This window comes from Azospirillum sp. NS33, from assembly GCF_059703765.1.
In genome coordinates, this window is record NZ_BAAKJB010000003.1 from 1 (window position 1) to 229,182 (window position 229,182).

190 protein-coding genes, 2 tRNA genes, 1 pseudogene and 1 CRISPR repeat array (1 of these 194 only partly in view) are annotated in these 229,182 nt (G+C 71.9%); of the genes and pseudogenes, 128 read left to right on the forward strand and 65 right to left on the reverse strand.

Translation table 11 applies throughout. The annotated features are described in order from the left end of the window. The 8 genes from AC6H2I_RS03975 to AC6H2I_RS04010 form a co-directional block, all read left to right on the forward strand. Positions 1-2,854, forward strand: a 2,854-nt coding sequence (locus AC6H2I_RS03975) for an AAA family ATPase (protein ID WP_497499276.1), incomplete at its 5' end; no start/stop codon positions are given. Positions 2,855-2,895: 41 nt separating this feature from the next. Beyond that, positions 2,896-3,528, forward strand: coding sequence for an MBL fold metallo-hydrolase (locus AC6H2I_RS03980; protein WP_497499277.1), 633 nt, complete (start codon positions 2,896-2,898; stop codon positions 3,526-3,528). A 113-nt stretch (positions 3,529-3,641) separates the two neighbouring features. Then, a complete protein-coding gene (locus AC6H2I_RS03985) occupies positions 3,642-3,896 on the forward strand; it encodes a hypothetical protein (RefSeq protein WP_497499278.1) in 255 nt (84 codons plus the stop codon). Positions 3,897-4,055: 159 nt separating this feature from the next. Further along, on the forward strand, positions 4,056-4,595 hold the full coding sequence (locus AC6H2I_RS03990) for a hypothetical protein (RefSeq protein WP_497499279.1): 540 nt from the start codon (positions 4,056-4,058) through the stop codon (positions 4,593-4,595). After that, positions 4,592-5,095 (forward strand): hypothetical protein, encoded by a 504-nt coding sequence (locus AC6H2I_RS03995; protein ID WP_497499280.1) that lies wholly within the window; start codon positions 4,592-4,594, stop codon positions 5,093-5,095. Before AC6H2I_RS03990 ends, AC6H2I_RS03995 begins: the two co-directional genes overlap by 4 nt. A gap of 101 nt (positions 5,096-5,196) precedes the next feature. After that, positions 5,197-6,090, forward strand: a complete 894-nt coding sequence (locus AC6H2I_RS04000) for a calcium-binding protein (RefSeq protein ID WP_497499281.1) — start codon at positions 5,197-5,199, stop codon at positions 6,088-6,090. Positions 6,091-6,216: 126 nt separating this feature from the next. Then, positions 6,217-7,116, forward strand: coding sequence for a shikimate dehydrogenase family protein (locus AC6H2I_RS04005; protein ID WP_497499282.1), 900 nt, complete (start codon positions 6,217-6,219; stop codon positions 7,114-7,116). Continuing rightward, on the forward strand, positions 7,113-7,610 hold the full coding sequence (locus AC6H2I_RS04010) for a hypothetical protein (RefSeq protein ID WP_497499283.1): 498 nt from the start codon (positions 7,113-7,115) through the stop codon (positions 7,608-7,610). The genes AC6H2I_RS04005 and AC6H2I_RS04010 overlap by 4 nt, the downstream gene beginning before the upstream one ends. A 230-nt stretch (positions 7,611-7,840) precedes the next feature. Here AC6H2I_RS04010 and AC6H2I_RS04015 read toward each other — a convergent pair whose 3' ends face one another. Beyond that, positions 7,841-7,972, reverse strand: coding sequence for a hypothetical protein (locus AC6H2I_RS04015; RefSeq protein WP_497499284.1), 132 nt, complete (start codon positions 7,970-7,972; stop codon positions 7,841-7,843). A 159-nt stretch (positions 7,973-8,131) separates the two neighbouring features. Here AC6H2I_RS04015 and AC6H2I_RS04020 point away from each other — a divergent pair, with 159 nt between their 5' ends. The 3 genes from AC6H2I_RS04020 to AC6H2I_RS04030 all read left to right on the forward strand — a co-directional run bounded on the left by AC6H2I_RS04020 (position 8,132) and on the right by AC6H2I_RS04030 (position 11,026). Then, positions 8,132-8,803: a hypothetical protein gene (locus tag AC6H2I_RS04020; RefSeq protein ID WP_497499285.1), complete on the forward strand. Its 672-nt coding sequence runs from the start codon at positions 8,132-8,134 to the stop codon at positions 8,801-8,803. Positions 8,804-8,859: 56 nt separating this feature from the next. Continuing rightward, complete coding sequence (locus AC6H2I_RS04025) at positions 8,860-10,548, forward strand: methyl-accepting chemotaxis protein (RefSeq protein WP_497499286.1); 1,689 nt, start codon at positions 8,860-8,862, stop codon at positions 10,546-10,548. Positions 10,549-10,741: 193 nt separating this feature from the next. Beyond that, entirely contained in the window at positions 10,742-11,026 is a 285-nt protein-coding gene (locus AC6H2I_RS04030) for a hypothetical protein (protein WP_497499287.1), read from the forward strand. 11 nt (positions 11,027-11,037) lie between these two features. Here the strand turns inward: AC6H2I_RS04030 and AC6H2I_RS04035 are convergent, their stop codons facing one another. Together AC6H2I_RS04035 and AC6H2I_RS04040 are read right to left on the reverse strand one after the other, a co-directional pair. Further along, positions 11,038-11,679 (reverse strand): hypothetical protein, encoded by a 642-nt coding sequence (locus AC6H2I_RS04035; protein ID WP_497499288.1) that lies wholly within the window; start codon positions 11,677-11,679, stop codon positions 11,038-11,040. A 68-nt stretch (positions 11,680-11,747) separates the two neighbouring features. Beyond that, positions 11,748-12,056 (reverse strand): hypothetical protein, encoded by a 309-nt coding sequence (locus AC6H2I_RS04040; RefSeq protein ID WP_497499289.1) that lies wholly within the window; start codon positions 12,054-12,056, stop codon positions 11,748-11,750. 79 nt (positions 12,057-12,135) lie between these two features. Between AC6H2I_RS04040 and cutA the strand changes: the two genes are divergently transcribed. From cutA to AC6H2I_RS04055, 3 genes are all read left to right on the forward strand, one after another. Further along, positions 12,136-12,459, forward strand: a complete 324-nt coding sequence (gene cutA / locus AC6H2I_RS04045) for a divalent-cation tolerance protein CutA (protein ID WP_497499290.1) — start codon at positions 12,136-12,138, stop codon at positions 12,457-12,459. A gap of 103 nt (positions 12,460-12,562) precedes the next feature. After that, complete coding sequence (locus tag AC6H2I_RS04050) at positions 12,563-13,786, forward strand: MFS transporter (protein WP_497499291.1); 1,224 nt, start codon at positions 12,563-12,565, stop codon at positions 13,784-13,786. Between the two features lie 55 nt (positions 13,787-13,841). Continuing rightward, positions 13,842-15,614, forward strand: coding sequence for a tetratricopeptide repeat protein (locus AC6H2I_RS04055; RefSeq protein WP_497499292.1), 1,773 nt, complete (start codon positions 13,842-13,844; stop codon positions 15,612-15,614). 43 nt (positions 15,615-15,657) lie between these two features. Here the strand turns inward: AC6H2I_RS04055 and mgrA are convergent, their stop codons facing one another. From mgrA to AC6H2I_RS04075, 4 genes are read right to left on the reverse strand one after another with little or no spacing between them, the layout of a single operon-like run. Continuing rightward, positions 15,658-16,710, reverse strand: a complete 1,053-nt coding sequence (gene mgrA, locus AC6H2I_RS04060) for an L-glyceraldehyde 3-phosphate reductase (protein ID WP_497499293.1) — start codon at positions 16,708-16,710, stop codon at positions 15,658-15,660. A gap of 13 nt (positions 16,711-16,723) precedes the next feature. Beyond that, entirely contained in the window at positions 16,724-17,644 is a 921-nt protein-coding gene (locus AC6H2I_RS04065; RefSeq protein WP_497499294.1) for a sugar kinase, read from the reverse strand. A 33-nt stretch (positions 17,645-17,677) separates the two neighbouring features. Then, positions 17,678-18,883: a D-mannonate dehydratase ManD gene (gene manD, locus AC6H2I_RS04070; protein WP_497499295.1), complete on the reverse strand. Its 1,206-nt coding sequence runs from the start codon at positions 18,881-18,883 to the stop codon at positions 17,678-17,680. A 29-nt stretch (positions 18,884-18,912) separates the two neighbouring features. After that, positions 18,913-19,647, reverse strand: a complete 735-nt coding sequence (locus AC6H2I_RS04075; protein ID WP_497499296.1) for a GntR family transcriptional regulator — start codon at positions 19,645-19,647, stop codon at positions 18,913-18,915. A gap of 138 nt (positions 19,648-19,785) precedes the next feature. Between AC6H2I_RS04075 and AC6H2I_RS04080 the strand changes: the two genes are divergently transcribed. The 12 genes from AC6H2I_RS04080 (at position 19,786) to AC6H2I_RS04135 (ending at position 34,241) form a co-directional block, all read left to right on the forward strand. Further along, on the forward strand, positions 19,786-20,769 hold the full coding sequence (locus tag AC6H2I_RS04080; RefSeq protein WP_497499297.1) for a C4-dicarboxylate TRAP transporter substrate-binding protein: 984 nt from the start codon (positions 19,786-19,788) through the stop codon (positions 20,767-20,769). Positions 20,770-20,853: 84 nt separating this feature from the next. Next, positions 20,854-21,387: a TRAP transporter small permease gene (locus tag AC6H2I_RS04085; RefSeq protein WP_497499298.1), complete on the forward strand. Its 534-nt coding sequence runs from the start codon at positions 20,854-20,856 to the stop codon at positions 21,385-21,387. Next, complete coding sequence (locus AC6H2I_RS04090; protein WP_497499299.1) at positions 21,384-22,661, forward strand: TRAP transporter large permease; 1,278 nt, start codon at positions 21,384-21,386, stop codon at positions 22,659-22,661. The genes AC6H2I_RS04085 and AC6H2I_RS04090 overlap by 4 nt, the downstream gene beginning before the upstream one ends. A gap of 7 nt (positions 22,662-22,668) precedes the next feature. After that, positions 22,669-24,069, forward strand: a complete 1,401-nt coding sequence (uxaC, locus tag AC6H2I_RS04095; RefSeq protein ID WP_497499300.1) for a glucuronate isomerase — start codon at positions 22,669-22,671, stop codon at positions 24,067-24,069. Next, complete coding sequence (locus AC6H2I_RS04100; RefSeq protein WP_497499301.1) at positions 24,066-25,544, forward strand: mannitol dehydrogenase family protein; 1,479 nt, start codon at positions 24,066-24,068, stop codon at positions 25,542-25,544. The genes uxaC (AC6H2I_RS04095) and AC6H2I_RS04100 overlap by 4 nt, the downstream gene beginning before the upstream one ends. Next, positions 25,541-26,167 carry a bifunctional 4-hydroxy-2-oxoglutarate aldolase/2-dehydro-3-deoxy-phosphogluconate aldolase gene (gene eda / locus AC6H2I_RS04105; RefSeq protein WP_497499302.1) on the forward strand — a complete coding sequence of 209 codons (627 nt, stop codon included), beginning with the start codon at positions 25,541-25,543 and terminating at the stop codon, positions 26,165-26,167. The genes AC6H2I_RS04100 and eda overlap by 4 nt, the downstream gene beginning before the upstream one ends. Before the next feature lie 80 nt (positions 26,168-26,247). Continuing rightward, positions 26,248-27,447 (forward strand): glycosyltransferase family 2 protein, encoded by a 1,200-nt coding sequence (locus AC6H2I_RS04110; RefSeq protein ID WP_497499303.1) that lies wholly within the window; start codon positions 26,248-26,250, stop codon positions 27,445-27,447. Positions 27,448-27,479: 32 nt separating this feature from the next. Beyond that, complete coding sequence (locus tag AC6H2I_RS04115; protein ID WP_497499304.1) at positions 27,480-28,316, forward strand: glycosyltransferase family 2 protein; 837 nt, start codon at positions 27,480-27,482, stop codon at positions 28,314-28,316. Then, positions 28,313-29,401 (forward strand): hypothetical protein, encoded by a 1,089-nt coding sequence (locus AC6H2I_RS04120; protein WP_497499305.1) that lies wholly within the window; start codon positions 28,313-28,315, stop codon positions 29,399-29,401. Before AC6H2I_RS04115 ends, AC6H2I_RS04120 begins: the two co-directional genes overlap by 4 nt. 107 nt (positions 29,402-29,508) lie before the next feature. Next, on the forward strand, positions 29,509-30,873 hold the full coding sequence (locus AC6H2I_RS04125) for a nucleotide sugar dehydrogenase (RefSeq protein WP_497499306.1): 1,365 nt from the start codon (positions 29,509-29,511) through the stop codon (positions 30,871-30,873). A gap of 41 nt (positions 30,874-30,914) precedes the next feature. Then, positions 30,915-31,799, forward strand: coding sequence for a hypothetical protein (locus tag AC6H2I_RS04130; protein ID WP_497499307.1), 885 nt, complete (start codon positions 30,915-30,917; stop codon positions 31,797-31,799). A 111-nt stretch (positions 31,800-31,910) separates the two neighbouring features. Further along, positions 31,911-34,241: a helicase-related protein gene (locus tag AC6H2I_RS04135; RefSeq protein ID WP_497499308.1), complete on the forward strand. Its 2,331-nt coding sequence runs from the start codon at positions 31,911-31,913 to the stop codon at positions 34,239-34,241. A gap of 61 nt (positions 34,242-34,302) precedes the next feature. Here the strand turns inward: AC6H2I_RS04135 and AC6H2I_RS04140 are convergent, their stop codons facing one another. Next, the gene (locus AC6H2I_RS04140; protein ID WP_497499309.1) at positions 34,303-35,595 is read right to left on the reverse strand and encodes a DUF2254 domain-containing protein; all 1,293 of its coding nucleotides are present in this window, start codon (positions 35,593-35,595) and stop codon (positions 34,303-34,305) included. A gap of 182 nt (positions 35,596-35,777) precedes the next feature. Between AC6H2I_RS04140 and AC6H2I_RS04145 the strand changes: the two genes are divergently transcribed. Together AC6H2I_RS04145 and AC6H2I_RS04150 are read left to right on the forward strand one after the other, a co-directional pair. Further along, complete coding sequence (locus tag AC6H2I_RS04145; RefSeq protein ID WP_497499310.1) at positions 35,778-36,287, forward strand: DUF421 domain-containing protein; 510 nt, start codon at positions 35,778-35,780, stop codon at positions 36,285-36,287. A gap of 165 nt (positions 36,288-36,452) precedes the next feature. Further along, the gene (locus AC6H2I_RS04150) at positions 36,453-37,436 is read left to right on the forward strand and encodes an SDR family NAD(P)-dependent oxidoreductase (protein ID WP_497499311.1); all 984 of its coding nucleotides are present in this window, start codon (positions 36,453-36,455) and stop codon (positions 37,434-37,436) included. An 18-nt stretch (positions 37,437-37,454) separates the two neighbouring features. On the opposite strand, the gene cysN is transcribed toward AC6H2I_RS04150, so the two are convergent. Both cysN and cysD read right to left on the reverse strand, forming a co-directional pair. Continuing rightward, a complete protein-coding gene (gene cysN / locus AC6H2I_RS04155; RefSeq protein WP_497499312.1) occupies positions 37,455-39,353 on the reverse strand; it encodes a sulfate adenylyltransferase subunit CysN in 1,899 nt (632 codons plus the stop codon). Continuing rightward, positions 39,353-40,246 (reverse strand): sulfate adenylyltransferase subunit CysD, encoded by an 894-nt coding sequence (gene cysD / locus AC6H2I_RS04160; protein WP_497499500.1) that lies wholly within the window; start codon positions 40,244-40,246, stop codon positions 39,353-39,355. The genes cysN and cysD overlap by 1 nt, the downstream gene beginning before the upstream one ends. A gap of 593 nt (positions 40,247-40,839) precedes the next feature. Between cysD and AC6H2I_RS04165 the strand changes: the two genes are divergently transcribed. Further along, positions 40,840-41,052: a helix-turn-helix domain-containing protein gene (locus AC6H2I_RS04165; RefSeq protein ID WP_497499313.1), complete on the forward strand. Its 213-nt coding sequence runs from the start codon at positions 40,840-40,842 to the stop codon at positions 41,050-41,052. Here the strand turns inward: AC6H2I_RS04165 and AC6H2I_RS04170 are convergent. Both AC6H2I_RS04170 and glgX read right to left on the reverse strand, forming a co-directional pair. Continuing rightward, positions 41,036-42,166, reverse strand: coding sequence for a hypothetical protein (locus AC6H2I_RS04170; protein WP_497499314.1), 1,131 nt, complete (start codon positions 42,164-42,166; stop codon positions 41,036-41,038). The two genes, AC6H2I_RS04165 and AC6H2I_RS04170, sit on opposite strands and share 17 nt — an antisense overlap. 138 nt (positions 42,167-42,304) lie before the next feature. Further along, positions 42,305-44,626, reverse strand: a complete 2,322-nt coding sequence (gene glgX / locus AC6H2I_RS04175; protein ID WP_497499315.1) for a glycogen debranching protein GlgX — start codon at positions 44,624-44,626, stop codon at positions 42,305-42,307. Between the two features lie 415 nt (positions 44,627-45,041). Here glgX and AC6H2I_RS04180 point away from each other — a divergent pair, with 415 nt between their 5' ends. The 3 genes from AC6H2I_RS04180 (at position 45,042) to AC6H2I_RS04190 (ending at position 49,502) form a co-directional block, all read left to right on the forward strand. Then, positions 45,042-47,171, forward strand: a complete 2,130-nt coding sequence (locus tag AC6H2I_RS04180; RefSeq protein ID WP_497499316.1) for a hybrid sensor histidine kinase/response regulator — start codon at positions 45,042-45,044, stop codon at positions 47,169-47,171. An 88-nt stretch (positions 47,172-47,259) separates the two neighbouring features. Continuing rightward, positions 47,260-48,552 (forward strand): pentapeptide repeat-containing protein, encoded by a 1,293-nt coding sequence (locus tag AC6H2I_RS04185; RefSeq protein WP_497499317.1) that lies wholly within the window; start codon positions 47,260-47,262, stop codon positions 48,550-48,552. Between the two features lie 116 nt (positions 48,553-48,668). Further along, positions 48,669-49,502 (forward strand): MlaA family lipoprotein, encoded by an 834-nt coding sequence (locus AC6H2I_RS04190; protein ID WP_497499318.1) that lies wholly within the window; start codon positions 48,669-48,671, stop codon positions 49,500-49,502. A 45-nt stretch (positions 49,503-49,547) separates the two neighbouring features. Here the strand turns inward: AC6H2I_RS04190 and AC6H2I_RS04195 are convergent, their stop codons facing one another. Continuing rightward, a complete protein-coding gene (locus tag AC6H2I_RS04195; protein WP_497499319.1) occupies positions 49,548-50,123 on the reverse strand; it encodes a TetR/AcrR family transcriptional regulator in 576 nt (191 codons plus the stop codon). Between the two features lie 203 nt (positions 50,124-50,326). Here AC6H2I_RS04195 and AC6H2I_RS04200 point away from each other — a divergent pair, with 203 nt between their 5' ends. From AC6H2I_RS04200 to AC6H2I_RS04230, 7 genes are all read left to right on the forward strand, one after another. After that, a complete protein-coding gene (locus tag AC6H2I_RS04200) occupies positions 50,327-51,061 on the forward strand; it encodes a MipA/OmpV family protein (RefSeq protein ID WP_497499320.1) in 735 nt (244 codons plus the stop codon). Positions 51,062-51,177: 116 nt separating this feature from the next. Next, positions 51,178-51,384 (forward strand): hypothetical protein, encoded by a 207-nt coding sequence (locus AC6H2I_RS04205; protein ID WP_497499321.1) that lies wholly within the window; start codon positions 51,178-51,180, stop codon positions 51,382-51,384. 199 nt (positions 51,385-51,583) lie between these two features. Then, complete coding sequence (locus AC6H2I_RS04210; RefSeq protein ID WP_497499322.1) at positions 51,584-53,137, forward strand: acyl-CoA carboxylase subunit beta; 1,554 nt, start codon at positions 51,584-51,586, stop codon at positions 53,135-53,137. A 7-nt stretch (positions 53,138-53,144) separates the two neighbouring features. Beyond that, entirely contained in the window at positions 53,145-53,513 is a 369-nt protein-coding gene (locus AC6H2I_RS04215; RefSeq protein ID WP_497499323.1) for an OadG family transporter subunit, read from the forward strand. A gap of 9 nt (positions 53,514-53,522) precedes the next feature. Beyond that, positions 53,523-53,921, forward strand: a complete 399-nt coding sequence (locus tag AC6H2I_RS04220; protein WP_497499324.1) for a biotin/lipoyl-containing protein — start codon at positions 53,523-53,525, stop codon at positions 53,919-53,921. Between the two features lie 10 nt (positions 53,922-53,931). After that, a complete protein-coding gene (locus tag AC6H2I_RS04225) occupies positions 53,932-55,059 on the forward strand; it encodes a sodium ion-translocating decarboxylase subunit beta (protein WP_497499325.1) in 1,128 nt (375 codons plus the stop codon). Between the two features lie 84 nt (positions 55,060-55,143). Continuing rightward, a complete protein-coding gene (locus tag AC6H2I_RS04230) occupies positions 55,144-58,854 on the forward strand; it encodes a tetratricopeptide repeat protein (protein ID WP_497499326.1) in 3,711 nt (1,236 codons plus the stop codon). A 117-nt stretch (positions 58,855-58,971) separates the two neighbouring features. Here the strand turns inward: AC6H2I_RS04230 and AC6H2I_RS04235 are convergent, their stop codons facing one another. The 3 genes from AC6H2I_RS04235 to AC6H2I_RS04245 all read right to left on the reverse strand — a co-directional run bounded on the left by AC6H2I_RS04235 (position 58,972) and on the right by AC6H2I_RS04245 (position 61,413). After that, entirely contained in the window at positions 58,972-59,352 is a 381-nt protein-coding gene (locus AC6H2I_RS04235; RefSeq protein ID WP_497499327.1) for a hypothetical protein, read from the reverse strand. Positions 59,353-59,465: 113 nt separating this feature from the next. Then, the gene (locus AC6H2I_RS04240; protein ID WP_497499328.1) at positions 59,466-60,377 is read right to left on the reverse strand and encodes a LysR family transcriptional regulator; all 912 of its coding nucleotides are present in this window, start codon (positions 60,375-60,377) and stop codon (positions 59,466-59,468) included. 88 nt (positions 60,378-60,465) lie between these two features. Beyond that, positions 60,466-61,413: a hypothetical protein gene (locus tag AC6H2I_RS04245; protein ID WP_497499329.1), complete on the reverse strand. Its 948-nt coding sequence runs from the start codon at positions 61,411-61,413 to the stop codon at positions 60,466-60,468. 121 nt (positions 61,414-61,534) lie between these two features. Between AC6H2I_RS04245 and AC6H2I_RS04250 the strand changes: the two genes are divergently transcribed. Further along, complete coding sequence (locus AC6H2I_RS04250) at positions 61,535-62,467, forward strand: AraC family transcriptional regulator (RefSeq protein ID WP_497499330.1); 933 nt, start codon at positions 61,535-61,537, stop codon at positions 62,465-62,467. 10 nt (positions 62,468-62,477) lie between these two features. Here AC6H2I_RS04250 and AC6H2I_RS04255 read toward each other — a convergent pair whose 3' ends face one another. Further along, the gene (locus tag AC6H2I_RS04255; protein ID WP_497499331.1) at positions 62,478-63,719 is read right to left on the reverse strand and encodes an allantoate amidohydrolase; all 1,242 of its coding nucleotides are present in this window, start codon (positions 63,717-63,719) and stop codon (positions 62,478-62,480) included. Continuing rightward, positions 63,716-64,219 (reverse strand): 2-oxo-4-hydroxy-4-carboxy-5-ureidoimidazoline decarboxylase, encoded by a 504-nt coding sequence (uraD, locus tag AC6H2I_RS04260; protein ID WP_497499332.1) that lies wholly within the window; start codon positions 64,217-64,219, stop codon positions 63,716-63,718. The genes AC6H2I_RS04255 and uraD overlap by 4 nt, the downstream gene beginning before the upstream one ends. Before the next feature lie 226 nt (positions 64,220-64,445). Between uraD and AC6H2I_RS04265 the strand changes: the two genes are divergently transcribed. From AC6H2I_RS04265 to AC6H2I_RS04305, 9 genes are all read left to right on the forward strand, one after another. Next, complete coding sequence (locus tag AC6H2I_RS04265; protein ID WP_497499333.1) at positions 64,446-65,648, forward strand: urate hydroxylase PuuD; 1,203 nt, start codon at positions 64,446-64,448, stop codon at positions 65,646-65,648. Positions 65,649-65,658: 10 nt separating this feature from the next. Then, positions 65,659-66,981 carry a guanine deaminase gene (gene guaD, locus AC6H2I_RS04270; protein WP_497499334.1) on the forward strand — a complete coding sequence of 441 codons (1,323 nt, stop codon included), beginning with the start codon at positions 65,659-65,661 and terminating at the stop codon, positions 66,979-66,981. A gap of 68 nt (positions 66,982-67,049) precedes the next feature. Continuing rightward, complete coding sequence (locus AC6H2I_RS04275) at positions 67,050-67,967, forward strand: IclR family transcriptional regulator domain-containing protein (RefSeq protein ID WP_497499335.1); 918 nt, start codon at positions 67,050-67,052, stop codon at positions 67,965-67,967. 206 nt (positions 67,968-68,173) lie between these two features. Next, on the forward strand, positions 68,174-69,943 hold the full coding sequence (gene gcl / locus AC6H2I_RS04280; RefSeq protein WP_497499336.1) for a glyoxylate carboligase: 1,770 nt from the start codon (positions 68,174-68,176) through the stop codon (positions 69,941-69,943). 34 nt (positions 69,944-69,977) lie between these two features. After that, a complete protein-coding gene (gene hyi / locus AC6H2I_RS04285) occupies positions 69,978-70,775 on the forward strand; it encodes a hydroxypyruvate isomerase (protein ID WP_497499337.1) in 798 nt (265 codons plus the stop codon). Positions 70,776-70,802: 27 nt separating this feature from the next. Further along, complete coding sequence (glxR, locus tag AC6H2I_RS04290) at positions 70,803-71,705, forward strand: 2-hydroxy-3-oxopropionate reductase (RefSeq protein WP_497499338.1); 903 nt, start codon at positions 70,803-70,805, stop codon at positions 71,703-71,705. A gap of 149 nt (positions 71,706-71,854) precedes the next feature. Next, on the forward strand, positions 71,855-73,123 hold the full coding sequence (locus AC6H2I_RS04295; protein ID WP_497499339.1) for a glycerate kinase type-2 family protein: 1,269 nt from the start codon (positions 71,855-71,857) through the stop codon (positions 73,121-73,123). Positions 73,124-73,200: 77 nt separating this feature from the next. Continuing rightward, on the forward strand, positions 73,201-74,061 hold the full coding sequence (locus AC6H2I_RS04300) for an AraC family transcriptional regulator (RefSeq protein WP_497499340.1): 861 nt from the start codon (positions 73,201-73,203) through the stop codon (positions 74,059-74,061). Continuing rightward, a complete protein-coding gene (locus AC6H2I_RS04305; RefSeq protein ID WP_497499341.1) occupies positions 74,058-74,240 on the forward strand; it encodes a LysR family transcriptional regulator in 183 nt (60 codons plus the stop codon). Before AC6H2I_RS04300 ends, AC6H2I_RS04305 begins: the two co-directional genes overlap by 4 nt. Positions 74,241-74,349: 109 nt before the next feature. Here the strand turns inward: AC6H2I_RS04305 and AC6H2I_RS04310 are convergent. Beyond that, positions 74,350-74,599: pseudogene (locus AC6H2I_RS04310) on the reverse strand (IS66 family transposase); the annotation flags it as partial. A gap of 257 nt (positions 74,600-74,856) precedes the next feature. Here AC6H2I_RS04310 and AC6H2I_RS04315 point away from each other — a divergent pair. Genes AC6H2I_RS04315 through AC6H2I_RS04330 form a run of 4 tightly spaced genes read left to right on the forward strand, consistent with a single transcriptional unit; the run spans position 74,857 to position 80,392 of the window. Next, entirely contained in the window at positions 74,857-76,257 is a 1,401-nt protein-coding gene (locus AC6H2I_RS04315) for an Eco57I restriction-modification methylase domain-containing protein (RefSeq protein WP_497499342.1), read from the forward strand. After that, entirely contained in the window at positions 76,257-78,512 is a 2,256-nt protein-coding gene (locus tag AC6H2I_RS04320; RefSeq protein WP_497499343.1) for a sensor histidine kinase, read from the forward strand. Before AC6H2I_RS04315 ends, AC6H2I_RS04320 begins: the two co-directional genes overlap by 1 nt. Before the next feature lie 10 nt (positions 78,513-78,522). Then, positions 78,523-79,638: a hypothetical protein gene (locus tag AC6H2I_RS04325; RefSeq protein ID WP_497499344.1), complete on the forward strand. Its 1,116-nt coding sequence runs from the start codon at positions 78,523-78,525 to the stop codon at positions 79,636-79,638. A 28-nt stretch (positions 79,639-79,666) separates the two neighbouring features. Further along, positions 79,667-80,392 (forward strand): hypothetical protein, encoded by a 726-nt coding sequence (locus AC6H2I_RS04330; RefSeq protein ID WP_497499345.1) that lies wholly within the window; start codon positions 79,667-79,669, stop codon positions 80,390-80,392. Positions 80,393-80,448: 56 nt separating this feature from the next. Here the strand turns inward: AC6H2I_RS04330 and AC6H2I_RS04335 are convergent, their stop codons facing one another. Continuing rightward, positions 80,449-81,324 carry an MBL fold metallo-hydrolase gene (locus AC6H2I_RS04335; RefSeq protein ID WP_497499346.1) on the reverse strand — a complete coding sequence of 292 codons (876 nt, stop codon included), beginning with the start codon at positions 81,322-81,324 and terminating at the stop codon, positions 80,449-80,451. A gap of 198 nt (positions 81,325-81,522) precedes the next feature. Between AC6H2I_RS04335 and AC6H2I_RS04340 the strand changes: the two genes are divergently transcribed. After that, complete coding sequence (locus tag AC6H2I_RS04340; protein ID WP_497499347.1) at positions 81,523-81,930, forward strand: DUF2000 family protein; 408 nt, start codon at positions 81,523-81,525, stop codon at positions 81,928-81,930. A gap of 98 nt (positions 81,931-82,028) precedes the next feature. Next, positions 82,029-82,793, forward strand: a complete 765-nt coding sequence (locus AC6H2I_RS04345; protein ID WP_497499348.1) for a DeoR family transcriptional regulator — start codon at positions 82,029-82,031, stop codon at positions 82,791-82,793. A 3-nt stretch (positions 82,794-82,796) separates the two neighbouring features. Here AC6H2I_RS04345 and AC6H2I_RS04350 read toward each other — a convergent pair whose 3' ends face one another. Further along, entirely contained in the window at positions 82,797-85,637 is a 2,841-nt protein-coding gene (locus AC6H2I_RS04350) for an EAL domain-containing protein (protein ID WP_497499349.1), read from the reverse strand. After that, the gene (locus AC6H2I_RS04355) at positions 85,634-86,746 is read right to left on the reverse strand and encodes a cytochrome-c peroxidase (RefSeq protein WP_497499350.1); all 1,113 of its coding nucleotides are present in this window, start codon (positions 86,744-86,746) and stop codon (positions 85,634-85,636) included. The genes AC6H2I_RS04350 and AC6H2I_RS04355 overlap by 4 nt, the downstream gene beginning before the upstream one ends. Positions 86,747-86,984: 238 nt before the next feature. Here AC6H2I_RS04355 and glpD point away from each other — a divergent pair, with 238 nt between their 5' ends. Further along, positions 86,985-88,568, forward strand: coding sequence for a glycerol-3-phosphate dehydrogenase (gene glpD / locus AC6H2I_RS04360; protein WP_497499351.1), 1,584 nt, complete (start codon positions 86,985-86,987; stop codon positions 88,566-88,568). A 224-nt stretch (positions 88,569-88,792) separates the two neighbouring features. Then, on the forward strand, positions 88,793-90,307 hold the full coding sequence (gene glpK, locus AC6H2I_RS04365) for a glycerol kinase GlpK (RefSeq protein WP_497499352.1): 1,515 nt from the start codon (positions 88,793-88,795) through the stop codon (positions 90,305-90,307). A gap of 16 nt (positions 90,308-90,323) precedes the next feature. On the opposite strand, the gene AC6H2I_RS04370 is transcribed toward glpK, so the two are convergent. The 6 genes from AC6H2I_RS04370 to AC6H2I_RS04395 form a co-directional block, all read right to left on the reverse strand. Then, positions 90,324-90,527, reverse strand: a complete 204-nt coding sequence (locus tag AC6H2I_RS04370; protein WP_497499353.1) for a hypothetical protein — start codon at positions 90,525-90,527, stop codon at positions 90,324-90,326. 99 nt (positions 90,528-90,626) lie between these two features. After that, entirely contained in the window at positions 90,627-92,054 is a 1,428-nt protein-coding gene (uxaC, locus tag AC6H2I_RS04375; RefSeq protein ID WP_497499354.1) for a glucuronate isomerase, read from the reverse strand. Continuing rightward, positions 92,051-93,526: a mannitol dehydrogenase family protein gene (locus AC6H2I_RS04380; protein WP_497499355.1), complete on the reverse strand. Its 1,476-nt coding sequence runs from the start codon at positions 93,524-93,526 to the stop codon at positions 92,051-92,053. The genes uxaC (AC6H2I_RS04375) and AC6H2I_RS04380 overlap by 4 nt, the downstream gene beginning before the upstream one ends. Positions 93,527-93,556: 30 nt before the next feature. Beyond that, positions 93,557-95,959 (reverse strand): glycoside hydrolase family 31 protein, encoded by a 2,403-nt coding sequence (locus AC6H2I_RS04385; RefSeq protein WP_497499356.1) that lies wholly within the window; start codon positions 95,957-95,959, stop codon positions 93,557-93,559. 7 nt (positions 95,960-95,966) lie between these two features. Then, the gene (locus tag AC6H2I_RS04390) at positions 95,967-97,268 is read right to left on the reverse strand and encodes a TRAP transporter large permease (protein WP_497499357.1); all 1,302 of its coding nucleotides are present in this window, start codon (positions 97,266-97,268) and stop codon (positions 95,967-95,969) included. Continuing rightward, positions 97,268-97,954: a TRAP transporter small permease gene (locus AC6H2I_RS04395; protein WP_497499358.1), complete on the reverse strand. Its 687-nt coding sequence runs from the start codon at positions 97,952-97,954 to the stop codon at positions 97,268-97,270. Before AC6H2I_RS04395 ends, AC6H2I_RS04390 begins: the two co-directional genes overlap by 1 nt. Positions 97,955-98,222: 268 nt before the next feature. Between AC6H2I_RS04395 and AC6H2I_RS04400 the strand changes: the two genes are divergently transcribed. The 15 genes from AC6H2I_RS04400 (at position 98,223) to AC6H2I_RS04470 (ending at position 114,328) form a co-directional block, all read left to right on the forward strand. Next, positions 98,223-99,203, forward strand: coding sequence for a TRAP transporter substrate-binding protein (locus AC6H2I_RS04400; RefSeq protein WP_497499359.1), 981 nt, complete (start codon positions 98,223-98,225; stop codon positions 99,201-99,203). A 72-nt stretch (positions 99,204-99,275) separates the two neighbouring features. Continuing rightward, a complete protein-coding gene (locus tag AC6H2I_RS04405) occupies positions 99,276-101,090 on the forward strand; it encodes a glycoside hydrolase family 2 protein (protein ID WP_497499360.1) in 1,815 nt (604 codons plus the stop codon). Next, the gene (locus AC6H2I_RS04410; protein ID WP_497499361.1) at positions 101,087-101,836 is read left to right on the forward strand and encodes an FCD domain-containing protein; all 750 of its coding nucleotides are present in this window, start codon (positions 101,087-101,089) and stop codon (positions 101,834-101,836) included. Before AC6H2I_RS04405 ends, AC6H2I_RS04410 begins: the two co-directional genes overlap by 4 nt. Positions 101,837-101,899: 63 nt before the next feature. Beyond that, positions 101,900-103,072 carry a mannonate dehydratase gene (gene uxuA, locus AC6H2I_RS04415; protein ID WP_497499362.1) on the forward strand — a complete coding sequence of 391 codons (1,173 nt, stop codon included), beginning with the start codon at positions 101,900-101,902 and terminating at the stop codon, positions 103,070-103,072. 276 nt (positions 103,073-103,348) lie between these two features. Further along, positions 103,349-104,058: direct repeats of the CRISPR family, unit length 37 nt; unit sequence GTTTCAATGAGGCCCGGGCATTTCTGCCCGGGAAGAC. A 481-nt stretch (positions 104,059-104,539) separates the two neighbouring features. Next, positions 104,540-105,196, forward strand: a complete 657-nt coding sequence (locus tag AC6H2I_RS04420) for a flagellar hook assembly protein FlgD (protein ID WP_497499363.1) — start codon at positions 104,540-104,542, stop codon at positions 105,194-105,196. A 28-nt stretch (positions 105,197-105,224) separates the two neighbouring features. After that, positions 105,225-106,496 carry a flagellar hook protein FlgE gene (gene flgE, locus AC6H2I_RS04425; protein ID WP_497499364.1) on the forward strand — a complete coding sequence of 424 codons (1,272 nt, stop codon included), beginning with the start codon at positions 105,225-105,227 and terminating at the stop codon, positions 106,494-106,496. Positions 106,497-106,506: 10 nt separating this feature from the next. Then, positions 106,507-106,884: a hypothetical protein gene (locus AC6H2I_RS04430; RefSeq protein WP_497499365.1), complete on the forward strand. Its 378-nt coding sequence runs from the start codon at positions 106,507-106,509 to the stop codon at positions 106,882-106,884. A gap of 16 nt (positions 106,885-106,900) precedes the next feature. Continuing rightward, on the forward strand, positions 106,901-107,368 hold the full coding sequence (locus AC6H2I_RS04435) for a hypothetical protein (protein WP_497499366.1): 468 nt from the start codon (positions 106,901-106,903) through the stop codon (positions 107,366-107,368). Between the two features lie 19 nt (positions 107,369-107,387). After that, positions 107,388-109,112, forward strand: coding sequence for a flagellar hook-associated protein FlgK (gene flgK, locus AC6H2I_RS04440; protein ID WP_497499367.1), 1,725 nt, complete (start codon positions 107,388-107,390; stop codon positions 109,110-109,112). Positions 109,113-109,121: 9 nt separating this feature from the next. Continuing rightward, entirely contained in the window at positions 109,122-110,033 is a 912-nt protein-coding gene (locus AC6H2I_RS04445) for a flagellin (protein WP_497499368.1), read from the forward strand. A 184-nt stretch (positions 110,034-110,217) separates the two neighbouring features. Then, positions 110,218-111,042, forward strand: a complete 825-nt coding sequence (locus tag AC6H2I_RS04450; RefSeq protein ID WP_497499369.1) for a flagellin — start codon at positions 110,218-110,220, stop codon at positions 111,040-111,042. Positions 111,043-111,103: 61 nt separating this feature from the next. Further along, positions 111,104-112,789 carry a flagellar filament capping protein FliD gene (gene fliD, locus AC6H2I_RS04455; RefSeq protein ID WP_497499370.1) on the forward strand — a complete coding sequence of 562 codons (1,686 nt, stop codon included), beginning with the start codon at positions 111,104-111,106 and terminating at the stop codon, positions 112,787-112,789. Between the two features lie 31 nt (positions 112,790-112,820). Then, the gene (locus tag AC6H2I_RS04460; protein ID WP_497499371.1) at positions 112,821-113,396 is read left to right on the forward strand and encodes a flagellar export chaperone FliS; all 576 of its coding nucleotides are present in this window, start codon (positions 112,821-112,823) and stop codon (positions 113,394-113,396) included. Between the two features lies 1 nt (position 113,397). Further along, positions 113,398-114,006, forward strand: coding sequence for an RNA polymerase sigma factor (locus tag AC6H2I_RS04465; RefSeq protein ID WP_497499372.1), 609 nt, complete (start codon positions 113,398-113,400; stop codon positions 114,004-114,006). After that, complete coding sequence (locus AC6H2I_RS04470; RefSeq protein WP_497499373.1) at positions 113,996-114,328, forward strand: hypothetical protein; 333 nt, start codon at positions 113,996-113,998, stop codon at positions 114,326-114,328. Before AC6H2I_RS04465 ends, AC6H2I_RS04470 begins: the two co-directional genes overlap by 11 nt. 23 nt (positions 114,329-114,351) lie before the next feature. Here AC6H2I_RS04470 and AC6H2I_RS04475 read toward each other — a convergent pair whose 3' ends face one another. Next, complete coding sequence (locus AC6H2I_RS04475) at positions 114,352-116,247, reverse strand: tetratricopeptide repeat protein (RefSeq protein ID WP_497499374.1); 1,896 nt, start codon at positions 116,245-116,247, stop codon at positions 114,352-114,354. Positions 116,248-116,451: 204 nt separating this feature from the next. Here AC6H2I_RS04475 and AC6H2I_RS04480 point away from each other — a divergent pair, with 204 nt between their 5' ends. The 7 genes from AC6H2I_RS04480 (at position 116,452) to AC6H2I_RS04510 (ending at position 121,018) form a co-directional block, all read left to right on the forward strand. Then, positions 116,452-117,033 (forward strand): RNA polymerase sigma factor, encoded by a 582-nt coding sequence (locus AC6H2I_RS04480; RefSeq protein WP_497499375.1) that lies wholly within the window; start codon positions 116,452-116,454, stop codon positions 117,031-117,033. Then, on the forward strand, positions 117,030-117,470 hold the full coding sequence (locus AC6H2I_RS04485; protein ID WP_497499376.1) for a hypothetical protein: 441 nt from the start codon (positions 117,030-117,032) through the stop codon (positions 117,468-117,470). The genes AC6H2I_RS04480 and AC6H2I_RS04485 overlap by 4 nt, the downstream gene beginning before the upstream one ends. Continuing rightward, positions 117,467-117,925: a periplasmic heavy metal sensor gene (locus AC6H2I_RS04490; RefSeq protein WP_497499377.1), complete on the forward strand. Its 459-nt coding sequence runs from the start codon at positions 117,467-117,469 to the stop codon at positions 117,923-117,925. Before AC6H2I_RS04485 ends, AC6H2I_RS04490 begins: the two co-directional genes overlap by 4 nt. Positions 117,926-118,279: 354 nt before the next feature. Then, the gene (locus AC6H2I_RS04495; RefSeq protein ID WP_497499378.1) at positions 118,280-118,432 is read left to right on the forward strand and encodes a hypothetical protein; all 153 of its coding nucleotides are present in this window, start codon (positions 118,280-118,282) and stop codon (positions 118,430-118,432) included. A 329-nt stretch (positions 118,433-118,761) separates the two neighbouring features. Then, positions 118,762-119,835, forward strand: coding sequence for a class 1 fructose-bisphosphatase (locus AC6H2I_RS04500; RefSeq protein WP_497499379.1), 1,074 nt, complete (start codon positions 118,762-118,764; stop codon positions 119,833-119,835). A 14-nt stretch (positions 119,836-119,849) separates the two neighbouring features. Further along, on the forward strand, positions 119,850-120,728 hold the full coding sequence (locus tag AC6H2I_RS04505) for a phosphoribulokinase (RefSeq protein WP_497499380.1): 879 nt from the start codon (positions 119,850-119,852) through the stop codon (positions 120,726-120,728). A gap of 113 nt (positions 120,729-120,841) precedes the next feature. Beyond that, on the forward strand, positions 120,842-121,018 hold the full coding sequence (locus tag AC6H2I_RS04510) for a hypothetical protein (protein WP_497499381.1): 177 nt from the start codon (positions 120,842-120,844) through the stop codon (positions 121,016-121,018). Positions 121,019-121,020: 2 nt separating this feature from the next. Here AC6H2I_RS04510 and AC6H2I_RS04515 read toward each other — a convergent pair whose 3' ends face one another. Beyond that, a complete protein-coding gene (locus AC6H2I_RS04515; protein ID WP_497499382.1) occupies positions 121,021-121,671 on the reverse strand; it encodes a DsbA family oxidoreductase in 651 nt (216 codons plus the stop codon). A 140-nt stretch (positions 121,672-121,811) separates the two neighbouring features. Here AC6H2I_RS04515 and AC6H2I_RS04520 point away from each other — a divergent pair, with 140 nt between their 5' ends. From AC6H2I_RS04520 to AC6H2I_RS04540, 5 genes are all read left to right on the forward strand, one after another. Next, positions 121,812-122,330 (forward strand): hypothetical protein, encoded by a 519-nt coding sequence (locus AC6H2I_RS04520; RefSeq protein WP_497499383.1) that lies wholly within the window; start codon positions 121,812-121,814, stop codon positions 122,328-122,330. 142 nt (positions 122,331-122,472) lie between these two features. Beyond that, complete coding sequence (locus AC6H2I_RS04525) at positions 122,473-123,588, forward strand: ABC transporter ATP-binding protein (protein WP_497499384.1); 1,116 nt, start codon at positions 122,473-122,475, stop codon at positions 123,586-123,588. A gap of 29 nt (positions 123,589-123,617) precedes the next feature. Beyond that, positions 123,618-124,664, forward strand: coding sequence for an ABC transporter substrate-binding protein (locus AC6H2I_RS04530; RefSeq protein WP_497499385.1), 1,047 nt, complete (start codon positions 123,618-123,620; stop codon positions 124,662-124,664). A 28-nt stretch (positions 124,665-124,692) separates the two neighbouring features. Beyond that, complete coding sequence (locus AC6H2I_RS04535; RefSeq protein ID WP_497499386.1) at positions 124,693-125,922, forward strand: ABC transporter permease; 1,230 nt, start codon at positions 124,693-124,695, stop codon at positions 125,920-125,922. An 83-nt stretch (positions 125,923-126,005) separates the two neighbouring features. Further along, complete coding sequence (locus AC6H2I_RS04540) at positions 126,006-126,755, forward strand: ABC transporter permease (protein ID WP_497499501.1); 750 nt, start codon at positions 126,006-126,008, stop codon at positions 126,753-126,755. Between the two features lie 3 nt (positions 126,756-126,758). Here the strand turns inward: AC6H2I_RS04540 and AC6H2I_RS04545 are convergent, their stop codons facing one another. The 4 genes from AC6H2I_RS04545 to AC6H2I_RS04560 all read right to left on the reverse strand — a co-directional run bounded on the left by AC6H2I_RS04545 (position 126,759) and on the right by AC6H2I_RS04560 (position 134,533). Then, positions 126,759-129,284, reverse strand: coding sequence for a PAS domain-containing hybrid sensor histidine kinase/response regulator (locus tag AC6H2I_RS04545; RefSeq protein ID WP_497499387.1), 2,526 nt, complete (start codon positions 129,282-129,284; stop codon positions 126,759-126,761). After that, positions 129,281-132,232, reverse strand: coding sequence for a chemotaxis protein CheB (locus AC6H2I_RS04550; RefSeq protein WP_497499388.1), 2,952 nt, complete (start codon positions 132,230-132,232; stop codon positions 129,281-129,283). Before AC6H2I_RS04550 ends, AC6H2I_RS04545 begins: the two co-directional genes overlap by 4 nt. Before the next feature lie 432 nt (positions 132,233-132,664). Further along, positions 132,665-133,024 carry a response regulator gene (locus AC6H2I_RS04555; protein ID WP_497499389.1) on the reverse strand — a complete coding sequence of 120 codons (360 nt, stop codon included), beginning with the start codon at positions 133,022-133,024 and terminating at the stop codon, positions 132,665-132,667. Positions 133,025-133,027: 3 nt separating this feature from the next. Then, positions 133,028-134,533: a DUF7125 family protein gene (locus tag AC6H2I_RS04560; protein WP_497499390.1), complete on the reverse strand. Its 1,506-nt coding sequence runs from the start codon at positions 134,531-134,533 to the stop codon at positions 133,028-133,030. 318 nt (positions 134,534-134,851) lie between these two features. Between AC6H2I_RS04560 and AC6H2I_RS04565 the strand changes: the two genes are divergently transcribed. After that, the gene (locus AC6H2I_RS04565) at positions 134,852-135,217 is read left to right on the forward strand and encodes a hypothetical protein (RefSeq protein ID WP_497499391.1); all 366 of its coding nucleotides are present in this window, start codon (positions 134,852-134,854) and stop codon (positions 135,215-135,217) included. Here AC6H2I_RS04565 and AC6H2I_RS04570 read toward each other — a convergent pair. Further along, positions 135,184-136,896 (reverse strand): hypothetical protein, encoded by a 1,713-nt coding sequence (locus tag AC6H2I_RS04570; RefSeq protein WP_497499392.1) that lies wholly within the window; start codon positions 136,894-136,896, stop codon positions 135,184-135,186. The genes AC6H2I_RS04565 and AC6H2I_RS04570 overlap by 34 nt on opposite strands. A 254-nt stretch (positions 136,897-137,150) precedes the next feature. On the opposite strand from AC6H2I_RS04570, the gene AC6H2I_RS04575 reads away from it, so the two are divergent. Beyond that, positions 137,151-138,344: an ATP phosphoribosyltransferase regulatory subunit gene (locus tag AC6H2I_RS04575; protein WP_497499393.1), complete on the forward strand. Its 1,194-nt coding sequence runs from the start codon at positions 137,151-137,153 to the stop codon at positions 138,342-138,344. A 98-nt stretch (positions 138,345-138,442) separates the two neighbouring features. Next, positions 138,443-139,735: an adenylosuccinate synthase gene (locus AC6H2I_RS04580; RefSeq protein WP_497499394.1), complete on the forward strand. Its 1,293-nt coding sequence runs from the start codon at positions 138,443-138,445 to the stop codon at positions 139,733-139,735. Between the two features lie 110 nt (positions 139,736-139,845). Here AC6H2I_RS04580 and AC6H2I_RS04585 read toward each other — a convergent pair whose 3' ends face one another. Together AC6H2I_RS04585 and AC6H2I_RS04590 are read right to left on the reverse strand one after the other, a co-directional pair. Continuing rightward, positions 139,846-140,670 (reverse strand): hypothetical protein, encoded by an 825-nt coding sequence (locus AC6H2I_RS04585; RefSeq protein WP_497499395.1) that lies wholly within the window; start codon positions 140,668-140,670, stop codon positions 139,846-139,848. A gap of 97 nt (positions 140,671-140,767) precedes the next feature. After that, the gene (locus tag AC6H2I_RS04590; RefSeq protein ID WP_497499396.1) at positions 140,768-141,556 is read right to left on the reverse strand and encodes a hypothetical protein; all 789 of its coding nucleotides are present in this window, start codon (positions 141,554-141,556) and stop codon (positions 140,768-140,770) included. A 433-nt stretch (positions 141,557-141,989) separates the two neighbouring features. On the opposite strand from AC6H2I_RS04590, the gene AC6H2I_RS04595 reads away from it, so the two are divergent. Together AC6H2I_RS04595 and AC6H2I_RS04600 are read left to right on the forward strand one after the other, a co-directional pair. Further along, on the forward strand, positions 141,990-144,029 hold the full coding sequence (locus AC6H2I_RS04595; RefSeq protein ID WP_497499397.1) for a serine/threonine-protein kinase: 2,040 nt from the start codon (positions 141,990-141,992) through the stop codon (positions 144,027-144,029). Between the two features lie 18 nt (positions 144,030-144,047). Then, entirely contained in the window at positions 144,048-144,557 is a 510-nt protein-coding gene (locus AC6H2I_RS04600) for a hypothetical protein (RefSeq protein ID WP_497499398.1), read from the forward strand. A gap of 54 nt (positions 144,558-144,611) precedes the next feature. On the opposite strand, the gene rpoH is transcribed toward AC6H2I_RS04600, so the two are convergent. Together rpoH and AC6H2I_RS04610 are read right to left on the reverse strand one after the other, a co-directional pair. Beyond that, positions 144,612-145,496 (reverse strand): RNA polymerase sigma factor RpoH, encoded by an 885-nt coding sequence (rpoH, locus tag AC6H2I_RS04605; protein WP_497499399.1) that lies wholly within the window; start codon positions 145,494-145,496, stop codon positions 144,612-144,614. Between the two features lie 179 nt (positions 145,497-145,675). Continuing rightward, positions 145,676-146,749 (reverse strand): RluA family pseudouridine synthase, encoded by a 1,074-nt coding sequence (locus AC6H2I_RS04610; RefSeq protein ID WP_497499400.1) that lies wholly within the window; start codon positions 146,747-146,749, stop codon positions 145,676-145,678. A gap of 44 nt (positions 146,750-146,793) precedes the next feature. Here AC6H2I_RS04610 and AC6H2I_RS04615 point away from each other — a divergent pair, with 44 nt between their 5' ends. Both AC6H2I_RS04615 and AC6H2I_RS04620 read left to right on the forward strand, forming a co-directional pair. Further along, a complete protein-coding gene (locus AC6H2I_RS04615) occupies positions 146,794-147,195 on the forward strand; it encodes a hypothetical protein (protein WP_497499401.1) in 402 nt (133 codons plus the stop codon). Further along, the gene (locus tag AC6H2I_RS04620) at positions 147,192-148,241 is read left to right on the forward strand and encodes a threonine aldolase family protein (protein WP_497499402.1); all 1,050 of its coding nucleotides are present in this window, start codon (positions 147,192-147,194) and stop codon (positions 148,239-148,241) included. The genes AC6H2I_RS04615 and AC6H2I_RS04620 overlap by 4 nt, the downstream gene beginning before the upstream one ends. A gap of 4 nt (positions 148,242-148,245) precedes the next feature. Here AC6H2I_RS04620 and AC6H2I_RS04625 read toward each other — a convergent pair whose 3' ends face one another. Further along, the gene (locus AC6H2I_RS04625; protein ID WP_497499403.1) at positions 148,246-149,913 is read right to left on the reverse strand and encodes a sensor histidine kinase; all 1,668 of its coding nucleotides are present in this window, start codon (positions 149,911-149,913) and stop codon (positions 148,246-148,248) included. Between the two features lie 196 nt (positions 149,914-150,109). Between AC6H2I_RS04625 and AC6H2I_RS04630 the strand changes: the two genes are divergently transcribed. Both AC6H2I_RS04630 and AC6H2I_RS04635 read left to right on the forward strand, forming a co-directional pair. After that, a tRNA-Glu gene (locus tag AC6H2I_RS04630) sits at positions 150,110-150,185 on the forward strand. 75 nt (positions 150,186-150,260) lie between these two features. After that, a tRNA-Glu gene (locus tag AC6H2I_RS04635) sits at positions 150,261-150,336 on the forward strand. Positions 150,337-150,455: 119 nt separating this feature from the next. Here AC6H2I_RS04635 and AC6H2I_RS04640 read toward each other — a convergent pair. Beyond that, complete coding sequence (locus tag AC6H2I_RS04640; RefSeq protein ID WP_497499502.1) at positions 150,456-151,154, reverse strand: GntR family transcriptional regulator; 699 nt, start codon at positions 151,152-151,154, stop codon at positions 150,456-150,458. A gap of 418 nt (positions 151,155-151,572) precedes the next feature. Here AC6H2I_RS04640 and uxaC (AC6H2I_RS04645) point away from each other — a divergent pair, with 418 nt between their 5' ends. From uxaC (AC6H2I_RS04645) to AC6H2I_RS04695, 11 genes are all read left to right on the forward strand, one after another. After that, the gene (gene uxaC / locus AC6H2I_RS04645; protein ID WP_497499404.1) at positions 151,573-152,973 is read left to right on the forward strand and encodes a glucuronate isomerase; all 1,401 of its coding nucleotides are present in this window, start codon (positions 151,573-151,575) and stop codon (positions 152,971-152,973) included. A 26-nt stretch (positions 152,974-152,999) separates the two neighbouring features. Further along, entirely contained in the window at positions 153,000-154,523 is a 1,524-nt protein-coding gene (locus AC6H2I_RS04650; protein WP_497499405.1) for a UxaA family hydrolase, read from the forward strand. Positions 154,524-154,591: 68 nt separating this feature from the next. Further along, positions 154,592-156,097 (forward strand): tagaturonate reductase, encoded by a 1,506-nt coding sequence (locus AC6H2I_RS04655; RefSeq protein ID WP_497499406.1) that lies wholly within the window; start codon positions 154,592-154,594, stop codon positions 156,095-156,097. An 834-nt stretch (positions 156,098-156,931) separates the two neighbouring features. After that, complete coding sequence (locus tag AC6H2I_RS04660; protein ID WP_497499503.1) at positions 156,932-157,687, forward strand: GntR family transcriptional regulator; 756 nt, start codon at positions 156,932-156,934, stop codon at positions 157,685-157,687. Between the two features lie 100 nt (positions 157,688-157,787). Further along, positions 157,788-158,768 carry a TRAP transporter substrate-binding protein gene (locus AC6H2I_RS04665; RefSeq protein ID WP_497499407.1) on the forward strand — a complete coding sequence of 327 codons (981 nt, stop codon included), beginning with the start codon at positions 157,788-157,790 and terminating at the stop codon, positions 158,766-158,768. A gap of 583 nt (positions 158,769-159,351) precedes the next feature. Further along, positions 159,352-160,332, forward strand: a complete 981-nt coding sequence (locus AC6H2I_RS04670; RefSeq protein ID WP_497499408.1) for a TRAP transporter substrate-binding protein — start codon at positions 159,352-159,354, stop codon at positions 160,330-160,332. Between the two features lie 59 nt (positions 160,333-160,391). Continuing rightward, positions 160,392-160,949 (forward strand): TRAP transporter small permease, encoded by a 558-nt coding sequence (locus AC6H2I_RS04675; protein ID WP_497499409.1) that lies wholly within the window; start codon positions 160,392-160,394, stop codon positions 160,947-160,949. A gap of 12 nt (positions 160,950-160,961) precedes the next feature. Then, positions 160,962-162,245, forward strand: a complete 1,284-nt coding sequence (locus AC6H2I_RS04680) for a TRAP transporter large permease (RefSeq protein ID WP_497499410.1) — start codon at positions 160,962-160,964, stop codon at positions 162,243-162,245. A 145-nt stretch (positions 162,246-162,390) separates the two neighbouring features. Next, entirely contained in the window at positions 162,391-164,565 is a 2,175-nt protein-coding gene (locus tag AC6H2I_RS04685) for a methyl-accepting chemotaxis protein (protein WP_497499411.1), read from the forward strand. A gap of 46 nt (positions 164,566-164,611) precedes the next feature. Next, positions 164,612-165,706 (forward strand): LacI family DNA-binding transcriptional regulator, encoded by a 1,095-nt coding sequence (locus tag AC6H2I_RS04690; protein WP_497499412.1) that lies wholly within the window; start codon positions 164,612-164,614, stop codon positions 165,704-165,706. Positions 165,707-165,813: 107 nt separating this feature from the next. Then, on the forward strand, positions 165,814-166,887 hold the full coding sequence (locus AC6H2I_RS04695) for an aldose epimerase family protein (protein ID WP_497499413.1): 1,074 nt from the start codon (positions 165,814-165,816) through the stop codon (positions 166,885-166,887). A gap of 70 nt (positions 166,888-166,957) precedes the next feature. Here AC6H2I_RS04695 and AC6H2I_RS04700 read toward each other — a convergent pair whose 3' ends face one another. From AC6H2I_RS04700 to AC6H2I_RS04740, 9 genes are all read right to left on the reverse strand, one after another. Then, a complete protein-coding gene (locus AC6H2I_RS04700) occupies positions 166,958-167,293 on the reverse strand; it encodes a cupin domain-containing protein (protein ID WP_497499414.1) in 336 nt (111 codons plus the stop codon). 13 nt (positions 167,294-167,306) lie between these two features. Further along, entirely contained in the window at positions 167,307-168,065 is a 759-nt protein-coding gene (kduD, locus tag AC6H2I_RS04705) for a 2-dehydro-3-deoxy-D-gluconate 5-dehydrogenase KduD (protein WP_497499415.1), read from the reverse strand. Positions 168,066-168,099: 34 nt separating this feature from the next. Next, a complete protein-coding gene (kduI, locus tag AC6H2I_RS04710; RefSeq protein WP_497499416.1) occupies positions 168,100-168,936 on the reverse strand; it encodes a 5-dehydro-4-deoxy-D-glucuronate isomerase in 837 nt (278 codons plus the stop codon). Between the two features lie 282 nt (positions 168,937-169,218). Further along, positions 169,219-170,550 (reverse strand): serine hydroxymethyltransferase, encoded by a 1,332-nt coding sequence (glyA, locus tag AC6H2I_RS04715; protein ID WP_497499417.1) that lies wholly within the window; start codon positions 170,548-170,550, stop codon positions 169,219-169,221. Positions 170,551-170,593: 43 nt separating this feature from the next. Continuing rightward, entirely contained in the window at positions 170,594-171,973 is a 1,380-nt protein-coding gene (locus AC6H2I_RS04720) for an L-serine ammonia-lyase (protein WP_497499418.1), read from the reverse strand. A gap of 29 nt (positions 171,974-172,002) precedes the next feature. Next, positions 172,003-172,608 (reverse strand): sarcosine oxidase subunit gamma, encoded by a 606-nt coding sequence (locus AC6H2I_RS04725; RefSeq protein ID WP_497499419.1) that lies wholly within the window; start codon positions 172,606-172,608, stop codon positions 172,003-172,005. After that, a complete protein-coding gene (locus tag AC6H2I_RS04730; RefSeq protein ID WP_497499420.1) occupies positions 172,601-175,627 on the reverse strand; it encodes a sarcosine oxidase subunit alpha family protein in 3,027 nt (1,008 codons plus the stop codon). The genes AC6H2I_RS04725 and AC6H2I_RS04730 overlap by 8 nt, the downstream gene beginning before the upstream one ends. Continuing rightward, entirely contained in the window at positions 175,627-175,965 is a 339-nt protein-coding gene (locus tag AC6H2I_RS04735; RefSeq protein ID WP_497499421.1) for a sarcosine oxidase subunit delta, read from the reverse strand. The genes AC6H2I_RS04730 and AC6H2I_RS04735 overlap by 1 nt, the downstream gene beginning before the upstream one ends. Before the next feature lie 25 nt (positions 175,966-175,990). Next, positions 175,991-177,241 (reverse strand): sarcosine oxidase subunit beta family protein, encoded by a 1,251-nt coding sequence (locus AC6H2I_RS04740; protein WP_497499422.1) that lies wholly within the window; start codon positions 177,239-177,241, stop codon positions 175,991-175,993. A 251-nt stretch (positions 177,242-177,492) separates the two neighbouring features. Here AC6H2I_RS04740 and AC6H2I_RS04745 point away from each other — a divergent pair, with 251 nt between their 5' ends. The 3 genes from AC6H2I_RS04745 to AC6H2I_RS04755 all read left to right on the forward strand — a co-directional run bounded on the left by AC6H2I_RS04745 (position 177,493) and on the right by AC6H2I_RS04755 (position 181,822). Continuing rightward, positions 177,493-179,193, forward strand: coding sequence for a methyl-accepting chemotaxis protein (locus AC6H2I_RS04745; RefSeq protein ID WP_497499423.1), 1,701 nt, complete (start codon positions 177,493-177,495; stop codon positions 179,191-179,193). A 192-nt stretch (positions 179,194-179,385) separates the two neighbouring features. After that, positions 179,386-180,675 (forward strand): aromatic ring-hydroxylating oxygenase subunit alpha, encoded by a 1,290-nt coding sequence (locus AC6H2I_RS04750; RefSeq protein ID WP_497499424.1) that lies wholly within the window; start codon positions 179,386-179,388, stop codon positions 180,673-180,675. A gap of 19 nt (positions 180,676-180,694) precedes the next feature. Beyond that, complete coding sequence (locus AC6H2I_RS04755) at positions 180,695-181,822, forward strand: FAD-binding oxidoreductase (protein ID WP_497499425.1); 1,128 nt, start codon at positions 180,695-180,697, stop codon at positions 181,820-181,822. Between the two features lie 15 nt (positions 181,823-181,837). On the opposite strand, the gene AC6H2I_RS04760 is transcribed toward AC6H2I_RS04755, so the two are convergent. Continuing rightward, the gene (locus AC6H2I_RS04760; RefSeq protein ID WP_497499426.1) at positions 181,838-184,192 is read right to left on the reverse strand and encodes a GNAT family N-acetyltransferase; all 2,355 of its coding nucleotides are present in this window, start codon (positions 184,190-184,192) and stop codon (positions 181,838-181,840) included. Between the two features lie 168 nt (positions 184,193-184,360). Further along, positions 184,361-184,957 (reverse strand): transcriptional regulator BetI, encoded by a 597-nt coding sequence (betI, locus tag AC6H2I_RS04765; protein ID WP_497499427.1) that lies wholly within the window; start codon positions 184,955-184,957, stop codon positions 184,361-184,363. 308 nt (positions 184,958-185,265) lie between these two features. Here betI and choX (AC6H2I_RS04770) point away from each other — a divergent pair, with 308 nt between their 5' ends. The 7 genes from choX (AC6H2I_RS04770) to AC6H2I_RS04800 all read left to right on the forward strand — a co-directional run bounded on the left by choX (AC6H2I_RS04770) (position 185,266) and on the right by AC6H2I_RS04800 (position 193,566). Then, on the forward strand, positions 185,266-186,216 hold the full coding sequence (choX, locus tag AC6H2I_RS04770; protein WP_497499428.1) for a choline ABC transporter substrate-binding protein: 951 nt from the start codon (positions 185,266-185,268) through the stop codon (positions 186,214-186,216). A 75-nt stretch (positions 186,217-186,291) separates the two neighbouring features. Continuing rightward, a complete protein-coding gene (betB, locus tag AC6H2I_RS04775) occupies positions 186,292-187,761 on the forward strand; it encodes a betaine-aldehyde dehydrogenase (RefSeq protein ID WP_497499429.1) in 1,470 nt (489 codons plus the stop codon). 38 nt (positions 187,762-187,799) lie between these two features. Further along, positions 187,800-189,491 carry a choline dehydrogenase gene (gene betA / locus AC6H2I_RS04780; RefSeq protein WP_497499430.1) on the forward strand — a complete coding sequence of 564 codons (1,692 nt, stop codon included), beginning with the start codon at positions 187,800-187,802 and terminating at the stop codon, positions 189,489-189,491. Positions 189,492-189,998: 507 nt separating this feature from the next. Next, on the forward strand, positions 189,999-191,414 hold the full coding sequence (locus AC6H2I_RS04785; protein WP_497499431.1) for a hypothetical protein: 1,416 nt from the start codon (positions 189,999-190,001) through the stop codon (positions 191,412-191,414). A 10-nt stretch (positions 191,415-191,424) separates the two neighbouring features. Then, positions 191,425-192,051 carry a pentapeptide repeat-containing protein gene (locus AC6H2I_RS04790; RefSeq protein WP_497499432.1) on the forward strand — a complete coding sequence of 209 codons (627 nt, stop codon included), beginning with the start codon at positions 191,425-191,427 and terminating at the stop codon, positions 192,049-192,051. Continuing rightward, positions 192,044-192,337 carry an acyl carrier protein gene (locus tag AC6H2I_RS04795; protein WP_497499433.1) on the forward strand — a complete coding sequence of 98 codons (294 nt, stop codon included), beginning with the start codon at positions 192,044-192,046 and terminating at the stop codon, positions 192,335-192,337. The genes AC6H2I_RS04790 and AC6H2I_RS04795 overlap by 8 nt, the downstream gene beginning before the upstream one ends. Next, the gene (locus tag AC6H2I_RS04800; protein ID WP_497499434.1) at positions 192,334-193,566 is read left to right on the forward strand and encodes a beta-ketoacyl-[acyl-carrier-protein] synthase family protein; all 1,233 of its coding nucleotides are present in this window, start codon (positions 192,334-192,336) and stop codon (positions 193,564-193,566) included. Before AC6H2I_RS04795 ends, AC6H2I_RS04800 begins: the two co-directional genes overlap by 4 nt. A gap of 48 nt (positions 193,567-193,614) precedes the next feature. Here AC6H2I_RS04800 and choX (AC6H2I_RS04805) read toward each other — a convergent pair whose 3' ends face one another. Next, positions 193,615-194,568, reverse strand: coding sequence for a choline ABC transporter substrate-binding protein (gene choX / locus AC6H2I_RS04805; RefSeq protein WP_497499435.1), 954 nt, complete (start codon positions 194,566-194,568; stop codon positions 193,615-193,617). A gap of 46 nt (positions 194,569-194,614) precedes the next feature. After that, entirely contained in the window at positions 194,615-196,195 is a 1,581-nt protein-coding gene (gene betC, locus AC6H2I_RS04810) for a choline-sulfatase (protein WP_497499436.1), read from the reverse strand. Between the two features lie 100 nt (positions 196,196-196,295). Between betC and AC6H2I_RS04815 the strand changes: the two genes are divergently transcribed. Beyond that, entirely contained in the window at positions 196,296-197,219 is a 924-nt protein-coding gene (locus tag AC6H2I_RS04815) for a LysR substrate-binding domain-containing protein (RefSeq protein WP_497499437.1), read from the forward strand. 199 nt (positions 197,220-197,418) lie between these two features. Here the strand turns inward: AC6H2I_RS04815 and AC6H2I_RS04820 are convergent, their stop codons facing one another. Both AC6H2I_RS04820 and AC6H2I_RS04825 read right to left on the reverse strand, forming a co-directional pair. Beyond that, positions 197,419-198,855: a methyl-accepting chemotaxis protein gene (locus AC6H2I_RS04820; RefSeq protein ID WP_497499438.1), complete on the reverse strand. Its 1,437-nt coding sequence runs from the start codon at positions 198,853-198,855 to the stop codon at positions 197,419-197,421. A 221-nt stretch (positions 198,856-199,076) separates the two neighbouring features. Continuing rightward, complete coding sequence (locus tag AC6H2I_RS04825; RefSeq protein ID WP_497499439.1) at positions 199,077-200,168, reverse strand: GlxA family transcriptional regulator; 1,092 nt, start codon at positions 200,166-200,168, stop codon at positions 199,077-199,079. A 454-nt stretch (positions 200,169-200,622) separates the two neighbouring features. Here AC6H2I_RS04825 and AC6H2I_RS04830 point away from each other — a divergent pair, with 454 nt between their 5' ends. Then, complete coding sequence (locus AC6H2I_RS04830) at positions 200,623-201,750, forward strand: GlxA family transcriptional regulator (RefSeq protein ID WP_497499440.1); 1,128 nt, start codon at positions 200,623-200,625, stop codon at positions 201,748-201,750. Between the two features lie 74 nt (positions 201,751-201,824). Here the strand turns inward: AC6H2I_RS04830 and AC6H2I_RS04835 are convergent, their stop codons facing one another. Continuing rightward, positions 201,825-202,628, reverse strand: coding sequence for a helix-turn-helix domain-containing protein (locus tag AC6H2I_RS04835; RefSeq protein WP_497499441.1), 804 nt, complete (start codon positions 202,626-202,628; stop codon positions 201,825-201,827). Between the two features lie 185 nt (positions 202,629-202,813). Between AC6H2I_RS04835 and AC6H2I_RS04840 the strand changes: the two genes are divergently transcribed. From AC6H2I_RS04840 to AC6H2I_RS04885, 10 genes are all read left to right on the forward strand, one after another. Beyond that, positions 202,814-203,755, forward strand: a complete 942-nt coding sequence (locus tag AC6H2I_RS04840) for an MBL fold metallo-hydrolase (RefSeq protein WP_497499442.1) — start codon at positions 202,814-202,816, stop codon at positions 203,753-203,755. A 235-nt stretch (positions 203,756-203,990) separates the two neighbouring features. After that, positions 203,991-206,036: an oxidoreductase gene (locus AC6H2I_RS04845; RefSeq protein ID WP_497499443.1), complete on the forward strand. Its 2,046-nt coding sequence runs from the start codon at positions 203,991-203,993 to the stop codon at positions 206,034-206,036. A 2-nt stretch (positions 206,037-206,038) separates the two neighbouring features. Then, on the forward strand, positions 206,039-207,961 hold the full coding sequence (locus tag AC6H2I_RS04850; RefSeq protein ID WP_497499444.1) for a DUF3483 domain-containing protein: 1,923 nt from the start codon (positions 206,039-206,041) through the stop codon (positions 207,959-207,961). Then, positions 207,958-209,172, forward strand: a complete 1,215-nt coding sequence (locus tag AC6H2I_RS04855) for an electron transfer flavoprotein subunit alpha/FixB family protein (RefSeq protein WP_497499445.1) — start codon at positions 207,958-207,960, stop codon at positions 209,170-209,172. Before AC6H2I_RS04850 ends, AC6H2I_RS04855 begins: the two co-directional genes overlap by 4 nt. Then, on the forward strand, positions 209,165-209,929 hold the full coding sequence (locus AC6H2I_RS04860) for an electron transfer flavoprotein subunit beta (protein WP_497499446.1): 765 nt from the start codon (positions 209,165-209,167) through the stop codon (positions 209,927-209,929). Before AC6H2I_RS04855 ends, AC6H2I_RS04860 begins: the two co-directional genes overlap by 8 nt. Before the next feature lie 64 nt (positions 209,930-209,993). Beyond that, positions 209,994-211,292 (forward strand): glycine betaine/L-proline ABC transporter ATP-binding protein ProV, encoded by a 1,299-nt coding sequence (gene proV / locus AC6H2I_RS04865; RefSeq protein ID WP_497499447.1) that lies wholly within the window; start codon positions 209,994-209,996, stop codon positions 211,290-211,292. 3 nt (positions 211,293-211,295) lie between these two features. After that, positions 211,296-212,180 carry an ABC transporter permease gene (locus tag AC6H2I_RS04870; protein WP_497499448.1) on the forward strand — a complete coding sequence of 295 codons (885 nt, stop codon included), beginning with the start codon at positions 211,296-211,298 and terminating at the stop codon, positions 212,178-212,180. A gap of 56 nt (positions 212,181-212,236) precedes the next feature. Beyond that, positions 212,237-213,115: a glycine betaine ABC transporter substrate-binding protein gene (locus AC6H2I_RS04875; RefSeq protein WP_497499449.1), complete on the forward strand. Its 879-nt coding sequence runs from the start codon at positions 212,237-212,239 to the stop codon at positions 213,113-213,115. Positions 213,116-213,330: 215 nt separating this feature from the next. Further along, entirely contained in the window at positions 213,331-214,203 is an 873-nt protein-coding gene (locus tag AC6H2I_RS04880; protein ID WP_497499450.1) for a DUF2189 domain-containing protein, read from the forward strand. A gap of 144 nt (positions 214,204-214,347) precedes the next feature. Continuing rightward, positions 214,348-215,589 (forward strand): MFS transporter, encoded by a 1,242-nt coding sequence (locus tag AC6H2I_RS04885; RefSeq protein WP_497499451.1) that lies wholly within the window; start codon positions 214,348-214,350, stop codon positions 215,587-215,589. A gap of 6 nt (positions 215,590-215,595) precedes the next feature. Here AC6H2I_RS04885 and AC6H2I_RS04890 read toward each other — a convergent pair whose 3' ends face one another. Next, positions 215,596-216,534 carry a LysR family transcriptional regulator gene (locus AC6H2I_RS04890; RefSeq protein ID WP_497499452.1) on the reverse strand — a complete coding sequence of 313 codons (939 nt, stop codon included), beginning with the start codon at positions 216,532-216,534 and terminating at the stop codon, positions 215,596-215,598. 140 nt (positions 216,535-216,674) lie between these two features. Between AC6H2I_RS04890 and AC6H2I_RS04895 the strand changes: the two genes are divergently transcribed. Then, complete coding sequence (locus tag AC6H2I_RS04895; protein WP_497499453.1) at positions 216,675-218,090, forward strand: MFS transporter; 1,416 nt, start codon at positions 216,675-216,677, stop codon at positions 218,088-218,090. 7 nt (positions 218,091-218,097) lie between these two features. Here AC6H2I_RS04895 and AC6H2I_RS04900 read toward each other — a convergent pair whose 3' ends face one another. The 6 genes from AC6H2I_RS04900 to AC6H2I_RS04925 form a co-directional block, all read right to left on the reverse strand. Then, positions 218,098-218,850: a DUF1223 domain-containing protein gene (locus AC6H2I_RS04900; protein ID WP_497499454.1), complete on the reverse strand. Its 753-nt coding sequence runs from the start codon at positions 218,848-218,850 to the stop codon at positions 218,098-218,100. Positions 218,851-218,937: 87 nt separating this feature from the next. Beyond that, positions 218,938-219,789, reverse strand: a complete 852-nt coding sequence (locus AC6H2I_RS04905) for a ribonuclease T2 family protein (RefSeq protein ID WP_497499455.1) — start codon at positions 219,787-219,789, stop codon at positions 218,938-218,940. 50 nt (positions 219,790-219,839) lie between these two features. Next, positions 219,840-221,282, reverse strand: a complete 1,443-nt coding sequence (locus AC6H2I_RS04910) for a CoA transferase (protein ID WP_497499456.1) — start codon at positions 221,280-221,282, stop codon at positions 219,840-219,842. A gap of 130 nt (positions 221,283-221,412) precedes the next feature. Beyond that, positions 221,413-223,974 (reverse strand): dipeptide ABC transporter ATP-binding protein, encoded by a 2,562-nt coding sequence (locus AC6H2I_RS04915; RefSeq protein WP_497499457.1) that lies wholly within the window; start codon positions 223,972-223,974, stop codon positions 221,413-221,415. Then, the gene (locus AC6H2I_RS04920) at positions 223,971-224,918 is read right to left on the reverse strand and encodes an ABC transporter permease (RefSeq protein ID WP_497499458.1); all 948 of its coding nucleotides are present in this window, start codon (positions 224,916-224,918) and stop codon (positions 223,971-223,973) included. Before AC6H2I_RS04920 ends, AC6H2I_RS04915 begins: the two co-directional genes overlap by 4 nt. Beyond that, positions 224,918-226,486, reverse strand: coding sequence for an ABC transporter substrate-binding protein (locus AC6H2I_RS04925; RefSeq protein WP_497499459.1), 1,569 nt, complete (start codon positions 226,484-226,486; stop codon positions 224,918-224,920). The genes AC6H2I_RS04920 and AC6H2I_RS04925 overlap by 1 nt, the downstream gene beginning before the upstream one ends. Before the next feature lie 217 nt (positions 226,487-226,703). Here AC6H2I_RS04925 and AC6H2I_RS04930 point away from each other — a divergent pair, with 217 nt between their 5' ends. Further along, the gene (locus AC6H2I_RS04930) at positions 226,704-228,134 is read left to right on the forward strand and encodes a hypothetical protein (RefSeq protein WP_497499460.1); all 1,431 of its coding nucleotides are present in this window, start codon (positions 226,704-226,706) and stop codon (positions 228,132-228,134) included. Positions 228,135-228,210: 76 nt separating this feature from the next. On the opposite strand, the gene AC6H2I_RS04935 is transcribed toward AC6H2I_RS04930, so the two are convergent. Then, positions 228,211-229,182: the 3' portion of a LysR family transcriptional regulator gene (locus tag AC6H2I_RS04935; protein WP_497499461.1), read on the reverse strand. 339 nt of this gene lie beyond the right edge of the window; 972 of the gene's 1,311 nt are visible here — the last part of the coding sequence; its start codon lies off the right edge, out of view — the gene reads right to left on this strand; it ends in the stop codon at positions 228,211-228,213.

Below are 229,182 nucleotides of genomic sequence, written 5' to 3' on the forward strand. Positions count from 1 at the left end.
CGCCGCCGCCGCCGAGGCGGCGGGTGCCCACGGGCGTGCCGGGACCGGGCTCGACGCGGCCCGCGTGGCGCTGGCGCGGGCGGAGGAGGGGCACGCCGCGGCGCGGCGCACCTGCGACGCCGCCGGCGCGGCCCAGGCGGCGGCGGAGCCGATGCTGGAGCGCGCCGCCGCGCTCGACGGGCAGATCGACACCCTGGCCGGCGAGCACCGCACCGCCGCGGCCGAGCACGAGGAGGCGGCCGGCCACCGTCGTGCCAGGGAGGAGGAGCGCGGTGCCCTGGAGGACGCCGCCGCCGCGCTCACCGAGGAGGCCGGGCGGCTGGCGCAGTGGCTGGCCCGCCACGCCACCCTCGCCCCGGTGGCCGAGCAGTGGGGGCGCTGGGAGGCGGTGCTGTCGCGCTACGCCCAGGCCCAGGGCGTGCTGGGCGATGGCGCCTCGGGACTGGCCGCGCTGGCCGGCACGGTGGCCGACCTGGACGCCGAGGTGGCGGAGCGGACGCGGGCGCGCGATGGCGCCCGCGACGCCCGGGACGACGCCGCGGCCGACCTCGCCGCGGTCCAGGGCGAGGAGGTGCCGGCCCTGGACGCGGTGAGCCGGCGGCGCGGCACGGCGACGCGCGAGCGCGACGCCCTGTCCGGTCTGTCCGGCCTCGCCGAGGCGGCGGCGCGCCTGGCCGGCGAGGCGGCGGCGGCGGCGGCGGAGCAGGACCAGCAGCGCGCCGCCGCCCGCGAGGAGGACGAGCAGGCCGCCACGGCGAAGGCCGAGCTGGAGCGGCAGCAGGCGGCGCTGGGCGAGGCGGAGGACGCGTTGCACCGCCTGCACCTGGCGCGGCGCGAGGACGTGGCCGGCCTGCGCGCCCATCTCACCCCCGGCGCGCCCTGCCCGGTCTGTGGCGCCGGCGAGCATCCCTGGGCGGAGGCCGGCGGCGCCCTGTCCCGCCTCGCCGACGACCAGTCCGCCCGCGTGGCGGCCCTGCGCGACGCGGTGAACCGTCTGGTCCGGGCCCATGGCGGGCACGAAGCGGCCGGCCGCGCCGCCCGCGACCGCATGGCCGCTCTCGACGAGCGCCGGGCCGCACTGGACGGCGAGCGCGCGACCCTGGCCGGCCGGTGGGCCGAGGCCCTGGCCGGCCGGCCCTTCCCTGCGGACCCCTGGGGGGCCGGCACCGCCGCCGCGGTCGCCGAGCGGCTGGCCGCCGCCGACGCCGAGCTGAGCGCGCTGGCGGCGGCGGAGGCCGCAGCCCTGGACCACGCCCGCCGGCTCGACGGGGCGGTCAAGACGCACCGCGGGCGCGAGGCCGCCTGCACCGCCGCCGGCGCGGCGCTGGACGAGGCCCGCCACCGCCTGGAGCGGGCGCGCAACGCCCACGCCCTGGCGGTGGCGGAGCGCCAGCGGGCGGAGCGCGACGTCGCGGAGTCGCTGGCCGAGCTGGCGGCGCCGTTCGCCGGGGTGGCGCACTGGCAGGACGCGCTGCGCCGCGACGCCGCCGCCTTCCGCACCGGCTACGCCGAGCGCGCCGCCGCCTTCCTGCGCAACCGCGACGCCCTCGCCGCCCGCCAGCGCACCGCCGCGGAGCGCGCCGCGGCGGCGGCGGCCAAGGCGGCCGAGGCGCAGGCCGCCGCCGCCGCCCAGGAGCGCGCCCGGGCTCGCGCCGCGGCCCTGGACGACCGCCTGGCGGGGCTGCGCGCCGAACGGTCGGGGGTGCTCGACGGGCGTCCGGTGCTGGTGGTCAAGCGGGAGCTGGCGGACGCCCGCCAGGCGGCGGACCGGGCGCTGGACGCGGCCGCCCAGGAACGCCAGGGCGCCGCCGCCCGGCTGTCCGCCGCCGAGCAGGAGCGGTCCACCCGCGCCGAAACGGCGCACCGCACCGCGGCGGAGGCGGCCGAGGCGGCGGCGACGCTGGCCGAACGCGCCGCGGCGCGCGGTCTGACCGTCGACGAGGCGCGCGGGCGGCTGGCGCGCGACGACGCCTGGCTGGCCGGCGAGGACCGGGCGCTGGCCGACCTGGACGCCGCCGAACGCGAGGCCGTGGTGCTCTGCGCCGAGCGGCGGCGGCTGCGCGTGGAACACCGCGGCGACCCCGCTGCCGCGGTGGACGGCGATCCGGCCGCGGCGGAGGCGGCGCTGGCCGCCGCCACGGCGGACCTCGACGCCGCGCGTGGGCGCCTGGCGGAACGCGAGGCACGGCTGCGCGGCGACGCGGCGAACCGGGACCTCCGCGCCGGCCTGGACGCGGCGTGGCGGGTCCAGGCGGACCGGCACGGGGTGTGGGCGGCGCTGGCCCAGGTCATCGGCTCCCACAACGGGCAGAAGTTCCGCAACTTCGCCCAGAGCCTCAGCCTCGACGTCCTGCTCGGGCACGCCAACCGCTATCTGGAGGAGCTGGCGCGGCGCTACCGGCTGGAGCGGGTGTCGGGCGCCGACCTGGAGATCCAGGTCGTCGACCGCGAGATGGCCGACGAGCTGCGTGGCGTCCACAGCCTGTCCGGGGGCGAGATGTTCCTGGTGTCGCTGGCCCTGGCGTTGGGGCTGTCGTCCATGGCGGCGGGCGTGGCCGGGTCGCCCGGGGGGATGTCCGCCGGCGGGATCGGCACCCTGTTCATCGACGAGGGGTTCGGCAGCCTCGACCCCGACAGCCTCGACGTCGCCCTGTCGTGCCTGGAGGCGTTGCAGGCGTCGGGCCGGCAGGTCGGGGTGATCAGCCACGTCCCGGCCCTGGTCGACCGCATCGGGGTGCAGGTCCGGGTGACGCCGTCGGGGGGCGGGCGCAGCGGCGTGTCGGTCACCCAGGGCGCGGCGCCCGGTCTGGCCGTGGCCGACGCGCCCTTGCCGTCCGGCAGCGCCGCCGCGTAAGGTCGCGGGCAGCCTCTCCGCTCCACCACCAGGGTTCCGGCATGAAGTACGCCATCGTTCCCGTGACGCCGTTCCAGCAGAACTGCAGCCTGTTGTGGTGCGAGGCCACCATGAGGGCGGCGGTGGTCGACCCCGGGGGCGACGTGGAGCGCATCGTCGCGGCGGTCGCGCGGGCCGGCGTGACCCTGGAGAAGGTCCTGCTCACCCACGGCCATCTCGATCACGTCGGCGGCGTCGCCGAGCTGGCGTCGCGCTTCGGCCTGCCGATCGAGGGCCCGCACGAGGAGGATCGGTTCTGGATCGACGGCCTGCCCATGCAGTGCCAGATGTTCGGCTTCCCGCCGACCCGCGGCTTCACCCCCGACCGCTGGCTGGTCGAGGGCGACACGGTCACCGTCGGCGACGAAACCATGGCCGTGCTCCACTGCCCGGGCCACACGCCCGGCCACGTGGTGTTCCACCACGCCCCGTCGAAGCTGGCGGTGGTCGGCGACGTGCTGTTCCAGGGCTCCGTCGGCCGCACGGACTTCCCCAGGGGCGACCACGCGGCGCTCATCGACGCCATCCGCACCAAGGTCCTGCCGCTGGGCGACGACGTCGCCTTCATTCCCGGCCACGGCCCGATGTCCACCCTGGGCGCGGAACGCCGCCACAACCCCTTCATCGCCGGCTGACGGCGAAGGGGGGTGAAGGCCCGGCCGTCCCTTGTCACCGCCGCGCCGCCACCGGCCGCGGCTATCATGAGGGTCCCGGACCACAGAGGGGCCGCCGCAACGGCGGGAAACCGATGACGTCGCTGTCCCATGCCGCCGAGGCGGTCGCCGCGGCCGTCGCCGCGGACGTGGCCCTCACCCTCACCGGCCACTCCGAGGCGGTGCAGGCGATGGCGCTGGAGGTCTACGACGGACTGATGGAGGAGCTGCTGGTCGGTCGCGGCGTGCCGCGCGCGGAGGCCGCGGCCCTGGCCGCCATGACCGTGCGCACGATCCGGGCCCGCCTCGCCGCCATGGCGTGCGGCGGAGCCCGGCTCGGCCGCGCCTGATCCGGCTCCATCCCACCCGACGGGATGCCGCACTGCGAGTAAGTCGCACTTGCATATGCTCGGTTGACCGGGGCGCCGCCGTCCTGTAGGACGGTCGCGATATGCGAACGCGTCGCATTCACATATCGCGACCGATCCCTCGACCGGAGGCACCGCCCCATGAGTGGAAGCCATACGACCGCCACCGCCGTCCCTGCCGGCACCGCCGCCCCCTGCGCCGCGGCGTCGCTGCTTTGGGAGGATCTGCCCTTCGCCAACCGCTTCGTGGTCTGGGCGATGCGCCTGTGGTTGAGCACGGCCGACGACGACCCCTCCGCCACCCGGCGCGCCGACGTGTTCGACACGGCGGGCGGCGGCGCGGCGGCGGCGCTGCTCGACACGCTGATGGCGACCATCGCCGACGGCGCCGGCCGGGCCATCGCCCTGGCGCCGATCCACTCGCCATGGCTGACCGTCGACGAGGCGCGTCTGGTGGACGCCGTCGCCATCGCCCAGACGCCCGGCGTGGACCCGCTGCTGACGCTGCGGCCGCTGCTGGCGCCGCGCGCCTGCCGGCGGGTGCGCCAGCCGTTGGGCGCCTTCGCCGCCGCCCTCCGCGAGGCCGGCCTGGCGCTGCGGTGCCCCGACCGCGACCTCCAGTCCCGCCGCGCGGCCTCCGCCGGGCCGGTCCTGCGCGCGCCGTCGGGTGCCGCGCCGTGAGCGCGCCGCGCATCGACGGCACCGCCGCCCAGGCCGGGCTGACTCCGGCGGAGCGTCTGGTCGTGTGGGGCGTGCGGACGTGGTTCGCCGGGGCGCGCACCGGCGCCGCCCTGCTGCCCGCGATCGCCGCCGCCTTCCGCCAGGCGATGGCCAGCGCGGTGGTGCCGCCCCTCGACACGGCGATGACGATGCTCGCCGCGGCGGGTGGCGCCGAGCGCCGATTCGCGGCGCACGCGCCGCAGTGCCCGGCCCTGAGCGACGACGAACGGCTTCTGCTGGATCTGCTGGCCCTGCATCAGGCCGGCGAGCCGACGACCGCCCTGTTCCTGACCCGCACCCTGCTGCCGCCGGCCGGCGCCCGCCGGGCCGCCCCGGCGCTGCGGGCGCTGGCGACGGTGTTGCTGGACTGCGGCCTCAAGGTGCCGGACCGCCGCGGCATCCCGGCGGCGGCGGTTCCGTCATGGACGGCGACCCATCGCGCCGCGCCCACGGTGCATTGACCCGCGGCGGCGGCACCGTGTCCATGCGGCGAACTGGACAGGAGAATCATAGCATTTTATAAGCATTGCAACGCAGACGCGGAATGGATGGGAGATCCGGTATGGCCAGGCTTGCGGTGACGCCGCTGAACCAGAACAGCCTCGACAACACCGATACCGACGACATCGCCCCCGGCAGCGCCACCTTCCTTCTCTTCACCAGCGACAAGATCATCCTGCAGGAGACCGCCGGCGGCACCACCTCGGTGAACGCCTACTTCGGCACGTTCAGCGGTACCCAGGACGTCTCCAGCATCACCGGAACGATCAGCCGCATCGAGTACGGCTTCGTCGACAACATCCCGACGGCCACCGTGTCCGAGCTGACGCTGTCCTGGCGCGACCTGTTCTCCGGGTCGTTCAGCGATCAGGACATCTACATCTACAACGACGTCATGTATGGCTGGTCCTACTCCGACCGGCTCGCCGGCAACAGCGGCAACGACACCCTCTATGGTGCGGCGCTCGAGGACGAGCTCTATGGCAACCAGGGCGAGGACGTGCTGTACGGGGGCTCCGGGGCCGACACCCTGTTCGGCGGCCAGGGCAGCGACGCGCTGTTCGGCGACGACAACGAGGACGTGCTCTACGGGCAGATCGCCAGCGATCAGATGAACGGCGGCACCGGCGCCGACACCCTGTTCGGCGGCCAGGGTGCCGACACGCTGAGCGGCGGTGACGGCAACGACTGGCTGTTCGGCAACCGCGACGACGACCTCCTGATCGGCGGCTCCGGCAACGACGTGTTCGTCTTCCACGCCAGCGCCGGCCACGACACGGTGGTCGACTTCAACATGTCCGCCGGCGACCGCATCCAGCTGGTGGGCGGGGGCGACTACACGATCACCAGCAGCGGCGCCGGCGACGCCGTGCTCCAGCTCGCCACGGGCGACACATTGACGCTGAAGGGCGTCGCGTCGGGGCAGATCACCAACGACTGGTTCCTCGCCGGCTGACGCGTGCCTCCGGCGTCGCCGGTGCGCCCGCCGCCGGCGCGTCACGCTTGATCCGCGCGGCGCGGCGCGCTACCACGGGCGCTCGACGCCGCCGTCCAGGATTCCTTGCCGCAGGGTTGCCAGCCGTTGCCGACCGAAGCGCTTCTCCCCGACCTGATCGACAACCCGGTCACGCTCGACACCGCCCGCTACGCGGCGATCCTCGGCCTGACCCCGTCGCAGGGGGCGCGGTCGCCCTTGCTGTGGAACGCGGCGTTCGCGGCGGGCGGCGTGGACGCCCGCATGGTGCCGATGGACGTCCGGGGCGACCGCCTGGCCACGGTGGTCGCCGCGTTGAAGGCGGATGCGCGGTTCCTGGGTGGTGCGGTGACCATGCCCCACAAGCAGGCGATCGTGCCGCTCCTCGACCGTGTCGAGCCGGAGGCGGCGGCCATCGGCGCGGTGAACGCCCTGTACCGCGACGGCGACGCGCTGGTCGGCGCCAACACCGACGGTGCCGGTGCGCTGGCCCAGCTCGAGGAGATGATCGGCGGCGGGCTGTCCCGGGCGCGGGTGCTGCTGCTCGGCACCGGCGGCGCCGGTGCCGCCGTGGCCGCCTTCCTGGCCGGCCGGGTGGCGTCGCTCACCCTCGCCAACCGCACCGCGGCGCGGGCCGAGGCGTTGGCGGTCGTCCTCGGGCATGGCGTCGCCGTTGCCGGCTGGCCGGTCGACGGCTCGGCGCTGGCCGCCACCGACGTGCTGATCAACGCCAGCACCGTCGGCTTCGCCAACGGCCCGGCCGGCAGCCCGCTGGGCGCCGACACGCCGGCGCTGCTGGCCTGCATGCCGGCCGGCGGGCTGGTCTACGACATCATCTACCAGCCGGCGGAGACGGTGCTCCTGTCGGCGGCGCGCGGGCGCGGCCTGGCGGCGGCCAACGGCGTGGGCATGAACCTGGACCAGGCGGTCATCGCCTTCGCCAAGGCCTGCCCGTGCGGGCCGGACCGGGCGGCCCTGCGCGCCATCATGGCGGAGGCGGCGCGGTGACCATGGTGCGGCCCCCGGTCAGGACCATCCTGGTGTGCACCGCCGCGGCGCTGGCCGACCTCGCCGCCCTGCCGGGCTGGGCCGACAGGTTCGACGAGACGCTGGTCGGCGACGACGTCGATCTGGCCGGGCGCTACGACGTGCTGGTGCCGATCGACGACCCGCGGCGCCCGGTGTTCGCCGCGGGCGGGGCGCGGGTCGGGTTCGTGTGCACCGAGCTGGCGGCGCTCGAGGCGGCGATGCGCCACCGCCCGGCCGGGGACGTGGTCTTCATGCCGTCGCCGCTGGCCCGCCTCGACCTGCTGGTGCGCGACCGTCGGACGCTGCGGGCGGCGCGGCCCCTGCGCCGGGGCGCGGTCCTGGCGGCCGGTGACCTGGCGGAGGAGTTGGGCGGCACCGGGGTCGGCGCCGCCTTCGCCGATCGCCTGATCGGGCGGTCCGCCCTCTACGACCTCGCCGCCGGCGCCCCGCTCGACTTCGGCGTGGTCGGCTAAGAGGCAGGGCCATCGCCGCCGCCGCGCCGCCGCCCGGCTGATCACCGGCCGGGCCCCCGGGGCCGGGGCCGCCGTCCGGACCGCCCCGGGCGCCTCCGGCTTCCCATCCGCGCCCCGACACCGGGCTGGCGGGCGCCGCGCCCCCCCCTGGCACGACGCCGCCGCGCGTCCTCCCGGCACGCCGCCCCCTGCTTTGCTGGCGACTCAAACAATATCGACGAAATTTCATTTCAACGCGTAAGTAATGATGTATCGCTAAAGTGTGCATGTGCAAAACGCGCCGCGATATCAAGCGACTCCTGCAAACGGCAATTGATATCGCGCTGATGTCCCCGCTGCATTTTGAGCATGATCGATTCCATGGCAGCATTGTCCTGGAAGGGTAAGCGCTAGACAGGGATGCGGTATTCCGCACACTGGAAAATCACTACGAAAACTTCGGATTCGCCTAAAACAGAAAACCCTTGTTAACATTTAGGATGGTAGGGTCCGCTGGATTTCAATTCGTCGAGGCCCCGAACATGGAGTCAAACCGCTCCCTGCGCTGTGCGCCCGCGGCCAGCGTCGGCCGCTCCGTCCGCAGTCGCTGGACCCGTGGCGTCCGCTGCGCCGCCCTTGTGGCGGCGGTTCTCGCCGCGCCGGCCCAAGCCGGGGCGACCGAAGCCGGGGCGATCGGAGACGATCTGATCGCCGAGTTCCGTGCGATCGTCGCCAAGCCCGTCGTGCTGATTGCGGTGCGCGCCCAGAACGAGCGCCACGCGGCGCTCGACCAGGCGGCGATCGACGCCCTGGACCAGCGCTGGCGGGCCGAGACCAAGGCCGCGGAGCAGCCGCTGATCGCGCAGCTCATGGGCAGCCCGCTGTCCAACTACCTGATCAAGGTGAAGGCGGAGTCCCTCGGGCTGATCACCGAAACCTTCGTGGCCGACAACCGTGGCCTGAACGTCGGCCAGAGCAGCGTCACCTCCGACTACTGGCAGGGCGACGAGGCGAAGTTCCAGAAGACCTTCCTGGTTGGGCCGGACGCCGTGAACCGCGCGGAGGTCGAGGTTGACGAGGCGACCGGCACCCGTCGCCAGCAGGTCGACCTGACGGTCGTCGACCCCGACACCGGCGCGCCGATCGGCGCCGTGACCTTCGAGGTCGACCTGGACGAACTGGCGGAGCGCCGGGCGGCGCGGGCCAAGAGCTGACGGGACCGGGTGCGAACGTGGGCAAACGAGAAACGAACGAGGGCGCGGAGGCCACGATGTTCAAGCGGATCAACGATCTGAAGATCGCCACGAAGGTGATCGGCGGGGTTATGGCGGTGCTGTTGACGACCGCCGGGATGGGCGCGGTCTCCTTCACCCAGGTGACCGTCATCGACGACAGTGTCGCCGCCACCGCGATCGGGTACCAGGTCGTCGACGAGTCCGACCGGCTGGTCGCCGCGTTGGCGCACCAGCAGGTGGCGTTGCGCGGCTTCCTGCTGAGCGGCGATCCGCGCTACCTCGAGCCCTACCGCGAGGCCCAGGGCCGCACCGGCGAGACGCTGGGGCGCCTGCAATCGCTCGTCGCCGGCGACGCGCAGCAGAAGGCCCGCCTCGACGACATCGCCGCACGGATGGCGCGCTGGGACACCGAACTGGTCCAGCGGCAGATCGCGCTGATGCGCCATCCCGACACCGTCAACGAGGCCCGGATGCTGGAGGCCGTGGGGGCCAGCGACACCCACACCGACCCGATCCGTGCCGCGGCGGGGGAGATCGCCGCGGCCGAGAAGATCAAGCTGGCCCTCCTCGACGAGGCGGAGCAGGCGGCGTTCTCCACCACCTACGTCGCCGTCGGCGCCGGTGTCGGCGTGGTGCTGCTACTTGGCCTGGTGATCGCCGTCCTGGCGAAGCAGCTGATCGCGCGGCCCATCGTCGACATGACCGAGCGCATGCGCCGCCTCGCCGACGGTGACCGGGCGGTCGAGGTGGTCGGCCTGGACCGCAAGGACGAGATCGGGGCGATGGCCCACGCCGTGGAGGTCTTCAAGCAGAACGCCATCCGCGCCGAGCGGCTCGCCGCCGAGCAGGTCGCCGAGCACGCCGCCGCGGCCAAGCGCGCGACGACGCTGGACGCCCTGGTGCGGAACTTCGAGGCCACCGTCCAGGGCATCCTCGGCAACGTCGGCAGCGCCGCCCGCCAACTCGACGGCACCGCGCACGAGATGGCCAGCATCGCCGACCAGACCAGCCGCCAGGCGACCGCTTCGGCCTGCGCCGCCCAGCAGACCTCGGCCAACGTCCAGACCGTGTCGACGGCGACGGAGGAGATGTCGAGCACGCTGCAGGAGATCGCCGCCCAGGTCTCCCGGTCCACCGACATCGCCCGCCGCGCCGTGCGCGAGGCCGAGGCGACCAACGCCTCCGTCGGTGCGCTGAACGAGTCCGCCCAGAAGATCGGCGAGGTGGTCGCCCTCATCAACTCGATCGCCAGCCAGACCAACCTTCTGGCGCTGAACGCCACGATCGAGGCGGCGCGCGCCGGCGAGGCCGGCAAGGGCTTCGCCGTGGTCGCCCAGGAGGTCAAGAGCCTGGCCAACCAGACCGCCAAGGCGACCGAGGAGATCGCCGCCCAGGTGTCGGCCATGCAGCAGTCGACGGGCGGCGTGGTGGAGGCGATCCACAGCATCGGCCGCACCATCACCGACATCGACGAGGTGGCGACCGCCATCGCCGGTGCCGTCGAGGAGCAGACCGCGGCCACCCAGGAGATTGCCCGCAGCGTCCACCAGGCCGCGCAGGGCACCGAGGAGGTCTCGCAGAACGTGGGCGCGGTGACCCAGGCCGCCGGCCACGCCGGCGACGCCGCCAAGCAGGTGCTGGACGCCGCCGAAGGGCTGAGCCGCCAGTCCGACGAGCTGCGCCAGGAGGTGCAGACCTTCCTGCACGGCATTCTCGCCGCCTGATCCCGGTGTCCTAACCCCGCCGGGCGACCCGCACCGCGCCCGGCCTCACCGCCCGGGGTGATGCGGGCGCCCCCGGCAGGTCGTCGGAGGCGTCTCGGTCGGGCGGGGCAGGGCGTTCGGCGATGCCCCACCGGGGCCCGTGCCGGCCGCGCCCGGCCTCCCCATCTCGGGTCTTCCGATCATGGAGACCCGCATGCAGACGCATTCCGATTCGCCCCGTGCCGGCCATCCCTCCGCGGCGGTCGCCCCGGCGGGCGACGAGGTGGCCGACCGCCTGGCCGCCCACCTCGCCGGACTGCCCCACGACCTGCGCGACGCCGCCCTCGTCGGCTACCGCCGGGTGACGCTGGCACTGCTGGCGCGGCGCGGCATGGCCGAGGCCGCCGCCGCGGCCGTGGTCGACCGGGTCGACGCCCGAATCCGCCAGCGCCTCGGCGCCATCGAGCGGGCCGGCGGCACCACGGCCGGCCGCGCGTAGGGGACCGCTGCCTACCGCAGGGCGGTGGTCTGCCGCTCGGCCCGCGGGCCGAGGATCAGGGTCGCCTCGGGAATGAGGTCGGCCTCGATCTCCAGCCCCGACAGCCCGTAGCCGGACTCCCGCTCCGCCGCGTATTCGGTGTCGGCCGCCGCCAGCATGATGTCGACGAGGCGGCGCTCCAGGATGCCCCAGACGCCGTCGGTGGCGGCGACGCGGGCCAGCAGGGCGGCGCGCTCCTCGGCGCTCAGGCGCCGCTCGAAATCGAGGTCCAGCGTCACGGCGGGCAACGGGCCCAGGCCGACGCCGATGGTGTTCACGGAGAAGCCGGCATCCTCCACCAGGGCTTCGAAGGCGTCGGCGTCCTCGACAAGCCGCTTGGCGAGCCGGTCGACGTCGGCCACCACGATGCGCTCGCCCGCCTCCGTCCACTGGACGAGCCACGCCGTCCAGTCGGCGACCGGCTGCCACAGGACGGCGACCCAGCCCATCGGTGCCGGTGGCGCCGGCGCGGCGGTGGGTGCGGCGGTGATGGGTGCGGTGGTGGGGGCGGGGGCGGGCGCGGCCTCCTGGGCCGCCGCCGGGCCTGCGGCGAGGCCCAGGGCGGCCAGGTTGACGACGGTGGCGACCGCGGTCGCGCGCAGGATACGACGCATGGGGGGCTCCTTCCGTTCGGCGATGCCTGGCATGCTATGGAAGCAACCGAGCCCTGACAGGGGGAATGTCACTCGCTGGCCAACTCGGCGCCGGTGCGGCGGAAGTCCACGGCGATGACCCGGGTGCGGGCGAACAGGGCGTCGCGCCCCGCGGCGGTCAGGCGGCACACCAGCCAGTCCGGCTTCAACGGGTTGGCGAACCAGTGCTCCGCCCAGCCCTGACGCAGGCAGGCGCGGACCAGCCGCGCGCCGACCCGCTGCCCGTCCTCATCGAACAGGGGCAGCTTGCCGCCGGGCTGGTCAAGGCCGCGGCGCAGCCACGCCGCCTCGCCGTCGGAGGGGGTGCGGCGGCTTGCGCGGCGGGGCGTCGTCGGCATCGGCGGCTCGGCGTGGCTGTGGCAAAGTCGGGGCAGTCTAGAGACAATCCGTGGCGTTTGCATTACCCCGGGGGACGGGATGAGCGACCAGGGCATCGTCATCGTCTACATGACCGCCGGCTCGCACCAGGAGGCCGAGGCCATCGGCCGCACCCTGGTGGAGGAGCGGCTGGCGGCCTGCGTGAACATCCTCGGCCCGATGACGGCGATCTACCGCTGGGACGGCGCGGTGGAGACGGCGGCGGAGGTGGCGTTCATCGCCAAGACCGCGACCGACCTCTTCGAGGGTCTGGCGGCGCGGGTGCGCACGCTGCACAGCTACGACGTGCCCTGCATCGTCGCCTGGCCGGCCGGGCGCGGCGATCCCGCCTATCTTGGCTGGCTGCGCGACGCGGTCTCCTGAGGGGGCGGCCGGCGCGGCATGCCCGCCATGCGGCGACCGCAATGGACCCTTTGTCGCACCGCGTGAGATCGTCGTCGTCTCCAGTGCCGCACGGAGCCGCTCGATGACCGACACGTCCGCCCGCCTCGCGGTGGGATTCGCCTGGGTCGGGCACACCCTGATGCACGTCGTCACCGGGCTGTTCATGACCGTGGTGCTGGTGCTCGAGCGGGAATGGTCGCTTCCCTACGACGACCTGATCCGGCTGTGGACCCTGGGGGCGCTGCTGATCGGCTTGGCCGCGCCTTTGGCGGGCTGGCTGGGCGACCGCTGGAGCGACTCGCGGATGATGGCGATCTTCTTCCTGGTCACCGGGGTCGGCGCGGTCGCCGCGGGGCTGGCCGACGGGCCGGACGCCCTGTGGGTCGCCCTGGCGGTGATGGGGCTGGGGGCGTCGATCTACCATCCCATCGGCATGTCCTGGATCGTCAAGAACGCCGCCAACCGTGGCAGCGCGCTGGGCTACCTCGGCCTTTTCGGCACCGTCGGCGTCGCCCTGGCGGCGGTGGTCGCCGGCGGGCTGACCGAGCTGTGGAGCTGGCGCGCGGCGTTCATCCTGCCCGGCGCGGCCAGCCTGGCGCTGGGCGTTGCGCTGGCGGCGTGCATCGCCGCCGGGCTGGTGGTCGACCGCCATGGCGACGTGGCGCCGCAGCCCGCACCCCGGCGCGGCGACGCCATGCGGGCCTTCCTCGTGCTGTCGGTGACGATGGTGTGCGCCGGCCTGATGTTCAGCGCCATGCAGGTGGTGCTGCCCAAGCTGTTCGAGGACCGGCTGTCCGGGCTGGTGGGGGAGGGCACGCTGGGGATCGGCGGTCTGGTCACCGCGGTCTACCTGACGGCGGCCATCCCGCAGCTGATCGGAGGCCATCTCGCCGACCGCTACCCGGTCAAGCGCATCTACCTGCTGTGCCTGCTGGCCCAGGTGCCGCTGATGGCGGCGCTGGCGGTGCTCGCCGGGGTTCCGCTGGTGGGCGCCGCGGCGCTGGTGGTGATCGCCTCCCAGGTGCAGATCCCGGCGGAGAGCATGCTGCTCGCCCGCTTCACCCCGGACCGTCACCGCGGGCTCGCGTTCGGCGCCAAGTTCATCCTGTCCTTCGGCGCCGGGCCCGTCGCGATCCAAATGGTGGCCTACGCCTACGAGCGGTTCGCCGGGTTCCAGATGCTGTACGCCACCTTGTCGCTGCTGGTCGGCGTCGCTTTCCTGGCGGCGCTGCTGCTGCCGGGCGAGCGCGCCGCCGACGGCGCGCCGGTGCCGGTCGGCGCGGCGGCGGCCGGCGGCGGCGACTGAGCCGCCGCCTCCGGTTTCGCTGGAGGCGGCGTGGCCGCTGCGCTAGACAGCGTCCATGGTTTCCCTTCGCGACGCCCTGGCCACCGCCGTCGGCCACCACCAGGCCGGCCGGCTGGCCGAGGCGGAAGGGCTCTACCGCGCCGTGCTGCGGGCCCGGGCGGACCACGCCGACGCCCTGCACCTGCTGGGCGCGCTGGAATGCCAGCGCGGCCACCCCGCCGGCGGTGCCGCCCTGGTGCGCCGCGCCCTGGCGCTGACCCCCGGGGACGGTGATTTCCTGAACGACCTTGCGCTGGCGCTGCGCGCCGTGGGCGCCACCGACGCCGCCGCCCGCGCCTTCGCCCGGGCGCTGGCGGTCGACCCGGCGCTGGCCGAGGCGGCGTACAATCTCGGCAATCTGCACCTCGCCGCCGGCGAGGCGGCGGCGGCGGCGGCCCGCTACCACCAGGCGGTGACCCACCGCGCCGCCTTTCCCGACGCCTGGAACAACCTCGGCACCGCGCTGCTGGCGCTGGGCCGGCGCGCCGACGCGGCCGTGTGCTTCGCCAACGCCAGCACGCTCGCGCCATTGCGCGCCGACGCCCGCATCAACCGCGCCAACGCCGAGGCCGCGCTGGGCCGTCCCGACGCCGCGCGCCGCCTCTACGCCCAGGCCCTGGCGCTGGAGCCCGGTCTCGCCGACGCTCTGCACAACGGCGCGGTCGCCGCTCTGGCCGCCGCCGGGATGGACCAGGCGGTGGTCGCCGGCCGGCCCCTCGACCTGGCCGGCGTCGCCCGCGGGCTTGCCGGGTTGCGCCGCGCGCTGCGGGTCGACCGGCGCCACGCGGCGGCCGGCGAGGCGCTGATCGGGGCCGCCCTCAAGCTGCTCCAGGCCGGCCACGCCGACGACGCGGCGGTCGCCGCGGCCGCCCGCGCCGCACCGGCGGCGCTGCGCCGCGACCCGCGCGACAGCCGCGCCGCCGCGGCCATCGCCTACCATCTCTACCGGCGGGGGCGCTGCGACCGGGCGGCCCGCCTGATGCGCCGCTTCGCCCGGCGCTTCACCCCGGCGGAGCGCGCCGAGGATTTCGAGCTGCGGACCTGGTCGCTGGTGCGCCCCGAGCCGGACATCATCGCGTCGCTGCCGCCGGCCGATGACCGTCTGGCGCAGTTCGCGGCGGCGGAGTGGGTCTTCGAGGCGCCGGCGGGGGCGGGCCCGCTGCTGTTCGTCGCCTGCGACGACGGCTATTTCCGGCGCTTCGCGGGGGCGCTGCTGGACTCGGTGGCGGCCCATGGCGCCGCTGCGGTGCACGTCCACGTCATCGACCCCTCGCCCGCCACCGACGCCGCCCTGGCCGGCTGGCGCGCCCGCCTGCCGCTGGGGTACAGCCGCGAGCGGGTCGACTTCGCCGGCTGGGACCGCCACCGCCGCACCACCTATTACGCGTGCATCCGCTTCCTGCGCCTGCACCAACTGGTCGGCCGAAGCGGCCGGGCGGTGGTGCAGGTCGACGCCGACGCCGTCCTGCGCGCCGACCTGGCCGGCCTCGCCCCCGTCCTGGCGGGCTGCGACGTCGGCCTGCTGCGCGACGGCCGCCGGCGCGGCCCGACCCGGGAGATCGTGGTGTGCTTCGTGTGGGTGCAGCCGACCGGAGGCGGGCGGGCGTGGCTGGAGCGCACGGCGGCCTATGTGGCGGCCTATCTGCGCGACGGCCGGGGATACTGGATGCTCGACCAGGCGGCGCCGTTCTGCGTCCTCGATGCGGCGGCGCGGTGTGGCGGCGGTCCGGCGGTGCACTGGTTCGACTGGCTGGACTTTCCCTGGGTCCGCTTCATCGGCGAAAAATAGGCGGGGGGGGGGGGCCGGAACCCGGCCGCCGCCGCCCGCGGGGTCACGCGCCGCCGGCCGGCGCCTCGGAGGTCGAGGAGGCGCGCCACAGGTCGATGCCGCTGTCGACGGCGTGGGTGTCGATCTCGCGCAGCTCCTCGTCGGTGAACGCCGTCACCTTCAGGGCGTCGAGGGAGTCGTCGAGCTGCTGGACCGTGCGCGCGCCGATCAGCGCCGTGGTCACCTGGGGATGGCGCAGCACCCAGGCGATGGCCATCTGCGCCAGGGTCTGGCCGCGCCGCCGGGCGATGGCGTCGAGCGCCCGGATGTGCTCCAGGTTCTCCGGCGTGAGGAAATGGTCCTTGAAGGTGCGGCCCTTGGTCACGCGGGCGTCGGCGGGGATGCCGTTCAGATACTTCGAGGTCAGCAGGCCCTGGGCCATCGGCGAGAAGGCGATGCAGCCGATTCCCAGCTCGCCCAGGGTGTCGAGCAGCCCGTTCTCCACCCAGCGGTTCAGCATGGAGTAGGAGGGCTGGTGGATCAGGCAGGGCGTGCCGAGGTCCTTCAGGATGGCCGCGGCGCGACGGGTCATCTCGGGCGAATAGGAGGAGATGCCGGCGTAGAGCGCCTTGCCCTGACGCACCGCGTGGTCCAGTGCCCCCATGGTTTCCTCGAGCGGCGTGCGCGGGTCGACCCGGTGGGAATAGAAGATGTCGACGTACTCCAGCCCCATGCGCGTCAGGCTCTGGTCCAGGCTGGCGGTGAGGTACTTGCGCGAGCCCCAGTTGCCGTAGGGGCCGGGCCACATGTCGTAGCCCGCCTTGGTGGAGATGATCAGCTCGTCGCGGTGGGCGCGGAAGTCGGTGGCGAGGATCTTGCCGAAGTTCTCCTCGGACGAGCCGGGGGGAGGGCCGTAGTTGTTGGCGAGGTCGAAATGGGTGACGCCGCGGTCGAAGGCGCGGCGCAGCACGGCGCGGCCGGTCTCGAACACGTCGGTGCCGCCGAAGTTCTGCCACAGGCCGAGCGAGATCGCCGGCAGGTCGAGGCCGCTGCGCCCGCAGCGGCGGTAGGTCATGCGCTCGTAGCGGGCGGAATCGGCCAGATAGGCGTTGGTCATGGTCTTCCCTGTCTTACTGGACGCCACGCGGCATGATGGCGCCGCGGTGGCGGATGACCAGGCCGGCCAGCCGGTGACCGGCCATCGCCGCCGCGGCGGGAGGCAGGCCGCGCAGCCGGGCGGCGAGGTAGGCAGCGTTGAAGCTGTCACCGGCAGCGGTGGTGTCAACCGGATCGATGCGCTCCGGCACCGGAACGGCGTGGACGCCGCCGTAGGCGCCGCGCACCAGGCAGCCCGCGGGGCCGGCCTTGACCACGGCCTCGGCGACGCCGAATCCGGCGAGCCGGTCGAGCGCCGCCTCCGGCGTGGCGTCGCCGTAGAGGGCCTGCATGTCCTCCAGCGAGGGCAGGGCGATGTCGCAGGCCGCGAAGACGGCCGCCATCGCCTCGCCGGCGGCGGCGGTGGAGGGCCAGCCCGCGGGGCGGTGGTTGGTGTCGAAGGCGACCAGGGCGCCGCGGCCGCGGGCCAGCGCCAGCGCCTCCATCAGGTCGGCGCGCCGGGGCGGCTCGAACAGCGACAGGGTGATGCCGGACAGGTAGACCACGCCGGCCCCCTCCAGCCCCGCCGCAAGCCGCTCCGTGCCGTCGTCCAGCATGCGCCGCACCGCCGCGGTGTCGCGCCAGTAGAAGAACCGGCGCTCGCCGTGCTCGTCGGTGCGGATGACGTAGAGGCCGGGCCGCCCGCCGGCGCGGCGGCCGACGTGCCGTGTGCCGATTCCCTCGGCCTGCCAGCGCTCCAGCAGCCAGTCGCTGTAGGGGTCGTCGCCGAGATCGGTCAGATACTCCACCTCCACCCCTTCGCGGGCCAGGTAGGCCGCGGTGTTGAGGGTGTCGCCGCCGAACCCGAATCGGGCCGCGCCCGGACCGTCCTGGGGGCCGGCGTCGACGATCTCCAGCATGCATTCGCCGATGACGGCGACACGGGGGGTGCTCATGGCGTCACAGGGTCCCCGGGGTCCGTCCCGTCATCACCAGTTCCACAAGGTGCCGTCGGCCAGCCGGGCGACCGGCAGGTAGGCGGGGTTGTAGGGGTAGGTGGCGGCCAGCTCCTCGTCGATGTCGACGCCGTGGCCGGGCACCTCGCCGGGGTGCATGTAGCCGTCCTCGAAGCGGTAGGCGTGGGGGAACACGGCGTCCGTCTCCGGGCAATGGGCCATGTGCTCCTGCACCCCGAAGTTCGGCACCCACAGGCCGAAATGCAGGGCGGCGCCCATGCAGACGGGCGACAGGTCGGTGGCGCCGTGGCAGCCGGTGCGCACCTGGTAGAGGGCGGCGAGATCGGCGATGCGGCGCAGGTGGGTGATGCCGCCGGCGTGGACCACCGAGGCCCGGACGTAGTCGATCAGCTGCTCCTGGATCAGGTCCTTGCAGTCCCAGATGCTGTTGAACACCTCGCCGACCGCCACCGGAGTCGTGGTGTGCTGGCGGATCAGCCGGAACGCCTCCTGGTTCTCGGCCGGGGTGGGGTCCTCCATCCAGAACAGACGGTAGGGCTCCAGCGACTTGCCCAGCCGCGCCGCCTCGATCGGCGTCAGACGGTGGTGCACGTCGTGCAGCAGGTGCGTCCCCATGCCGTGCTGGGTGCGGATCGCCTCGAACAGCGCCGGCACGAAGTCGAGATAGGCCTCGGTCGACCACACCGATTCCTCGGGCAGGCCGCGGGTGGCCGGCTCGTAGAACTTGCCCTTGGCGACGCCGTAGACCCCGGCCAGGCCGGGCACGCCGGACTGGGCGCGGACCGCCTTGTAGCCCTTCTCGATGTACTCGCCGACCCGGTCCACCGTCTCGGCCACGTCACGACCGTTGGCGTGGGCGTACACCATGACGCCGGCGCGGCTCGCCCCGCCCAGCAGCTGGTAGAGCGGCAGGCCCGCGGCCTTGGCCTTGATGTCCCACAGCGCCGTGTCGACGGCGGCGATGGCGGCCATGGTCACCGGCCCGCGGCGCCAGTAGGCGCCCTTGTAGAGGTATTGCCAGGTGTCCTCGATGCGGTGCGGGTCGCGGCCGATCAGGCAGGGGATGACGTGGTCGGTGAGGTAGCTGGCCACCGCAAGCTCGCGGCCGTTCAGCGTGGCGTCGCCGATGCCGTAGATCCCTTCGTCGGTGACGATCTTCAAGGTGACGAAGTTCCGCCCGGGGGAGGTGACGATGACCGAGGCGCTGTGGATCTTCATGGGGGTGGGCTCCGGTGGGGGACGGCCGGTCAGGCGACGGCGGCCGCCGAGGTGGGTGCGATCGGGGAGAGCACCGCGTCGTCGTGGTCGAACAGGTCGGGGAACCGCTGCTCCAGTTCGGGCAGCGAGGTGAGGATCTCGCGCAGATGAAGGCGCATGGCCGTGGCGGCGCCGGCCGGATCGCGCGCGGCGATGGCGTCGAACACCATCTCGTGCTGGGTGATCAGGCGGTCGAGCGGCGTCGCGTTGGGCAGGCTGAGGTAGCGCACACGGTCCATCTGCGCCTTGGTTTCCTCCACCACCCGCCACGCGTACTCGCAGCCGATGCCGAGCGCCAGGGTGCGGTGAAACGCCTCATCCAGCTCCAGGAACCGCTCCGGGCGACGGTCGTTGGCGGCCGTGCGCTGGGCGTCGAGGTTGGTCCGCAGCGCGGCCAGGACGTCGGCCGCCAGGCCTTCGCCGGCCTTGCCGACCACCGCCAGTTCCACCGCCTCGCGCACGAAGCGGGCGTCCATCACCTGCTTGACCGAGATCTTGACGACGAAGGTGCCGCGCTGGGGGCGGATCAACACCAGCCCGGCTTCGCTCAGCTTGATGAAGGCTTCGCGGACGGGCTGGCGGCTGATCCCCATGCGGGTGGCGACCTCCTGCTCGGAGAGCGGCTGGCCGGGGCTGAACTGCATGGTGACGATCGCCTGGCGCAATGCCTTGTAGACGCGCCGCGCCACGGGTTCGCCCGAATCCGGTTCCAGTCTCTCCAGCATTCCACTCCTCCCCGTTTGGTTGCCCACATCTTGCACCGTCGAAAGGGCATTGCCAACATCATTCTGCTATACTACCATACCAGGGTCATAGCAACAATGCCTGAGACGGTTCAGGCACCCCTCTAGGGAGGATCCGGCATGAGCTTCATCACCCGCACCTGGCGCGCCGCAACGCTGGGACTCGCGATGGCCACGCTCGCCGGCGGCGCGTACGCCGCCGACCACACGCTCAGTGTGAACACCGCCTTGCAGCCCCAGGACCCGCTCTTCAAGGGCCTGGAGGAGTTCAAGGCCGCCGTCGAGAAGCGCACCGACGGCAACGTCGCCGTCCGCCTGTTCCCCGGCTCGCAGCTCGGCAAGGACGAGGACGTCCTGGAGCAGGCCCGTGCCGGCGCCGGAGTCGCCGTGGTCGTCGACGGCGGCCGGCTCGCCGTCTTCGTGAAGGAGTTCGGCATTCTCGGGGCGCCCTACCTGGCCCAGGGCTACGACGGCATCCGCAAGGTCGTCACGTCGCCCCTGTTCGAGGAGTGGGCGGAGAAGCTGCGCAAGGCGTCCGGCCACCAGGTCCTGTCCTTCAACTGGTGGCAGGGCGAGCGCCACCTGCTGACCAACAAGCCGGTGGCGGTGCCCGCCGACCTGCAGGGCGTGCGCATGCGCACCCCGGGCGCGCCGGTGTGGATGGAGACGATCCGCGCCATGGGCGCCACCCCGACGCCGATGGGCTGGTCGGAGGTGTACACCGCCCTCCAGCAGCAGGTGATCGACGCGGTCGAGGCGCAGGACCCCGCCAGCTACGGCTCGCGCCTCTACGAGGTGACCAAGCACCTGACCAAGACCGGGCACATCAACCTGATCACCGGCCTGGTGACCAGCGCGGCCTGGTTCGACGCCCTGCCGGCGGAGTACCGCACGATCCTGCGCGAAGAGGCCCTGAAGGCCGGCGACAGCGCGTCGCGCGGGACCGAAGCCTCGCTGCTGGACTATGAGAAGAAGATGGCGGACGAGGGCATGACGGTGACCGAGATCGACGTCACCCCGTTCCGCGAGGCGACCCGCTCGGTCTACGACACGCTGGGCTACGGCGAGCTGCACAAGCAGGTCGACGCCATGCTGCAGAAGTAAGCACCGTCTCTTCCCGCCCCGCTTTCGCGGGCCGCCCCCGAGCGCACGCGCGACGGGGCGGCCCGCGCCCGAAGGACTGCCGCCATGAGCTCATGGTTTGCGAAGGCAGAAGCGGCGGTTGCCATGCTTCTGCTCGCCGTCATCGTTGTCCTCGTCTTCGCCGCGGGGGTGATGCGCTGGTTCGGCCATCCCCTGGTGTGGTCGGTGGATCTCGCCCAGCTCCTGTTCGTCTGGGTCGCCTTCCTGGGCGCCGACCTTGCGCTGCGCAAGCGCGCCCACATCGGCATCGACTACCTGGTCAAGCGCCTGCCGGCCCGCGCCCGTTCCCTGCTGGAGCTGGTGCTGGGCGCCGTCGTCCTGGGCTTCCTGCTCAGCATGACCGTGCTCGGCTACCGCCTGACCCTGCTGAACCTGGAACGCCAGTTCGGCGACAGCGGCATCAGCTACGCGTTCGTGACCTCGGCGGTGCCCATCGGCTGCCTGCTGCTCGCCTTCACGCTGCTGGGGCAGATGCTGCAGACCGCGTGGCGCCTGCGCAGCCGGCCGCAGCCCGTGTTCGCGCCGGCCCAGGCCACGGTGCCGCCCACCGGGGCCGCCGTTGAGGAGATCGCCCCATGACGCTCTTGGCCGTAAGCTTCTTCGCCCTCATGATGCTGGGCGTTCCCATCGCCTTCGCCATCGGCATCGCCGGCTTCACCTTCTTCGCCACCAGCGACATCATGCCGATGGCGATCGGGGTGCAGCAGGTGGCGACGGCATCCCAGAGCTTCCCGCTGCTGGCCGTGCCGTTCTTCGTGCTGGCCGGTCACATGATGAACCGCACCGGGATCACCAGCCGGCTGATCGGCTGCTCCAACGTCCTGGTGTCGTGGATGGCCGGCGGGCTGGCCCAGGTCTGCATCGTGCTGTCGACGCTGATGGGCGGCGTCTCCGGCTCCGCCGTCGCCGACGCGGCCATGGAGGCCCGCATCCTCGGGCCCAGCCTGATCCAGCGCGGCTACTCCAAGGGCTTCACCTCGGCCACCATCGCCGTGGGCTCCCTCATCACCGCCACCATCCCGCCCAGCCTCGGCCTCATCCTCTACGGGTTCGTCGGCAACGTGTCGATCGGCCGGCTGTTCCTGGCCGGCATCGTCCCCGGCCTGCTGATGATGGTGGTGCTGATGGTGACGGTGTGGCTCATCGCCCGGCGCCGCGACTACCGCCCCGAAATGGCCCACCGCCCGAGCGGCCGCGAGGTGTGGCGGGCCGTCGCCGACGCCAAGTGGGCGCTGTTCTTTCCGCTGGCCCTTCTGGTGGCGATCCGCGGCGGCCTGTTCACCCCGTCGGAGGTCGGCGCCTTCGCCGTGGTCTACGCCGTGGTCGTCGGCTTCCTGCTGCACCGCGAGCTGACGGTGGCGGCGATGCTGGAGGCGCTGCGCGAGGCGGTGGTCGACACCGGCCTGATCATGCTGATCATCCTGTTCTCCGGCATGGTCGGCTACGCCATCATCTTCGAGCAGGCACCGCAGACCATCGCCGCGGCGATGACCCAGCTCACCACCGAGCCGATCCTGGTGGTGGCCCTGGTGCTGCTGTTCCTGCTGATCGCCGGCCTGTTCGTGGAAAGCACGGTGCTGGTGCTGCTGCTGACGCCGATCTTCCTGCCGATCGTCCAGCCGCTGGGAGTCGACCCCGTCCACTTCGGCATCCTGATGATGACCATCGTCACCCTGGGGTCGATGACCCCGCCGGTGGGGGTGGCCATGTACACGGTGTGCAGCCTGCTGGACTGCCCGGTGGAGGAGTACATCGTCGAGTGCCTGCCCTTCGTCGCCGCCGTGCTGGCGCTGGTGGTGGTGCTGACCCTGTTCCCGGGCATCGTCCTGTTCCTGCCGAACATGCTGATGTGAGGTCCGGATGCTGCACGACGACCGCCTGTTCCCGGCCGAGCCGACCACGCGTGCCATCGCGCGCCGGCTCTTCGCCGAGGTCCGCGACCTGCCCATCGTCAGCCCGCACGGCCACACCGACCCGGCGTGGTTCGCCGAGGACCGGCCCTTCGCCGACCCTGCCAGCCTGCTGGTGATCCCCGACCACTACCTTCTGCGCATGCTGTACAGCCAGGGCGTGCCCCTGGAGCGGCTGGGGGTTCCCCGCCGCGACGGCGGGCCGGTGGAGACCGATCCGCGGGCGATCTGGCGCACCGTGGCCGCGCACTGGCACCTCTACCGCGGCACGCCCACCCGGCTGTGGTGGGAGTACGCGCTGGAACGGGTGTTCGGGGTCACCGAGCGCCTCGCCCCGGCCACCGCCGACGCCATCTTCGACCGCATCGCCGACTGCCTGGCGCGGCCCGAGTTCCGCCCCCGGGCGCTCTACGACCGCTTCAACATCGAGGTGCTGGCGACCACCGAGGGGCCGCTCGACCCGCTGGACCACCACAAGGCGATCCAGGCCTCGGGCTGGGGCGGGCGGGTGATCACCACCTTCCGCCCCGACCCCGTGCTCGACCCCGACACCCCGGGTTTCCGCACCAACCTGGAGGCGCTGGGGGCGATGACCGGCGAGGATGCCCTGTCCTGGACCGGCTATCTCGCCGCCCTGCGGCGGCGGCGCGCCGATTTCCGGGCCTGTGGCGCCACCGCCACCGACCATGGCCACGCCACCGCGGCCACCGCCGACCTGGACCCGGGGGCCGCCGCCGCCCTGTTCGAGCGCGTGGTCGCCGGCCGCGGCGATGCCGCCGACGCCGAGCGGTTCCGCGCCCAGATGCTGACGGAGATGGCGCGGATGAGCGTGGAGGACGGGATGGTCATGCAGATCCACCCCGGCGTCCACCGCAACCACAACGCCTGGATGCACCGCACCTTCGGCCCCAACCACGGGGATGACATTCCCGTGCGCGGCGGCTTCGTCGCCGAGCTGAAGCCCCTGCTCGACCGCTTCGGCAACGAGCGCGACCTGACCATCATCCTGTTCACCCTGGACGAGACCACCTACGCGCGCGAGCTGGCGCCGCTGGCCGGGCACTACCCGGCGCTGCGGCTCGGCCCGGCCTGGTGGTTCCACGACAGCCCGGAGGGGATGATGCGTTACCGCGCGCGCATGACCGAGACCGCCGGCTTCTGCAACACCGTCGGCTTCAACGACGACACCCGGGCCTTTCCGTCGATCCCGGCGCGCCACGACGTGGCGCGCCGGGTCGACTGCGCCTTCCTGGCCCGGCTGGTCGCCGAACACCGCCTGGACGAGGACGAGGCCCGCGACCTCGCCGTCGCCCTCTCCCACACCCTGGCGAAGAAGGCCTACAAGCTGTGACCAAGCGTCTCGACGCCGCCGCCCTGGCGGAGCTGCCCGAGGGCGTGGCGCGCCCACGCTACGACCGCGCCGCGCTGGGCACCGGCATCGTCCACATCGGCCTGGGCGCGTTCCATCGCGCCCACCAGGCGGTCTACACCGAGGACGCGCTGAACCGCGCCGGCGGCGGCGACTGGGGGATCTGCGGGGTGTCCCTGCGCAGCCCCGACACCCGCGACGCCCTCGCCCCCCAGGACAATCTCTACACCGTGGCGGTGCGCGACGCCGCCGGCCAGCGCCTGCGGGTGGTCGGCGCGCTCACCGAGACCCTGGTGGCCCCGGAGGACCCGGGCGCCGTGCTCGACCGCCTGACGCGGCCGGGGGTGCGCGTGGTCACCGTGACGGTGACCGAGAAGGGCTATTGCCACGAGCCCTCCACCGGCGCCCTGGACGAGCGCCACCCGGACATCCAGGCCGACCTCGCCAGCCCCGGCCGGCCACGCACCGTCGCCGGCTTCCTGGTGGAGGCGCTGGCCCGCCGGCGCGCCGCCGGCGTGGCCCCCTTCACGGTGCTGTCCTGCGACAACCTTCCGGGCAACGGGGAGGTGACGGCCGGCATCCTGCGGCGCTTCGCGGCGCTGCGCGATCCCGGCCTGGGGCGCTGGATCGAGGACACCGTGGCGTGCCCCAACAGCATGGTCGACCGCATCGTCCCCGCCACCACCGAGGCGGACCGGACGGCGGTGGCGGAGGCGCTGGGCGTCGCCGACGCCTGGCCAGTGATGACCGAGGCGTTCAGCCAGTGGGTGGTCGAGGACCGCTTCCCCGCCGGCCGGCCGGCGTGGGAGCGCGAGGGGGCCGAACTGGTCGCCGACGTGCGCCCGTTCGAGACCATGAAGCTGCGCCTGCTCAACGCCAGCCACTCCTGCATCGCCTATCTGGGCTATCTCGCGGGCCACGAGACGGTGGCGCAGACCATCGCCGAGCCGGCCTTCGCCCGCCTGGTCGCCCGCCTGATGGACGAGGAGGTTTCGCCGACCCTGGCGATGCCGGCGGGCGTCGACCTCGCCGCCTACAAGGCGGCCCTGCTGCGGCGCTTCGCCAATCCGGCGCTGAAGCACCGGACCTGGCAGATCGCCATGGACGGCACCCAGAAGCTGCCGCAGCGCCTGCTCGGCACCATCGCCGACCGCCTCGCCGCCGGTGCCCCGGTCGACCGGCTGGCCCTTGGCGTCGCGGCGTGGATGCGCTACGTCACCGGGGTCGACGAGGCGGGGCGGCCGATCGACGTGCGCGATCCCCTGGCCACCCGGCTGCGGGCGCTGGCCGACGCGGCCGGCCCGGTGGCCGGCCGGTTGGCGCCGGCCCTCCTGGGGGTGGCCGAGGTGTTCGGCGACGCGCTGCCCCGCAACCCCCTGTTCGTGCAGGCGGTGACGGACGCCCTGGAGCGCGTGTACGCGAAGGGGGCCGGCGCCTGCGTTGAGGAGCTGTCATGACCCTGCCCCGGTTCGAACCCCTGCTGGCCGGCACCACGGTGATCCCGGTGCTGGTGATCGACGACCCCGCCACCGCCGTGCCGATCGCCCGGGCCCTGGTCGCCGGCGGGCTGAAGGCGCTGGAGGTGACCCTGCGCACCGCGGCGGCGCTGGCCTGCATCGAGGCGATGGCCAAGGCCGTGCCCGACGCCCTGGTGGGCGCCGGCACGCTGACCCGTCCCGGCGACGTCGCCGCCGCCCGCGACGCCGGCGCCCGCTTCCTGGTCAGCCCCGGCCTGACCGACGGGCTGGCGGCGGCGGCGCTGGCCAGCGGGCTGCCGTACCTGCCCGGCGTCGCCACCGTCACCGAGGCCCTGCGGGCGCGCGAGCACGGCTTCGTGGAGCAGAAGTTCTTCCCCGCCGGCATCAACGGCGGCGCCCCGGCCCTCCAGGGCTTCGCGCCGCTGCTGCCGGACGTGCGCTTCTGCCCGACCGGCGGCGTCAAGCCCGGCAACAAGGCCGACTACCTCGGCCTGCCCAACGTGTTCGCCGTCGGCGGCACGTGGCTGCTGCCGGCCGAGGCGGTGCGTGCGGGCGACTGGGCGGAGGTCGAGCGCCTGGCCCGCGAGGCGGCGGCGGGGTGACGGCGCGCCAATGTTGACATTGCCGGCGCCGGCCCGCTAACTGCCGCCCGCAATTCCATCGTTCCCGGCGTCGCGCCCGCATGCTCTCCCTCTCCGTCGTCATCCCCACCCGCGACCGCGCCGGCGCGCTGATCGACACGCTGCAGGCCTGCCGGCGCCACGCCGGCGGGATCGGCATGGAGATCGTCGTCGTCGACCTGGGCTCGCGCGACGACACGGTGGCCCGGCTGCGGGCGCTGGCGGCGGAAGACCCGCAGCTGTCCTGGTGCGCTCTCGACGGCGGCCAGGGCGCCGCCGCCGCCCGCAACCGCGGGGCGGCGCTGGCGCGCAACGACGTCGTGCTGTTTCTCGGCGACACCCTGCGCCCGGCCGACGACGGGTTCTTCGCGGCCCATCTGGAGGTGCACGCGCGCTTCCCCGACCCGGCCACCGCGGTCCTCGGCCGGGTCGGCTGGGCCGACCGCCCGGGTGCGGGCAGCGAGCTGTTCGCACCGCTGCCGCAGGTCGCGGGCGGGCCGGGCGAACTCACCCCCTATGGCTGGCACGACTGGCGGGCGGCACGGGCGGAGAACCTCTCGGTGAAGCGCGGCGCGGTCGCCGACTGGGTGGCCCAGGGCTTCGACCCCGCGCTGGCGCCGGACGCCGACGGCGGCGGGCTCGACGCGGTGGAGCTGGCGTGGCGGCTGGCCGGCGGGTCGGCGGGCCTGCGCCTGTTCCACACCCCGGCGGCGCGGGCCGTCGACGGCCGCGGCTGGAGCCTGGAGCGCCTGATGGCGCACCACGCCGCGGCCGGGGCGCTGGTGCGCACCCTGGCGGCCCGCGACGGCGCGCCGGGGCCGGCCGATTTCGGCCTGGAGCCGGTGGAGGAGGCGCTGAACCGTCCGGGTGCGCCGGCGGATCCCGGCGTCGTCGCCGATTACCTGGCAATGGTCGAGGCGGTGAAGGCCTGGGCCCGCCTGTTCGACGGCCAGGACGGCACCGGCGGGGCGGCGGTGAAGCCGGCGCTGGTGCTGGCCTTCGCCCAGGGCTATCTGCTCTCCGCCCCGGCCGGCGCCAACCTTCCCGAGGCGTGCCGGATCACCCTGGAATCCTGCCGCCAGCGGATCGCCCGGGTGGTGCAGGCGGTGGCCACCGGTGCGCCGCTGGGGCCGGCGCCGGACGGTGCGGCGGCCTGGCGGGGACCGCGCCAGGGACGGCTCTCCCGGTTGCGCAACTGGGCCCGCCAGAAGCCGGCGCTGGTGCGCGTCTACCAATGGCTTCGCGCGGTTCGGAGCCGTTGACGCGAAGGGCAGCGAAGGGTCAGCGAGGGGTCATGTTCTCGGTCGTCATTCCCGTCTACAACCACCGCCCCTATGTGCTGGACGGGCTGGTGTCGGCGCTGCGGGCGCGGCTCGTCAGCGAGGTGCTGGTGGTCGACGACGGGTCGCGGGACGGCTCCGCGGCGCTCCTGGAGCGCATCGCCGCCCCCCATGGCGCCCGGGTGCGCAACCTCACCCCGCCGGGCGGCGGCAACGCCGGGGCCCACGCGCGCCTCAACGAACTGGTCGCGGCGGCGGCGCAGCCGTGGATCGCCGTGCTGAACTCCGACGACGCCTTCCTGCCCGACCGTTTCACCGTCGCCGCCCAGCGGGTGCGGCGCACGGCGGTGGATTTCGTGGCCGGCCACATCCTCATCATGGACGGCGAGGGGCGGCCGCTCGGGCGCAAGCGCGGTCCGCTCGACCCGGAATACCCGTTTCCCGCGGGCATGGACGTGGCCGGCCTGCTGGCGGCCGGCGACCTGCTGCCGCTGCTGGCCTGCCAGAACTTTCTGGCGACCACGTCGAACATGATGTTCACCAAGGCGCTGTGGGAGAGGGTCGGCGGTTTCGCCGACCATCGCTACGTCCACGACTGGGACTTCGCGCTGCGCGCCACCGCCCTGGGGACGCCGGCCTATGTGCCGCTCTACCTCACCCGCTACCGGGTGCACGGGTCGAACACCATCTCCGAGAGCGCCGAGCGGGTGGACCGCGAGACCACCGCGGTGTTCGGGCGCTTTTGCGCCGACTTCCCGGACCACGCGGCGCGGCCGGAGGTGGCCATGGGGCTGGCCGGCAACCGCCATGTCCTGCACGACCGTCCGAGCCAGGGGGAGGCCGCGGCATGACCGGTGGCGCGATCCACGTCTTCACCAGCATCGCCCCGAATTACCTGCCCAAGGCGCGGGTGCTGGCGCGCTCCGTGCGGCGCTGGCTGCCCGAGGCGCGCATCCACCTGGCGCTGATCGACGCCTGGCCGGCCGACCTGGACGCCGCGGCGGAGCCCTTCGACGAGGTGCACACCCTGGATGGCATGGCCGCCGCCGGGCTTGCCGCCGGGGTGATGCCGAACGGGTTCGCCCCGTGGGCGTTCATCCACACGCTGGTGGAGCTGTCGACCGCCGTGAAGGGCTTCATGGTGCAGCGCCTGCTGGAACGGCCGGGCTGCGCCAAGGTGCTCTACTTCGATCCCGACATCGCCCTGTTCGCGCGGCCGGACCCGGTGCTCGACGCCCTGGACGGGCACGACCTGGTGCTCACGCCCCACGCCTGCGAGCCCGAGGAGACGATCCAGGCGATCCACGACAACGAGCTGGTGGCGATGCGCCACGGCATCTTCAATCTGGGCTTCGTCGGTGTCGCCAACCGCCCGGAAGGGCACCGCTTCGCGGCCTTCTGGCGCCACCGCCTGGAGCATTTCTGCTTCGACGATGTGCCGGCCGGCCTGTTCACCGACCAGAAATGGCTCGACCACGCCCCGGCCTACTTCCCCACCACGGGGGTGCTGCGCCACCCCGGCCTGAACGTCTCGACCTGGAACCTCACCCACCGCAGGGTCGAGGGCGAGGCCGGCGCCGGTCCGACGGTGAACGGCCAGCCCCTGGTCTTCTATCATTTCACCGGCTTCGACAGCGGCGCCCAGCGCACCATGCTGGACCTCTATGGCGCCGGCCAGCCGGCCCTCGACGGGCTCTACGCGTGGTACCGCGCCGCCTGCCTGGCCGAGGGCGAGGAGCGGGAGCGCGGCCGCCCCTGGACCCACGCCACCTACGACGACGGTGTGGTGGTGGCCAAGGCGGAACGCAGCTTCCTGCGCCATCATCCCGACGTCGCGGAGACCTTCGCCGACCCCTTCAGCGCCCGCGACCCGGCGCGCTCCTACCGCCACTGGTACGAGGGGTACAGGGCCGGGGCGGCGTCCGGCGGCCGGTGAACGGTCACGGGCCGCGGGGTGCGATTGAACTTCCGGCCGGGGGCCGGTCCGCGGTAAGGATAGGCGCCGCGCCCGGGCGGCGCGGCGTGGCGACGGAGGCCCCTGCATTGGACAACATCGACGACATCGCCACCGCGGCCCCGCCGCTGGACGTCGACGCCATCGTCACGCGGTTCGCGGCCCGTGACGCGACGGTGGCCATCGTCGGCATGGGCTATGTCGGCCTGCCCCTGGCCCACGCGATGGGGCGGGCGGGGTTCTCCATCCTCGGCTTCGACGTGGACGACGCCAAGGTGGACCAGCTCAACGCCGGGCGCTCCTACATCCGCCACATCGACTCCTCGGCCGTCGCCGCGCTGGTCGCCGCGGGCCGGCTGGTCGCCACCGCCGACCCGGCGCGCCTCGGCGAGGCCGACGCGGTCGTCATCTGCGTGCCGACGCCGCTGACCCGCCACCGCGAACCCGACATCGGCTTCGTCCTCGAGACCACCGAGACGATCGCCCGCCACCTCCGGCGCGGCCAGCTCATCGTCCTGGAATCGACCACCTATCCCGGCACCACCACGGGCGAGATGCGGCCCATCCTGGAGCGCGGCGGCCTGCGCTCCGGCACCGATTTCTTCCTCGCCTACTCGCCCGAGCGCGAGGACCCCGGCAACCCGACCTACGCCACCGCGGCCATCCCCAAGGTGGTCGGCGGCGACGGCCCGGACGCCCTGCGGATCGCCCGCGCCATGTACGACCAGGTGGTCGCCGGCACCGTGCCCGTGTCGTCGACCGCCACGGCCGAAGCGGTGAAGCTGACCGAGAACATCTTCCGCTCCGTCAACATCGCCCTGGTCAACGAGCTGAAGACCATCTACGGGGCCATGGGCATCGACGTCTGGGAGGTCATCGAGGCGGCGAAGTCCAAGCCGTTCGGCTACATGCCGTTCTACCCGGGGCCGGGACTGGGCGGGCACTGCATCCCGATCGACCCGTTCTACCTCACCTGGAAGGCGCGGGAGTTCGAGATCACCACCCGGTTCATCGAGCTGGCGGGCGAGATCAACACCGCCATGCCGCGCCTCGTGGTCGACCGGCTCGCCCGTGCGCTCGACGAGCGCTTCGGGCGCGGCCTCAGGGGCGCCCGCATCCTGCTGATCGGCATGGCCTACAAGAAGAACGTCGACGACACCCGGGAAAGCCCGTCCTACAAGCTGATCGAACTGATGGAAGGGCGGGGGGCGACCGTCGCGTACCATGACCCGTACGCCCCGGTGATCCCGGCGACCCGCGAGCATCCGGAGCTGGCGGGGCGGCGCTCGGTGGAGTGGACGCCGGACGTCATCGCCGGCTTCGACGCCGCGCTGATCGCCACCGACCACGACTGCATCGACTACGCCGCGCTGGTGGCGCACAGCCGCCTCGTCGTCGACACCCGCAACGCCACGGCCGGGGTCGCCGACCGCACGCGCATCGTGAAGGCTTGAGTGAGCGCCGGATTATCCCAGGAAGGACGGACGGTTCAGCCATGACGATCAAGATCATCGTTGCCAACGACAAGGGCGGGGTCGGCAAGAGCACGCTGGCCCAGATGTGCGTTCTCCACGTCGGCCGGGCCTTCCGCGAGGTGCGCGCCGTCGAGTACGACCGGCAGCCCAAGCTCGGGCGCTTCTTCGACCCGGGGGTCGTGCAGACCTTCTCGATCGCCCCGGACTGGCACGCCCAGCTGACCCAGCCCCGGCGCGTCGCCGAGTACTGGGACCCGATGATCAAGTGGCTGACCGTGCAGCGGCCGCTGGTCGCCGATTTCGGCGCCCAGGCCTGGGCCTATTTCGCGCAGTGGGCCGCCGACTCCTCGCTGGGCGAGCTGGTCGACACGTCGTCCATGGTGGTCCTCGTCCCCTTCACCGCCGACCTCGAGGCGATCGCCGCCGCGCAGCGCATCCTCGACGCGGTGCCCGGGCTGATGCCGGCGGCCCGCGTGGTGCTGCTGTCGTGCGACAAGGACGGCGAGATGGCGCTGCTCGGCCGCCACCCCGCGCTGACCGCGCTGATGGCCAGTGCGGCGGAGCGCAAGATCCCGATGCGCTCGCTGCCCACCCTCACCGCCGAAGGCTACCCCGCGCTGGCGGCGTTCGGGCTGCGCTTCGACACGATCTGCACGGCCACGCCCAAGGACCTGCTGTCGCGTGCCGGGCTGCCGCCCGCCGTGGCGGTGCGCACCATCAAGGCGGTCCGGGCCTGGGTGGCGGCGACCGACGCGCTGCTGGCGGGGATCGTCGACGAACGCCGGGCGCCGCCCCAGACCGCTGAGCAGCCCCAGCCCCAGCCCCAGCCCCAGCCCCAGCCCCAGCCCCAGCCCCAGCCGGAGCCCCAGCCCCAGGCGCGGCCGCTGCTGAGCGCGGTGTCCTGAAGGCCGCCGTCCTGGCGGGCGGTTGCGTGATTCCACGCGTCCTCCCATATGGAACGGCGGAGGGTTCCGCTTCATCGTGACGGCCGGGGCCGGGAAGGAACGATTGGCACGATGAGTTCGGACATCATCCCCGAGATCCCCGGCGCGCCGGACGACGCCGACCGCCGGGCCGCGGTCCGCCTCATCGCCGCCCAGGTGCGTGGCGACGGCGTGGAGGCCGACATCGAGTCCGTGCCGGCGCGCTGGATGGTGACCGCCGTGCACGAGGTGGTGGTGCCGGGCACCGACCGCCGCCTGCGGCTGCGCTTCCGCGTTCCGGTCGGACCGCTGCCGGAGGTCGAGGCGGCGGTGTGGGAGACTCTGGTCCGCCCCGAAGGGTTCACCCGGGGCGACGCCAAGGCCCTGGGCAAGACGGTCAAGGCGGCCTGCCTCGGCTCCAACGCGGTGGAGAAGGGGCGGGGGCGGGTGGACGCCTGGGTGGCGTCGATGGCCGAGCGCACCGCCCCCCTGGGCGAGGCGTGGCGGCCGGCCGGGGTGGTCGACGAGCTGGCCCGCGCCGCGTCCTACGGCGGCCGCATTCCCCGCCTGCAGGCCCTGCTCGATGCGCTGGAGGAGGCGTTCTCCACGGCGGTCGCCCGCGCCGGCCTGCGGGTGCGCCGCTCCAAGCTGGAGGAGGCGTCGGGCCTCGGCGTCTACCTCGACGGCTTCGCCGCCGCGCGCGCCATGGTGCGCAAGCTGCGCCTCTACGTCGGTCCCACCAACTCCGGCAAGACCCACGCGGCGATGGACCGCCTGGCCCAGGCCGACAGCGGCTGCTACCTGGCCCCCTTGCGCCTGCTGGCGCTGGAGGGGCAGGAGGCGATGGAGACCCGCGGCCGGCCCTGCAGCCTGGTGACCGGCGAGGAACGCGACGTCCGCCCCGGCGCCGCCCACACCTCCTCGACCATCGAGATGGTCAACACCAACCGGGTGTGGGGGGCGTGCGTCATCGACGAGATCCAGATGATCGGCGACCCCGACCGCGGCTGGGCCTGGACCCAGGCGGTGGCCGGCGTCGCCGCGCCGGAGATCGTGATGACCGGCTCGGCCGACGCCATCCCCTACATCCGCCGCCTGGTCGAGGCGACCGGCGAGGAGCTGGAGATCGTCGAGTTCACCCGCAAGTCGCCCCTCCGGGTGCAGGAGGAGCGGGTGCCGCTGGACGCGGTGCGGCGCGGCGATGCCGTGGTCGCGTTCTCCCGGCGCGACGTCATGGGGCTGCGGCGCGAGCTGCTGGCCCGCGACCACACCGTGGCGGTGATCTACGGCGCCCTGTCCCCCGAGGTGCGCCGGGCCGAGGCCCGCCGCTTCCGCGAGGCGGCCGCCGACGTGCTGGTGGCCACCGACGCCATCGGCATGGGGCTCAACCTGCCGATCGCCCGGGTGGTGCTGTCGACCACCCGCAAGTTCGACGGCCGCGAGGAGCGCGAGCTGACGCCGTCGGAGATCCGCCAGATCGGCGGCCGCGCCGGCCGCTACGGCATGCACGAGGAGGGCCGGGTGGCGGTGCTGGAGGGGGAGAGCATCAACCCCGTGCGCCGCGCCCTGACCAGCCCGCCGCTGCCGCCGGAAGACCCGCGGCCGTGGATCTCGCCCAACCTCATCCACGTCGAGGCGATCGCCCGCGAGCTCGACACCGACAGCCTGGCCAAGGTGCTGCGCACCGCCGGGCAGGAGCTGCTGCGGGCCCACCAGACCTTCCGCATGACCGACCTGGAAGGGCGCATCCAGGCGGCGCTGGCGGTCGACCGGGCGCGCCTGCCGCTGGCCGTGCGCGACGTGCTGGCGCGCTGCCCGGTCGACAGCCGCGATCAGAACCAGCTCCGCCTGCTCGGCCAATGGGCGATGAACCAGGGCAAGGAACGGCCCAACCCGGCACCGGCCGAGGCCGACCAGTTCACCCACCACGTCGGCACCGACGTCGAGCTGGAAGCGGCGGAGCGCGCCGTGAAGGGGCTGACCTCCTACGCCTGGCTCGCCTACCGCTTTCCCGACGCCTACCCCGACATGGATGTGTGCCTGGAGCGGCGGGCCACCCTGAACGCCTTCATCGAGCGCACGCTGGCCGAGCGCAGCCTGCAGCGGGCGTGCCCGGTGTGCGGCACCCGGCTGAAGGCCACCCACCGCTTCCGGGTGTGCGACGCCTGCTACAGCGCGCGGCTGGCCCACCGCGGCGGGCCGCCGCGGCACCGCGGCCGGGACCATCCCCACTTCCATCACCCCGTCGGCGGGGCCGCCGGGGGGGCCGCCGCGGGAGGCGCCGGCCGGACCGGGGCCGGCAGCACCGGGTCCGGAGGCGCGGAGGGCGGCGCCGAGGGTCGCGACGGGGCGGTGCCGGGGCCCGCCACGAAGCGGCGGGGTGGCGAGCGCGGACGCCGCGGGCCGGGCCGCGCGAAAGGGTGAGCGGCCGGCTCTGAGCGGGTTTCGCCGGATCGGGCCGCCGGCCCGGCCCGGCGAAACCCGGTTAGCGGGCGATGAGCCGCCGCGCCTCCTCGCAGCGCAGCCGGAGCGCCGCGCGGTCACGCTGCTCGGCGATGCACCTCTCCCCCGTCTCCTGGACGTGGACGAGCTGGCTCAGCAGGGCGCGGCGTTGCTCCTCGGCGTCGGCGTAGGGTGCCAGCCGCGCCAGGGCGTCGGCGAGACGGATGAGGACGGCGGGCATGGCGCTTCCCGCCTGCCGGATCTGGTCGAACGCCGCCCGCACCACCCCGTCGCAGTCGGTCACGTCGCGGACGACGCGCAGGCGTCCGTCGGCGTCGCTGTGCGTGGCGGCCTCCGGCGGGCGTGCGAAGACGAGGGACAGCGCGGACGAGAGGTTGTCGATGACGGCGATGCCGGTGAAGACGTCGTTGATGCCGGGCGACAGGGCGCGCAGCGCGATCTCCACCAGCTGGCGGATGCCGTACTCCAGGTCCTGGCTCGGCGTCCGCTCGGCGCCGATGATGAAGGCGCCGCGGAGGGCCTGAACCAGCGCGTCGGTGTGGGCGTCGGGCGGATGCACGCCGACGTGGGCGCCCTGGGCGAGCACGAAGTGGCCGGGCCGGACCATCACCCACACCACCGCGCCGGCGGCCTTGGCCTCGCGCATCAGGGCGTCGAAGTCGACGGCCTCGACGTAGCCGTCGCGCCCGAGGCCGAACCAGGCCGTGCCGTCGGGCGGCGGCGGCGGTGGCGGCGCCGGCGGCGAGTCCGAGTCCGGCAGCAGCCGGTCGATGGTGGTCCGCAGGTCGTGGGTCACCTCCTGGACGACGTTGTCGTACATGATGGCGCGGGCGAGCTTGTGGACGAAGAACAGCAGCACGAACAGGCACAGCGCCGACAGCGCCGTTCCCACGCTGACCGCCAGGTGCGGGATGCCCTGGGTGGACGGGCCGCCGATGCTGCGGAACACGACCAGCAGGTAGAGAATCGTCGACACGAACAGGCCGAGCACCCCTTGCGTCTGCGGGTCGCTGATGAAGTTGCGCACAAGGCGCGGCCCGAGCTGTCCGGCCGCCAGGGTCAGCACCACGACGGTGATCGAGACCACCAGCGAGGTCATGGTGATGATGCCGGAGAGCAGCGCGCCCATGATCTCGCGCGCGCTCTCCGGGTCGCCGCTGTAGACCAGCCACAGCTCGAGAGCGCCATCGGGCAGCAGCTCCCGGTGGGTCAGCAGCACGACCGCCAGGGCCACGGCGGCGATGCTCATCAGCAGCGGCACGAACCAGAGGGTGGCGCGCAGGAGCATCCAGTAGTGGCGCAGGCGGTCTTGCATGGATCGGAGGTCCGTCGGTGGCGGGGCTTCCCTGGAAACGCGCGGGGCGGCGAAGTGCCCCGCGCCGGGGCGCGTTTTCCCCGGGGGTGGGCGGGGAACCTCGCGGCGCGGCGTGCCGTTGCCGCTGTCAGGCGCTGCCCGCGCGTTCCGGCGATGGCTGGCGGCACCACGGAGGGAAGCCGATGTTCTTCGACGGTTGGGCCGGGTTGGGCCGCGTGCTGGTGGTCGGCGTCCTGGCCTACGCCGCGCTGGTGCTGCTGCTGCGGGTGTCCGGCAAGCGCACGCTGACCAAGTTGAACGCCTTCGATCTGGTGGTCACGGTGGCGCTCGGCTCGACCCTCGCCACCGTGCTGCTGAGCAAATCCGTCGCCCTGGTGGAGGGCGTGCTGGCGCTGGCGCTGCTCGTCGTCCTGCAATACGCGATGACGTGGCTCTCGGTGCGGTCGCCGCGGGTGCAGGCGCTGGTCAAGGCCCAGCCGACGATGCTCGTCTACCGCGGCGAGATCCTGCCGGCCGCCCTGCGCCAGCAGCGGGTCACCCGCGAGGAGGTGATGGCGGTCCTGCGCGCCCATGGCCGGCCCGGTCTGGAGGGCGTGTTCGCCGTGGTTCTGGAAACCGACGGCTCGTTCAGCGTCCTGTCCGCCGGCGCCTCGGGAACGCCGGCCGCCCTGGAGACCGTCCGCCATCCATGATTCCCCCGCGGGCGGTCGGCCCCGGAGGCGGTGTGGAGCGATCGGCATCTGGTCTGATGGACCGTGGGTGTCCGTCGCTCGCCGAGCTTCCGCCTTGATCCGTGCGACGGGGATGGTCTAGATGCATCACCCGCCGGCGGCGGGCAGCAGAGAGGGGCGGAGCATATGACCATCGTGGTGACCGGCGCGGCCGGCTTCATTGGCTCCCACGTGGCGGCGGCGCTGCTGGCGCGCGGCGAAACCGTCGTCGGCGTCGACAACCTGAACGACTACTACGACGTGGCGCTGAAGCAGGCACGGCTGGCGCGCATCGAGGGCCGGCCCGGGTTCCGCTTCGTGCGCGCCGACATCGGCGAGCGCGCCGCGGTGGAGGCGCTGGTGCCGGAGATCCAGGACTGCACCGGCATCGTCCACCTCGCCGCCCAGGCCGGCGTGCGCTACTCGCTGGAAAACCCCTACGCCTACGTCGACACCAACGTCACCGGCCAGGTGGCGATGCTGGAGGCGGCGCGTCGCCTGCCCAAGCTGCGGCACCTGGTCTACGCCAGTTCCTCCTCGGTCTACGGTGGCAACACCGCGTTGCCGTTCTCCATCGACGACCGGGTCGACCGCCCGCTCTCGGTCTACGCCGCCACCAAGAAGGCCGGCGAGATGCTGGCCCACGCCTACGCCCACAACTACGGCATCGCGTCCACCGGCCTGCGCTTCTTCACGGTGTACGGCCCATGGGGCCGCCCGGACATGGCGGCCTATCTGTTCGCCGACGCGATCGTCGCCGGCCGCCCGATCCGCGTCTTCAACGGCGGCAACATGAAGCGCGATTTCACCTACATCGACGACATCGTCGCTGGGGTGGTGGCGGCGCTGGACCGTCCGGCGCCGGCCGACGACCACGGCGTGCCGCACCGGGTGTTCAACCTCGGCAACCACCGCTGCGAGGAGCTGATGCGCTTCATCGCCCTGATCGAGGGCGCGCTGGGGCGCGAGGCGGTGAAGACGATGGAGCCTATGCAGATGGCCGACGTCCCCGCCACCTACGCCGACATCGACGCCAGCCGGCGGGAGCTGGGCTACGAGCCCGCCACCCCCATCGACGTCGGCATCCCGCGCTTCATCGACTGGTACAAGACCTACCATAAGGTGGGCTGAGGCGCCGCGCGGGCGGCCCTACACCACCCCGCGGGCCGTCAGCGCCTCGATCACCTGGTCGGCCAGGGCCTCGGCGTCGTGGTCGCCGGCGGCCAGGGTCACCTCCGGGGTCTCCGGCGGCTCGTAGGGCGAGCTGATGCCCGTGAAGTTGGCGATGGCGCCGGCGCGGGCCTTGGCGTAGAGGCCCTTGGCGTCGCGGCGTTCGCAGACGTCCAGCGGGGCGTCCACGAAGACCTCCAGGAACTCGCCCTGCTCGACCAGGGACCGGGCCATGCGGCGCTCCTCGCGGAAGGGCGAGATGAAGGAGACCAGGACGATCAGCCCGGCGTCGACGAACAGCCTGGCGGTCTCGGCGACGCGGCGGATGTTCTCGACCCGGTCCTCCTCGGTGAAGCCGAGGTCCTTGTTGAGGCCGTGGCGCACGTTGTCGCCGTCCAGCATGTAGGTGTGGAAGCCGCGGCCGTGCAGCTTCTTCTCCACGAGGTTGGCGACGGTGGACTTGCCGGCCCCGGACAGGCCGGTGAACCACAGGACGCAGGGCTTCTGGCCCTTGGCGACGGCGCGCGCCGCCTTGTCCACGGTGACCGGCTGCCAATGGATGTTCTGGGCCCGGCGCAGGGCGAAGTTGATGGTGCCGCAGCCCAGGGTGGCGTTGGACACCCGGTCGATCAGGATGAACGACCCGGTCTCCCGGCAATCGGCGTACGCGTCGAAGGGCACGGCGTGGTCGAGCGCCAGGTTGCACAGGCCCACCTCGTTCAGCTCCAGCCGCTTGGCGGCGGTGTGCTCCAGGGTGTTGACGTTGACCTTGTGCTTGATCTCGGTGACCTGGCCGCCGACGACATGGGTGCCGAACTGCAGCAGGTAGCCGCGGCCCGGGATCATCGCGTGGTCGTTCATCCACACGATGTGGGCGGCGAACTGGTCGGCCACCTCCGGGCGGGCGTCGGCGGCGGCGATCACGTCGCCGCGGCTGACGTCGATCTCGTCGGCCAGGGTCAGGGTCACCGCCTGACCGGCCACCGCCACATCCAGGTCGCCGTCCATGGTGACGATGCGCGCGACCCGGCTGGTGCGCGCCGAGGGCAGCACCGCCACCGTGTCGCCGGGGCGCACCCGACCGGCGGCGATGGTGCCGGAGAAGCCGCGGAAATCCTGGTTGGGGCGGTTGACCCACTGGACGGGGAGGCGGAACGGCGTGCCCGTGCGGTCGGCGGCGACCTCCACCCCTTCCAGATGGGCCAGCAGGGTCGGCCCCTGCCACCAGCCCAGGGCGTCGCCGCGGGTGGTGACGTTCTCCCCGGCCAGCGCGGAGATCGGGATGCAGGTCACCGACGGGATGGACAGCCGCTCGGCGAAGGCGCGGTAGTCCGCGGCGATCGCCTCGAAGCGCGCCTGGTCGTAGCCGACCAGGTCCATCTTGTTCACCGCCACCACCACGTGGCGGATGCCCAGCAGCGAGACGATGAAGCTGTGGCGCCGGGTCTGGGTCAGCACGCCCTTGCGGGCGTCGACCAGAAGCACCGCCACATCGGCGGTGGAGGCGCCGGTGGCCATGTTGCGGGTGTACTGCTCGTGGCCGGGGGTGTCGGCGACGATGAACTTGCGGCGGTCGCTGGCGAAGAAGCGGTACGCGACGTCGATGGTGATGCCCTGCTCGCGCTCCGCCTGAAGGCCGTCGGTCAGCAGCGCCAGGTCGATGCCGCCCCCGGTGGTGCCCCAGCGCGCGCTGTCCTTGTCCAGGGCGGCGAGCTGGTCCTCGAAGATCTGCTTGCTGTCGTAGAGCAGGCGGCCGATCAGCGTGCTCTTGCCGTCGTCGACGCTGCCGCAGGTTATGAAGCGCAGCAGGTCCTTGTTCTCCTGCTCGCGCAGATACGCCACCACCTCGTCCGTGGCGGCCTGAAACTGGTCCTGCATCAGAAGTAGCCTTCCTGCTTCTTGCGCTCCATGGAGGCGGACTGGTCGTGGTCGATGACCCGGCCCTGGCGTTCGGAGGTGCGCGACAGCAGCATCTCGCGGATGATCTCGGGCAGGCTGGCGGCGCGGCTCTCGACGGCGCCGGTCAGCGGGTAGCAGCCCAACGTGCGGAACCGCACCCAGCGCAGCGCAGGGTCCTCACCCGGCCGCAGCGGCATCCGCTCGTCGTCGACCATGATCAGGGTGCCGTCGCGCTCCACCACCGGGCGCGGCTTGGCGAAGTACAGCGGCACCACCGGAATGCCTTCCAGGTAGATGTATTGCCAGATGTCCTGCTCGGTCCAGTTGGACAGCGGGAACACCCGGATGCTCTCGCCTTTGTGGACCCGGCCGTTGTAGAGGTTCCACAGCTCCGGCCGCTGGTTCTTCGGGTCCCAGCGGTGGCTGGCGCTGCGGAAGGAGAAGATGCGCTCCTTGGCGCGGCTCTTCTCCTCGTCGCGCCGCGCCCCGCCGAACGCGGCGTCGAAGCCGTACGTGTCGAGGGCCTGGCGCAGCGCCTGGGTCTTCATGACGTCGGTGTGCACCGACGACCCGTGGCTGAACGGGCCGATGCCCTGGGCCACGCCCTCCTGGTTGACGTGCACCAGCAGGTCCAGCCCCAGTTCGCGGGCGCGCTGGTCGCGGAACGCGATCATCTCGCGGAACTTCCACGTGGTGTCCACGTGCAGCAGCGGGAACGGCGGCTTGGACGGATGGAACGCCTTCATCGCCAGGTGCAGCATCACCGCGCTGTCCTTGCCGATGGAGTAGAGCATCACGGGGTTGCGGAACTGCGCCGCCACCTCGCGCATGATGTGGATGCTCTCCGCCTCCAGGCGCTGCAGGTGGGTCAGGCGGACGGGGTCGGACGGTTGGTCGGGCATGGGCAGGCTCTGGCGCCAGGGTCGCTTGTGATCGGCCCGGGTGTATCACGGGCAATCCACAATGGCGAGGGATAAAATACACCCGCGCCACCCAATATAGCACATAACATTCATGTGAATGAAGCGGTCCGGCCAGCCCCGGGCCGGTCCCACGCGATCGGTTCCGCGACCCGGCTCCCGGCCCCGCGGGCCGGCGGCGCCGGGCGCCGGGGACGCCCGTGAGGCCGATGATCGCCACCACGGCGGGTTTGTGTCAGCCCCGAAACAACGTCGACATATCCGGATAACAATCGGGATCTAACCTTTCCTGAGGTTTGGTCGATTCGACGGCGCCGTGCCGACGGATCGCAGGGGGAGAGGCACCAATGCTTTCGGATCACGGGGTCTGCGACGCTCGGCATCGACCGGGGGACACGGCACCGCCGGCCGGGGCCTCGCCGAACCGCCCATTGCCGCCCGACCCGAACTCGTTCAACTCGCGCATCGAGGCCGCCATGCAGCATCATGATCACATTTCCCGGGCCGTCTCCACGGACCGTGAGATCACTCTGGAAGCGCTCCGCGTGTTCACCTATCTGAGCCGCCGGCTGCACTTCGACCGCTCCGTCCCGGTCCTGCAGTCCGAACTGGCGGATGCCCTCGGCATGCAGCGCCCGAACGTGAACCGGGCCATCAAGCTGCTGGAGAACAAGCAGATCCTCCTGCGCGAGTCGAAGCTGGGACGGGCCATCACGTTCCGGTTGAACCCGGAGCTGGGCGTCAGCCAGGCCGCCTGACGGAACCCGCGCCCGCCGCCGATCCCGCGCCGGGGCCCGCGTCCCCGGCGTCGGCGGGGGCGGACGGGGGCGGAGGGGGCGCGGAACGCTGCTCCGCCAGCCCCGCGTCCGCCAGCCCCGCCACGGCGTCGCGCACCGCGCCGAGCCGGGCATCGAACGACGTGTCGGCGGCACCGGCCAGCACCGCACAGGCCGTCTCCAGGTTCTCCGCCACGCCGTCGGCCAAGCGCGCCGCCGCCACCGGTGCGAAGGCCGCCGGCGCAAGGGAGTCACCGCCGGCACGCCCGCGCCGGAGGCTGGCGGCACCGTCCTCCAGGTGCCTCACCACCAGGCCGGAGAGCTGGGCGAAGACAACCGGCTTGGCCCGGCGGGCCGGGCCGAAATCCATGGCGCCGACGGCGGACAGCACGTCGGCCGGCCGGCGCAGTCGGGCCGCCACCGTCAGCAGCAGGGCATAGGGCCGGCCGGCGCCGATCCGGCCGACCTCCTGCACCGCCGCCTCGACCACCGCGGTCTCGGCGGGGCCCAGCGCCGCCATCGGCTTGGCCGGAAGGCGCCGTTTCAGGTCGGCGATGGCGGGGCCGATCTCCAGGAACGCGACGATGTCACGAGCGTGGTTGACATGACGCTCGTCGCCGTCGAGGAAGCGCCGGCGCGCCTCCGGGTCGCGGTCGGCCTCCTCCAGCGCGCCGCGCACCGCCGCCGCGGCCAACGCCCACAACCGGCAACCCACGGGGTGGAGGGCGCCGCCGTCGCCCGGCGCCGCCGTGCGCACCGCGTCGCCCAAGGCCGCAAGCTCCCCGCGGTCGCCGCGCTGCAGGACCACCCGCCACAGCGGCTCGATGACCGCGCGGTCGATGGGGCCGATCGGGATCTCCGCCAGCCCCTCCGCCTCCAGGAGGTCTTCGAAGGGATCGCAGAACAGGCGGCGCAGGGTCGGCCGCCGCTCCGGGCGCACCCGGGCCAGGCGCGAGCGCAGGCGGTCGAAGGTGTCGCGCACCTCCGGCCGGTCTCCCGCGCGTTCGAGGACGCGCACGACCTCGACGAGCTTGTCGTCGGCAACCCCGTCAAGCCGGCCCTGCAGGCCTTTCAGGGATGGCGGCGAGTCGGACATGGGAACGGCTCCGCCTGCGGTGAGCACGGGCGCACCCGTGCTGCCCGCAGCGTAGCAGAAGGGGGGCGGGGGACTCACGCCGGAAATGGGTCCTTCCGCCCCTCCCGGTTCGCGCGGGCCGGGCCGGCGCCGGTGGGGTCAGCCGGCCTCGGGGTCCACCTCCTGGCTCGCCTCGGGGCCGCCCTCGGGAACGGTGGCGGGAACGGTGGCGGGAACGGTGGCCGGGGAGGCGGCCGGGGAGGCGGCCGGGGAGGCGGCGGTGCCGGCCGCGCGGGCGGCGCGCGCCGTGGTCTCGCGGCGGTCGGGGATCAGCTCGAACAGGAGCAGCGCCCGGGCGGGAACCGGCAGGTCCTCGCCGGCGCGTCCGGTCGACAGCTCGACGCGGTCGGGCTCGGCGGTGTCCACCAGGCGCAGCCAGCGGCTGCCGCCCGCCACCTCCGGCAGGACGAACGGCACGACCTCGTGGTGGGCGTTGACGATCAGCAACAGGGTCGCGTCGGCCGCCGGCTTCTTGATGCCGGTGGCCTGGGCGCGGCCGTCCAGCAGCATGCCGAGGCAGCGGGCGTACGGGTCCTGCCACTGCTCCGTCGCCTTCTCCTCGCCGGCGGGTGTCAGCCAGGTGACGTCCTTGACGTCCAGCTCGGCGTTGTAGGCGCCGACCAGGAAACGGCCGCGCCGCAGCAGGGGATGGTTGCGGCGCAGCGTCAGCAGGCGGCGCACGAACTCGGTCAGGGCGCGGCCATCCTGGTCGATCGCCTGCCAGTCGATCCACGAGATCGCGTTGTCCTGGCAATAGGCGTTGTTGTTGCCGCCCTGGCTGCGCGCGAACTCGTCTCCGGCCAGCAGCATCGGCGTCCCCTGGGAGAAGACCAGGGTGGCCAGCAGATTGCGCATCTGCTGCAGGCGCAGTGCCTTGATGACGGGGTCGTCGGTCGGCCCTTCGGCGCCGTGGTTCCAGGACAGGTTGTGGGAGTGGCCGTCGCGGTTGTCCTCGCCGTTGGCCGCGTTGTGCTTGTCGTTGTAGGCGACGAGGTCGGCCAGCGTGAATCCGTCGTGGGCGGTCACGAAGTTGACCGAGGCCCACGGCCGGCGGCCCCGCTGGGCGAACAGGTCGGCCGACGCGGTCATGCGCGTCGCCAGCTCCGGCAGCTTGCCCTCGTCGCCCTTCCAGTAGGCGCGTACGGTGTCGCGGTAGCGGTCGTTCCATTCCGCCCAGCCCGGCGGGAAGCCGCCGACCTGATAACCGCCGGGCCCGCAGTCCCAGGGCTCGGCGATCAGCTTCGCCCGCGACAGCACCGGGTCCTGCCGGCAGGACTGGAGGAACCCGCCGCCCTGGTCGAAACCGTGCGGCTCGCGCCCGAGGATGGTGGCGAGGTCGAAGCGGAAGCCGTCGACGTGCATCTCCTCCACCCAGTAGCGCAGGCTGTCGGTGACCATCTGCAGCACCCGCGGGTGGCTGAGGTTGAGCGTGTTCCCGGTGCCGGTGTCGTTGATGTAGTAGCGCGGGTCGGGCGCCAGCCGGTAGTAGCTGGCGTTGTCGATGCCCTTGAAGGACAGGGTCGGCCCCAGCTCGTTGCCTTCGGCGGTGTGGTTGTAGACGACGTCGAGGATCACCTCGATTCCGGCGTCGTGGTAGCGCGCCACCATCTCCTTGAGCTCGGCGACGCTGCCGCTGGCGAGGTAGCGGGGATCGGGCGCGAAGAAGGCCAGGGTGTTGTAGCCCCAGTAGTTGCGCAGCCCCTTTTCCAGAAGGTGGCGGTCGTCGACGAAGGCATGGACCGGCAGCAGCTCCACCGCCGTGACGCCGAGCGAACGGACGTAGTCGACGACCTCCTGGGCGGCCAACCCGGCGAAGGTGCCGCGGTCCCGCTGCGGCACCGCCGGGTGCATCATCGTGTAGCCGCGCACGTGGGTCTCGTAGAGGACGGTGTTTTCCCACGGCGTGCAGGGAAAGCGGTCGTGGCCCCAGGTGAAGGCCGGGTCGACGACCACGCATTTGGGCATGCCGGGGGCGGAATCGCGGCGGTCGTAGGACAGGTCGGCGCGGTTGGAGCCGACGCGGTAGGCGAAATGCGCGTCGGACCAGCGCAGCGGCCCCATCAGGTGCTTGGCGTAGGGGTCGATCAGCAGCTTGTTCGGGTTGAAGCGGTGGCCGGCCCTGGGGTCGTAGGGTCCGTGCACGCGGTAGCCGTAGACCTGGCCGGGCCGGGCGTCCGGCAGATAGCCGTGCCACACCTCGTCGGTGTACTCCGGCAGCTCGATGCGCTCCAGCTCGCGCCGGCCTTCGGAATCGAACAGACACAGCTCGACCTTGGTCGCGTTGGCCGAGAACAGGGCGAAATTGACGCCGAGCCCGTCCCAGGTGGCGCCCAGCGGATAGGGCAGCCCTTCGCGCACGCGGGAACGGCGCAGGGGAGTGGGGGGGTGGGCGCCACGGCTGACACGGGAACGGTCGCTCACGGGGACTCCTCGACGCTGGGGGATCTGCGGACGGTGTCAGCCAACAACGACGGTGCGGTTCCGACGATCCACCGCGCCGCACATTTCCTGGACCTGCACCTTCGCCGAAGGGCCTTTATGATGATGGTCATAGTCGTCAAGACAGGTCGAAACCCCTGTCGCGCCCATGATATCATCACGGTCATCAAAAAAGGATAAATACAGGGGCTACCTACCCTGTCGGATGGTTGATATCGTGACAGTATTGCGGTTGTGTCGCGGCGCATCGGTGGCGGCCGGCAGGCCCGCTTCTTCTTCCCGTGGCGTGCCGACCTGAGCCGACACCTGACGCCCGCGGTGTTCCGTCCGCCTCCGCCTCCGCCTCGCCGCCGCCTGCCCAGCAGCCCAGCCACCGTTGCCCGATATCGCACACGCTATGCTCCATTCCCTGGTCCGCGCTCTCGTGCCGCCGCTGAAACCCCGCACGGCGCTTCTCGGCATCGTCGCCACCGTGGGGGTGCTCGGCGCCCTGTCATGGAGCGCTGTCACCTTCCTGGACTACCGCGACACCATCGACCGGGCGCGCGGCGACGCGGCGCGTGCGGCGGCGGTGCTGGCCGGGCACGTCGCCAGCGTGTTGGACCCGGGGGCCACGACGGTGGAGCGCGTCGCCCGACTCCTCGCCGGGGCGGACGCGGTGGCGGGGGCCGCGCTGCTGCAGGAGGCCGTGCAGGCGCCGGCCGGGGCCCTGGCGGTGGTGGATCGCAAGGGGCGGGTGGTGTTCGGTCCCTCGTCCCTGGTGCTGCGCCCCGCCGATCTGGCGGCGGCCGGCGCCGGAGCGGAAGGCGGAACGGCGCCGCGCATCGTCTCCGCCCGTGTCGACGGCCGTTGGACACTGGCGCTGGCACGCCCGATCCTGCGCGACGGTGCACCCGCCGGGGCCGTTCTGAGCGTGGTGCCGGCGGCGGCGCTGGCAGCGGTCCTGGACGCCCTCGGCAGCGGCGGCGGCGGCGGCGGCGCTGGCGCGGGGCAGCGCGCCGGGCTCTATCGCGCCGACGGCACGCGTCTGGTCGGCGACGGGCCGGCGCGATGGGGCGACGGCGAGTTCGAGCCCCGGGGCACGCGGGACCTTGCGGGGATGGCGGTGTTCGCCGGGGTGATGGAACCCCGCGACGCCGTGCTCGTCCCGTGGCGCCGCCGGCTGGAGCGCGGCGCCGTCGTGGCGGGGTCCGGCCTGGCGGCGCTGCTCGGGCTGGCGGCCCTGGGCTGGCGCAGCCTGCGCCGCGAAGAGGCCGCGATGGGCGCGTTGGCGGACTCCAAGGTGCGTCTGGAGCGGCGGGTGGAGGAGCGCACGGCCGACCTCAGCGCCCTCAACACCCAGCTGGCCGCCGCGCTTGCGGAGAAGGAGCGGGCGAACCACGCCAAGGCGCGCTTCCTCTCCGCCGCCAACCACGATCTGCGACAGCCCTTCCAGGCCCTGCGCCTGTTCCATCACCTGCTGGACGCCCGGCTGACCGACGCCCGGGACCGCGCCATCGCCGACAAGATGGCCGCCGCGCTGGACAGCGGCGAGACGCTGCTGCACGCGCTCCTGGAGGTCGCCACCCTGGACGCCGGGGTGGTCAAGCCGACCATCGACGCCGTGGCCGTCGGCCCCCTCCTGGAAAGCGCGGCCGGCCACTTCCGTGGCGCCGCCGCCGCCAAGGGGCTGGAGGTGCGTGTCCATCCCACCGCCGCGGTGGTGCGCAGCGACCCGGCGCTGCTGGCGCGCATGCTGCGCGACCTGCTGGGCAACGCCGTCGCCTACACCGCCAGGGGCAGCATCCTGATCGGCTGCCGGCCACGCGGCCAGTGGCTGCGCATCGAGGTGTGGGACACCGGCTCCGGCATCGCGGCCGAGCATCTCGACAGCATCTTCGAGGACTTCGTGCAGCTCGGCAATCCGGAGCGCGACCGCAGCCGCGGCCTCGGCCTCGGCCTGGCCAAGGTGCGGCGCAAGGCGGCGCTGCTGGGCCACACGGTGGATGTGCGGTCGCGCCCCGGCCATGGTTCGGTGTTCGCCGTCACCGTTCCGGTGGCCGCCCTGGACCCCGCGGCCGAACGCCCCGGGGCGCCGGCGGCGGCGGCGGCGGATGCGGGCCCGGCGGTGGCCTGGCGCATCCTGATGGTCGAGGACGATCCGGTGCAGCGCGCCGGCATGCAGATGCTGCTGGAGGGCTGGGGCCACGAGGTGACGGCCGCCGCCGACGGCGCCGCCGCGCTGCAGGCGGTGCGCCAGGCCGGCGCCCGCCTCCCCGACGCCATCGTGACCGACTTCCGACTGCCCGGCGCCCTCACCGGCGTTGAGGTGGTCCGCCGGGTGGGGGAGATCGCCGACCGGCCGATCCCCGGCATCATCCTCACCGGCGACACCGCGCCCGAGCGCATCCGCGAGGCGGTGGCCACCGGCTGCCGGCTGCTCCACAAGCCGTTCAGCCCGGCCCTGCTGCGCGACGCCCTGGCCGCCCTGGCGCCCCCCGACCCGCCCGGCGGCGCCGTCCGCAGCACCCGCGACGCGGCAGCCTGAGGGTGCGGGGCCGGCGGCGTCCGTTTCCGGATTATCCAATCCTTAAGTGTAGGGGCGCCAGTGTGGGGCAACCCGGAGCCGATCACCGATGACACAGCGTCCCCTCACCCGCATCGACCAGGCCCAGCTCGACGCCGTCGTCCGCCGGCACGAGATGTTCCGCAACGCCCGCATGGGCGGGGCGCGCGCGACCCTGTCGTTCTGCGACCTCTCGGGCCTGAACCTGGCCGGGCGCGACCTCGCCCACGCCGACCTGGTCGGCGCCTCGCTCAAGGGCGGGAACCTGGCCGGGGCGCGGCTGGACTGCGCCGCCATGTTCGCCGGCGACCTGCGCCAGGCGAACCTGGAAGGCGCCAGCATGATCAAGACCGACCTGCGCGGCGCCTGTCTGCGCGGCGCGATCCTGGTCGGCGCCAACCTGTTCGAGGCCGACCTGCGCGACGGGTCGCTGGCCGAGAAGGACCGTGACGGCAGCCTGCGCCTGGTGCAGGTCGAGAATGGCAAGCCGGCGGAGACCTCGGGCGCCGACCTGTCCGGCGCCAACCTCACCAACGCCCGGCTGTCCGGCGCCATGGCCATCCACACCGACTTCACCGACGCGGTGATGAAGGGCTGCAAGCTGGTGCGGGCCTCCATGCGCGGCGCCAACTTTTCCGGCTCCAACCTGGAGGGTGCGGACCTGTCGGGCGCCGACCTGCGGGGCGCCTGCCTGCGCGGTGCGGTGCTCACCGGCGCCGCGCTCACCATGACCGACTTCACCGACGCGGAGCTGGAGGACACCCTGACCGACGCGCCGGTCGGCCGGGTCATCGCCGAATTCGGGCGGCCGCTGGAGGACCTGCTGCACGACCACATCCTGTGGGTCGGCACCGGCGGCGCCCAGGGCGTCGCGCTCGACCTGTCGGAGTTCGACCTGCGCCACGCACCGTCGCTCGCCCACGCCTGCCTGACCATGCTGCGGGCGTCGCGCGCCACCTTCTACGGCCTCGACCTCACCAACGTCCAGCTCCAGGCGGCGGCCCTGGACGGCGCCGACCTGCGGGTCGCCAAGCTGACCGGGGCCGACCTGCGCGGTACCAACCTGAAGGGCGCGCGCATCAACAACGCCGACCTGCGCACCGCCAACCTGCGCCCCCTGGTGTTCGACGAGAAGCGGTCGATGCGCACCGACCTGTCCGGGGCCAAGCTGCGCTACGCCGACTTCCGGGGCGCCTGCCTGCGCGACGTCACCCTGGCCGGCGCCGACCTGTCCTACGCCAACCTGCTGGACTGCGACCTCGCCCGGGCCGACCTCAGCCACGCCAAGCTGTTCGGCGCCAAGCTGGAGCGCCGCGCCCTCGACGGCGTCGTCCTGGACGGCGTGGCCGGGCTGAAGCTGTAGGCGCCATCCGACAAGAGGGCCTCAACAGGACAGCCCCAATAAGATGCGTTGGAGCATCTTGACCGCGGCGCGGTCGGTCCGATAGGATGCAATATCGCATCTTATTGGGGCGTCCAATGCCATCGCTGATCTCCACCGCCGCAGCGCCGGCGCCCGGGCCCGCCAGCCTGCGCCGGGGCGCCGCGGCCCTTGCCCTGCTGGCGCTTCTCGGCTGCGCCCAGGTCCCGACCGATCCCGAGGGGCGCGCCGCCCATGACGACGCGAATGATCCCGTGGAGCCGGCCAACCGTGTCGTCTTCGCCGGCAACCAGTGGGTCGATCGCAACGCCCTGCGGCCGGTGGCCCGCGCGTACGAGACCTATGTCCCGGGCCGTGTCCGCACCAGCCTGGGCAGTTTCGGCCGCAACATCGCGGCGCCCGGAGTCGCGGTGAACGACGTGCTGCAGGCCAATTTCGATCGCGCCTGGGTCACCACCCAGCGGTTTGTCGTCAACACGACGGTTGGCGGTGCGGGTCTGTTCGACGTCGCCGCGGATTGGGACCTGCCGCACCACCACGCCGATTTCGGCCAGACCTTCGGCGTCTGGGGGCTCGGTCCGGGACCGAGCGTCCAGGTGCCGCTGCTGGGGCCATCGACCGTCCGCGACGTCGCCGGCGGCGTGGCCGGCATGCTGGCCAATCCGCTCGGCTTCGTGCCCGGCGAGGGGATCCAGACCGTCCTGATGGCCAACGCCGGGGTCGACCTCGTGCACAAGCGCGCCGGACTGCTCGAGGTCACCGACGATGTGGAGAGGAACGCGCTCGACCCCTACGCCGCGTGGCGCAGCATGCACGCCCAACGCCGCGCCGCTCTCGTCGAGGAAGGCCGGGCGGGCGGGCCGGCCGGCGCCGTGGTGATCGGTCCCGTGATGGCGGCTCCCGGGGCGGACTCGACGACCGACGGACCCTGAGGCTCCGGGTCCGTTCCCGGCCGTCGGCGACCCGGTACCGCCCGATCAGCCGGGCCGGACGAGCGGCAGGAAGATCTTGTCCACCCAGGCGGTCCGCAGCTCCGGTGGCGGGGGCGAGAACGTCATCACCACATGGCCGCGAAACAGATCCATCAGCAACGTGGCGACCGGGGCACCGAGTTTCTCCGGATCGATCTCGCCACGCTCCACCGCCCGGTTCAGGATCGGCGCCAGGGTTTCCTCGTCGCCCACGCGCAACGCCGCCCGGAGATCCTGCGGGGTCGACGCGGTTTCCTGGAAATATTCACTTGAGAACAACGTGAAGACGGCGGCGATGGCGGTGGCGCGCGCGGACGCCCGCTCCAGGTAAGCCAGCAAATCAGCGCGAACGCTTCCATGGTCCGCGATGGACATGGGATGCCGGTCCCTCTGCCAGCGGATCGCCGCGATCGCGAGCGTCGCCTTCCCCTCCCACCGCCGGGCGAGCACCGGCCGGCTCGTTCCGGCCCGCGCCGCCACCGCCTCCATCGTCAGCCCGGCGTACCCCCGCTCCGTCATCTCCGTCCAGGCGGCCTCCAGGAGCGCCTCCTCGAGATCCGTGCCCCGCCTCCGTCCCTTCATCGGACTCCCTCTTCAATAAGATGCGTCAATGCATCTTGACCGGCACCCGTGCGGCTGATAGGAGATACATTAATGCATCTTACTCACGGGGTGAAGGAATGACGACGGTGTTTGCGCTGCGGCGACCGTCCGCCACAGGGGCGTGGCTCGTCGTGGCCGCGGCGTGTATCGGCGGTGCGGTGCCCGCGATGGCGGGATCGGACGTGGCCGTGGAGCCTACCGGCACGGCGGACCTCGGTGTCGCCACGCCCGGGCGGGAACGCCAGGACCATTGGACGCTGGGCGCGGGGATCGCGGTGGTGCCGCGGTTCCAGGGCTCCGACGAGAGCACGGTCCAGCCGGTGCCGCTGGTCGACGTGCAGGTCGGACGGTTCTTCGCCAAGGTCGGCGAAGGCATCGGCGTCAACCTCCTCCGGACCTCCCGGTTCACGGCGGGAGCAAGCGTCACCTGGGTCCAGGGCTACGACGAGGACGACGTGCCCGCCGGCATCGAGGGGGTGGATTCCGCCCTGGGTGCCCGCATCTTCGTCACCGCGCGATTCGCAGGAACGGTCGCCACCCTCGCGGCCACCCAGGCCGTGACCGACACCGACCGTGGCCTGGTCGTCAACGCCGGTCTTGCCTATCCCATTCATGCCACCGAGCGGTTGACCATCACGCCGATCCTGGGTGCCGCCTGGGCGAACGGGCGCTCCATGGACAGCTATTTCGGGATCACCGCGACCGAGGCCGCCGCCTCGGCCCTCGCGCGCCACGATCCCGAGAGCGGCTTCAGGGATGTCTCCCTGCGCCTCGGCGCCACCTACCGGCTCACCGACAGCATCCGCGCGGTCGGTTCTGTCGGCGTGTCCCGTTTGCTCGGCGATGCGGCCGACAGCCCCCTGGTGAAACGGCAGACCCAGACGATGGCGGTCGTCGGCCTGACCTACACCTTCTAGCGCCCGCCCGTGGCGGCCCGGACGCGCGCCGGATGGCGGCGGCCAGGCCGCCCCCTCCTCCGCCGCACGATGGGCCGCACCAGGCCCCTTGGGAACCCCGGTTCGAGCTGACCCCGATGGACCGTACGTGTCACGGCGACCCGCCGGGGGCGGACGCCGGCCGCGCCCGTTGCCCCGCCCGCTGCCCGGCCCCCGACGGCGGCCGGGAGGAGGCCGGCCCGCCCCCCTGGGACCGCCCCGTCCTCGCCGCCGCCTGCCTCGCCGGCGCCGGGGTGCTCCTGATGATCCTGGCGGCGACCCTGTCCGTGCTGGACGGCGCCTAGGCCACGCCGGGTCGGCGTCGCCGCCGGGCAGGGGGTGCGGTCCGCCGCCGCACCGGGCCGTCCGGCCTATCCTTTTGATCCAAATCACGGTGCCGCCCCGGGCGGCGGTCTAGGGTCGGCGTCGTCCCACCCCGCGGGGGCGCCCGTTCGCACGGTGCACGCCCCGGCATCCCGTTCCCTTCCCGATGACCGGACTCCCATGGCGATCCGACCGGACCTGCTCACCGAACTCGCCGCGCGTCGCGAGCGCAGCGCCGCCTCGGCCAGCGAAGACAAGATCGCGCAGCGGCACGCCAAGGGCCTGCTGACGGCGCGCGAACGCCTCGACCGGCTGTTCCAGCCCGGCACCTTCCAGGAATTCGGGCGCCACGTGCTCCATGCCACCCGGCAGTTCGGGATGGAGGACAAGACGCTGCCGGGCGACGGCGTGGTCGTCGGCACCGGCTTCGTCGACGGCCGGCCGATCGCCGCCTTCTCCCAGGACTTCCTGGTGGCCGGCGGGTCGCTGGGGCGCATGCACGCCCAGAAGATCTGCGACGTGATGGACCACGCCGGGCGTGCCGGCGTGCCGCTGGTGGGCTTCAACGACAGCGGCGGTGCGCGCATCCAGGAGGGCGTCGAGAGCCTGTCCGGCTACGGCCAGGTGTTCAATCGCAACGTCCTCCTGTCGGGCGTCGTGCCCCAGGTCGCGGTGATCTGCGGGACCTGCGCCGGCGGGGCCGCCTACAGCCCGGCGCTGATGGACTTCCTCATCATGACCCGGCGCGGCGCCAGCATGTTCATCTGCGGGCCCCAGGTCATCAAGGCGGCCACCGGCCAGACCACCACCATGGAGGAGATCGGCAGCGCCGACGCGCACGCCGCGATCTCCGGCAACATCCATTTCGTGGCCGAGGACGACGACCACGCCGCCGCCCTGGTGCGCGACCTGCTGTCGTACCTGCCCTCCAACAACATGGACGAGCCGCCGCACCGCCTGGCGGCCGAGCTCACGCTCGCCGACGACCCCGTCCTGGAGCAGCTGATCCCGGAGGCCGCCAACGCCGCCTTCGACGTGCACCAGGTGATCGCCCGGCTGCTCGACGACGGCCGGTTCCTGGAGGTGCAGGCCGCCTTCGCCGGCAACATCGTCGTCGGCTTCGGGCGGATCGACGGCATGGTGGTGGGCGTCGTCGCCAACCAGCCCAACGTCAAGGCCGGGGCGCTGGACATCGACGCCGCCGACAAGGCGGCCCGCTTCATCCGCGTGTGCAACGTCTTCTCCATCCCCCTGCTGACCCTGGTCGACGTGCCGGGCTTCCTGCCCGGCGTGTTCCAGGAGCGCCACGGCATCATCCGCCACGGCGCCAAGATGCTGTTCGCCTACGGCTCGGCCACGGTGCCGAAGATCACGGTGATCATGCGCAAGGCCTATGGCGGGGCGTTCCTCGCCATGTGCTCGCGCGACATGGGGGCCGACCTGGTGCTCGCCTGGCCGACCGCGGAGATCGCGGTGATGGGCGCGGAAGGGGCGGTCAACATCCTCTACCGCCACGAGCTGGAGCAGGCGGAGGACCGCGCCGCCCGGGCGGCCGAGCTGGCCCAGGCCTACCGGCAGGAGTTCGCCTCGCCCTACCTGTCCGCCGGGAAGCTGTTCGTGCACGACGTGATCGAGCCGCGCCGCACCCGGGCGGCGGTGTCGCTGGCCCTGCGCACGCTGCTGTCCAAGCGCGAGACCCGGCCGCCGAAGAAACACGGCAACATCCCGCTGTAGGCCCGCCATGGAGCATCTCGTCTTCATCCTTTCGGGCTTCGGCACGGTGATGACCGTGCTGGCGCTGCTGTGGGCGGTGCTGGCGCTGATCGGCCGCGCCTTCGTGGCCCACGCCGCCCGCGCCGCCAGGGCGCCGGCCGGGCCGGCGCCGGCCCCGGCTCTGCCCACCGCCGGGGCGCCGGCGGTGCCGCCCCACCACCTCGTGGCGATCGCCGCGGCGGTGGCCGAGATCACCGGCGGGCGGGGGCGCGTGGTGCGCGTCCACGCCGCCGCCCACCAATCCACGGCCTGGGCCCGGCACGGACGCATCGAGCAGTTCGCCGGTCACCGGGTGCGCTGGGGCTGGAACCACCCCGCCCCGGACACGACACGCTGAGGACCTGTCATGAGACGCTTGCGCATCACGGTCGAGGGCACCGCCTACGAGGTGACGGTCGAGGAGCTGGAGCCCGCCGCATCCACCCCCACCGCGCCACCCGCCGGTCCGCCGGCGGCCGTCGTGGCGGCGCCGGCCGCCCCGGTCGCCGCCCCGGCCGCGGCCAGCGCGCATGGCGCGGCGCCCCCCGCCGCCCCCGGCGACGTGGTCAGTCCGCTGGCCGGCACCATCGTGGCGGTCGCCGCCGCGGTGGGCCAGCGGGTCGAGTCGGGCCAGCCGCTGCTGACCCTCGAGGCCATGAAGATGCAGACCTCGGTCTCGGCGCCGCGCGCCGGGACGGTGGCGTCGGTGGCGGTGGCCGCCGGGGCGACGGTTCAGGAGGGCCAGATCCTCCTGACGCTGGCGTAAGGGGGGTGCGGTGGAAGCCTTGTCCGAACTCTGGGCGCTGACGGCGCTGCCGCACCTGACCTGGAAGATGGTCGTCATGTGGGGGGTCGTCGCCGGGCTGCTGTACCTGGCGATCTGGCGCAATTTCGAGCCGCTGCTGCTGGTGCCCATCGCCTTCGGCGCGCTGCTCGCCAACCTGCCGACCGAGGGGCTGGTCAACCTGCCCGTGGGGGAGACGCCGGGCGGCCTCTACCATTACATCTCCCAGGGCATCCATCTGGAGCTGTTCCCGCCCATCATCTTCCTGGGCGTCGGCGCGCTGACCGATTTCGGTCCGCTGATCGCCAACCCGCGCACCCTGCTGCTGGGGGCGGCGGCCCAGTTCGGCGTCTTCGCCACCTATGTCGGCGCGGTGGGCTTGGGCTTCACCGCCCACCAGGCCTCGTCCATCGGCATCATCGGCGGTGCCGACGGGCCGACCTCGATCTTCCTCGCCAACAAGCTGGCGCCGGAGCTGCTGGCCCCCATCGCGGTGGCCGCCTACTCCTACATGGCGCTGGTGCCGCTGATCCAGCCGCCGATCATGCGCGCCCTCACCACCCCCGACGAGCGGCGCATCCGCATGCGCTCCCTGCGCCCGGTGAGCCGGCTGGAGAAGGTGATCTTCGCCTTCGTCGTCACGGTCGCGTGCATTCTGCTGGTGCCCGCGGCATCGGCGCTGATCGGCATGCTGATGCTGGGCAACCTGCTGCGCGAATGCGCGGTGGCCGAGCGCCTGTCCAAGGCGGCCCAGAACGAGATCATCAACGCCGTCACCATCTTCCTCGGCACCAGCGTCGGCATCACCATGACCGGGGAGCGGTTCCTCAACCCCGAGACCCTGGCCATCCTGGCGCTGGGCATCGTCGCCTTCGGCGTGTCGACCGCCACCGGGGTGCTGATGGCCAAGGGCATGAACCTGCTGTCGCGCGAGAAGATCAACCCGCTGATCGGCGCCGCCGGCGTCTCGGCCGTGCCCATGGCCGCCCGCGTTGCCCAGGTCGAGGGGCAGCGCGCCGACCCCGCCAACTTCCTGCTGATGCACGCCATGGGCCCCAACGTGGCCGGGGTGATCGGCACCGCGGTGGTGGCCGGCTACTTCATCGCCATGCTCGGCTGAGGGACGCCGGCCTTTCCCTTGCCTTCCGCGTCCGGCCGCCCGACCATGGGCCGCGCGACGGCGGGTGAACGGATGGGCGGGGGCATGGTGGAGCGCAGCACGCGTACGGCTGAGGTCCTGGCCCGCGCCGTCGCCCGCCACCGCGCCGGCGACGGACCGGAGGCGGAACGCCTGTACCGCGCGGTGCTGGACGAGGATCCGCACCACCCCGACGCGCTCCACCTCCTGGGCGTGCTGGCCCACCAGCACGGCCACCACGCCGCCGCGCTGGACCTGATCGCCCGGTCCCTGGCGCGCGACGCCGGCCGCGCCGAGGTCCACGCCAACCACGGGCTGGTGCTGCACGCCCTCGGCCGGGCCGCCGAGGCCGAGGCCGCCTACCGCCGCGCCCTGGACCGCCGCGAGGCCTACCCGGAGGCGCACAACAGCTTGGGCAGCGCCTTGCACGACCAGGGCCGGCTCGACGCCGCGGAGGCGCACTACCGCCGCGCCCTGGCGCTGCATCCGGGCTACGCCGAGGCCGTCCTGAACCTGGCCACGGTGCTGCGCGACGCCGATCGCATGGACGCCGCCGAGACGGCGGCGCGCTGCGCGGTGGCGCTCGACCCCGGCGCCGCCGCAGCGCTGGGCACGCTGGGCGTGCTGCTGAAGGAGGCCGGCCGCCCGGCCGCGGCCGAACCCTGGCTGCACCGGGCCGTCCGCGTCGACCCCCGGGACGGGGAGGGGCGGGTCAACCTGGGCCTCGCCCTGCTGGCCCTGGGTCGCCCCGCGGCGGCCGAGGCGAGCTTCCGCGCCGCCCTGGAGGCGGCCCCCGGCCATGCGCTGGCGCGCTGGAACCTGGCGCTGCTGCTGATCGGCCGCGGCGCCCTGCCCGAGGGGCGGGAGCTGTACGAGTCGCGCTTCGACCCCGGCGGTGTGCTGGCCGGGCGGGAACCCGGGGTGCCGCGCTGGCACGGCGAGAACCCGGCGGGGCGGCGCATCCTGGTGTGGCGCGAACAGGGCATCGGCGACGAGCTGCTCTATGGCACCTGCCTGCCGGACCTGGTCGGCCACGCCGGCCATGTGGTGCTGGAGGTCGACCGCCGCCTGGTCGGGCTGTTCGCCCGGTCCTTTCCCGCCGCGACGGTGCGGGCGCCGACGCTGGACGCCGCGGGGCGCGAGGCCGTGGGTCCCGCCGACGCCGACCTCCACGTCCCCATGGCCTCCCTGCCGCGGGTGTTCCGCCGGACCCTGGCCGAGTTTCCGCCGCGCCCCGGCTATCTCGTCGCCGACCCGGCGCGGGTGGCGCTGTGGCGCGACCGCCTCGCCGCCCTGGGGTCGGGCGTGCGGGTCGGCGTGTGCTGGCGCAGCCAGCGCACCCATGGCGAACGCAAGACCTATTACACCACGCCCGACCAGTGGGCGCCGCTGTGGGCGGTGCCCGGCGTGGTGTACGTCAACCTGCAATACGACGCCCGGGAGGACGAGGTCGCCCCGGCGGAGGCGGCCTTCGGCGTCCGCCTGCACCGCTGGGCCGACACCGACCTGAAGCAGGACCTGGAGGCCGCCGCCGCCCTGACCACCAACCTGGACTTGGTGATCACCGTGCAATCCTCGGTGGGCGAAATGGCCGGGGCGCTGGGCGTGCCGGTGTGGCGGTTCAGCGGCGGGGCCGACTGGACCGCCCAGGGGACGGGGTGCCGCCCCTGGTTCCCGGCCATGCGGCTGTGGCGGCCCCGCGGGCCGGAGGGGCTGTCCGGCGTGCTGGCCGCCATGGCCGCCGAGCTGGCGCGCCTGCGCCCGAGTCCGGCGGCCCGTCCCGCGCCGCGGGCGGCGGCCGCCGGCCCGTCCCTCGACGCGGTGGTCGCCGCGGCCGACCGCGAGCAGGCGGCGGGCCGCGGCGCGGAGGCGGAGCGGCTCTACCAGCGCGTCCTGGCCGCCGACGAGGCCCACCCCGGCGCGCTCTTCGGGTACGGCCGGCTGGCCGCGGGCAATGGCCGTCCCGACATCGGCGCCCACCTGATCGCCCGGGCCATCGCCGGCGGCGGCGGTTCCGCCGACCGTCACCGCGCCCACGCCGAGGCGTTGCAGGCGCTGGGGGCGCTGGCCGAGGCGGAAGAGGCGTACGGGGCGGCGCTGGCGTACGCGTCCCAGGACCCGGCGTTGCGCGGCTCCCGCGGGGTCGTGCGGCTGGCCCTGGGGCGGGCCGACGCGGCCGCCGCCGATCTGGCGGCGGCCCTGGACCGCGCGCCGGACTGGCCGGCGCTGCACGCCAACCACGCGCTGGCGTTGCACGCGCGCGGCCACGGCGCCGCGGCGCGGACGGCGTTGCGGCGCGCGCTGGCGCTCGCCCCCGACCTGGCGGAGGCGTGGAACAGTCTGGCCCACGCCGCCCTGGGGGACGACGCCACCGCGGCGTCCGTATGTGCGACGCACGCCCTGCGCCTGCGGCCGGGCTACGCCGAGGCGTACGGCAACCTCGGCCTTGCCCTGGCGGCGCTGGGCCGGGCCGGCGAGGCGGTGGAGGCCCAGCGCCGGGCGGTGGCGCTGCGCGAGGATGCCGGCACGCTCGCCAACCTCGCCCTGGCTCTGGAGGCGGCGGGGCAGGGGGACGCGGCCGGGCGGGCGTGGTGGCGCCTGGTGCTGGGCGCACCGGGGGCCACGACGGGCTGGGCGGGGCTGGCCGAGCTGCGGGCGCGCCAGGAGCGGCCGGCCGCCGCCGCCCGGGCGTGGGCACGGGCGCTGGCGGTGACGCCGGGGCGCGGCGACTGGCACTACAACCACGCCAACGCCCTGCACGCCCTGGGCCGCCCCGACGCCGCCGACGCCGCGTACCGGCGCGCCGTCGAGGCCGACCCGGCGCTGGCGCTGGCCCGCTTCAACCGGGGCTACGCCGCCCTGGCGCGCGGCGCGCTGGTGGAGGGCTGGAGCGGGCTGGAGGCCCGCTTCGCCGCCGGCCAGGCCCACCCCGACCGCCGCTTCCGGCGCCCCGCCTGGGACGGCGGCGATCTCACCGGCCGGACGGTGCTGGTGTGGCGCGAGCAGGGCGTCGGGGACGAGCTGATGCACGCGTCGTGCTACGGCGACCTCATCGCCCGGGCCGGCCGGGTGATCGTCGAATGCGACCCGCGCCTGGTGCCCCTGTTCCAGCGCTCCTTCCCCGACGCCACGGTGCGCGCGGCGAGCGACGACCCCGACGATTTCGACGTGCACGTGGCCGCGGGGTCGCTTCCCCTGCACCTGCGCCGGTCCCTGGCCGACTTCCCGGTCGGGCCCGGCAGCTGGCTGCGCGCGGACCCCGGCCGGGTGGCGGGGCTGCGCGCCGGCCTGGGGCCGGGTCTGGCGGTCGGCCTGTGCTGGCGCAGCCGTCTGCGCGGACGCGACCGCGACCGCGGTTACACCCGTCTTGACGATTGGGCGCCGCTGGTCGCCACGCCGGGGGTGCGCGTGGTGGTGCTGCAATACGACGACTGCGCCGCCGAGATCGCCGCCTTCCGGGAGCGGTTCGGGGTCGCACCGCAGCGGGTCGAAGGCCTCGACCTGATGACCGACCTGGACGGGGCGGCGGCGCTGACCGCGGCGCTGGATCTGGTGGTGTCGGCGGGAACCTCGGTGGCCGAGATGGCCGGTGCGCTCGGCGTGCCGGTGTGGCGGGTGGGGGCGCGGGGCGAGTGGACGGCGCTGGGCGCGGCCGTGCGCCCCTGGTATCCGGCGATGCGCCTGTTCGCACCGGCCGCCGCGGAGGGCATGGCCGATCTCCCCGCCCGGGTGTCGTCAGCGCTGACGATGATCCGCGTGACGGATGATTGTTCGTAAAAACGAAAAAGTGTTTTGCGCTGATGCGGGGTGCCGCTTCCCGGTGTCACCGGGTAGCCTGGGAATCCTTGGGTTGTCGACCCCGGCGCAATCGATCGGCTCAGGCCGGGGGCGTCATCACGACCTGCGGTCGCCGCCTTCCCGCGGCGGCCGCATTTCTTTCGGCTCTGTGAGCGAGCATTGGTGACGAGCGCCGCCGCGGGGCGTCCTCTTGTCGGTGCTGGTAGAGCGAAGGCTACGGTACAGAGGGCTGCCAAGTGCTGCCGATGGCTGCGGGCTCATCGACGCTGTCCGGCAGGTCGGTGAAGACGCGTGAGTCCCCTGAGCGCCGATCACGGCCGGATCCTTGGGATAGGACGGGTCGCTGGTCAACTCGTCGTAGACCGCATCGATCACGATCAGCCGCATGTCGAGCGCCAGAAGCAGTTCCAACCGGTCGGCCACCCAGAGGCTGTTGAACGGCCCCGCATCTGGAATGATGACGGTGCACCGCTTCACGACTGCCGCCAGAGCTTGGCGAAGGCCACGGCTTGGTTCTCGACGTCATGGGGCGGTCGCGCCTCCATGGCTCACATATACATGTGAACGCCTCGTGCGGCGTCAATGCCACGTCACACCACGGCGTCGGCGTCCAGCACCGCCCGCGTGCGCTCCACCATGAAGTCGGCGAACACGCGCACCTTGGCCGGCAGCAGGCTGCGGTGGGGGTACAGCACGGCCAGGGTCACCGGCTCGGGCGGGAGATCGGGCAGGACCACCTCCAAGGCGCCGCTGCGCAGATGCTCCGCGACCTCCCACACCGGCTTGAGCGCGATGCCCTGGCCGGCCAGCGCCCAGGCGGTCAGCACGTCGCCATCATCGGCGTCGAGCGGGCCGGCCACCGCCAGGGTCATCGGCCCGTCGCCGCTCTGCAGGGTCCAGCGGTACTGCTGGGAGCCGGGAAAGCGGAGCTGCAGGCAGGCGTGGTCCAGCAGGTCCTCCGGCCGCTGCGGCCGGCCGCGGGCGTCGAGGTAGGACGGGGCGGCGCAGAGAACCCGGCGCAGGTCGGCGATGCGGCGCACCACCAGGCTGCTGTCCTTCAGCACGGCCATGCGGATGGCCACGTCGGCGGCCTCCCGCAGCAGGTCCAGCAGGTGGTCGGACAGGCGCAGCCGCACCTCCACGCTGGGGAAGGCGGCGCGGAACTCCGGCACCAGGGGGGCGAGCACGCGCCGGCCGAAGCCCAGCGGCGCCGTCACCCGCAGGGTGCCGGTGGGCAGGGCGGCCTCCCCGGCCACCCCGCTGGTCGCCCGCTCCACCGCGTCCAGCACCTCCAGGCAGCTGTCGTAGAAGACGACGCCCGCCTCGGTGGACTGGACGCGCCGGGTGGTGCGGTTGAGCAGGCGCACCCCCAGGTGCTCCTCCAGCTGCTGGATGCGGTGGCTGACCACGGCCGGCGACATGCGCAGGTTCCGCCCCGCCGCCGACAGGCTTCCCAACTCCACCACGCGCACGAACACGCGCATGTTCTCCAGCAACGCCATCCCGCTCCCCCGTCCGACCGGCCATGGTAGGCCCGCCGGGCGTGGCGCGGGAAGGGCAAGCCGCGGCGGCGCCCGGCGGCACGCCGTCTCAGGGGCGGATGACGAAGCGGGTGTCGGGGTCGCCGGTCCACGCCTCCGCCACCCGGTCGAGCGGCACGCTGGCGAAGGGGGGTGCGAAGCCGGCGGCCGGGGCGGCGGCCAGCAGGTCGCCGGCGCCCGCCAGCAGCTCCGCGACCGACGCGCTGCCGATGCCGCTGCCCAGCAGTTCCAGCCCGGACCCGCGCAGCGTGTCGCCGCGCAGCGGGATCACGTCGCCCGCTGCGGTGCCGAGCTGGACGTAGCGCAGGCGCGGCGCCCCGGTCCGAGTCCCGGGCCGGCCGGTCGCCGCGGCCAAGATGCGGCTGGCCGGTTCGCCCCAGACGAAGTCCAGCACCACGTCCACGCCGCAGTCGAAGGCGGCGCGCAGGGCGTCGTCGGCGTCACCGTCCAGGGCGATCCGCACCTCCGCGTCGAGGGTGTCGAGCTTGGCGCGGCTGCGCCCCACCGCGACCACCCGGGCGGCGCCGAAATGGCGGGCGACGTGCACGGCCATCCGCCCGGCCGCGCCCGTCGCCCCGTTGACCAACACCGTCTCGCCGCCGCTGAGCGGCGCGCGGCGCGACAGCGCGACCCACGAGGCGAGGCCGGCCGTCGCGATGGCGGCGGCCTGGTCGTCGGCCAGGGCGTCGGGAACCGGCACGGTCATGCCGCGCGCCACGAGGGATCTCTGCGCCATCGAGCCGAACGGCGCCTTGGGGAACAGGAAATAGACCCGGTGCCCGTCCGGGGTCGTGCCGACGCCGTCGACGCCGGGGACGAATCCGGCGGTGGCGCCGCTCGCGTAGTGGGTGCCCGCGGCGAGCCCCTTGACGATCGGGCTCAACGGCGCCGCGCCGACGGACACCACGACGTCGTCGGTGCCGGCTTCGGCGTCCGGCTCCCGGAACGCGCCGACCTCCGGCCCGTCGCCGAAGGTCCTGATGATCGCTGCTTTCATGGTCGATGCCCGCATCGGTGTTCCGGCCTCCCCGCTGGAGACCATGTCGCAGCAAGAGATGGACACACCATCGGGAACGATCTATGCGTGGAAATCCGTCCTTTGTTCGCGATCGTCCGAGATGCCCATGGACCCCCTGTCCCAGGTGCTCGCCCTGCTGAAGCCGCGCAGCTACATCACCGCCGGTTTCGACGCCGGAGGGGCGTGGGCCCTGTCCCTGGACGACCTGGCCGGCCGGATCAAATGCTACGCGGTGATCAAGGGCGCGTGCTGGGTGACGCTCGACACCGGCGACGACCCGGTCCGGGTGGGCGAGGGTGACTGCTTCGTGCTTCCCAGCGGCCGCCCCGTCCGCATCGCCAGCGACCCGGCCGTTCCCGCGCTGCGCGCGAGCGAGGTGCTGGACCCGAACCGGAGCGGCGAGGTGGTGGTCTGGAACGGCGGCGGCGACGTGTTCCTGGTCGGCAGCCGGTTCGAGGTCAACGGGCGCCACGCCGAGGCGCTGCTGCGCACGCTGCCGCCGCTGATCCGGGTGGAGACGTCGGGCGACCAGACCAAGCTGCGGTGGTCCATCGAGTGGATGATGGAGGAGCTGCGGGAGGCGCGGCCCGGCTCCTCCCTGGTGGCCCAGCACCTGTCCCACATGATGCTGGTGCAGGCGCTGCGCCTCCACCTCGCCGGCCGGTCCGACACGGATGTCGGGTGGTTCGCCGCCCTGGCCGATCCCCAGATGAGCGCGGCGATCGCGGCGATGCACGGCGACCCCGCCTTCGCCTGGACCCTGCCCGCCCTGGCGCGCAGGGCCGGGATGTCGCGGTCCACCTTCGCCCAGCGCTTCCGCGACACGGTCGGGGAGACGCCGATCGCCTACCTCACGCGCTGGCGGATGATGCTCGCCGGGGAACGGCTGATCGAGGGGCACGACACCATCGCGCGGGTGGCCCTGTCGCTCGGCTACACCTCCGAACACGCCTTCAACACGGCGTTCCGGCGCACCATGGGCTGTTCCCCCCGGCGTTACGCCCGGGACAGCCGGGCGGTGCCCGGCGCCTGACGCGGGTGGGTCACTGGGGCGCGGCGGCGCCGGCCGGCGGGGTGAAGTGGCGCAGGAAGTCGAGCAGGACGGCGACGGCGGTGTCGGCGTCTCCGGCGGTGATGGATTCCGCGGGGTTGTGGCTGATGCCGCCCAGGCAGCGCACGAACAGCATGCCCACCGGGCACAGCGCCGCCAGCGCCATGGCGTCGTGGCCGGCGCCGCTGGCCAGCCGCCGGGGCCGGATGCCCTGGCGCGCCACCGCCGCCTCCAGCTGGGCGATCAGCGGGGCGGCGCAGGCGGTGGCGGCGGCGTCGTGGGTGTGTTCCACGGCCAGCGCCACGCCGCGCCGCCGGGCGATGGCCTCACACGCGCCGAGGATCTCGGCCAGCGCCGCCCGCCGCGCGGCGTCGTCGGGCGACCGCACGTCCAGGGTGAAGACCGTGGCGCCGGGGATGACGTTGACCGCGCCCGGCCGCGCGTCGATGCGGCCGACGGTGGCCACCAGGTCGGGCTCGGCGGCGCCCCGCGCCTCCACCGCCAGCACCATCTCCGCCGCCGCGGCCAGGGCGTCGCGGCGCAGCGCCATGGGCACCGTGCCGGCGTGCCCGGCCACGCCGGTCACCGTCAGGGCCGCCCGCGAGGCGCCGTTGATGGCGGTGACCACGCCGACCGGCAGCCCCTCGGCCTCCAGCACCGGGCCCTGCTCGATGTGCACCTCGACGAAGGCCAGGACGTCCTCCGCGTGGTAGGCGGCGGCGGGCAGGGCCGCGGGGTCGCCGCCGAAGGCGGCCAGCGCGTCGGCCAGGCGCACCCCGTCGCCGTCGCGGGCCACGGCCACCGCCGCGAGGTCGAGGGTGCCGGCCACGGCGCGGCTGCCGGTCAGGGTGACCGGAAAGCGCACCCCCTCCTCGTCGCCGAAGCCCAGGACCTCCACCGCAAACGGCAGGCGCTCGCCCCGCCGGTGCAGCTCGGCGACCGCGGCGACCCCGGCCAGCACGCCGAAATTGCCGTCGTATTTGCCGGCGTTGCGCACCGTGTCGATGTGCGAGCCGATCAGCAGGGCCGGGGCGCCGGGGGCGGCTCCCTCGTAGCGTCCGATCACCGTGCCGGCGGCGTCGAGGCGCACGCTCATCCCCGCCTCGGCCATCCAGCCAGTCAGCCGGTCGGCGGCGGCCCGGTGTTCGGGCGTCAGGTAGAGCCGGGTCAGCGCACCCCGCTCCGCCGAATGGGTGGCGAAGGCGTCGAGCCGGGCCATCAGTCCGTCGCTCACGGCAGGATCTCCGTCAGGCGCAGCCGCACGATGCGTTCGACCTGGTCCAGCGCGGTCGCGAATTCGGTGGGCGCGTCGTTGCCGACGCGCGCCGCGAAGGCGTCCAGGATCCCGGCCCGGGTGCGGCCGCGCACCGCCATGATGAAGGGAAACCCGAAGCGCGCCGTGTAGGCGTCGTTCAGCGCCGTGAAGCGGGCGAACTCCGCCGGCGTGCAGCGGTCGAGCCCGGCCGCGGCCTGCTCGGCCGAGGAGTCCGCGGTGAGCCCCCCGGCCACGGCGAGCCGCCCGGCGAGGTCGGGGTGGGCGCGCAGGACGCCCAGCTGGCGCTCCCGCCCGGCGCCGCGGAACGCCGCGCACAGCGCGGCGTGCAGGCCCTCCGCCGTGTCGTGGACGGCGGTGATGCCGCGCGCCCACGCCGCCTCGGCGACCCAGGGCGAATGCTCGAACACCCCGCCGAAGGCGGCGACGAACGCCTCCCGGTCCATGGTGCTGGGTGTCATCCGCTCCTCCGCCGCCTGCGCACCGCAGCATAGCGCGGACCGCCACGGTGGCGCTTTCCTGTTTGCTTTGAAACTGTGTTCGCGATCCCGCGCGGAAGCGGCCGCCGGCGCGCATCTTTCGGAAAACTTTGAAACAGCTGGCGATACCATGCTGCGATGCAGCGGCAGCCCGCGCCGCGCCGCCGTGGTAGAATCAACGGACGGAGTGTCGTGGAAGGGGCCGGCAATGGACGCGTTCGCCTGGGACTGGGTCAACTTCATGGTGCGCTGGCTGCACGCGGTGGCGGCCATCGCGTGGATCGGCTCGTCGTTCTACTTCATCCACCTCGACGCCAGCCTGCAGCGGCGCGAGCACCTGCCGGCCGGAACGGCGGGCGAGGCGTGGCAGATCCACGGCGGCGGCTTCTACAACATGGTCAAGTACATGGTCGCCCCGGCCCACCTCCCCAAGGAGCTGACCTGGTTCAAGTGGGAGGCCTACACCACCTTCCTCAGCGGCTTCGCCCTGCTGGTGGTGCTGTACTGGCGCGAGGCCGACCTGCTGCTGATCGACCCCGCGGTCCTGGAACTGGAGGTCTGGCAGGCCATCGCCCTCTCGCTGGGGTCGCTGGTGCTGGGCTGGGTGGTCTACGACCGGCTCTGCAAGTCGCCGCTGGGCGACCATGACGGGCGGCTCGCCGCCGTCGGCTTCCTCTTCCTGGTGGCGGTGGCCTGGGCGCTGACCCTGGTGTTCAGCGGCCGCGGTGCGCTGTTGCAGGTGGGGGCGCTGATCGGCACGATGATGGTGGCCAACGTGGCCATGACCATCATCCCCAACCAGCGCAAGACCGTCGCCGCCATGCTGCGCGGCGAGGCGCCGGACCCCATGCTGGGCAAGAAGGCCAAGCAGCGCTCCCTGCACAACAACTACCTGACCCTGCCGGTCGTTTTCCTGATGCTGTCCAACCACTACCCGCTGGCCTTCGCCACCCGGTACAATTGGGTGATCGTGGCGGTCGTGCTGGTGGTGGGGGCGGCGATCCGCCATTTCTTCAACATGCGCCACGCCGGCCGGCCGACCCCGTGGTGGACCTGGGGGGTCGCCGCGGCGGGCATGCTGGTGGCGGCCTGGCTGGGCAGCTTCGGCCCGAACCGCCCGGTGACCGCGGCCGAGGCCGCGGCCGCGCCCGTGCAGTTCGCGGAGGTGGAGGAGATCGTGTTGTCCCGCTGCAGCATGTGCCACGCCGAGACCCCGGTGTGGGAGGGCATCCCGGCGCCGCCGCGCGGCGTGGTGCTCGACACCCCCGCCGCCATCCGCCGCCACGCCGCGCCGATCGGCATCCAGGCCGGCCTCAGCGAGGCCATGCCGCCGGCCAACATCACCGGCATCACCCCAGAGGAACGGCGGGTGCTGGCGCTGTGGGCCGCCGATCCCGCCGCCGCCCGGTGACGGAGGCACCATGACCGGCCCTGCCACCCGCGCCCTGCGCGGCCGTCTGCTGACCTTCACCGCGGGGCCCGCCGGCCCCGGCGACCGGGCCGGCTGCCGCTATCTGGAGGACGGCGTCCTGCTGGTGGAGGGCGGGCGGATCGCCGCCGTCGGCCCGGCCGAAGCGATGGCGGCGCGGCTGCCCGAGGGCGTCCCCGTCGACCATCACCCCGACGGGCTGATCCTTCCCGGCTTCATCGACGCCCATATCCACTTTCCGCAGACCCAGGTCATCGCCTCCTACGGGGCGCAGCTGCTGGACTGGCTCACCACCTACACCTTTCCCGAGGAGCAGAAATACGCCGACGCGGCCCATGCCGCGGCCAGCGCCCGCTTCTTCGTGGACGAGCTGCTGCGCAACGGCACGACGACGGCGGTCGCCTACGGCTCGGTCCACCCGCAATCGGTGGAGGCGCTGTTCGCCGAGGCCGAGGGGCGCGGCATGGGGCTGGTGGCCGGCAAGGTGATGATGGACCGCAACGCCCCGGCGGGGCTGACCGACACCGCCGAGACCGGCTACGCCGAAAGCCGGGCGCTGATCGCGCGCTGGCACGGCCGCGGCCGCCAGCGCTACGCCGTGACCCCCCGATTCGCCATCACCTCGACGCCCGAGCAGCTCGCCGCGGCGGGCCGGCTGCTGCGCGAGCACCCCGGCGTCTACCTGCAATCCCACCTGTCGGAAAACCCCGACGAGATTGCCGCCGTGCGCGCCCTCTTCCCCGAGGCCGCCAGCTACACCGACGTCTACGACCGCTTCGGCCTGCTGGGGCCGCGCTCCCTGTTCGGCCATTGCATCCACCTCGCCGAGGACGAGCTGACGCGGCTGTCCGACAGCGGCTCGGTGGCGGTGTTCTGCCCGACCTCCAACCTGTTCATCGGCAGCGGCCTGATGGACCTGGCGCGGGTCGCCCGGGACCACCGGCCGGTGCGCACGGCGCTGGCCACCGATGTCGGCGGCGGCACCAGCTATTCCATGCTGCGCACCGCGGCCGAGGCCTACAAGGTCCTGCAGCTCCAGGGCCAGAACCTGCCGGCGCTGGCCGCCTTCGCGCAGATGACCCGGGGCAACGCCCTGGCGCTCGACCTCGACGGCGAGATCGGCGCGCTGGAGCCCGGCCGCTGGGCCGACCTGGTGGTGCTGGACAGCCGCGCCACCCCGGCCATGGCCCACCGCATGGGGACGGTCCGCGGCGACCTGGAGGAGGAGCTGTTCGTGCTGATGACCCTGGGCGACGACCGGGCGGTGCGCGCCACCTACCTGCGGGGCCGCCGGGTGCACGACCGGGACTCGTGATTTCCGCTCGCACCGCGGTGCGAAAACGTGGAAACTGATCCGCATCGTGGAAGTGGCGAGGGCGGTCGATGGCGAAGGCGAGGCAGGCGGACGCGGCGCGCACCCGCGTCAAGGCCGCGGACAGGGGTGCCGGCGGTGCCGGCGCCGACCGGACCGGGCAGGTCCAATCGTTGCAGCGCGCGCTGGGCATCCTGCAGACGCTGGCCAACAGCCATGACGGTCTGACCCTCACCGAGCTGTCGCAGACCGTGGGTCTCGCCCCGTCCACCGCCCACCGCCTGCTCACCACCTTGCAGCAGCAGCAGTTCGCCCGCTTCGACCCGATCGGCAACGTGTGGCAGGTCGGGGTGGGGGCGTTCACCGTCGGCAACGCCTTCGTGCGCACCCGCGACGTGGCCCTGATGGCGCGCCCCCACATGCGCCGCCTGATGGAGGAGAGCGGCGAGACCGTGAACCTCTACGTCGAGGACGGCGGCGAGGCCATGTGCCTGACCCAGATCGAGTGCCGGCAGCTGATGCGGGCCATCGCCCGGCCCGGCGGCCGGGTCAAGATGCACTGCTCCTCGGTTGGCAAGGCCATCCTGGCCTGGCTGCCCGACCGCGACGTCTCCAAGGTGTTGGAGCGCCACGGCCTGCCGCCCTTCACCGCGCACACCCTGGGCACGCCGCGGGCGCTGCGCGACGACTTGGCGCGGGTGCGCGCCCGCGGCTACGCCATCGACGACGAGGAGCACGCGGTGGGCATGCGCTGCATCGCCGCCCCCATCTTCGACGAGCACGGCCGTCCCGCCTCGGCGATCTCGGTGTCCGGCCCGGCGGCCCGCATCGACGACGCCCGGCTGGCCGTCCTGGGCACCCTGGTGGGCGCGGCGGCGGCCGCGGTGACCCGCGAGCTGGGCGGTCTGTCGGCGACCCGGGAGGCGGCGGAGGAGGCGTCGGGCGCCGTCCGTCCCGCCGCCGAGGTGATGGCGCGCCGCGTCGGCTGAGCCGGCGCCGTGCCCCTCCGGGCCCGGCACCTGCCCACTCGGGTAGGAAAATGGCGTCGGGCATGTCACTGTAGTGTAACGCAGAATCGGTGAAATTCCGTATCTTGAAAACCCTTCCACCCCATGTTGCCGATTTCCCCCACGGCGGCCTAGCGTGTCGTCAGGAAATCGACCATCAGCAAATCGAACATGGGGAGGGACCAGCGATGCCGAAGATGACCGCGATCGATGCGGCGGTTCACGTCCTGGAGAAGGAAGGCGTCTCGGTCTGCTTCGGCGTGCCCGGCGCCGCCATCAACCCGTTCTACGCCGCCCTGCAGCGCAACGGCCGCATCGGACACGTGCTGGGCCGCCATGTCGAGGGCGCCTCGCACATGGCCGAGGGCTACACCCGCGCCAAGGCCGGCAACATCGGGGTGTGCGTCGGCACCTCCGGCCCGGCCGGCACGGACATGATCACCGGCCTCTACTCGGCCATCGCCGATTCCACGCCGATCCTGTGCATCACCGGCCAGGCGCCGCGCGCCCGCCTGCACAAGGAGGACTTCCAGGCCATCAACATCGCCGACATCGCCCGGCCGGTGACCAAGATGGCGGTGACGGTGCTGGAGCCGGCGCAGGTCCCCTACGTGTTCCAGCAGGCCTTCCACCTCATGCGCTCGTCGCGCCCCGGACCGGTGCTGATCGACCTGCCGCTCGACGTGCAGATGGCGGAGATCGAGTTCGATCCCGACGCCTACGAGCCGCTGCCCGCCTTCAAGCCGGCCGCCAGCCGCGCCCAGGTGGAGAAGGCGCTGGCCATGCTGAACGCGGCGGAGCGGCCGCTGATCGTGGCCGGCGGCGGCATCATCAACGCCGACGCCAGCGACCGCCTGGTGGCGTTCGCCGAACTGGTGGGCGTGCCGGTCATCCCGACCCTGATGGGCTGGGGCACCATCGCCGACGACCATCCGCTGATGGCCGGCATGGTCGGCCTGCAGACCGCGCACCGCTACGGCAACGCGACCATGCTGGAGTCCGATTTCGTGCTCGGCATCGGCAACCGCTGGGCCAACCGCCACACCGGCTCCGTGCCGGTCTACACCAAGGGCCGCACGTTCGTGCACGTCGACATCGAGCCGACCCAGATCGGCCGGGTGTTCACCCCCGACTTCGGCATCGTCTCCGACGCCGGCGCGGCGCTCGACCAGTTCATCGCCGTGGCCAAGGAGTGGCAGGCGGCGGGCAAGCTCAAGGACCGCTCCGCCTGGGTGGCCGACTGCCAGCGCCGCAAGCGGACGATGCACCGCCGCACCGACTTCGACAACACGCCGATCAAGCCGCAGCGCGTCTACCAGGAGATGAACCGCGCCTTCGGCCGCGACACCCGCTACGTCTCGACCATCGGCCTGTCGCAGATCGCCGGCGCCCAGTTCCTGCACGTCTACAAGCCGCGCCACTGGATCAACTGCGGCCAGGCCGGCCCGCTGGGCTGGACCCTGCCGGCGGCGCTGGGCGTGCGCGTCGCCGATCCCGACTGCAACATCGTGGCGCTGTCCGGCGACTACGACTTCCAGTTCATGATCGAGGAGCTGGCGGTGGGCGCCCAGCACAACCTGCCCTATGTGCATGTGCTGGTGAACAACTCCTACCTCGGCCTGATCCGGCAGGCGCAGCGCGCCTTCCAGATGGACTTCCAGGTCCAGCTCTCGTTCGAGAACATCAACGCGCCGGAGATGAACGGCTACGGCGTCGACCACGTGAAGGTGGCCGAGGGGCTGGGCTGCAAGGCGATCCGGGTGACCGATCCCGACGATCTCGGCGCCGCCTTCACCAAGGCCCAGGCCTGGACCAAGGAGTTCAAGGTGCCGGTGGTGGTCGAGGTCATCCTCGAGCGGGTGACCAACATCGCCATGGGCACCGAGATCGACAACGTCACCGAGTTCGAGGAAACCCTCGACATCACCGAACCGCAGCCGGAAACGGTGCTGGTCTAAGCGCGCTCGGCGCACATCAGGGAGAACGATTTCGATGGTGAAGTTCGCAGCCAACCTGTCGATGCTCTACACCGACATCGACTTTCTCGACCGCCTCGACGCGGCGGCCAAGGACGGGTTCGAAGGGGTCGAGTACCTCTTCCCCTACGCCTTCGAGGCCGACGCGCTGGTGGAGCGTCTGCAGCGCAACAAGCTGACGCAGGTGCTGCACAACCTGCCGGCCGGCGACTGGGACAAGGGTGAGCGCGGCATCGCCTGCCTGCCCGACCGGGTCGGCGAGTTCCAGGACGGCGTCGGCAAGGCCATCGCCTACGCCACGGCGCTCGGCTGCACCCAGGTCAACTGCCTGGCCGGCAAGGCGCCCGAGGGTGTCGCCGCCGACACGGTCGCGCAGACCTTCGTCGACAACCTGAAGTTCGCCGCGCCGAAGCTGAAGGAGGCCGGCATCCGGCTGCTGATGGAGCCCATCAACACCCGCGACATCCCGGGCTTCCACCTCACCACCACGGCCCAGGCGGAGGCGGTGCTGGAGGCGGTCGGTTCCGACAACCTCTTCATCCAGTACGACGTCTACCACATGCAGATCATGGAGGGGGACCTGATCCCCACCATGAAGCGCCTGCTGCCGAAGATCGCCCACATCCAGATCGCCGACAACCCCGGCCGCAACGAGCCGGGCACCGGCGAGATCAACTACCCCAACGTCTTCGCCGCCATCGACGCCATGGGCTACCAGGGCTGGATCGGCGCGGAGTACAAGCCCGCCGCCAAGACCAGCGAGGGTCTGGGCTGGTTCGCCCCGTACCGGGCCAAGGCCACCGCGGCCGCCTGAACAACGACGCACACGAGGAGAGACGCCATGAAGGTGGGATTCATCGGCCTGGGCATCATGGGCCGCCCGATGGCCGCGCATCTGATCAACGCCGGCCACACCCTGTTCCTCTACGACATCGCCCCGGTTCCGGACGACCTGACGTCGGCCGGCGCCACCGCCTGCGCCAGCGGCGCCGAGGTGGCCGGCAAGGCCGACGTCATCATCACCATGGTGCCGGACACCCCCCACGTCGAGGCGGCGCTGTTCGGTGAGAACGGCGTGGCGGCCGGCCTGTCGGCCGGCAAGATCGTGGTCGACATGTCCTCGATCTCGCCCATCGCCACCAAGGAGTTCGCCCAGAAGATCAACGCCCTGGGCTGCGACTACCTGGACGCCCCGGTGTCGGGCGGCGAGGTCGGCGCCAAGGCGGCGTCGCTGACCATCATGGTCGGCGGCCCGGACACGGCGTTCGAGACGGTGAAGCCGCTGTTCGAGCTGATGGGCAAGAACATCACGCTCGTGGGCGGCAACGGCGACGGCCAGACCACCAAGGTGGCCAACCAGATCATCGTCGCGCTCAACATCGAGGCGGTGGCCGAGGCCCTGCTGTTCGCCTCCAAGGCGGGCGCCGACCCGGCCAAGGTGCGCCAGGCGCTGATGGGCGGCTTCGCCAACTCCCGCGTGCTGGAAGTGCACGGCGAGCGCATGGTGAAGCGCACCTTCAACCCCGGCTTCCGCATCGAGCTGCACCAGAAGGACCTCAACCTGGCCCTCAGCGGGGCGCGGGCGCTGGGCATCAGCCTGCCCAACACGGCGACCGCCCAGGAGCTGTTCAACGCCTGCGCCGCCAACGGCGGCAAGGGGTGGGACCACTCCGCCATGGTCCGCGCGCTGGAGCTGATGGCCAACCACGAGGTCGCCCAGGCCGAAGCGGTGGCGGCGGAGTAACGCCGGCCGCCACCGGGTGGCGGCACGGTTTCGCTGGCAAGCCGGACGTCCACTTTTGCTAAGGTGGGCTCCGGCTTTTCGGCGACACCGTGCCCACCCCACCCCGTCCCCGGCGGTGCCGGGGGCGGGAGCATTCAGGAGAGACACCCATGCAGGACCCGCGGCAGCTTCTTCAGGCGATGTTCAAGGCGGCGGTGGACGCCGCCCTGCCGGCGGTGTGCGTGCCGCCGCACCTGCCGGAGCCGCCCAGGGGCCGCACCGTGGTGGTTGGCGCCGGCAAGGCCGCGGCGTCCATGGCCAAGGCGGTCGAGGACCACTGGCCGGGCGCGCTGTCGGGCCTGGTGGTCACCCGCTACGGCCACGCCGTGCCGACCCGGCGGATCGAGGTGGTCGAGGCCTCCCATCCCGTGCCCGACGCGGCCGGCGAGGCGGCGGCCCGGCGCATCCTGGAGACGGTGTCGGGTCTCGGTCCCGACGACCTGGTGCTGTGCCTGATCTCGGGCGGCGGCTCGGCCCTGCTGGCGGCCCCGGCGGAGGGGCTGACCGTGGCCGACAAGCAGGCGGTGGCCAAGGCCCTGCTGCGTTCGGGCGCCGACATCACCGAGATGAACTGCGTGCGCAAGCACCTCTCCGCGGTCAAGGGGGGGCGGCTGGCGCTGGCGGCCCACCCGGCCCGGGTGGTGGCGCTGGTGATCTCCGACGTGCCGGGCGACGACCTCTCGGTGATCGCCTCGGGACCGACGGTCAGCGACCCCACCAGCTTCGCCGACGCCCGCGCGGTGATCGCCAAGTACGGCATCGACCTGCCGCCCGCCGTGCGCGCCCATCTGGAGCGCGGCGCGGGCGAGACGCCCAAGCCCGGTGACGACCGGCTGGCCGGCGTCACCAACATCCTGGTCGCCACCCCCCAGGCCTCGCTGGAGGCCGCCGCCGCGGTGGCCCGCGCCGCCGGGGTGACGCCGCTGATCCTGGGCGACGCGATCGAGGGCGAGGCCCGCGAGGTCGCCCGCGTGCACGCCGCCATCGCCCGCCACGCCGCCCGGGTCGGCCAGCCGGCGGTGCCGCCCTGCGCCATCCTGTCCGGTGGCGAGACCACGGTGACGGTGCGCGGCAGCGGCCGCGGCGGCCGCAACGTGGAGTTCCTGCTGGGGCTGGCGGTGGCCCTGGACGGGGCGCCGGAGGTGTGGGCGGTGGCCGCCGACACCGACGGCATCGACGGCACCGAGGACAACGCCGGCGCCCTTCTCACCCCCGACACCCTGGTCCGCGCCGCCACCGCCGGCGTGAACGCCAAGGCACGGCTGGCCGACAACGACGGCTACAGCTTCTTCCGCGACGTCGGCGACCTGCTGGTCAGCGGGCCGACGCTGACCAACGTCAACGACTTCCGCGCCATGCTGGTGCTGCCGCCGGGCTGAGCGCGCCCGTTGACACGGCCCGCGGCGCCGTGCGGCAATGGGGACCTGGGCGGGCGTGACGGCAAGCGGGGGGACCCATGGCAGGCGGCGCAGCGAACGGGCGCGGCGATTGGGTGTCGCTGCGCCGTGATGCGGACACCGGGATCGAGACCATCCGCGCCCACTTCACCGGCCACGCCTATGACCCGCACGACCACGACGACGTGCTGGTCGGGGTGACCGAGCAGGGCGAGCAGCGTTTCCGCTGCCGCCGCCGCGAGAACGTCAGCACCCCCGGCCGCGCCATCCTGATGGAGCCGGGCGAGGTGCACGACGGCCACACCTCCGCCGCCGAGGGGTTCACCTACGCCATGCTCTACCTGCCGGTGCCGGTGCTGGCCGCCCGGCTGGACGGGGTGCGGGCGGCGGGTGGGCGGGCCCTGGCGCCCACCGCCGTTCCGGGATTCCGCGCCACCTTGTGCGATGCCCCGGCCCTGGTGGCGGCCATCCGCGCCGCCTTTCTGGCCCTGCACGGCGGCGAGGGCCGGCTGGCCCGCGACCTCGCGCTCGACCGGCTGGCCGCCCAGCTCGCCGGCCATGCCGCGGCGGCGGCGGGCGTGCGCCGGTCGGTCGAACCCGCGGTCCGGTCGGCCCGCGACCTGCTCCACGACCGCATGGCCGAGGACGTCGGGCTGGAGGCCCTGGCCGCCGCCGCCGGGGTCGACCGCTTCCGCCTGAACCGGGCCTTCCGCGCCGCGTTCGGTCAGTCGCCCCACGCCTATCTCGTGCGCCTGCGGCTCAAGGCGGCCCGGCGCCTGCTGGCGGCCGGGGTGGCGCCGGCCGCCGCCGCGGCCGAGGTCGGCTTTGCCGACCAGAGCCATCTCGGGCGCTGGTTCCGGCGCGCCTACGGCGTGACGCCCGCCGCCTACCGGCGGATCTGCGGCGCGGCGGCGGCATGACGCGCGAGCGCCTGTTCGACATCGACGGGGGCCTGCTGCTGACCCTCGACGCCCTGTTGAGGGAGCGCAACGTCACCCGCGCCGCGGCCCACCTCGGCATCACCCAGCCGGCCCTGTCGGCGCGGCTGTCAGCTACAGCTTTGCGCCGGAGTGGTGGGAACGCATCAGATGGCCGATGATAGCTATCGGCTGGCGCGAGTACCATCGATGGAATGCATCAATCGCTCGATTCGCACTTACATCTTAGAGAAATTTTCCTGCGGATTCTGCGCCACCTCGGAAGGCGCTCGCTGCAGCATGCTGCCTGCCCCGGTCCGACCGCAGGTCACCATGCCCTTCGGCCCAGAGCAATGCCCCTCAGCGCGTTCGGCGGCGTTGCTCATTGGGCAGATCCGGCCGTCGTGCAGGAGCAGGTGAAGCCCTCCCGGCGGGACGGCAAGAAGTCTGTCGCTTTGGTCACAGGTGTGTGCTTCGACATCCCCGCCGCGGCCGCCCGCATCCAGCCTTTCAAGTCATTAACCAGGGGCTTGGACAGCTGACGCGGCGCTCTGCGAAGGGGGTAAAAGCGTACCAAATCCGGAGGACGATGAAAGCCGTCTCGCAGGTTGAAAGGGCGCTTTGACTCTGCTAATATATTATGTCTTCCGTTGCGCCGAAAGTTCTCGTGGTGGTGGCAGATTAAAAGTTTCGCTGGCAGATCTCCATTTCTAGATCATGCAAGTACCTATAAAAAGGAACCTGGGCTCCGGCGCCATCCGTGCTCCGGTAATGAGGTAATTGTAGAGAAGGTGAGCAGTGATAAAAGACGATACGTTCTCCAAATTTGATCGCGCCCGCCATCTGGCGCCGCTGACAAGCGACTGGGGAAGCTGGAACACCGTATCGCTCTACCTCGAACGTTGCCAAGTTGACACGCCGGATGAACTCGTCGCAGCTACTTGGGCGCACGTTGAACATCTGCGAAAAAATCTTGGTAAGGTCGTCGATTTTGGGGCTGGCGACGGGCGTTTTGCCCGCTATGGCCGTTTTAAGAATTACGTTGGCTATGAGATTGATCGTGGTCGTTGCCATGATGCCATCCTGCCCGAGAACGCGTCACTTCTTAACCGGTGCGCTTTCGCCGACGAGATTAGTGACGCAGATCTCTGCATCGGCAACCCTCCATTTGTAAGAAACCAAGATCTTCCGGAAGGCTGGCGCCAGAAGGCCGCCGATGTTCTACGTCGCCGAACGGGCGTAGCCGTTTCAGGACTTGCCAACGCATGGCAGTACTTCTTCTTGCTATCTTTGGCAAGTCTCGACGAAGACGGACTATGTGCGTTGGTTATTCCTTACGAATGGGTTTCCCGCCCTTCAGTAGAAACACTTCGTAGGTATATCATTGAGCAAGGCTGGAATGTAAATGTCTACAGGTTAGTTGATACGACGTTTGATAGTGTGCTCACCACATCGTCGATCACCATTGTTGACAAGGCGCAACGTGAAGGCCATTGGCGATACTATGAGGAGGCGGCTGACGGCAACTATCTTCCCTTACGTTCGCCAAGCGGTTCGTCGCAGGGAGTTATGCGCTATATGAGGCGCTCCCAAGTCAATAGAGAGGCGCCCCGTGCAGTCCGTGGACTGAGTCCCGGAACTCAGAAGGTTCTTACCTTGACTGAAGGCGAACGGGTCCGCTTCGGGCTTCAGATAGAGCAAGACGTCGTAGCCTGCGTAACAACGCTCCGCCATTTGTCGGCGGGTGTAAAGGAGCTGGATGAGCACGCATTCCGTACCAGCTACCGAAACGCGGGCCAAAAGTGCTGGCTAATTCGGACAGACGCCGCCCCTAGCAGCGCGCTAAACGCCTATCTTGAGTCGGTTTCCGAAGAGGAGTACCAAACAAGCACCTGCCTTGAGCGGAGCGAATGGTGGCGTTTCAACATGCCTCCAATCCCGGCGCTGCTCATGGCCATGAGCTTCAAAGGGGAGTTTCCGAAGGCCGTTCGAAATAGCATCTCCGCGCGCGCGGTCGGCGGAGTTTGCGGAATTTACAATGTTAACGATGCACAAGAAGCATATCTAACCGGCGGTCTTGGTGGGATGGATATTCGCGACCGAATTGTCGCGCACTCCAACGGGCTCCGTAAGATAGAGATCAATCAATTGAATGCACTGCTCGCAGATGTTTTCTCAACCAGAATGGCAGGTGAATGATGGCAACCGTCGCCGGCGCCACCCGATCACCGATTATCGACGAAGGCACCCTGTCGTTCAGTATTGAGAGTCGCATCTTGCGCGAACTTGGTGAGCGCTTGGTTAAGCAGCCAGAAGTAGCGATAGTTGAGCTCGTTAAGAACGCCTACGATGCCGACGCAACAGAATGCACGATTTCTTATGATTTCCCTCAAGCAATAACCGTAAAAGATGATGGCCTCGGCATGAATCTGAGGCGCTTCACTAATGGATGGATGCGTATTGGAACAAGCTCAAAAGAGCCGATAAATTTAAGCGAAAAGTACCTCCGGCCAATAACCGGCGAGAAAGGCATCGGGCGCTTCGCTGTCCGCTTTCTGGGCCGAGCCCTCCGGCTTACTTCCGTTGCTGATGATCCAGAGCGTAAGCGCCGTACGAGGCTTATTGCCGAGTTCGATTGGCCGAAATTCGATCAACATGAGGACCTTGGTAAGGTAAACGTACCTTATCGGCTCGAAGCAGTAGATGATGAAACACCGACCGGCACAACTCTTGTCATTACACGGTTGCGCTCAGAAGTGGCCCGACTCGATATACAAAAAGTGCGGACCGGCTCGATAGGGATATTGACGCCCCTGCGCTCTCTTTTTAGGCAGATGACAGAAGGCGATGACGTTGATCAAGTAATAGATGATGCCAGAGATCCCGGTTTTCTCTTGAACATTGAGCGCGATGATGAAGCAGAGAGCGACGTAGCTGCCGCAGTACTTGATAGCTTCGTTCTTCGGGCTCGCTTGCGCCTTAAGGGCAATAGTTTAGAGTTGAGCGTGTTTCGGCGTGGTATGCAGCAGCCATATTTAAGGTTTGTTGATACGTTCCCAAATGAGTTAGGACGACTTTATGCTGATATTCGCTTTTTTCCCCGTCGCGCTGGCGCTTTCACCGGTATGCCAGTTGACGGGCGTCGAGCATACCCCTGGATAGTGCAGAATGCTGGCGTGGCGGTGTTCGACCGCAACTTTCGAGTACAACCTTACGGAACCGCGGCCGACGACTGGCTGCATCTCCAGGCGGATTCAGCACGCAATCGACGCGATGCGCGCTCTGCGATTGCACTGAAGCACTTTCCAATGGCCGCACACGTCCGCACATCCACCTCCGAAAACTGGATGCTAAGGTTGCCACAATCGGCACAGCTTATAGGCCTTGTGCAGGTTGAAGGACGCCGTCACAAAGAAATCGACCCAAATGCGGGGGAGGAGGGTCTTGTAGCTTCTGCTGATCGTGAGGGATTTGTTGAAAATGTTGCCTATAATCAGCTGCGCGATTTAGTTCGCGGCGCAGTTGAAGCAATTGCATATGCCGATAGAAAACTTCAGCAGGAGGAAGAGGAAGCGCAGCGCCAAACGCTTGTCGCATCTATAAAACGTGAAACGCAGTCGGCTATTAATGAAGTTCAGGCCAATCCGCGTATTGCCGCTCCAGACAAAGCTAGGATTGTTGCGGCCCTTGCTCAAACACAACATTTAGCTGATAGGCAAGAGGAGTCGGCTCGCGGGCGGGAACAGCAACTCGAGATTATGAGCTTGCTTGGTGTCGTTGCTGGATTTATGACACATGAATTTGGTATCGCTCTTCAAGAACTTGAAGAGACGCATAAGAATCTTATCATTCTTGCCAAAGAAGAGCCAAAATTTGCGCCTGCCGCCAAAAGCTTTGCCTCTCATATTAAGAATCTCAAGGAATTTGTTACGTATTCGTCCGGCTACATTCAAGGAGCAAAAACAAAGCCAACGAAACCTTATCCAGTTAAGCCTAGGCTGATGCAGGTGAAAAAATACTTTGGCTACTATGCATTGGAGCGCAATATAAACGTTGAAATTAGCGTCGAAGCTAACCTTATGGCGCCTCTAGTTCCCCCATCGCTATATAATGGCATCTCGCTCAACCTTTATACTAACGCATTGAAGGCGGTGACTGCGAAAACTGGAACAGAAAGGGGGGAAATTGCATTCCGGGCGTGGAATGATAATCGTTGGCATTATCTTGAAGTTTCCGATAGCGGAATTGGGATCCCATCGGCTCTACAACGGCGCGTCTTTGATCCTCTATTTACAACGACTGAGTCGCAGAATGATCCACTGGGCTCGGGCATGGGATTAGGTTTGGCGCTTGTCAAACGTGGGGCTGAAGCCTTCGGAGGCCGTGCCGAATTAGTAAACCCTCCCCCTGGCTTTGCGACATGCGTTCGCGTTCGCCTCCCACTCAATATCTAGGCCTCCGAACATGACTAATACATCCCAAATACCGTCAATACTTCTCATTGATGACACTCAGAAGGTCCTGGAAGGGCTTGCCGCAAAACTTTCAGAACTTTTGCCGGCCGATCAAGTTGATGTGCGTCGCTGGATTCCAACGGCAGACGACATTGACCCTCAATCTGCGTTTGACAGTAAAGTTGATGATAGCACGGTATTGGTAGTCACGGATTACGATCTAACCAGCCAAGGCGTAAAGGGCCTATTTGGCCTCACTATTGTTGGATGGTGTCAGAAGCGGTCGATACCGGTGGGCGATTTTTCGCGCGGGAATACAAAAGCCTTACCTAAAGAACCGGAATTGTTCGAGTTACGAGTTCCTCCTACTGATGATGAGGGGGCACTCTTTATTGCGTCGGCGTTCAGTGGTTTTCTTTCAATTAGGAATGTAATTTCTGATGACTTAGAGAGGTTCTCGGTGCGGCGCAGCTTAGCGGCTATCCTTTCGGATTTGCTGGGAAAAACTCACCTCGACAATCAATTCTCCCTCTACATGTCAAGACTTGGCTCCGCGAACGCAGCATTAGTTCAGCGTCTTCGTGATTTTGCTAGCCCAGCTAGCGCCCCGGATGCTGAAGATAAAATACAGGTATTAACTTATGTGCTAGGGCACGTCCTTCTTAACGCTATTCTTAAGTTTCCAGGACCGGTCTTGTCAGAGAAAGCTCTCTGTGCCTACATAGCAACGGACGGTTTGGAAGGCAATGCGCTCCAGAAGATATTTTCGTCGGCCGCTTATAGCGGACCATTCAAAGAAATGTGTAGATATTATTGGAGAGAAGATGTCGACTCTGTTCTCGACCGGCTGGGAGAGATAAATGAAGATACCAATTTTGAGGATTTTGGGGATTTGAATCGAGCAATTGTCGAGGCCGCATTGGGGCGGCCACTCGCCACACATGCGTGCGGGCGGAAAGGTTGCGAAGGAAGGAAGGGTGGATTTCTTTGCCCGTTTACCAGTCGCCCTGTCTGCCAGCGCGCCGACTGCTCAGTCTCGGCAAGCAGTTGGATTCCACAAGGCGCGCAGTTGAGCCGTGTTGAACGAGACTTCTACGACGAGTGGGCTCCACTACTCGGGCTTTAATTCCTTTCTTGACATCCTTGGCCGCACCATGAACCGCAATGCAAAATTTGTACAACAGCAGATGCACTTTGCTTGGGACGCAGTGCGTTCCGGACTTCAGAAGATGTATCCGTCATGCGATGTACGTCCATCGCAGGGCTATGATATCTTTGAGCTGGACGAGAGCGGAGGATGCAACGAGGTAAAATTTAAAATTGGGCCAATTGTCTTTGTTCTTCCGGAGCGGGCCACCAGACCCGAACCAAATCTTTATGTTGCGGTTGAGGGTTGGTTGTCATTTGAGGGCCCCGACGTTCGCCAACGGCCTTTACGAACGAAATCTTTCGGAACTAATATCGGCTATTTTCGATCTAAGAAACAAGTGGTGGAACATGTCTATGGAGCACACTATGATTTGGACGAGCACAGAATTGGGCATCCGGTGTTTCATGCTCAAATGTCACCTCAGATGGGCCTTTTAACTTCGATTAATGAACGATTTCGCAGAGACTGGACGGCTGAAGATAGGGTAACGCCGATATTGCCGAATGTCAGAACCCCAACGGCCCAAATGGATTTCTTCTCGTTAATCGCGCAGTTGTGTGCCGATCACCTAATCCACGATAAATCTGGCCCGGAAGTTCAAGAGGCGTTTACGCGTATGCGAGCAGATACAGATTTTTTTGTTGGGGCCGCACACCGTATGAATTATTTAAACTCTGCTGTCGCACCTAAATGTTATCGATCAACTCATTGGTACGCCGGCGCAATGTAATTGCAAGAATTTTCTGGATAGTCATAAAGAATCTATATCAAATGCCTCTGTCGTGGTCATTGTTTCGGCGCAACCAAGGACAGTCCTTTCATAAGACTCACGTCAATCATTTCCCGTCCCGTCTTCGTGGTCACCTCATCCTCGAGCATCACAAGTTTGAAAGCCGCCCCAGACAGATGTTGACGAAGGAGTAGCGCGGCCCGTAGTCGCCGAGCGTTGTCCACCCGGGCTGGCGTCGCGACGATGCCCGGCAGCACCGTGTCGCCGTCGCCGAACGGCGCCACCTTGCCGGCCTTGGCGTAGACGCCGACGGTCGCCGCCGCCTCGTCGAAGTACCGGCGGTCGTAGCCGCTGGTCTCGGCGTTCGCCGCGTCCAGGAAGAAGGCGAGGTCCGGAGCGCCGACATGGACGGTGGCGTTGGGGAACACCATGCGCCCGCCCGCCACCAGGCCGCCGCTGTGGTCGGTGTGGATGTGGCTGATGAGGATGTCGGTGATGGCCTCCGGCGTCGTCCCGGCGGCGGCCAGGCTGTCCGGCAGCTTGCCGCCATTGCCCGGGCCGAACAGGTCGCCGGCGCCGGTGTCGACGAGGATGCGGCGGTCGCCGTCCTCGATCAGGAAGGCGTTGATGGAGGCCTCCACGGGGTTGGCGAGGAAGGCGTGGTCGAGCAGCCGGTCGACCTCGGGCACGGTGGTGTCCAGCAGCAGGCTGTGCAGGTCCTGGGGGACGGTGCCGTCGGACAGCGCCGTGATCGTCAGCGCGCCGAGGGGAAAGCGGTAGGTGTCGGCGGTCTGGGTGTGGACGGCCTGGGTGTGGACGGCCTGGGCGTGGGCGCTCCCGGCCGGTGCCAGGCCGAGGCCCAGGCTGAGGCCCAGACCGAGGTGAAGGCCGGCCGCCAGCAGGGAGCGGCGAAGACGGGTGGGGGAAGCCATGGGCGTCCGGATCTCCGTTGGTGGGAAAGGTCGCGCCTTGCTACGGCGGAACAGGCCGGCGGCGGAAATCCGAAGCGTCGATGGGACCCATCGGCGGTTCTTATGGCGCCGCGCGCGGCCTCCCCGGCCGCCGCACAAACGTTCCAGACCACGGGCGCCCGTCCCTGCCATGGTTGCGGCCAAGGAGGGTCCGTCATCATGTTCGACACCAAGGTCGCCATCATCATCCGCCCTGACCTCGCCGGCTGGCAGAAGCTGAACGTCGCGGCGTTCCTCGCCACCGGCGTCGCCGCCGCCGCGCCCGAGGCGCTGGGCGAGCCCTATGTGGACGCCGGCGGCCGCACCTACGGGCGCCTGCTGGGCCAGCCGATGCTGATCTTCGCCGGCGATCGCGCGGCTCTGCAGGCGGCCCACCGCAAGGCCCTGGAGCGCGAGCTGGCGGTCGTGCCCTACGTCGCCGCCATGTTCGAGACCGGCCACGACGCCGCCAACCGCGCCGTCTTCGCCGCCGAGGACCCGGCCGACCCCGACCTCGTCGGCATCGCCGTGCGCGGGCCGAAGAAGGCGGTGGACAAGGTCACCAAGGGGCTCGCACTCCACCCCTGACGCGGCGCCGGGCGGCGATGTTGCTGCGGGTTCGCAGTTGACCGTTGGCGTTCGCAAGCGCAGGGTCGGCCACCCCTTCCCGCCGCCCGGACCGGTCCATGGACGCCACCTTCCGCCAGCAGCAGATCGTCTCCCTGGTGCGCGAGCGCCGGGTGCTGCAGGTGCAGTGGCTGGCCGAGCATTTCGGGGTGACGCCGCAGACCATCCGGCGCGACATCGACGATCTGTCCTCGCAGTCCCTGGTGCGGCGCTTCCGCGGCGGCATCACCGTGCCGTCGAGCGTGGAGAACGTGGCCTACGCCACCCGGCAGATGCTGATGGCCGACGAGAAGCGGCGCATCGCCGCGCTGGCGGCCGAACACGTGCCCGACGACGCCTCGCTGTTCATCAACATCGGCACCACCACCGAGGCGGTGGCCCACGCCCTGCTGGCCCACCGCGGCCTGCGGGTCATCACCAACAACCTGAACGTCGCCAACATCCTGCACACCAAGACCAGCTTCAGCCTGGACGTGGCCGGCGGCCCGGTGCGCCAGCGCGACGGCGGCATCGTCGGCGCGGCGACGGTGGCCTTCATCCGCCAGTTCAAGGTGGACATCGGCATCATCGGCATCAGCGGCATCGACGCCGAGGGCGACCTGCTCGACTACGACTACGACGAGGTGCGCGTCGCCCGGGCGATCATCGAGAACGCGCGGCGCGTCTTCCTGGTCAGCGACCACACCAAGTTCGGCCGCAGCGCCATGATCCGGCTCGGCCACATCGGCGAGATCGACGAGCTGTTCACCGACCGCCCGCCCCCCGCCGCCATGGCCGAGGTGGTGGCGGCCAGCGGCTGCCGGGTGCACGTGGCGCCGGGCTGACCCTCAGGCGGTCGCGCGCGCCGGCTCCCGGGGTGTGCGGTCCTCGCCCCAGCACGGATCGGGCCGCCACGCCGGGATCCACGCGGCCAGGTCGTTGGCCGGCAGCGGGCGCGAGATGCCGTAGCCCTGGGCCAGGTCGCAGCCGAGGTCGAGGAGGTGGCGGCCGTGCGCGGCGGATTCCACCCCCTCGGCCAGCACCGTGCGGTTCAGGGCCTTGGCGAGGGCGATGACGCTCTCGACGATGGCCAGATCGTCCGGGTCGTCGGGAAGGTTGCGCACGAAGGACTGGTCGATCTTCAGGGTCTGGACCGGCAGGTGGCGCAGGTGGGTGAGCGAGGAGTAGCCGGTGCCGAAGTCGTCGAGCGCCAGCGACACGCCGAGGCCGCGGCAGGCGTGGAGGATGGTGCGGGCGCGGCCGATGTCCTCCAGCGCGGCGGTCTCCAGCACCTCCAGCTGCAGGTGCTCCGGGGCGACCGCGGGCTGCGCCGCCAGCAGCGCCTCCAGGCGCCCGGTGAACCCGTGGCTCAGCAGGTGGCGGGGCGCGATGTTGACGCTGACGCAGAGTCCCATGCCGGCGCCCTGCCACGCGGCCATCTGGGCCAGCGCCGCCGCGACCACCCATTCGCCCATCGCCACCTCCAGCTCGGCCTCCTCCACCAGGGGCAGGAACTCGGCCGGCATCAGCAGCCCGCGTTCGGGATGGTTCCAGCGGATCAGCGCCTCGGCGCCGATGACCGCGCCGCGCCGCATGTCGACCTTGGGCTGGTAGAACAGGGTGAACTGGCCGGCGTCGATGGCGCCGCGCAGGGCGGCCACCAGGTCGCGCAGGCCGCGCGCCCGTGTGTCCCTGGCGGAATCGTAGAAGTGGCAGCGGTTGCGGCCGCCTTCCTTGGCCTCGTACATCGCCTGGTCGGCGTGGCGCACCAGGGTGTCGGGGTCGCCGTCGGTGTCGGGGAACAGGCTGACGCCGACGCTGGCGGTGACCGAGACGGCGCCCTCGGCCCCCGGCAGGCGGACCGGCGCCGCGACCGCCAGAAGGATGCGGGCCAGCAGCGCGGCGCACCCGGCGGCGTCGCCGGGATCGGGCAGCACCACCACGAACTCGTCACCGCCCAGGCGCGCCACGGTGTCGCCGTCGCGCAATGCGCCGGCGATCCGTCCGGCGACCTCGATCAACAGGGAATCGCCGGCGGCGCTGCCGTGGGCGTCGTTCACCGCCTTGAACCCGTCGAGGTCGAGGCAGGCGATGGCGACGGTGCCACCGTCGCGCCGCGCCCGCGACACCGCCTGGGCCATCCGGTCCGCCAGCAGCGCGCGGTTGGGCAGGCCGGTCAGCGCGTCGTGCTGGGCGAGGTGGCGCAACGCCGCCTCCTGGCGCTTCAGGGTGGAGACGTCGGAGAACACCGCCACGAAGCGCTCGGGCGCGCCATCGGCGCCGCGCACCGCGGAGATGCTCAGCCACTCCGGGTAGACCTCGCCGCTCTTGCGCCGGTTCCAGACCTCGCCGCTCCAGTGCCCCTTCGCGAGCAGCGCGGCCCACAGGTCGCGGTAGAACGCCCGGTCGTGCCGGCCGGACCCGAGCAGGCGGGGCGTCTGCCCGACGGCCTCGCCGGCGGCGTACCCGGTGATCCGGCAGAAGGCAGGGTTGACGCGCTCGATGGCCCCCGTCGCGTCGGTGATCATGATGCCTTCGCGCGCGCTTTCGAACACGCTGTCGGCCATGCGCGCCTTGTGCTCGGCGGCGAGCCGCTCGCTGATGTCGCGGGCGACCAGGATGCCGCAGGTCCGCCCGCCGATGGTGGCGAGGTCGAGGGAGGCCAGCGCGGCGAACGCCCCGCCGTGTTTGCGCCGGATGCGGATCTCGCCGTCCGCGGCCCCGGCGAGGGCGGCGGGGCCGTCGGGAAGCACCGTGGTGACCGGCCGCCCCAGCACCTCGGCGCGGGTGAAGCCGGTGCTCCGTTCGAACGCGGTGTTGACGTCGACCACGGCGCGGTCCGCCCAGTCGATGAGGACGACCAGCTCCGGCGAGGCGCCGAAGATGGTGGAGAACTTCGCCTCGGACTCGCGCATCCGCCCGTGGGCGACCCCCAGCCGGACGATGGCCCATCCCAGCCCGGCGACCAGCAGCAAGGTCATTCCGCCCAGCGCCGCGGTGGCGCGCCGTGCCCACGCCTGCCGGACGGCGTAGCCGGCGAGATAGCGGGCGCGCAGGCGCTCCAGGGCGGCATGGGCGTCGATGGCGAAGTAGGCGTCGATGGCCCGGGCCAGGACGCGCTTCTGGTCGGCCAGCGCGCTCAGGTGGAGGGCGATGTGGCCGAGTTCGCCACCGCCGGCGCGGGGGCCGGCGCGGGGGCCGGCGTCGTGCGCGGGCGCGCCGACCAGGGTCCCGATCAGGTCCTGCTGGAGGCGCGCCACCGCCGCCGGGGGCTCGCGCTCGGCGGAGCGGGCGATCTGGAAGGGCAGATAGTTCACCTCGTTGCGAACGAAGGCGGCGGTCGCCTTGACGCGCTCCGCCGCCGCCAGCTTGGCCTCGACGCGGCGGCGATAGGGGTCGGCGAGCGCCGGCGGGAAGGTGTCGGGGGCACCGTCCAGGGTGGCGAGCAGGGCGCCGATGCCCTGGGCGTGGTGGACCAGCGTGTCGTAGTGGGGGAGGATGCCGGCGACCACCTGCAGCAGGTCCCGGTCGAGGCTGGTTTCGCGGTGGGCAAGGTGGTCGAAGGTGGCGAGGACCGCGGCGTGGCGCTCGGCGTCGGCGCGGCGATCGACGACGAAGACGAACAGCCCGGCGGCGACGCTCACCGCCAGCGCGAAGGTCAGCCCCATCCACAGGGCGTGCCGGGTCATCGCGCGTTCTCCGCCCGGGGCGCGGGCAGGGGGCCGGGCTGCAGGGGACCGGGAAGCGTGGCCAGGAACTGGGCGATCAGCGTCACGTCGGCATCGGCGATGTCGCGGCCCAGCTGGTGGCGCGCCATCAGGCGTATCGCCTCGGTCAGGGTGGCCACGCTGCCGTCGTGGAAGTAGGGGGCGGTGTGCACCGCCAGCCGCAGGCTCGGCACCTTGAAGACGTGGCGGTCGTCGTCGTCGCCGGTGACGGCGTACCGGCCGAGGTGGACGGGAAGGGTGGCGTCGCGCTCCGCCAGGGGATCGCCGAAGAAGCCGAAGCGCTGGAACATGTTGCCGCCCACCGCCGCACCCTGGTGGCAGGAGGCGCAGCCGTACGATTTGAAGAGGGCGTAGCCGTGCCGCTCGTCGGCGGTCAGCGCCCCCCGGTCGCCGCTCAACCAGGCGTCGAAGCGGGACCCCGTGGTGACCAGCGAGCGCTGGAACGTCGCCAGGGCGTCCCGCACCGCGGCCTCGCTGGGGGCGCCGCCGTAGACCGCCAGGAACGCCGCGCGGTGGGGCGACTCCCGCAGGCGCGCCAGCACCCCCGGCCAGTCGCTTCCCATCTCCAGCGGGTTCACGATGGGGCCGCCCGCCTGCTCCTCCAGGGTGCGGGCGCGGCCGTCCCAGAACTGGGCGACGTTGAGCGCGGTGTTGTAGACCGTCGGCGTGTTGAAGGCGCCGCGGGCGCCGCCGATGCCGACCGCCGTGCTCTCCTGGTCGGCGCCGCCGCGCGCCAGGTCGTGGCACGACGCGCAGCTCACCGTGCCGTCGGCCGACAGGATGGGGTCCGCGAACAGCCGGGAGCCCAGGAGGACCTTGCCGGGGTCCAGGCCGGTCGGCCGGGCCAGCGCCAGGATCGGCTCGCGGGCCTGGCCGAACGCCAGGGAGAGCGGGGTGCTTGGCGCCGTGATCTCGGCCGCCGCCGCGATCGCCGGCGCCGCCAGCACGACGGTGATTCCGGCGACCAGGAGAGCCACCAGGGGGGTCAGCAGCCGGGTCGCGGCCCGGGCGGCCGCGCGCGCCGCCGGACACCATGGACCGTGGCCGGGTGACGGGCACTGTCGTGTCATGTCCGTGCACGTTTCTTTCGCGTCGGGGGCAACAATCTGTCCGGCCAGCACACCGTAGCAGATCGGCCATACCCATACAAAGGATGTGGCGATCGCGCTTCCATTCGCCGCAGCGCCGCGAACCGGCGCGCACGCCGCGGCGGGCGACGGCTTTCGCTCCGGCGCGGATAAAACCCCTTTACGAACATTCGCGCCCGGAATAAGGTGGCCTAACGAACTCAAACGCGCATGAACGAAAATGACGACGAACGCGGACACGGTGCCCCCGGGGACGACGGCGCAACGGCCGGCCGACCTCCTTGTGATCGGTGGCGGGGTGAACGGGGCGGGCATCGCCCGCGACGCCGTCGGCCGCGGCTTCTCGACCGTCCTGTGTGAGCAGAGCGATCTCGGCAGTGCCACGTCCTCGGCCAGCACCAAGCTGATCCACGGCGGGCTGCGCTATCTCGAGCACTACGAGTTCCGGCTGGTGCGCGAGGCGCTGGTGGAGCGGGAGGTGCTGCTGGCGCTGGCGCCGCACATCGTCTGGCCCATGCGCTTCGTGCTGCCCCATGACACCACCATGCGCCCGGCGTGGCTGCTGCGCCTCGGGCTGTTCCTCTACGACCATCTCGGCGGGCGCAAGCGGCTGCCGGGCTCGCACGGCCTCGACCTGCGCCGCGACCCCGCCGGGGCGCCCCTGGCGGAGCGCCTGCGCACCGCCTTCGAGTACTCGGACTGCTGGGTCGAGGACAGCCGCCTGGTGGTGTTGAACGCCATGGACGCGGCCGAACGCGGCGCCGAGATCCTCACCCGCACGCGCTGCGTCGCGGCGCGGCGCGAGGGCGGTCTGTGGCGCGCCGACCTGGAGGACCGCGCCGGCGGCGCCCCCCGCACGGTGTGGGCGCGCGCCCTGGTCAACGCCGCCGGCCCCTGGGTGGCCGAGGTGCTGAACACCCGTCTCGGCACCGTGGCCCGCGCCACCGTCCGCCTGGTCAAGGGCAGCCACATCGTCGTGCCGCGGCTGTTCGAGGGCGACCACGCCTACATCTTCCAGAACGACGACCGCCGCATCGTCTTCGCCATCCCCTACGAGCGGGATTTCACGCTGATCGGCACCACCGACGTGGACCACCGCGGCGACCCCGGGCGGGCCGCCATCGACGCGGCGGAGATCGACTATCTGTGCCGCGCGGTGTCCAGGTGCTTCACCCGGCCGGTGACGCCGGACCAGGTGGTCTGGAGCTATTCGGGCGTGCGGCCGCTCTACGACGACGCCACCGGCGACGCGTCGGCGGTGACCCGCGACTACGTGCTCGACCTCGACCAGGCCCCCGGGGCGGCGCCGCTCCTGTCGATCTTCGGCGGCAAGATCACCACCTTCCGCCGCCTCTCCGAAGAGGCGGTGGAGACGCTGCAGAAGGCCCTGGGCCGGTCGGCCCCGCGCTGGACGGCGGCGGCCCCGCTGCCCGGCGGCGACATGGCGGACGCCGACTTCGACCGCTTCCTGGAGCGGCTGTGCACGCGCCATCCCTGGCTGCCGGAGGCGCTGGCGCGCCGCTACGCCCGGGCCTACGGCACCCGCGTCGACCGCCTGCTCGACGGGGCGGCCGGGCTCGACGACCTCGGCGCGCGGGTGGCCGGCGACGTCCACGAGGCGGAGCTGCGCTACGCCGTGGCGGCGGAGTATGTGCGCACCGGCGACGATTTCCTGTGGCGCCGCACCAAGCTGGGCCTGCACCTCGACGCCGACGGGCGGGCCGCCGTCGCCGCCTGGATCGACGGGCGCTGCGCCGCCGAGGCGCCGCCGCTGGCGCGGAGCGCGACCGCCGGGCGGGGCTGATCGGGCCACCACCGCGTCACCATCGGTTCGCCGGGCGGCGCGGCCTCGAGGCCGCACGGACGGCGCGCCGCCGGGGGGCCGGGTCCCGGCGGGCGGCCTTCCCGCGGCCGGGGGGATCGCCGCCGCGACGGCGCGTGCGCCGTTGACTTCCGCGACGCCGTGCTGATTCTCGACTGACGACCACCCGGTGGCCGCGGCCACCGCGCGTTCTCGAAAGGGGTTCCATGACCGCCTCGGCCCGCCACCTCCTGGCCATCGACCAGGGCACCACCTCCACCCGCGCCATCGTCTTCGCGGTCGACGGGACGCCCCGCGCCATGGCGCGCCGCGAGTTCCCCCAGCACTATCCCGACGACGGCTGGGTCGAGCACGACGGCGAGGACATCTGGCGCGACACCGTCGCGGTGGTGCGCGAGGCGCTCGGCCAGGCCGGGCTGGCCGCCGGCGCGGTGGCGGCCCTGGGCATCACCAACCAGCGCGAGACGGCGATCCTGTGGGACCGCGCGACCGGCGAGCCGGTGCACCGCGCCATCGTCTGGCAGGACCGCCGCACCGCGGCCCTGTGCCGGGCGCTGCAGCGCGACGGCAGCGAGGCGGAGATCCGTCGCCGCACCGGGCTGGTGGTCGACGCCTATTTCTCCGCCTCCAAGCTGGCGTGGCTGCTCGACAACGTGCCCGGCGTGCGGGCCCGGGCGGAGCGCGGCGAGCTCGCCTTCGGCACCATCGACAGCTTTCTGTTGTTCCGCCTGACCGGCGGCGCGGTGCACGCGACCGACGCCACCAACGCCTCGCGCACCATGCTGTTCAACATCCACACCCAGGAGTGGGACGAGGAGCTGCTGCGCCTCTTCGCCGTACCGCGCGCCGTGCTGCCGGAGGTGCGCGACAGCAGCGCCGATTTCGGCGTCACCGACCCGGCCCTGTTCGGCGCGCCCATCCCGATCCGCGGCGTGGCCGGCGACCAGCAGGCCGCCATGGTCGGCCAGGCCTGTTTCACCCCGGGCATGGTCAAGTCGACCTACGGCACCGGCTGCTTCGCCCTGCTCAACACCGGTCCGCGGCCGGTGGACTCGACGCACCGCATGATCGCCACCGTCGCCTACCGCCTGGACGGCCGGCCGACCTACGCGCTGGAGGGGTCGATCTTCGTCGCGGGGGCGGCCATCAAGTGGCTGCGCGACCGCATGGGGCTGATCGACAGCGCCGCCCACACGGCGGAGCTGGCGGTGACCGTTCCCGACAGCCACGGAGTCTACCTCGTGCCCGCCTTCGTCGGCCTGGGCGCCCCCCACTGGGACCCCGACGCCCGCGCCTCGATCCAGGGGCTGACCCTGGACGCCGGCCCGGAGCACATCGCCCGCGCCGCGCTGGAAGCCGTGGCGTTCCAGACCCGCGACCTGCGCGACGCCATGGCCGCCGACAGCGCGGCCGCGCCCCAGACCCTGCGGGTCGACGGCGGCATGGTGGTGAACGACTGGCTGTGCCAGTTCCTGGCGGACACCCTGGACGCCCCGGTCGAGCGCCCCGCGGTCACCGAGACCACCGCGCTGGGGGCGGCGCTGCTGGCCGGGCTGCAGACCGGCCTCTACGACGGGCTGGACGGCGCGCGCGGCCTCGCCGCCACCTGGACCTGCGAGCGCCGCTTCGAGCCGGGCCTCGACCCGGCCCGCCGCACCGCCCTCTACGCCGGCTGGCGGCTGGCCGTGGAACGGGTGCGCTGGGCGGGCCCGGCGGCGTAGCCGCGACCGCCGCCGCTCAGCGGCAGCGGTCGTAGAACGCGGCGTAGCCGCCGAGCGCCACCGCCAGGCCGACCAGGGTGGCGAACGCCCCGAGCCCGACGGCATAGGACAGGAAGGTCGCCACCGCGCCGCCCAGGAAGGTGAGGCGGGCCAGGGTGTCGCAGCTCAGCTTCGGCCGGTGCGGCGGCGGGGAGCGGCGGAGGTGGTGGATTTCGGCCATGGGCGCGGGCTCGGGTGCGGGTGGCGTGGGCGCCAACTATGGGCGGCGGCCGCCGCCGCGGCAAGGGGATGCCGCGCCGGCAGCGCCGGTGGTCCCGGCTCAGCCCGGCCGCGGCCGCGCACCGTCGAGGAACCAGGCGGCGGCGTTGCGGTAGCAGACATCGGCCACCAGCTCGGCGGCGAGGTCGTGGTCGGGCGGGATCAGGCCGCGCTCCATCCAGTCGCCGACCATGGCGCAGAGCAGGCGGCGGAAGTACTCGTGCCGCGGGAACGAGAGGAAGGACCGGCTGTCGGTCAGCATGCCCACGAAGCGGGCGATCAGCCCCATCTGGGCGAGCTGGGTCATCTGGCGCTGCATGCCGTCGAGCTGGTCGTTGAACCACCAGCCCGACCCGGCCTGGATCTTGCCCGGGACCGAGCCGTCCTGGAAGTTGCCGGCGGTGGTGACGATCACCTCGTTCTTCGACGGGTCGATCGAATAGAGGATGGTGCGCGGCAGCGCGTCGGTGCGGTCGAGGCGGTCGAGCAGGGCGTTGAGCGGGCCGGCGATGGGCCGGTCGTTCATGGAATCGCCGCCGCAGTCCGCACCGACCCGCCGGAACAGCGCGGTGCGGTTGTTGCGGATCGGCCCGATGTGGAGCTGCATCACCAGGTTGCGCCGGGCGTAGGCGCGGCCCAGCGCCACCAGCACGGCGGTCTGGAAATCGCCGATCTCCGCCTCGTCCAGGGGGGTGCCGGCGCGGCCCTTGGCGAGGATGGCGGTCAGCTCGCGGTCGGTGCGCTCCGCGCCGTGGCGCAGCACCTCGATGCCGTGGTCGGTGGCGACGCAGCCCGCCGCCACGAAATGGTCGAGCCGGCGCTCCAGCGCCGCCACCAGGTCCTCGAACCGGGCGATGGGAAGGCCCGACGCCTCCTCCAGCCGCTCCAGATAGGCCGGGAAATCGTCCCGCTCGATCTTGAACGCCCGGTCCGGGCGGAAGCTCGGCACCACCGTGAAGCCGAGATCCGCCTCGCCGCGCAGGGCCATGTGGTGGCGCAGGTCGTCGCACGGGTCGTCGGTGGTGCCCACCAGCGCCACCTTCATGCGGCGCAGCAGGCCGCGCGCCCCGAATTCGGGCTCGGCCAGCCGGGCGTTGGCGGTCTCCCACACCCGGTCGGCGGTGCGCGGCGACAGCACCGTGCCCTCCAGGCCGAAATAGCGGTGGAGCTCCAGGTGGCTCCAGTGGTGCAGCGGGTTGCCCAGGCACTGGGGCAGGGTGGCGGCGAAGGCGTCGAACTTCTCACGGAAATCGGCGTCGCCGGTCACCCGCCGCTCGTCGATGCCGGCCCAGCGCATGGCCCGCCACTTGTAGTGGTCGGCCTCCAGCCACAGCCGGCCCAGCGTGTCCCAGTGGGTGTCCGCGGCGATCTGCTCGGGCGGCAGGTGGTTGTGGTAGTCGACGATCGGCAGCTCCGCCGCGACCTCGTGGAAGAGCCGGCGGGCCGCCTCGGTGTCGAGCAGGAAGTCGGGGCCGAGAAAGGGCTTCATGGGGCGTCCTCGTGGTCGGAGGGTGCGGGCTGGCGGGCGAGGGCGGCCACCGCGGCGCGGGCGCCGTCGCGGCGCAGGCCGCGGTAGGCGTCCTCCACGCCGCGGCGGAACGCAGGGTCGGCCGCCAGGTCGGCGGGGAAGACGGCGTCCAGGGCGAGCATCGCGGCGACGTGGTCGGCGCCGTCGGCGGTGGCGGCGACGATGGCCGTGATCTGCTCCGCCAGGGGGTCGGAGAGGGGCAGCGGCCGGCCGGCGTCGTCGACGCCGCGGCAATAGGCCATCCAGCCGGCGACGCCCAGCGCCAGGCGGCGCCAGCCGGTGCCGCGCTCCAGATGGTGGCGGATCGGGTTCAGCATCCGCTGCGGCAGCTTCTGGCTGCCGTCGGTGGCGATCTGGGTGGTGCGGTGCTTGAGGCGGCTGTTGGCGAAGCGGGCGATCAGCGAGCGGGCGTAGGCGTCGAGGTCGATGCCGTCGGGCATCGCCAGGGTCGGCGCCTGCTCGTCGCGCATCAGGGCCAGGGCGGCGTCCCGGAACACCGCGTCGCCCATGCAGGCGGCGACGGTGCCGTGCCCGGCCAGCGCGCCGAGATAGGCGAGGAAGGAGTGCGAGCCGTTGAGCATGCGCAGCTTCATCTCCTCGAACGGGCGGACGTCGGCGACGAAGCGGGCGCCGGCCCGGTCGAGGGCGGGCCGGCCGGCGGCGAAGCGGTCCTCGATCACCCATTGCCGGAACGGCTCGCGCACGATCCCGGTCACCGGGTCGCCGCCGGCCTCCGCCAGCAGGGCGCGGCCGTCGTCGTCGAGCGCCGGGACGATGCAGTCGACCATGGTGCCGGGAAAGGTCACGTGGTCGGCGATCCAGGCCGCCAGGGTGGCGTCGACCGCCGCCGCGAAGCCCAGGACGACGCGCCGGCAGACGGCGCCGTTGTCCGGCAGGTTGTCGCAGGACAGCACGGTCAGCCCGCCGAGGCCCCGGGCGCGGCGGCGGCGCAGCCCCTCCACCAGCACGCCGACGGCGGTCTGCGGTGCGGCCGGCGCCGAGAGGTCGTGGCGGATGCCGGCGTGCTCGCGGTCCAGCGTGCCGGCGCGGGAGCAATAGCCCTTCTCGGTGATGGTCAGCGAGACGATGGCGAGCGCCTCCGACTCGAAATGGCCGAGCAGGGCGTCGGCGCCGTCCCGCCGCGGATGGCAGGTGGCGACCACGCAGCCGATGCGCCGCGCCGTGCCGCCGCCGTCGTCGACCGCGACCACGGTGAACAGGTGGTCGGCCCGGTCGAGCGCCGAGAGCTCCTCGGCGCCCGATTGCAGGCGGGTGGCGACCACGCCCCAGTCGCCGCCGGCCTGGTCCAGCGCGTCGTCGAGGTGGCCGCACACGAAGGCCCGGGCGAAGGCGCCGAAGCCGATGTGCAGGATGCGCGGGCGCAGCGCCGCGCGGTCGTAGCGGGGGGCCGGCGCGGCGACGGAGGGTGGCATGGTCGGGTCCTCGTTCGGATGGCCGGTGGATCAGGCGACGGCGATGCGGTCGCCGGCGGCGGCGGGCGCGCCGTTGACGGTCAGCGGGCGGGTCTCGCCCGCCGGCAGCCACACGGTGGCCCCGTCATGGGCCGGGCGGTAGGGGCCGGACGCCGTCCAGCTCAGCCGCAGCGCCGCCGCGTCGCCCTCCAGGACGAAGCGGGTGAGGCGGTGGTCGCCGGCCAGCGCCCGGGCCGACACCCCGTCGTCGGCGTACTCCAGGGCGTCGCCGCGGACGCTGCCGGGGGCGGGGAACAGCGCCCAGGTCCGCCGCACGTCCCGCGCCGCGTCGGCGCGCTCCAGGCCGTCGGCCAGGGGCAGCACGGTGCCGCCGCGCACGAACAGGGGCATGCTCGACAGGTCCACCGGCAGGACCAGCTCGGTGCCGCCGGGGTGCCAGGTGCCGGCGTGGAAGTCCCACCAGCCCGTGGCGTTGCGGGGCAGCCGCACACGCCGCTCGCGGGCCCCGGGCTCGACCACGCTGGCGACCAGCAGGTCACGGCCGATCAGGAAGTCGTCGGTGTCCTCCAGGCAGGCCGGGTCGTCCGCGTGGTCCAGGAAGGTCGGGCGCAGCATCGGCTCGTCCTCGGTGACGCAGCGGAACAGCGTCGTGTAAAGGTAGGGCAGCAGGCGGTAGCGCAGGCGGATGGCGTCGCGGATCAGCGGCGTCACCTCCGGGAACATCCAGGGCTCGTTGACCGTGCGGTCGTCGTTCCAGGAATGGATGGTGAAGCGGGGGTGGAACACCCCGTTCTGCACCCAGCGCACGAACAGCTCCGGACCCGGCCGCGGGCCGGAGAAGCCGCCGACGTCGTGGCCGACGTTGAACAGGCCGGACAGCGACATGCCCAGCCCCATGCGGATGTTGTAGCGCAGGGTCTCCCAGCTCGTCCGGTTGTCGCCCGACCAGGTCTGGGCGTAGCGCTGCAGCCCCGGCGCGCCGGAGCGCGAGATCAGGTAGGGACGGGTGTCCGGGGCGAAGGCGGTCTGGGCGTCGTGGGAGGCGCGGGTCATCAGCACCGGCATCAGCGGGCGGATCAGCCCGATGTCGACCGGCTCACCGAAGCCGGCGCAGCGGGCCGTCGAATCCCACACCTCGAACTCGTTGTTGTCGTTCCAGGTGGAGCCGATGCCCAGGCTCAGCAGCTTCTCCGTGACGTTGGCCCGCCACCACGCGACGGTGTCCGGATTGGTGAAGTCGAGGTGCGAGCCCTCGTCGTCCCAGAAGGCCGAACGCTCCGGCGCGCCGGTGTCGCGGTCCTGCACGAACAGCCCGGCCTCCGCCACCCGGGCGTATTCGGGATGGTCCTGGAGCAGGCACGGCTTGATGTTGGCGGCGAGGTGGATGCCGGCGTCGGCGAACACCCGGGCCATGCCGGCGGGATCGGGCACCTTGTCGTGGTTCCAGTTGAAGACGTAGCGCTTGTCGCCGATCGAGGTGTAGCCCGACGAGAGCTGGAAGCTGTCGCAGGGGATGGCGTGCTCGGCCACCAGGTCGACGAAGCCCTCCAGCCGCTCCTGGGCGTTGGCGGCGTCGGTGTAGTGCATGGTGGAGCCGGAGTAGCCGAGGCTCCACAGCGGCGGGAAGGCGGTGCCGCCGGTCAGGCGCACATGGCCCTTCACGGCCTCCAGGACGGTTGGCGCCCAGCGCACGTAGAGGTCGAGGTCGCCGTCCTCCGCGCGGTAGGCGCGGAACGGCTTGTGGTAGTTGTCGATCTCGTTGCCCAGGTCGAACCAGCAGCCGGCGAGGTTGTCGAAGAACAGGCCATAGGCGCCCGCCGCCTCGGTGCGGGTGACGGTGAAGGGGATGTGCTTGTAGAGCGGGTCGGTCGACCGGGCGTCGTAGCCCATGGCGTCGAGGTTGCGCATCTCGTAGCGGCGGCCGGTGCGCTCCAGGGGGCCGGCCTTCTCGCCCAGGCCGTAGACCCGGTCGCCCGGCCGGCGCAGCAGGAAATGGGCGTGGGCGTGGTCGCGCGCGCCCAGCATGTAGGCGCCGGTGCGGCGGTCCTCGGCGAACGACGCCCAGGTGCCGTCGGCCAGCCGGGCCTCCCACGACAGGGCCAGCGGGGTGGAGACGGTCAGCCGCAGGGACGCGGTGGTGATCACCAGCCCGCCGTCGTCCTGCCGCGCCGTGAAGGGCGGGCAGGGAAAGCCGGAGAGGTCGAGGCGCTGGCGCCCCTCCCAGGGGACGTCGCCGGCCGCCGCGCCGCCGGGTGCGGTCGCGGGGGCGACGGTCCAGGTGCGGTCCAGGCGCAGCGCGCCGTCCTTCTGCAGGAGCACCCGGACCAGGGTGTCCTCCAGCACCAGGATGGACAGCCGGTGGCGCCCCTCGACCAGCAGGTCGACGCCGGTGTCGGTGGTGCGCTCCAGCCGCCAGCTCCGCAGGGTCTTCATGGTGTCCTCAATAGTTCAGCAGGAGGCGGGGCAGGGCGAGGCTGAGCGACGGCGTGTAGGTGATGATCAGCAGCAGCACCACCAGCACCGCGTAGAACGGCAGCATGGGTTTCAGCACCCGGCCGATCGAGACCTTGCCGACGGAGCAGCCGACGAACAGGGCGGAGCCGACCGGCGGCGTGCAGATGCCGATGCACAGGTTCATGGTGATCATCACCCCGAAATGCACGGGGTCCATGCCCAGGTCCTGGGCCACCGGCAGGAAGATCGGCGTGAAGATCAGCAGCGCCGGCGTCATGTCCATGAAGGTGCCGACCACCAGGAGGATGCAGTTGATGGTCAGCAGCAGGACGATGGGGTTGTCCGACAGGGCGAGCAGGGCATCGGAGATGGTGTAGGGGATGTCGGCGAAGGCCATGGCCTTGGACATGGCGATGGAGCAGCCGATCATCAGCAGCACGATGGAGGTCGTCACCGCCGATTCCAGGACGATGCCCGGCAGGTCGCGGATGCCGATCTCGCGGTACCAGACCAGCGCCAGGAACAGGGTGTACATCACCGCGGCGGCCGACGCCTCGGTGGCGGTGAAGACGCCGCCGACGATGCCGCCCATGACGATGACGATGAGCCCCAGCGGCAGCATGGCGTCCAGCGTGCGGAACCAGACCTCCCGCCAGCTCGGCCGCGGGGCGACGGGGTAGCCGCGCTTCTTGGCCATGATGCCGGCCACCACCATCAGGCCCAGGCCCATGAGGATGCCGGGGACGTAGCCTGCCACGAACAGGGCGGCGATCGACGTCCCGCCGCTGATCAGGGAGTAGACGATGAAGGTGGTGCTGGGCGGGATCAGCAGCCCGGTGGGGCACGACGCGATGTTGACCGCGGCCGAAAAGGCGGGGTCGTAGCCCTCGCGCTTCTGCAGCGGCGCCATGACGCCGCCCACCGCGGCGGCGGCGGCCACCGCCGACCCGGAGATGGCGCCGAACATCATGTTGGCCAGCACGTTGCAATGGGCCAGAGAGCCGGGCAGCCGGCCGCCCAGAACCTTGGCGAAGTTGATCAGCCGCAGGGCGATGCCGCCGCGGTTCATGATGTTGCCGGCCAGGATGAAGAACGGGATGGCCAGCAGGGTGAAGCTGTCCAGCCCCGAGGCCATCTGCTGGGCCGTGATGTAGACGGACTGGTCGAAGGACATGAACGCCAGGAACGTCACCACGGCGGCCACGCCGATGGCGAAGGCGATCGGCACGCCCAGCAGCATGAGGGCGCCGAAGGTTCCGAACAGCGTCAGGGTGCTTTGCAGTTCCATCACCGGGTGCTCCCCTGGCTGGTGGCGCGCCGGGCCGCAGCGGTCCCGGCGGTCTCGGCGGTCTCGGTGTCGGTTCCGGCGTCGGCGTCCGCTTCGGGGCGGGGCGGGCCCGCCGGGGCCGCCGCTCCGGTCTCGTCCGCGGGCTTGTCGTCCCCGTGCAGGTGCGCCGCCCAGGCGGGGTCCGCCAGAAAGACCACGGCGTAGAACAGGATCAGCACGCCGGCGGCGGGAATGGCGCCGTAGACGTAGCCCATGGGCAGGCGCAGCACCGGGGTCATCTGGCCGCTGGCCAGCGTCTTCAGGGTGAGCTGGCCGCCGCCGTAGACCATCACGATCAGGGCGAAGGCGGCGATGACCAGGGTGATGACGGCGCGCAGCACCCGGCGGCGCGGCGGCGACAGGCCCGGCGACACGATGTCGATCGCCAGGTGGCGCGCCTGGCCGTAGGTGTAAGCCGCGCCGAACAGCGCCGCCCACATGAAGAGGAAGCGGGCGATCTCGTCGGTGACCGTCGTCGGCGCGCTCATCACATAGCGGGAGAACACCTGCCAGAACACGCAGATGACCAGCACGGCGAAGATGGTGACGATCAGGCCGCCGAGCACCGCATCGACGGCGCGCGTCGCCGTGCGGATGGGGCCGCCGCCCGGCGGCTGCGGGGCCACGGCAGGGGATGGGTTCGGCAAGGGCTCCTCCCGGAGGGGCGGACGGGACGGTTGGACCGTCCGCTGTCGTTGTCAGCTCGGCCGCGGATGGGAAAGGCACCCGGCCTCGACGCCTAGCTTTCCCCGTTTCCCGCAATTGGTCAACCAATTTCGGGAAACTGGTTGACTGCCGTCCTGAATTGGCCAACCATGACCCCACAGCAGCCGAGGGCGTCGCGGCGCGGCGGCCCCGGGCGTCCGAGGAATCGGTCGACTGCGAACGGGCACAGAAAAACCAGGAGGATTCGACATGCAGATGCGGTATTGCGTGGGTGCGCTGGCGGGCGCGGCCCTGCTGGTGGCGGGCGGCGCGGTCGACGCGCGCACGCTGAAGCTGAACCACAACAACCCCACCGACCACCCCGTCCACATCGCCGCGGAAGACATGGCGAAGCGGGTGAGCGCGCTGACCAACGGCGCGCTGAAGATCCGCGTCTACGCCAACGCCCAGCTCGGCACCCAGCGCGAATCCATGGAGCTGATGCAGAACGGCTCCCTCGACATGGCCCGCTCCAACGCCAGCGAGCTGGAGGCGTTCGAGGAGTCCTACAGCGCCCTCAACCTGCCCTTCATCTTCGCCAATGAGCAGCACTACTACGACGTGCTGAGCGGCGAGATCGGCGACGACATCCTCATGGCGTCCAAGGACAAGGGCTTCATCGGCCTGGCCTACTACGTCGAAGGCGCGCGCTCCTTCTACGCCAACAAGGAGATCCACTCGCCGGCCGATCTGACGGGCATGAAGATCCGGGTGCAGCCCAGCCCCACCGCGATCCGCATGGTCGAGCTGCTGGGCGGCACCCCGACGCCGATCGCCTATGGCGAGCTCTACAGCGCCCTTCAGCTCGGCGTGGTCGACGGCGCGGAGAACAACCCGCTGGCCCTCACCTCGGCCCGCCACGGCGAGGTCGCCAAGGTCTACTCCAACGACGAGCACACCATGATCCCGTCGGTGGTGATGATCTCGTCGAAGGTGTGGGCCGACCTGTCGGCCGACGAGCAGAAGGCCCTGAAGCAGGCGGCCCGGGAGTCCATGGACCAGCATCGCCAGGTCTGGAACAGGATGGTCGCCGAAGGCATCGAGAAGGCCAAGACGGAGATGGGCGTCACGTTCATCGAGGTCGAGAAGGCGCCCTTCGTCGCGGCGGTGAAGCCGATGTACGAGGAGGTCGCGGCCAAGTCGCCGCGCGTCGCCGACCTCATCACCCGCATCCAGGCCCTGGCCAAGTGACGAGCCGCGCGGCCTTCCCCCGGCGGGAAGGCCGCGCCGGCCGGCCCCAAGAACTCCAGCGGAGCGATCCCCGTGCTTGAACGGTCCGACATGGCGGAAAACGCCCTCCAGGCCCTGCATGACGAGGCCTACGGCGTCCCCTTCGATCCCCGCAACCTCGACCACCGCACCATGGTGTTCGTGGGCGGTCGGACGGGCCGGTCGCTGGATGGCGACTGGAATTTCTGTGTCGACCTGCTCGACACCGGGCTGCGCCAGAAATGGTACGCCATGGAGCCCGTGGCGGCGGAGGAGCGGACGGAGCCGTGGGACTACGACCCCTACGAGGGGGAGACGGTGCCGGTCCCGTCGTGCTGGCAGGTGCTCAAGGAGAAATGGTACTTCTTCGAGGGCAGCGCCTGGTACACCCGGCCGCTCGACATGGAGGCCGTGGATGCGGAGCGCCGCTATGTCCTGCGGGTCGGCGCCGCCCAGTACGACTGCAAGGTGTTCCTGAACGGCGCCTTCGTGGGCAACCACGTCGGCGGGTCCACCCCCGTCTTCGCCGAGCTGACCGGGCACCTGAAGCCCGGCCGCAACTGGCTGATGCTGATGGTCAACAACACCCGGACGCTGGACCGGGTGCCGATGCGCAACACCGACTGGTTCAACTACGGCGGCGTCTACCGCGAGGTCGAGCTGTTCGAGACGCCGCGCACGGTCATCCGCGATCTGTTCGTCCACCTCGCCGCCGGCGACGGGTCGGGCCGCATCCGTGCGGCGGTCGAGGTCGACGGCCCGGCCACCACGGCGCGCCTGGAGATCCCGGCGCTCGGCGTCGACGTGGCCATCGCCCTGGACGGCGCCGGGCGCGGAGCGGTCGAGGTCGCGGCGCACCCCGACCTGTGGTCGCCGGAGAGCCCGACCCTCTACGACGTGGTGCTGACGGCCGGCGGCGACCGGGTGGCGGACCGCGTGGGCTTCCGCTGGATCGAGCGGGTCGGCGATGCGATCCACCTGAACGGCCGGCCGCTGTTCCTGCGCGGCATCTCGGTGCACGAGGACGACGCGGCGACCGGCAAGGTCACCGGCGAGGAGGACCTGCGCCGGCGCTTCGCGCACGCCCGCGAGCTGAACTGCAACTACCTGCGCCTGGCGCATTATCCCCATCACGAGCGGGCCGCCCGGCTGGCCGACGAACTCGGCTTCCTGCTGTGGGAGGAGATCCCCGTCTACTGGGCGATCGCCTTCGACGACCCGCGCACCTACGCCGACGCGGAGAACCAGCTTCTCGAGCTGATCCGGCGCGACCGCAACCGCGCCAGCGTGATCATCTGGTCGGTCGGCAACGAGAACCCGGACACCGACGCCCGGCTGGCCTTCATGAGCGGCCTCGCCCACGCCGCCAAGGCGGCCGACCCGACGCGCCTGACCTCCGCCGCCTGCCTGGTGAACCACGCCCGCAAGCGGATCGAGGACCGGCTGGCCGAGCACATCGACGTCATCGGCATCAACGAGTACTACGGCTGGTACGAGGAAAACTTCGAGGATCTCGTCGCCATCGGCCGCAACTCCAATCCGGACAAGCCCGTCGTGATCTCCGAGACCGGGGCCGATGCCGACATCGGGCCGACCGGGCCGAAGCGGGGGCTGTTCAGCGAATCCTACATGCGCGAGGTCTACGAGAAGCAGATCGCCATCCTGCGCGACCTCGCCTACGTCAAGGGCATGTCGCCGTGGATCCTCTATGATTTCCGCGTCGAGCGGCGGCAGAACGTGTTCCAGCGCGGTTTCAACCGCAAGGGCCTGATCGCCGCCGACAAGGCGACGAAGAAGGCGGCCTTCCATGTCCTCGCGGCGTATTACGCGGAACGCCGGGCAGGGGATGAGGCGGAGGACGAGACATGACGGAACCCGCAGGCAAGCGCCGCTACCAGGACGTCGCGGAGGCGCTGAAGCGCGAGATCGCCGCCAACGGCTACCGGATCGGCGACCGCATGCGCACGGAACGCCAGATCTCCGCCGAGCTGGACGTCAGCCGCTCGCTGGTGCGCGAGGCCGTGCTGATGCTCGAGATCGAGGGGCTGGTGGAGGTCCGCAAGGGCTCGGGCATCTACGTCACCCGGCTGCCCGAGGAGGGCGGGGCCAGTGCGCGCGGCGACATCGGCCCGTTCGAGCTGCTGCAGGCCCGCCAGGTGCTGGAGAGCAGCATCGCCGCCTGTGCGGCCACCACGGTGACCAAGGCCGACATCCTGCGCATGCGCGAGGCGCTGGAGCTGGAGCGGCTCGACATCGAGGCGGGGCGCGACGACTACTCCGGCGACGCCCTGTTCCACCGCCTGATCGCCGAGGCGACCCAGAACGGCGCCCTGGTGGACGTGCTCGACGACCTCTGGCGCAAGCGCGCGGACAGCCCGATGTGGGCCCGCCTGCACGGCCGCATCTTCGACGCCGGCTACCGGCGCCAGTGGCTGCACGACCACCAGGCGATCCTGGCCGCGCTCCAGTGCAAGGACGCCACCCAGGCGCGCCAGGCCATGTGGCGCCACCTCGGCAACGTGCGCCAGACCCTGCTGGCGCTGTCGGACGTCGACGACCCCGACTTCGACGGCTACCTGTTCAATGCCGACCCCTCCCTGGCCGAGGCCGGCTGACGGCGCCGGCCTCCCCGTTTCCAACACCCCTGTGCGCACCTCCGACGAGAAGGCGTTGAGACCATGAAGCAGACGTGGCGCTGGTTCGGACCGAACGACCCCGTGTCCCTGGCGGACATCCGGCAGGCCGGTGCCACCGGCGTGGTGACCGCCCTCCACGACCAGCCCAACGGCGCGGTCTGGCCGGTCGAGGCGATCGCCGCCCGCAAGGCCATGATCGAGGCCGCCGGCCTCACCTGGGACGTGGTCGAGAGCATCCCCGTCCACGAGGACATCAAGACCGGCGCCGCGGGCTGGGAGGCCCATGCCGAGGCCTGGGCCCGGACGCTGCGCAACCTGGCCGCCCAGGGCGTCCGGCTGGTCTGCTACAACTTCATGCCGGTCATCGACTGGACCCGCACCGACCTCACCTACGAGCTGCCCAACGGCGCCCGCTGCCTGCGCTTCGACCAGACCCGCTTCGTCGCCTTCGACGTGTTCGTGCTGGGCCGCGAGGGCGCCGCCGCGTCCTACCCGCCGGCGATGGTGGAGAGGGCGCGGGCGGACTATGAGGCGATGACCCCGGACGACATCGCCACCCTGACCCGGACCATCATCGCCGGGCTGCCCGGGTCGGAGGAGAGCTACACGCTGGACGCCTTCCGCGAGCGGCTGGCGCTCTACCGCGGGATCGACGCCGACGCCCTGCGCGGCCGCCTCAAGGCCTTTCTGGACATCGTGGTTCCCGTGGCCGAGGCGGTGGGGGCGCGGCTCGCCATCCATCCCGACGACCCGCCGCGCCCGTTGTTCGGCCTGCCCCGTATCGTCTCGTGCCTGGGCGACATGGCGGCGATCACGGCGATGCACGCCAGCGCGGCGAACGGCTTCACCCTGTGCACCGGGTCCTACGGGGTGCGCGCCGACAACGACCTGGTCGCGATGGTCCGGTCCTTCGGCGAGCGCATCCATTTCGTCCATGTCCGCTCGACCCGGCGCGAGGGCGAGGACGGCCTGAGCTTCCACGAGGCGGCCCACCTCGACGGCGACATCGACGTGGTGGCCATCGTGCGCGCCCTGGTGGAGGAGGAGCGCCGCCGCGGCCAGGGCGACACCATCCCCTTCCGCCCCGACCACGGCCACCAGATCCTCGACGACCTGCGCCGCGCCTCGACGCCGGGCTACCCGGCGATCGGCCGCCTCAAGGGGCTGGCCGAGATCCGCGGCGTGGAGCTGGCGGTGAAGCGGCTGCTGGGCTGACGGCAACCGGCGGCGCGGCCGCGCCGCCGGCGACCGGCCCGCCGCACCGGCCGGAACCGCGGGAGCGGCGGCCAGCGGGTCCACGAGCGTCCAATGGGGCCACACGGGAGCCCCCCGCCGGACGTCGGCACCGGGGACCCCCGGGCCTGTCTGGCCGAGGGACGACGGCCCGCGACCCCAAGCAGGACACCGGCGGCATCGCGCGTCGGTGAGGTCGGGGGCCGTCTGCCCGGGAAGGCACCGGCTGCGCCGCCACCCCTTCACCGTCCGGGGCCAGTTTCAATGAGGCCCGGGCATTTCTGCCCGGGAAGACGAAAGCGAGAATCGGCGCCAACCAGACGACGGTCAACGGTTTCAATGAGGCCCGGGCATTTCTGCCCGGGAAGACCCGTCCAGGACTACAAGACGTGGAAGGGCCAGAAGTGAGCGTTTCAATGAGGCCCGGGCATTTCTGCCCGGGAAGACTCCTCCCCCGCCAGCCGATTTCAGACGAGATCCACGCGTTTCAATGAGGCCCGGGCATTTCTGCCCGGGAAGACGCGCCATTCGCATGCCCGTCACGCCCGATGCGGTCGAGTTTCAATGAGGCCCGGGCATTTCTGCCCGGGAAGACAACACAAACGCCGCATTACGTGGTGGGGAGTTCAAGACGTTTCAATGAGGCCCGGGCATTTCTGCCCGGGAAGACCACATGGCGTGGGCCGACACTTGGACCCGTGACGGGTTGTTTCAATGAGGCCCGGGCATTTCTGCCCGGGAAGACTTCCGATCATCTTCGCCATCCGCGGCGAGGAAAGCTTGTTTCAATGAGGCCCGGGCATTTCTGCCCGGGAAGACCCAGCGTGCCGCAGCGCTGTGCGTCATCATCGACGACGTTTCAATGAGGCCCGGGCATTTCTGCCCGGGAAGACCGGGACCGAAGGAGGACCGAAGCGGGACCAAGAACAATGTTTCAATGAGGCCCGGGCATTTCTGCCCGGGAAGACGGGTACCGTACAGCGCTTTGGCGGGGAACGCAAATCCCGGCCGGATTCGAGGGGTCCGCATCACGCCCCCCGGCGCCGGCTCCCGGTGAGCCCCGTCGATCCCGTTTCGTTCTGAACGATGTCCAAGACCCCTTGTGAATCAACGCCCCACGCCGTTGCGAGGGGTGCCGGGGTTTTCGCGTCCACCGGACCCCTCGCAGCGGCAGGAACGAACCGGGACCGAGCGTAGCACCGCCGCGCCGCGCCGTCACCCTCGCGATGGCCGCCGGACGAGGCGATCGGCCGGCCCGCCGGGGCCCGGCCGCCGACCCGCACGGTCGTTGAAAAAACCGCGCCAGCTTTGCGGCGGCGCCGCGTGGATAGCTTCGGAACGGGACGGAAGGCCGCTCGCAGCGGCGCCGCCCCCCAGCAACAAGCCCCTCCTGTCGACGCGGAAGAGCCCTCTTTCCGTGAACGGGATGCTGCACCCCGGAGACCGTCCATGCAGGTCGACACCACCAGCGCCACCACCACCACGGCGTCCGCCACCAAGAGCTCGTCGGCCTCCCTGGTCGAGAACTACGAGTCCTTCCTCACCCTGCTGCTGAAGCAGCTCGAGGTGCAGGACCCGACCGACCCGGTGGACGCCTCCGAATACACCAGCCAGCTCGTCCAGCTCGCCTCGCTGGAGCAGGACGTGTCGAACGGCGAAACCCTCGACAACATCTACTCGGCGGTGCAGCAGCTCGGCGCCGGGACCGCCGCCATCGGCTATCTCGGCCGCACCGTGGAGGCCGAGGGGGACACCACCGCGCTCCAGGACGGGGCCGCCACCTGGGTCTACGAGCTGGGCGCCAACGCGGACTCCGTGGCGCTGACCGTCACCGACGCGGACGGCAACGTCGTCTACACGGCGGAGGGCGACACCGACCAGGGCAGCCACACCCTGGCCTGGGACGGCACCGGCGACGACGGCACCGCCTATTCCTCGGGCGCCTACACCCTGACGGTGACGGCGCTGGACGACACCGGGGCGGCGGTCGGCACGGAGACCCGCATCAAGGGGACGGTGACCTCGGTCGACACCTCCGACGGCTCGACCACCTTGGGCATCGGCGGCGTCGACATCGCCATCGACGACGTCCTCTCGCTGTCCTGATCAACCCCGCAACGCGACAGGTGCCGCCATGGGTATTTCCAGCGCGCTCTACACCGCCACGTCGGGGCTCAAGGCCCAGAGCAAGGCGCTCAGCTCGATCTCCAGCAACATCGCCAACTCCAGCACCATCGGCTTCAAGAGCACCGGCACCGCCTTCACCTCGTATCTCAACAAGACGAGCTCGGTGGACAGCCAGACCGGCGGGGTGATGGCCGGCAACTACCGCTCCATCAACCAGCAGGGCGACATCCAGTCGAGCACCGTCACGTCGAACCTGGCGATCAACGGCGACGGCTTCTTCGTGGTGTCGGACGAGACCGCGGACGGCGACGTGCTGTTCACCCGCAACGGCTCGTTCGAGCCGGACGCCGACGGCTACCTGGTCAACCAGGACGACGTCTATCTCTACGGCTGGGCGCTCGACGAGAACGGCGACGTGATCGCCAAGAACACCTCGTCCCTGGACAGCCTGGAGGCGATCAACGTCACCGAGGTGCGGGGCACGCCCAAGGCGACGTCGGAGACGACCATCGACGGCAACCTGCCGTCGGACGCCGCCGTCGGCGACAGCTTCACCTCCGACATCGAGGTGTTCGACGCGCTGGGCAACAGCCACTCGGTCACCCTGACCTGGTCGAAGACCGCCGACAACACCTGGTCGGTGGACGCGGCCGACCCGACGCTGTCCTCCGACGCCTCGGCGACCACCGGGACGGTCGCCGGCTTCCCCGTCGCCATCGCCTTCAACGACGACGGGTCGCTGGCCTCGACGACGCCGGACCCGGTCAGCTTCGCCGTCACCGGCTGGACCACCGGGGCCGCCGACAGCACGGTGTCGCTCGACCTCGGCACCGCCGGCGGCGCCGACGGGCTGACCCAGTACGCGTCGGGCGACGACGACCCCTCGGCCGAGCTGGAGAGCGACCAGGACGGCTACGAGCCCGGTACCCTGACCGGCACCGAGGTCGACGAGAACGGCATCGTGCGCGCCGTCTTCGACAACGGCGAGACGCGGGCGATCTACCAGATCCCCGTCATCACCTTCGCCAACGCCAACGGCCTGGACAGCGAGACCGGCTCGATCTTCAGCGCCACCGCCGCGGCCGGCGCCTACCAGCTCCGCACCGCCGGCGACGGCAAGGCCGGAACCCTCGATGCGAGCGCCCTGGAAAGCTCCACCGTCGAGCTGACCGACGAGTTCAGCCGCATGATCGTGGCCCAGCAAGCCTACACCGCCGCGTCCAAGGTGGTGACCACGGCCCAGGACATGATCGACACCCTGCTCGCCACCAAGCGCTGAGGCCGGGGCCATGACCGTTCACCCCCTCACCCGCCCCGTTCCCGCCCCCGTTCCCGCCCCCGTTCCCGGGGACCCCTTCGCCGAGGAGACGCGGCTGGCCGGCGACCTCCGGCGCCTCACCGCCGCGGTGGCCCGCCACCGCGCCGACGCGGCGGCGCCGCGCCCGCAGCGGGTGGCCCGCCGGATCGCCCTGGTCGACGAGGTGCAGGAGCTGCACCGGCGCCTGCGCGCGACCCAGGCCGGGGTGTCCGTGCTGCTGTGCCGCCACGTCAACGCCCGCGCCGCCACCTCGGCGTACGGCCGCGCCGCCACGGCCTCCGGCCGGACCACCCCGACCTCCGGCCGGACCACCCCGGCCTCGGGCCGGGCCGCCGCGCCGCGGCGCTGAACCGGGGAGACCGTCCATGGCCTCGACCCTGCGCGCCCGCACCACCGACACCATCCGCCTCGACCCGGTGGTGGTGATCGACTCCTTCGTCGCCCGGTTGACCCGCGCCGCCGAACGGGCGGTGGCGGCGGCGGCGGCCGGCCGGCCGCGCGACGCGCTGCTGGCCGCCGGCGCCATGCAGATGCTGCTGCGGGCCGAGGACGCCATGCTGCGCGACGCCCTGGCCGCCGCCCACAGCCGGCGCGTGCCGCCGGAGGTGCGGGCCGCCGTGCGCACCGCCGCGGCCGGGGCCCTGCAGGCCGCCGCCGCGGCGGTCGGCGGACTGGGCACGCGGGCCAAGGTGGCGCGGGCCCGCCAGGCGGCCATCGGCGACGCCCTGCGGGCGGGCATGGCGGTGCGGCCCGGCGGCTACACCGCCGGCGCCGGCCGCGCCGACCCGCCCGGCGGCGCCGTCGTCCGCCAGGCCGTGCGCATTTCCGTCTGAGACCGGGAGGACCGCCGCCATGTCGCTGCGCATCGCCGGCACCATCGCCAACGCCGCCTTGCGGACCAACGAGGTGGGGCTCGCCGTCGCCTCGGCCAACGTCGCCAACGTCGACACCGAGGGCTACACCCGCAAGACCGCCGCGGTGACCGCCACCGACATCGCGGCCCCGGTGTCCAGCGTCGCGGTCAGCGCGATCTCCAGCACGGTCGACCGCTACCTTCTGAAGACGCTGGTGGGGGCCCAGTCCGACCTCGGTGCGGCGCAGACCACGAGCGATTACCTCGGCCGCCTGCAGGATTCCCTCGGCACCACCGACTCCGACACCGGCCTGGCCGCGATGATCGACACCGTGGCCGACGCGATGGCGACCCTGGCCACCTCGCCGGAGAGCGGCAGCGCCCGCGCCGTGGTGGTCGAGGATCTGGCGGCGGCGGCGGAATCCCTGCGCTCCGCCTCGGCGACGGTGCAGGACCTGCGCGGCCAGGCCGACGACGCGATGGCCACCACCGTCGACCGCATCAACGCCAACCTGGAGGCCATCGACGACCTCAACGACCGCATCGTCAAGGCCCAGGCGCTGGGCCAGGACACCAGCGACCTCCAGGACCAGCGCAACGTGGCCCTGCAGGAGCTGGCATCCGACCTCGACATCCGCTACCAGGTCGACGACAACGGCCGGATGCGGATCGCCACGGCGTCGGGCACCGCCCTGCTGGACTCCGCGGTCCACGAGCTGGGGTACACCCCGGCCGCGACGGTCGACGCCGCCACCGCCTTCACCCCCATCACCATCGACGGCGAGGACGCCACCGCGGCCATCCGCTCCGGCACGCTGGGCGCGCTGCTCGACCTGCGCGACGAGGAGCTGCCGGCGCAGCAGGACCGGCTCGACGCCTTGGCGGTGTCCTTGAAGGACACCCTCAACGCCATCCACAACGAGGGAACGGCGGTGCCCGCGCCGGCGTCGTTGACCGGCACCGCCACGGTGGCGGCCACCGACGCGCTGGCCGCCACGGGAACGCTGCGGGTGGCGGTCACCGACGCCGACGGCACGGTGGTCGAGGTGCAGGATTTCGATCTCACGACCTTCGCCACGGTCCAGGACGCCGTCGACGCGCTGGACGCCATGCCCGGCCTGTCCGCGTCGCTGTCGGCGGACGGCAAGCTGGTGCTGGCGGCCGACGATCCCGCCACCGGGGTGGCGCTGGGCGGCACCGACGACGCCGTCGGCGCCGACGGTGCCGGCTTTTCCGCCTGGTTCGGCATGAACGACCTGCTGACCGGCAGCGGTGCGGCGGACCTGCGGGTCGCCCCGGCGATCGCCGCCGACAGCGGCCGGCTCGCCGCCGGCACCCTGTCCGCCGACACCGCGCTGGCGGCCGGCGCCATCGGCCTGACGTCGGGCGACGCCAGCGTCGCCCAGGCGCTCGGCGCCGCGTTCTCCGCGACGGTCGACATGCCCGCCGCCGGCGGCCTGTCGGCGCGCAGCACCAGCTTCGCCGGCTACGCCGGCGACATCGTCCAGGCCGTGGCGACCGCGGCCGGGCGGGCCGACGCCGTCCTGGAGGAACAGGAGGCCTATGTCGACGGGCTCACCGGCGAGATCGCCTCGCAGAGCGGCGTGAACCTCAACGAGGAGCTCGCCGCCATCCAGTCCCTGCAATCGGCCTACGAGGCCGCCGCCGCGGTCATGCAGGCGGTGCAGGACATGTTCGACACCGCCCTGGACATGGTCCGATAGGAGGACGTCATGGAGCGCATCGCCACCTCGAACCACCAGGCCCAGCTCGTCCAGTACATGATGCGGGCCGAGGCGCGCGTCGCCACCGCCCAGGTCCAGGCGGCGACGGAACTGCGTTCGGAGGACTACAAGGGCATCGCCGACGAGAGCGGCCGCCTCGTCAACCTGGAGAGCTACTACCGCCGGTCCGAGCGCTACGTCGACGAGGGCGAGGTGGTGAACGGCCGCATCCAGACGATGCACGACGCGGTCGGCGGCATGATCGACCTCACCAACCGGGTGAACGCCCTGGTCACCAGCCTCCAGGGCGCGGCGGGCAGCGGCGCCGAGGGGATCAAGGCCGAGGCGGCGGCCCTGATGGAGGAGTTCGCCGCCCTCCTCAACACCCAGCAGGAGGGGCGCTACCTGTTCGCCGGATCGCGCACCGACGCCGCCCCGGTCAGCGTCGACTCCGCGGACTATCCCCCGGCCACCAGCCCGTCCGCCGCCGACACCAGCTACTTCTCCGGCGACGCCAGCGTGGCCTATTTCCAGGCCGCCGACGACCTGGTCATCGCGTACGGGGTGACCGCCGACGACCCGGCCATCGAGCAGGCGCTGCGGGCCATCAACCTGATCGCCAACATGCCGACGGACCCGATCGACACCGCGCTGGTGACCGAGGCCGACGAGCTCGCCGACGCGGCGGCGGACGGGCTGACGGTGGTGCAGACGAAGCTGGGCGCCGCGTCGGCGACCCTGGAGCGGACCATCGACCGCCACCTGGACGAGCAGCTCGTCCTGGAGACCCAGGTGGAGGACGTGCGGTCGATCGACATCGCCGAGGCGACGACCCGCCTGTCGCAGCTCCAGGCCTCCCTGGAGGCGACGCTGAGCCTGATGAAGATCCTCGAGACCACCAACCTCACCAACTACCTCTGAGCCCCGCCTGTGAGCCGGCGGCCTGTGAGCCGGCGGCGGCGATTTCGCGGGGTCCCGAAAATAGCCCGCCAGCTTTCCCCCACCCGCCCGTGGGAAGAGACGAGGGCCCGGTCTGTTCGGCCCTTCGCAGCCGTCGGGCCGGGGCACCCCCCGGGGCCGGCCCGCCCACCAGGAGACTGATACCATGCCCGTCATCTCGACGAACACGGCCGCCAATTCGGCCCTGCGCTACCTCAACATCAATTCCGAGAACCAGGCGAGCTCGGTGTCGAAGATCGCCAGCGGCTCGCGGATCACCAAGGCGTCCGACGACGCCGCCGGCCTGGCGGTCGGCACCTCCCTGGTGTCCGACGTCACGGTCCTGAAGCAGGCCGCGACCAACGCCTCCCACGGCTCGTCGATCCTGCAGACGGCCGACGGCGGCATGTCCCGGATCTCCGACATCGTCCAGCGCATGCGCTCGCTGGCCACCCAGGGCATGTCCGGCTCGGTGACCGACACCGAGCGCGGTTATCTCGACGCCGAATTCCAGCAGCTGATCGAGGAAATCGACGGCATCGCCAGCGGCACCCGCTTCAACGACGACCCGCTGCTGGACGGCACCGGCAACTGGGCCGCCGGCATCGACTTCCGCGTCGGCACCGAGGCCACCGACAACATCAACGTCTCGATCTCCGACGTCAGCACCACGGGCCTCGCCATCGGCGCCCTGGACGTCACCACCTCGGCCACCGCCGCGGCCGCCCTGACGGCCCTCGACACCGCGGTGGAGACCCTGTCGAGCGCGCGCGCCGATGTCGGCGCCCTGATCTCCCGCTTCGAGTTCCGCGGCGAGATGCTCGCCACCACCATCGAGAACACCGAGGCGGCGCAGTCCTCGATCATGGACGTCGACGTGGCGGCCGAGCAGGCCGAGCTGGCATCGACCAAGGTGCTGACCCAGGCGGCGATCGCCGTGCTGTCCCAGGCCAACGAGATGCCGCAGAACCTGCTGTCGCTGCTGCGCTAGGCATCGTTCCCTCCCCCGCCGCCGGCGGGGGAGGGTCCACCGCGGACCGGGGCGGGGCGCCATGACCGACATCTCCACCAGCTACACCACCACCAGCACCACGGCGGCGTCCACCGGCGCCTCGGCGCTGTCGGCCAGCGAGTCCGGCACCGGCCTCGACTACTCCGCCCTGGTCGAGGCGGCGGTCGCCAAGCGGTTGCTGCCGGCCGACCGCATCGACCAGACGATCACCGACAACGAGGCCCTGATCTCCGCCTACGGCGACCTGCAGGGCCATCTGCAGGCCGTCAACGAGGCGATCGACGGCCTGCGCAACCGGACCTCCGCCACCGGGGCCGACGACAACCTGTTCGCCCAGCGCGCCGCGTACCTGTCGGACGACGGGGCGCTGTCGGTGACCGTCGAGGACGGCACGCAGACCGGCGTCTACAGCGTCGAGGTGGTGCAGCTCGCCACCCGGCACAAGATCGGCGCCGACACGGTGGCCAGCCAGAGCACCGCGCTTGGCCTGACCGGCTCGCTCACGCTGGGGGTCGAGGACGGCACGGCGGTCACCATCGCCACGGATGCCGACATGTCGCTGACCGAGCTGCGCGACGCCATCAACGCGCAGAAGGAGACCAGCGGCGTCGGCGCCAGCATCGTCCAGGTGAGCGACGGTGCGTACGAGCTGATCCTGACGGCGGTGGACACCGGCAAGGCGCTGACCCTGGACGACGCCGGCACCGGGCTGCTGGCCGGGCTCGGCCTGACCGACGCCGACGGCGCCGTCGCCAACGAGCTGGTGGCGGTCCAGGACGCGATCGTCCGCGTCGACGGCGTGACGATCACGCGGTCGAGCAACACCATCGCCGACGCCATGGAGGGCATCACCTTCGACCTCTACAGCGCCGCGCCCGGGGAGACGATCGCGGTCGAGGTGTCGGAGGACCTCACCTCCATCAAGACCGCCATCACCGATTTCGTCGACGCCTACAACGAGCTGCGCAGCTTCATCCAGGGCCAGCAGACCACCGGGTCCGACGGCACCGCCAGCGACGAGGCGACGTTGTTCTCCGACAGCCTGCTGCGCCAGGTCAACGCCGCCGTCTACGACGTTCTGAACACCACGGTGACCACCGACGGCGGGGTGATGTCCCTCGCCAGCCTCGGCATCTCCTTCGAGAGCGACAACACGCTCAGCATCGACGAGACGGCGCTGAACAGCGCGCTCACCGGCAACATCGACGCCGTGAAGCAGCTCCTGGGGCTGCAGATGACCAGCTCGTCCAGCGATGTCCAGCTGCTTCGCTTCGACCAGAGCCTCGGCCTCGCCTCCTTCGCGCTGGACATCGCGATGAACGACGACGGGACCATCGCGGCGGCGACGGTCGACGGCGACGACAGCCTGTTCAGGGTCAGCGGCAACCGCATCATCGGCAACGACGGCACCGCCGCCGCCGGCCTGGTGCTGGTCTACACCGGCGACGGCGGCACCGTCGACCTGTCCTTCTCCCAGGGGATCGCCGACCGCCTGTACACCGCCATCGCCGCCTACGCCGACGACGACGAGGGCACCATCGCCACGATCATGGGCCAGATCGAGGACGACAACAGCACCCTGCAGACGCGGTCCGACACGATCCGCGACCGGGCCGAGGACTACCGGTCGCGGCTGACCGCCTACTACGCCCGCCTGGAGGCGGCGGCCGAGGCGGCCGCGCTGCTGCTCCAGCAACTCACCTACTCGTCGGACGACGACGACTGACCCCGACCGCGTCCAGCAAAGGACCTGCGCCATGCCGAACCCGACCCTCACCAAGGCCCTGTCCGCCTACGCCACCGCCAACAGCGCGGTGCCGCCCCTCGTCGCCGTGGTGCGCCTGTACGAGCGGGCGATGACCCACCTGCACATGGCGCTGGAGGCGGCGCGCGCCGGCTGGTTCGAGGAGCACCACCGTGGCGTGGAGCGCGCCACCACCATCATGGCCGCCCTCGATTCCCTGCTCGACATGGAAAAAGGCGGCGACGTCGCGCAGGAACTGCGCCGCTTCTACCGTACCACGGTCGTCCAGGCCGGTCTGGCCGCCGCCCGCAGGGACCCGGCGCGGGCGACCGAGCAGGTGATCCACCAGCTCGGCGTGGTGGCCAAGGCCTGGCAGACCATCGCCGCGCAACGCGGCGGACCTTCGAACGCCGCGTTGCGCGGCGGGCCGACAAGCGCCGGGCAACGCGGCGCACCACCCACCGCCGCAGAACGCGGCGTGGTTTCCGACACGTCCGGGGCCGGGGCCAAAGGGCTGCCCGCCGCCGCGATGGGGAGACCGAACGATCATGAGCACGGCGGTGGAACTCGGGCGGCCTGGCGGGTCTGAGATGGCGTCGCCGCGCCCGGACATGCCGGTCTGCGGCGACCGGATCGACGAGCCCGACGACGTCTTGATGGCGCGCATCCGCGACGGCGACCAGGGCGCCTACCGCGTCCTGGTCGACCGTCATCTGCGCCGCACCTATGCGCTGGCCCGGCGCGTCAGCGGCAGCGACAGCGAGGCCGAGGACATCGTGCAGGACGCCTTCCTGCAGATCTGGCAGCGCCGCGCCCAGTGGGCCGACGAGGGCGCGCGATTCACCACGTGGCTCTACCGCGTGGTGGTCAACCGCTGCATCGACCACAAGCGGCGGCCGGCCGGCGAGGACCTGGACGGGGTGGACGAGCCGGTGGCGCCGGGCGCCGACGCCGTGCACACCATCCAGCGCCATCAGGTCGCCGCCCGCCTCCAGGCGGCGCAGCGCAAGCTGCCGGCGCAGCAGCGGGTGGCGCTGACGCTGTTCTATTACGAGGGCCTCAGCAACGCCGACATCGCCTCGGCTATGCAGATCAGCGTCACTGCGGTAGAGTCGCTGCTCAAACGGGCGCGCCAGCAGCTGCGCGCGCTGCTGCGGGCGAGCGCACAGGCGGCCAGGGATGCCTACGATGACGGATGAGGAGTTCGGCGCGCTGCTCGACCGGCACGGCGCCGACCTGGCGTCCTGGCCGGCCGGGCTCGCGCGGGACGCCCGGCGGCTGCTGGCCCGGTCGACCCGCGCCCAGGCGTTGCTGGACGAGATGGTCGGGATCGAGCTCGCCCTGTCCGGGCACGGCCCGTCGCCGCCGCCCGATCTCGCCGACCGGATCTTCGAGAAGGCGTTCGGCACGCCGTCCCCACCCGGCGAAAAAGCGCCCGGCGCGAAGGGGGCCGGCGCGAAAGGGGCCGGCGTGACAGCGTCCGGCGCCGCCGCGGCCAGGCGGTTTCCGCGGACTCCCTGACGGTCGCCCCGGCGGCGGCGCCGTCAGTGGCGGGCGGTGGCACCGGGTCGGGGCCGGCCGTTCCGCCGCGGGCCCGTCGGTGCCGGCGCGGCGGCGCGGTGCAGGGCCTCGGCGATCCGCTCCATGGCGCCGGCCAAGCCGGCGGCCGGTTCGGGTGGAAACACCCGCATGGTCGGGTACCAGGGCCGCACCCGGGTGCCGAGATGGGTCCAGTCGCGCTCGGCGAAGCGCCACACCGGGACACCCAGCGCCCCGGCCAGCTCGCCCACCGAGTTCGCCGGGGCGATCACCAGGTCGAGCGCGCTGACCAGCGCCGCCGTCGTCTCGAAATCGTCCTTGAGATCGACCGGCACGATGGCGCCGTCCCGGGCCGTGGTCGCCTGATGGATGCGGACGCCCCAGCGGGCCTCGGCCCGGGCGATCTCGTCGCGGGCGTCGTCGTACTGAAGGTTGACGAAGACCACCCCCGGGACCGCGAACACCGGCCCCCACGCCTCCAGCGGAAGGTAGGACCATTGACGGTCGAGCGTCATCAGCTGGCTGCGCCAGGAGATGCCCACCCGCAGGGCGCCCCCCATCGCGTCGAGGCGCTCGCGCCAGTCCTGGACATGGGCGTGGTCGGCGTAGAGCCAGGCCGACCGCGGCGGAAAGGACGCGAGGTCGGGGCGCAGCAGGCGGGGCAGGGTGCCGGCGGCCACGTGCCGGTCGCAGTCCACCGCCTCGACCGCGGGGCGGCCGCGCACCGGCTGCTCCGCCCGCACGGTGGCGCGCGGGAAGGAGCGCTGGAACAGCGGCACCAGCCGGGGGTCGCATTCGATCACCGCGTGCCCGGCGCGGCGGATGGCGTCGGCGTAGCACGAGGCGAAGAGGAACTCGTCGCCGACCCCCTGCTCGCGCCAGATGAACAGCCGCCCGCCCGCCAGCGGCTCGCCCTGCCACTCGGCGACGGCGAAGCGGCGCCGGCCGGCCCGCCCGGCCTCGAAGCGGCAGGCGTAGCCATCCCAGCCGGGCGCCGCCAGGCCGCGCTCCAGGGCCAGCAGGCCGCGGTTGAAACGGGCCGGGGCGTGGCCCGGCTGGACGGCGATGGCGCGGTCCAGCCAGCGCTCCGGCGCGGCCGCTCCGCTCCACCATTGGGTGAGGCCCAGCGTGCACAGGGCGTCGGGCAGCGTCGGCGCGAGGGCGAGGGCGCGCCGGCAGGCCCGCCGGGCCTCGTCGAGCCGCCCGCGCCCGCTCAGCACGTAGGCGTGCACCGCGTGGAGCGGCGCGTGCAGCGGCGCCAGCACCAGGGCGCGGCGCAGCAGCGTCTCGGCCTCGGCCGGGCGGTTCTCGTCGCGCCGCGCCGCGCCCAGGTTGCCCAGGGGATCGACCGCCGCGGGGTCGAGCGCCACCGCGTTGCGCCAGCAGCGCGCCGCCCCGCCGTGGTCGCCGGTCGCCTTCAGGGCGTTGCCCAGCGCGTTCCAGCCGCCGGCAAGCCGGGGCGAACAGGCGACCGCGCGCCGGTACCAGCGCAGGGCGGCGGCGCCGGAGCCCTGGGCCAGCGCCACCGATCCCAGATTGATGAGTGCCGGGGCGTGGCCGGGATCGGTGGCGAGGGCGTCGGCGAAGCAGGCGGTGGCGGCGATCTCCCGCCCGGCGCCGCGCAGCAGCACCCCCAGCGTGTTGCGGGACTCCACGTCGCCCGGCCGCAGGCGGAGGGCGGCCACCAGGTTCTCCGCGGCCTCGCCGACGCGGCCGAGGCGCCGGCAGGCGCCGGCCAGCAGGACGCGCAGCTCGGGAACATAGGGCTTCAGCGCCACCGCCCGGCGGTAGGCGCCGACGGCGAGGTCGATGCGACCCATGCCCTCCATGGCCTGACCAAGTTGCAGGCTGGCAACCACCGGGTCGGGACCGCTGGCTGCTGGCGAAGCGCTCGGCGTCATGTTCGGTTGTCCTCGGGGGAAGAAAGTTGCGCACGGTGGTGATACGCCGCGTCGCCGGCGAAGCCTGCGCTGCATCGCCCCGAAAATTTTTCCCACGGGGCGCGCAGGAGCGTGCCGCCCGGCGCGTATCATGGGGCGAGACGACACGACAGCGATGCGGGCGGCCCGGCAACGGGACCCGTGCGGCAAGCCGGGAAGGGTGGGGTGGGGTCCTTCGACGACCACGACGACGAGGAGTTGATGGCCGCGACGGCGGCCGGCGACCGGGAGGCGTTCGACGCCCTCAGCCGCCGGCACCTGCGGCGCAGCCTCGCCCTGGCCTACCGGGTCGTGCGCAACGCCAACGATGCCGAGGAGGTGGTGCAGGATGCCTTCCTGCAGATCTGGACCCACGCGGACCGCTGGCGCGCCGACGGCACGCGGTTCTCGACCTGGCTCTACCGCATCGTCGTCAACCGGGCCATCGACTACCGCCGGCGGCGCACCTTCGCGCCGCTCGACACGGTGGAGGAGATGGCGGACCCCGACGAGGGCGCCGAACGCCGGGTCGCCGACCGCCAGACCGGCGCCGCGGTGGCGGCGGCGATCGCCGAACTGCCCGACCGCCAGCGTGCGGCGTTGAGCCTTTGCTATTATCAGGAGATGAGTTGCGCCGAAGCCTCGGAGGTTCTGCAGGTCTCGGTCTCGGCCATGGAAAGCCTGCTCGTCCGTGCGCGGCGAACGCTGCGTGCCCGGCTGGCGCCGTTGATCCCCCCGACCCGTCATAAGGACGGTACGAAGCCATGACACTCAAAGAGTTCAGTTTGCTCACGGACCTCTACGGCGGCGATCTCAGCCGCTGGCCCGAGGATCGGGTGTCCGCCGCCGCCACGTTGCTGGCCGCGTCGGACGACGCGGCCGCGCTTCTGGAGGCGGCGGTCGCCCTCGACGCCCTGCTCGACACCGCGGCACCGGAGGTGGACGGCGATTCCGTCGCCCGCGTCGCCGGCGCCATCGCCGCGCGGGTCGGTGCGCTGCCGGAGCGCCGCGCCCCGGCCTGGGTCCTGGCCCCGCCGCCGGTGCGCCTGTGGCCGGTCGCCGGCATGCTCGCGGCCTCGGCCATGGTCGGATTCCTGGTTCTCAGCCAGGCGGTGCCGCCGCCCTCGGCGGCGGCGCGCACGGCCGCCGCACAGGGGTTGACCGACGTGCTGGTGGCCGACGCCTATTGGGGAGCGGTGCAATGACCATGGCCCCGGTGGGCCGTCGCTGGCCATGGTACCTGCTGTTCGCGTCGCTGGCGGCGAACATGCTGCTGGTCGGGATCTTCGCCGGGCAGCTCCTGCACTGGGGACCGCCGCCGCCCCCGCCGGACCCGGAACGGGGGCTCGCCGCCTTCATCGAGCGGGTGACGGGGGAGCTGGCCCCGGCCGACGCCGCGGTGCTGCGCACCGCGTTCGAGGCGAAGCGGCCGCTGCTCCGCCGCCAGGCGGCCAACCGCGACGAGCTGCGCATGGCGATGGACCGGGCCCTGTCGGCCGACGTCTTCGATGCCGTGGCGCTGACCGCCGCCTTCGACCGCTTCCACGCCACGGAGACCGCGCTGAACCGCGAGATCGACGCCACGGTGGTCGATGTGCTGGGGCGCCTGTCGTCGGAGGCCCGGCGCGTCCTGGCCGCCTCCCGCCCCGGCCGGCCCTGACGCGGTCCGGCCCCGGCGCGACCCCGGCGCGGTCCCGCTCGGCGGCCGGGCCGAGCGGGAGCCGCGACCGGGAAGGACGCCCGCCCCGGCCGCCGGCGAAAGCGCTTGGCGCACCAATGGTCGTCGGCTAGGATGCCCGCCATGACGAACGCGATCCGCCCCGTTCCGACCCACCGATATTGGGGCCGCTGGTTTCGACCGGCGGCATAGGATCGCGCGCACCCCGTCGCAGATGCCGAAGCCGCCCGACACCGCAGCGGCTTCCATGCGCGGCACACGTTCCCCCGGCACGTTTCCTCGTCATCGACCCTGCGGTCCTCGGGCGGCTGTCCAGCCCCAGGAGGAGAGACCGCCATGTTCGATTTCGACGTCGTCACCGGCCCGACCCAGCCGCCCCGCCCGCCCCACGACGAGCCGCCGGCCGCGGCCGCGCCACCCCCGGCCGATCGCTCCCCGGCCGGCCCGCGCCCGGCTGGCCCGCCCGCCGCACGCGCCGGCGCCGGGTGAGTGGGTCCGCGCCCGTCACGCCCCCTCGTCCTTCGGGAAGACGGGTTTTTCACGGTGCGGAATGGACCTGCGACAATCTGTCGCACCTCTCCTCGCGTGCAGGGGGAGTGGCTTAAAAGCACCGGGTTGCCCGCCCGGCGCCGTGGGGTGTTTCGGTCCACGCCCCGCACGGGCGGGCAACGGCGGCCGGTCGGGCGCCTGCCCGGACGGGCAGGATGTTGGTGTGCGAAACCATTTGCCCGGCCGACCGCTCGGTATTAGCCAGGACTCATGAAAAAACCGCGGGCACGCCGACGGCGCGCATCGCACAGGGGAGCCGGGAGGGCGACATGCCGATCAGCCACCATCCGACCATCGCCCAGTATCTGCTTCAGGAGAAACGGGCGCGCGGCGCGTACGGCACGGACCTCGTCCAGCTCCTCCTCGACGTGTCCCAGGCCTGCAAGCGGATTTCGCGGGCGGTCGCCAGCGGCGCCCTGCGCGACGTGCTGGGCAAGCTCGACGTGGTGAACGTCCAGGGCGAGACCCAGCAGAAGCTGGACGTGCTGAGCGACGAGATCTTCCGGCAGCGCACCGAGTTCGGCGGCCACGTCGCGGCCATCGCCTCGGAGGAGCAGGAGGAGCCGGTGCCCGTGCCGGAGCACTACCCGCGCGGTGACTTCCTGCTGCTGTACGATCCCCTCGACGGGTCGTCCAACATCGACGTCAACGTCTCGGTGGGCAGCATCTTCTCGGTGCTGCGCGCCCCCCGGCCCGGCGAGGCGGTGACCACCGCCGATTTCCTCCAGCCCGGTGCCCGCCAGGTGGCGGCGGGCTATGCCATCTACGGCCCCTCGACGATGCTGGTCCTCAGCGTGGGTGCCGGTGTCCAGGGCTTCACCCTGGACCCGGTGATGGGCGATTTCGTGCTCACCCATCCCGACCTGACGATCCCCGCGTCGACCCGGGAGTTCGCCGTCAACGCCTCCAACAGCCGGTTCTGGGAGGCGCCGGTCCGGCGCTACGTGGAGGAGTGCATGGCCGGCGTCGAGGGGCCGCGCGGCAAGGACTTCAACATGCGCTGGATCGCCTCGCTGGTGGCCGAGGTGCACCGCATCCTGATGCGCGGCGGCGTCTTCCTCTACCCCCGCGACAACCGCACCGGCTCGCGCCAGGGACGGCTGCGCCTGATGTACGAGGGCAACCCGATGTCGCTGCTGGTGGAGCAGGCGGGCGGCCTGTCGACCACCGGGACCGGGCGTGTGCTCGACGTGGTGCCCACCGAGCTGCACCAGCGCGTGCCGCTGATCCTCGGCTCGGCGGAGGAGGTCGAGCGCATCCAGGCCTACCACCGCGCCGGGGCCGAGCCGGTGATCGACACCCCCCTGTTCAACGCCCGCGGCCTGTTCCGCACGGCCCAGTGAGAGGCGCCCGACCGATGTCCGAGCAGCATCCCATCATCGCCATCACCGGCTCCTCCGGCGCCGGCACCACCTCGGTCACCCGCACCTTCCAGGAGATCTTCCGGCGCGAGAACGTGGCGGCGGCGATCATCGAGGGCGACAGCTTCCACCGCTTCGACCGCACGGACATGAAGCGGCAGATGGCCCAGCGCCTCACCGACGGCGACCCGACCTTCAGCCATTTCGGCCCGGAGTCCAACCTGTTCGAGGAGCTGGAGCGGCTCTTCCACTGCTACGCCGAGAGCGGCACCGGGCTGCGCCGCAAGTACCTGCACGACGAGGAGGAGGCCCGCCCCTACGGCCAGCCCCCCGGCACCTTCACCGACTGGGAGGAGCTGCCGCCCAGCGACATGCTGTTCTACGAGGGGCTGCACGGCGCCGTGGCCACCGACGCGGTGGACGTCGCGCGCTACCCCGACCTGAAGATCGGCGTGGTGCCGGTGGTCAACCTGGAATGGATCCAGAAAATCCACCGCGACAAGGCGACCCGCGGCTACTCCACCGAGGCGGTGACCGACACCATCCTCCGGCGCATGCACGACTACGTCCACTACATCTGCCCGCAGTTCACCCGCACCCACGTGAACTTCCAGCGCGTGCCGACGGTGGACACCTCCAACCCGTTCATCGCCCGCCACATCCCGACCGCCGACGAGAGCTTCGTGGTGATCCGCTTCGCCAACCCCAAGGGGATCGATTTCCCTTATCTGCTGAGCATGATGCACGACAGTTTCATGTCGCGGGCCAACACCATCGTCGTTCCCGGCGGCAACATGGAAATGGCCATGCAGCTGATCTTCACCCCCTTCATCTGGCGGCTGATGGAGCGGCGCAAGCGCGCGCTGGGCGGCTGACGGCGGCGCGGCCGGCGCCCGGTCCCGGCGTCCCGGGCGCAACCAAGCGCGGTCTCGGCCGTTACACCGGCATGAGACCGCCCCCGCCGGGGGGCACAGCCAGGGACCAGACCATGCCGATCCTGTTGTTCGTCCTTCTCGTCGTGCTGATCGCCCAGTTCGGGTTCTGGGACACGCTGCAAGGAATCCTCGGCGCCGCCGGGATGGTGGTGCTGCTGGTGGCGCTGGTCGGTGCCGCCGCCTGGGCGGGGCTGCGGGTCGCCTACCGGCGGGCCCGCGGCGACCGCTGACCTCAGCCGGCCGCCGGCAGCGCCGCCCCTTCGCCGGCCGCGAGGTCGAGCAACGGCACGAAGCTGGTCGGCTCCTGGGCGCCGGACAGCGCGTAGCGGCGGTTGAAGATGTAGCAGGGCACCGCCTGGAGGCCGAGCTGGCGGGCCAGCGCGTCGGCGGTGCGCACCGCCGACGCCTCGGCGTCGGTGGCGAGCATCGCCTTGACCTCGAGCGGGTCGACGCCGAGGCCGGCGGCGGTGGTCGCCAGGGCGTCGCGGTCGCCGAGGTCCAGCCCCTGGGCGAAATAGGCGGCGAACAGCGCCTCGGCCATGGCATTGCCCTGGCCCTGGCGCGCCGCGAAGCGCACCGTGCGGTGGGCGTCGAAGGTGTTGGGGGTGCGGCGGATGCGCTCCAGCGCCAGGGGCAACCCGTCGCGCTCGGCGGTCTCCTCGACCACCGCGTAGATCTGCCGCGCCCGCTCCGGCCCGCCGAACTTGGCCGACAGGTAGGCGTCCCGGTCCATGCCGCTGCGCGGCATGTCGGGGTTGAGCTGGAACGGCTGCCATCGCTGCTCCGGCCGCAGGTGGGGGCGGTCCGCCAGGGCGCTGCGAAGCCGGTGCTTGCCGATGTAGCACCACGGGCAGATCAGATCGGCGAAGGTTTCGATCAGCATGGTTGCCCACTAAACCGCAAACCGCTCCCTCCGGCAACATCGCGGGGGTGGGAAACCTGTTGTTAACCCTTCCGCCGGACAGTCGATGGTGGAGGGTGCCGTGGCGACGGCGACCCGAAAGCGTTCGGAGGCGGGCCGCCATGAGCGAGTCCTACGTGGAGACCAAGGTGCGCGAGGCGCTGGTGGCGGCGCGGGGCAGTCAGGCGCTGGCGCAGAAGATGCTGATCTCCTGGGCGGCGGAGGATCCCCGCCTGCTGATGGGGATGGCCCAGCCCTTCATGAAGGCGATCGCCGGGGCGGCGGTGGAGCGCGCCGTGCGCCGTGACGGCGCCGCGCCCAGCGCGCCGCCGGCCCGTCCCCAGGCGCCGCGCTCCCAGCCGGCCCGCTCCCAGCCGGCCCGCCCCCCGGCCGCCGGCCGCCCCGCCCAGGCCCTGTCGCGCGAGGCGCTGGAACGGGTGCTGAGCCGGATGGGCGGCGGGGGCGATGGCGGGGGCGGGGCGGGTGGGGCGGCGGAGGCCGCGCGCCCCTCCGCGGCGGCGATCCTCGGCACTGGCGGCGGCACCGGTGGCGGCCCCGGTGGTGGTGGCGAGGCCGGGGCGGCCCACGAGAAGTCGATGATGGCCATCGCCAAGGCCTTCGCCGTCAAGAAGATGGGCTGACCGGTCCGTCACACGCGCCCTCGCCATGGTATTGTCGGCGTTCTCGGGCGCGTGCTACCGTCGAGGCCGCGGTGTACGTGCCGCGGCGCGGCGCGCGCCGCGGACGGATCGCCGGCGGTTCGGACGGCTGGGGCGGGGGGCGATGGACGGCGGGACACCCGCGGCGACGGACACGCTGGTGCGCTTCGAGGGCGTGCAGAAGACCTACGACGGCGAACACCTCGTGGTGCGCAATCTCGACCTCGAGATCCGCCGTGGCGAGTTCCTGACCCTGCTGGGACCCTCCGGTTCGGGCAAGACCACGACGCTGATGATGCTGGCCGGCTTCGAGGTGCCGACCGAGGGCGACATCGTGCTGGGCGGGCGGCCCATCAAGAACGTGCCGCCGCACAAGCGCGACATCGGCATGGTGTTCCAGAACTACGCCCTGTTCCCCCACATGACGGTGGAGGAGAACGTCGCCTTCCCCCTGTCCGTGCGCAAGGTCGCGCGCGCCCAGGCCCGCGACCGCGTCGCCCGGGCGCTGGCCATGGTCAAGCTGGAGGCGCTGGCGCGGCGCCGTCCCGGCCAGCTGTCGGGCGGCCAGCAGCAGCGCGTCGCGCTGGCGCGCGCCCTGGTGTTCGAGCCGCAGCTCGTGCTGATGGACGAGCCGCTGGGGGCGCTGGACAAGCGGCTGCGCGAGCACATGCAGCTCGAGATCAAGCAGATCCACGACTCCACCGGGATCACCGTGGTCTACGTCACCCACGACCAGGGCGAGGCGCTGACCATGTCCGACCGGATCGCCGTCTTCAACGACGGCGCCATCCAGCAGATCGACCGTCCCGATGCCCTCTACGAGCGGCCGGCGAACAGCTTCGTCGCCAACTTCATCGGCGAGAACAACGTGCTGCCGGGCACCGTGGAGGGCGTCGCCGACGGCCTGTGCGCGGTGCGCCTGGACGGCGGCGGGGTGGTCCACGCGACCGCCGCGCGGGTCGGCGGGCCGGGGGCGCGGACGGCGCTGTCGGTGCGACCGGAGCGGGTGCGCCTGCACCGCGCGGGCGAGCCGCCGGCCGACGCCACCACCAACACGCTGCCCGGCGTGGTGCGCGACACGATCTACCTCGGCGACCACACGCTGGCGGTGCTCGCGGTCGCCGGAAATCCGGAGTTCATGGTCAAGCTGCCGCCCGGGGTGCCCGTCGTGGCGCGCCCGGGACAGGCGGTGACCGTCGCCTTCCGCCCCGAGGACGGCCGGGCGCTCGACCCGGTGTGACGACCATCCACCAACAAGGAGCAGGGACCATGGTGACAACGAAGGTGAGCGTGGGGATCGTCGCGGCGCTGGGCGCCGGGCTGCTGGCCGGCGCCGCATCGGCCCGCGACCTCACCGTGGTGTCGTGGGGCGGCGCCTACCAGGAGGCCCAGAAGGAGGCCTATTTCCAGCCCTTCACCGCGGCCACCGGCGTGCCGATGCACGACGAATCCTGGGACGGCGGCATCGGTGTGCTGCGCGCCAAGGTGCAGGGCGGTGCCGCCACCTGGGACGTCGTCCAGGTGGAGAGCGAGGAGCTGGCGCTGGGCTGCGAGGAGGGCCTGTTCGAGACCCTGGACTTCGCCAGGATCGGCGGCGAGGACCAGTACTACAAGGAGGCGGTCGACGCCTGCGGGGTCGGCGCCATCGTCTACGACTTCGTGCTGGGCTACGACAAGGACAAGCTGACGACGGCGCCCGCCGGCTGGGCCGCCTTCTTCGACACCGCCACCTACCCGGGCAAGCGGGCGCTGCGCCAGGGCCCCAAGACCTCGCTGGAGATCGCCCTGATCGCCGACGGCGTGGCGCCGAAGGACGTCTACGACGTGCTGGCCACCGACGCCGGGGTCGAGCGCGCCTTCGCCAAGCTCGACACCATCAAGGGCGACCTGGTGTGGTGGAAGGCGGGCGCCCAGCCGCCCCAGCTCCTGGCCTCGGGCGAGGTGGTGATGACGTCGGTCTACAACGGCCGCATCGACGCCGCCAACAAGAGCGACGGCAAGAACTTCGGCAAGGTGTGGAACGGCGCCCTCTACACCCTGGACAGCTGGGTCATCCTGGCCGGAAGCCCCAACCGCGACGCGGCCTACACCTTCCTCGACTTCGTCGGCAAGGCCGAGCACCAGGCGGAGCTGTCCAAGCGCATCACCTACGGCACCTCCAACACGAAGGCGGCCGGGCTGGTGCCGGCGGCGGTGCTGGCCGATCTGCCGACGGCGCCGGCCAACATGGAGCCCGCCATCGAGATCTCCACCGCCTTCTGGCTGGAGAACATCGACCGCCTGACGGAGCGCTTCAACAAGTGGGCGGCGCAGTGAGCGGTTTCCCGCGCCGTCCGGAGGAGCGATGGCCGAGCTCCCGCTGAGGCAGCGGTTGCGACGGGCGGAGCGGATGCGCCAGGCCAGGGCTTTGGGCCTGGTGCTGCCGCTCCTCCTGTTCCTGCTGTTCACCTTCTTGGTGCCGCTGGCCGGCATGCTGTGGCGCAGCGTCGACGATTGGGAGGTTCCCGGGGTGCTGCCGCGCACCGCCCAGGCCCTGGCCGCGTGGGACGGCCAGGGGCTGCCCGGCGACGCGGCCTACGCCGCCCTGGCCGCCGACCTGGCGGACGCCTACGCCGCCCGCACCGTGGCCATCGCCGCCAAGCGCCTGAACTACGCCCGGCCCGGTTTCCGCACGCTGCTGATGGGCACGGCGCGCCGCATGGCGGGCGCGCCGGAGCCGGGGCAGGCGCGGGCGGCGCTGCTGGCCGCCGACCCCGCCTGGGGCGAGCGCGGCACCTGGGCGGCGATCCGCGGGGCCACCGGGCCGCTGACCGACTTCTACCTGCTGGCCGCGCTGGACCTGCGGCGCGACGCCGACGGGGCGGTGGTGTCGACCCCGCAGGAGCAGGCGATCTACCGCGACGTGTTCGTGCGCACCTTCGGCATCGGGCTGGGTGTGACGGGGCTGTGCCTGCTGCTGGGCTTCCCCGTCGCCCATCTCCTGGCGACGCTGCCGACGCGCACGTCGAACCTTCTCATGGTCTTCGTGCTGCTGCCGTTCTGGACGTCGTTGCTGGTGCGCACCTGCGCCTGGATCGTCCTGCTGCAGAGCCAGGGCGTGATCAACGACGCCCTGCGCTGGGCCGGCGTCGTCGACGAGCCGCTGCGCCTGATCTACAACCGCACCGGGGTCTTCATCGCCATGACCCACGTCCTGCTGCCCTTCATGATCCTGCCGCTCTACAGCGTCATGAAGGCGATCCCGCCGGCCTATCTGCGCGCCGCGGCCTCGCTGGGGGCGCCGCCGGCGGTGGCGTTCGTGCGGGTCTACCTGCCGCAGACGCTGCCGGGGATCGGGGCGGGCTGCCTGCTCGTCTTCATCCTGGCCATCGGCTACTACATCACGCCCGCCCTGGTGGGCGGGGCGGGCGACCAGATGATCAGCTACTTCATCGCCTTCTACACCACGGAAACGGTCAACTGGGGGCTGGCGTCGGCGCTGGGGGCGGTGCTGCTGCTGGCCACCCTGCTGCTGGCGGTGGTCTACGGCAAGCTGGTGCACGGGCCGGCGGCGACGGGCGGGTTGAAGACGTGAGCGGCCAGGCGCCCCGCACCGCCGGGCAGCGGGCCGCGCGGGCGGCCACCGTGGCGATCACGGCCTTCGTGCTGGTGTTCCTGATGGCGCCGGTGCTCGCCATCATGCCGCTCTCCTTCAGCTCCGGCAGCTACCTGACCTACCCGCTGCCCGGCCTCTCCTTGCGCTGGTACGAGGAGTTCGCCACCTCGGAGCGCTGGATCGGGGCGCTGCGCAACAGCCTGATCGTCGGCGTCTCGGCGACGGTGCTGGCGATGGCGCTGGGCACCCTGGCGGCGCTCGGCCTGGCGGGCTGGCGCAGCCGCTGGAAGACGGTCGTCCTGGCGGTGGTGCTGTCGCCCATGGTGGTGCCGCTGGTCATCACCGCGGTCGGCGTCTACTTCTTCTTCGCCCCGCTCGGCCTGACCGGCAGCCATCTCGGTCTGATCCTCGCCCACACCGCGCTGGCCACGCCCTTCGTGGTGATCACCGTCAGCGCCACCCTGCAGGGCTTCGACACCAATCTGGCCCGCGCCGCCGCCTCGCTGGGCGCGCCGCCGCTGACGGTGTTCCGCCGCGTCACCCTGCCGCTGATCCTGCCGGGCATGGCGTCCGGCGCGCTGTTCGCGTTCGCCACGTCGTTCGACGAGGTGGTGGTCGTCCTGTTCATGGCCGGACCGGAGCAGCGCACCCTGCCACGGGAGATGTTCAGCGGCATCCGCGAGAACATCAGCCCGACCATCACCGCCGTCGCGGTGGTCCTGACGGTGGTGTCGGTGCTGCTGCTGGCGACCATGGAGGCGCTGCGCCGCCGGTCCGAGCGGTTGCGCGGCCTGGCGCCGCCGGGGCGCTGAGGGTCACGCGCCGGCGGCCCGCCGGGCCAGGCTGGCGCGCACCGTCGCGTGCAGCGCGGCGGGCTGGATCGGCTTGTGCAGCAGCGCGCATTGCGAGGCCGAGGCCTCGCGCAGGCGGTCGGAGGAGGTGTCGCCGGTCAGCAGGATGCCCGGCGTCTCGCTGCCCAGCCGGCGCCGCACGGTGTCCATCAGCATCAGCCCGGTTTCGCCGTCCGGCAGCCGGTAGTCGACCAGCAGAAGATCGGGTCGCAGCCCCTCCTCGTTCAGCCGTTCGATGGCGCTGCGCACCGACCCGGCCTCGACCACCCGGTAGCCCCAGCCCTCCAGCATCATCACCAGGGCCATGCGGATGATCGCGTCGTCCTCGACCACCAGGACCAGCGCGTCGTCCGCATCGGCGGCGCCCGCCCCGTCCGCGGCCCCGGCGGAGAGTGCGGCGGGGCGCGCGGCGGGCTCCGCCGCCTCGCCCAGCGGCAGGCACACCGCGAAGCAGGAGCCCTTGCCGGGCTGCGAGCGGACGTCCATGGTGCCGCCCAGCATGGCGATCAGCCGCTTGGCGATGGACAGCCCCATGCCCAGGCCTTCCCGGCGGTCGCGGGCGAGGTTGCCGATCTGGTAGAAGTCCTGGAAGATGCGGTCGATCTGGTTGTCGGCGATGCCGATGCCGGTGTCCCACACCTCCAGGCGCAGCCGTTCGCCGTGCCGGCGGACCCCGAACAGGACGCGGCCGGTGCGGGTGTAGCGCAGGGCGTTGGACAGCAGGTTGCGCAGCACCCGTTCCAGCAGGGCGCCATCGGTCTCCAGCAGGGCGCGTGCCGGAACCGTGCGCAGGGCGAGGCCGGCGGACGCCGCCAGCGGCTCGAACTCGGCGTGCAGGCGCTGCATGAGGGGCGCCAGCCCGACCGGGGTCACCACCGGCGTGACCAGCCCCGCCTCCAGGCGGGAGATGTCGAGCAGGCAGTCCAGCAGGGTGCCCAGCGCCCCGACGGAATCCCGCAGCTGGTCGGCGAAGCGCCGGGCGTTGCCGGGCAGCGCCTCCTTCAGCAGAAGGTCGGAGAACAGGGTCAGCGCCTGCACCGGCTGGCGCAGGTCGTGGCTGGCCGAGGCCATGAACCGTTCCTTGGCGTCGAGGGCGACGTTGAGGTCGCGCTCCAGGGCCTTGATGGCGGTGATGTCGCTGACGCTGGTGACCACCGCGGCGACGCGCCCGTCGCCCTCGGGGACGGGGTGGCTGCTGATGCGCAGCCATGTGGCGCCGTCGCCGGCCGCGGCCCCGGCGCCGTCGCCGGTGGCGATCCCCACCACCTGCTCGATCACCGGGCGGACCTGCCGCAGCGCGCGGGCGGCCGGCGGCAGGCCGCGCAGGCGCGAGCCGTCGGCGGCGATGAAGCGGCGCCCGTCGGTTCGCTGGTCCGACGCCATGGCCGGGGCCAGAGGGTCCAGAAGAGCCGCCCCCGGTCCGCCGAGCAGGCGTTCGGCCATGGCGTTGGCGACCAGCAGCCGGCCCTCGGCGTCGTGCATGACCACCCCTTCGTGAAGCGACTGGACCAGGGTGCGGTGGCGCAGCTCGCTGATCTGCAGCGCCTCCTCCGCCGCCAGGCGGTCGGTGGCGTCGTGGAAGGACAGGACGGCGCCGCTCAGGTGCGCGTGTTCGACCATGGGCGACACGCTCACCTCCGCCTCGAAGGTCGAGCCGTCGCCGCGCCGCATCGTCTGCCGCGGCACCGCGCGCGTCCGGCCGTCGGCCAGCGACGCGGCGAGCGCGGCGTCGGCGGCGCCGCGCGGCCCGTGGAACAGCGCCGCCGCCGGACGGCCGACCACGTCGGCCGTGGCGAAGCCGGTGATGGCCAGCGCGGCGGCGTTGGCGAAGGTGACCGTCCCCGTCGCGTCGATCCCGCACAGCCCTTCCTTCACCGATTGAAGGATGTGATGGTAGGCGTTGCGGGTGCGGTCGGCCTCGTCGCGGGCGGCCCGGAGGTCGCGTACCCAGGCGTTGCGTTCGGTGAGGTCGGTGACGGTGAGCAGGACGTCGCCCCGGTCGCCGTCCTCCAGCGACACCCGGTGGCCGCTGACGAGACCGTCGATCGGCCCGGCCGCCCCGACGAAGACGTACTCCTCGGGCGCCCAGGTGCCCGCCTCGCGCAGCCGCGACAGGGCGGCGAACAGGCGTCCGTGGTCGTGGCCGGCCACCAGCAGGGTCAGCGGACGGCCCGCGAGCTGGCGGTGGCGCAGCCCGAACTGGCGTTCCGCCGCCGGGTTGGCCTCGCCGACGATCCCGCCGGCGTTCACCGTGAAGCAGGCGAGCGGCAGCGCCTGGAAGAGCTGGACGTATTCGCGGCGCGACACCTCCAGCGTCTGCTGGGCGTTGCGCAGCTCCTCGTTCTGGATCTCCAGCTCGGCCTGGTGGACGTACAGCTCGTGCACGATCTCCTTGAAGGTCCCGACCGCCGCGTTGGACGATTCGAAACTGCCTTCGGTGAGGATCGCCTCGGCGCGCCGCCGCAGCCGGTCGTGCCGCTCGTCGCTCACGTGGCCTCCTCCGGATGGCCGGCCGGGGGCGGGTCGCCGGGCGGGTCGGCGGTGACCTGGAGCTCGCGCAGCTTGCGCCGGGTCACCTCGATGTGACTCACCACCGCCCCGCCGCTTCCGTCGGCGGGCTGCAGGGACGGCAGCCGGACGGCCGACAGCAGGTACCACCGCTGGCCGTCGGGTCCCGGGCGGGCGTATTCCATCGTGAAGCGTTCGGCGGAGCCGGACACCACCTGTGCCACCCCCTCGCGCACGGCGGGCGGCAGGTCCGAGCGGGCGAGGCCGTCGGCGCCGCCGCCCACCGCGGGCACGCCGGCGTCGCCCCGGGCGGCGGCGGCGCGCCACGGGGCGTTGCCCATCGACACCGCCCCCGTCCGGTCGAGCACGACGATGTGCTCGGGCACGCTGTCGATGATGGTTTGCAGGCGTTCCTCGGCCTGCTTGGCCGCGGACACGTCGATGAAGGTCACCACCGCGCCGGCGATCGTGTGCTTGTCGCTGAGATAGGGAAGGATGCGGGTCAGCACCCAGCGCCCGTCGCGCACGCGCACATGGCGTTCGACCGCACCCTGGCGGTCGAAGACGGTGCGCACATCGGCCAGGAAGTCCGGGTGTTCCAGGTTGGTGGACAGATGGGTGATCGAGCGTCCGACGTCGCGCGTGATGATGTTGATGAACCGCGCCGCCGCCGGGGTGAAGCGGCGGATGATCAGCTCGGCGTCGAGGAACACCACGCCGATCTCGGTCGAGCGCAGCAGGTTGTCCAGGTCGGTGGTGATCTCGGTCAGTTCCTCAACCTTGGCCTGGTACTCGGCGTTGACGGAGTAGAGCTCCTCGTTCACCGATTGCAGCTCCTCGTTGGTGCTCTGCAACTCTTCGTTGGAGGCCAGCAACTCCTCGTTGGTCGCCTGCAACTCCTCGTTCGCGGTCTCCAGCTCCTCGATGGTTGCCTGCAGGTTCTCGCCGCGCGACAGCAACTCCTGCTCCAGCCCGCGGATGCGTTCGGCGGCGTCGGCGTTGAGGTCGAAATCGGCGTCCGACACCGCGGTCGCGGTGCGCAGCGCCGGCTCCAGCAGGACCAGGGCGTAGCGGCGGCCGGTCTTGCGCGATGTGAAGGGCTTGACCCGCAGGCCCAGGGCGCTCAGCCCCTCGCGGTCTCTGACCGGGATGTTGGCCAGCGCGAACTCCTCCGACGACCGGAAGGCCCGGTTGAGGGCCGTCCCGGCGACCATCGCCACCGCCGAGGGCAGCAGCTTCAGGGCGCTCAAGGTGGCTTCGCCCGGCGGCACCCGCAAGATCGGCCCGGCGTCGCCGAAGACATGCAGGATGTTCATCTGCTCGTTGATCAGCAGGCAGGGCGGCGCATAGGCCTTGAGCAGAAGCCCGATGGACTCGTCGATTGCCGCCGCTTCCTCGGTGGCCGGCGGAAGCGGGGCCTCGTCGGCGAGGCGGTGCGGCGCTGCGGACTGCGGCACCAGCAGGCGCGACAGGCGGTACGACCCGGCGCGCAGCGACTGGAACAGCTTGTTGCGGCTGTCGACGGTGTGGAACTCCGGAGCGAGGTCGCCGAGGGATTCGCTGGTCCCGAGGAACATGAACCCGCCCTGGCGCAACGCGTACTGGAACAGGCTCAGCACCTTTCGCTGCAAGGGCTGGTCCATGTAGATCAGCAGGTTGCGGCAGCTGATCAGGTCGATCTTGGTGAAGGGGGGATCCCGCATGATGTTGTGGGCGGCGAACACCACCATCCGCCGCAGGTCCCGCGACACCGTGTAGCGCTCGCCGCGCAGGTGGAAGAAGCGCTGCAGCCGCTCCGGCGACACGTCCTCGGCGATCGCCCGGGGGTACTCGCCGACGCTGGCGAACTCGATGGAATCCTGATCGATGTCCGTGGCGAAGATCTTCACGTCGACGGTGCGGCCGACCCGCTCCATGGCTTCGGTGAAGAGCATCGCCAGGGAGTAGGCTTCCTCTCCGGTGGCGCAGCCGCACACCCACACCCGGACCGTCTCCGGCGGGCTCACTTTGCGCACCAGCCCGGTGATCGCCTTTTCCGTCAGCGCCTGGAAGGCGGCCTCGTCGCGGAAGAAGCGGGTCACGCCGATCAGCATCTCCTTGTAGAGGGTGACCGTCTCGGCGTTGTTGCCGCGCAGCATGGCCGCGTAGTCGTCGAGGGTCTCCAGGCCCACCGCATGCATCCGGCGCTCGATCCGCCGCATCAGGGTGGCCAGCTTGTACAGTGAGAAATCGACGCCGGTGACGTTGCGGATCGAGGTGACGATCCGCGCCAGGGGGTCGCCACCGGGCTCGCGGCCGCGCGACGTCGGCAGCGCGCGTGCCTGCGCCAGAGCCTCCCGGGCGTGGGCGACGATGCGGTCGGGCAGGGCGTCGGGGGCCAGCACCGCGCCCATCTCGCCGGCGGCCAGGGCGCTGCGCGGCATCCCGTCGAACTGCGCCGTCTCCGGGTCCTGAACCGCCGTGAATCCGCCGGCCGCCTTGATCGCCAGCATGCCGCGCGTGCCGTCCGACCCGGTGCCCGACAGGATCACCCCGATGGCCAGGGAGCCCTGGTCCTGGGCCAGCGCGTTGAAGAAGATGTCGATGGGCAGGCTGAGACCCGAGCCGCTGTCCTTGGCGGTGAGGCGAAGGCAGCGGTCCACGATGGTCATGTGCTTGCCCGGGGGCAGGAGGTACACGGTGTTGCGCTGCACCGCCATGCCCTCGGCCGCCTGCAGCACCTCCATCCGTGTGTGCTTGGCCAGCAGATCGCCCATCAGGCTCTTGTGCACCGGGGACAGGTGCTGGACCACCACATAGGCGAGGTCGCTGTCGCGGGGCACGTGGTCGAAGAACCGCTGCAGGGCCTCCAGCCCCCCGGCCGAGGCGCCGATGCCGACGATGCAGCAGGGGCGCTCCTCGGCCGCGCCCGGCACGGACGCTGCCGGCACGGTGGCGGCCGGAGGGGTGGCGGGGACGGGGGCGGGAACGGTCGGTGGATCGGGGCGGTCGGACTGCACGGCGGTCGTCTGCTGTTTGGTTTTCAGTCGAAACTTATGCCGAACCCGGCGGCGGTGGAAGCGATTTTCTTGCCCGTGTCCAAACAGTTGTGGGGCGGGCCCGGCTGTTGGAAAGAGCACGTCAAGCGTCTCGATGAAAACATGGTGGGTCGCGCAATCGGGTCAATGTTGCCCAAAGTCCAGTCTGGGCGTTCGTCGGGTGGTGTGTATGCGGAACTCTATCAACTGGGGAGGATGGAGGCGCGCCATGCCGAGAGATCTATGCTGTTCGACAGGAAAACTCGACCCGTCGGGTTTCATCGCCGTGCGGTTGCGGCTCAAGGGATCGCCGATCCCCTGAGCGGACGCACCGGCGGGGCGGGCTCACCGCCCCAGGATGGCGCGGATCGCGTCGAAGAAGACGGGGATGGGGAACGGCTTGCGCAGGAACACGTCGTAGGCGGCGAAGCGGTGCTGGGCCGCCGCCTCGGGAACGGCGCTCATCAGGACGATGGGAATGTCCTTCCAGGACGGGGTCGCCCGCAGCCTCTGGCCGAGCGCCGCGCCGTCCATCAGCGGCATCATCAGGTCGGTCACGACGAGGTCGGGGACCACCTCCGTCAACCGCTCCAGGGCCTGGTGGCCGTTGGCCGCGGTGAACACACGGTACCCCTCGTCCTCCAGGAGGACGGAAAGGGCGCCGGCGATGCCGAACTCGTCTTCCACCAGAAGGATGGTCTTCACGCATCACTCCCGGTGTGGCGGCTGGTCGGGTGGAGGCGAACGGTCCGACGCCGGGTCCTCCGCCGAGTGGGCGAAGCCGCTGAGGATCCGCTCGTAGCCGGCAAAGGGGGCCAGGATGCGGATGCCCTCGTCGGTGATGGCGAACTCGTGCAGCGCCGGGTCGAAGCCACTGTCGCGGACCTTGAGAATGGATATAAGCCGCCGCGTGCGGCCTTCGATCTCCACGTAGCGCAGGGCGACCATGCTTTCCGCCAGGGCCGAGATGCCGTGCACCGGCACCTCCAGCGTCGGCCCGAACAGGTTGTTGGATTCCATGGTGTAGATGACGGTGACGCCGCGGGCGCGCAATTCGTTCGACAGCACCGAGACGAAGCGGCTGATGCGCTCCGGCGAGGCCGCCGACTCGATGATTGCCCCGAGCCCGTCCACCAACAGGCGGCGGGCGTTCCGGTTCCGCACCGCATCGAGCAGCCGGTATGCCACCTCGTCGAGAAGGGTCTCGCCCTGCGCCTGCCAGACGATCTCGACCGCCCCGCTCTCCTGCAGCCCCTTGAGGTCGATGCCCAGGGACTCCGCCTTGATCCGCAGGCGCGCCGGGGTTTCATAGAAGCCGAACAGCACGCCCGGTTCGTCGGGGCGGCAGCGCGACAGGAAATGCAGGCCGATGGTGGTCTTGCCGATGCCGGTCGAGCCGAAGACGGCGGTCGTCGTCCCCTCCACCAGGCCGCCGCCCAACAGGTCGTCCAGCCCGGTGACGCCGGACGTCACCCGGTTGCGGGTCGCCGGCGCGTCACCGGACGGGGTGGCGAAGGCGGCCTCGATGCGGGGGAAGACCACCAGCCCGTCGCCGGTGATGCGGACGGCGTGGCGGCCGCGCAGGGAGCCGCTGCCGCGGAACTTGCGGACCTGCAGGCTGCGCTCGGTGCGCACGTCGAACAGGCGGTCGTCCAGCTCGATCAGCCCGTCGACCATGGTGTGTTCGGGGCTGACCCGCCCGCTGCCGCCGCTGGTCAGCAGGAGCACCGTGCACTCGTTGAGCGCCGCGTGCATCTGCACCTCGTGGATGAACTTCTTGAACTCGCGGTCGGAGGTGGCCGATTCCTCCGCGGCGATCAGCCCGTCGAGCACAAGCAGGCTGGCGGGCTGGCCGCGGATCTCGCGGCGGAGCAGGTCGAGCAGCCCCTTGAGCCCCTCGTCCTCCAGCATCCGGAACGCGCTGACGTAGTAGAGGCGGTCCGGAATCACCGATTCGTCGAAGAAGCTCATGGTCCGCAGGTGCTGCAGCATCCGGGCGTGCGATTCGGCGAGCAGGGTGATGTAGACCGTGCGGCCGCCGCCGGCCACGTGGTTGAAGCACATCTGGTTGGCCAGGATGGTCTTGCCGGCACCCGGCACGCCCTGGACGATGTACACCCCGCCTTTCAGCAACCCGCCCTGCAACACCCGGTCGAGGCCGGCGATGCCGGTCGGGACGCGCGGGAGATGCATGTCTTGCTGCTGCTCGATCATGGGAAAGGCTGTCCGCTCACAGTTGCGTCCGCAAGGCTGCCGTGGCCGCGCCAGGCCATGGCCACCGGGTTTCGTACGACGGCGATGCTAACCCGGTGCCCGCCGAGATGCGAGCGGACAAGGCCGGTTATGACGGGATCCGGTCGATTTGTGTACAAGCGGAAAGAGCTACGCCGGAAGTCGGTGCGTCACGGGGCGAGCGTCGCCAGGTCGCCGATGCGTGGGCGCAGCACCACGGCGCGGCGCCGGTCCCTGGCCGGGAGAAGCGGGCGGCGTCTTCCAACGTGCGCCCGACGGGCGCGACCCAAGGATCGAGCGATGGATGCCATCACCGGCCTGGCCGGCCCGGCCCCGCGGGTGCTGCTGCTCGCGCTGGTCTTCGCGGCGACGGTGCTGGCGGTGCCGGGGGTGGCGTCCCTGGTCGGCCGGCGGCGCCGGCCGGCCGGGGCGTCGGCTGACGGGCGCGCGCCGCTGCGCCTTCGGCTGTTGCGGGCCGGCTGCACCGGCAGCGGGGCGGTGGCCACCTGTCAGGCGGCGCGGGTCGCCCTCGCCCTGGCCGGAGCGGTGGGCGGTGCGGCCCTGCCGCCGCCGTCCCTCGATGGCGCCGGCGCCGCGGCGCTGCTCGCCGCCGTGGCCGCCGGTCCGGCGGCTCAGCAGAAGCCGGCGCGGCCGAGCAGGGTGTAGAAGTCGCGCAGGGCGCGCTGCTGCATCGCCGGGTCGACGATGTCGGAGACGTAGCGCGTCTCGAAGTTGGGCTGGCGGAGGTGGTCGACGACGCGGCGGCGCACCATGTCGAGTGCCTTGCGGCTTTGCAGCGTGCCCGGCGCGCAGAGCTGGATCAGCCGGTTGGCGCGCAGGCGCAGCAGGTCGTCGGGGTTGTCGAGCCGCTCGACCACCCGGCTGTTCAGGATGTAGGTGCACAGGATCTCGTCGAGGTTGTCGCAGAGATGGCCGCGCATCGGTTCGGGCAGCGGCGAATCGGTGGCCTGGACGAACAGCCGGGTCAGCTCCTCCAGGTTGTTCTTGATCGGCTGGTTGCGGTCGACGAAGCGGCCCGCCGCGTTGACGTCCCCGGTGAGGTGGTCCAGCGTGGCCGTCACGTCGTCCTGGTGCTGGCGGCCCAGGTCGGACCCGGCCAGCGCCATCAGGAAGCGCACGCGGTCCTTGGCGTCGGGCAGGCGTGCCGGGACCTCGGCGATGGCCTGGCGCCGGCCGACGGCGCCGCCGGCCTGCAAGAAGCGCATGTAGCGCTGGACCAGGGCCTCCGCCATGGCCGGGCCGCCGAACACCCCGTCGGTGGTGACGGCGGCCGTCATCACCGTGTCGAAGGCGGCGCGTTCGCCCTCCGGATCGGGGCGGTTGAGGGGCTGGGTGCCCTTGAGCTGGCGGCGGACGAGGTCGACCAGGATGTGCCGGGTCTCGTCGAGGTCGTGGAAGGCCAGCAGTTCGCTGAGCTGCAGCGCCCGGTCGTCCTCGCCGCGGTCGACCGGCGACAGCCGGCCGCGCGACAGGTCCATCAGGCTGCAGAGCGCGGCGGCCAGGCTGCGCTGCATGCCCAGCAGCTCCTGCACCACCGACGGCGCCCCCAGCACGTCGGCGATCACCCCGTCGACCAGCGCCAGGGGGCGGTCCACCAGGCCGCCGTCCTGGCGCACCAGTTCCGCCAGGAAATCGAGCTTGGCGAACCAGTTGCGCATCTGCACGAGGTCGCGGGCCAGCACGGTGCGGGTCAGGAAGTCGTGATCCTCCGGCGGTGCGGAGGCCACCAGCGCCTCGTAGGCCGGCCGCAGCCCGCTGACGGTGATGTCCGGCAGGTCCTTGCGGGCCGCGGCGGTGCGGCTGCGCTCGGTCATCGCGTCGATGACGGCGTGGATCTCGTCGCGCCGCGTGCGGCCGTCGCCGCCGCTGCGGTCGGCCTGCAGCGCCGCCACCCGGCCGACCGCGGACGGCACCAGGTTGTCCTTGTCGCGCAGCCGCTTCAGCTCGCCGTAGTTGTGCATGATCTCGGTCGGCGTCACCACCATGCGCTCGGTGTAGCCGCGCAGCAGGCGGTTCATCACCATGCGGCTGTCGACCGCGTAGTACTCCTCCATCCGCTGGCAGACCTGGGGTGCGTCGTCGATCGGCGCCACCTGGATGGTGTTGGCGGCCGGGCTGCGGAACTCCGACGCCAGCTCGGTCTCCACATGCCGGCCGTCGGGGCGCCGCCAGTCGCGCACGACCCGGTATCCTTCGGCCTTGGCCGATGACAGCAGCCGCTTGCCATGGTCGCGGGCCTGGGCCTCGTCGTCGAACCGACCGTCCAGCACCCAATGGTCGACCTTGTACACCTGGACTTCGTAGCTGCTGGAACCGACGGCCATGCTCCCGCCCCCGATGATGCGCTTGGCGAGGGGCTCCCGGCGCAACGGGAGGTGTACGAATTTTCGGTCGATATTCGGATAATTTCAATGACAATGTGAGGTGCTGGCCGCCGCGCCGAAAACCGGCCGATGCTGCGCCGCCGCAGCCTTTTCCGTTTGCACGGGGTGGGGTTCGTCGGCTATTCACCGGCCCCGTGCGTCCGACGCACGAGCCAGCGCACCCCGCGGGGCCGAAACCCGACCGGACCGGAACCATGTCCCACACCCTGAGCACCGCCCTGCTGCCCACCGGCCTGCACGACGTGCTGCCGCCGGACGCGGCGCACGAGGCGGCGGCCGTGGAGCGGCTGATGGCCGAGTTCGCCGGGCAGGGGTACGAGCGGGTCAAGCCGCCGCTGGTGGAGTTCGAGGAAGGGTTGCTGGCCGGTCCCGGGGCCGCCATGGCGCAGCAGACGTTCCGCCTGATGGACCCGGTGTCCCAGCGCACCATGGGCCTGCGCGCCGACATCACCCCGCAGGTCGCGCGCATCGCCACCTCCCGCCTGGCCCGCACGGCGCGGCCGCTGCGCCTGTGCTACGCCGGGCAGGTGCTGCGGGTGAAGGGCTCGCACCTGCGCCCGGAGCGTCAGCTGGCCCAGGCCGGGGTCGAGCTGATCGGCGCGCTGGAGCCGGAGGGCGATGCGGAGGTGATCCTGCTCGGCGCCCGGGCCCTCGACGTGGTCGGGGTGCGCCACGTCTCGGTCGACCTGTGCGTGCCCACCATGGTGCCGCTGGTGTGCCGCGGCCTGGGCCTGGCCGAGGAGACGACGCGGGCGCTGCGCGCCGCGCTCGACCGCAAGGACGCCGCCGCCGTGGCGGCGGTGGGCGGGCCGGCGGCGGAGCTTCTGGACACCCTGATGGACGCCTCCGGCCCGGCCGACCGGGCGATGGCCGCGCTGGCCGTGGTCGACCTGCCGGAACCGGCCGAGAAGGACCGCCGCCGCCTGACCGAGGTGATGCGCCTGCTGCGGGCCGCCCGCCCGGATCTGACGGTGACCGTCGACCTGGTGGAGCACCGCGGGTTCGAGTACCAGACCGGCCTGTCCTTCACCCTGTTCGCCCGCGGCGTGCGGGCGGAGCTGGGGGTCGGCGGGCGCTACCGCGCCGGCGCCGGCGCCGGGGTGACCAACGGCGGGACCGAGGGCGAGCCGGCCACCGGATTCTCCCTCTACCTCGATTCCGTCCTGCGCGCCGTGCCGGTGCCGCACCCGGCGCGCCGGGTGTTCCTGCCCCACGGCACCGCACCGGCGGTGGGCGAGGCGCTGCGCGCCGACGGCTGGGTCACCGTGGCGGGCCTGGGGCCGGCCGCCGACCTGGTGGCCGAGGCCCGCGCCCAGCGCTGCACCCATATCCATGACGGCGGCCCTCACGGCGGCCACGCCGGCGGCGCGCCGACGCTGTTGGACTAGACGGTCAAACGCCCGCCGGCGACGGCGGGGCGAGACGCTCGAAGACCCCGCCCGCGACGGGCGGGGATGCACGGAACCCGGATACCGCGGAGAGAGAGATGGCCAACGTGGCTGTGGTCGGCGCCCAGTGGGGCGACGAGGGCAAGGGCAAGATCGTCGACTGGCTGTCGAGCCGGGCCGACGTGGTGGTGCGCTTCCAGGGCGGCCACAACGCCGGCCACACCCTGGTGATCGGCGACGTCGTCTACAAGCTGAGCCTGCTGCCGTCCGGCGTGGTCCGCCCGGGCAAGCTGGCGGTGGTCGGCAACGGCGTGGTCTTCGACCCCTGGGCCTTCCTGCGGGAGGTCGACTCGATCCGCGAGAAGGGGGTCACGGTCACGCCTGAGAACCTGCTGGTGGCGGAGAACGTGCCGCTGATCCTGCCGGTCCACGGCGCCGTCGACCGCGCCCGCGAGGAGGCGCGCGGCGCCTCCAGGATCGGCACCACCGGGCGCGGCATCGGTCCCGCCTATGAGGACAAGGTGGCGCGCCGGGCCATCCGGCTGTGCGACCTGGCCGACCCGGCCACCCTGCCGGAGAAGGTCGACCACCTGCTGTTCCACCACAACGCCGTGCTGCGCGGCCTGGGCGCCACCGAGGTGACCCCGGCCGAGATCATCGACCCGCTGACCGAGGTGGCGCCCAAGATCCTGCCCTTCGCCACCGTGGTGTGGCAGCGCCTGGACGAGCTGCGCCGCGCCGGCAAGCGCATCCTGTTCGAGGGCGCCCAGGGGGCGATGCTGGACATCGACCACGGCACCTACCCCTACGTCACCTCCTCCAACACGGTGGCCGGCAACGCCGCCTCGGGTTCGGGCATCGCGCCGCGCGCCATCGGCTACGTCCTGGGCATCTGCAAGGCCTACACCACCCGCGTCGGCTCCGGCCCCTTTCCGACCGAGCAGGACAACCCGGTGGGCGACCTGATCGGCCAGCGCGGCCGGGAGTTCGGCACGGTGACCGGGCGCAAGCGCCGCTGCGGCTGGTTCGACGCCGTGCTGGTGCGCCAGGCCATCAAGACCGGCGGCATCGACGGCATCGCGCTGACCAAGCTCGACGTGCTGGACGGGCTGGACGAGATCAAGGTGTGCGTCGGCTACCGCCTCGACGGCCAGGAGCTCAACCACCTGCCGGCCGCCGCCTCGCTGCAGGCCCGGGTCGAGCCGGTCTACGAGAGCTTCGAGGGCTGGAAGGAGAGCACCCAGGGGGCGCGCTCCTGGGCCGACCTGCCGGCCCAGGCGGTGAAGTACGTGCGCCACATCGAGGAGCTGATCCAGTGCCCGGTGGCGCTGCTCTCCACCAGCCCCGAGCGCGACGACACCATCCTGATGCAGGACCCGTTCGAGGACTGACGCGCGTCCTTTGAGACCGCACGGCCCGAGGCGCGTCGCGCCTCGGGCCGTGCGATGTCGGGTCGCCCGGGACCCTCCCGGTCACGTCCCTTCGATGGCGCAGGCGCCGGTCACGGCGGCATGGCGTGGCACTGCTGCGGGGAAATGCCGGGATCGGCCGAGGGCGGTATCACCACCCAGGACCGGATGATGGTTTCGAGATCCTTCAGGACGCCAGGGGAACGCTCCAGAGCGAGCAATGCGTCGAAGAACGTCACGCTGAGAACTGAACGCGACGACATCGCGCGTGAAACCCGGACTCGGCGCCCCAAATTTCTTCCACGGAAAACAAAGGGGTCCGATGCATGAACGATGACGGGAAGACCGAACAGGAACGGTGGTGACGGGTGCACGTAAATGCGGTCGCCCGGCGAGTTCGCCACCATCACGAAGCCACCATCCCGTCGGATTGCCCAGTCGTCGCTCCAAGGACCTCCCCGTCGGGCAAGCAGATCGCACCACTGGTCGATGCTCGCCGGCCGGTCATGGGCTGAGATGAAAACGACACCACTGACCCGTCCGGGCGCGAGGTCCGCAGTCGCCCGGTTCAGATCGAGACTGACAGAGCGGACGGCGCACCACCCGTCCAGGTCGATGGCGCGTTTCCAGCGGCGCTGATCGAACCAGCCCACGTTCGGCTTCGCGTCCGCCGGCACGGCCAGGGCGAGGTCGCCGATCTTCAAGCGAATGGTTCCGTCGGCGGCGCGGCAGGCGTCGGGTGGCGGGAAACCGGGTCCGAAGACCCGCAGGAAGACAAAGAACGCCACCACGGCAACGATGAACAGCGCGATCAGGGCGCTGGTCTCGACCGCGAGCCGGCCAGCGACGCAGAGCACGATCCTCGCGGGAGCGACGAACCGGCGCGGGAATCCAGCGGTACTGCGGGGTTCGCTCACGCCATGCCCCATGTTCTTGCGCCCGCGCCGCGCCTGGCCCGTCCGCTGCGACGGGAGCGTTGGAATTGCATCCATCGTGAGTCGGATGGAGCGCTGGTCATGGCGGGGCGGCGCTGCACTGGTGGTCTGAGATGCCAAGATCCGCCGACGGTGGCGCCACCTTCCAGGAGTGGATCGCGGCCTCGAGCGCATTCAGCACGGCGGGGGCGTGGTCCAGGGGGAGGGTCGTGTCGGAAAAACGCATGTCCAGCACGGTGTTTGCCGACATTGCGCGAAGAATCCGGATGCCCCGGCCTTCGCTTTTCCCGGAGATGAGAACGTACGGGTGGCGATTTACCCAGGCAACGCCGGGCAGACCGAAGAACGACGGCGGTGATGGGGTGCCATCCACCCGGCTCGCCCGTGCGTCCTGCATCAGCTGGAAATCACCCTCCTGCCCGACGATGCCGGCCGTGTCCAAGGCGCCGCCGTCCTGTCCGGCGCTCAGACGGCACCAGAAATCCCGCTCCGTCGCCTGAGTGTCCTTTTTCAGGATCACGGTGATCGACGGCTTTTCGGGGCCGGGATCGGCAGGTCTTGAAGCAACGGCGACCGTCATGACCCGCACCTTGCACCACCCGTCCGGGCCCCTGACGGACTTCTGTCCGGTGGGCCGTTCGAAGAACAGGACATGGGGCTTCGCCCGCGCCGGCACGGCCAAGGCGAGGTCGCCGATCCTGACATGCGCGCTCCCATCGCCCGCCAGACACTCGTCAACATCCAATATCGGTGGCTCCGGCCAGCCGGGCGCGAACAGGCGATACGCCACGACCAAGCCGGCGAGAATCGCGATCAGGACGCCGGTCCTGATCAGAACCCAGCGCGCGAGGTGCCGAGCGCAGCGCATGGACCGGACCGCGTGACGAGGATCCTGTCGGCCAGCGGTTTCGCGACCGGCCGCTGTGCGCGGGGTCGGACTTGGCCCGGTACGGTCATCTCGCGTCCTCCTGGTGCACCGGTGGGCCGTCGCCGACGTGCGGAGGGGCCCGTTTCCCCCGCGCCATGGGGCAGGCGGAGCCCTGTCCACGTCCCTTTGCCATTGTCTCTTCCTGGGAAACATCTGTGTGCAGGCTCTCGATTGACCCGCCCCCCGCCCCGCCCCGCCCCACCCCGGCGCCGGCTGTGTGTGCGAATGGTTTCCAGGGGGTTGATGTTTCGGGCGGTTCCAGGGCCGCCCCCGACGACACCCCTCGACGGCGGGGCCAATAAGGCGTTATGTCCCTGTGCGGGTCCGCCGGACCCCGCATCGCCGTCCGCCAGCGAGGGAACAGCCAACCGCCATGCCGTCCGATGCCCAGACCGTGGCCGCGGCCGGCTCCGCGGGGATGACGAGCGAACCGGTCAAGCTGGCCGAGCGCTACGAGATCCTGCCGGGCTCGCCGCTGGCGGTGCTGAACACACCGGGCGGCAACGCCTACGGTGCCCGCTCGCTGCGCGACAAGCGGGTGGAGACCTTCGCCATCGTCTGCTCGGGCACCGTGCTGCCGCGCAGCGACGTGGTGTCGACCTTCGCCAACGTCGACAACCCCGCCCACATGCGGCTGTTCGACTGGGGTGTCATCGACTGGCCGCCCGACAAGGTGCGGCGCTACTGCCTGGTGTTCGAGCGGCCGCTGGGCAAGCGGCTGATGAACGCGATTACCGAGGCGGTCGAGCCGATGCCCGAGGACCACCTGACCCGCAACGTGGTGCAGCCGGTGGTGGCGCTGCTGCGCGAGCTGTCGAGCCGGGGCCTGGTGCACGGTGGCGTCCGGCCCACCAACATGTTCTACCGCGACCTCACCGCGGGGGCCCTGATGGTCGGCGAATCGGTGTCGACGCCGCCCGGCTACGGCCAGCCGCTGATCATGGAGACGGTCGAGCGCGGCATGACCAGCCCCTCGGCGCGGGGCACCGGGACCATCGCCGACGACCTCTATTCCCTGGGCGTGACGCTGCTGATCCTGCTGCTCGGCCGCAACCCCGTGGCCAGCCTCGACGACGACACGATCCTGCAGGCGAAGATCGAGCGCGGCTCGTTCCCGGCCCTGGTCGGCCAGATGCGCCTGCCGCTGGGCATCGGCGAGGTGATCCGCGGCCTGATGGTCGACGATCCCAAGCAGCGCTGGAGCCTGAACGACCTCGACCTCTGGCTGTCGGGGCGCCGCCTCAGCCCCAAGCAGCCGCAGATCCCGCGCCGCGCCGCCCGCCCGGCGGAGTTCCAGGGGCAGGAGTATTGGCACTGCCGCACCCTGTCGCGGGCGCTGGCCCGCCACCCCGCGGCGGCGACCCAGGTGATCGAGAGCGGCGAGCTGGACAAGTGGCTGCGCCGCAGCATGTCCGACGACGTCCGCGCCGAGGCGGTCGCCAGCGCCATCCAGACCGCCGGCGGCGGCAAGGGCGGCTCGATGGCGGAACGGCTGGTGTCGCGGGTGTGCATGGCGCTGGACCCGGCGGCGCCGATCCGCTACCGCGGCAAGGCGTACATGCTGGACGGCATCGCCGCGGCGATGGCCGAATCCTTCCTGCGCGGGGAGTCGCCGCAATCGGTGGCCGAGGTGGTGTCCAACCAGCTCCCCATGTTCTGGGTCAACGTCCAGTCGGATTTCCGGCCGGAGTTCGTGCCGCTGGTGCACAGCTTCGACCAGTGGCGGTCGTTCCTCGACCGCACCGCGCCGGGCCTCGGGCTGGAGCGCACGCTCTACGAGATGAACCCGACCATGCCCTGCGTCAGCCCCCTGGTGCTGGGCCAGTACCCGCTGACCCCGGGGGACGTGCTGCGTGCCCTGGAGTGGGCGGCATCGGGCGGCGAGCGCGGCAAGGAGCCCATCGACCGCCACATCGCCGCCTTCCTGGCCGCCCGCCACAAGCGCACCGAGGAGATGCTGTACGCCCAGCTCGCGCCCACCAGCGATCCGCTGCGGCGCACCATCGCCATGCTGACCATCCTGGCCGAGGTCCAGGTGCGCACCGGCACGGCCCCGCTGCCCCACCTCTGCGCCTGGATGGTGTCGCTTCTCGACCCCGCCTTCCGCCGCTTCCACAGCCGGCCGCACCAGGACGACGTGCGCCGCCAGGCGGAGGTCGCGGCCCATGGCGGGCGCCTCGCCGATCTCCTGAAGATCGTCGACGACCCCGACAGCCTGCGCCAGGACCGGGCCGATTTCGAGGCGGCGCAGATCTCCTACCGCGAGGCCGACGGGGAGATCGAGAAGCTGCGCGACCTGATCTCCGACCGCGACGGCATCGCCGAGGGCACGGGGCGGCAGGTGGCCGCCGTCATCTCGAGCCTGGTGTCGACGGTCCTGGTCGCCGGCATCATCCTGTTCTACGCGTTCTGAGGGAAGGCACGACGACCCATGGCCCGTTCCCGCCCCCCCGTCCGCAGCGCCAAGCGCGCGAAGAAGCGCGGCGGTCCCTGGCTCTTCCTGCTGCTGATCCTGCCCGCGGCCCTGGTGGTGCTGCCGACCACCATCGTCTTCGGCCTGGGCATGGTGCCCACCGTCGTCGCCTACATGATCGACCGCGATCCCGACAAATCGGCGCCGATCACCGTCGGCGGGCTCAATTTCTGCGGCTGCATGCCGTTCGCCATCGACCTCTGGAAGACCGGCCACACCGCCGGCGCGGCGCTCAAGGTGTTCGGCGACCCGCTGTCGTGGCTGATCATGTACGGGGCGGCCGGGCTGGGCTGGGCGCTCTACTACGGCATCCCGCCGGCCATCGCCAGCGCCGAGATCATGCGCGCGGAGAAGCGCGTGGAGGCCCTGCGCTCCCAGAAGGCCAAGCTGGTCCAGGAGTGGGGGCCCGACGTCACCGGCCGCGGCCAGGACGACGACGGGTCGGAGATCGGGTCGGCGCTGGGCTAGCCGAGCGGCAGCCGGCGGGGCGGCGGCCGGGGCCGGGAAAGCGGGCGGGCGGTGTCAGCCCACCAGCTTCTGCTCCAGCGCGGCGCTGCGGATCGCCTTCTGCAGCTTCTCGAAGGCGCGCACCTCGATCTGGCGCACCCGCTCGCGGCTGATGCCGTACTTCTGCGACAGGTCCTCCAGGGTGGTGGGGTCGTCGCGCAGGCGCCGCTCGGCCAGGATGTGGCGCTCGCGCTCGTTCAGGTTTTCCATGGCCCGGGTCAGCAGCTTGCGGCGCTTGCCCAGCTCCTCCTGCTCGGCCAGGCTGATCTCCTGGTTGGCGGTCTCGTCGACCAGCCAGTCCTGCCACTCGCCCTCGCTCTCGGCCCGCAGCGGGGCGTTGAGGGAGTGGTCGGGGGTGGCCAGCCGGCGGTTCATCGCCACCACGTCCTGCTCGGGCACCGCCAGCTTGTCGGCGATGGCCTTGACCGTCTCCGGCGGCAGGTCGCCCTCGTCGATCGCCTGCATCTGGCCCTTGAGCTTGCGCAGGTTGAAGAACAGCTTCTTCTGCGCCGCCGTGGTGCCTATCTTCACCAGCGACCAGGAATGCAGGATGTATTCCTGGATCGCCGCACGGATCCACCACATCGCGTAGGTCGCCAGGCGGAAGCCGCGGTCGGGGTCGAAGCGCTTGACCGCCTGCATCATCCCGACATTGCCCTCGGAGATCAACTCCGACACCGGCAGGCCATAGCCGCGATAGCCCATGGCGATCTTCGCCACCAGGCGCAGGTGGCTGGTGACCAGGCGGTGGGCCGCGTCGGAATCGCCATGCTCCTGCCAGCGCTTGGCCAGCATGAACTCCTCCTGCGGCTCCAGCATCGGGAAGGTGCGGATCTCCTGCAGGTACCGCGACAGGTTGCTTTCGGAACTGACCGCCGGAATGCTCGGCAGCGTCGCCATGTGATCCTCTCCCGGCGGGCGTGCCCCGTGTCCCCTCGTCGGGGATGGCGAACGACCGCTCCTCCTTGATCGGCGGACCCGCCCGGGGGCGGTCCCGCCATCGCCTAGAATACCCCACGCCCGCACAGGGGCACAGCCCCCTTTGTCGGCGGGGCGCGGGGCGTCGTCGGACCGTCCTCCTATGAACGCTCCAACCCGTCGATCAATTCCTGGATGTCCGGCGCCATGGCCACGGCAAAGCGGACCGGCTCGGCACGGGACGGGTGGACGAAGGCGAGGCCGACGGCGTGCAGCGCCTGGCGCGGGAAGCCGACGAGCCGGGCCCGCGCCGGTTCCGGCAGCGCCGCGGCGTTGGCGCCGCGCGGGCGTGCCGGGCGGCCGCGGCCGTAGAGCGGGTCGCCGACCACGGGATGGCCGAGGTGGGCCATGTGGACGCGGATCTGGTGGGTGCGCCCGGTCTCCAGCACGCATTCCACCAGCGCCACGGCGCGGCCCCAGGCGCGCAGCACGCGGTAGCGGGTGACGGCGCGCTTGCCGGTCGCCCCGGACACCACCGCCATCTTCTTGCGGTCGGCCGGGCAGCGGCCGATCGGCGCGTCCACCACGCCGTCCCTGGGCGACGGCACGCCCCAGACCAGGGCATGGTAGGTGCGGCTCAGGGTGCGGCCGGCGAACTGCTCGGTCAGGGCGTGGTGGGCACGGTCGTTCTTGGCGACGACCATCAGGCCGCTGGTGTCCTTGTCCAGGCGGTGCACGATGCCGGGCCGACGCACCCCGCCGATGCCCGACAGGCTGGCCCGGCAATGGGCCAGCAGCGCGTTGACCAGGGTGTTGTCCGGGTTGCCGGCGGCGGGATGGACCACCAGGCCGGCGGGCTTGTCGATCACCAGCACGTCCTCGTCTTCGTGGACGACGCAGAGGGGGATGTCCTGGGCCTCGGGCGTCGCGGGTTCAGCTTCGGGGACGAAAATGTCGAAACCTTGACCGGGTTTGACCCTCTGGGAGGCGTCGGCTATGGTCCGCCCGTCGAGCCGGACGTGGCCTTGTTCCAGCAGCGCCCGCACGCGCGACCGCGACAGGTCCGGGACCTGCGCCGCCAGGACCTTGTCCAGCCGCTCGCCGGCCGCCTCGGGCGGCACGGTGCCGCCGTGGCGGGCGCCGCCGGCGCCGGCGTCCGGATCGGGCTCGGGACCGGCGCCAGACTCGGGCCCGGGGTCGCCGTCGGGCGTCCGGTGCTCAGGAACCGCGGTCATGGTCCGCCCCTCGCCGTGCTCTGTCACCACCGTGGACCCGATCCGTGCGCGTTCTCAAGGCCGCCATCATCATCATGGGTGTGTTCATCGTCGCCGGATACGCGTATCTCGGCCTCGAAGTCTACAAGCGAATGACCGGTGCCGGCGCGCCGGCGGAGCCGGGGGAGGAGCGCCCGCTGCCGGTCACCGCCGCCGGAGAGGTGGCGCTGGGCCTGCCGGCCGGCAGCCGCATCGCCGAGATGCTGGCGGTGGGGAACCGCGTGGTGCTGCGGGTGGCGCTGCCCGAGGGCGACCGGCTCTTCGTGCTGGACCCCCGCGACGGCGCGGTCACCGCGGTGGTGACCACCGGTGCGCCCCCCACCACCGCCCCCCCCACCGCCGCCTCCACCGACATCGACACCGGCACCGACGCCGGCACCGACGCCGGGCGACGGGGGGCGCCGTGACCGGCTACGACTTCCGCAGCGACAACGTCGCCGGCGCCGTGCCGGAGGTGGTCGACGCCCTCGCCGCCGCCGCCCGCGGCACCGCCGCCCCCTACGGCGACGACCCGTGGACCGCCCGCGTCGGCGCCCGCCTGGCCGGGCTGTTCGAGACCGAGGTGGCGGTGTTCCCGGTGGCCACGGGCACGGCGGCCAACGCGCTGGCCCTGTCGGCGCTGACCCCGCCCTACGGGGCGATCTACTGCCACGCCGCCAGCCACATCGACCACGACGAATGCGGGGCGCCGGTGCTGTTCACCGGCGGCGCCAAGCTGGTCGGCCTGCCGGGCGACCATGGACGCCTCGCCGCCGCCACTCTGGAACGCGCGCTGGACGGCGCCGGGAGCGGCGTCGTCCACCACGTCCAGCCCGCCGCGATCAGCCTCTCCCAGGCCACCGAGGCGGGCACCGCCTACCGCCCCGACGCGGTGGCGGCGCTGGCCGCGGCGGCCCATGGCCGGGGACTGGCGGTGCACATGGACGGCGCCCGGTTCGCCAACGCGCTGGCGTTCCTCGGCTGCACGCCGGCCGAGGCGACCTGGAAGGCGGGCGTCGACGTGCTGTCGCTGGGCGCCACCAAGGGCGGCGCCTTCGCCGCCGAGGCGGTGATCTTCTTCCGCCGCGACCTCGCCGCGGATTTCGGCTACCGGCGCAAGCGGGGGGGCCACCTCGTGTCGAAGATGCGCTTCATCTCCGCCCAGCTCGACGCCTGGCTGGCCGACGGCCTGTGGCTGCGCCTGGCCGGCCACGCCAACGCCATGGCCCGGCGCCTGGCGGCGGGGCTGGCGGCGGTGCCGGGAGCGGCGCTGGCGCATCCGGTCGAGGCCAACGAGGTGTTCGTGGCCCTGCCGCCGCCGGTGGTCGCCGCCCTGGAGGCGGCCGGCTTCGGCTTCCACCGCTGGGACGGCCCGGTGGTGCGGCTGGTGACCGCCTTCGACACGCCGCCGGCCGCGGTGGATGCGCTGCTGGCGGCGGCGCGCGCCGCGGCGGACCGAGCCGCCACGGCCTGAGCGGTCAATCCGCCGTCCGCGACGCCGGCTGCGCCGGCGCCCCGGGCTGGGCGGCGTCCCGGGGGGCGGCGTCCCGGGGGGCGGTGGTCAACGCGGTGTTCTCCAGCGGGAAGGTGAGGGTGAACAGGGTGCCGTGGTCGTCGCGGATCGCGTGGGTGCCGCCGATCTGGCGCACCAGGCCGCGCACCAGCCGGGTGCCCATACCGCCGGCCCCGATCCTGCCAGCGCCGATCCCGACGCCGTCATCGCGCACCCGCAGCACGGCGTGTCCCCCGTCCAGGGGGTCGAGGCTGACGGCGATGGTGCCGGCCCGCCCGGCGGGGAAGGCGTGCTTGAAGGCGTTGGTGACCACCTCGTTGACGATGAGGCCGAGCGGCAAGGCCAGATCCGCGGCGACCCGGACCGGGGCGAGGCGGCATTCGACGGTCACGGCGGCGCCGTGGCCGTCGCGCAGCCCGTCCATCAGGGTGCGGATGTACGCGGCGATGTCGACCTGGTCGTACTGGTCGGAGCGGTAGATGTGCTCGTGCACCGCCGACATCGCGGCGATGCGACGGGTCAGCTCCTCCTTGCCCTCGGCCGGGCCGGGCTGCAGGTGGACCAGCGCGGACACGGTCTGCAGGTTGTTCTTCACCCGGTGGTGGATCTCGCGGAACAGGGTGCGGTTCTGCTCCAGCGCCCCGGCCAGGGCGCCGCGGATGCGCTCCTCGCGCCGCAGCAGGTGGACGACCCACAGCGAGACGGCGAGCAGCGCCAGCGCGATCGGGGCGGCGAGCAGGGCCACTTCGGCCAGGCGCTGCCAGGCGTTGCCATCCCGCGCGCTGGCCGGGATGCCGACCACCGCGACCAGCGGCAGCCCGTCGACGCGCCGGTAGCCGACCACCCGCGACACCCCGTCGGCGGGCGAGGCCTCGGCGGTGTAGACGCCTTCCGGCGACTCGGGCAGATGGTCGGTGAACAGCACGTAGCCCGACAGGTCGAGGGGCCGGTCGGGCAGGGGAAAGCGGGCGACCAGGCGTCCGTCGTCGCGCAGCAGCCCCACCGACGACCCCGGACCCAGGTTCAAGGAGCCCCAGAACTGCGCCAGCAGGTCGGCCGGGACGTAGATGATCACCGCCCCGACGAACCGTCCCTCGCGCTCAAGACGCCGGCCGACGGGGAACAGCTTGCGCCCGGAGACCTTGCCGACGAGGAAGGAGCCGACGTGCCACTCCGCGCCGGTCCGCAGCGCCTGGAAATAGTCCCGGTCCCCGACGTTGACCGCGCCCATCTCCGGCTCGTTGGTCAGCAGGGAGTCGCCGTTGGCGTCGAACACCCAGACGTGGACGGAACCGGGGAGGAACGCCACCGCGTCCTTGATGTCCTGGACGCTGGGCGTCTTGAACAGGTCGAGCCGGCTCTCCACGCGGTCGGCCACCCGGCGCAGGGCCTGGTGGTTGGCCTCGATCAGCCAGCGGACGTGGGCGGCCGCGGTGTAGGCGGCCGCCGACGCGCGCGCCTCCACGGCGGCCTGGGCGTCGCGCCGGCCTTGCCAGACCAGAACCGCGGCCAGCCCCGCCACCAGCACCAGCAGCAGGCCGACCATGGCCGCCGCGGCGACGACGGCGCGGCCTGCCGGCCCTGACGCAAGCGGGTCGCGCAACGGGCGGTCGGGCGGAAGGCCGGCGGGCACGCGACATGTTCCTCCTGGCAGAACGGGCAATTGTGCGCCACCCCCCGACGCGCGCCAATCCGGCCGGGGGGCATAGGCGGTCCGGCCGGGGCGGTCCGGCCGGGGCGATACGGCCGGGGCGGTCCGGCCGGGCACGGAAAAAAGGGCTTGCGCCCCATCGGGCACTTCGCTACATACGGCGTCCACGCCGACCGACGTCCCCTTCGTCTAGAGGCCTAGGACACCGCCCTCTCACGGCGGCGACAGGGGTTCGAATCCCCTAGGGGACGCCATCTCGCTTCGCCGCGGGGGGTGCGCCGCAAGCGCAAAGGTCGAGTCGATGGGCGGGTCGCTCCCGCCGGCGCCAGGTCCCCTTCGTCTAGAGGCCTAGGACACCGCCCTCTCACGGCGGCGACAGGGGTTCGAATCCCCTAGGGGACGCCATCCGCACGCGACCGGACGCCGCGCACGGCGCGATCGTCCAGGCCCTGCGGCGTGTCCCACCCTCGTTCGCGTTCGACGCCGGCCGGTCTGGTCCAGACGGGTCCGCTCAGCCCGCCCCGTCAGCCCGGCCCGGTGAAGTAGTACGGGTTCGCCTTGCGCGACGGGCTGATCGTGATCTCCAGATCGTCCAGATGGGCGTCCAGGGCCTTGACGGCGGCCTCGGCGTCGTGGGCGGCGATGGCGTCGACGATGGCCGCGTGCTCGGCCACCACCAGGGCCATGCGCCCGCGCACGGGCAGGGTGAGACGCCGGTAGCGGTCGATCTGCACCTTGGTCTGCTGGATGACGGTCCAGAAGCCGGGATAGCCCGAGGCCTCGGCCAGCAGCGCGTGGAAGATCTCGTCGGCGGTGTAAAAGCCGTCGGGGTCGCCGGCCGCCTCCTTCTCCCGCTGCAACTCGATGTTGGCGCTCAGGCCGGCGATCTGGCTCCGGGTCGCCCGTTCCGCGGCGTAGCGGACGGTCGCCTGCTCCAGGGCCTTGCGGATGGCGATGGCCTCGGGCAGTGCGGCGACGGGAATCCGGGAGACGAAGGTGCCGGACTGCGGAAAGATCTCGATGAGGCCCTCGTCGGCGAGGCGCAGCACGGCTTCGCGCACCGGCGTGCGGCTGATGCCGTAGTCCTGGGCGATCCGCTTCTCCGCCAGCGGGTCGCCGGGCTTGCGGCGCAACGACACGATGTCGGCGCGCAGGTCACGGTAGACGGCCGCGGCCACGGTGTTGCCGCGGGGCCCGCCGCCCGCCCCGGCGGCCGAGACGATCCGCCGGGCCGCCGGCGGTGCGAGGGGCCTCCCGTCATCGCGGGCCGGTCCACCGGCCGGCGACGCCTTGTCCAGGGAAGGGTGCGCAGTGGGACGTCTGACCGACACGGCAGCCTCTTAACCAAAAAATCTAATATACTAGTTGTTCCGCCCCCGGTCAAACGGCGCGTGCCTGCGATGCGGCGGACGTGTGGCGTGCGGTGTGCGGCGTGGCGGCCCGTGCGGACCCACGCCCGGCACCGTCCCGCCCGCGGCCTGCGGCAAGGGGCCGCAGGCGAGGCATGTCAACGCGTTGGCCGGCGGCGGGGAACGGGCCGGACGGCGGCGGCCCGCGAAATGAAGGCTTGCGCTCAACACTGATATATTAATATTGTAGAGGCCAGCCAGCGAGGCCGTTCCCCTCCATCGGAGACGTGCGATGCTCCACCCCGACCGCCTTTTCCCCAGCGATCCGACGCAGCGCGCGATCGCCCGCCGGCTCTACGCCGAGGTGAGCGGGCTGCCCATCATCAGCCCCCACGGCCACACCGATCCGGCGTGGTTCGCCCGCGACGAGGCGTTCCCCGACCCGGCCACCCTGTTCGTCGTTCCCGACCACTACGCCTTCCGCATGCTCTACAGCCAGGGCGTGGGCATCGAGAGCCTGGGCGTGCCGCGCCGGGACGGCGGGCCGGTCGAGGCCGACACGCGGACGATCTGGCGCACCCTGGCCGAACACTGGCACCTGTTCCGAGGCACGCCGACCCGCATGTGGCTGGAGCACGCGTTCGAGACGGTGTTCGGCGTGACCGAGCGGCTGAGCGCGGCCACCGCCGACGCGATCTACGACCAGATCGACGCCTGCCTGCGCACGCCGGAGTTCCGCCCGCGCGCCCTGTTCGAGCGCTTCAACATTGAGCTGCTGGCCACCACGGAGTCCCCGCTCGACACCCTGGAGCACCACCGCGCCATCGCCGCCAGCGGCTGGACCGGGCGGGTGATCACCGCCTTCCGGCCCGACCTGGTGGTCGATCCCGAGTTCGAGGGCTTCCGCGCCAATGTCGAGGCGCTGGGCGCGCTCACCGGGGAGAACACGCTGAGCTGGTCCGGCTATCTCGCGGCGCTTGCCGACCGCCGCCGCCATTTCAAGGCGTTCGGCGCCACCGCCACCGACCACGGGCATCCCACCGCGGCCACCGCCGACCTGCCGCGGGCCGAGGCCGAGCGGCTGTTCGGCAAGGCGGTGCAGGGCGCCGTGACGCCGGACGAGGCCGAGCTGTTCCGCGCCCAGATGCTGACGGAGATGGCGAGGATGAGCCTGGAGGACGGCTTGGTGATGCAGATCCATCCCGGCTCCGTCCGCAACCACAACCGCCAGGTGTTCGAGCGCTTCGGGCGCGACAAGGGCGCCGACATCCCCAGCGCCACTGAATACGTGCGCGCGCTGAAGCCACTGCTCGACCGCTTCGGCAACGAGCGGGCCTTGACCATCATCCTGTTCACGCTGGACGAGACCAGCTACAGCCGCGAGCTGGCGCCGCTCGCCGGCCATTACCCGGCGCTGCGCCTCGGGCCGGCGTGGTGGTTCCACGACAGCCCCGAGGGGATGCGGCGCTACCGCGAGATGGTCACCGAGACGGCGGGCTTCTACAACACCGTGGGATTCAACGACGACACCCGGGCCTTCTGCTCGATCCCGGCGCGCCACGACGTGGCCCGGCGCGTCGATTGCGCCTTCCTGGCCCGCCTCGTCGCCGAGCACCGGCTGGACGAGGACGAGGCGCGGGATCTCGCCGTCGACCTCGCCCACACGCTGGCCAAGACGACCTACAAGCTCTGACCCGCCGTCCTCGAAGGACAACGCCCATGGCATCCCTGACCATCCGCCTGCATCCCGCGGACACCGTCGTCGTCGCCGGCGCCGACCTGGCGCCCGGCACGCCCATCCCGGGCACGGCGGTCGAGACCCGCGCCGCCATCCCGTCCGGCCACAAGGTGGCGGTGCAGCCCATCGCCGCCGGCGCGCCCGTGCGCAAGTACAACCAGGTCATCGGCTTCGCCATGGCGGCCATCGTCCCCGGCGACCACGTCCACGTCCACAACCTGGCCATGGGCGACAGCGTCGAGCGCGACCACGCCTTTGGCGTCGACGCCCGTCCGCTCGACCCCGTGCCCGCGGACCGCCGGGCCACCTTCCAGGGCATCGTCCGGGCCGACGGCCGGGTCGCCACGCGCAACCACATCGGCGTGCTGACCAGCGTGAACTGTTCGGGCACCGCCGCCCGGCTGATCGCCGACCACTTCCGCGGCGACGCCCTGGCCGCCTATCCCAACGTCGACGGCGTGGTGGCGCTGGCCCACGGGTCGGGCTGCGGCATGGGCACCCACGGCGAGGCGATCGACATGCTGCGGCGCACGCTCTCCGGCTACGCCCGCCATCCCAACTTCGGCGCCGTGCTGCTGGTGGGGCTGGGCTGCGAGGTGAACCAGATCGACCGCCTGGTGGAGGCCGAGGGGCTCGTCCCGGGCGAGACGCTGCAGACCCTGGGAATCCAGGACCTGGGCGGCACCGCGGCGACGGTGCGCGAGGGCATCGCCCGCATCGAGGCGATGCTGCCGGGTGTCAACGCCGTGGAGCGCCGGACCGTGCCGGCCAGCCACCTGACCCTGGCCCTGCAATGCGGCGGCTCCGACGGCTATTCCGGCATCACCGCCAACCCGGCGCTGGGGTATGCGGTCGACCTGCTGGTGCGCAACGGCGGCACCGCGGTGCTGAGCGAAACCCCGGAGGTCTACGGGGCCGAGCACCTGCTGACCCGCCGGGCCACCAGCCGGGCGGTCGGCGAGGCGCTGGTCGAGCGCATCCGCTGGTGGGAGGCGTACACCCGCCGCACCGGCGGCGAGATGAACAACAACCCCTCCCCCGGCAACAAGAAGGGCGGGCTGACCACCATCCTGGAGAAGTCGCTGGGGGCGGTCGCCAAGGCCGGCACCACCAATCTGGAAGCCGTCTACCGCTTCGCCGAGCCGATCACCGCCAAGGGGCTGGTCTTCATGGACACCCCCGGCTACGACCCGGTCTCCGCCACCGGCCAGGTGGCGGGTGGTGCCACCGTGCTGTGCTTCACCACGGGCCGCGGCTCCGTCTTCGGCTGCAAGCCGACGCCCAGCCTGAAGCTGGCCACCAACACGCCGCTGTACCGGCGCATGCCCGACGACATGGACCTCGACTGCGGCACCATCGCCACCGGCGAGGCCACCATCGAGCAGGTCGGCCAGGCGATCTTCGACCTGATCCTGGAGACCGCCTCGGGCCGCAAGAGCAAGAGCGAGGCGCTGGGCGTCGGGGCCGACGAGTTCGTGCCCTGGCAGATGGGCGCCGTGATGTGACCGGCGGCGCCGGTCCGACCTCTTCCACCGGGGTGGTCCGAAGCCCCGTGTCCAAAGGAATCCCAGACATGCCCAGCCTCACCCGTGACACCCTGGCGCGCGGCGTCCTCGACGTCGCCCACACCGCCGGCGCGCCGGTGTTCCCGGTCACCATACTGCAGATTGGTGACGGCAACTTCCTGCGCGGCTTCGTCGACTGGATGGTGGACGTGGCGAACGGCCAGGGCCTGATGGAGGCCGGCGTCGCCGTGGCACAGCCCCTCGACCAGGGCATCGCCGGCCTTCTCAACGAACGCGAGGGCCTCTACACCGTGCTGCTGCGCGGCATCGAGGACGGCCGCGCGGTGGAGACGCGGCGGGTGGTCAGCTGCGTCGCCGACGCGTTCAATCCCTACGCCGACTGGGACCGCATGCTGGCCCACGCCACCTCGCCGGGGCTGCGGTTCGTGGTGTCCAACACCACCGAGGCCGGCATCGCCGACGTCGAGGAGCCCTACACGCCGGGCCGCTGCCAGACCGGCTTCCCGGCCAAGGTGGCGGCCCTGCTGCACGCCCGCTTCAAGGCCCTGGGCGGCACGGCGGAGAGCGGGCTGGTGTTCCTTCCGTGCGAGCTGATCGGGGCGAACGGCGCGACGCTGAAGCGCATCGTGCTGGCCCACGCGGCGCGCTGGGGCCTGGAGGCGGGGTTCGCCGCCTGGGTGGAGCGGCACAACCACTTCCTGAACACGCTGGTGGACCGCATCGTCCCGGGCTATCCGGCGGACGAAGCGGCCGACCTGGCGGCCGCGTGGGGCTACAAGGACCCGCTGGCGGTCGCCGGCGAGCCGTTCCATGTCTGGGTGATCGAAGGCCCCGGCCACCTCGCCGAGGAGTTCCCGCTGCACAAGGCCGGTCTCCAGGTGGTGTGGACCGAAGACCTTCAGCCCTATCGCACCCGCAAGGTGCGCATCCTCAATGGCGCGCACACCGCCACGTCCCTCGCCGCGTTCTGCGCCGGGCTCGACACGGTCAAGGCGATGATGGACGACGCCACCGTCTCCGCCTTCCTCGGCAAGGTCATGTTCGAGGAGATCGTCCCCTTCGTGCCGCTGCCCGACGCGGAGCGCCAGCGCTACGCCCGCACCATCATCGAGCGGTTCAGCAACCCGCACATCCGCCACGAGCTGATTTCGATCGCGCTGAACTCCGTCGCCAAGTGGCAGGTGCGCGTGCTGCCCAGCCTGAAGGACCACATGACCAGACACGGCGAAGCCGGTGCGGGACTGGCGTTCTCGCTCGCCGCGCTCCTGCGCTTCTACCGTGGCGAAACGGTGGACGGCGTCTGCACCGGCCGGCGCGACGCCGGGGCCTATCCGATCAAGGACGACCCCGCCGTGATTGCCGCCCTCGGGGCCGCCTGGGCCGCCCATGGCGGTGACCCGGCGGCGCTGGTGGACCGCGTGCTGGCCGACGCCACGCTCTGGGGCGAGGATCTGACGCGCATCCCGGGCCTTGCCCACCGCACGGCCGGCGCTCTGGCCGCCATCCAGTCATCGGGCACCCGGGCGGCGATGGCCGCCCTCGTCGGCGGCTGACGCCGCCTCGACCGCCCGCTCCATCCACGGCGCCCGCATCCCCTCGCCCCGCGGGAGAGGGGATGCGTCATCGACGGACCGGCGGCGGACCCGGTGGACGGCCGGCCCGCCGCCGGCGGATCAGGCGCGTCCGGCGAAGATGCGGCGGACCAGGCGTCGAACGAACTGGACCCGCATTTCACCCGCCTCGTGCTGAATGGTCTTGACCTCGGTCTCCGACGGGAGAGACCACGAAGAGATCGGCTTCACTGTGTGCATGGCTCTGCGTCTCCTGTCAGGGGGGCGGCGGCAACCCGTGAATGCCGGCTCCGTCGCGTCGTGAGTCAGAGTATGGCCGCGCCAATCCCCCAAATCAATGAACAGGATGCGCATGGCTGTGCTGGCCATATTGCATCGCAGCATAGCGCTATTGTCGCGGGAATCGGCTTGGAGCCCAAGCATTCTTTGCACAGGATCCGGGTTTCGCAGCGCTGTTACAGTGAGATCGTAGCGCTATTACGAACGTTGCGGCGCAACAACAGAAACGTAATCTTCAAGATCCTTCGTGTCGGCGTGAAGTCGTGGCCGTGGCCGACGGGTATTCGTACGGGACGGAGGCGGCGATCCCGCCGTCCGGCGCCCCATTGGGCGTTCCGCCCATGTACCGGACGGGGGGGTGGTCGCCAGGACCTTGCGACATTTTCGCCCGCCCGGCGCTGGAGGGCGCCATTTCTTGCGCCCCGCCAAATTGATATACTAGAATAACACTTGAGCGGCGATGGCCGATCCAGCCATCGCGTCCCTTCGCGTCGCGTCCCCGGTGCGTGAGCGCCCTGGCAAGGAGACGAGGTGACCATGGCCTCGGACACCCGAACGATCAGCGCACGGGCGCGCCGTCCGGCCGCGACCAAGTCCACGCGGCGCACGGCCACTCCCATCTACCTGGGGCTGCGGGACGAGATCGTCGCCCTGCGCCGGAAACCGGGCGAGCCGATCGTCGAGAAGCAGATCGCCCGGGCCCACGGCGTCAGCCGGACCCCCGTTCACGAGGCGGTGCTCCGTCTCGCCGACGAAGGGCTGATCGACGTGGTCCCGCAGCTTGGCACCTTCGTGTCCCGGATTCCCCTGGATGCCCTGCCGGAAGCCGGTGTCATCCGCCGGGTGCTGGAGGAGGCGACCGCCCGCATGGCCGCCCGCCATGCCAGCGTGAGCCAGGTCACCGGACTGCGCGCCTGCGTCGAGTTCCAGCGCGAGGTCGCCCCCGACGATCACGAGGGCTTCCATCGGGCGGACGAGGCGTTCCACGAGATGCTCGCCACGATCAGCGAGGTTCCGGGCTTCTGGGCGCTGGCCCAGCAGGTGAAAGTGCAGATCGACCGGTGCCGCCGGCTGACCCTGCCGGTCCCCGGTCACATCGCCAGGGTCATCGACGAGCACGAGGCGATCGTCGATGCCATCGCCGCCCACGACGAGGAGCGTGCCGCCCGATGCCTGTCCGCCCATCTCGACGGGCTGCAGACGGCCATCGAGGACGCCTGCCACGCCGAGCCCAGCTTCTTCGCCCGGTCCCAGGACCGCCCCCCTTCCGATGCCCCGGGACCGAAGCCGTGACAGCGGCCGCCGCGTCCCGCCGTCGCCTTCCGTCGCCGCGCCCGCGAACCCGTGGGCCGGGTCCGTCCGAAACAACGAAACAGCATGGGAATCGTGCATCATGAGACAGATCGCTACGCTGCTGGCCGCCACCGCGCTGTGCGCGGCGACCGCGGCCGGCGCCGCGCAGGCCCAGGAGATGACGCTGCGCGCCGCGGACACGCAGGCCGACGGCTACCCGACGGTCGAGGCCGTCAAGTACATGGGCGAGATCATCAGCCGCGAGACCGGTGGCCGCATCGCCATCACCGTGTTCCCTTCAGGCCAGCTGGGCGATGAGAAGGACACCATCCAGCAGACCCAGTTCGGCGTCATCGACATGAACCGGGTCAACCTGGCGCCCCTGAACGGCCTGGTCGCGGAAACCCGCGTCCCGGCCCTGCCGTTCCTGTTCCGCTCCATCGATCACATGCACGCGGTGATGGACGGACCGATCGGCGACGAGATCCTGAAGGCGTTCGAGAAGCACAACATGATCGGACTCGCCTTCTACGACAACGGCGCCCGCAACTTCTACACCACCGGCACGCCGATCAAGAGCCTGGCGGACATGAAGGGCCAGAAGATCCGGGTGATGCAGTCCGACCTGTTCATCGACACGGTCAGGGCGCTGGGCGGAAGCCCGACGCCGATGCCGCCGGGCGAGGTCTACAGCGCGCTGCAGACCGGTGTCGTCGACGGCGCCGAGAACAACTGGCCGACCTACCAGGGCCAGCATCACTACGAGCAGGCGAAGCACTACTCCCTGTCCGAGCACTCCATGTCGCCGGAGGTGCTGCTCATCTCCAAGAAGACGTGGGGCAAGCTGTCCGCGGAGGATCAGCAGCTTTTCCGGAAGGCGGCCAAGGAGTCGGTGACCAGGATGCGCGAGCTGTGGACCGCCCGCGAAAAGGAGGCCGAGGCGACGGCGACCGCTGCGGGCGTGCAGGTCAACGTCCTCGACAAGGAGGAGTTCATGAAGGCCGTCGAGCCGGTGTACGCCAAGCATGTGACCGACCCCAAGCTCAAGGACATGGTCGAGCGCATCCGTGCGGTGAAGTGAGTGGCACCACCTCCGGCCGGCGCCGCCCGTGTGGGCCGGAGGTGAAACCGGTGGCCGCGCGCCGCGCGCGGGCCGGCGGGCACGCGCGGTCGCAAGCCGGGATCGCACGCCAGACTGTGACACAATGACACTGTCCGTATGGGACGCGATTCGGGCTTGCGCGCAACGTTGATATATTAGTATAACTGTACTCGAGGACGACGCGCGCCACGCCGAAGCGCGCAAGGGCCCGCCGGCTTCCCGGCGAACGAGGGCGGATCAGCGGGACGCGCTCGGGTCGCTCTCCCGGACGTGTCGCGGATCATGGGACGGCCGCTGCGGTGCCACCGCAACCGGCGGTGCGTCAAGCCATGACGATCAACAACGGTAAGAAAAAATAGCGCTATTATTGCGCCTGACGAAGTCGTCGTAGGGGCACATACTGATAAAATCGCCTGCGTTATTGATCTCGATCAAACAGCGTTGCGGGTTATGACGGCACTGTTCTGAAAGACGTAAAGCGACGATCGGATGCCGCTCTTAGTGACGAAAGACAAAGTCGCCCAGTATGGCGGTTGCAACAACTTGATGTGAGGAATCGACCATGAAGTCTATCGTTTCACTGCTGGCGTCCACCGCGATGGTCGTGATCGCCGGCGTCGCCGCCGCCCAGGCCCAGGAGTTGACGCTCCGTTCGGCCGAGATCCACCCCGACGGCTACCCGACGGTCGAGGCGGTCAAATACATGGGCGAGATCGTTGCCCGTGAGACCAAGGGGCGCATCGGCATCCAGGTGTTCCCCTCGGGCCAGCTCGGCGACGAGAAGGACACCATCCAGCAGACCCAGTTCGGCGTCATCGACATGAACCGCATCAGCATCGCGCCGCTGAACAACGTCGTGCCGTCGACCCGGGTCGTCGGCCTGCCGTTCCTGTTTCGCTCGACCGAGCACATGCACACGGTCATGGACGGTCCGATCGGCGACGAGATCCTGAAGGATTTCGAGGCGCATGGCATGATCGGCCTGGCCTTCTACGATTCCGGCGCGCGCAGCTTCTACAACAGCACGCGCGAGATCAAGAGCATCGAAGACATGAAAGGCCTGAAGTTCCGCGTCCAGCAGTCCGACCTGTTCATCGACATGGTCAAGGCGATGGGCGCCAACCCGACGCCGATGCCCTATGGCGAGGTCTACAGCGGCCTGCAGACCGGTGTCGTCGACGGTGCGGAGAACAACTGGCCGAGCTACCAGAGCTCGCACCACTACGAGGTCGCCAAGTACTACACGCTGACCGAGCACGCCATGGTGCCGGAAGCCCTGGTGATGTCGAAGCGCACCTACGACAAGCTCTCCAAGGACGACCAGCAGATCGTTCGCCGGGCCGCCAAGGAGTCGGTCCAGAAGATGCGCGAGCTGTGGCAGGCCAAGGAGAAGGAGGCCGAGGCGATCGTCATGAAGGCCGGCTCGGTGGTGACGAAGCTCGACAAGGCCGACTTCGAGAAGGCGGTCGAGCCCGTGTACGCGAAGTACCTCACCGACGCAACGCTGAAGGATCTGGCGACCCGCATCCGGGCGGTCCAGTAACCAAGCAACGCCGCGCCGGGCCCCGGCCCGGTGCGGCCTCCACCGTGCGGAGATTGTCTATGAAAACCGCGCTCGCCACGCTCACCCGGGTGCTGGACGCCGTCTCCACCGCAGCGGTGTGGATCGGCAGCACCGGGCTGGTCCTGATGACCGCCGCCGTCGGCTGGCAGGTCTGGGGCCGTTTCATCCTCAACGATAGTCCCTCGTGGACGGAACCGGTGTCGCTGCTGCTGATGCTGTGGTTCATCCTGCTGGTCGCCGCGGTGGGGGTTCGCGAGCGTTTCCACCTCGGACTGGATCTGATCCGTGACATCGTGCCCGAGATCGTTCGGGTCTGCATGGACATCTTCAGCTACATCGTCATGGGGTGCTTCGGCGCGGCCATGGCCTATTTCGGCACCGAGCTGGTCATGGGCACCTGGGAAGCCACCATTCCGGTGCTCAACATCCCCGAGAGCTTCAACTACATGCCACTCATGGTGGCGGGCGTGCTGATCGTCCTCTTCTCGGTCGAGCGCACGCTTCATCTGCTGGTCGAACGCCGTTCCCAGGCCGGGTCCGAAGCCCTGGCCCAGGCGCATGCGCAGCACGGCGCGGTCGAGCAGCAGGCCGGCTAAGGAACAACGGCCATGGAACTCACAGTCCTCTTCGGCACCTTCGTCGTGCTGCTGTTCATGGGCGTGCCGATCGCCTTCGTGCTCGGCATCTCCTCCCTGGCGGCCATCATGTACATGGATCTGCCGCCGCTGATCGTCTTCCAGCGCATGGCGTCGGGGATGAACGTCTTCGCGCTGATGGCCATCCCCTTCTTCATCTACGCCGGCGAGCTGATGGTGCGCGGCGCCATCGCCGAGAAGCTGGTGCGCCTCGCGGCCGCCATGGTCGGCCATCGCCGCGGCGGCATGGGGCTGGTCAACATCACCGCCTCCACCTTCTTCGGTGGCGTGTCCGGATCGGCGGTCGCCGAGGCGTCCGCCGTCGGCGGCCTGATCATCCCGCAGATGAAGGCGCGCGGCTACGACGTCGATTACGCCGTCAACATCACCGTCACCGCCGCCATCATCGCGCTGATGATCCCGCCCAGCCACAACATGATCATCTACTCGATCTCGGCGGGCGGCACGATCTCCATCGCCGACCTCTTCACCGCCGGCATCCTGCCGGGCCTGCTGCTCGCCGGCCTGCTGATGGTCGCCGCCTACTACGTGGCCCGCAAGCGCAACTACCCGCGCGAGCCGTTCCCCGGCTGGGACGCGGTGTGGAGCATCTTCATCAACGCCGTGCCCGGCCTGGCGCTGATCGCCATCATCGTCGGCGGCGTGCGGTCCGGCGTCTTCACCGCGACCGAAAGCTCGATGATCGCGGTGGCCTACGCGCTGCTGGTGACGCTGGTCATCTACCGCAGCATGTCCTTGACCGATTTCGTGCTGGCCACCATGAGCGCGGTGCGCACCACCGCGATGGTGCTGTTGGTCATCGGCTCGGCCGCCTCGTTCGGCTGGCTGCTGGCCCTGCTCCAGGTGCCGACGGCGATGGTGCACCTGATGCAGGGCATCAGCGACAACCCCTACGTCATCTTCCTGCTGATCAACGTCGTGCTGATGGTGATGGGCTGCTTCATGGACATGTCGCCGCTGATCATCATCACCACGCCGATCTTCCTGCCGGTCATCACCGCCTTCGGCATGGACCCCGTGCACTTCGGCGTGATCCTGGTGCTGAACCTCGGCATCGGTCTGTGCACCCCGCCGGTCGGTTCGGTGCTGTTCGTCGGCTGCGCCGTGGGCAAGATCCCGATCATGCAGGCGGTGCGGACGATCTGGCCCTTCTACCTCGCCTGCCTCGCCACCCTGGCACTCGTCACCTACGTTCCCGAGATCTCCCTGTTCCTGCCGCGCCTGTTCGCCAACTGATCCCGGCCGGTTGGGAGTGCGAGTTCCGGAACCGGGCGGGTGTGTCATCCCCTGGGGGTGATGCGCCCGCCCGGTCTGTTCGTCGCCCGTCACCCCCAAGAACAAGACGCTGCGCCGAGAGGATCCCTCTCCGAAGGAGTGCGCCATGCCCAACGATCCATCCGACCGGTCTCCCCCCCGCAGCCCGCGGCGCCGGTTCTTCAGCAGTGTCCAGGGGCGCCTGCTCACCGGCGTCGGCGCCGTGGTCGGCTGCACCCTGGTGGCGGTGACGGTGGCCGTCACGGGCTACGCCACGTTCGGCGTGACCCTGCGTTCCATCACCGACCAGTCTGTCCCCTCGGCGCTGAGCGCCATGCGCGTCGCCCAGCACGCGAGCCAGCTCGACACCCTCGCCCCCGCCTTCGGGACGATCGCCACGGCGGAGGAACGGGGCGAGCTGGCCGGCCGCATCGCCGCGGAGCGCGGCCGGTTCGAAGACGAGCTGTCCCGGCTGGACCGCCAGCAGGCGATCGGACGGGATGCCGTGGCCCCGATCCGCGACGCCGCGGCCACGCTGTTGTCCAACATCACCCAACTGGACGAGGCCGCGGGCCGTCGCATCCAGCTCGCCTTGCGGCGCGACGCCCTGCTCGGCGGCGCCACCGGCGGGTTGGGGCGCATCGGCGACCTGCTCGCCCCCTGGAAATCCATGCATGGGTCGGAGACCGAGACGCTGCGGCGGAGCGTCCTGGCCGAGGACGGCGTCGCGCGCGAGCGCCTCGACGCCGCGCTCGCGTTCTTCGGCGTGCAGGAGAAGCTGCTGGCGGTCCGCGGCCTGGACGACGCGGTCGGCACCGTGCGCCGCCTCCTGGCGGATGCGGCCGGCATCGGCGACGATCAGGGGCTGATGCTTCTGGAATCCAAGCTGGGCGGCCGGCTCGCCCTGATGGGGGCCGCGGCGGAGCGGTTGCCGGACAAGCTCCGCGACGCGCTGCGCCCGGCCCTGGCGGACCTGCAGGGCGCCACCCTCGGACCGCAGGGGCTGGTGGCCACGCGCGCGGCCGAGTTGGGCCTGGTCCAGGAGCAGGGCCGTCTCGTTGCCGAGAACCTGGCCGCGTCGCAGCGCCTGATGGGGATGGTCGGCACGCTGGTCGACGCCCAGCAGGACAGCATCGCCCGGTCGACCCGTGACACCGAGCGCGTGCTGGCCAACGGCACGGTGGTCCAGCTGGCGGTCGGGCTGGTCAGCGCCGCGCTGTCGGTGCTGGTGATCCTGATCCTGGTGCGGCGGATGGTCGTGCGGCGCCTGCTCGCCCTGCAGGACGCGATGGTGCGGATGGCCGACGGCGATCTGTCGGTCGCCGTCGCGACCGACGGCCGCGACGAGATCACCGCGATGGCGAGGACGGTGCAGGTGTTCCGCGAGAACGCGCTGGAGAAGCGGCGCCTGGAGGCGGAGCAGGTCGAGCTGGCGCATCAGGCGGCGGCGGAGCGGCACCGGGCGCTCGACGAGATGGCCGCCTCCTTCGAAGGCTCGGTCGGTGCCGTCGTGCGGCGCTTCGTGGCCGACGCCACGGAGATGAAGGCAAGCGCCGCCGCGATGTTCGACAGCGCCGCGGAAACCGACCGCCTGGCGACGGCGGTCTCGACCGTCACCCAGGAGACCTCCGCCAGCGTGGAAACGGTCGCGGCCGCGGCCGAACAGCTCTCCGGCTCGATCGAGGAGATCACCCGCCAGATCACCACGTCCACCGCGGTGGCCGAGGAGGCGATGCAGCTCGCACGCGGGGCCAACGGCCAGATCGAGGGGCTGGCCGGGACCGTGGAGAGCATCGGCCGGGTGGTGGAGCTGATCAACGAGATCGCCTCGCAGACCAACCTGCTGGCGTTGAACGCCACCATCGAGGCGGCGCGGGCCGGCGAGGCCGGCAAGGGCTTCGCCGTCGTCGCCAGCGAGGTCAAGGCGCTGGCAAACCAGACGGCCCGGGCCACCGGAGACATCGCCGCGCAGGCGGCAACGATCCAGAGCGCCACCGGCGACGCCGTTCACAAGATCCAGGCCGTGGTCCAGGTCGTGACCCGGGTGGGCACGATCGGTGCCAGCATCGCCACCGCCGCGGACGAGCAAAGCGCGGCAACGCGGGAGATCGCCCGCAGCGTCCAGCAGGCCTCGGTCGGCACGGCCGAGGTGTCCACCAACATCGGCGGCGTGCGGTCGGCGGCGGACAGCAGCGGTGCGGCGGCGCGCACCCTGCTGGCCAAGGCGAACGCGCTGGCCGACGGGGCCAACGGGTTGAGCCGGGAGGTCTCGGACTTCCTGGCACGGGTGCGGGCGAGCTGACCGGCCGGCCCGGCTTTGATGCGGTCGTCCAACGGGAGTGTTGCTCATGACCCATGCTCCGCCTCCCGCCCAGGCGTCGCGCAAGCGGGCCCGGCGGGCGACCAGGCGTCTGACCATGGCCGACGTGGCGACCGCCGCCGGCGTCTCGGCGAGCACGGTGTCGCTGTTCTTCCGGCGCCCGGAGTCGGTGTCGCCGCATCTCGCCGACCGGGTGCGCCGGGTGATCGACGAGCTGGGCTATGTCCCCAACCTGGTGGCCGGCAGCCTCGCCGCGGCGCAAAGCCGGACGGTCGCGGTGATCCTGCCCTCGATCGTCAACTCCTTCTTCGCCGAGACCTACAACACGTTGCAGAGCCTGTTCCAGAGCGCGCGCTACCAGACGCTGCTGGGCGTCAGCGACTTCAGCCCCGAGGGGGAGGAGGAGCTGATCCGCGCCTTCCTCGCCTGGTCGCCGGCGGCGATCGTGGTCACCGGCCTTCAGCACACCGGGCGCGCCCGGGCGATGCTGCGTTCGTCCGGCGTCCCGGTCGTCGAGATGTGGGACATGCCGACGACCGCGGACGAGGCGGTGGACCTCAGCGTCGGCTTCTCCCATTTCGAGGTGGGGCGGCGCCAGGCCAGCCATCTCTACGATCAGGGCGCGGGCAAGATCGCCTACATCGGCGCCGCGGTGCACCAGGACATCCGCGTGCGCAGCCGCACCGACGGCTACGCCGACGAGGTGCGCCGGCGCGGGCTGCACGAACCGATCGCCTTCACCGCCCCCGACGCGGCCTCCACGCCGGTGGGCATCTGGCTGATCGACGAGATGCTGGACCGCCATCCCGACATCGACGGCGTGGTCTGCTCCAACGACGTGCTGGCCCTCGGCGTGCTGTTCGAGGCCGGCCGCCGGGGACTGCGGGTCCCGGAGAACCTGGCGGTGGTCGGATTCGGCGATCTGACCTTCAGCAGCGCCTGCCAGCCGCCCCTCAGCACGGTCCGGCCGCCGCAGCGGGAGATCGGCCGTCTCGCCGCCTCCCAGATCCTGGCGCGGCTGGGCGGCACCGCGGCGCCACCCGGACACCACAACCTCGAATGCGAGCTGGTGATCCGCAACAGCACGCGCCGCGTTCGTGACACGGGCGACGCCAAGACCTGACAATGTCTGCGTCAAAATGGCCGGCAAAACCAAATGACTGTTCTGCCTGTATTTCGATATCATAGAGATCTGTTAAAACAATTCTTGAGTTGAAAGCGGGGTGGGGCATGAGTGGATTTACGGAACTGAAGAGCGGCGATTTCGCTGCAACGATCGACGGGAAGCCGGTTGGCCTGTTCACCTTGCGAAACGGCAACGGGATGGTGGTGCGGATCACCAATTACGGCGCCAAGATCGAGCAGGTCCTGGTGCCCGACCGCAGCGGCACGCTGGGCGACGTGGTTCAGGGGTATGAGACGATCGACCAGGTGGCGAACGGCCAGCCCTCCATGGGCTCGTTCATCGGGCGTTACTGCGGCCGCATCGGCCAGGGCCGCTTCACGCTGGACGGCGTGGAGCACCGGACGGCGGTGAACGCACCGCCCAACACCCTGCACGGTGGCACGCGCGGGTCCCGCTTCCGGGTCTTCGACGCCCGGCCGCTCGACGCCGCGAGCCTGGAGCTGGCCTACGTCTTCCAGGACGGCGAGGAGGGTTTCCCCGGCACCCTGCCGGTCCGCCTCGTCTACGCCGTGGACGAGGACAACGCGCTGTCCATCTCCTGGACCGCGGTGGCGGCGGACCGGGCGACCGTCGCCAACTTCACCGATCACACCTTCTTCAATCTCTCCGGCGATCTCGGGGCGAGCATCCTCGACCACGTGGCGACCGTCAACGCCGGCCGCTACCTGGCGCTGGACGAGACGGCGGTGCCGACGGGGGCGATGGTGGACGTGGCCGGCACGCCGCTGGACTTCCGCAGCCCGGCGGCGTTTGGTGCGCGCATCGCGACGCCGCACCCGATGCTGGCGCTCGGCAAGGGCTACGACCTCCACTACGCGGTGGACAAGCCGGCCGGCGCCCTGGGCCTGCACGCCCGCATCGTCCATCCCGGCAGCGGCCGCACCCTGGAGGTGCTCTCCACCGAGCCCGGCCTGCAACTCTACACCGGCAACTTCCTGGAGGGGCAGGCGCCGCGCGACCTCGGCAAGGGCGGCACCCTCTACCACAAGCACAGCGCCTTCTGCGCCGAGCCGTCGCGTTTCCCAAATTCGGTCAACGTGCCGTCCTTCCCGTCGACGGTGCTGCGTCCGGGGCAGTGGTACACGGGCCGGATCGTCTACCGCTTCGGCGTGGCCTGAACCGTCCGCTGGTCCCGGAACGACGTCGCCGCCCCGGTGCTCACCGGGGCGGCGCCTCGTTGCGGTCCCGTCACGCCAGGAAGTCCTCGCGGCAGGGCGTGAAGATGTCGAGCAGAACGCCGGGCTCCAAGGCCACGACCCCGTGCTCGACGTTGGACGGCACCATGTAGCCGTCTCCGGTGGCGAGCCGCCGGGTGCGGCCGTCGATGGTCACGTCGAAGGCGCCCTTCTCCACCACCGCGCACTGGACGTGCGGGTGGCGGTGCAGGCGGCCGATGGCGCCGGTCTCGAACGCCACCCGCACCATCATCATGGCGTCGTTGTGGCCGAGGATCTTGCGGCGCACGCCGCCGCCCAGATCCTGCCAGTCGACCGCCTCGTCCAGGAGGAACACGTCGGTTGCCATCACTCTCGTCTCCTCAGCGTGCGAGCCATCCGCCGTCGACCGGCAGGATGGTTCCGTGGATGTAGTCGGACGCCTCGGAGGCGAGGAACACCGCCGGTCCGCCGAGGTCGGCGGGCTCGCTCCACCGCCCGGCCGGGATGCGGCCGAGGATCTCGGCGCTGCGCTGCTCGTCGGCGCGCAGGGCGGCGGTGTTGTTGGTGGCGACGTAGCCCGGGGCGATGGCGTTGACGTTGATGCCCTTGCCCGCCCACTCGCAGGCCAGCAGCTTGGTGATGCCGGCCACGCCGCTCTTGGAGGCGGTGTAGGAGGGGACGCGGATGCCGCCCTGGAAGGACAGCATGGAGGCGATGTTGATGATCTTGCCCTTGCGGCCCTGGCCGATGGCGGTGCGGCCGAAGGCCTGGCAGAGGAAGAACAGGGTCTTGAGGTTGATGTTCATCACCAGGTCCCAGTCGGCTTCCGAGAAGTCGACGGAATCGGCGCGGCGGATCGTCCCGGCGTTGTTCACCAGGATGTCCAGGCCGCCCAGGGTGGCCACCGTCGCCTCGACCAGCCCGGCGACCGGGGCGATGGAGGTGAGGTCGGCCGACAGGGCGTGGAAGCGCCGTCCGGCCGCGGTCACCCGGGCCTTGGTGTCGTCCAGCGAGGCGATGTCGACGGCGGCGATGTCGGCGCCGGCCTCGGCCAGGGCCACGGCGATGGCCTGGCCGATGCCGGTGTTGGCGCCGGTGACCAGAGCCACCTTGCCGGACAGATCGAAGGGGTGGGTCATGTCGGTGTCCTCGTGAGCGGGGCGGGCCGCCGGGTCAGCGCAGGGCGTCCATGGCGACGAAGTCCATGTCGGTGAAGTCCTGGTTGTCGCCGGCCATGGCCCAGATGAAGGTGTAGTTGTGGGTGCCGACGCCGCTGTGGATCGACCAGCTCGGGCTGATCACCGCCTGTTCGTTCGCCACGACGATGTGGCGCGTCTCGGCCGGCTCGCCCATGAGGTGGAAGACCCGGGCGCTCTCCGGCAGGTCGAAGTAGAAGTAGACCTCGCAGCGCCGCTCATGGGTGTGGCACGGCATGGTGTTCCACATGTTGTTCGGCTTCAGCACCGTCATGCCCATGACGAGCTGGGCGGTGCGGCAGACGTCGGGGTGGATCATCTGGAAGATGGTCCGTTCGTTCGACTGCGCCGGGTCGCCGAGGTGGACCTGCTTGGCGCGGTCGGCGGAGATCTGCAGGGTCTCGAAGCGGGCGTGGGCGGGCGCGCTGTTCAGGTAGAACTTGGCCGGGGTGCGGCGGTCGAGGCTCTCGAAGCGCACGTCCGCGCTTCCCATCGTCACATAGAGGCAGTCGCGCGGGGCCAGGTCGAACACCGCGCCGTCGACGGTGACGCGGCCCGGGCCGCCGACGTTGATGACGCCCAGCTCGCGCCGTTCCAGGAAGGTGGTCGTCCCGATCGCCTTCGCCGAATCCAGCGTCAGCGGGCCGGCCACCGGCATCGCGCCGCCGACCACGAAACGATCGACGTGGCTGTAGGTGAGGACGATGTCGTCGGCCTCGAACAGGGTCGGGACCAGGAAGTGCCGGCGCAGCGTCTCGGTGTCGTAGCCGCGGGCATCGTCGGGATGGGCGGCGTGGCGGACGGTGATCTTCATCGGGGTGTCCTCGCGGGGTCGTGGATGCCGGCGAACCGGAGGGAAGAGCGCAGGGCCGGGTGCGAGGCCGGCGGCCCACGTCCGGCCCGGCCCTTCAGCACCGCTGTCGAACGGTCCATTGGTCCGGAGTATACTAATATATCAGCAACGGACGCAAGCTCTTCTTCACCCGCGGGCGGTGCGCGCCGCCGGGCGCCGGCGGTCGGCACGGCGCACCGCCCGCCGACCACACACCCCATGCGGGGGGCGGCCGGGCCGCCCCCCGATCGTATCAATGGTCCTTTACAGTCCGGCGTAGACCGGGAAGCGCCGGCACAGCGCCCGCACCTCCGCGCGCGCCCGCTCCTCCACCGCGGCGTTGCCGTCGGCGTCGCCGGCGGCCAGCCCGTCGAGCACCTCGGTGATCAGGTCGCCGATGCGGGCGAACTCAGCCGTGCCGAAGCCGCGCGCCGTGCCGACCGGGGAGCCCAGGCGCACGCCGGAGGTCACCGTCGGCTTCTGCGGGTCGAAGGGGACGCCGTTCTTGTTGCAGGTCATGCCGGCGCGCTCCAGACTGGCCTCGGCGTCCTTGCCGGTCAGCCCCTTGGGGCGCAGGTCGACCAGCACGATGTGGCTGTCGGTGCCGCCGGACACGATGGCGAAGCCGCCCTCCTTCAGGCGGCCGGCCAGGGTGCGGGCGTTGTCCAGAACGGCCTGGGCGTAGTCCTTGAAGGCCGGTTCCAGCGCCTCGCCGAAGGCCACGGCCTTGGCGGCGATGACGTGCATCAGCGGTCCGCCCTGCAGGCCGGGGAAGACGGCGGAATTGATCTTCTTGCCCAGCTCCGGGTCGTTCGACAGGACGACGCCGCCGCGGGGCCCGCGCAGGGTCTTGTGGGTGGTGGTGGTCACCACATGGGCGTGGGGCAGCGGGCTGGGATAGACGCCGCCGGCGATCAGCCCGGCGTAGTGGGCCATGTCGACCAGCAGCCAGGCGCCCACCGCGTCGGCGATGGCGCGGAAGCGGGCGAAGTCGATGCGCCGCGGATAGGCCGAGCCGCCGGCCACGATCAGCTTCGGCCGGTGCTCGTGCGCCAGCCGCTCCACGGCGTCGTAGTCGATGAGGCCGTCCTCCTCGCGCACGCCGTAGCCGATGGCGTTGAACCACTTGCCCGACTGGTTCGGCGGTGCGCCGTGGGTGAGGTGGCCGCCGGCGGCGAGCGACATGCCGAGGATGGTGTCGCCCGGCTTCAAGAGCGCCATGAACACGGCCTGGTTGGCCTGGGCGCCGGAATGGGGCTGGACGTTGGCGTAGGCGCAGCCGAACAGCTCCCGCACCCGGTCGATGGCGAGTTGCTCCACCTCGTCGACGAACTCGCAGCCGCCGTAGTAGCGCCGGCCGGGATAGCCTTCGGCGTATTTGTTGGTCAGCACCGAGCCCTGGGCCTGCAGCACGGCCGGGGAGACCAGGTTCTCGGACGCGATCAGCTCGATCTGGTCCTGCTGGCGGTGCAGTTCGCGGCCGATGGCGGCGAAGACGGCTTGATCCTGGGCGGCCAGCGGGGCGGCCAGCGGAGAGGCCGCAAGGGAGGCGGCGCCGCCGGCGGTGCCGGGGCGGGGGGCGTCGAGGACGGTCATGGTGGTCTCCGGATGGGGCAGGGCGGGGCTCAGGCCCCGCGGGTCAGCATTCGACGAGGTTGACGGCCAGGCCGCCCAGCGAGGTTTCCTTGTATTTCGACTGCATGTCGGCGCCGGTCTCGCGCATGGTCTTGATGACCTTGTCCAGCGAGACGTGGTGGACGCCGTCGCTGCGCAGGGCGAGGCGCGCGGCGTTGATCGCCTTCACCGCGCCGACGGCGTTGCGCTCGATGCAGGGGATCTGCACCAGGCCGCCGACCGGGTCGCAGGTCAGGCCCAGGTTGTGCTCCATGCCGATCTCCGCGGCGTTCTCCACCTGCTCCGGGGTGGCCCCCAGGGCGGCCGCCAGGCCGGCGGCGGCCATCGAGCAGGCCACCCCCACCTCGCCCTGGCAGCCGACCTCGGCGCCGGAGATCGACGCGTTCTTCTTGTAGAGCGAGCCGATGGCCGTGGCCGTCAGCAGGAAATCGAAGACCCCCTGCTCGCTGGCGCCGTGGCAGAAGCGGTCGTAGTAGTGGAGCACCGCCGGGACGATGCCGGCCGCCCCGTTGGTCGGCGCGGTGACGACCCGGCCGCCGGCGGCGTTCTCCTCGTTGACGGCGATGGCGTACATGCTGATCCAGTCCATCACCGCCAGGGGGTCGCGCAGCATCGCCTCGGCCCGGCCGGTGAGGTCGCGGTGGAGCGCGGCGGCGCGCCGGCGCACCTTGAACGCGCCGGGCAGCACGCCGTCCTGGGTCAGGCCGCGGGCGACGCACGCCTTCATGGCGTGCCAGATGGCGCGCAGGCCGGCCTCCAGCTCCGCCTCGCCGCGCGCCACCCGCTCGTTGGCGCGGACCAGGGCGGCGATGGTCATGCCGCGCTCGCGCGCCAGGCGCAGCAGCTCCTCGCCGCTGGCGAAATCATACGGGACCGACGGGCCGTCCGGCGCCGGCTCGTTGCGGAACAGCTCCTCCTCCGTCACCACGAAGCCGCCCCCGACCGAATAGCAGACCCGGGCGTCGATCAGCCCGCCCTCGCCGTCGAACGCGGAGAAGCGCAGGCCGTTGGGGTGGCCCGGCAGGGTCTCGCCGCGGTGCAGCAGCAGGTCGCGCGCCGCGTCGAAGCCGACGACGTGGCGGTCGCCCAGCCGGATGGCGCCGGTGGCGCGCACCCGCTCGGCCTGCGCCGCCACCCCGTCGGGGTCCACCGTCTCCGGCCACGCCCCCATCAGGCCGAGCAGGACGGCGCGGTCGGTGCCGTGGCCCGGCCCGGTCAGGGCCAGCGAGCCGTAGAGCTCCACCACCACCCGGCGCACCCGGTCGAGGGTGCCGCGTCCCGCCAGCTCGGCCACGAAGCCGGCGGCGGCCTTCATCGGGCCGACGGTGTGGGAGCTCGACGGCCCGATGCCGATCTTGAAGATGTCGAAGACGCTGACGGTCATGGCCGTTGCTTTCCCGGGATGGTCGGCGGTCAGGCGGTGCGGCCGCCGTATTCCGCCATGGCGTCGGCCAGCCACCCCCACACGTACTCGCCGAAGGAGCGGCGGGGCAGGAGGTCGTAGGTCGGCGCCTCGTCGACCTGGCGCAGGATCACCCCGGCCCGTCCCAGCAGCGTCTGGGCGCACTGGCCGGGACGGAAGCCGCGGGGGTGGAGGTCGAGGCTGCAGCCCTTCAACAGGGTTTCCCGCGCCATCGGGCCGGACAGGCGGAACAGGGCGCGGTTGCCGGTGACGTCGGTGACCGCGGCGTGCAGGTCGCCCAGCGCCGCCCGCAGACGCCCGACCAGCGCCGCCTCGGCGCCTGGTGCGGTCAGCACCAGCCACTCGTCGGGACCGAGCCACAGCACCGTGACCTCGCCCACCGCCTGCACGGTGTTGGCGGTCAGCGGCAGCACGCAGTCGAGCACGCCGCCGACGGCGCGGGCGAAGCGCGGGTCGGCCGGATCGCCGCGCAGGTTGATCTGGCCGGGCGGCATGAGCTCGACCAGCGCCAGGGTGCCCGCCGGCAGCGCCGGCGGCGCGTCGTGGGCGGCGGCGATGCGGGCGACGGCGCCCGCGCGGACCAGGGCGCTAGCCATGGAGGCGCACTCCTTCGGTGTCATAGAAGACCGGGCTGGTGACGGTGCAGGCCACCGTCCGGCCACCCAGCGGCGCGTAGACGGTCTGGCCGGCCAGTTCCGGCCCGTTCTTGATCAGGGCCAGCGCGATGGAGCGGCCCAGCGTCTCGCAGCGGTAGCTGGAGGTGACGTGGCCCAGCATGGGGATCGGCGCCGTGCCGCCAGGGACGGCGGTGATCTGCGCCCCTTCCGGCAGCAGCTCGGCCGGGTCCTGCGTGACCAGGCCGACCAGCCGCTTGCGGTCGCCGCGCGCCGTGTCGCTGCGCCGGAACGAGCGCTTGCCGACGAAGTCGGGCTTCTGCTTCGACACGATCCAGTCCATGCCGAGATCCTGCGGGGTGACGGTGCCGTCGGTCTCCTGGCCGACGATGATGTAGCCCTTCTCGGCGCGCAGCACGTGCATGGTCTCGGTGCCGTAGGCGGTGATGCCGTGCGCCTCGCCCGCCGCCATCAGCGCCCGCCACAGGGCCAGGCCGTGCTGCGCCGGCACGTTGATCTCGTAGGACAGCTCGCCGGTGAAGCTGATGCGGAACACCCGCGCCGGGATGCCGGCGGCGGTGCCCTCCTTCATGGCCATGAAGGGGAACGCCTTGGGGTCGAGGTCGAGGTCGGGCATCAGGGCGCGGACCACGTCGCGCGCCTTCGGCCCGGCGATCGAGGCGGTGGCCCAGTGCTCGGTGACCGAGGTCAGGTAGACCTTGAGGTGCGGCCACTCGGTCTGCAGGTACTCCTCCAGCCAGTCCAGCACCTTGGCGGCGTTGCCGGTGGTGGTGGTCATCAGGAAGTGGTTGGGGCCGAGGCGCGTGGTCACGCCGTCGTCCATCACCATCCCGTCCTCCTTGCACATCACTCCATAACGGCAGCGCCCGGGCTCGAGCTTCAGCCAGGCGTTGGTGTACATGCGGTTCAGGAACTCCGCCGCGTCCGGACCCTGGATGTCGATCTTACCCAGGGTCGAGGCGTCGAGCACGCCGACCGCGGAGCGCACGGCGCGGCATTCCCGGGCCACCGCCGCGTCCATGGTCTCCGACCCGCGCGGGAAGTAGCGCGGGCGCTTCCATTGGCCGACATCCTCGAACACCGCGCCGGCCTCGAGGTGCCAGGGGTGCATGGGCGTCAGGCGGGCGGGATCGGCCAGCGCGCCGATGTCGCGCCCGGCGAGCGTGCCGTAGGTCACCGGCGTGTAGGGCGGGCGGAAGGTGGTGGTGCCGACCTGGGGGATCGGGCTGGCCAGCGAGGCGGCCAGGATGGCCAGCGCGTTGACGTTGGAGGTCTTGCCCTGGTCGGTGCCCATGCCGGTGGTGGTGTAGCGCTTCAGGTGCTCCACCGACTGGTAGCCTTCGCGCGACGCCAGCAGCACGTCGGCCGCCGTCACGTCGTTCTGGTGGTCGACGAAGTGCTTGGCCTTGCCGTGGCCCAGCGGCTTGGTCGAGGGGACGACCCACACCGGGCGCAAGGGCGCCTCCGCGGCGGCGGTCGCCGCCGGCACGGCCGCCGGCGACCCGTCGCCGAAGCCGGCCAGCAGCGCCGCCTCGGCCCCGGCCGCGGCCCCCTCGGCCAGGCAGCCGGGCAGGTCGAAGGTGCCCTTGCAGGCCCCGGCCGAGCGCTCCGCCTGGACCGGCGTGCCGGGCACGAAGCAGGCGCGGGCCGCGTCCCAGACCACCTTGGCCGTCGACTGGGAGTGGAGGTGGACCGACGGGTTCCAGCCGCCCGACATGGCGACGAGGTCGCAGGCGATGGCGGTGGCGGGTCCCGTCACGGCGCCGCCGTCCGCGGACAGCGCCATCACCTCGACCCCGGACACCCGCTTGGTGCCGCGGGTGGCGACCACCGCGCTGCCGGTGATGATCCGCAGGCCGCGGCGGCGGGCCTCGGCCGGCAGGGCGCCGTCGGCCTGCTCGCGCAGGTCGACAATGGCGGCCACGGCGATGCCGGCGCCGGCCATGTCCAGCGCGGCGGCGTAGGCGCTGTCGTTGTTGGTCAGCACCACCGCGGTGCGGCCGGGCAGGGCGGCGTAGCGGTTGACGTAGGTGCGCACGGCGCCGGCCAGCATGACGCCGGGCCGGTCGTTGTCGGCGAACACCAGCGGGCGCTCGTGGGCGCCGGTCGCCAGCACCACCCGCTTGGCCCGTACCTTCCACAGGCGCTGGCGCGAGACGCCGGCCGCACGGGCCGCGGCGCGCGGCAGGTGGTCGGTCCGCCGCTCGGCCATGATCAGGTAGTTGTGGTCGTAGTAGCCGCTGACCGTGGTGCGTGGCAGCAGCCGCACCTCCGGGTGGGCGGCCAGCTCGGCCACCGCCGCCGCGACCCACGCGGCGGCGGGCTTGCCGTCCAGGGTCTCGCCCTGGCCCAGCAGGGAGCCGCCGAACTCGTTCTGCTCGTCGGCCAGGATCACCCGCGCCCCGCTGCGGGCCGCCGACAGGGCGGCGGCCAGCCCGGCCGGACCGGCCCCCACCACCAGCACGTCGCAATGGGCGTGCATCTTGTCGTAGGTGTCGGGATCGACCTCCCGCGGTGCCTTGCCGAGGCCGGCGGCGCGGCGGATCAGCGGCTCGTAGACCCGCATCCACAGGCTGCGCGGGTGCATGAAGGTCTTGTAGTAGAAGCCGGCGACGAAGACCTTGCCGAGCAGGTCGTTGATCGCGCCGACGTCGGTCTCGACGCTGGGCCAGCAGTTCTGGCTCGCGGCGACGAGGCCGTCGCAGAGCTCGACCTGGGTGGCACGGATGTTGGGCTCGGTGGTGGCACCGGTGCCGAGCTGCACCAGCGCCGACGGCTCCTCCGAGCCGGCCGACAGGATGCCGCGCGGCCGGTGGTACTTGAAGCCGCGGCCGACCAGGGCGACCCCGTTGGCCAGCAGGGCCGAGGCCAGCGTGTCGCCGGCGTACCCCTGATAGCGCGTGCCGTTGAAGGTGAAGCCGATCGGGCGGGAGCGGTCGATGCGCCCGCCCGTGGCGGTGCGGTGGCTGGACGCGGCCATCACCGTCCCCCCTGCTCGGCGGCCAGCGCCAGCGCCGGTTCGGGCGCCGGCTCGGGCGCGGTGGCCGGCGCGGCGGTCGTGCCGTCGCCGGTGTAGACCCGCAGGATGGCGTGGGTCACGGTGTGGCGCTCCACGTTGAACCAGCGGCGGCAGCCGTGGCTGTGCACCCAGCGCTCGCGGTGGGTGCCCTTGGGGTTGCGCCGCATGAACAGGAAGTCGGCCCACTGCGCGTCGCTCAGCGCCGCAGGGTCGGCCGGTCGGACCCGGTGCGCCTCGCCACCGCAGCAGAACTCGGTTTCGTCGCGGGGGCCGCACCAGGGGCAGGGGATCAGCAGCATGGCGGTGTCCTCGGGCGTCTTGCGGTCAGTGAGCCACGGCCGCCGCGCCGTGCTCGTCGATCAGGTGGCCCGACGTGAAGCGGTCGAGCGAGAACGGCGCGTTGAGGGCGTGCGGCTGGTCGCGGGCGATGGTGTGGGCGAACACCCAGCCCGAGCCCGGGGTGGCCTTGAAGCCGCCGGTGCCCCAGCCGCAGTTGATGTAGAGCCCGTCGACCGGCGTCCTGGAGACGATCGGGCTGGCGTCGGGGCAGGTGTCGACAATGCCGGCCCACTGGCGCAGCATGCGCAGCCGGCTGAAGATCGGGAACAGCTCCAAGAGCGCACCCATCTGGTGCTCGATGACGTGGAAGCTGCCGCGCTGGCCGTAGGAGTTGTAGCCGTCGACGCCCGCGCCCATGACCAGCTCGCCCTTGTCGGACTGGCTGACGTAGACGTGGACGGCGTTGGACATGACCACGCAGTCGATGACCGGCTTGACCGGCTCCGACACCAGGGCCTGCAGCGGGTGGCTTTCCAGGGGCAGGCGCAGGTCGGCCATGGCGGCGACGACGCTGGAGTGACCGGCGGCGACGATGCCCACCTTGCCGGCGCGGATGAAGCCCCTGGTGGTCTCGACCCCGGTGACCCGGCCGCCGTCGCGGCGGATGCCGGTGACCTCGCAGTTCTGGATGATGTCGACGCCGCGCTGGCTGGCCGCCCGCGCGAGGCCCCAGGCGACGGCGTCGTGGCGGGCGGTGCCGCCGCGCCGCTGCAGGGTGCCGCCCATGATCGGGTAGCGCACGTCGGGCGACGTGTTGATGATCGGGCAGTAGGCCTTGATCTCCTCGGCCGACAGCCACTCGCTGTCGATTCCATTCAAGCGCAGCGCATTGACCCGGCGCATGCCCTCGCGCACGTCGTGGAGATTGTGGGCGAGGTTCAGCACGCCGCGCTGGCTGAACATGATGTTGTAGTTGATGTCCTGGCTCAGCCCCTCGTAGAGCTGGACCGACTTCTCGTAGAGCGCGGCGCTCTCGTCCCACAGGTAGTTGGAGCGCACGATCGTGGTGTTGCGGCCGGTGTTGCCGCCGCCCAGCCAGCCGCGCTCGATCACCGCGACGTTGGTGATGCCGTGCTCCTTGGCCAGGTAATAGGCGGTCGCCAGGCCGTGGCCGCCGCCACCGATGATCACCACGTCGTAGGCGGCTTTGGGTGTGGCGTCGCGCCACGCCCGGTCCCATCCCTGGTGATGGGTCAGCGCGTTTTTCAGCAAGGAGGTGAGGGAGTAGGTCGCCATGGCCGGCCTCGCGGGTTGAGCGGAGCCACACTAGCCAGGAGTCGCGGCGGCCCGCCTAGAACGAAGCGGCCAATCCACTTGTACGGAAGCGACGCCGCCCGACTTTGCGGCCGTCCGCCGGGCGGGTCCGGCGCCAAGGATCCGGCCCTTGGCGCGATTGGAGAGGATGGTGTCGCGAACACGTAGGAAAGGGTCGCGCTAAGATTATTAGCTTTTGACTCAGTTTTTGCGGTGCGGCACCGGAGGCGACGATGCAGGCTTCATCCACCACGTCCTCGGCCATTCTCGCCGGCGAGGGTCTTCACAGGGTCTTCGGCGGGCGGACCGCGGCGGCGCTCGCCATGGTGCGGGAGGGTGTGCCGTCGGACGAGGTGACGCGGGCCACCGGCGCCACCGTCGCCGTGCGCGACGTCTCGGTCGACCTGCGCGAGGGCGAGACGCTGGTCGTCATGGGCCTCGTCCGGTCCGGGAAATCGACCCTGCTCCGCCTCCTCAACCGGCTGGTGGAGCCGACGGCCGGCACGGTCCGCTTCCGCGGCGCCGACCTCGGTTCGTGCACCGCGAAGGAGCTCGCCGCGATCCGCCGCAGCGCGTTCGGGATGGTGTTCTCCTCGGTCGCCCTGTTCCCCAACCGCACCGTCCTGGAGAATGTCGCCTTCGCCCCCGAGGTCGCCGGGGCCTCGAAGGCGCAGCGCCGGTCCGGTGCGCGCGCGCTTCTGGAGGAGTCGGGGCTCGGCGACCTCGGGCGGCTCCATCCCGCCGCCCTGACGGCGGAACAGAGGCTGCGGGTGGGGTTGGCGCGGGCGCTGATGAACGACCCCGAGGTGCTGCTGATGGACGATCCCTTCGCCGGGCTCGATCCGGTGACCCGCATGGCGGTGCAGGGCGAGATCGCGGGCCTGCAGCGCGGGCGGCGGCGCAGCGTCATGTTCGTCACCGACGACCCGGAGGAGGCCGTGCGCGTCGGCGACCGCATCATGGTGATGCGCGAGGGGCGCGTGGTCCAGCCGGCCGTCGCCGCCGAGGACCTCCTCGAGAACCCGGCGGACGATTATGTGCGCACCCTGTTCCGCGCCGTCGCCGCCCAGCACGGGCAGCGGCGCCAGACCCAGCGAATCGAGGGGCTGATCGGGCAGTTCGAGCAGGTGGTGACCGAGGCGCTGGGCGCGGTGGACAGCTCGGCCGGGGAACTGGACGCCACCGCCCGCCGTCTGACCGACATCATCGCCCGCACCCACGAGCAGTCGACCGCCACGACGACCGCCGCGGAGGCCATCGCCGCGAACGTGCAGGCGGTGGCGGCGGTCACCGACGACGCCTTCGCCTCCTTCGCCGAGATCCAGCAGCAGATCGACGAATCCTCGCGCGTCGCCGACGCCGCGGTGCAGCAGGCCAACCGGATCAACGAGTCCGTGCACGGCCTGCAGGAATCGGCGGACAGCATCGGCAACGTGGTGCGCATCATCTCGGAGATCGCCGGGCAGACCAACCTGCTGGCCCTCAACGCGACCATCGAGGCGGCCCGCGCCGGCGAGGCCGGCAAGGGCTTCGCGGTGGTCGCCTCGGAGGTCAAGGTGCTGGCGACCCAGACCGCCAAGGCCACCGAGGACATCACCGCCCGCATCGGCGCCATGCAGCAGGCCACCGCGGCCGCCGTGGACGCGATCCAGCGGATCGGCGCCACCATCGCCGAGGTCAGCCGCACCGCCGGCACCATCGCCGCCGCGATGTCCAGCCAGGCCGGAGTCTCGTCGCGCATCCACGCCAGCATCGACCAGGCGGTGACCGGGACCGGCGTGGTCAGCCGCACCGCCCTGCGCATGACCGACGGGGCGCGGGCCACCGAGGGCGCCACCGACCAGGTGCTGACCGCCGGCCAGGGCCTGGCCCGGCAGACCACCCGGCTGCGCGGCAGCGTCGAGCGGTTCCTGGCCGGCATCCGCGCCGGCTGACCGCCCGGCTCACCGCCCGCCGCCGGGCGGCGCGGCCGTATGCCCCTTGTCGGGGTTTCGTATGTCGCTGTCGCAGTGGGCGATGTCCGGTCCCCGGCGGTGCGGCACGCTCGTCCGCAAGCATGGCGAACGGGCGAACCGGCCGTGCGATGGTCCCACCCTCCCACACTCCGTCCCAGGGAGACTTCCAGAATGTCCACGGCGATGGCTGTGCACGCCTTGCTTCAGCGCCGCACGCCCGGCTTCAGCCTCGAAGCCCCGTTCTACACCAGCGACGAGATCTTCAAACTCGACATGGAGGCCATCTTCGGCCGCCACTGGATCCAGGTGGCGGTCGAGCCGGACGTGCCGGAACCCGGCGACGTGCTGGTGGTCGATGTCGGCAAGGCCTCCGTGATCATCCTGCGCGACGACGACATGCAGATCCGCGCCTACCACAACGTGTGCCGCCACCGCGGCGCGCGGCTCGTGCTCCAGGAGCGGGCCTCGGTCGGCAACCTGGTGTGCAGCTACCACCAGTGGACCTACGGGCTGGACGGCGGGCTGCTGGCGGCCGACCAGATGGGCGCCGGCTTCGACCGCTCCTGCCGCAACCTGAAGCCCGTCCACCTGCGCTCCATCGCCGGGCTGCTGTTCATCTGCCTGGCCGAGACGCCGCCCGCCGACATCGACCAGATGGCCGCGGCGATCGAGCCCTACCTGCTGCCCCACGGCATCGTCGACTGCAAGGTGGCCAAGGAGATCGACATCGTCGAGCAGGGCAACTGGAAGCTCACGATGGAGAACAACCGGGAGTGCTACCACTGCGTCGGCAACCACCCCGAGCTGACGGTGCCGCTGTTCGAGTACGGCTTCGGCTTCGCCGTCGACGGCGCCGATCCGCGGCGGCGGGAGCACGCCGCGAAGTACGACGCGCTGGTGGCGGCGTGCCACGAGCGCTGGGAGGGCAGCGGCCTGCCGTCGCGCGAGATCGACGCGCTCTCCGGCACCGCGACGGGATTCCGCGTGCAGCGCCTGCCGCTCGACGGGGCGGGGGAATCCCACACCCGCGACACCCGCGCGGCCTCGACGAAACCGCTGGGCACGCTCACCGAGCGCAACGTCGGCGCGCTGTCCTTCTGGATGCAGCCCAACGCCTGGAACCATTTCATGGGCGACCACGCGGTGATCTTCACGGTGCTGCCGCTCGGGCCCGACCGCACGCTGCTGAAGACGCGCTGGCTGGTGCACAAGGATGCGGTCGAGGGGGTGGACTACGATCCGGAGAACCTGACCTTCGTGTGGAAGGCCACCAACGCCCAGGATTCCCACCTCGTGGGGATCTCCCACGCCGGCATCGAAAGCCCGGCCTACGAGCCCGGTCCCTATTCCCCCTACACCGAGCCGCTGGTGGAGAAGTTCGTCGCCTGGTACGTGGAGCGCCTGTCGGAGCACCTGTGGAACCACGGCGATCCCGGCCCGGTCGCCATCGCGGCCGAGTGAGGCGGGGGACGCACGCACCATGCCCGACGGATCGGACGCGCTGCCGCAGGGCGGCCCCCCGGCGCTCCCGGACTGGAACCCGGACGTCGACGACACCCTGGTGTGCCGGGCGGTCCGGCAGGAGACCCGCGACGTCAAGACCTTCGTCTTCGCGCCGCGCGCGCCGTGCCTGTTCCGCTTCCGGCCGGGGCAGTTCCTCACCCTGGACCTGCCGATCGGCGGCACGACGGTGCAGCGCAGCTACACCATCGCGTCGTCGGCGGCGCGTCCCTTCCGCCTCGCCATCACCGTGAAGCGGGTGCCGGGGGGGCCGGTGTCCAACTGGCTGCACGACACCCTGGCGCCGGGGGACACCATCCGGGCCGTGGGGCCGCTCGGCGACTTCACGCCCGCGGAGCGGTCCGAGTCCGGGGCGGGGGCGGCGAAGCACCTGTTCCTGTCCGGGGGCAGTGGGATCACGCCGCTGATGTCGATGGCGCGCACCTTCGACGACCTGGGCGAGGACCACGACGTGGTCTTCGTCCACGCCGCCCGCACCCCGGCGGACATCATCTTCCGCAAGGAACTCGATGCGATGGCCGCGCGCAATCCCGGGCTGCGCATCGCCCATGTCTGCGAAGGCACGGACGGCGAGGGGGAGTGGGCCGGCCACACCGGACGGCTGACCCTGCCGATGCTGCGGCTGATCGCGCCGGACCTGCTGGAGCGCGAGGTGTATGTCTGCGGCCCGGCGCCCTTCATGGCGGCGGTCCACGGCTGCCTGCTGGACGCCGGCTTTCCGATGGAGCGCCACCACCAGGAGAGCTTCACGTTCGAGGACCTGGGTGCGGACGGCGGCGGCGCGGCACGCCCGGCCACACCGGAGGAGCCGCCGCTCGCGGTGGCGGCCCACCGCGTGGATTTCGCCCGGATCGGCCGAACCGTGTATTGCCCGGCCGGAACCACCATTGTCGAGGCGGCCGAGGCGGCCGGCATCCGGCTGCCGGTGTCGTGTTCCCAGGGCCTGTGCGGGACCTGCAAGACCAAGCTGCTGTCCGGGACGGTGGAGATGGCCCACAAGGGCGGCATCCGCAAGCGCGAGATCGACCAGGGGATGGTGCTGCTGTGCTGCAGCCGGCCGACCGGTGACGTGGTGGTCGACCGCTGAACCCCGGCGTGCGGGTCAGCCCCGCGCGGGTGCGGCCTGACCCGTGCGGAAGGGGCTTCGGGCGTTCGCCTGCCGGTGGAGCGTGCTGATGGTGGCGTTCTCGCGGTCCAGTTGGGCGGCGACGGCGCGATGGACGGCCTCGTCGGGAAAATGGAAGCAGGTCTGCGTCCTCCGCGGCAGGAAGCCGCGCGCCAGCTTGTGGTCGCCGCCGGCTCCGCCCTCGACGACCGGAATCCCGCGGTCGATCGCGATCTCGATGCTGCGGTACAGGCAGACCTCGAAGTGGAGGAACCTGCGGTCTTCCGCGATGCCCCAGTTCCGGAGGAGGAGGCGGTCCCGGCCGATCACGCAGAAGGTTCCGGCGATCCAACGGCCGCCAACGGCGGCCAGGATCAGGACGACGCGGTCGCCGAGGACCTCGACAAGCCCGGTGAAGAACGCGGGCGTGAGATGGGCGGCGCTGTTCTTGCGCCGGCATCCCTCCACGTACAGGCGGTGATAGGCGATCCAATGGGCCTCGGTGGCCTCCGCTCCGGTCAGCGTGTGCACCCGGACGCCGCTGTCCCTCACCTCGCGGCGCTCGCGACGGATGATGTTGCTTTTGTGGGGAGTCAGGGACGCCAGGAACGCGTCGAAGTCGCGGTATCCGCGGTTGTGCCAATGGTACTGGATGTCGTCGAGGGTCAGCCATCCGGCGTCGCTGAGACAGCGCCGGCCGGCCTGGTCGGGGAACGGGATCTGGATCGACGACAGGCCCTGCTCCCGCGCCGCGGACTGGATTCGCTCAACCAGCGCCGCGGCCGCGCCGGGCGGCGCGCCGGGGCGGACCGGCAGGCATGGCCCGGCGGCAGGGATCAGTGGAATCCGGCCGACGAGCTTGGGGTAGTAGCGCCGCCCGGCCCGCTCGAACGCGTGCGCCCAGGCTTGGTCGTTGATGAACTCGCCGTCCGAATGGTGTTTGAGGTGCATCGGCGCGGCGGCGACGATGCGCTCGTCGCGATCCCGCAGCACGACGTGGTGTGGCGAGAACCCGGTGCCCGGACACACGGACCCGCTGGTCTGAAGGAGCCGCAGGAAGGCGTGGCTGATGAACGGGTCGCCCGTGCCGGTGCAACGGTCCCAGTCCGCGGCGTCCACGGCGGTGATGTCCGCGACCGTTTGGCAGCGCAAGGCCGGGTCCGCCGGACGGGCTGCGGGCTCGGCCGGCGGATGGGGGGCGGCGTGGTCCATGTCGACCAGCGCCGCCAGCAGCGCCGGCTCATCCCATGGCACGTCGTGGAACGCCTCCCGCAGGTGGGGGCTGGCGCCGTCCCGCCGCCACTCCGACGGGAACAGCGCGACCAGCCGGCGCCCCTCCGCGGTGGCCACCGGGAGCCGGGCCGGCGGCGCCGTCCCGCCGGCGAGCGCGGCATGAAGCGCTCCGCACAGGTCGGCCCCGCAGCGGGCGCCGAGGTGGCTGGTCAGGGTCGGGCGGGCGTTGAACTCGAGCACATGGACCCGGTCGGTGCCGTCCTCGATGATCGCGTCGACGCCGGCGAAGCCGGTGAAGCCGAAATGTTGGACGAGCGCCCGTGCCGCGCTGTCGAGGTCGGGATTCTCGATCACCTCGATCACCGATGCCGCGCCGGTACGGGACGGGCCGCCCTCCACCTTGACGTAGGCGAAGGATGCCAGGACCCGGCCCCGCAGCGCCACCAGGGACAGGGATGCCGCCGGCCCCTCGATCCGCTTCTGGATCACCGCGACCAGTCCGGGGATGAGGCACGCGTGCCGCGGGTCGCGCCGGATGAAGACGTTGCTTCTGTCGACGAACGCCGCCAGGTCCTCCTCGGACTCCATGTCGTGGACGCCCACCCCGCCCGCCGTGAAATCCCGTTTCACCAGGAGCGGGTAGCCGATCCCCGCGGCGACGTCGAACAGATTGACCCGGTGGTCGGCCAGGGCCTGCGGTGGAAAGCGCCACGCTGCGGCACCGGCGAGGGAGCACAGATGGGACCGGCGCGGCACCGCCTCGTGCCGCTCCGGCGAGCCGAGCGACGCGGTGAGGTCGGCGACGACGGCGCGGTCGGTGCCGTCCTGGTCGGCCGGAGGACGCAGAACGACGTCGTGCAGGAGCTTGACCATCGCCTCGTCCGCCGGAACCACGAAGGCGGAGCCCCAGCGCTGGTGGATGCTCCGCAGCGCCCGCCACACCGGTGCGGCTTCGGCGGGCGGCGGGAACCGCACGATGGCGTCGACGAAGCCCGACGTTTCCAGAAGCGTCCCCGCCGGGCAGCAGGCGATCACCGTGAAGCCCGCCTGCCGCAAGGGCTTGGCGAGCCGCGCGGCGCTGATCCAGGTCGTGCCGGCGCAGGCAAGGACGATGTTCATTCCCCCGGCCCTGGACGCCCCCGAACTCGGCAATGTCAGGCTCCCTTGTCGGTTCGACACCCGCGTGCGGCCGGCGTGTCCTCTCCGGTCGTCCCGCCGTGGCGTCCCGCCATGGCGTCCTGCTGGTCCCCGGGCTGGCGGTGGCGCCGCTGCGGCGACGGTCCGGGCTCAGCGGGGGGCCGCGGCGACGGCGGTGTCGAGTTGCAGGGCGAGGTAGTCGTGCAGCAGCGACCGGGCGCGGCGTGCGTCCACCTCGCCGGTCAGGGCGGAGCGCAGCCACACCCCGTCGATCAGCGCGCCCATGCCGTGGGCGGTGGATTCCGCCCGCTCCACCGGCAGCAGGGTGCGCAGGCTGTAGAGCAGATTGGAGTGCAGCCGCCGCACGTTGATGCGCTGCAACTGGGCCAGCGCCGGGACGTGCGGCACCTGGGTCCAGAACGCCAGCCAGGCGTTCACCACCCCCGGCGCGAACTGGTCCGTCGTGAAATTGCTGTCGATCACCGCGGCCAACCGTTCACGGTGGGTGCGGGCACCGGCCAGCCGGCGCACGGTGTCGGCCCGCAGGTCCTCCATCATGGCGCGCATGGTGGCGGCGAGGAGCTGATCCTTGCCGCCGAAATAGTGCTGGATGATGCCCGGCGAAACACCGGCGGCGTCGCTGATGGTGCGCACGGTGGTGTCGGCGAACCCCCGCTCCCCCATCGAGCGGATGGTGGCTTCGATGAGCTGGCGCCGGCGGATCGGCTGCATCCCGACTTTCGGCATCGTGGTCCTCGGTGACGGCCCCGGCTGGCCGAGGCGGGCGGCCTGTCCTAACACACGGGGGCGGCCGCGGTCTTCCGGTTCGGCGGCCGGGCTTTTCTTATTTGCTCGTTCAAAGAAATACGTTAGCCTGCCCGACGAATCAACGAACGAACAACGTTCGGATGCCCCGGCGCTGCGGCGTCGGGATGAGGACGATCCGTATCAAGGATCGCGCGAACGACGGCGTCTATGCCCGGCCCGCTCCGCGCGGCGGCGGTCCGGGGCGTGTGCCGTGCTTCCCGAAACCAGAGCACAGGGAGAGTGAGATCATGCAGAAGGCTATCCGCACCGCGGCCTTGGGGGCCGGTCTCGTCCTGGCGGCTGCTACGGCGGCCCAGGCGGCCGATCCGGCGGCCTGCAAGGCCGTGAAGATGGGCGACGTGGGCTGGACCGACATCGCCGCCACCACCGCGCTCGCCACCGTCACCCTGGAGGCGATCGGCTACGAGCCCTCGTCCAACATCTCGTCGGTTCCCGTGGTCTATCTCGGCATGAAGACCAAGTCGCTCGACGTCTTCCTCGGCAACTGGATGCCGACGATGGAGAGCTTCCTGAAGCCGGTTCTGGAGGACGGCTCGGTGGAGGTGCTGCGCACCAACCTGGAAGGGGCGAAGTACACCCTGGCGGTGCCGAGCTACGCCGCTGCCGAGGGGCTGAAGGCGTTCGGCGACATTGCCACCTTCAAGGACAAGCTCGACGGCAAGATCCACGGCATCGAGGCCGGCAACGACGGCAATCTGGTGATCGAGAACATGATCAAGGAGGGCGCCTTCGGCCTCAGCGATTTCAAACTCGTGGAATCGAGCGAGGCCGGGATGCTGTCCGAGGTCAAGCGGGCGACCCGCTCCAAGAAGTGGATCGTCTTCCTCGGCTGGGCGCCCCACCCCATGAACAAGCACTTCGACCTGACCTACCTTGCCGGCGGCGACGACTGGTTCGGGCCGGATTTCGGCGGCGCCGTGGTCAACACCAACGTGCGCAAGGGCTATGTCGAGGAGTGCCCCAACGCCGGCCGCTTCTTCAAGAACCTCTCCTTCACCCTGGAGATGGAGAACGCGGTCATGGACGACATCCTCAACAACGACACCCGCGCCAACGACGCCGCCAAGGCCTACCTCAAGGCCAACCCGGCGACGCTGAACGCCTGGCTCGACGGCGTCACCACCTTCGACGGCAAGGACGGCCTGGCCGCGGCGAAGACCGCGCTCGGCATCAACTGACGCCGCGGCCGCCCCTCCCTGGAGGGGCGGCGCCCGCCCGTCACGCATGATTCCCACCGCCTCACGAGTGCAGCGATGACCCGGTTCCAACGGCAGACCCACCACATCCACGGGCGGCCGCACGCTGGTGCGGGCGCCGACGCCTTCATCACCACCAACCCCGCCACGGGTGAGGTTCTGGCCGAGGTGCCGCAGGCGACCGCCGCCGACGTCGACCGTGCCGTCGCCAGCGCGGCGGAGGGGCAGGCCGTGTGGGCGGCGATGACGGCGATGGAACGCTCGCGCGTGCTGCGGCGCGCCGTCGACCTGCTGCGCGCCCGCAACGACGACCTGGCCTGGCTGGAGACGCTCGACACCGGCAAGCCCATCGCCGAGACGCGGAGCGTCGACATCGTCACCGGCGCGGACGTGCTGGAGTATTACGCCGGCCTCACCACCATGCTGGAGGGCCAGCAGATCCCGTTGCGCGCCTCCTCCTTCGTCTACACCCGGCGGGAGCCGCTGGGGGTGGTCGCCGGCATCGGCGCCTGGAACTACCCGATCCAAATCGCGCTCTGGAAATCGGCCCCGGCGCTGGCGGCCGGCAACGCCATGGTCTTCAAACCCAGCGAGGTGACGCCGCTGAGCGCGCTGGCGCTGGCGGCGCTCTACACCGAGGCGGGGCTGCCCGACGGCGTGTTCAACGTGGTCCAGGGCGACGGGCGGGTCGGCGCGCTGCTCACGGCCCACCCCGGCGTCGAGAAGGTGTCGTTCACCGGCGGCGTCGAGACCGGCAAGCGGGTGATGGCGTCCGCCGCCGGCTCGACCCTCAAGGAGGTGACGATGGAGCTCGGCGGCAAGTCGCCGCTGATCGTCTTCGCCGACGCCGATCCCGACCGCGCCGCCGACATCGCGGTCATGGCGAACTTCTTCAGCTCCGGCCAGGTCTGCACCAACGGCACACGGGTGTTCCTCCACACCGCCATCCGCGCGGCGGTCGAGGAGCGCATCCTGGAGCGGGTGGCGCGCATCCGCATGGGCGACCCGCTGGACCCGGACACCAATTTCGGCCCCCTGGTCAGCCGGCCGCACATGGACAAGGTGCTGGGCTTCATCGCGCGCGGCCAGGCCGAGGGCGCACGCCTGCTGGCCGGCGGCGGCCGAGCCACCGACGGGGCGCTGGCCCAGGGCGCCTTCGTGCAGCCCACGGTCTTTTCCGACTGCACCGACGGAATGGCCATCGTCCGCGACGAGATCTTCGGCCCGGTGATGAGCCTGCTGACCTTCGAGGACGAGGAGGAGGTGGTGCGCCGGGCCAACGCCACGACCTACGGCCTGGCGGCCGGGCTGGTGACCCGCGACCTCGCCCGCGCCCACCGGGTCATCCACCGGCTGGAGGCCGGCATCTGCTGGATCAACACCTGGGGCGAATCCCCGGCGGAGATGCCGGTCGGCGGCTACAAGCAGTCCGGCGTCGGCCGCGAGAACGGCGTCGACACCCTGCTCCACCACACAAGGCTGAAGTCGGTGCAGGTGGAGCTGGGCGACTTCGCCTCCGTCTTCTGAACCCCAAGGCCCTTCAATCCGCCGCGGAGGTGACTCCCATGGCCCAGGCCACCGAGTTCGACTACATCATCATCGGCGCCGGCTCGGCCGGCAACGTGCTGGCGGCCCGCCTCACCGAGGACGCCGATGTGCGCGTCCTGCTGCTGGAGGCGGGCGGGCCCGACCACCGCCTCGACTTCCGCACGCAGATGCCGGCGGCGCTGGCCTATCCTCTGGCCGGACGGCGCTACAACTGGGCCTACGAGACCGAGCCCGAGCCGCACATGAACAACCGCCGCATGGAGTGCGGCCGCGGCAAGGGGCTGGGCGGCTCGTCGCTGATCAACGGCATGTGCTACATCCGCGGCAACGCCCTGGACTACGACGGCTGGGCGGAGCGGCCGGGTCTGGAGGGATGGTCCTATCTGGACTGCCTGCCCTATTTCAGGAAGGCCGAGACCCACTGCCTGGGGGCCACCGCCTATCATGGCGGCGACGGGCCGGTGCACGTGGCGCGCACCGGCGCCAGGGGCAGCCCGCTGTTCGACGCGATGGTCGAGGCGGGCGTGCAGGCCGGCTACCCGCGCACCGACGACCTCAACGGCTACAGCCAGGAAGGCTTCGGCCCGATGGACCGCACGGTGACGCCGCGCGGCCGGCGCAGCAGCACGGCGCGCGGCTACCTGGACATGGCGCGCGGCCGGCCGGGGCTGACCATCGTCACCCACGCCCTGACCGACCGCATCCTGTTCGACGGAAAGCGCGCGGTGGGCGTGGCCTACGAGCGCCGCGGCGAGACCATCACCGCCCACGCCGCGCGCGAGGTGCTGCTGTGCGCCGGCGCCATCGCCTCGCCGCCGATCCTCCAGCGCTCCGGGGTCGGGCCGGCGGCCGTGCTGCGCGACCTCGGGGTCGCGGCGGTGGCCGAGGTCCCCGGGGTGGGGGAGAACCTGCAGGACCACCTCGAGGTCTACATCCAGTACGCCTGCACCCAGCCGGTGTCCCTCTATCCGGCGCTGAAGCTGTGGAACCAGCCGGCGATCGGCGCCCAGTGGCTGTTCCTCGGCTCCGGCATCGGCGCCAGCAACCAGTTCGAGGCCGGCGGCTTCGTCCGCAGCCACGACGACGTCGCCTGGCCGAACATCCAGTTTCACTTCCTGCCCGTGGCGATCAACTACAACGGCACCGACCCGGTGAAGGAGCACGGCTTCCAGGCGCACATGGGCTCCATGCGCTCACCCAGCCGCGGCCGCGTGCGCGCCCGCTCGCGCGACCCGCGCCAGCACCCGTCCATCCTGTTCAACTACATGGCCGACCCGCAGGACTGGCGGGAGTTCCGCGCCGGCATCCGCATCACCCGCGAGATCATGGCGCAGCCGGCACTGGCCCCGTTCCGCGGCCGCGAGATCAGCCCGGGCGCCCAGCTCGCCACCGACGCCGAACTCGACGCCTTCGTGCGTGCCCATGGCGAGACCGCCTACCACCCGTCCTGCTCCTGCCGCATGGGAACGGACGACATGGCGGTGGTGGACGGGCAGGGGAGGGTGCACGGGGTGGACGGGCTGCGGGTGGTCGACGCCTCGATCATGCCGTTGATCACCACCGGCAACCTCAACGCGCCGACCATCATGATGGCTGAGAAGATCGCCGACACGATCCGCGGCCGGCCACCGCTGGCGCGCGCCAGCGCGGCCTATTTCGTGGCCGGCGGCGCGCCGGCGCGCCGCCCAATGGCCGCCGCGGTGGAATGATCCGCACCGGAATACCTGCCGGGCGATGAGACGACGGCCGGCGTCGCCGGACGCTCTATGAGGCGCCGCGCGTCGGCGCCCCGAACGCTGCCGAGTCGCACCGATGGTGGGAGACGGTCCGCATGGACGCGCGTTGGCGCGCGTCCATGCGCGGTGGCGTCTGTCTTCCGCGCATCCCCCCGGCCGCCGGCCCATCGCGCGTCGTCGGTTTTCAAAACGCCTCTGAAAACAAACAAAAAGTCGTTCTTTTTGGGGCTGGATCGAAAATCATTCGACAATGACATGACGGAATCGGTGGCATCGGTAAATCATATTATTGTATTCACCCTTCATATGCTTAGGTTTGCGCGGGATTGACTCATAAGCGAGCAATTGATACCACGAATTCCCGTGGTGATCGGTGCGTGACGGAATTTGTTTGAAAATTCGGATGACACATTCGTGTTCAATCTCCTTTGAGGCATCGCGCTGGATCGCCGCACCAACCCTGTTTTGTGGAGAGCGATCGTGACGGACACAACCATCCTGCTCGTGCAAGGCGCCCGGGCGGCGTCGCCCTGGTCGGCGATGCTCGCCGGCCATGGCGACGTCGTTGTCTTCACCGGCAGCGAACGGCCGGAGGAGGTCGATCTTCTGGTTCTCGACGCGGCGTCCCTGCGCAAGGAGGGGTTCGAGTCCGCCGCCACCCTTGCGCGCCAAGCCCTCGACAGCAACAAACCGGTGCTGGTGCTGGCGCCCACCGATGAACACAAGACCCGGCTGGCCGCCGCGGGGGCCCTGTTCACCTACCCCAATGGCGAGAGCGAGGCCCTGCTGATCGAGCCGCGCCGCGACGCGGCGGGCACACTGCGTCTGGCGCTGGCCGAGCAGTACGGCCTCGCCGGCATGTCCGGCTCGGTCACCCGGGTGATCGCCACGCGGGCCCACGACGGCCGCGTGGTGCGGGATGCGACGGACCAGTTCTTCGCCCGTCCGGACCAGTCGGACGCCCGCCTCGACACCGGCCCCTTCGTCCAACGGGTGCGCCGGTCGGTGGAAAGCCTGAAGGCGGGCCCGCTGAAAACGCGCGCGTCGTCGGACGCCGCCGGTGACGGCCCGAGCGACCCCCCACCCGACATTCCCACCAACCTCTATGATGTCACACCCGTCAATCTCTACTATTCGCTGCCGTGTCCGAACGGATCGCTCGCGTCGTCGGCTCCACCCCCTCCCCACGGCTACACGTATTTCGAGGGCACCGTGTACATCGGTGTCTACTACGACAACAAATCCGCAAACGAACCCTTGCAATGGCTTGATGTCGAGCATTCTTGCATTTTCTATACCGATGGCATGATGCAGGACAACTCGACGGGCCGCGGCTGGTCTCTGGGGGAAGTCGACATCTCCGGCGAGAACATCAGCGGCCAGTCCCTGGTCACCAACACGTCCTCCCCGGGAAATGCCAACAACGAGACCCAGTACACGACGAGCACATCGTTTTCGGTGGGGTTGGAGGCCGGGGTGGCCCCGGACGGCGGCAACGTCGGCATCAGCGCGGAATACGGCATCGAGAACTCCGAAACGTTCGGGCTGACCGATTGGGCCATCTTGCAGACGAGTCCCGACAACTGGGCTTTCTACCAGCAGATTCCCTATGACGGGCGGTATCCCTCCTCGGATGCCGGCGACGCCTTCGACGGAAATGGGAACGTCAAATCCCTTCCCTCGATTTCGGTCGGCGCGTTCTCGTTCATGACGTCGACGGTATACCAGCATCTGCCGGCGACGAAGGGGTCCCAGACGATCAATTACACGTACAAGTGGATCTCCAACTTCGCCCTGGTCGAGGACCCGGGAAAGAACGCGACCTACACGCTGTATCAGTGCCAATGGATCATCGACCGGAGCTACACGGTCGCCTGGTACCGGGCGATGCCGTGAGGGGGCCGGCGTGATCGCAAACCATGACGCCGCTGTGTGGGACGCAGCGGCGCTTGGCAACCGCCTGGACGACCACGCCCGGTGGTTGGATCGGCTCCCCGGCGGGGTGCGGGCCGATCTGCGCCAGTGGCGTCTTGCCGGCTGCACGCTCGCCGGTGTCCGCCTTGGGGAGGCGGTGCTCCGCGACGTCGACCTGTCGGGCGCGGATCTGTCGAACGCCTGCCTCGCACGCGCGGACCTGCGCTACGCCGCTTTGCGCGGCTCGACCTTGCGCGGCGCCGATTTGACCGGCGCGATGCTGGACCGTGCCGACCTCGCCGGCGCGGATCTGACGGGGGCCGACCTGACCGGGGCGTCGCTCCTGCACACCCGGCTGGATGAGGTGCGCATGTCCTGGTTCGACCCGTCGCTGCTCGCGGAACGGCTGTGGCGGGCGGCGGGGGACGATCTGGAACGCCGCATGCTCGCCGCCTACATCGGCCGCACCACCAGCCGCTGCTGGGTCGACCACAACGACCTGTCCCCCAGGCACCGCGCCTGGATTCTCCGCCAGTTCGCCTTGTGGCGGCGGCCCGGCGACGAAGCACCGCCCTTCCTGGTCCGCTGGACGGCCATGCGGGAGACCCATCATGCCTGAGATCGGCGGGGACGACGCCATCTGGGACGCCCTTGTCGGCGCCGTGACAACGGTGCGGGCGCCGCCGGCGGGCCTGGCGCTGACCGCCGAGACACGGCTGCGCGAGGATCTCGGGGTCGAGTCTCACGACGTCCTCAACCTGGTGTTCCTGTTGGAGGAGGCGTTCGAGGTCAACATCCTGGCGGCGCTGCCGGACACCATGGCGACGCTGGGCGACGCCCACGCGCTGGTGCTCTCCCTGGTGGCGGGGGCCCGGAACGGCCCCCCGGAGGTGCCGCCGGCATGACCGGGCCGGATGATCGCCGGGTTGTCGTCACCGGCATGGGGTGCGTCTCCGCGTTCGGCGTTGGCCGTTCGGCGTTCTGGGACGGCGTGTCCAAGGGTCGCTGCGCGATCCGGACGGTGCGGCGCGGTGCATCGGGCATGGAGGTCGCCGTTCCCGCGGCCGCGGTGTCCGGCTTCGTTCCAGCGGAGCATTTTCCGGGCCGCGACCTCCTGCTTCTCGACCCGTTCACCCAGTACGCGGTGGTGGCGGCCCGGGAGGCGGCCACTCAGGCCGGCCTGGGCACCGGCCAGCCGGTCTTGCCCGACCGCGTCGCCGTGGTGCTGGGGACCGCCACCGCCGGCGAGGCGACCCGCGAGGAGGCGTCGGTCCGCCTGTATGGCGAGAGGCGTCCCCGCTGTTTTCCCATGCTGGTGCCGAAGCTCAACGCGCTGGCCTCGGCGGGCTGGGTCAGCCGGGCGCTGGGTGCGACCGGGCCGGCCTTCACCGTGTGCTCCGGATGCGCCGCCGCAACGCACGCCGTCGGGCTGGCGGTGATGCTGCTGCGCCAGGGGCAGGCGGATTGCGTGGTGGCCGGCGGCTCCGAAGCCGGTGTGGTCTTCGGCACCCTGAAGGCGTTCGCGGCGCTGGGCATCCTGGCGACCGACACCTGCCGCCCGTTTTCCCGCGGGCGCACCGGCCTGGCCATGGGGGAAGGGGCGGGGATCGTGGTCCTGGAAACGGAAGCCAGCGCCAGACGACGGTCCATGCCGGCTCTGGGAACGATCCTGGGGTTCGGCATGTCGTCCGATGCCGGCGATCTGGTCCATCCCACGGTGGAGGGGCCGCGGAGCGCCATGGAACGGGCGCTGTCCGATGCCGGGCTGACGCCCGACCGGGTGGGCCACATCAACGCCCACGGGACGGGAACGGTGGTGAACGACCGGGTGGAGACCCTGGCGATCCGGCAGGTGTTCGGCCAGCATGCCGACCGGATTGCGGTGTCGGCCACCAAATCCCTGCACGGGCACGCCCTCGGCGCTGGCGGAGGGCTGGAACTGGTGGCCACGCTGATGGCGCTGGCCGACGGGGTGCTGCCACCCACCGCCAATCACCTCGGCGCCGACGACGGCTGCGACCTGGACTACGTCACGGAGGGCCCGCGGCGGCAGGAGGTCGCCTGCGCGCTGACGAACTCCTTCGCGTTCGGCGGCCTGAACGCCGTCCTGGCGATCGGCCGGGGCGCTCCCTGACGCGGCCGGCGGGCGGAGGCCTCCCGCCCGCCGTCACGCGGTCGCAGGCTACAGGCCCAGGGCCTTCTGGACCGCCGGCAGCCCGGGCTTGCCGTCCAGCGTGGTCACGCCTTCGACCCAGCCGGCGACCGGCTCGGGATGGGCCTTCAGATAGGCCAGGGCCGCCTCGCGGGCGGCCTTCCCCTCGCCGTCGATGGCGTCCATGATCGCGCTCTCCATCGGCACCGTGAAGCTGAGCTGCTTGAACAGCTTGGTGGCGTTGGGGCAGTCCGCCGCATAGCCGTGGCGCGACAGGGTGTTGATGGTGGTGCCGCCGTAGTTGGCGCCGAAATACGCGTCGCCGCCGGAGAGGTAGACGAGGTCGAGCTTGGTGTTCATGGGGTGGGGCTGCCACGCCAGGAAGACGATCCATTCCTTGCGGCGGTCCTTGCGGATGGCCTGGCTCAGCATTCCCTGCTCGCTCGACGGCACCAGCTCCCAGCCGCCCAGGCCGAACGCGCCCTCGGTGATCATCCGGTTGATGTTCTGGTTGGCGGGGGCGCCGGGGTCGATGCCGTAGATCTTCTTTTCGAACTTCTCGGGGAACTTCTGCAGATCGGCGAAGTCCTTCACCCCCTCGTCGGCCACGTAGGACGGCACGGCCAGGGTGAACTTGGCGTTCTCCAGGTTGGCGTGGATCAGGTCGGCCTCGTTGTTGGCCAGCAGCGGATCGGCCAGATGCTTCTGGGCTGGCATCCAGTTGCCCAGGAAGACGTCGATGTCGTTGCCCTTCAGCCCCTGGAAGGTGATCGGCACGCCCACCGTCTGGATCTTCTGCTCGTAGCCCAGCGCCTCCAGCAGGATGCCGGCGACGGCGTTGGTGGCCGTGATGTCGGTCCAGCCCGGGTCGGACATGCGGACCGTCTTGCAGGAGGCGGGGTCCGCCGCCTGCGCCGAGCCGAGCGCCAGGGATGCCAGCACGGCCCCCGCCGCGACGCTCCCAACAAAGCTCTTCCCTGTCATCGTTCGATTCCCTTCTTGGTTGCCGAGTCGTCGGCCGGCGGGCGTGTCACCGCGCCGGCGTGGGACGGGGGAAGCGCGCCAACGCCTCCAGATCGTCGAGGTCGATGTGGTTGCGCATGTACGCCTCGCCGGCGTCGCGGACCGGCTGGTGGTCCCACGAGCGCCGTGCCCCCCGGCACAGCGAGTCGTACACCAGGCGCCGCCGCCGCTGGCTGGCCAGCACCTGACGGTGCAGCGCGGCGAGGTCCCAGCGCCGCTCGACCTCGGCCCGGTACGCGGCGACCGCCGGCGCGCAAGCCGGCGCCGCCGCAAGGTTCACCAGCTCGTCCGGGTCGTCGGACAGGTCGTAGAGCTGGTCGGGGTCGACCGGCGAATGGATGAACTTCTCGGTCCCGCGGCGGATCATGACGACCGGCGCGATCGCCCCTTCGCCAAGGTACTCGCCGATCACCTCGTCGTGCCCGCCCGTGCCGTTGAGATGGGGCAGCAGGCTGCGCCCGTCGAGGGGGGTCGCGTAGGGCACCGCCGCGGCGCCGTCGCCGGCCAGCTCCACCAGCGTCGGCAGCAGGTCCATCGACGACACCGACGCGGCCACCCGGCCGGCGCGGAAGCGGCCGGGGGCGTGGATGATCAGCGGGATGCGGCTCGACGGCTCGAAGAAGCTCATCTTGTACCACAGCCCCTTCTCACCCAGCATGTCGCCGTGGTCGCCGACCAGGACGACGATGGTGTCCTCGGCCCGGCCGGTGTCCTCGAGGGCCGCCAGGATTCGGGCGATCTGGTCGTCGACGAAGGAGACCGCGCCGAAATAGGCGTGGCGGGCGTTGCGGACCTGCTCCTCGGTCACCGGCGTGCGGTCCATGTCCGAGACGTGGCGCAGACGGCGTGAATGGGGGTCGAGCGCCTCCGGCGGCACCGCGATCCGCGGCAGCGGGATGTCCTCGTGCCGGTAGCGGTTCCAGTACTCGGCGGTGATGGCGTAAGGGTCGTGGGGGTGGGTCAGCGACACCACCATGCAGAACGGCCGCTCGTCGCGCCCGCGGGCGAGGTCGAACAGCTTCTGCCGGGCGGCGAAGGACACCTCCTCGTCGAAGTCGAGCTGGTTGGTGCGCACGCACACCCCGGCGTCGATGACGGATCCCATGTTGTGGTACCAGGTCGGCCGGCGCTCGGGATGCTCCCAGTCCGGGGTCCAGCCGAAATCGGCGGGGTAGATGTCGGTGGTCAGCCGCTCCTCGAACCCGTGCAGCTGGTCGGGTCCGCAGAAATGCATCTTGCCCGACAGGATCGTCCGGTAGCCGGCGGCCCGCAGGTAGTGGGCGAAGGTCGGCACGTCGGCCGGCAGGTCGGCCGCGTTGTCGTACGCGCCGATGGCCGAGGGCAGGCGGCCGGTCATGAACACGTAGCGCGACGGCGCGCACAGCGGGCTGTTGCAGTACCCCCGCTCGAACACCACGCCCTCGGCGGCGAGGCGGTCGATCGCTGGGGTCTTCGCCACGCCGCCATAGGCGCCCAGCACCCCGGGCGTCATCTGATCGGCCATGAGTATCAGTAGGTTCGGCCGGCGCACCATCAGGTCTGCCCCTCTCGTTCGATGGGTGGGAAAGTCGCGGGCGACGGCGCTCATACGGATAAACATACCGGAGCGCCCCAGCTTGAGATTAGAATTCGCTGGATTCGTGGACGTGTGAACCCCGGCTTTGCTCATGATGGTATGAGGGTGGCTCATGGTTAACCGGCGCGCGTGGCTGCAGCCCCTGGCCTTCTTCGAGGCCGCGGGACGGCACCTGAACTTCAGCGCGGCGGCGCGCGAGCTCGGGGTCACCCAGTCGGCGGTCAGTCACCAGGTGGGCTGGCTGGAGGCGGACCTGGGCGTGGCGCTGTTCCGCCGGCTGCACCGCGGCGTCGCCCTGACCGTCGAGGGGGCCCGGCTGCTCGACGTGGTGCGGCGGGGGCTGGACGACATCGAGCGGGTGCTGAGCGAGCTGCGGGTCGGCCGCAACAAGCGGGTGATGACGGTGGCCACCGATTTCGGCTTCGCGTCGTGGTGGCTGGTGCCGCGGCTGCCGCGGCTGCGCGCGCGCATGCCCGACCTCGACGTGCGCATCCTCACCACCCAGGAGATGGTGGACGTGCGGCGCGAGCCGATCGACGTCGCCATCGGCTTCGGGTCGGGCGCCTGGCCGGGCTGCCGGGCCTGGCCGCTGTTTCCGGAGATCGTGGTGCCGATCTGCAGCCCCGGCTTCCGCGACCGGCTGGCCGGCCGGCCCGAGGTGGCGGCGCTGGCGGCCCTGCCGCTGCTCCACGTGGACAGCCCCGGAACCGCGGTCTGGCTGTCCTGGGCCGACTGGTTCGCGCTTCACGGCCTCGGCCGCCGCCGCGCCGGCGGCCTCGACCTCAGCTTCAACAACTACCCCCTCGTGCTGCAGGCGGCCATGATGGGCCAGGGGGTGGCGCTGGGGTGGGTGCCTCTGATCGACACGTTGCTGGAAGGCGGCCAGCTCGTCGCCCTCGCCGAGCGGGTGGAGCGCTCGACGTGCGGCTATTTCCTGATCGAGGCCGACGCCGGCGGCGGCGGCGGTGGCGGGCGTGGCAATGTCGAGGTGTTCCGCCGGTGGATCCAGGCCGAGGCGGCGGCGCCCGCGGCCTGACGGACGCCACCCGGGACGCGTCGTTCCAGGTTCTGATGGTGGATGGTGGACAGCGTCGCCATCGCCAGCCCGGCGTCAGGACATTCGTCACCCAATGCAGGCGGCAACGGCGGTCGAAGCACGACCGTCGGCGTTCAACAAGCGCAGCGGGATACGGCGGATCGGGCGCCGTCCGTCAGAGCATCCGGCCGGGTCCGCGTCACCGCACCAGGACGTGCGCCGCCTCCTTCGTCCGTTCGACCGCACCGGCCATCTGGCTCACCGCGCCGGCGATGGCGGCGATGTTGGAGGTCACCGTCGCCACGGCGGCGGAGGCGCGCTGCATGTCGGACGACATGTTCTGGGTGACGGCGCTCTGCTCCTCCACCGCCGACGCGGTGCCGGTCACATGCTCCCGCACCGCCGAGACGGCCTCGCGGATGGCGTTCAGCGCGTTGGCGACCTCGGTCGAGGTCGCCTGGATGCCTTCGATCTCGGCGGAGATCTGTTCGGTCGCCTTCCCCGCCTGGTTGGCGAGGTTCTTCACCTCCGAAGCGACGACAGCGAAGCCTTTCCCCGCCTCGCCGGCGCGGGCCGCCTCGATGGTGGCGTTCAGCGCAAGCAGGTTGATCTGGCCGGCGATGCTGTTGATCAGCCCGACGATGCCGTTCATCGCCTGGGCGGCGGCGGTCAGACGGTCGGTGCTTGCCGCCACCGCGACGGTGCGGTCGAAGGCGCCGTCCGTCGCCGATCGGGCGCGGGTCATGCTCTGGGAGATCTCGCCGATCGAGGCGACCAGTTCCTCCGCGCTCGCCGCCACCGCCTGGACGCTGGCGGAGGTGGAGCCGGCGGCGCTGTCGGCGGAGTCGGCCTCGCCCATCGACTGGTGGAGCGCCTGGTCGACCTCGCCGAAATTCTTGTCGATCAGCAGTTTGAGGTTGTTCAGCAGCGCGACCTGTTCGGTCACGTCGACCGCGAACTTCACCACTTTGACGACCCGCCCCTTGTCGTCGAGGATCGGGTTGTAGGCGCCTTCGATCCACACCGGGTTGCCGGACTTGCCGATCCGCTTGTATTGCGCCGCCTGGAATTCGCCACGCCGCAGGGTGTCCCAGAACCGCGCGTAGTCCGGGCTGTCGCGCTCGGCCGGCTCGACGAAGATGTTGTGGTGTTTGCCGACAACCTCGTCCAGGCGATAGCCCATCACCTTCAGGAAGTTGTCATTGGCCTTGGTGATGATGCCCTCGGTCGTGAACTCGATCACCGCCTGCGACCGGCTGATTGCCGCCATCTGCCCGGCGTAGTCGAGGTTTTCCAGCCGTTCCTTGGCATCGGCCCACTCGACGACGAAGCCGATGCGCCGGCCGTCCTCCGACAGCGGCGTGACCAGCAGGTCGAACTGGTGCCCGCCGACCGTGATCGTGGCGCCGTACGGCTTGGTCAGCGACGCCAGCAGCGTGCGCTGGTGGCTGGGGTTCTTGTGGAACACGTCGATGTTGCTGCCGACCAGGCGGCTGACGTCGAGACGCGGAAGGTCCTTGCGCAGGTCGCCTTCCACCTCGCGCAGCAGCGTCTCCACGGCGGGGTTGACGTGGACGATGTTCAGATTTTCATCGGTCACCATCACCTTGGCCCGCAGCGCATCGAGGGCCGCCATCTTGCGCCCAAACCCCTGGGTGCTCTTTCCCCAACCGAACATCGACCATCCCCACGTGACTACGCTGGCATGGCTTCGACACTAATTGCGCGCGAATGTCCTGTCCACAAGAGAAAACGCAACCCAAGCCGCAGTACCATAAAAGAATTTAAATGCCATCGCCCAGATTGCAATCTTACAAGCATCGTTTCCATTATGGTTCTGTGGCTTTTTCTGTCCAGCTAGCTGGCGGCCGCCAGCGCCGCTTCGGGCGGGTCCACCCGGGGCGGAAGCGGGGCCAGGGGCGCGAACCCGGCGCTCGCGGCCCAGCCCCGCCGGAACACGGTGGGCGGGGCCGCGGTGGGCCGGTGGCTCTGCTGGTCGTCGCGCGGCGGCACCCCGAAATGGTCGCGGTAGCACTTGCTGAAATGGGTCGCCGAGATGAAGCCGCAGCTGACCGACACCTCCATCACCGACATCCGCGTCTGGCACAGCAATTGGCGCGCCCGCTTCAGCCGCAGATGCAGATAGTACTTGGCGGGGCTGCAGTTCATGTACTTTCGGAACAGGCGTTCGACGTTGCGGCGCGACTGCCCCAAGGCGGTGGACAGGGTGAGGAGGTCGAGCGGCTCCTCGATGTTCTTCTGCATCATGGCGACCGCGGCGTTGAGGTCCTCGTGGTCCAGCGCCGGGTTGCTCTGCAGCGTCTGCTGGCGCGTCTCGCCGGATCGGATGGTGACGTGAAGGAGCTGTTCGGCCACCTCGACCGCCAGGGCCTCGCCATGGGCCTGGGCGATGCGGTGCAGCATCATGTCGGCAGCCGCCGTGCCGCCGGCGCAGGTGAAGCGGTTGCGGTCCACCGTGAACAGCTCGCCGGTCGCCTCGATCTCGGGAAACGTCTCGCTGAAGCTCGCCATGCTGTCCCAGTGGACGGTGCAGCGGTGGCCGTTCAGCAGTCCGGCCCGGGCCAGGATGTGCCCGCCGGTGCACATGGCGCCGAAGGCGGTTCCCTGGGCCGCGGTGCGGCGCATCCACGACAGCACCGAGCGGTCGTCGTACCAGTGGCCGTCGATGCCGCTGCACACCACCACCGTGGGCAGGAACGGCGCGGTGGCGAGGTCGTGGTCGACCGCCACGGGAATGCCGTTGCTCGCCCGCTCGCTGGTGCCGTCGCGCGACAGCAGCACCCAGCGGTAGAGCGTGCGGCCGCTGACGTGGTTGGCCAGCCGGAGCGGTTCGACGGCCGCGGCAAACGCAATCATCGAGAAGTCGGGAACCAGCAGGAACCCGACCGTCTCGCACCCCTCGACCCCTTCCGCACCCGCATTCGCCATGGACGGCATCCTTGATTTTCGTCAGGACAATGTTCGAGCCGTGCGCGAGGAGGAGCGAAGTGTTGAGCCGCCGTCGTTCCCTGCCATGACGATCGAGGCCGTTCTCCGGGCAGAACATGCATGCCTTTTGAGCAGGGCATGATCTTTCCTAAGGCACGACCCCTATCAGAACGATTGTGGCACCGCTTTCGTGTCCTTCCGGCCTCCTCGATCCTTAGACTATAACGCAGGAGTCCGGGGGATCAGATTGAACGCCGTCGCCCACATTCTTGAACCAATGCGACATCGTGCCGCGCGGTGAACGGCCCCGCCCGTCGCGGCCCCGGGACCTCGCCGGACGCCGCCCGCGGGCCCCGGCCACCGTGTGGCACGGGAATTGTTAGGGGACCGTCCGAAGGTTCTTTATTGATCGGTCAAACAATTATACTGTTGGCCGATCGTCAGGAGGGGGCACATGGCACAGACGACCACGCTCGTCCGTCGATCCGCGGGCGCCGGCACGCCCGACGCCCCGCAGCCGTCCTTGTCGGTGGGCTTCGTGCTCGCCAACAACTTCACGCTGACGGCGTTGGCCACCTTCCTGGACGCCTTGCGCCTGGCGGCCGACGACGGCGACGGCTCCCGCCAGATCCGCTGCCACTGGACCATCATGGGCACGCGCCTCGACCCGGTGCGGTCGAGCTGCGGTGCCGGGGTGGCGCGGTGGGAGGCGCTGCGCACCCCGCGCGACTTCGACTACATCGTGGTGGTCGGCGGTCTGCTGCACCATGGCCCGGCGCTGGACGACGAGACCGTCGCCTATCTGCGCGGCGCCGCCGCCCAGGGCGTCACCCTGGTCGGCGTGTGCACCGGCGGCTTCATCCTCAGCCGCATCGGGCTGATGGCGAATCGCCGCTGCTGCGTGAGCTGGTACCACCACCGCGACTTCATCGAGGAGTTTCCCGACCTGGTGCCGGTGGCCGACCAGCTGTTCGTGGTCGACCGCGACCGCATCACCTGCTCGGGCGGCGCCGGGGTCGCCGATCTCGCGGCCCATCTGATCGAGCGGCATCTCGGCCGGGCCGCGGCCCAGAAGACGATGCACATCATGCTCATCGACAAGGCGCGCCCGGCCAACCAGTCGCAACCCCAGCCGCCGACCGAGAACGAGATCGCCAACGAGCGGGTGCGCCGCGCCATCCTGCTGATGGAACAGAACCTGTCCGATCCCCTGGGGGTGGAGGAGATCGCCCGGCGCCTGCACGTGAGCACCCGCCAGTTCGAGAGGTTGTTCCGCGTCGCCACGGGCAAGAGCCCGGTCGCCTTCTACCGCCTGCTGCGCCTGCGCTACGGCTACTGGATGCTGCGCAACACCCGGCGCTCGGTCACCGCCATCGCCATGGAGGCGGGGTTTGCCGACTGCGCCCATTTCTCCCGCCAGTTCCGCGAGGAGTTCCAAGTCAGCCCGTCCACGGTGCGGCTGGCGGCGGGGGCGCCGGGGGAGGGCGTCGCGGAGGGCGGCGCCATTCCCGCGCCGGCCGCGGCCTTCGGGTCGGCGATCGGCCTGCCCCTCGACCCCCCCGACCGCCGCCTGTTCGAGTGAGAGGCGGCCAGGACGTCTGAAGGAACGCCCCACCGCCCCCCCGGTTCGCTCCTTCGGCGGGACCGTGGCCGGGGTCACCGTGCCGGCGGCCGTACCCTGGTCAGGCTCCGCGACGCCGGGGCTCCGAAGGTCCGCCGGAAGTCGTGGGCGAAATGCGGCTGGTCGGCGAATCCGGCGGCATGGGCGGCCACGGTGAAGGAGTGCCCGTCGATGATCTCCTGGATCGCCCACCGCATGCGCCGCCATGCGCGATAGCGGCGCAAGGGCACGCCGACCTCGCTGGAGAACAGGTGCTGGAACCGGGAGGCGGAGAGGCCGACGCCGGCGGCGAGCAGGGCCACCGCCGCGGGGTCCTCGCAGCCCGTGTTGAGATCGGCCACCACGCGGGCGATCCGCCCGTCCATCGGTCGGCCCGCCCGGGGCGTGGCGAAGGCGACGAGGTCGTGCAGCGCCTCCCCCGCCCACCGGGAACTCGAGCGGTCCTCGTACAGCGCCCGGAACAGGCGCACCTCCCCGCTCCGGCCGACCAGGGCGCCGTCCACCTCCTGCCTGTCGCCGATCAGCGGCACCAGGGCGTCCAGGCCGCCGACGTGGGGCTCGATGTAGAGCACCGCGATGGGACTGCCACCCACGTTCAGCTCGTGCCGCACGCCGGCGGGAATCACCGCCGTGCGGCAGGTGATCCATGGCCCGGCGTTGACGCGCAGCGCGAACGGTCCGTCGATGCCGGCGAGGTAGACCGGGGCGCCGTGCTGGTGGCTGGCGTTGTAGTCGAGCGTTCCGGCGAAGAAGGTGCAGCCGTCGTCCACGTGCCAGAGCGGGCCGAGGGCGTCGCCGCCGGCCGCAGCACGTTCATACAAGCGCCGGGCTTCGGCCATGACTATCCTCCCTCGTGAAGTGCTCGTCGGCCGCTTCGGCAGCCGCCGTCGGCGGCGGACGATGACACCATGCACGACGCCAAGTCGCCAATGAGACTTTATGGGAAGGAGGACGCCCGATGTCTGCAGTGAACCGAGGAACGTCACGCCGCCAGATTTTGGAATCGGCCATTGCCCTTGCTGCGGTGCCCATTATTTCGGGCGGCCTGGTCACACCGGCGGGTGCGGCGGCACCGCTGCTCGGCCCGGCCATGCCGCGGCACTACCGGTTCCGGCTGGGCGCCTTCGAGGTCACCACCATCCTGGACGCCGCCCCGGTGATCGACGGCCCCTGGCCGATCGTCGGCGAAGACCAGCCGCGCGACGCGGTCGCCCAGCTGATGCGCGACAGCCTGTTGCCGGCGGGCCGGTTCCAGCCGGGGTTCACGCCGACCGTCGTCAACACCGGCCGTGAGGTCGTCCTGTTCGACACCGGCAACGGCGCCGACGGCTTCGTTCCCCGGCCGCACGGCGGCTGGCTCGCCGAGATGCTGGCGCCCGCGGGATTCGCCGCCGAGCAGGTCGACGTGGTCGTCCTCACCCATGCCCATCCCGACCACATCGGCGGTCTGATGGAAGGCGGGAAGCCGCTGTTTCCCAACGCCCGCTACGTCATCGGCGCCGTCGAGCACGATTTCTGGTCGAAGGACGACGCGCTGTCGGCCCCCAAGGACAGCAACACCTACCGGTCCGCCATGCTGTTCCGGTCCAACCTGGCGCCGCTCGCCGACCGCACCAGCGTCATCGATGCGGGCGGCGAGGTGGTTCCCGGCATCCGCGCGGAGGCGGCGTTCGGCCACACGCCGGGGCACCTCGCCTTCCACATCGAAAGCGAGAGCGCCCGGATGCTGCTGTGGGGCGATTGCGCCCACCACGAGGTCGCCTCGCTGACCCATCCGGAATGGCATGCCTTCTTCGACATGGACAAGGCGGCGGGCGCGGCGACGCGCAAGCGGATCTACGACATGGTGGCCGCCGACCGTCTGCTGGTGTCGGCCTACCACATGACCTTCCCGTCGCTGGGTTACGTGGAGCGCAGGAACGGGGCCTACCGCTGGGTGCCGGTCACCTACCAGCTCAACCTCTAGCCGGGCCGACCCGTAAGGGGGGTGGAGGCCCCGGGTCCGCGGGCGCGCTGCCCCCCCAGGGGGGGACCGGCGCGCGCTGCCGGCCCGCCGCACCGCCCGAGGGGGCGCCACCGGGGCGCCACCGGGGCGCCACCGGGGCGGTCGCAAACGCGTACTTCTTCGTCGCGGGCGCACACGTGACGGGGGGCGGAGCGGGTGATCATCCGCGGATTGCTGCTCACGGACGCGCCCGCTCATGCCCTCGCCCGCCGACACCCTGCTCCGGCCCCTCCGGATCAAGAACCTGACCATCCGCAACCGGGTGATGAGCACCAGCCACGCCCCCGGTTACGGGTCCGAGGGCAAGCCCAAGGAGCGCTACCAGCTCTACCACGAGGAAAAGGCCCGGGGCGGCATCGGGCTGACCATGTTCGGGGGCTCCTCCTCGGTCGCCCCGGACAGCCCGGCCGCGCCGTGGAACCAGATCTCGGTCGCCGACGACAGCGTGATCCCCGTCTTCCAGGAGTTCGCCCAGCGCATCCACGGCCATGGCGCGGCCCTGATGATCCAGCTCACCCACATGGGCCGGCGCACCCGCTGGGACACCGAGCACTGGCTGCCCACCCTCTCCGCCTCGCCGGCGCGCGAGCCGGCGCACCGCAACACCCCCAAGGAGATGGAGGACGCCGACATCCGCCGGGTCGTCGCCGCCTTCGCCGCGGCGGCCCGGCGCTGCCAGCAGGGCGGGCTGGACGGCTGCGAGCTGTCGGCCGCCCACGGCCACCTCATCGACCAGTTCTGGAGCCCGTCGGTCAACCGGCGCACCGACAAGTACGGCGGCGGCCTGGAGAACCGGATGCGCTTCGGCATCGAGGTGTTCGAGGCGGTGCGCGCCGCGGTGGGGGACGACTACATCGTCGGTCTGCGCATGTCGGGCGACGAGTTGCTGGAGGGCGGCCTGACCCACGAGGACTGCGTCGCCATCGCCCGCACCTACGCCGAGCGCGGGTTGATCGACTTCGTCAACGTCCTCGGCGGACAGGCGCGCGACCACATGGCCCACGCCGTGTCGCTGCCCAACATGTCGTTCCCGGTCGCCCCGTTCCTGGCGCTGGCCAGCGGCATCAAGCGCGAGGTCGGCATCCCCGTCTTCCACGCCCAGCGGGTGACCGACCTGGCCACCGCGGCGCGCGCGGTGGAGGAGGGCCACGTCGACATGGTGGCGATGACGCGGGCCCACATCGCCGATCCCCACCTGGTGCGCAAGATGATGGAAGGGCGCCTCGACGAGGTGCGCCAATGCGTGGGCGCGGGCTACTGCATCGACCGCATCTACACCGGCGGCGACGCCCTGTGCATCCAGAACGCGGCCACCGGCCGCGAGGCGACCATGCCGCACACCCACGCCAAGGCGGCGCGGCGGCGCCGGGTGGTGGTGGTCGGCGGCGGGCCGGGCGGGCTGGAGGCGGCGCGTGTCTGCGCCGAGCGCGGCCACGCCGTTGTGCTGTTCGAGAAAGCGGCCGCACCGGGCGGCCAGATCACCATCGCCGCCAAGGCGACCTGGCGGGAGGCGCTGACCGGCATCACCCGCTGGCTGGCCCAGCGGGTGACCGCGCTGGGTGTCGACGTGCGCCTCGGCGTGGAGGCGACGCGGGAGCTGATCGAGGCGGAGACGCCCGACGTGGTGATCCTCGCCACCGGCGGGCGGCCGGACCGCGGCGCCTTTCCCGGCGCCGACCTCGCCGTCACCACCTGGGACGTCCTGACCGGGGCGGTCGAGCCGACGGGGACCGTGCTGATGTACGACGGCACCGGCCTGCATCACGCCGCGTCATGCGCCGAGGTGATGGCCCGGCGTGGTGCGCTGGTCGAGATCGTCACCCCGGACCGCATGGTGGCGGAGGAGGTCGGCACGACCAACCAGCCGATCCACCTGCGCGAGCTGTACCGGCTGGGCGTGATCATGACCACGAACCACCAGTTGATCGAGATCTTCCCGGAGGGCAACCGCCGCGTCGCCGTGCTGCGCAACGCGTACACCGACGAGGAGGAGGAGCGGCTGGTCGACCAGATCGTGGTGGAGCTGGGCACCCTGCCCAACGACGCCCTGTACGCCGATGTGAAGGCGCACAGCCTGAACCGCGGCGAGGTCGACCTGGACAGCCTGATCGCCGGCCGGCCGCAGCCGGTGCAGGCCAACGGCCACGGCGGCTACGCCCTCTACCGCGTCGGCGACGCGGTGTCGGGTCGGAACATCCACGCGGCGATCTACGACGCCGCCCGTCTGTGCCGGGACATCTGAGCGTGGGCGCCTCCGCCCTCCTCGCGCTGCTGGCCGCGGCGCTGGCGCTGGGGGCCGCCCTGGCCGCCCTGCGGGCGCGGCGCTGGCGGGCCGGCCGGCCCGCCGCGGTCACCCTGGCGGCGGGGCTGCGGGCGATGCCGGCGCGGTATCTGGTGGATGTCCACGCCGTGGTCGGCCGGACACCCTTCAACGCGCGCTTCCACGCCCTGACCGCCGGCGGCTTCCTCGGCGCCCTGGCCCTGGCGCCGACCGCCACGGCGCTCGCCCTGGGCGGCGAGGCGGCGAGCCGATTCGGCTGGGCGCTGGTGGCGGCGGCGCTCGCCGCCATGCTCGCCGGCGCGGTGATGGTGCTGCGCCGCCGCCGCCGTCGGCCGGCCGAACTGTCGGGCGGCGGCTTCGCCCGGCTGCCCTGGGCGCTGCTGGCCTTTGCCGGCGCGACGCTGCCGGTCGCCCTCGACCGCGCCGCCGGCGGCGCGCTGCCGGACCCGCTGGCCCTGGCCCTGGTCGCGGTGGCCGGGGCGGGGCTGCTCCACATGGTCGCGGGGGTCCGGCGGGGGCCCCTCAAGCACGCCCTGACCGGGGCCCTTCATCTCGCCTTCCACCCCCGCCCGGCGCGGTTCCACGACGGGGCGGGGCGCGACACCGCGCTGCGGCCGCTCGACCTGTCGGCGGCGGCGCCGGCGGCCGCCGACCTCGGCGTCGAGCGGCCGCTGGACTTCGCCTGGAACCGGCTGCTCGGCTTCGACGCCTGCGTCCAGTGCGGGCGCTGCGAGGCGGCGTGCCCGGCCTACGCCGCCGGCCTGCCCCTCAACCCCAAGAAGCTGGTCCAGGACCTGGTCCTGGCGCTCGAGCCGGGGGCCAGCGACACCGCGTACGCCGGCCACCACCACCCCGGCCGCGTCGCCGGGCAGGCGGTCGGCGGTCCGGCGCTGGCGCTGGTCGGCGCCGACGCGATGATCCATCCCGACACCCTGTGGGCCTGCACCACCTGCCGGGCCTGCGTGCAGGAATGCCCGATGATGATCGAGCACGTGGACGCCGTGGTCGATCTGCGCCGCTTCCAGACCCTGGAGCGGGGCGCCGTCCCGGCCAAGGCGGCGGCCATGCTCGACGCGCTGCGGGCGACCGACACCCCCGGCGGCCAGCCGCTCGCCCGCCGCCTCGACTGGGCCGCCGATCTGGGGCTGCGCCGCCTGGAGGAGGGCGGGACGTGCGACGCGCTGCTGTGGCTGGGCGACGGCGCCTTCGACCTGCGCGGGCAGCGCGCCCTGCGGGCCCTGGTCCGCCTGCTGCGCCGCGCCGGGATCGACGTCGCGGTGCTGGGCGACGCCGAGCTGGACTGCGGCGACGTGGCCCGCCGCCTCGGCGACGAGGCGACCTTCCAGGACCTCGCCCGGCGCAACGTGGCGGCGCTGAACGCCCGCCGCTTCGCGCGCATCGTCACCGCCGACCCCCACGCCCTGCACACCCTGCGCAACGAGTATCCCGCCTTCGGCGGCCGCTGGACGGTGGTGCATCACAGCGCCGTGCTGCTGGAGCTGGTGCGGTCCGGGGCGCTGCCGGTGGTGGCGCCGCAGACCACGACGGTCGCCTTCCACGACCCGTGCTACCTCGGCCGCTACAACGGCGAGACCGAGGCGCCGCGCGCGCTGCTCGACGCCATCGGCGCGGAGCGGCGGGAGATGGCGCGGTCCGGCCTGCGGTCGAGCTGCTGCGGTGGCGGCGGCGGGGCACCGCTGACCGACGTCGCGGGCGAGCGCCGCATACCCGACGTCCGCATGGGGCACGCCCGCGACACGGGGGCCGCCGTCGTCGCCGTCGCCTGCCCCAATTGCGCGCTGATGCTGGAGGGCGTGGTCGGGCCGCGGCCCCAGGTGGCCGAGCTGGCGGAACTGGTCCTGGCGGCGACGGAGGTCGGGCCATGACGGGTGCGCGCCGCCGCGTCGACCCGCGCGCCGCCCGCGCCGCCCGCACGGTTGCCGGGGCGGGGCGGCCGCGCCTCGTCCTGGCGCCCCTCGCGGTTGCTGGCGGCCCGCGCCGAGACCCGCGGGCCCGGCTGGCGGCGGCGCTGGTGCGCGCCCAGCCGCGCCGCCGTTACGACTGGACGCGGGAGGCGCCGCCCGGCGCGGCGACGGCGCTGCCGGCCGGCGCATTGGCCGCCGTCCCCGGTCCGCCCCTGCGCCTCGTTCCCGACCCGGCCTTTCTGGTGCTGGCGGTGCTCGACCGGCCCGGCGGGGAGCTCGCCGACCACGACCGCCAGGTGGTCGCCGCCGCCCGCCGGCTCGCCGATCCCGGCGGCGGGGCGGTGGTCACGGTGGCGGCCGGGCCGGAGGACGGGCTGGCCGCGGCCGGGTCGGACCGGCACGTCGCCCTGCCAGCGGGCTGGGCCGCCGACTACTGCCCCGACATGCGGGCCACCGCCGTGGCCGCCCTGCTGACGGCCCTCGCCCCGCGCCACGTCCTGTTCCCGGAGACGGCCGAGGGCGGCGACGTCGCCCGCCGGGTCGCCGCGGCGGCCGGCGAGCGTCTGTGGGCGGGGGCCGAGAGCGTGGCCGCGGGCCAGGTCACCCGGCGGGGCCGCGGCGGCGCGGCGGAGCTGCGGCACGCGCCGCCGCGCCTGATCACCGTGGCCGCCGACGCCGTGGCGCCGCTGGACGGGGTGCGGCACGAGGCGCGGCCGCTGGAGGTCGCGGTCGCGCCCCCGGAAGCCGCCCCGCGGCTGACCGATCCACGCCGCCTCGCCGTCGACGCCGACGCGCTGCCCCTGGCCGAGGCCGAGTTCATCGTCAGCGCCGGCAACGGCGTGACCGACTGGGCCGGCTTCGCCGCGGTGGCCCGCGCGCTCGGCGGCACACGGGCGGGCAGCCGGGTGGTGTGCGACGCCGGCCACCTGCCGCGCGACCGGCAGGTGGGGGCGTCCGGAACCGTCGTCACGGCGCGCGGCTATCTCGCCTTCGGCATCGCCGGGGCGCCGCAGCACCTGCAGGGCATCGCCGGCGTCCGCCACGTGATCGCCGTCAACACCGACCTGCACGCCGAGATGATCAAGCGCGCCGACCTCGCCGTCGTCGCCGACGCCCAGGCGGTGATGCCGGCGCTGCTCCGCCTGCTGGCGGAGGAGGGGCGCCATGGTTGAGGTCGCCGTCCTGCTGTCGGTCGGGCGCCACCCCGTCTCCGGCCGCGGCCGCCGGGCCGACGCCGACGCCCGCGCCCTGGAGATGGCGCTGCGGCTGGCGCCGGACGCGGTGCACGCGCTGCACGCCGGCGACCCGGCCGACCCGGCGCTGCGCGACTACCTCGGCATGGGCCTGCCCGCTCTGACCGTGCTGGCGCTGGCGCCCGGCTGCGATCCGGTGGTGCCGCTGGTGCACCACCTCGGCGCCCGGCACCCCGGCGTGGTCCTGGCGGGGCGGCGGGCGGAGGGCGGCGAGGACAGCGGGATGGTGCCGTATCTCGTCGCCCGGGGGCTCGACGCCACCTTGGTGCCGGACGTCATCGCCATCCGCCTGGACGGGGAGGGTGGGGCCGAGGTCTTGCAGGCCCTGGCGCGCGGCCAGCGGCGCGCGGTGCGGGTGCGCCTGCCCTTCGTCGCCACGGTGCATCCCGCCGCCCCGCTGCCGCGGCCGGTCGCCTACGGCCCGGCCCGCCGCGGCGTCATCGCGGCGGTGGCCGCGGCCGCGCCGGCCGACGACTTCCTCGCCGCGTGCGCCGTCGCGCCCTGGCGCCCGCGGCCGAAGCTGATGGCCGCCGGCGGCGCCGCCTCGGCGCAGGACCGCCTGCGCGCGGCGACCGAGAACAAGGCCGGGAAAGGCCGGCTGATGGTGGGGGCCGACCCGGAGACGGCGGCCCGTGCCATTCGCGACAGTCTCGTCGAACAGGGGGTACTGAGATGAACGAAGAACTGGGTCCGCCACGGGACGGTGTGTCCCCCCTCCGCGCCACCGCGGAGGGCCGTCGATGACCCCGGCGGCTGGGCAACAGGCGGCGGCGCCGCCTCCCGCCATCGCGGTGACGGCGGCGACCGCGCCCGCCCCGGCACCGGCCGCCGCCCCGGCCGCCGAGCCCGGCGAGATCCGGCTCGCGGTCCGCAACGTCTTCAAGGTGTTCGCGCCGGATCCCGCGCCGGCCCTGGCGATGCTCCGCGAGGGTGCGGACAAGGCGGCGGTGCTGGAGCGGCTCGGCGTCAACGTCGGCGTCGTCGACGCCAGCTTCGACGTGCGGGCGGGCGAGATCTTCGTGATCATGGGCCTGTCGGGCTCCGGCAAGTCGACCATGATCCGCCTGCTCAACCGGCTGATCGAGCCGTCGGCCGGCGAGATCCTGCTGGATGGGCGCGACCTCGTGCGGATGTCCAAGCGCGCGCTGGTGCAGGCGCGGCGCCGCGACATGAGCATGGTGTTCCAGTCCTTCGCCCTGCTGCCCCGCCGCTCCGCGCTGGACAACGCCGCCTTCGGCCTGGAGGTCGCCGGCGTGCCCCGGGCCGAGCGGCACAAGGCCGCCCTGGCGGCCCTGGAGGCGGTGGGCCTCGGCCCCTATGCCGGCCGCCTGCCGGGCGAGATGTCGGGCGGCATGCAGCAGCGCGTCGGCCTGGCCCGCGCGCTCGCCAACAACCCGACGATCATGCTGATGGACGAGGCGTTCTCCGCGCTCGACCCGCTGATCCGCACGGAGATGCAGGACGAGCTGCTGCGCCTCCAGCGCGAGCACCAGCGCACCATCGTCTTCATCAGCCACGACCTCGACGAGGCGATGCGCATCGGCGACCGCATCGCCATCATGGAGGGCGGGCGCATCGTGCAGGTCGGCACCCCCTACGACATCCTGCGCAACCCGGCCGACGCCTATGTCCGGTCGTTCTTCCGCAACGTCGACGTGTCGAAGGTGCTGCGGGCCGGCGACGTCGCCCGCTGCGAGGCGACCAACACCATCATCCGCGTGCCCGGCGAGCTGCTGCCGGCGCTGCGCCTGCTCCAGGAGAACGGGCACACCTACGGCTACGTGCGCGACGAGGAGGGGCGGTTCCAGGGCGTGGTGTCCCGCGAGACGCTGGAGCGCGAACTGCGCACCCCGCAGCCGCGCTTCCTCACCGCCTTCCTGCCCGGGGTGGAGACGGTGCCGAGCACCGTTCCCGTCCACAACCTGCTGCGCACCGTCGCGGCGACCGCCTGGCCCGTGCCGGTGGTCGACGAGGCCGGCGTTTTCATGGGCGCGATTTCCCGCCCCCTTCTTCTGAACACCCTGGATCGGGAGGGCTGAGCGATGGACGTGGAAATCCACATCGGCAACGTGGTCGAAGACCTGGTCGAGTTCATGCTCGACCATTTCCAGCCCAGCCTCGACGTCATCGCGTCGATCGTCGACGGCTTCGGCGGCACCATCGACTACGTGCTGGTCGGCACCCCGCCCTGGCTGCTCATCGCGCTGCTGGTCGCGGTGTCGGTGTGGCGCCTGGGCCTCGGCTTCGGCGCCTTCGCCCTGGCCGCCCTCCTGCTGATCTCGGGCATGGGGCTGTGGAAGGAGACCGCGGCGACGCTGGGCCTCGTCATGTCGGCGACCCTGCTGAGCCTCGCCATCGGCATCCCGCTGGGCATCCTGATGGTGCGAAGCCGCACCTTCGAGAGCGTGGCGAAGACCACCTTGGACTTCATGCAGACCATGCCCGCCTTCGTCTACCTGATCCCGGCGGTGATGTTCTTCGGCCTGGGCCGGGTGCCGGGCATCCTCGCCACGGTCATCTTCGCCATGCCGCCGGCGGTGCGCCTGACGGCGCTGGGCATCCAGCAGGTGCCGGGCGAGATCATCGAGGCCGGCCGTGCCTTCGGCTGCATGGACCGCCAGCTCCTCTTCAAGGTGCAGCTGCCCAACGCGCTGCCCTCGATCATGGCCGGGGTCAACCAGACCATGATGATGGCGCTGTCCATGATCGTCATCGCCTCGATGATCGGCGCCGGCGGCCTCGGCAACGTGGTGCTCCAGGGCATCCAGCGCCTGGACATTGCGCTGGGCTTCGAGAGCGGGCTCAGCGTCGTGCTGCTGGCCATCATCCTCGACCGCATCACCCAGAGCTTCGGCACCACCACCGTCGCGCGGCCGGTGCCAGGGCTGGCCTTCCTGCGCCGTCTCTTTCCGGTCCCGGCGCGCTGATCCGCGCGCCGGCGGTCGCCTTCCCGGTTTCGACTCCAACGAGAGGACCATCACGAATGGGTGTTTTCAAGAGGATCGCGCACGCCTTGTTGGCGGCGGCGCTGGCCGCCGGCGTGCTTGCCGGCAGCGCCGCGGCGGCGGACACGCCGGTGAAGATCGGCTGGACCGCGTGGTCGGACGCCGAGGCCGTCACCAAGCTGGCCGCCAAGCTCATCGAGGAACGGCTGGGCACCAAGGTCGAGCTGGTCATGGCCGACATCGGCATCCAGTACCAGGGGCTCTCCACCGGCAAGCTCGACGCCATGCTGATGTCGTGGCAGCCGCTGACCCACAAGCCCTACCTGGACAAGGTCGGCCAGGACCTGGTCGACCTCGGCCCGCTCTACACCCGGGCCAGGCTGGGCTGGGCCGTGCCGGACTCCATCCCGGCGTCGGACCTGGCGAGCATCGAGGACCTGAAGAAGCCCGAGGTGATGAAGAAGCTGGGCAACCGCATCCAAGGCATCGACCCCGGCGCCGGCCTGATGCAGGTGTCCGAGACCGCGATCAAGGACTACGGCCTGTCCGGCTACCAGCTCGTCTCGGCCAGCGACGCCGGCATGCTCGCGGCGCTGGAGCGCGCGGTGAAGCGCGACGAGTGGATCGTCGTCACCACCTGGTCGCCGCACTGGATGTTCGCCAGCTGGAAGCTGCGCTACCTCGACGACCCGAAGGGCACGCTGGGCGGCATGGAGAGCGTCAACGCCCTGGTCCGCAAGGGCTTCTACCAGGACCACCCCGACGTCTTCGAGTTCCTGAACCGCATGGTGATCCCCATCGGCGATCTGGAGGCGATGATGCACGAGGCGACCCAGACCAGCTACGAGCAGGCGGTCGACACCTACATCAAGTCCAACGCCGCCCGCATCGACTATTGGGTGACGGGCAAGCTCTGAGCCGCCGCCCGGGGCGCCGCCGCGGCCGTCCGGCCCGGCGGCGTCGCCGTCCCGAGGGGGGTGACCGTTCGTCCGGGTTGCCAGGACGCATCGCCGGGAGGAGAGTTGCGGGCGGAGCGGCGGGCGACCGCGCCGATGCTCGCGACGACGACACCCTGCCCGAGGCGTAGCCGATCGGCCCGCGCGCCCCGAACCACTGGTTTGGGAGACTGGACATGGCCATCCGCAACCCGATGGAATGGAGCGTGGAGCACGGGCGTTCGTGGTCCCATTCCCTCGTCGCCGGCAGCCAGGCGGCGCTGCGCCCCTCCACCCCGGCCGCGGCCGAGCCGGCGGTGCGCCGCATCGGCACCGCCGACCTGCGCGGCGCCCTCGCCGCGGGGATCGAGGATTTCGGCGCCTGCCGCACCGACGTGATCTTCATCGCCCTGGTCTATCCCGTCGCCGGCCTGGTGCTGGCGCAGGTGGTGGCCGAGCGCGACATGATGCAGCTTCTGTTCCCCCTGGTCGCCGGCTTCGCCCTGGTCGGGCCGTTCGCCGCCGTGGGCCTCTACGAGATGAGCCGGCGGCGCGAGCAGGGATTGGCCGTGACCTGGCGGGACGCCTTCGCCGTCCTGCGCACCCCCTCGGCCGGGGCGATCCTGGCCCTGGGCCTGGTCCTGCTGGCGGTGCTCGGGCTATGGCTGGCCGCGGCGCAGCTCATCTACATGGCGACCCTGGAGCCCCTGGCGCCGGCCTCCTACGGCGCGTTCCTCGGGGCCGCCGTCGCCACCCCGGCGGGCTGGACCATGGTCGTGGCCGGGCTGGCGGTGGGCACGCTCTTCGCGACGGCCGTGCTGGCCATCAGCGTCGTCTCGTTCCCGCTCCTGATCGACCGCAGGGTCGGCGTGGCGACGGCGGTGCGCACCTCGCTGCGCGCGGTGGCGCTGAACCCGCGGCCGATGGCCCTGTGGGGGCTGATCGTCGCCGCCAGCCTGGCGGTGGCGGCGCTGCCGCTGCTGGTCGGCCTGGTGGTGGTGATGCCCGTGCTCGGCCACGCCACCTGGCACCTCTACCGGCGGGTGGTGGCCGGCGGCCCCACCGGCTGAGCGAGCGGCCGCGGCGCCCTGGCCGCCGCCCGGCGGTCAGGCATGCGCCGGCGTCGCGTGGCCATGGCAACAATCGGCTTCCGTTCCTGTGAGCCCGCCGCTACTCCTCCGGCGTCGGTCCTGTCACAGCCGCCGGGAAGCGCCATGTCTCACGCCGTCTCCACCGCCCGCGGACGCGACCCGCTGGCCGACGCACGCCGGCGCGAGCTGGGCAACGTCGTCCGCCTTACGGTCGCCCAGGCGCTGGCCGGGGCGAACGCGGTGGTCGCGTACGCCACGGGCGCCATCGTCGGCAACACCCTGGCGCCGAGCCCGGCGCTGGCGACGGCACCGATCTCCGTCTTCGTGGTGGGGATGGCGGTGTGCACGCTGCCGGCCGGCGCGCTCGCCCGCCGCCACGGGCGGCGCGCCGCCTTCCTGGCCGGCGCCGGCTGCGGAGTCGTCGCCGGGCTGCTCGCGGCGCTGGCGGTGATCCTCGGGTCCTTCTGGCTGTTCAGCGCGGCCATGGCGTTCGGCGGCGCCTACGCCGCCGTGGTGCTGTCCTTCCGCTTCGCCGCCGCCGACTGCGCCCCGCCGGAGCGGCGTCCGCGCGCCATGTCGGCGGTGATGGCGGGCGGGGTCGCCGCCGGGGTCATCGGCCCGCAGTTGGTGACCCTCACCATGGACCTGTGGCCGCCCCATCTGTTCGCCGCGACCTACCTGGCGCAGGCGGCGGTCGCCGTGCTCTCCGGCTTGGTCCTGTTCGGCGTGCGCCTGCCCCCGCCGACCGCCGCGGAGGCCGCCGCCGAGGCCGCCGGCGGCCGGCCGCTGGCCGCCATCGCCCGCCAGCCCCGTTTCGTCACCGCCGTGGTCTGCGGCCTGGTGTCCTACCTGCTGATGAACTTCATCATGACGGCGGCACCGCTGGCCATGCGGCTGTGCGGCCTGTCGCAGGAGGACGCCAATCTCGGCCTGCAATGGCACGTCATCGCCATGTACGCGCCGAGCTTCGTCACCGGGCGGCTGATCGTCCGCTTCGGTGCGTCCCGGCTGGTGGCCACCGGGCTGGCGCTGATCGCCGCCGCCGCCGCGGCCGGGCTGGCCGGGGTGGAGGTCGGCCATTTCTGGTTCAGTCTCATCCTGCTCGGCATCGGCTGGAACTTCGGCTTCCTCGGCGCCTCGGCGCTGGTGCTGGAGTGCCACCGCTCCGAGGAGCGGACACGGGTGCAGGCGCTGAACGACTTCATCATCTTCGGGACGATGGCGCTGGGGTCCTTCGCATCGGGCGGGCTGCTGGCGGCGTTCGGATGGGATGCCGTGCTCTGGGTGTCGTTCGCGCCCCTGGCGCTGGCGGTGGTGGCGCTCGCCGGCAGCGCCGCGGCCCGCCCCCGCGTGGCCGGGGGCTGACCCGCTTCATCCTCTGGCAGCGCCCGGTGCGGACGGCCCCGCCGCGGCATCGGAGCCGTCGGCGCACACCGCGCGCACGCAGCCGCGCAGCCAGCGGTGGGCGGCGTCCGCGTCGAGGCGCGGGTGCCACAGCAGCGAGACCGTCGTGTCCGGCAACGCGACCGGCAGGGGCAGGGTCTCCAGCCCGGCGCGCAAGGCGCCGGTGTAGCGCTCCGGCACGGTGGCGACGAGCTCGGAGCCGCGCACCAGCGCCAGCGCCTCGCCGTAGCCGGCGACCACGGTGGCGATGGTGCGCGCCAGGCCGAGCGCAGCCAGGGCGTCGTCGACCGGCGCGCGGTCCAGGCCGCGCCGGGACACCAGGACATGACGGGCGGCGGCGTAGCGTTCCGCCGTCGCGGCGCCCCGGCACAGCGGGTGCCCGGGGCGGACCACGGCGACGCTGCGGTCGTGGAACAGCGCCTGGGCGCGCAGCTCCGGCCCCAGGGTGCCGCCGACCACACCCGTCTCCAGATCGACCCGGCCGTCGCGCAGCGGTGCGCTCTCGCGGTCCGGCTTGGGCACGAAGCGCAGCCGCACGCCCGGCGCGTCGCGGGTGACCCGCTCCAGCAGGGCGGCGCCGAACGTCTCCACGAAGCCCTCGCGGTTGCGCAGGGTGAAGGTCCGCTCCAGCCGCACCAGGTCCAGGGTTTCGGCGGGGCGCAGCGCGGCCTCGGCGTCGCGCACCAGGGCGCCGACCCGCTCGCGCAGCTCCAGCGCCCGCGGCGTCGGCACCAGGCCGCGGCCGGCCCGCACCAGCAGCGGGTCGCCGGTGGCCGTGCGCAGCCGCGCCAGGGCGCGACTCATGGCCGACGGGCTGAGGCGCAGGCGTGCCGCCGCCCGCGCCACGCTGCCTTCGGCCAGCAGCGCGTCCAGCGTGATCAGCAGGTTCAGGTCGGGGGCGGTCATGGCGCCAGCCTAGCACGGGGGCGACCCCGCCGACATGGCGCCGGACGCACGAATACCGTGCGATCGCTGCGCCTTCCGCCGCATCGGTCCGGGCGCGAGGCTTGCGCCGTGTTCCAACCGATCCGGCGGAGATCCCGACCATGGCCGTTCCCTTTTCCCACCCCGTCCCGATCCCCCGGCGGCGCGCCCCGGGGGCGCTCGCTGCGCTGTCCCTGTCCATGCTGCTGGCGGCGCTCGGCACCAGTGCCGCCAACGTGGCGCTGCCGGCGCTGACCGTCGCCTTCGCCGCCCCCTTCGCCGCGGTGCAGTGGGTGGTGCTGGCCTATCTGGTCGCGGTCACGGCGCTGGCCGCCGGGGCCGGCCGGCTGGGCGACCGCGTCGGCCGGCGCCGCCTGCTGCTGGGCGGGCTGGCGGTGTTCACCGCGGGCTCGGCCCTGTGCGGTGCGGCGCCCACCCTGTGGGCGCTGGTGGCGGCGCGCGCGGTCCAGGGCGCGGGCGCCGCGGTGCTGATGGCCCTCAGCGTGGCGCTCGTCGCCGAGGCCGTGGCGCCGGCGCGCACCGGGCGGGCGATGGGGCTGCTCGGCACCATGTCGGCGCTGGGAACGGCGCTGGGCCCCTCGGTCGGCGGCCTGCTGCTGTCGGTGGCGGACTGGCGCGCGGTCTTCCTCGTCGCGGTGCCGCCGGGCCTTGCCGCCATCGCCCTGACGTGGTCGGCCCTGCCGCCCGACACCGTTCCCGACACCGCAGCGGCGCCCCGCGCGCCGTTCGACACCGCCGGCACGCTGATGCTGGCGGCCACGCTGGCCGCGTACGCCCTGGCGCTGAGCGTGGGCAGCGGCCGCTTCGGCGTGGTCAACGCGGCGTTGCTGGCGGCGGCGCTGCTGGGGCTGGTGCTGTTCGTTCGGGTGGAGGGACGGGCGGTGTCGCCGCTGGTGGCCTGGGATGCCGGGCCGGGCGGCGCGGCGTTCCCGGCGGCGCTGGCCGCCAACGCGCTGATCGCCGCGGTGATGATGGCGACGCTGGTGGTCGGCCCCTTCCATCTCGCCGGGGCGCTCGGCCTCGACGCGGCGCGGGTCGGGCTGGTGTTGTCCGTCGGCCCGGCGCTGGCGGCGCTGAGCGGCGTGCTGGCCGGCCGGCTGGTCGACCGCGTCGGGGCCCGTGCCACGGCCGACGCCGGCCTGGGCGCGCTTCTGACGGGGGTCATCGCCCTGGCCGCGTTGCCGGAGACCGCGGGCGTGGCCGGCTACCTCGCGGCCATCGCCGTGCTGACGCCGGGCTACCAGCTCTTCCTCGCCGCCAACACCACGGCGGTCATGGCCGGCGCACCGGCCGACCGGCGCGGCGGGCGCTCCGGCCTGCTCACCCTGTCGCGCAACCTCGGCCTGGTCACCGGGGCCTCGGCCATGGGCGCGGTGTTCGCCCTGGCGGTGGGCACGCCCGACGTCGCCGCGGCGCCGGCCGCCGCGGTCGCCGCCGGCACGCGGACCGCCTTCGCCGTCGCCGCGGTGCTGGTGCTGGCCGCCGCCACGTCCCTCCGCTGGGGCCGGCGGACCTGAGGCCTCCTCATCCGCCGCCGGGGCAGGCGGCGGCGGCCAGGATCGGTCCGGCCTCGCCGCGCTGGAGCAGGACGGCGCAGTGCGCGCCGGGCGGTGGCGCCGCGAACCGCGCCCCAGCACCAGGACCTCCGGGGGGCAGGGTGGTCACGGCGGTCACCACGTTGTGGTTGGTCAGCCGCCGCCCCCGGTTCTCGCCGGCCGTGACCGCCGTCGCGCCGGCGGCGCGGTGGGTGACGACCCGCAGCACGGCGTCCGGCGCGGCGCCGGTCACCGTGGCCAGCAGCGCGGCCCCGTCGGCCACGACGCGCAACCCCGCCGGGCGGTCATCCCCGGTGGCCGCGGCGGCGATGGCCGCGGCCACCGCCCGGCGGTCGGACCCGACCACCGCGACCGTGCCGTCGATCACCATCTGCGGGGTGTAGACCCGCCCGGCCGGCCCCATGGCCGCGGCGTAGGCGCGCTGGCGGGCGGTGAACGCCGGCGCCGACAGCGGGTCGCGCCAGCGCCCGTCCGACCCGGCCACCAGGTCGTTCCAGTAATCCACGTGCCACTCCAGGGCGATCACGTCGGGGCGGCGCGCCAGCTCGCCCAGATAGGCCTCGGCGGGTGGGCAGGAGGAGCAGCTCTGGGACGTGAACAGCTCCACCACCACCGGCCCGCTTCCGTCCCGCGCCGCCCCCGCACCCGTGACCCCGCCCAGGGTCGCGGCCATCGCCGCCGCCGCCAGTGCCGCCACCCGCATCGCCGAATGCCGTCCCATCGCCGCCTCCTCCGCGTGCCGTCGGGAGGGGATGCTACGCCCGCCGGCCGATCACGCGGCGTCACCATGCCGTGACGGCGGGTGCGCTCAGCGCCCCAGCCCGGGCCGGTCGACGTAGAGGCGGTCGTCGCACAGGGGATCGGCGGGATCGGATCCCAGGGTGGTGGCGCCGCGCGGCACCGGAACGAAGTTCCCGGGCTCCAGGGCGAGGCGCCCGTCGACCGGCCGCAGCCAGAGCCGCAGCTCCGTCAGGTAGCGCCGCCAGACGCCGTCGGGGCCGCGGTGCAGCGGGGCGTCGGCCTCGACCGCCGCCGCCGCCTCCGGGCCGAAGGCGTCGGCGAGGGCGGAGCAGAGGGTTGCCACCGTCATCTCCTCGCCGTGCCGGCCGTTGATGAAGGCGCGCACCGGCGAGGCGTTCAGGGCGTCGACCAGGCCGATCGCGGTGCCGTAGTAGGCCGAGGGATCGAGGCCGGAGCAGGTGCCGTGCTTCACGTACTCGTGCCGGTCGAGGTGCGAGCGGACGCCGGGCATGACCCGGGCGACATCGGCGGCGACGTCCGCCGGCAGGGGCACCGGCGGCAGGTCGTCCCAGTCGCGGGCGGCGCGGAAGGCGCAGGGCTCCGTCGCCACCCGCGGGTTCGCGCGCACCATCGCCTCCGGCAACGCCGCGACGCAGTACTCCTGCCACTGCGGCCACAGCCCATGGAGCGTGAAGGCGGTGGCGTCGGCGGCGTCGGCGCACTCCGCCGGGCGGCGGCGCGCCGAGCGGGTCTCGCAGAAGGCCGGCTGCCAGGTCACCGCCAGAGCCCAGAGCCCGGCCATCTCCGGCAGCGGGTCCTTGGGGCAGCGCTGGGCCTGGGCGGCCCCGGCGGACCCCAGGAGCGCCAGAAGCGCGGCCATCACGGCCAGGGGTGGGCGTGGGATGCGACGCTGTGCCATGGACTCCTCCGGTCGGGCGGCGGGCGCGCCGCCACTGTACACCGCGGCCCTCACACCTCCAGGGCCGCGGCGCGGTCCTCCACCGGCTCCAGCGCCGGGATGCTCGGCCACACCGGCGGGTCGGCGGCCAGCGGGGCGGTCGAGCGCTCCCAGTGGGGGACCGTCTCGGAGAAGCTGCTGACCGGGCCGAGGAAGCTCAGCCAGCCATAGGGCGTCTGGCGGGCCTGCAGCAGGCGCGCCATCAGCCCCGGCGGCACCTGCGGCTGGGGCGGGATCGCGTGGGCCGGCACCGTGCCGAGGGTCTGCAGCCACATGGCGGTGCGGCACAGCGACACCCGGACGTGATGGCTGCCGCCGTCGCGGGCCCGCGCCAGCAGCGCCGAGACCACCCCGAACGCGGCGAGGTAGCCGGTGATGTAATCGTTGGGATAGACCGGGCTCAACGCCGGCGCCGTGCGCGACCCCTGGACCTCGGCCATGCCGGTGACCGACTGGGCCAGCTGCTCCCAGCCGCGGCGCTGCCCCCAGGGGCCGGAGTCGCCGTAGCACGACACCGAGACGTAGACGATGCCGGGGCGCAGGGCGGCCACCGCGTCCGGCGAGAAGCCCAGGGCGTCCATCGCCCCGGGGCGGTAGCTCTGCACGATCACGTCGGCGTCGCCGATCAGATCCTCCAGACGGCGCGCCGCGCTGGCCTGGGTGAGGTCGAGCACGCTCGACAGCTTGCCGTGGCCGGTGTCCATGACGAAGGACGGGATGGTCGGGTTCTGCGGCGCGCGCACCCGCAGCACCTCCGCCCCGTGCTCCGCCAGGGTGCGGGTCGCGGTGGGGCCGGCCAGCACATGGGTGAGGTCGAGCACCCGCACGTCCGACAGCGGCCGGGGCGCGGCGGCGAACGGCTCCGGCGCGCTGTCGCCGATGCGCTCGATGCGCACCACCGGCTCCGCCGCCAGCAGGCGGCCCTGGGGATGCTCCGCCCATTCGGCGGCGCTGCGGGCGATGCCGCCGCACAGGCCCGCCTCGGCCACCGCGTCCTCCAGCTCGTCGGACTCCCAGGTGGCGACGGCGGCGTTGATGGCGGCGAGGTCATTGGGGCAGTCCAGCAGCTTCAGCAACCCGTCGCGCAGCTTGGGATAGCCGGCGTGGAGGAAGATGCTGCGACCGTCGCGGCAGGGGTGGAAGTCGGTCAGCGGGTAGGCCGGGTCGGGGTAGGGCACGGGATAGCCCTGCTGCAGCAGGAAGCCGACGCTCTTCAGGGACACCGCGGCGGCGGCGACGTCGATGACGGCGCTCTGCTCGCGGCCGCAGCGCTCCGCCCAGACGGCGTTGATGGTGGCGGCGTAGGCGGCCAGGGCCGTCGCCCCCGCCTCGCCGACCCGGAAGGGCGTGGGAAAGACCGGGTCGTGGCCCACGATCTCCACCGATCCCGCGGCGCGCCGCACCGCGTCGTCGCCGAGGGCCAGGATACCGTCGAGTGTCTCGTGCCGATGCATCGTCCTCTCCCCGTCCAGGAGCGCCTCCCGATGGGCGCCGGCGACGCCATCCTATGCCGGAAGCTGTGTGCGGCCGCACAAAAATCTCGTCAAACAGGCATTGTGGTCTCTCCTGACAACCCAGCATGCGTCAGGTCGGGGGTGCCGGAACGGAAGCCACCAGACGTTGTGTGTAGGGGTGCCGGGGGGCGGCGAACAGGCGGTCGGGCGGCCCCTCCTCGACGATGGCACCGGCCTCCATCACCACGACTCGGTCGGCGATCGCCTCGACCACCGCGAGGTCGTGGCCGATGAACAGGTAGGTCAGGCCGAGGCGGTGCCAGAGGTCGCGCAGCAGGTCCAGCACCTGGGCCTGGACCGAGACGTCGAGCGCCGAGACCGGCTCGTCCAGCACCAGGATGCGCGCGCCGGCGGCGAGCGCGCGGGCGATGCCCACCCGTTGCGCCTGCCCGCCCGACAGCTCGTGGGGAAAGCGCGCCAGGAACGCCCGGTCGAGGCCGACCTGGTCCAGCAGCGCCTCCCGCCGCCGCGCCCGCGCCGCCGCGTCGAGACCGGCGAGCCGGCGCAAGGGGACGTCCAGGGTCTGGCCCACCGTCTTGCGCGGGTTCAGCGACGACACCGGGTCCTGGAAGACGTACTGCACCGTGGCGCCCAGCGCCCGCGGTCCGGCGGCGGCGAGGCCGGCCACCGCGCGCCCCTCCAGCCACACCGTGCCGGCGGAGGGGGCAACCAGCCCGACCAGGCTGCGCGCCAGCGTCGTCTTGCCGCTGCCCGATTCGCCGACGATCCCCAGGGTCTCGCCCGGCCGCACCGTCAGCGACACGCCCTTCAGCGCGTCGACCGGCGGGCGGGCGGGGCCGAGCAGGGGGCGCCGCCCGGGATAGGTCTTGACCAGGCCACGCACCTCCACCGCCGGCACGCCCGCGCCCGCGCCCGCGCCCGCGCCCGCGCCCTCGCCCGTGGGTGCCGGGGCGTCGCGCCGGCCCCGGCCCAGCACCGGCACCGCCGCCACCAGCGCCCGGGTGTAGGGGTGCTGGGGGCGGGCCAGCACGGCGCGGGCCTCGCCCTCCTCGACCACGGCGCCGCGGTGCATCACCGCGACCCGGTCGCACAGCCGGGCGATCACCCCGAAATCGTGGCTGATGAACAGGATGGCGAGGCCGCGGCCGCGGCGCAGGCGGTCCAGCAGATCGAGGATGCCGGCCTGCACGGTGACGTCGAGGGCGGTGGTCGGCTCGTCGGCGACGATCAGGTCGGGATCGTTGGCCAGGGCCATGGCGATGGTCACCCGCTGGCGCTGGCCGCCCGACAGCTCGTGGGGGTAGGCGGCGGCGGTGCCCGCCGGGTCGGGCAGGCCGACCGCGGCGAACAGCTCCGCCACGCGCCGCCGCGCCGCGGCCGCCGGCACCGGGGCGTGGGCGCGGATCGCCTCGGCCACCTGGGCGCCGACCCGCAGCAGCGGGTGCAGGGTGGTCATCGGGTCCTGGAAGACGTAGGCGACACGCCCGCCGCGCAGGCGGCGCAGCGCCTCCGGCGGCAGCGCCAGCAGGTCGTCGGCGCCCAGGCGCACGGCGCCGGCGCGGATGACGCCGGGCGGCGAGGCGACGAGGCGGGCGATGGAGTGGGCGGTCACCGACTTGCCCGATCCGGACTCGCCGACGATGCCCAGGCATTCGCCCGGGTTCACGTGCAGGCTCACCCCCGTGACCGCGTCCACCAGGCCGGCCGGGGTGGCGAAGGCCGTGCGCAGCCCCGACACCGCCAGCAGGGCGCCGGGCGGAGGGGGCGCCGCCGGCGCGTCCGCGCCGTCGCGGGCGACCCGGGTGGCGGCGCCGGGCCGCGCCGGCTGGCCGCTGCGCAGGCGCGGGTCGACGGCGTCGCGCAGCCCGTCGCCCAGCAGGTTGACGCTCATGACGATGAGGAACACCGCCAGCCCCGGCACCGCGGCGACATGGGGAGCGGTGATCAGCACCGTGCGCCCGTCGCCCAGCATGGAGCCGAGATCGGCCTGGGGCGGCTGGGAGCCGAGGCCGAGGAAGCTCAGGCCGGCCGTCTCGAGGATCATCCAGCCCACGGTGGTGGAGGCGGTGATGACGATCACCGGCAGCACGTTGGGCAGCACCTCGCCCAGCAGCACGGGCGCCGGCCCCTGGCCGGACAGGCGGGCGGCGTCGACGAACGCGCTGTGGCGCAGCGCCGCCGTGGCGCCGCGCACGTTGCGGGCGAAGAACGGGACGTTGACCGCCACCACGGCGTAGAGCGCGTTGAGCAGCCCAGGCCCCAGCGCCGCCACGATGGCCAGCGCCAGCAGCAGGTAGGGGAACGCCATCAGCGTGTCGATGCCGCGCATCAGCACGCCGTCGGTGCGCCCGCCGGCGAAGCCCGCCACCAGCCCGATGGCCGAACCCACCAGCGCCGCCAGCAGCGCGGCGGCGACGCCGACGGCGAGGCTGACCCGGCTGCCCCAGACCAGCCGGGCCAGCAGGTCGCGGCCCAGCGCGTCGGTGCCCAGCCAGTGCCCGTCCGCCAGGGGTGGCAGCAGGCGGTCGGCCGGGGCGGTGGCGTCGGGATCGGCCAGCGGCAGCAGCGGGGCGGCCAGGGCCACGGCGACCACCAGCGCCAGCAGCGCCAGCCCGGCCGCCGCCAGCCGGTTGCGCAGCAGGCGGCGCAGCAGTGCTGTGGCGGCGCTCACGGCGCCATCCTGGGGTCGAGCAGGGCCTGCAGCAGGTCGGCGGCGAGGTTGAAGAGGACGTAGCTGGCAGCCACCACCAGCACGCCGCCCTGGACCAGCAGCACGTCGCGGCTGGCGATGGCGTCGACCAGCAGGCGGCCGATCCCGGGCCACTGGAACACCGTCTCCACATAGACGGCACCCCCCAGCACGAAGCCGGCCTGCACGCCGATCACCGGAATGACGGTGACCAGGGCGGCCCGCAGGGCGTGGCCGACCACCACGCGGCGCTCCGGCAGGCCCTTGGCGCGGGCGGTGCGCACGAAGTCCTGGCGCAGCACCTCCAGCATGGCGGAGCGGGTGAGGCGGGCGATCACCCCGGCGGCGACCACCGCCAGGGTCACCGCCGGCAGCGCCAGATGGGCCAGCAGGTCGGGCAGGTCGCCGCCGCCATAGATGGCGTACATGCCGCTGGCCGGCAGCAGCCGCCAGCGCACCGCGAACAGCAGGATCAGCAGCAGGCCCAGCCAGAACGACGGCAGGGAGATGCCGATCAGCACGCCAAGGGTCACCAACCTGTCGGCCAGCCCGAACTGGCGCACCGCGGCGACCACCCCGGCCAGCAGCCCCAGCAGCGAGGCCAGCAGCAGGGCCGCCCCGGCCAGCACGAGGGTAGCGGAGAAGCGCTCCACCACCGCGTCGAGCACCGGCCGGTTGAGGCTGAAGGAGCGGCCGAGGTCGCCCGCCAGCACGTTGCCGAGCCAGGTCAGGTACTGCACCGGCAGCGGCCGGTCGAGGCCGAGGTCGCGCTCCACCCGGGCCACCGTCTCCGGGGTGGCGTAGGGGCCGAGGATGGCCAGCGCCGGGTCGCCGGGGATCAGCGCCATGATCAGGAAGACGATCAGGCTGAGGCCCAGCAGCACCGGCCCCAGGGCCAGCACGCGGCCCAGCGCGTAGCCGGCCATCACCGCGTCTTCCGGACGTCGTCCAGCAGCAGGAAGAAGGAGGGTTGCAGGGCGAAGCCCTCGACCGCCGCCGTGGTCACCGCGTTCTGCTTCCAATGGGCGACGAAGGCCCAGGGCGCGTCCTCGACGACGATCGCCTCGGCCTGGCGGTAGAGCGCCGCGCGCTCGGCCGGGTCGCCGCTGCGCCGGGCGCGCTCCAGGATGCGGTCCAGCTCGGCGTTGGCATAGTAGCCGGAGTTGAAGCCGCCGGATTCGGGCAGGGCGGCGGTGCGCAGGGTGAGATAGGGCAGGGTGTCGGGGTCGTTGGTCATCCACGCCATCTCCGCCATGTCGGCGGCCTCGCCCAGCCCGGGGTTCACCTTGGCGAGGTAGGTGTTCCATTCGTAGGTCTCGATCCGCACGGCGAGGCCGACGGCGGCGAGGTCGGCCTGGATGGCGGTCGCCATGGCCACGGGGTCGAGCATGCCCGAGCCGCCCTCGGCGACGTAGAAGGTCAGGCTGGCGCCCTCGGCCCCCGCGTCCTTCAGCAGCGCCCTGGCCTTGGCGGGGTCGTGGGGGTAGCCGGCGACCTCCGGGTCGTAGGCCCAGTCGAAGGCCGGGGCGATCAGGCCCCGGGCCGGAACGGCGGTGCCCTGGAGGATGTCCTCGGCGATCGCCCGCTTGTCGATGGCGTAGTTGACCGCCTGGCGCACCCGCTTGTCGGCCAGCGGCCCGTGGCGGGTGTTGAGGATGAGGAACCAGAGATGGGGTCCCGCCTGCTCGTGCACGGTGAAGTCCGGGGCGTCGCGGAAGGTCGCCAGGGCGTCGGGCGGCACCTCCACCATCACGTCGATGCCCCCCGACAGCATCTCCGCCGCCCGGGTGTTGGCGTCGGCGACGGGGCGGAACACCACCGCCTGCAGCTTGGCCGGGTCGCCCCAGTAGTCGGGGTTGCGCTCCACGGTGACCTGGCGGCTGCCCTGCCACTCCACGAAGCGGAACGGCCCGGTGCCGACGGGGTGGCGGCCGTAGTCGGTGCCGTGCGCGGCCACCGCGGCCGGCGAGACCAGCAGCCCGGTGGGGTAGGCGAGGTTCGAGAGGAACGGCGCGTAGGGCTCGGTCAGGGTGAAGCGCACGGTGCGCGGGTCCACCGCCTCGACCCGGTCGATGACGGAGAAGAAGAAGGCCAGCGGGAACGGCCCGGTGCCGGCGTCCGGGTGATCCTCGTCGAGCATCCGCATGAAGTTGTAGGCGACCGCGGCGGCGTCGAAGGGCGTGCCGTCATGGAAGGTGACGCCGTCGCGCAGGGTGAAGGTGTAGGTCAGGCCGTCGTCGGACACCATCCAGCGCTCGGCCAGCGCCGGTTCGACCTCCAGGGTGCCAGGCTTGTAGCGGACCAGCCCCTCGTAGAGGTTCACCAGGATGCGGAAATCGTTGGTCGCGGTGGCGACGGCCGGGTCGAGGGTCGCCGGCTCGGCGATCTGGCCCACCACCAGCACCTCGGGCGGGACCTGGGCGGGGGCCGGGCCCGGCAGGGCCAGGAGAACGGAGGCGAGGAGCCCGGCGAGGGCGGGGCGGAGGTCGGTCATGGGCTCGGGGCCTTTCATGAATCGAGGATCCGGGGCGGCCGGTCATCCTCCCGACGAAGAACCACGCTCCTGGGGTCCGGCCACCTGCTTCATGCTGCCTTGCGCGCCGGCCACCTTATACGGCGCCGCCCGCCGGGTCGACCTCCCAGGGCGTTTGCCCGGCGGCGGCGGCGGTGCTAGGGTCGCGGCCCCTCTCCGGCCAGACCACGGCGGCACCGTGCCGATCCCCCTGCACCCGCTCTTCGCGCCCGCCCGACTCCTGGCCCTGGTCTCGACGCTGGCGGTGGCCGCCATCGCCGGCGGCGCGGTGGTCTGGGACCTCGCCGGCCTGCCGGCCGCCAAGACCGCCGCCACCGCCGCCCTGCTGCTGTTCGCGGCGATCGAGGCGCCGGCGCTGGGCCGCGGCGGCCGCATCATGCTGGCGGCGTGCGCGGTCTGCGCCGGCGCCGCGTGGGCGGCCCTGGACGACCCCGGCGGCGCCGTGCTGCGCGGCCTCACCGGGGCCGCCTTCGTGGTCGGGCTTCTGGCATCGCTCAGCATGCTGCGCGATGCCGCGGCGAGCTCGGCCCTGGTGCAGCGCTGCGGCGACCTGATGGTGCGCCAGCCGCCGGGGCGGCGGTTCCTGGTGCTGGCGCTGGGCAGCCACCTGGTGTCGGTGGTGCTCAATCTGGGCGTGCTGACGCTGCTGGGGACCATGGTGCTGCGCGGCAACACGCTGGAGGCGGCCGGCGGCGACGCCCGCATCGCCGCGATCCGCACGCGCCGCATGCTGACCGCGGTGCTGCGCGGCTTCGCCCTGATGACCGTGTGGTCGCCGCTGTCCATCTCGTTCGCGGTGACCACCGCGGCGATCCCGGGTCTCGACTGGTGGACGCTGGTGCTGCTGCAGCTCGTCCTGGCGGCGTTGCTGCTCGGCGCCGCCTGGGCGGTCGACCGGCTGGAGTTTCCGCGCGTGGTGGTGGCGCGCCCGGCGGCCTCGCCCTCGTGGCGGCCGCTGGCGGCGCTGACGGCGCTGATCGCCGCGGTGGTCGTCGGCGCGATGGCGCTGGCCCTGGCGCTGGGCGTGCGGCCCATCGCCGGGGCGATGCTGGCCGTGCCGGTGGCCGCCTGGGTGTGGCTGGCCACCCAGCACCGGGCGGACGGCGCCGCGGCGCCGTGGCGCGCCGCCTGCCGGCTGGGGGCGCGGCTGACGGTCAGCCTGCCGGGCTTCCGCAACGAGTTCGTCATCATCGGCGGGGCCACCTTCCTCGGCACCGTCGGCGCCGGCTTCGTGCCGCCCGAGGCGGCGGCCCGGCTGCTGGCGGCCCTGCCGGTGCCGGGGGTGGCGCTGATGGTCCTGCTGGCGTGGTCGATCATGGCGCTGGCGCGGTTCGGGGTGCCCCAGATCCTGACGGTGACCCTGGTCGGCCACGCCTTCGCCCCGCTGTCCCAGCACGGCGTCGCGCCGATGGTGCTGGCCAGCGGCCTGATGGGCGCCTGGGCCCTGTCGGCCTGCACCACCCCGGTGGGGGCGGCGACGCTGATCGTGGCCGGCATGGCCGGGGTTCCCGGATCGACGGCCGGGCGCGGCTGGAACGGCCGCTTCGTGCTGGCCGGGGCCGCCGCGCTGGCGGCGTGGATGGTGGCGCTGGACGCGGCCGGATGGTGATCCCGGCCGCCGCCCGGCCGGTCGAGGGCGGGCGCCTCGGCCCGGTCCGCGCCAAGGTGGTGCGGGGGGGTGGTGATCAGGCGGTCTCGCCGACCGGCGCCGCGTCGGCGATCCCGCCCGCGCGGTCACCCGTGCTGTCACCCGCGCCTTCGGGGGCGCCTTCGGGGGCGCCTTCGGCGGCGCCTTCGGCGGCGATGCCGGCGGCGACGGCGCGCAGGGCGTCGAGCAGGGTCGCGGTGACCGGCGTGGGGGCGTAGTCGCGGCGCAGCGTCAGGCCGACGGGGCGCACCACGTCGCGAAAGGCGATGGCCAGGATGGCCAGCACGCCGCGCTCCACCTCGTGGTGGACCTGGTGGCGCGAGACGATGGCCAGGCGGTCGCTGCGCAGCAGCAGACTGCGCGCCACCACCAGGCTGTCGGTCTCGATCGGCCGCCGCGGCGCCGGCAGGCCGGCCCGCCGCAGCGCCGCCTCGAACTGGCTGCGCAGCGGCACGCCCTTGAACGGCAGCACCCAGCCTTGGTCCAGGCAGTCGGCCAGGGCCGGCGCCGGGCGGGCGGCGGCGGGATGGCCGGCCCGGGCGACGATGACGATGTCGTCCTGGAACAGCTCCTCCGACACGATGTCCTCGGCCGGCGGCGGCTGGCGGATGGTGCCGACCACCACGTCGAGGTCGCCGTCGCGCAGCCCGCCGAGCAGGGAATGGTAGGTGCCGTCGACGATCGCCACCTCGGCCGCCTCGAAGCGCTCCAGCAGGCGCTCCACGGCCAGCGGCACCAGGCGCTCCCGGGTCATCGGCAGGGCGCCGACGCGCACCCGGCCGGCGGCCGCGCCGCGCAGCAGGGCCACCTCCTCCACGCCCTGGCGGATCTCGGCCAGCGCCAGCTTGACCCGGCGCAGCAGCTCCTCGCCCTGCCGGGTCGGCCGGACGCCGTCGCGGGCGCGCAGGAACAGGGCCAGGCCCAGCCGCGTCTCCAGCGTGCGCAGCGAGCGGTTCAGCGCCGGCTGCGACAGGCCGCAGGCCCGCGCTGCGCCGCTGATGGAATCGCC

Excerpts from the sequence above, each read along its gene's own strand:
- AC6H2I_RS03980 (WP_497499277.1), top strand. The coding sequence starts at position 2,896 with ATGAAGTACGCCATCGTTCCCGTGACGCCGTTCCAGCAGAACTGCAGC.
- AC6H2I_RS03985 (WP_497499278.1), top strand. The coding sequence starts at position 3,642 with ATGACGTCGCTGTCCCATGCCGCCGAGGCGGTCGCCGCGGCCGTCGCC.
- AC6H2I_RS03990 (WP_497499279.1), top strand. The coding sequence starts at position 4,056 with ATGAGTGGAAGCCATACGACCGCCACCGCCGTCCCTGCCGGCACCGCC.
- AC6H2I_RS04000 (WP_497499281.1), top strand. The coding sequence starts at position 5,197 with ATGGCCAGGCTTGCGGTGACGCCGCTGAACCAGAACAGCCTCGACAAC.
- AC6H2I_RS04015 (WP_497499284.1), bottom strand. The coding sequence starts at position 7,972 with ATGGAATCGATCATGCTCAAAATGCAGCGGGGACATCAGCGCGATATC.
- AC6H2I_RS04020 (WP_497499285.1), top strand. The coding sequence starts at position 8,132 with ATGGAGTCAAACCGCTCCCTGCGCTGTGCGCCCGCGGCCAGCGTCGGC.
- AC6H2I_RS04025 (WP_497499286.1), top strand. The coding sequence starts at position 8,860 with ATGTTCAAGCGGATCAACGATCTGAAGATCGCCACGAAGGTGATCGGC.
- AC6H2I_RS04030 (WP_497499287.1), top strand. The coding sequence starts at position 10,742 with ATGCAGACGCATTCCGATTCGCCCCGTGCCGGCCATCCCTCCGCGGCG.
- AC6H2I_RS04035 (WP_497499288.1), bottom strand. The coding sequence starts at position 11,679 with ATGCGTCGTATCCTGCGCGCGACCGCGGTCGCCACCGTCGTCAACCTG.
- AC6H2I_RS04040 (WP_497499289.1), bottom strand. The coding sequence starts at position 12,056 with ATGCCGACGACGCCCCGCCGCGCAAGCCGCCGCACCCCCTCCGACGGC.
- cutA (WP_497499290.1), top strand. The coding sequence starts at position 12,136 with ATGAGCGACCAGGGCATCGTCATCGTCTACATGACCGCCGGCTCGCAC.
- AC6H2I_RS04050 (WP_497499291.1), top strand. The coding sequence starts at position 12,563 with ATGACCGACACGTCCGCCCGCCTCGCGGTGGGATTCGCCTGGGTCGGG.
- AC6H2I_RS04055 (WP_497499292.1), top strand. The coding sequence starts at position 13,842 with ATGGTTTCCCTTCGCGACGCCCTGGCCACCGCCGTCGGCCACCACCAG.
- mgrA (WP_497499293.1), bottom strand. The coding sequence starts at position 16,710 with ATGACCAACGCCTATCTGGCCGATTCCGCCCGCTACGAGCGCATGACC.
- AC6H2I_RS04065 (WP_497499294.1), bottom strand. The coding sequence starts at position 17,644 with ATGAGCACCCCCCGTGTCGCCGTCATCGGCGAATGCATGCTGGAGATC.
- manD (WP_497499295.1), bottom strand. The coding sequence starts at position 18,883 with ATGAAGATCCACAGCGCCTCGGTCATCGTCACCTCCCCCGGGCGGAAC.
- AC6H2I_RS04075 (WP_497499296.1), bottom strand. The coding sequence starts at position 19,647 with ATGCTGGAGAGACTGGAACCGGATTCGGGCGAACCCGTGGCGCGGCGC.
- AC6H2I_RS04080 (WP_497499297.1), top strand. The coding sequence starts at position 19,786 with ATGAGCTTCATCACCCGCACCTGGCGCGCCGCAACGCTGGGACTCGCG.
- AC6H2I_RS04085 (WP_497499298.1), top strand. The coding sequence starts at position 20,854 with ATGAGCTCATGGTTTGCGAAGGCAGAAGCGGCGGTTGCCATGCTTCTG.
- AC6H2I_RS04090 (WP_497499299.1), top strand. The coding sequence starts at position 21,384 with ATGACGCTCTTGGCCGTAAGCTTCTTCGCCCTCATGATGCTGGGCGTT.
- uxaC (WP_497499300.1), top strand. The coding sequence starts at position 22,669 with ATGCTGCACGACGACCGCCTGTTCCCGGCCGAGCCGACCACGCGTGCC.
- eda (WP_497499302.1), top strand. The coding sequence starts at position 25,541 with ATGACCCTGCCCCGGTTCGAACCCCTGCTGGCCGGCACCACGGTGATC.
- AC6H2I_RS04110 (WP_497499303.1), top strand. The coding sequence starts at position 26,248 with ATGCTCTCCCTCTCCGTCGTCATCCCCACCCGCGACCGCGCCGGCGCG.
- AC6H2I_RS04115 (WP_497499304.1), top strand. The coding sequence starts at position 27,480 with ATGTTCTCGGTCGTCATTCCCGTCTACAACCACCGCCCCTATGTGCTG.
- AC6H2I_RS04120 (WP_497499305.1), top strand. The coding sequence starts at position 28,313 with ATGACCGGTGGCGCGATCCACGTCTTCACCAGCATCGCCCCGAATTAC.
- AC6H2I_RS04130 (WP_497499307.1), top strand. The coding sequence starts at position 30,915 with ATGACGATCAAGATCATCGTTGCCAACGACAAGGGCGGGGTCGGCAAG.
- AC6H2I_RS04135 (WP_497499308.1), top strand. The coding sequence starts at position 31,911 with ATGAGTTCGGACATCATCCCCGAGATCCCCGGCGCGCCGGACGACGCC.
- AC6H2I_RS04140 (WP_497499309.1), bottom strand. The coding sequence starts at position 35,595 with ATGCAAGACCGCCTGCGCCACTACTGGATGCTCCTGCGCGCCACCCTC.
- AC6H2I_RS04145 (WP_497499310.1), top strand. The coding sequence starts at position 35,778 with ATGTTCTTCGACGGTTGGGCCGGGTTGGGCCGCGTGCTGGTGGTCGGC.
- AC6H2I_RS04150 (WP_497499311.1), top strand. The coding sequence starts at position 36,453 with ATGACCATCGTGGTGACCGGCGCGGCCGGCTTCATTGGCTCCCACGTG.
- cysN (WP_497499312.1), bottom strand. The coding sequence starts at position 39,353 with ATGCAGGACCAGTTTCAGGCCGCCACGGACGAGGTGGTGGCGTATCTG.
- AC6H2I_RS04170 (WP_497499314.1), bottom strand. The coding sequence starts at position 42,166 with ATGTCCGACTCGCCGCCATCCCTGAAAGGCCTGCAGGGCCGGCTTGAC.
- AC6H2I_RS04180 (WP_497499316.1), top strand. The coding sequence starts at position 45,042 with ATGCTCCATTCCCTGGTCCGCGCTCTCGTGCCGCCGCTGAAACCCCGC.
- AC6H2I_RS04185 (WP_497499317.1), top strand. The coding sequence starts at position 47,260 with ATGACACAGCGTCCCCTCACCCGCATCGACCAGGCCCAGCTCGACGCC.
- AC6H2I_RS04190 (WP_497499318.1), top strand. The coding sequence starts at position 48,669 with ATGCCATCGCTGATCTCCACCGCCGCAGCGCCGGCGCCCGGGCCCGCC.
- AC6H2I_RS04195 (WP_497499319.1), bottom strand. The coding sequence starts at position 50,123 with ATGAAGGGACGGAGGCGGGGCACGGATCTCGAGGAGGCGCTCCTGGAG.
- AC6H2I_RS04205 (WP_497499321.1), top strand. The coding sequence starts at position 51,178 with ATGGACCGTACGTGTCACGGCGACCCGCCGGGGGCGGACGCCGGCCGC.
- AC6H2I_RS04210 (WP_497499322.1), top strand. The coding sequence starts at position 51,584 with ATGGCGATCCGACCGGACCTGCTCACCGAACTCGCCGCGCGTCGCGAG.
- AC6H2I_RS04215 (WP_497499323.1), top strand. The coding sequence starts at position 53,145 with ATGGAGCATCTCGTCTTCATCCTTTCGGGCTTCGGCACGGTGATGACC.
- AC6H2I_RS04220 (WP_497499324.1), top strand. The coding sequence starts at position 53,523 with ATGAGACGCTTGCGCATCACGGTCGAGGGCACCGCCTACGAGGTGACG.
- AC6H2I_RS04230 (WP_497499326.1), top strand. The coding sequence starts at position 55,144 with ATGGTGGAGCGCAGCACGCGTACGGCTGAGGTCCTGGCCCGCGCCGTC.
- AC6H2I_RS04240 (WP_497499328.1), bottom strand. The coding sequence starts at position 60,377 with ATGGCGTTGCTGGAGAACATGCGCGTGTTCGTGCGCGTGGTGGAGTTG.
- AC6H2I_RS04245 (WP_497499329.1), bottom strand. The coding sequence starts at position 61,413 with ATGAAAGCAGCGATCATCAGGACCTTCGGCGACGGGCCGGAGGTCGGC.
- AC6H2I_RS04250 (WP_497499330.1), top strand. The coding sequence starts at position 61,535 with ATGCCCATGGACCCCCTGTCCCAGGTGCTCGCCCTGCTGAAGCCGCGC.
- uraD (WP_497499332.1), bottom strand. The coding sequence starts at position 64,219 with ATGACACCCAGCACCATGGACCGGGAGGCGTTCGTCGCCGCCTTCGGC.
- AC6H2I_RS04265 (WP_497499333.1), top strand. The coding sequence starts at position 64,446 with ATGGACGCGTTCGCCTGGGACTGGGTCAACTTCATGGTGCGCTGGCTG.
- guaD (WP_497499334.1), top strand. The coding sequence starts at position 65,659 with ATGACCGGCCCTGCCACCCGCGCCCTGCGCGGCCGTCTGCTGACCTTC.
- AC6H2I_RS04275 (WP_497499335.1), top strand. The coding sequence starts at position 67,050 with ATGGCGAAGGCGAGGCAGGCGGACGCGGCGCGCACCCGCGTCAAGGCC.
- gcl (WP_497499336.1), top strand. The coding sequence starts at position 68,174 with ATGCCGAAGATGACCGCGATCGATGCGGCGGTTCACGTCCTGGAGAAG.
- hyi (WP_497499337.1), top strand. The coding sequence starts at position 69,978 with ATGGTGAAGTTCGCAGCCAACCTGTCGATGCTCTACACCGACATCGAC.
- glxR (WP_497499338.1), top strand. The coding sequence starts at position 70,803 with ATGAAGGTGGGATTCATCGGCCTGGGCATCATGGGCCGCCCGATGGCC.
- AC6H2I_RS04295 (WP_497499339.1), top strand. The coding sequence starts at position 71,855 with ATGCAGGACCCGCGGCAGCTTCTTCAGGCGATGTTCAAGGCGGCGGTG.
- AC6H2I_RS04300 (WP_497499340.1), top strand. The coding sequence starts at position 73,201 with ATGGCAGGCGGCGCAGCGAACGGGCGCGGCGATTGGGTGTCGCTGCGC.
- AC6H2I_RS04305 (WP_497499341.1), top strand. The coding sequence starts at position 74,058 with ATGACGCGCGAGCGCCTGTTCGACATCGACGGGGGCCTGCTGCTGACC.
- AC6H2I_RS04320 (WP_497499343.1), top strand. The coding sequence starts at position 76,257 with ATGGCAACCGTCGCCGGCGCCACCCGATCACCGATTATCGACGAAGGC.
- AC6H2I_RS04325 (WP_497499344.1), top strand. The coding sequence starts at position 78,523 with ATGACTAATACATCCCAAATACCGTCAATACTTCTCATTGATGACACT.
- AC6H2I_RS04330 (WP_497499345.1), top strand. The coding sequence starts at position 79,667 with ATGAACCGCAATGCAAAATTTGTACAACAGCAGATGCACTTTGCTTGG.
- AC6H2I_RS04335 (WP_497499346.1), bottom strand. The coding sequence starts at position 81,324 with ATGGCTTCCCCCACCCGTCTTCGCCGCTCCCTGCTGGCGGCCGGCCTT.
- AC6H2I_RS04340 (WP_497499347.1), top strand. The coding sequence starts at position 81,523 with ATGTTCGACACCAAGGTCGCCATCATCATCCGCCCTGACCTCGCCGGC.
- AC6H2I_RS04345 (WP_497499348.1), top strand. The coding sequence starts at position 82,029 with ATGGACGCCACCTTCCGCCAGCAGCAGATCGTCTCCCTGGTGCGCGAG.
- AC6H2I_RS04350 (WP_497499349.1), bottom strand. The coding sequence starts at position 85,637 with ATGACCCGGCACGCCCTGTGGATGGGGCTGACCTTCGCGCTGGCGGTG.
- AC6H2I_RS04355 (WP_497499350.1), bottom strand. The coding sequence starts at position 86,746 with ATGACACGACAGTGCCCGTCACCCGGCCACGGTCCATGGTGTCCGGCG.
- glpD (WP_497499351.1), top strand. The coding sequence starts at position 86,985 with ATGACGACGAACGCGGACACGGTGCCCCCGGGGACGACGGCGCAACGG.
- glpK (WP_497499352.1), top strand. The coding sequence starts at position 88,793 with ATGACCGCCTCGGCCCGCCACCTCCTGGCCATCGACCAGGGCACCACC.
- AC6H2I_RS04370 (WP_497499353.1), bottom strand. The coding sequence starts at position 90,527 with ATGGCCGAAATCCACCACCTCCGCCGCTCCCCGCCGCCGCACCGGCCG.
- uxaC (WP_497499354.1), bottom strand. The coding sequence starts at position 92,054 with ATGAAGCCCTTTCTCGGCCCCGACTTCCTGCTCGACACCGAGGCGGCC.
- AC6H2I_RS04380 (WP_497499355.1), bottom strand. The coding sequence starts at position 93,526 with ATGCCACCCTCCGTCGCCGCGCCGGCCCCCCGCTACGACCGCGCGGCG.
- AC6H2I_RS04385 (WP_497499356.1), bottom strand. The coding sequence starts at position 95,959 with ATGAAGACCCTGCGGAGCTGGCGGCTGGAGCGCACCACCGACACCGGC.
- AC6H2I_RS04390 (WP_497499357.1), bottom strand. The coding sequence starts at position 97,268 with ATGGAACTGCAAAGCACCCTGACGCTGTTCGGAACCTTCGGCGCCCTC.
- AC6H2I_RS04400 (WP_497499359.1), top strand. The coding sequence starts at position 98,223 with ATGCAGATGCGGTATTGCGTGGGTGCGCTGGCGGGCGCGGCCCTGCTG.
- AC6H2I_RS04410 (WP_497499361.1), top strand. The coding sequence starts at position 101,087 with ATGACGGAACCCGCAGGCAAGCGCCGCTACCAGGACGTCGCGGAGGCG.
- uxuA (WP_497499362.1), top strand. The coding sequence starts at position 101,900 with ATGAAGCAGACGTGGCGCTGGTTCGGACCGAACGACCCCGTGTCCCTG.
- AC6H2I_RS04420 (WP_497499363.1), top strand. The coding sequence starts at position 104,540 with ATGCAGGTCGACACCACCAGCGCCACCACCACCACGGCGTCCGCCACC.
- flgE (WP_497499364.1), top strand. The coding sequence starts at position 105,225 with ATGGGTATTTCCAGCGCGCTCTACACCGCCACGTCGGGGCTCAAGGCC.
- AC6H2I_RS04430 (WP_497499365.1), top strand. The coding sequence starts at position 106,507 with ATGACCGTTCACCCCCTCACCCGCCCCGTTCCCGCCCCCGTTCCCGCC.
- AC6H2I_RS04435 (WP_497499366.1), top strand. The coding sequence starts at position 106,901 with ATGGCCTCGACCCTGCGCGCCCGCACCACCGACACCATCCGCCTCGAC.
- flgK (WP_497499367.1), top strand. The coding sequence starts at position 107,388 with ATGTCGCTGCGCATCGCCGGCACCATCGCCAACGCCGCCTTGCGGACC.
- AC6H2I_RS04445 (WP_497499368.1), top strand. The coding sequence starts at position 109,122 with ATGGAGCGCATCGCCACCTCGAACCACCAGGCCCAGCTCGTCCAGTAC.
- AC6H2I_RS04450 (WP_497499369.1), top strand. The coding sequence starts at position 110,218 with ATGCCCGTCATCTCGACGAACACGGCCGCCAATTCGGCCCTGCGCTAC.
- fliD (WP_497499370.1), top strand. The coding sequence starts at position 111,104 with ATGACCGACATCTCCACCAGCTACACCACCACCAGCACCACGGCGGCG.
- AC6H2I_RS04460 (WP_497499371.1), top strand. The coding sequence starts at position 112,821 with ATGCCGAACCCGACCCTCACCAAGGCCCTGTCCGCCTACGCCACCGCC.
- AC6H2I_RS04465 (WP_497499372.1), top strand. The coding sequence starts at position 113,398 with ATGGCGTCGCCGCGCCCGGACATGCCGGTCTGCGGCGACCGGATCGAC.
- AC6H2I_RS04470 (WP_497499373.1), top strand. The coding sequence starts at position 113,996 with ATGACGGATGAGGAGTTCGGCGCGCTGCTCGACCGGCACGGCGCCGAC.
- AC6H2I_RS04475 (WP_497499374.1), bottom strand. The coding sequence starts at position 116,247 with ATGACGCCGAGCGCTTCGCCAGCAGCCAGCGGTCCCGACCCGGTGGTT.
- AC6H2I_RS04485 (WP_497499376.1), top strand. The coding sequence starts at position 117,030 with ATGACACTCAAAGAGTTCAGTTTGCTCACGGACCTCTACGGCGGCGAT.
- AC6H2I_RS04490 (WP_497499377.1), top strand. The coding sequence starts at position 117,467 with ATGACCATGGCCCCGGTGGGCCGTCGCTGGCCATGGTACCTGCTGTTC.
- AC6H2I_RS04495 (WP_497499378.1), top strand. The coding sequence starts at position 118,280 with ATGTTCGATTTCGACGTCGTCACCGGCCCGACCCAGCCGCCCCGCCCG.
- AC6H2I_RS04500 (WP_497499379.1), top strand. The coding sequence starts at position 118,762 with ATGCCGATCAGCCACCATCCGACCATCGCCCAGTATCTGCTTCAGGAG.
- AC6H2I_RS04505 (WP_497499380.1), top strand. The coding sequence starts at position 119,850 with ATGTCCGAGCAGCATCCCATCATCGCCATCACCGGCTCCTCCGGCGCC.
- AC6H2I_RS04510 (WP_497499381.1), top strand. The coding sequence starts at position 120,842 with ATGCCGATCCTGTTGTTCGTCCTTCTCGTCGTGCTGATCGCCCAGTTC.
- AC6H2I_RS04515 (WP_497499382.1), bottom strand. The coding sequence starts at position 121,671 with ATGCTGATCGAAACCTTCGCCGATCTGATCTGCCCGTGGTGCTACATC.
- AC6H2I_RS04520 (WP_497499383.1), top strand. The coding sequence starts at position 121,812 with ATGAGCGAGTCCTACGTGGAGACCAAGGTGCGCGAGGCGCTGGTGGCG.
- AC6H2I_RS04525 (WP_497499384.1), top strand. The coding sequence starts at position 122,473 with ATGGACGGCGGGACACCCGCGGCGACGGACACGCTGGTGCGCTTCGAG.
- AC6H2I_RS04530 (WP_497499385.1), top strand. The coding sequence starts at position 123,618 with ATGGTGACAACGAAGGTGAGCGTGGGGATCGTCGCGGCGCTGGGCGCC.
- AC6H2I_RS04535 (WP_497499386.1), top strand. The coding sequence starts at position 124,693 with ATGGCCGAGCTCCCGCTGAGGCAGCGGTTGCGACGGGCGGAGCGGATG.
- AC6H2I_RS04540 (WP_497499501.1), top strand. The coding sequence starts at position 126,006 with ATGGCGCCGGTGCTCGCCATCATGCCGCTCTCCTTCAGCTCCGGCAGC.
- AC6H2I_RS04560 (WP_497499390.1), bottom strand. The coding sequence starts at position 134,533 with ATGATCGAGCAGCAGCAAGACATGCATCTCCCGCGCGTCCCGACCGGC.
- AC6H2I_RS04565 (WP_497499391.1), top strand. The coding sequence starts at position 134,852 with ATGGATGCCATCACCGGCCTGGCCGGCCCGGCCCCGCGGGTGCTGCTG.
- AC6H2I_RS04570 (WP_497499392.1), bottom strand. The coding sequence starts at position 136,896 with ATGGCCGTCGGTTCCAGCAGCTACGAAGTCCAGGTGTACAAGGTCGAC.
- AC6H2I_RS04575 (WP_497499393.1), top strand. The coding sequence starts at position 137,151 with ATGTCCCACACCCTGAGCACCGCCCTGCTGCCCACCGGCCTGCACGAC.
- AC6H2I_RS04580 (WP_497499394.1), top strand. The coding sequence starts at position 138,443 with ATGGCCAACGTGGCTGTGGTCGGCGCCCAGTGGGGCGACGAGGGCAAG.
- AC6H2I_RS04590 (WP_497499396.1), bottom strand. The coding sequence starts at position 141,556 with ATGCGCTGCGCTCGGCACCTCGCGCGCTGGGTTCTGATCAGGACCGGC.
- AC6H2I_RS04595 (WP_497499397.1), top strand. The coding sequence starts at position 141,990 with ATGCCGTCCGATGCCCAGACCGTGGCCGCGGCCGGCTCCGCGGGGATG.
- AC6H2I_RS04600 (WP_497499398.1), top strand. The coding sequence starts at position 144,048 with ATGGCCCGTTCCCGCCCCCCCGTCCGCAGCGCCAAGCGCGCGAAGAAG.
- rpoH (WP_497499399.1), bottom strand. The coding sequence starts at position 145,496 with ATGGCGACGCTGCCGAGCATTCCGGCGGTCAGTTCCGAAAGCAACCTG.
- AC6H2I_RS04610 (WP_497499400.1), bottom strand. The coding sequence starts at position 146,749 with ATGACCGCGGTTCCTGAGCACCGGACGCCCGACGGCGACCCCGGGCCC.
- uxaC (WP_497499404.1), top strand. The coding sequence starts at position 151,573 with ATGCTCCACCCCGACCGCCTTTTCCCCAGCGATCCGACGCAGCGCGCG.
- AC6H2I_RS04650 (WP_497499405.1), top strand. The coding sequence starts at position 153,000 with ATGGCATCCCTGACCATCCGCCTGCATCCCGCGGACACCGTCGTCGTC.
- AC6H2I_RS04655 (WP_497499406.1), top strand. The coding sequence starts at position 154,592 with ATGCCCAGCCTCACCCGTGACACCCTGGCGCGCGGCGTCCTCGACGTC.
- AC6H2I_RS04660 (WP_497499503.1), top strand. The coding sequence starts at position 156,932 with ATGGCCTCGGACACCCGAACGATCAGCGCACGGGCGCGCCGTCCGGCC.
- AC6H2I_RS04665 (WP_497499407.1), top strand. The coding sequence starts at position 157,788 with ATGAGACAGATCGCTACGCTGCTGGCCGCCACCGCGCTGTGCGCGGCG.
- AC6H2I_RS04670 (WP_497499408.1), top strand. The coding sequence starts at position 159,352 with ATGAAGTCTATCGTTTCACTGCTGGCGTCCACCGCGATGGTCGTGATC.
- AC6H2I_RS04675 (WP_497499409.1), top strand. The coding sequence starts at position 160,392 with ATGAAAACCGCGCTCGCCACGCTCACCCGGGTGCTGGACGCCGTCTCC.
- AC6H2I_RS04680 (WP_497499410.1), top strand. The coding sequence starts at position 160,962 with ATGGAACTCACAGTCCTCTTCGGCACCTTCGTCGTGCTGCTGTTCATG.
- AC6H2I_RS04685 (WP_497499411.1), top strand. The coding sequence starts at position 162,391 with ATGCCCAACGATCCATCCGACCGGTCTCCCCCCCGCAGCCCGCGGCGC.
- AC6H2I_RS04690 (WP_497499412.1), top strand. The coding sequence starts at position 164,612 with ATGACCCATGCTCCGCCTCCCGCCCAGGCGTCGCGCAAGCGGGCCCGG.
- AC6H2I_RS04695 (WP_497499413.1), top strand. The coding sequence starts at position 165,814 with ATGAGTGGATTTACGGAACTGAAGAGCGGCGATTTCGCTGCAACGATC.
- AC6H2I_RS04700 (WP_497499414.1), bottom strand. The coding sequence starts at position 167,293 with ATGGCAACCGACGTGTTCCTCCTGGACGAGGCGGTCGACTGGCAGGAT.
- kduD (WP_497499415.1), bottom strand. The coding sequence starts at position 168,065 with ATGACCCACCCCTTCGATCTGTCCGGCAAGGTGGCTCTGGTCACCGGC.
- kduI (WP_497499416.1), bottom strand. The coding sequence starts at position 168,936 with ATGAAGATCACCGTCCGCCACGCCGCCCATCCCGACGATGCCCGCGGC.
- glyA (WP_497499417.1), bottom strand. The coding sequence starts at position 170,550 with ATGACCGTCCTCGACGCCCCCCGCCCCGGCACCGCCGGCGGCGCCGCC.
- AC6H2I_RS04720 (WP_497499418.1), bottom strand. The coding sequence starts at position 171,973 with ATGACCGTCAGCGTCTTCGACATCTTCAAGATCGGCATCGGGCCGTCG.
- AC6H2I_RS04725 (WP_497499419.1), bottom strand. The coding sequence starts at position 172,608 with ATGGCTAGCGCCCTGGTCCGCGCGGGCGCCGTCGCCCGCATCGCCGCC.
- AC6H2I_RS04730 (WP_497499420.1), bottom strand. The coding sequence starts at position 175,627 with ATGGCCGCGTCCAGCCACCGCACCGCCACGGGCGGGCGCATCGACCGC.
- AC6H2I_RS04735 (WP_497499421.1), bottom strand. The coding sequence starts at position 175,965 with ATGCTGCTGATCCCCTGCCCCTGGTGCGGCCCCCGCGACGAAACCGAG.
- AC6H2I_RS04740 (WP_497499422.1), bottom strand. The coding sequence starts at position 177,241 with ATGGCGACCTACTCCCTCACCTCCTTGCTGAAAAACGCGCTGACCCAT.
- AC6H2I_RS04745 (WP_497499423.1), top strand. The coding sequence starts at position 177,493 with ATGCAGGCTTCATCCACCACGTCCTCGGCCATTCTCGCCGGCGAGGGT.
- AC6H2I_RS04750 (WP_497499424.1), top strand. The coding sequence starts at position 179,386 with ATGTCCACGGCGATGGCTGTGCACGCCTTGCTTCAGCGCCGCACGCCC.
- AC6H2I_RS04755 (WP_497499425.1), top strand. The coding sequence starts at position 180,695 with ATGCCCGACGGATCGGACGCGCTGCCGCAGGGCGGCCCCCCGGCGCTC.
- AC6H2I_RS04760 (WP_497499426.1), bottom strand. The coding sequence starts at position 184,192 with ATGAACATCGTCCTTGCCTGCGCCGGCACGACCTGGATCAGCGCCGCG.
- betI (WP_497499427.1), bottom strand. The coding sequence starts at position 184,957 with ATGCCGAAAGTCGGGATGCAGCCGATCCGCCGGCGCCAGCTCATCGAA.
- choX (WP_497499428.1), top strand. The coding sequence starts at position 185,266 with ATGCAGAAGGCTATCCGCACCGCGGCCTTGGGGGCCGGTCTCGTCCTG.
- betB (WP_497499429.1), top strand. The coding sequence starts at position 186,292 with ATGACCCGGTTCCAACGGCAGACCCACCACATCCACGGGCGGCCGCAC.
- betA (WP_497499430.1), top strand. The coding sequence starts at position 187,800 with ATGGCCCAGGCCACCGAGTTCGACTACATCATCATCGGCGCCGGCTCG.
- AC6H2I_RS04795 (WP_497499433.1), top strand. The coding sequence starts at position 192,044 with ATGCCTGAGATCGGCGGGGACGACGCCATCTGGGACGCCCTTGTCGGC.
- AC6H2I_RS04800 (WP_497499434.1), top strand. The coding sequence starts at position 192,334 with ATGACCGGGCCGGATGATCGCCGGGTTGTCGTCACCGGCATGGGGTGC.
- choX (WP_497499435.1), bottom strand. The coding sequence starts at position 194,568 with ATGACAGGGAAGAGCTTTGTTGGGAGCGTCGCGGCGGGGGCCGTGCTG.
- betC (WP_497499436.1), bottom strand. The coding sequence starts at position 196,195 with ATGAGCGCCGTCGCCCGCGACTTTCCCACCCATCGAACGAGAGGGGCA.
- AC6H2I_RS04815 (WP_497499437.1), top strand. The coding sequence starts at position 196,296 with ATGGTTAACCGGCGCGCGTGGCTGCAGCCCCTGGCCTTCTTCGAGGCC.
- AC6H2I_RS04820 (WP_497499438.1), bottom strand. The coding sequence starts at position 198,855 with ATGGCGGCCCTCGATGCGCTGCGGGCCAAGGTGATGGTGACCGATGAA.
- AC6H2I_RS04825 (WP_497499439.1), bottom strand. The coding sequence starts at position 200,168 with ATGGCGAATGCGGGTGCGGAAGGGGTCGAGGGGTGCGAGACGGTCGGG.
- AC6H2I_RS04830 (WP_497499440.1), top strand. The coding sequence starts at position 200,623 with ATGGCACAGACGACCACGCTCGTCCGTCGATCCGCGGGCGCCGGCACG.
- AC6H2I_RS04835 (WP_497499441.1), bottom strand. The coding sequence starts at position 202,628 with ATGGCCGAAGCCCGGCGCTTGTATGAACGTGCTGCGGCCGGCGGCGAC.
- AC6H2I_RS04845 (WP_497499443.1), top strand. The coding sequence starts at position 203,991 with ATGCCCTCGCCCGCCGACACCCTGCTCCGGCCCCTCCGGATCAAGAAC.
- AC6H2I_RS04855 (WP_497499445.1), top strand. The coding sequence starts at position 207,958 with ATGACGGGTGCGCGCCGCCGCGTCGACCCGCGCGCCGCCCGCGCCGCC.
- AC6H2I_RS04860 (WP_497499446.1), top strand. The coding sequence starts at position 209,165 with ATGGTTGAGGTCGCCGTCCTGCTGTCGGTCGGGCGCCACCCCGTCTCC.
- proV (WP_497499447.1), top strand. The coding sequence starts at position 209,994 with ATGACCCCGGCGGCTGGGCAACAGGCGGCGGCGCCGCCTCCCGCCATC.
- AC6H2I_RS04870 (WP_497499448.1), top strand. The coding sequence starts at position 211,296 with ATGGACGTGGAAATCCACATCGGCAACGTGGTCGAAGACCTGGTCGAG.
- AC6H2I_RS04875 (WP_497499449.1), top strand. The coding sequence starts at position 212,237 with ATGGGTGTTTTCAAGAGGATCGCGCACGCCTTGTTGGCGGCGGCGCTG.
- AC6H2I_RS04880 (WP_497499450.1), top strand. The coding sequence starts at position 213,331 with ATGGCCATCCGCAACCCGATGGAATGGAGCGTGGAGCACGGGCGTTCG.
- AC6H2I_RS04885 (WP_497499451.1), top strand. The coding sequence starts at position 214,348 with ATGTCTCACGCCGTCTCCACCGCCCGCGGACGCGACCCGCTGGCCGAC.
- AC6H2I_RS04890 (WP_497499452.1), bottom strand. The coding sequence starts at position 216,534 with ATGACCGCCCCCGACCTGAACCTGCTGATCACGCTGGACGCGCTGCTG.
- AC6H2I_RS04895 (WP_497499453.1), top strand. The coding sequence starts at position 216,675 with ATGGCCGTTCCCTTTTCCCACCCCGTCCCGATCCCCCGGCGGCGCGCC.
- AC6H2I_RS04900 (WP_497499454.1), bottom strand. The coding sequence starts at position 218,850 with ATGGGACGGCATTCGGCGATGCGGGTGGCGGCACTGGCGGCGGCGGCG.
- AC6H2I_RS04905 (WP_497499455.1), bottom strand. The coding sequence starts at position 219,789 with ATGGCACAGCGTCGCATCCCACGCCCACCCCTGGCCGTGATGGCCGCG.
- AC6H2I_RS04910 (WP_497499456.1), bottom strand. The coding sequence starts at position 221,282 with ATGCATCGGCACGAGACACTCGACGGTATCCTGGCCCTCGGCGACGAC.
- AC6H2I_RS04920 (WP_497499458.1), bottom strand. The coding sequence starts at position 224,918 with ATGGCCGGCTACGCGCTGGGCCGCGTGCTGGCCCTGGGGCCGGTGCTG.
- AC6H2I_RS04925 (WP_497499459.1), bottom strand. The coding sequence starts at position 226,486 with ATGACCGACCTCCGCCCCGCCCTCGCCGGGCTCCTCGCCTCCGTTCTC.